We start from the raw sequence: 230,686 nt of genomic DNA on the forward strand, positions 1-230,686 counted from the left end.
AGGAAATAGCTCCATCCTTTTTACTATGAATCAATAATAAGCCTTTACTTTCGTATGCTTTAGCAGCAATATATGGTTTTACATCAGCCAAGTTAAGTTCTACAAATATATTCTGAGCAATGTTAATCATATATTTCCCAAACGGACTTGGCAGACCTGTCCAATAAGAGAAACGTTCAACGGTATACTTTTCTAAATCCGCGAACGGGCTATCTGCAATTACAACCTTCACGTCATCGGACTCACTTCCAACAATAATTGATGTTGCAGCACCCATTGACCAGCCAATTAAAGCTATATCGTGTATGCCTTTTTCTTTTTTTACATAATTAATTGCAGATAATAAATCTGTCTTTTCTTTCCTACCAATCGTCGTAATACTTCCTCCAGATTCACCACTGTTCCTAAAATCATACATTAATACATGAAAGCCTTCTGTCGAAAGCCGTTTCGCTAATTTTAGAGTTTCAATTGGCATTGCCTCGCGATTATCACCATAGCTATGTGAAAAAATAACAGCCTTTTGGGAGATGAAATCATACTTTGTACTCGGTATCCACCACCCTTTTAATTCAACACCATCGTAGATATTATTAAAACTAGCATTCTCATATTGTAAATGGTATTCAGAAGGTAGTCTCATAATGGCTAATTTCATCGGGTTCATAACTTTATAACCAACATAAACCGTAATACTTGTTAACACTATTATACCGACTAGCCCCAGAAATACCGTATTGACAAAAAAGTTCTTCATTTGGTCTTTTGTTAAGATTAGTATGGGTCTCATCGTCATTCACCATATTCTAGGTTAATTGTAATAATATTATAATAACTATATATAAAATGTTACCATAGAATTAGGAACTTTACTTAATCCAATTTATTGCATTCACAAAAAAATCAGATATAAAGCTACTGGTAAATGGCGGAAACCAATCTCGTTATACTATATTAAGACACTCTAGCAAAATTTTAGCTTTTTCTCTTGAAAAATTAAAGAAGATCCTTTTTTTTAGTAACGAGATCTGAACCTATTAATATGGAGTAATTGAAAAACAGTATCTGCCTTAGCTCAAAAAAAGCCAATATAGCTAACTGTACATAGAACACCACAATAATAAATCATAACCTTTTTTTCAATTATTTTATCAATGACATTAACAAAACTATGCCACTCATTTGTTTTTTTCTCTAGGATTTCCTTACAGCTGCCATGATTTTATAATATTTACCCGCAGGTCCTTTAGCCTGACCGTGCCAATACGATTCAATATACTGTTGTTTTTCCAGTTTATGTAGTGCTGGAAGAAAAATCTTATAAAAATAAGTAGACATAATTAATTTTTAGAAAGTTCATCAATCTAAAAATCTTTTGCGGATTTCAGGCGAAGGAACCAGGCAGCTCATCTTTTTGCCAAACCACTTATAACGGTTCTTAGCAAAAAGATCATAAAGAATGTCACGAATCCTAGCTGGTATTAGAACAAATACAAATAGAAATCTCCAGGGAAACTTTAATTTCCGCGAAATTCGCAAAGCTGCAGTTGATTTCAAATAATAGCGGCCATCTTCTATTAATATTAAGCTATCGACATTCGACGGTATTCGATAAGCCCTTAATAATTCATCAGCGTATTTTCCTTGCAATGATGCAAATTTAAAATATCCACTACTTTCCGTTTTTAAGATAAATTGAACGCTTTGATCACAAAAGTTGCAGTCCCCATCAAACAAAATTACAGCATTCAAACAACCACTCCTTTTAACAGCATTAATTTGATGGCTGATTCCTTTTAACTTTTCTAACTAACATAAAAATAATGAAAATCGTGGCCAATATGATCAAAGTATATAATCCGTAACGATATACTATTTCCCCAATTTCATGAATATGTTCTCCAAACCAAAATCCTAAAGAATAATATATAGTCGTCCATACAAGAGCGTTTGTATATGAATATAATGCAAATTTTCGGTATGAAAAATTATCAGTACCAAGAATAAACGGAATTAGATGACGAACAGTTGGCAGATAATAACTGATTACTAATGAAAAAGCACCATGCTTCCTAATCATTTCTTTAGCTTTCAGAATTTTTTCTGATTTAAACCTCCCTTTCTTTACTTTATTTTCGAACCTTCCGAGGAAGAAGAGTGTTGTAAGGCTTGAGATTACTCCTAAATACGTAACTATAAAAGTAAAAAATGGTTCTAAAAGACTTCGACTTCCGATTAAGCCACTTGTCATCACAATAACCTCATTAGGAACAGGAAAGCCAAAAAAGCCAATCCACAATATTATATAAAGAGCAAAATAACCATATTCCCGTATATAAGGCAGTAATGTACTAATATCCATAATAAGTTACTGTCTCCTTATAAAAAAGTATTTTAATATGTAGAGATAATTAAGGCCCTACATTCTCATTTCTTAGTTAATAATTCATCTTTTATGTTAAAATATCACAATTAAGCAAGTCTTGTGCATAATGTTTTTTCAAGCAATAGAAAGAAAACACCATTACAACTTAGCGATGCTGCTCGAAACCAATTGTACATAGCTTTTTTTTCCAATAATATACCTATACTTCATTTTATTACGGCATAGCTTTTTCTACAAATAAAATAAATTACATTCTTTTTTTAACTGTGACTTTCATTGAAAAAACTCAGCCAATCATGGCTGAGTAGGAAACTTATACTGAGCTTAATTTACTTTTTAAAATATCATATACAATTTGGACGGGCTCTCTTGAATCAATAAAAAGATGATACTGATCTAGGTTTGCATAATACTTAACTAATTTGCTTTTCTCTTCAAAAAAGCTGCGAATTTCACTTCCTAATTCGGTTAATTTTTTAACTGAAGTACCTAAATGTATAACAATGCCTAAAGAGCTTAGTTGCTGTAAATTAATTTCTTCTTGTCCTGGGAGAGCGTGATAGATAAAGATAGGTTTTCTTTTAAACAAACACTCACTTAAGGTAACACCACCTGGTTTTGTTACAATTGCATCAACTTGATCATATAGCATATTCATTTTATCTCTTGAGTCAATATATTCTAATGGGGTAATGTAACTATTTCTTAAACTCTTGAGTTTCCGATATAAGAGACGATTTTTTCCACAAAGAACATAATAATGTATATTATCTGCCCCAATTTTATCAATTAGTGTTTCTAGCTTACCCACTCCTAAATTCCCGCCAGTAATTAGGATATTTAGCTTAGCTGATACTCTTTCCACATTTGATAGGCCCTTTTGTTTCTTTATTTTAGTATGTATTGGGATCCCCGTAACAAAAATTCGTTTAGGATCTACCCCCCTACACAATAAGTATTGTTTCATTTCGTTTGATGGTACGAAGTGATATTCAATATGTGAAGTTCCCCAAAATTGATGGATAAAATAATCGGTGTAAATATTAATAACCGGTATGCTTAATTGTTCTTTTTGCTTTAGAAGATTTAATAAATACGCTGGCAATGCATGTGTACATACAATTAAATCAGGACTTTTTTGAGTGATTAACTTTTTCATAAATTTCAAGAACAAACATTCATAAAGTCGATAACGTTTATTTTTGTCTATATTATTATAAACTTGATTTTTATATATCCAGTGATAAATGGCAGGTAAGGTTTTAATCCATTTTAAATAAAAGGCTGAAACAAACTTTTCGAAATTTCCATAACTATACGATAGAATTTCCACTTTCTCACAATTCAAATTTGGTTCGATTTCATATAATCCCTCCATTATGGACTCTGCTACTTTATGGTGACCAGAAGGGATCTGTAAAAAGGGTAGAAACAAAACTTTACTTTTTAAGGCCTTATCCATATAGCACCTCACTTTTGACATTAATTCCATGATTTACATTCCTAGTTAACACACGATTTACTGTATAATTTCCTATAGGAAGGAGCGATGCATTTGGACTCTCTTTTAGTATTCATCTTGATAATCTGCACTTTTTTCTTTGTGAAAAGAGCATACAATAATACAAAAGAAATCGCTATAAATAAAATAACTATTAATGAACAAGAGCAACCCTCGCCAGGCGCTTTTTTAAATATCTTACATCTATCTGATCTACATCTTGAAAATATATCAGTTACTCCTGATGAACTGTATGAAAAATTAAAGTCAGAATCTATAGACCTAATTGCTCTAACAGGAGATTTTCTTGATCGCAAACGCACAATCCCCAAGCTTGAACCGTTTTTAAATGCACTCAATAAACTCCATCCAAAATACGGGATATATGTAGTATTCGGAAATCATGATTATGTTCTAAAAGGAAAAAATTTCAAAAGGTTAAAAGATACCCTTGAAAACCACGGATGCATAGTACTTCAAAACCAAAATTGTTCGATAAATGTACATGGTAAACAGGTTAATATAATTGGTATAGATGATTTTAGCACCAACCGAAGTAATTTAATTGATTCTTATAAAAATATAAAGCAAGGAATTAATTTAGTGTTGACACATGATCCAAATATTGTGTTGCATATGAGAAACTATCATTTTGATTATCTTCTTGCTGGACACTTTCATGGGGGACAAATATGCTATCCTAAAGCTTACCATTTAGTTAAAATGGGTAAATTAGCAAGAATGAATGTAATAAAAGGGCTACATCATCAGGATGAAAAACCATTCTATATCAGCGAAGGGTTAGGACAAACTGGCGTAAATATCCGTGTAGGCAGTAGACCAGAAATTACAATTCACCATTTGGCCCTTACTAATAACAACAAGGTTTCCCATGCAATTTAGATGAAAGGCTGTTAACAGTTGTTAACAGCCTTTTTAACCAACTATAATGTTTCCACAGAGACTAAATTTTAATTCTATACATATTAAATAATTTTGGCTTTGACATAAATAAGTAGCATGGTGCATGGTGTTTTTTAAAATTATTAAATGTTGCTAATTTTGGCGTAGATAAGAGAAATATAGGTAAAGAACTGAGCCATTTAAATCTTTTATAAATTGGGTTCGAAATGTCAACTATTTCAAATCCCAATCTGTTTGCAACTCGGTTCAATGAGGTAATACCAATAATACCTTTAATTTGATCACATTCAGGCTGTCGTTGTATATATGAAATAAGGTCAGGCAGTGAAGACTTCACATATTGATATATAACCTTACCTCGCTTTAATTCGTTAACAATTGGTGTGATTTCCTTTAAAACCCTCACATTATGCAAATGGATTTTAACCAAAATATCATTCTTTTTAATTTCAGTTCCATCTGAAAGAACGACTTTTTTGCCTTTATATCGAGTTAATCTAACTCGCAAAATATTTTTGTGATCATCGTTTAAAACATTTAAATATGTGAGACGTGTACAGCGGTAATATAATGGGTCTAACAAGTTCCAGACCCCAATTAACAGACTTCTCATATGCCCATTTCCTTTTTCAAATAATAATGTCCTATATAATATATTTTGCTATTAATAAAACACAATTATGAATGGAAAAGATTTAATACCTTAAATGCATAGAGCTTCAATACTTTGACAGTAATTTATTTCAATTCAAAAAAAAAGTCTCTTCTAACTTTTATATAAGCTAGAAAGAGACTTTTTAAATTCGGCTTTTTTAAGACAAAGCATCCGTGTGTATCACAATTATTTCAAGTCATGCGCCTGCGTTTTTGTATCGTTTCGTTATATTTAAGTCTTTATGTCCCGCTAATTGAGCAACAACAGATATGTCTAAACCTTTCTCAATTAGATCTCTACAAAAAGTGTGCCGCAATTTATGTGGATTAATATTGTATTTTTCAAGCATATATTGCACTGACCGTATTGTGATCCGACTATTTTGTTTAGACATAAACAATGGGCCTTGTTGATCCTTAACAGTCTCTACGTAACGTCTAATATGCAACAATGCAACTTGTGGGATAGGAATGATTCGTTCTCGGTCATCTTTAATTGCTTTAATTGTAACAGTACCCTTTTGTCCACTAATATTTAAATCCTCAACATTCAAGTTACAAAGTTCAGAAATTCGAATGCCCGTATATAATAACATGTGAACAATTGCAATGTTACGAAGGTCTTTATCTTCTTCAACTTCATTAAGAAGACTAGCTCTTTCTTCTTCATTTAAAAACTCTGGAACAGTTTGATAAATATTTTTCTCTTTTTCTTTTACCTTTATAGCTTCAACCAATTCAGGTTTATTTAGAAAATAGGCAAAAACCCGGATCGATGCATATATTTTATCAATTGTAGTTGCACTTTTCCCCTGTAATTCAAGAGTATCCATGTATTGTTGTATATCCTGCTGCTGTACATCCATAAGATTTCTACCATTTTCTTCCAACCAAACATTAAATTTTTTTAATACACTTTTGTATGTCTTGATTGTATTAATAGATTTTTCATGCTTATGAAGCCATTTCTCAAAAGAATTGATTTGATCAGCAGACAAATTCAAGGCTTATCCCTCCAATTAATGGGGTCTTTACCTGCAATTATACACTGTTTGTTCGTAGAAGTAAAACAATATTACTTCAATCCTTCTATATGTGTTTTACAACACAAAAAAGTTGACTCCCGCACTATGTACAGGAGCCCTACGTTATTAGATTTAATTTCTGCATTATTTATCAAAAGTTATTTCAACTTCTCAATACCGATATTGAGGTATGCAATTAAAATTGTAATTATTGGCGATAAATATAAGAAAAATGCATATGGAGTGTAATCTAATACAGGCACGCCTAGGGTAGTTGCAAAAAAGGCACCACTCACACCCCATGGTATTAATGGATTTACTAATGTTCCCGCATCCTCCAAGGTTCTTGATAAATTTTTAGGATGCAGCTTAAATTTCTCAAATAAATCTTTAAAAGTTTGACCAGGTAATAATATAGACAAGTATTGTTCGCCTGTTAATAAATTAACTCCTATAGATGATGCTGCTGTTACTGCAACTAAGTCTCCATTTCGTTTTAGACGTTTAGCCAAGCCGCTAATAATAACTTCAAAGAGACCCATTGCTTGAATAATGCCACCTAGTGCTAATGCAATCATAACTAAGGAAATCGACCACATCATCGATTGTAATCCTCCACGGTTTACAATGCCGTCGACAATCGTATTACCAGTTTCAATGGAAAATCCTCCTTGCAATGTTGAATACCAATGAACCGCTGTAAGATCGGCTTGTGTAATAGAGCCTGTAAAAATCGCAGATAAAATACCGATAATTAATGTTGGAATTGTTGGGAATCTTTTAAATGCAAGGATCATTACAATCAGCGGCGATAGAAGTGTCCACACACTTAAATTAAAATATTGATTAAGTGTTTCACTGGCCTTTGCAATATTATCTAAACTATGAGCATTTTGGTCACTAAAACCATAAAAACATAAAATAATAATCGTAATAATCAAACCAGGGATCGTTGTCCAAAACATATGCCTAATATGGGAGAAAATATCGACTGAAACTACACCTGGAGCAAAGTTAGTTGTATCAGATAACGGAGACATTTTATCACCGAAACAAGCTCCAGATATAATAGCTCCGGCAGCGATTGCGGGATTTACACCTAGACCAACCCCTACCCCCATTAAAGCAACTCCTATTGTCCCAATAGTGGTAAAAGAACTACCTGTAAAAGTCGAAACTAATATAGTTATAAAAAGTGCACTTAGAAAATACCATTGCGGGGAAATAAACCGGAAGCCATAGTCCAAAAGCGTTGGTACTGTTCCGCTTTGCATCCAAGCAGCAATTACAACTCCTACCAAAGCTAATATAATAATCGGTTTAATACCCATTGCTATTCCGTTTATTAAACCTCTTTCCACAACATCCCATGAATATCCTAGTATCTTGGAAATGACGACCAAAACTACGACGGCTGAAAGGAGTGGAATATGGGGTTCTACTTTTAATACGAATATCCCAATAAATATAACTATTAGCAGTCCTATAAAAATTAGGGCTGTTTTTGTCGCGCTAGGTTGACTTTTCATGTATAGCTTCCTCTCATGTCTATGCAAAGTTGTCTTAATTAAAACCACACTTTAGTACTTTTACGCTTTTTCTCGTTAAAGTAATATGCTAACAAAACTTATTTTATTTTCTAAAACCAACTTAGTCAATGGTTTCTAGATTATTTTAACTATTTTTATTATTCCAAAATAAAGTAGACAGACCTTTCATTTACAAAATAAAAAGCGCCTACTGAATAGACACTTTTTAAGAGACCCAACTTAAATACTTTTTAACAGCAATTTCTTTAATAACGGAAACATTACATCCGGTAAATCATTTATCTGCGGAACTAAAATACTATACTTTCCATATATGTTTTGAATAGTTCTTTGTTGACTCTCTGAAATTTCACCATTTGCAAGGAATACATTAATAACTTCAATTCCCTTTTTACGACATTCAACGACAGCTTCATGTGTATCTACAATGCCTTTTTGATCGTAATTAAAAGCAGCAGGCTCTCCATCTGAAAAAACAAGTAAGAACTTCTGTTTTTCCTGTCTTCGCCAAAGCTTTTGTGCAACAACACGAATCGCAAATCCGTCTCGATTGTCTTCCTCTGGCTGCAATTGCATAATTGTTGCTCCAACATTATGGTCTCGATAGGTCCCAAAGTCGATCACTGGCTGAAAATAATTAGGCTGTTTTAATGCGGTTGTTTCGCCTGTATCTTCCCAAAAGCCTACAATATTATGTGGTACTCCAAGTGACCTCAATGTTTCATGGAATAAGATAATCCCCAGTTTTGTCTGATCCATTTTGTCATACATGGATGCGGAACAATCAACTAATAATGTGAATGCTGCATCAATCTCGGGCGATGGCTGGTTTTTTTTATGAAATAATCGTGGATTTTCATCTGTAATGAGTCGAACTAGTTTTTTATTTATTCGACCAAAATGAAGATCAGTTCGTGGCCGTATTTTTTTATGTTCGAGTGTCTTTTCAATCATTTGCTTTAATTTTTTCTGGTATGGAATTATTAATAATCTTTCCTCATTATATTGTTGAACATCGACCATTGAAGGTTTTTTGGGCTGAATAAATAATGGAATTGCATGCTTATTTTCTTTTCCGTATTGTTCACTTCCACGGCCTTTTTTCTCTTCTTTTCTTTTTGATTCCGTAGTATCAAGCTTTGAATAATCTTTTTTGGCTGTTTCCTTCGATGATCCTTGAACAACCCCCAATGCTTGATCACCATCTTCCCCTTCACGAACACCTTCGCCTAGTAAATCTGTTTGTGTTCCTTGTTCTAATTCAAATTGCAGAAAACTTTTCGTTGGTTCCTCAGTTTCCTGGTGCCATGTAGGTAATTTATCTTCATGGAGGTCCTCATCACCCTGTGACGTCTTTTCCGCTACATCATTATTTTTCAAAGCATTTTTACGTAATAAATCATCAATTGTTAGTTCATCAATACTTTCTGCAATTGGTTCCGGTAATAAAAAGTATAAGTTTAACATGTCCTTTTCAAGAACCTCTTCCAAAACATCCGAGATCGTCCAAATAATCCTCGAAATATCACTTGTGTTTTTCGAATCAAAAACCTTAGTAGCCTCTGTCTGTAAAAATGGAATTACTAAATCTATTCGATGATGTATTGAAGGGAGTTCATAAAGTGGTGAATTAGCTGTTAACACTAAATAAATAGCATTAAATAGTGCATCTGTTACTATACTCTGGACAATATTCACATTTAATTGACTAGTAAAGTATCGGCGATGAACATCCCTTCTAATTTGAAATGCCTTTTCTGTTCCTGGTCTTTCATTTATAATCAGGTCTTCTATCCTTAAGTCCTCTAGCAAAGCAAACAGCTGCTTTAAGAAACTTGAAATAGTCGAGTCCTCAATTTCTATATTAAACCTTTCTATCACCTTAAAATCAGTAAATTGCGTGCCACCTAAGCTACGTAAGTAGACGTCCGTAAATAAGCCATACCTTTTTTCCATTTGTGAATAATCGTCCCAAAAGCGGCTTACAACGATTTTTCTTTTATTGAAATCAAAGTACGACTTATATCCATACTCCACTTCTATGTCGCTATTTTTTGCTAGTGTTTGGCCTACATCCGACAATTCCATAAATAAAAAGGAATCCACTTGATCTTCATTAAACTTTATATGTTTCATCGAAACATCCCTTAACTAAATAAAGTTTCAGCGATATTTTGAATCGCGGCTTTTTCTAATTTTTCTTCGAGTTTTTCAATAATCCCTCTTTGGATAGCACGTAAAGGTGGCATAAATTTTGCAAGGTCACATGTATCTAACAAAGCACGAATTGAAGCAGCTTCTTCAGAGATTTGTCCATTCCTAGCCTGAATAATTAAATCGCCTGAAAAAGTAATAAATTTATTAATAAGTGTTTCATCATCTAGACTAGATTGTTCTATAATAACTTTCTTTAAGTGCTCACCTTGTATATAAGGAACGTCAATAATGACAAAGCGATTTTTTAATGCCTCATTTAATGGCACCGTACCAACATACCCTTCATTTATTGCAGCAATAACTGAGAAATCCTTTTCAGCAACCACAACTTCACCTGTAAAGGGATTAGACACCATTCTACGATAATCGAGGACACCGTTTAAGATCGGTAGTGTTTCAGGCTTAGCCATATTAATTTCATCAATATATAGAAGATGTCCTTTTTTCATAGCTTTGATAACTGGTCCTGGTACAAATTCAATACTTGTACGATTGTCTTCATTTGCTATGGTCTTAAAACCTAATAGGCTTTCGGCATCTAGATCAACCGAACAATTTATACTGTGCATCGGTTGTGAAAACAAAAATGATAATGTTTCTGCTAATTTAGTTTTACCAGATCCTGTTGGCCCTTTCAGCAATATATTTTTCCCTAGCGCTAACGCAATTAATGCATCATAGATGATGCTATCATCCTGGGGCATATAGCCACCTCGACCAATTAAATCTGATTCAGATTCAACAAAATGCTCTTTCCGCTTTTGAATTTTTTCTTTTATTTCAGTTGGTAGATTAAGTAACTCAAGATTCATAGTAGTATCCTTTCTTCCATATTAATAACAACTTCACATTTTACTATAATAACATCTTAAACATCTTAGAAACTAATTATGGATAGACATTGTTTATTATCCTAACCTAAAAAATACGATAAAATATAAATAAAAAATAGCAGACCATTCACGCTGTTTTTTAGTCCGCTATTTTCTATAGTAATATTAATCTATATTAGGATAGTCCTAATTGAGTTTTACAATAAGCGTCGAGCATCGTTTCTTCATCTTCATCTAATGCAAAATCGATATAACGGTCAGAGCCTTTCTCGTATAGATGATACGATGAAATTCCTGCACCCTTTTCATCAACAGCATAAATTAGTTTTATATAAATGCCTTTTTCCGAGAATAACTCATCATCCTCTGGTATTTCAATATCAATAATAAATTCATATCGCTCCCCGGAAAGAATACCAAATGGGTCTTCTAATGTCTCAACAGTATGATTTGTTATATTCATGTTCCTTCTCCCTTCAACATTACCTATCATCATTTTGACTTACTTACTAGAACATTAAACTAAATTTAAAAAAATTTATTCATTATAATCAAGTCCCAAGCAATATACGCAATAATATATCCTAACGAGAAGTTTACTTCAAGTACTTTATAGGTTGGTACTAAAGTTTGAAAAATAGCCGTGGGATCTTTCTATTATTTTATATACAACCTTTCCTTCTGCTAAAAAAATAAGATGGTAATTTCCAAAGTAAAAATGCTATGATTTGTTAAATTTTTAACATAGATTTAATGCAAATCACTTTACCTCGGACTAACGAAAATCGTATAATTAATCCTAATGTTTAATATTAAACACACTTATAGGAGGAGCTTATGAAAAAGACATTTTTATCATTATTTTCAATTATTTTTATTCTAATGCTTGTTGCATGTGGTGGTGACACTGATAATGCAGATGATTCTACAGCAACTGAACCTGCACCTGAAACAAAATCAGAGTCACAAGTATTTAAAATTGGTGCCATACCTGACCAAGATGTCTCTGAATTAAATCGAAAGTTTGGACAAATGGCTGAATATCTAAGTGAACAAACAGGATTAGAGGTTGAATATGTACCATCTGTAGATTATGCAGCATTAGTTACAGCTTTTGAACGCGGTGAAATACATTTAGGTTGGTTTGGTGGATTAACCGGTGTACAAGTAAGGAATCTAGTTCCTGAAGCTGAAGCAATTGCTCAAAGACCAAGAGATGCTGAGTTCCATTCAGTTTTTATTGCTCAAAAAGAACTTGGACTTCAAGCGTTGGAAGACTTAAAAGGCCATAGCTTTACGTTTGGTAGCGAAAGTTCGACATCAGGGCATTTAATGCCTAGATTTTATTTAATGGAAGCGGGTATCAACGCGGAAGAGGCATTTGATGGCATGCCAAACTATTCAGGGTCGCATGATCAAACCTATAAATTAGTTGAATCAGGTGCGTTTCAAGCAGGTGCACTGAATGAAGCTGTTTGGGCAAGTGCTGTTGAAGAAGGTAAAGTAGATACAAATTTAGTAGACGTATTTTATACAACTCCAGCTTACTTTGATTATAATTGGACTATTAACAAAGTGGATGAAACATTCGGTGAAGGTACTAAAGAAAAAGTAATTGCAGCTTTATTATCTATGAATGATGAACAAAAAGAACTGCTAGATTTATTCCAAACAGATAAATTTGTCGAAACTAATAATGATAATTATTCTGCAATTGAAGACGTTGCTAAACAACTTGGTATTATACGATAGTAGGTGGAAGAAATGAAGTCTTCATTACAACAATTAACACTAAATAACATAGAGAAATTTTATGGGGAGAGTAAAGCACTATCTTCCCTTTCTCTTTTTATTCAAAAAGGTGAAAAAATCGCATTAATTGGTCCCAGCGGTGCAGGTAAATCAACATTACTAAACATCCTGGCAACTATTATTAAGCCTGATCATGGAGAGCTCTTAATTGACGGTATTCCAGCAAAACAATTTAAAGCTGGAAAACGGCTATCTAGAAAAATTGGTATCATTCGTCAACAATTCGACCTAGTTCCTTCATTACCAGTGATTCACAACGTTCTGGCCGGACGACTAGGTGAATGGGGTTTCTTCAAGTCAATGCTGTCTTTCTTTATACCACAGGATAAGCAATTAGCAGTTTCTGCCCTTGAACGTGTTGGCTTAGCTGATAAATTATATGAAAAAACAGCTAACCTCTCAGGTGGACAACAACAGCGTGTGGCACTTGCACGGTTACTAGTACAACACCCAGGGATCATACTAGCAGATGAACCTGTGTCCTCACTTGATCCGGCACGGGCAGATGATATTATTTCCATACTTGTTTCATTAGTTGAAGAAGAAAATCAAACATTGATTACAAGTCTTCATTCGGTTGACTTAGCAATAAAATATTTTGATCGAATCATTGCATTACGAGAAGGCAAAGTATTCTTTGATCTACCAACCAAAGAAGTCTCGGAACAGATGCTAACAGATCTTTATTATTTAACGGAGTTGAACGACGATGCAGAAAAATCCTCATCTCCATAAAAAATCAATCCTAACAGTTGTTATGCTGCTTGTATTTATCTGGAGTTTATTTTCAGTTCAGTGGGGATCGGATTTAGTTCATTCTGGCGGGAAAGTAATGATACTTCAAATTATTGAAGGTTTTTTCACACCCAACTTATCTCCAGAAATATTAAAACTAGCAATCGTAGCCTCTTGGAGAACATTTGCTTATGCTGTAACAGGAATGTCATTAGCAATCATTTTAGCTATCATTTTTGGTGTTTTAGCTTCTGGTGTTTTATCAACTAATAAATATAGTAAATCTTCAACTATGGTTGCTTTCCGTGGAGTACTAGGTTTTATGCGTGCAATTCATGAACTAGTTTGGGCGTGGTTATTCGTAGCAGCAATTGGGTTATCTCCTTATGCTGCCATCTTTGCTATTGCTATTCCATATGGCGGTATTTTAGGCCGGATTTTTGCTGATATGTTAAATGATGTTCGCTCCGAACCAATAGCTGCCTTGAAATCAAGTGGTGCATCAAAATTACAACTACTAATGTACGGTTATTTCCCCCTTGCAGCGGCTGACATGATTAGTTATACGATGTATCGGTTTGAATGTTCAATACGTTCATCAGCAATTATGAGCTTTATCGGATTAGGTGGACTCGGATATCAAATTAACCTATCTCTAGCAGACTTAAAATATGATGAAGTATGGACGTTTATCTTCTTTTTACTTGCCCTCGTCTTATTAGTCGACTTATGGAGTCAAGTACTACGAAAGAGGCTGGTATAATGAAAAAAACAACTCAAACACCTTATAAAAAGCCAAAGTTTGGTTTTGTGAAATTTTCATTCTTTTTTACGATTTTTATTATTATTTCTTCGTGGGTATTTGTTATTAGAGGTGAAGGTGCAAATCTCATTGAGATTTTTTCCGAAAAGAATTTCTATCATACTCAAAAATTTTTAAGTGGGCTTGTTGGTGTTAATGAGGAAACACCTGCATTTTTAGATTCTACTAGTTGGAAAAATGCACTAATGCTCACATTTGAAACATTACAAATGAGTATTATGGCGATTGGTTTCTCAACCATTGTAATGATAATTACAGTTATACCAGCAGCCGGTAATGTTGCTAATGGATCCTTAACCCTAACAAAACGATGGTATAGTAAAATAATCTACTCTTTGATTAGAATTTCCTATGTCTTTTCTAGAGCTGTTCCAGAGCTAATATGGGCGATGATCATTATCTTCATTTTCAAGCCTGGCGTACTGCCTGGAGCGATTGCTTTAGCACTACACAACTTTGGGATTTTAGGCAAGCTATGTGCAGAAGTAATCGAGGATATAGATGCTCGCCCTATCCGAAGCTTAGCTTCTTCAGGAGCAAGCAAAAGCCAAATGTTTATTTATGGTGTACTACCTACTGTTATGCCGAAATTTATCACTTACATTTTATATAGATGGGAAGTTATTATTAGAACGACGATAGTAGTCGGATTTGTAGGTGCAGGGGGCTTAGGACATGAATTTAAACTAAGCATGAGCTGGTTCCATTACTCAGAAATAACGTTATTTTTGATATGTTACGTATTTTTAGTCGGATTAGTAGATTTAATATCTGAAGGAATACGAAGATTTATTCAATAGTATCAATAATTAAAAGGTCTCATTTACGTTATCACGTAAAAATTTAGGAAATAACTTAAATAGTTATTTCCTAATATAAACAGTGTCTCCTGTTTTATATAAATAGAACTATGCTGTAAAACTATAAAAGTTTTATCATTAATTGTAAAAAAATTTCAAAATATTTCGACATCTAGGTGTTTTTTTATTTACTTTTTAGTAGAAAAATTGGTAAAATAAGTATGGTATAGATAAGCAAACTTATTATGGAGTGTATCGGATGCTAACAATCGAAGAAAAGATTTCTATCTTTATAGATGAACATATTAATGATTTTGTAGACGGGTGGAAGGATCAAATCTTAACTTCCGACCCCGAGTTTCAAGAAACAATAATTAACTATGGGATCACTATGTATCATATTATGAAAGATTATATATGTTCTTCTACTCCTACTAAACAAGAAGTTGATCTGAAAAAATTTGCTAATAATGTAGCTAAGGAATTAGTTTCAACAAATAAGGAACTTGGAAGTCTTGTTTATAATGTAAATTTAAGTCGTACAGAGGTTTTTAAGCATCTAAGTAATTTAAATATTTCGATTGAGGAATTACAAGAAAGTATCAATAAAATTAATACATGTTTTGATCAATTCCTTTATTATGCAGTATGCGAATATACAACCCTAATGAATGCCATTATCGAAGAAAAAAATAGATTCATAGCTCAGTCACATAAAGATCGACTAACGATTCTAGGGCAGATGACTTCAAGCTTTGTACATGAATGTAAAAATCCACTTACAGCTGTAATCGGATTTATTCAACTACTAAAATCTGAATATCCAACATTGCCATACATAAGTGTTTTACAAAGAGAACTTGATCAACTTAATTCAAGAATTTCACAATTTTTACTACTTTCTAAAAACAAAACAAACAAAAACGTTGAGTCATTTCTTATGACTGATTTAATTGAGGAAACAAAGGATTTTATATACCCGCGCACTGTTGACAAAGGGATTGACTTAGTAGTTAGTGCTGAAGGAATGGAATATACCGGTTATCGTGATGAACTTAAACAAGTTCTTGTCAATATTATCTTTAATTCCATCGAAGCATTAGATCAGTCGAAAGAATTAAGAAAGCAAATTACTGTTTCACTAACAAAATCGATAGACAAAATATTTATTCATATATCAAATAACGGTCCAAAAATACCAGATGAAAGCTTAGCATCTATATTTGAGCCTTTTGTTACAACAAAAAACACAGGCACAGGATTAGGTTTATTCGTTTGTAAACAAATTATTGAAAAGCATTCCGGTCATTTACATTGCCGTTCTAATGATGAAATGACAACGTTTACAATTGAGTTGCCGGAATTGAAAAGCTAATTGAGGTTAAGTCTTCAATTAGCTTTCTTTTATTATTATTTAAACTTCTTTAATCTATTGTACTCTTTAATAAAATGATGTGGTTCAGACCTAACGACAAATGAGAATAAACCTTGGTTCGTATGTAAATATAGAAACCCATAATCTTGTGAAAATGCTTTATATGATATATCCAACACATCTTTTAAATAGAAAAGTTTAGAGTCTGCTATAATTTTATCTTCAAATAAATTCATAACTTTATGTTGTTCAATAGTATGCTGTTGATTGTTTTCAATTGTTCTCAATACCTTCACAAAAGGCTGTGAGAAAATGATCTCCATTTATTAAGCCCTCCATGTTCTTTACTGACAATCCTACCATCTTAGCGAAAGCTTTATATTATAAAAAAAGACCAAATTCACTTTTTGTGCTTTTGATCTTTTTTAATGTAACACATATTTTATTTTTTTGCTTAGGGCAATTTTTCTATGCTCTTTTCAATTTAAAGATACTCGGACAATGTGTTGACAAATTGTTCAAGATATTTCTCATCAATTTCGTCAAAGCGATTTTTTATTGGGCTGTCGATATCAAGAACTCCTAGCAGGTTGCCATCTTTTATTATTGGAATAACAATTTCTGACTGAGATGCTGCGTCACAAGCGATATGACCTGGAAATGCATGTACATCTGCAACACGCTGAGTTTTTAACTCTTGGGCTGCTGTACCACATACCCCTTTCCCAAATGGAATGCGCACGCATGCCGGAAGACCTTGAAATGGCCCAAGTACTAGTTCGTTGTTGTTTTCAACGAGATAAAATCCAACCCAGTTAGTTTCTTGTAAAAACTGATTTAATAACGCTGATGCATTTGCTAGATTTGCAATTTGATTTTGTTCACCCTCTAATAAGGCCTGTAGTTGCTTAATCACTAATTCGTAATTTTTTTCTTTTGAACCACTGTATTGTTTTGTTTCAAACATTTTAATCAATCCCTACATTTATTTTTATATCTGTTATACAAAGTTATTATAATTATCTATTATTTTTTTTTATCCTGCAACTTTATTTACTCACCCATTAAACAATGGTTACATATCATACAATAATGGGGAGGATGATACCGTGACTAATTATATCGGGTTTCAGCGTGAAGGTGAAACGATCAAAGTAGAAACTAAGGTTCCAGATTTACAAAACATAATGCTTTTTGTAGATAATCAATACATCGGAAATATAGCATTTGTTAAACAAATTATAATAAATTTAACTCACTTTCCCAACGCCTCTATCCTAACTGTACATGGAACTGTTAGTCGAAATCGAAATTTTTATACAATTTCAGAAAGTTATCCTTTAAAAAACCATTCTCACTCTAGAGAATTGAGTTCTGAACGGCCTTCCTACAAAGCAGGTGATATTTTAATTGCTGCAGATAATGTAAATGGCTTTCCACCTGGATATATGGGGCATTCCGCAATTGTAATCGACCCCGAAAATATCATAGAAGTTGTCAGTATTTCACCGATTGTCAGAAAAGGGACTATTAGTAGTTTTACCAACTATCACCCAAGACACGCTCAATTTAGACCTAAATCGGCGAAAATGGGTGAAGGTGCCGCGGAATATGCAATAAACTACTTAAACAACTTTAATCACGCCAGCCAAAACCCAAATGAGAAAGTGCCTATTTTTAATTTCTCCTTATCTACAGCATTGAGTGATGAGTGGCAGTACATTTATTGCTCGAAGTTAATTTGGCTTAGCTATTACTATGGTGCTAGTTATCAATTTAAAAATGACCACCTATGGTTTGCTCCAGAGGATTTATATACTTTATTAAAAGACAATCCGGACTTTGAACTTGTCTATATACATCCTGAGTTTATATTTAAGATCGACCTCTAGATACAGAAAGACTACTGAATCGGAATTCAGTAGTCTTTCTAAGTACAGATATACGTTTTAATGCATTTGTGGCTGTTCATTTATATTGGCTACTTTTTCATACTCTTCAATGATTCTATCAATAATTTCTTTAACAGGTAGGATTTCTGCAATTTCGCTTACCCTTGAACCGGCAAATACTAATCCATTTTCCACATCACCATTCATAGATTTAAGCAGTGTATCTAAAGTACAAAACCGATGCGAGCACTTTTTTAAGCAATTAATACATTTTTCAACTTTTAACTTCCCCTCATCTTTAATGAGCTCTGTTAACTGATTTTTAATGGCTCTTCCCTGTAGACCAACTGTAGTCTTAACTAACATCGTATCCCCAATTGTAGCTTTTATATATTTTTGTTTAAACGCCAACGGTGCATCACATTCTTCACTTGCTACAAATCTGGTTCCCATTTGGACACCAGATGCTCCCATCTTTAAGGCTTTAGCGACATCCTCACCAGTTAATATTCCTCCAGCTGCAATTACAGGAATCTTTACAGCATCTATAACCTCTGGAAGAATTTCAAACAACGGTCGATCTGTACCTAGATGACCACCAGCCTCATGGCCTTCTACTACAACAGCTGCAGCACCTAAACGCTCAGATAACTTTGCTACTTTTGCTGAGGATACTATTGAAATAACAGGTACACCATATTCTCTTCCCCATGCATACATATCCCTTGAAATACCAGCGCCAGAAATAATAAAATCAACCTTCTCCTGCATTGCGGTTTTCATCTTTTCAGCAAAATCATTCATTGCAAATAGAACGTTAACACCAATAAAGCCTTTTCCATTTGTTAATCGCCTTGCTCTCCGGATATGCATTTTTAATTCTTCAATTGAAATTCCGGTACCAGATATAATACCGATGCCGCCTGCATTTGCAACAGCGGATGCAAGTCCACTTAACGATATACCAACACCCATCCCACCTTGCATAATTGGAACACTTGGCTTAACATGTGCAAATTGTAGCTTTGGTAAAAACAAAACAATTCCCCATTCCATCATAATTTAGATTTTTCATATTCATTTTAAACAATTTCATTAGAATTAGCAGTGTAACAAATCACGTTTGACCTTAAAAAAAATATTTAATAGACTCCCCGAAAGGCTGGTTTCCCAATTCGTATCTTATTTGTTTTTTATGGATATCCCCGGCATGTAGCGTCACCGGTTTAGCAGATCTTGACGTCCTCGACCACGAAGACTGTGTAATGGAGTGGATTCCTCTAACTTTATAAAACATCCACACATGGGCCTTATGTTAGAAAACAAAAAAACAGCCTACTTTTTAAGTTGACTGCTGTTTTTTTCAAATAGCTTGCTATATAATATTAATACAATTTCTTTATTACTTGTATAATCTAAGATCAAAAAATCAACTTCGATACTCACATCTTTTTTTAGTTAATAAATATAATGTTGCTCCAAGTGTAACTATAGAACTAAACTTACTAGCAATAATTAAAGAAGATGCAACCTGATAATCTATTGTGAGTGGAAGCATTAAAAGGATATAAACAATAAGCAGTCCAAAAATTAGAACACCATAAGCATAATTATAAGCTCGACTTATTATTTCCTCACTTTTTTCTTTTTCCAAGTTTGTGAAGATTGTAATTTCGTATGCAATTACTAATAACAGTAAATAAACTAAGCCTGCAATTGCTATATGAATATTCATGTGAAACTGTCTCCTTTTTCATTTGTCCTGCACCAAATGCCTACTCGTATAATCCATAGGTTTTTTTTACTTCTTGAATTAATATAATGCCATTACCCGGCTCATCAATTTTAAGCTTTGTTCTAATCGATGCTACGATGTCATCAGTGCTTTCCTTATCCGACAAAATCATTACAATTTCTTTCTCTGGTTCAATAGCCATAGCAAACACCTTACTTGTTTCATGAATGCCAGAACCTCTAGCATTTATGATTGTACCACCTTTAGAGCCTGCATCAGTTGCAGCGTCAATAACATGCTCAGCATTCCCTTTTTCGACAATCACTGTAATCGCGTGATACATATTATGATTTGCACCCCTTTCTTCATTTACCCGATCACTTATACAGCTCCTTGTGCCTAACACTTGCGATACGGAAGTTGTAAATGCTATACCATGGTTGGGCTTACTAAATTTAAATTTTTGATTAAGCTGTTCAAGAACCTCGTTGGCAGTCTGTTTATTAGAGACCATTAAGACGATCTCTTTCCGAACATCATTTAAAGCTAAAAATTCCAAAAGGCGGTTTTTGATCGTGCCTTTCCCTAGCAATACAGTGCCGCCTGAAATACCGTGTTTCTTTGCTGTTTGCATCACCTTACTTCCCATTCCGAAGTTTACGATAATACAAACTAGTTCAAAATCGGCCATTTCTGAATTACTCAGCATTTTGCACTAACCCTCCTTTTTTCGACTTTAATTTGAATACTAGACCTAATACCTGTAATGCAATTAATGGTGTCATCGCTACCATTGCAATCATTCCAAACCCATCAATTAAAACATTTGCACCTTCTATAGACTCAGCTGCTCCTTGCACAAATGCCAATATAAAAGTTGCTGTCATCGGGCCGGATGCAACACCTCCGGAATCAAAAGCAATCCCAACAAATAATTTCGGGACTATATAAGTCATGGAAAGAGCAATGATATAACCTGGTAAAAGATAATGCCACAATTGAAGCTCAGGTATGAGTACCCTTAATATAGATAAAAGAACAGCCAGACCAACACCGATTGCAAGCGTACCCATTACCACTTTTCTCTTGACATAGCCACTTGTAACATCCTCGATTTGATGTGTTAAAACATGAACTGCTGGTTCAGCTAGAATTGTAACCACACCTAAAACAAAAGCTATAATGATAACATATGCCTTATTATCTAAGGAGGCTATACTATAGCCCATTGCACTGCCAACATCCATAAAACCTGCATTTACACCTACTAAAAATAAGACAAGCCCTATAAATGTAAATAATACTCCCATCAAAATTTTTCTAACTGATTTATTAGACATTTTAAATGAAATTTTTTGAAATACAAGGAAAATTACCAAAATAGGTAACAAAGCTAAAATAATTTCCATAGTTATAATAGGGAACTTTTTTAAAAAAGGTGCGATAATCGATGTTTTGGCAGTTTGTACATGTTCAAGACTGCCTGTCATTTTATCCGTTTTCGCAATAATATTCATAATCATCACCGATATAATAGCACCCGTAGAAGCGATTGCGACTAAGCCGAAACTATCTTTCTCGGAAGCTTTACTATCTTTTTTTAACACCGAAACCCCTAAGGCCAACGCTAAAATAAACGGAACAGTCAACGCACCCGTAGTTGCTCCGGAAGCATCAAAAGAAATGGCTAGAAACTCAGGTGACGTAAATAATGCCAGTACAAAGATGATCAAATACAAAATGGTTAACAGTTTATACAAAGGATAATTATAAACACTTCTTACAAGACCAGCCGAAATAAGTACACCAATACCGATTGATACGACCACAACTAGATTGGTCTTAGATATTAATCCTGATGTAACAAATTCAACCTGTCCTGCAAGTATATGTAAATCAGGTTCTGCAATTGAAATAAAAAATCCTAGGAGTAAACCCGCTATAATAACTACCAAAATTTTATTAGATTTCGCAATCGCAGATCCCATCGCTTGACCTATCGGCGTAATTCCAATATCCACGCCAAATAAAAAAATCGCTAAACCAACAATAATTAAGACAGCACCAATTATAAAGCGGATAAGTAAAGATGGGTCTAGAGGTGAGAGAGTAAAGTTTAGTAGCAACACGATGACAGTAATGGGCATTACAGCATATAAGACTTCTTTAAATTTTGAAACTAGTACATTCAAATAAAATTCACCCTTTCTTATTTATATATCAACATTCCTACTCAGAAGAAATCAGGGGAAAATCTAAGCGAATAAATTAAAACTTAGTTCAACTTATTTTTGTCACAAAATCTCAACCACCCGGTTATTAATCTATTATGGTCAGTTTGCTAATTTCGTACATACAAATAAGTCTGTCACCAATGAAATTCGGAAATTTCCTACTATGACAGACTCCATCATTAAATTAAAATAAACTTATACTATCCTTCTTAAGAATTATATGTTTACATCATGATAATATTATCCAATAATTTTGAACAATTTTGAACATATTTGGTTAATGATACAATATAGTAATTTAAATGTATAATTACTCTTAATAATATTAATTAATATAATATTGTTTCGAGATAATTAGTTAAAAAAATTACAAATTTTGCGCATGCATTCCTAATTGTTTCAATTGGCTAATAACCGCTTCTTTTTCTTCTGATTTTAAACCACCAACAATCTCATGAATGGCTTCGCGATGTTTTGGAAATATCTCATTCATGAAATCCGTGCCTTTTTGTGTAATAACTGCGAATGTCACACGTCGATCTTTTGCACAAGGCTTTCGTACAAGATAATCCTTTTTTTCTAATTTATCAACGACATACGTAATGCTACTGCTGGCTAGTAACACTTTATCACCAATTTTTTGAATCGGTTGTTCTCCTTTACTGTATAACAATTCCAAAACTGCGAACTCCGTCGTATTTAAACCATAACTTCTTATGTCTTCTTCTACTTTCTTATTGATAGATTGCATCGCTCTTGATAAAACAATATATAGTTTTAGCGATAAATCCATTTCTTGTTCACTTGGTACTTTATTACCCAATTCTATCATCTTCCTCTTTTATTTTATCTCGAATTCGAGATTATTATAAACCAATTCTATCATAGTGTCAAATTACACCCCTATTTAATATTACTAATTAACTAATTTTTATACTACCGTCATCTTACATGGTTATTATTATATAATTTTTACCAATAATGATAATATAAAGTCATAAAAGTGGAAAGTACCACTTGGATTAAAAAGATTGTGAGTGAAAAAAATGCCATTATCAGAAAAGCGCTGGTTTAGAATTATGATAGGGATTATTATGTTTCTATTAATTATTTTTCTTATTAATTTGAATAGCTTTATTTTAACGCCGTTTGTAGTCCTAATCAGGACCATTTTTTTACCATTTATATTAGCTGGAATTTTATTTTATTTATGCCGACCTCTTGTGCGTTTATTAGAGCAGTGGAAGGTTCCTAACTGGCTTGCCATATTAATTGTTTACATTGGGTTCGGATTATTCTTTTATATTATTGGTAGTTTTTTAGGACCAATCCTTAACGAGCAGTTGGACCGGTTCATCAATAATTTACCAAATATGGTTGCTGTTGTTATTAACACCTTTGAATACTTACAAACCAATCAAAATGCAATACCTGCTTTTTTGAAAGACGCAATTGCTAATTATAGTGCCCAATTTGAGTCTAATATTCAAAGTAATCTAGGTAATTATGCTGAAGGTCTCGCTGGGGTATTTGGGGTCATTGGTGGTTTATTTAATACTTTATTTTATCTAGTATTGGTTCCTTTCGTCTTATTTTATATGTTGAAAGATAGCTCTCAATTTGCACCAAGAGTGGCCAGTTGGTTTCCAACGAGTAAACGAGAAAATGTTTATAAGATTTTAGCCGAAATGGATCGTACGATTGCATCTTATATTCAAGGACAAGTTTTTGTCAGTATTTGTGTCGGTGTTTTATTATTCATAGGATATCTCATTATTGGACTAAACTATTCCCTTATGTTGGCTCTATTCGGCATGTTTACAAATGTTATACCATTTCTTGGACCGTATATAGCAGTTATACCTGCATTTTTAGTGGCATTATTTCAAGATCCTATATTGGCACTATATGTAGCTATCATCATGCTCGTTGCTCAACAAATCGAAGGAAATATCATCTCACCAAATGTGATGGGAAAAACATTAAAGATTCACCCTTTAACCATCATTACTCTAATCTTAACTGCTGGGAACTTGGTCGGAATTCTGGGTATTATTTTCGTTATCCCTGCATATGCAGTTACTAAGGTACTAGTCGTAAACATAATAAAACTATATAAGCTAAAAGAAAAATAATTATCATAGTATGAAGACAATTCTGGAGCTACCGGTTTAATGGCTAGCTCCCTACTTCTTAATACACTCATCCCCCCTCAGTTTTAGCCCACTACTTAATTATTTCCACACATAAATATATTTGTTATACTTAACGAGACTACTAGTTCAGGAGGGACAAACTTGTTCAAAACTGCATTGAATCGTTTCTATACTATTGGATTATTAGAAAGTGTCTCTTTTCTCTTTCTTCTACTAATTGCTATGCCATTAAAGTATTTTGCTAACTTTCCACAAGCAGTCCATGTTGTGGGCTGGATTCACGGGATACTTTTCGTACTTTATGTTCTAGCTTCTATCCATGTAGCTATATCTGCTCGTTGGTCGATTCTAAGACTGTTAATAGCCTTTATCGCTGCGTTTTTACCATTCGGACCACATTTATTCAATAAATGGTTACGAAAACAAGATGATAACCTTAGCATTAACCCCCAAATATACCAATAAGACTTTTTAGTATACAAAAAGCAGTTTGGCATTATCCAAGCTGCTTTTTTCTTATATACAATTATTTGCTGCTTTTAAAATATAGACTCAAACATAGAATAACTTTCTCTTTTTCAAGTTGTTCCACCTTAGGATTACTTACTTTATAGCAGACTATGAACTTCCTTACTACCCATTTTATATTTCTTTCTTTTTCGAATATAAAATTCCACTGTCCCAGTCCCTAATATTACCCCAAGTATGATAAAAATAAAGCCAATAATATGCTCCATCACTATCCTTTCACCAAGGAACAGAGCCGAACCCATAAGCGAAAAAAATGGAGTTAGATTTGTAAAAATCGATGCGCTGCCAGCCCCCAAGCGGTGGATAGCATAATTATAAAGCATATGACCTAAACCTGTCGCAACCACAGCTGAGCCTAGAAGTACAAACCAGACATACATCGGCGTGCCTGAAAATGAATTAGAATCATTTTGACCAATAAATAAGCTAGCAACAAATAGTAAGGTTGAGCCAAATAAAAACATTAAGCCCGTCATTTGTCTAGAATCCATGTCTGCAGAAAGTTTCTTTATGAGGATAATACTGATAGCTTGTGTGATCACAGCTCCAAATATATAAATGTCACCAATCGATAAGCCACTTAATGTGTTCGAACCATTGACAACAATAAAATAAACACCAATTAAAGCGAACAATATACCTATCAATCTTGGAATAGTTAGTTTTTCACCCAGAAAAAACATCGCCAAAATAGATGTAGATAAGGGCACAAGCCCCAAAATTAATCCAGCCTTCGACGCGGTTGTCATTGTTAATCCCAGTGCTAGGCATAAATGATGTGCAAACACACCGAAAATAGCAGTGACCATAATGCCCTTTAAATTTTTTCGCGATATTTTTCCCAGGCTTTTTGTAAAAAATAAAATAGCTATAACGACAACACCTGCTAAGAATACTCGCACACTTTGACTCATTGCTGCAGGAAAGAATGTAACGATTATTTTTAGCGCAACCACATTGAATCCCCAAATAATCATGACGATAAATAACAAACTATATAACACCCATTTAGACATAACCTTACCTTCTTTCGAATTAACAAAATAAAATCAAATAAGGCCTACTTTTTCAGTAAGACCTATGTATCCGAACCAAATTAAGCAAAGCCATGACATTTTAACATAATAATTATGTTTATAAAATTGTAATAGAATAATGATACATTAAAAAAATTGAAATGAATAGGTGTTTGATAAAACAATTAAAAAAAACAGACTTAACAAGTAAGTCTGTTCTGTGTGCATTTTTTAATTATTATACTTTTTGAACATTTGTAGCCTGTGGTCCACGTTGGCCATTCTCAATGTCGAAAGTAACTTCTTGTCCTTCATCTAAAGATTTGAATCCTTCTCCTTGAATCGCTGAGAAATGAACAAATACATCATCTCCATCCTCACGTTCAATAAATCCAAATCCTTTTTCACTATTAAACCATTTTACTTTACCACGTTCCATTTTGTGCCTCCTAGCTAAAATAAAAAATTTCAATTTGAACTTCCTTTTTAATTATTACCAGTAATTTTTTTTTAAAACTTGTTATTTGTAAAATATCCCCGAATTTCTTCTGCAACTTTTATTAAAAGAATAAGTAGTACTGATCAATATTTCATAAAAATGTAACATTCATCAACATTACTGTGCTTAATTCGATATGTAGCGATGTAAACATCACATATTATGTTTGTATGGATATTTTAATAATATGAACAAGTCTCCTCGAAATTTGGTTAAAAAATAGACGTACAAACAAGCGTTTTTGAAAAAGATTATAGCTACTGATCCGTTGTGGAGGTAAAGATAATGGCATTACTAAATTACTTCAAAGTGAGCATCCTCTTTTTATTAGTGGTCTAAACATTTATACTCAGTTTCTCTTTTATATCCAATACATTGTCAAAAGAGAAAAACATTAGTCACTTGATAAATGTAGCAGGTCGAGAACGAATGCTCACTCAAAAAATGAATAAAGAGGCAATCCAAATCATATATACACCCAACATTGATAAGCACCACAATTTGCGGGCATCCATGATTGAATTTGAAACCAAGTTATACGGACTTATGAATGGTAATGGAACACTACAGCTCATTCCTTTAGAGGATATAGATGTACAAACCCAATTCCACAGGGTTCAAGGCGACTGGTTACAGTTAAAACCAAATCTTGAATTAATATTATCAAAAAATATAAATAACGTTGCTGTAATTGACGAAGTAAACAACCAAAGTGAACGTTTAATTCATAGCCTAGACATAGCAGTAAAACTGATTGAACAAAGAGGCGAAGCTAGCTTTGCCGGTCTCAATAACGATAAGTTCGTCTTAATGTTCATTAATCTTTTATTTATGATTGTGTTATTTCTTACTTGGCGATTATTTGAGAACATGAAAAAAAGTGAAAAAAAATACCGACTATTAGTAGACCATTCACCATTAGGAATTTTAAATGTAAGCGATGGTAAGATAAACTTTACGAATAAATTTTGTAGTGATCTACTTGATTCTCAAGAGATAGTCGGAAAGAGGATAGACGAGTTAATTGTTACTAAACATGAAATTACCTCCGACATACCAAATGACATTGGATTAGTAGAGGGAAAGATAAAACTAGGAACTAGCAAGGAAATAGATGTTGAGTTATTAACTGTTCCATTCGATGTCATGGGCACGAAAACACAAATGATTATTTTCCGTGAACGTAAACGTACTGAACAAGAGTTGAAATTATTAGCTTCACAAGATACTTTAACAAAAATGGCCAATCGCAGAAAATTTGATAATGAATTAACCAAAACCTTACTCATAGAAAAGAAAGTTGCTTTATTATTTTTAGATTTAGACCGTTTTAAGTATATTAATGATGCACTTGGCCACAGTATCGGAGACAAATTACTCATCTTAGTTGCTGATCGACTACAAGACGTAATGAAAGAAAAAGGGATGATCTCACGTCGTGGTGGTGATGAATTTTCTATTTTTATAGTTAATAAAGATAGAAAATTCATTACTGCCTTAACCAAGAAAATCCTTGAAACGATTAAACATCCTTTCTATATTGAAGGGAAAGAAATACTTATTACATGCAGCATCGGGATAAGCATGTATCCGCATGATGGAAAAGACGTTGAATCACTAATTAAGAATGCTGATTTAGCGATGTATAAAGCTAAAGAAAAGGGTAAAGATAACTTTTCCTATTACAATTCAGAAATGGGACTCGAACCGTCGAGAATTATGGCAATTGAATTAGAATTACGGAAGGCTGTTGAGAAAGGAGAATTCATTCTACATTACCAACCAAAACTTGATTTGCGGTCTGGAGAAATCATCGGGACAGAAGCATTAATAAGATGGGAACATCCAACATTGGGGACAATATCACCTGGTGAATTTATTCCATTAGCCGAAGAAACGGGGCTAATTAATCCTATTGGCAATTGGGTGTTAAGACAAGCATGTATTCAAAACAAAAAATGGCAAGAATCAGGATTACCATTTTTAACAGTAGCAGTAAATCTATCAGCCTACCAATTTAGGCAACATGATATTGTAACTATTATTGCCGACATCCTTAAAGAAACAAAGTTAGATCCCCATTATTTAGAATTAGAAATTACTGAAAGTATTTCTATGTTAGAAGAACAATATATTATAAAGCAATTACAATCATTAAAAAAATTAGGAGTTCAAATAGCAATTGATGACTTTGGGACCGGATATAGCTCGTTGAAATATTTAAGTAAGTTTCCAGTTGATACATTAAAAATTGATCAGTCGTTCATACGAGAGATTTCTAGTCAAAGCCAGGCAAGACAGGCTTCATTTATGACAAATGCAATTATTTCATTAGGCAAATCCTTAAATTTAAAAATAGTAGCCGAAGGAATTGAGCAAGTAGAGCAAATTCGATATTTACAGAAATTCAATTGTGATTTAGGACAAGGGTATTATATTAGTAAACCGTTACCAGCAAATGAAATAGAGAGTCAAATTCATTCATTTACGTATAATCAAGAGATCATATAACATTTTTAGAATAGGGCATGGTAGCTGAACAAATAAACAGGTGCACACCATCTGAAACGCTGGTGTGCACCTTGTTGTTATACCTTGACATTAGTAGATTTAGGATTTAATAATCCATATTTAACCTTAAAACGTTCCAAGATTGTATTCCACTTTGTGCTAAATACTGCTAAGAAGACTACGTTAGAGATTGCGTGAGCCATGTCGAAATAGAAACTGGTAGCCATCGCCGTTAGAATCATGTCTAACGTAATGTTTTCAACAAACCCCACCATATACCATAAGTTCATAATCCATCCAAATAGAAATCCCCAGATAAATCCAAATGATAGCAATAGTATTTTATTTTTTGACCAAAGCCAATCTTTCATTAGTCCAGCTGAAAGTCCAATCATTCCCCAAGCAAACATTTGCCATGGTGTCCAGGGGCCTTGTCCCAGAAATAAATTTGAAACTATTGCTGCAATTGCACCAATCATAAAGCCTGATTCAGCACCAAAAACAAGACCTGACATGATGATAACAAAAGATGTTGGCTGAACACTTGGCAATACTGCAAATGGAACGCGACTTACAGCTGCTACAGCAGATAATATGGCTACAAGTACTAAACTTCTGGCATCTAGGTTTTTTCGCTCAAATCGTAAAAAAAAAGGCAACATAGCAGCAATTAATATACAGATGCTTATAAGTAAATAATGCTCACCGCCATGTACTATTGTAAAGTATAACAATAGCAGCAAAAGTAGACTAATTGCTATTAAGAGTAGCTTGCGACGTTCCATAGTTTGACCACATCCTCGTAATTTAGTGCTTTTGGAGCATACTGCCGGACTAATCGATTAATCGAGGTTGTATAAAAGTAATTATTGCTAAACATCTGTTGCGGCGTACCCTCTGCGACAATATTTCCTGCAAACAGCAGTGAGCAATAATCAGTATACCTACTTGTAAACTCTATATCATGTGTAACCATTAGAATCGTCAATCCATTTTTTTGTAACTTCTTTAGTAATTCACCGATCTCTCTTTTAAAGGTAGGATCTAATCCTTTTGTGGGTTCATCAATTAACAATATTGAAGGCTCTTTTAATAGAATACAAGCAAGGGCCAGTTTTTGCTTTTCCCCACCGCTTAAGTCATAAGGATGGTGCTGAAGTGCTTTTTCCAATCCAAAAAAGTGAATGCTATCTTCAAGCGATTGTTGTGTTGATTTATTCTGCATCTGCTCTACTACTAATTTAAGTTCTTCTGCAACCGTATCTTGAGTAAATAAAGCTAGCGGATTTTGCGACAAATAGCCTATCTTTTTATAGCGATCCTCCGCTCTTATTTTCATAATCGGTTTTCCATTTAACAACACCTTACCACGTTTTGGCGCAGTTAAGCCTGCCAACAATTTCAATAGTGTTGACTTTCCTGCACCATTTCCACCAATAATCGCCGCAAATTGTCCTTTTTTAATGGAATAATTTACGCCTTCAAGTATCAACTTTTCACCAGAGTTATATTGAAAAAACACGTCCTTACACTCAAGAATATTTTCACTGTTTATATCTATTTCTTCTTGAATCTGCATGTTTTTTAGTATAGGTTCATCTTGAGAGGATATACTATTCAACCACTGCTTACCTTCTTTAACAGTGATTGGAACCGAATCAAAAGCAGATACGTTCATTGACAAATATAACTTAGTAACTTCAGGCAAATAGTGAAAGTACTCTTGGTTTTCAGTTATTTTCGCTATAACAGACTGTGGAGCATCATCAAGAATAATCTCCCCTCGCTCAAGCAAAATCACCCTGTCTGCAATTGGAAATACATCTTCCAGCCGATGCTCGATAATAACCATTGTTGTTGAAAACTCTTGATTAACACGTTGAATCATCTGCAGAAATTCTCGAGTTGCTATCGGATCTAATTGAGCTGTCGGTTCATCTAAAAGCAATAACCGTGGTTGTAGCAGGAGAATAGATGCTAAATTAACAAGCTGTTTCTGCCCTCCTGAAAGTTCGTGAACGGATCGATTTAACCAATCCTCTAACCCAAAAAAGGTTGCCATCTCAGCGACTTTTTTTCGCATTTCATGCGAACTGTATCCATAGTTTTCCAACGAGAAGGCTAATTCATGCCATACTGTGCTTGTCACTATTTGATTTTCGGGGTCTTGAAATACAATCCCAATTTCTTTAGCAGTAGTCCATGATGATAGTCCATCTAATTCAATTCCATTATATAAAATTGTCCCATTTGTAGTTCCAATCGGTGAAATCTCTTTCTTCATATGTTTCAATAAAGTTGTTTTGCCTGAACCGGTTGGGCCACATAATACAATAATTTCACCTTCTCTGATATCAAGGGATACATTTGTTAATGTTTTTTGATTATCACCCGCATATGTGAAAGACAAATTCTTCACTTCTAGTAAAGCCATCGTAATCGTTCCCTTCCTTCAATCAAATGTGGCGTGAAAATAAATACTAGGAAAACCCCGAATATATACTGCTCTGACCGTGATAGTTTAAGTGATTCAAGCTGTGGGTAAATTTCCAATGTACCAAACCCCAACACCCCAGCCGAAACTAATGTTACACTAAGGAAAACAAACCAGGTTAGGTAAATGATATCCCTCCTATGAAAACGATACGTAAAAAAAGAGCTCCGCTTGCCTACACCATATCCACGTGCTTTCATTGAATCAGCTGTTTGTAAAGCCTCTTCTAATGACCATGCAAGCAAAATATGCAATATATTCATGCCAGCATTTGCTCTCTGCTTTAAATTACCCGTTCTAACTGATATTCCTCTCGTTTCCTGAATAAGTGAGATTTCTGTTAGTCTTCTTTTTAAAAGTGGAACAAATCGAAATGACATCATAATTAATAAGGCTGTTCTGGGAGCAAATGATGAAAATAAAAAAATAAATTTATCTTCAGAGATAATAAAATTAAAAGATATAAACGCAATCAATAATACAAGGATGGATAACATCATCATCAAGCCGTACATGATGCTTTCTAAGGTAATCGGTTGATCTAAAAAATAGAATAATATCGTCGCCCCACGATGAGAAAAAAGCGGATTGATCACCAAAATGACGAAACTTAAAAAAAGGAAAAAAAACAATCCTTTTTGTAATTTTCTCGCTCGGTCGTGAAAAATATTTAAAAGAATAACAGCAGTTAAAGCACTTAATAAAAAATAAGGATGTAGAAATATCATACTTAAGACAAATACTCCTACATAATAAATAAGGCCAACGAAAGGATGTAAAGCGTTAAAGCCATCGTAATATTTCATTACTTATTAGCTCCTACATCTTTACCAAGGTCCAATGTATATACCCATTCAATCCGGTCACCAGCTTTTACTTCCGCTGTTCCTGCACCCATTTTTTTAAAAGTACCATTTACATTATACATCCAGCCACTTTTCGGTCCTTTATCAAATTCATAAAGATTTTGAATTCCTTCTATATATGCAGTTGGACCACTTCCTTGATATTCCATTTGAATTCTTTTTTCCTTCGTTACTTTCTTTAATACATCAAGAACAGTATCTCCTTTTTCAAACAACACCTGTGTTGGATTTAATATTACACCAGTCTCAGCATCTGCTTTGATTATCATTGTAACTTGGTTTATAGAAGTTGTTGGAGTTTCTGTTGTTGTTGGCTGCTCCTTAACAGATTCCTTTATTTCAGATGAACCACTAGATTGTACTTCAGACTTCTTCTCTGTTTGTGTTACAGTTGGCTGATTAGTAATGGATTTTTCAACTTGCTTAACAGGCTTATTATTTTCCACTTTAGTGTTGCTACTTGGTTCTACTTTTTTTGTGACTGGTGTTTCTTGCGTTAAATCTTTTTCCAGATCTTTTACTGTTTCGGGAACTGCTTTAATAGTTTCTGCCTTCTCTTGATCAACTTCGGAGTTTAAATTTTCTTTTGCATTTTGTTGGTCGTCTTGATTCATTTCCTCGGATTGTTCCTTTTGGTGTTCTTGATTACTGTCCCCTATAGTCGCCACCGATTCATTCGAGTTACAACCGCCTAGTAATAAGGCTATTATTGTTATGAAAAACAGTAGTTTCATGATTCGTTTCATTTAAAACCCCTCCATCTAATAACAGTTAAGGAGAACGAAAAATTCGTTCTCCATTTAAATTGAAACTATAAGCCTTCTGCCATACGCACTGCAATCACTGCACCCATTTCCCTTGTAACGTGACTGTATGGACTAAACAGTTGGACTCCAGTCCCTTTCATAATGCCAAACTGATCTATGGCTAGAATAGCAGCTTGTGAACCATTATTTAATCGATCTATGTCTGTAAAACGATTTCTAGCTCCTTGCGGCTTTAATTGATAAGCTCTTGTAATAAGCAATGCCACTTGCTCTCTCGTTACAGGCTCATTAGCATCAAATAATGTCTCTGATACACCACCTACTATTCCTAATTGTTTAGCTCTCATAACAGTACCATAATACCACTGACCAGGCTTAACATCTTCAAAAACAGTTTCATTTCCTTCATAAGCTTGTTCATTTAGCAGTTTCATTAAAATCGCTGTAAATTGAGCTCTTGTTAATGGTTGTTTCGGTGCAAAACGTGCTATTTTAGTGTCAACACCTCTCATTAAACCAGTCGAATAGGCTTGATAAACAGAGGTTAAAGCGTAAGCTGAAATCTCAGACTCATCAACATACGAAGGTATGTTAACAATTGCCTCATCCACTTCTTCATTTTCATCTATCGATTCATCCTGTAATTGGTAAAGTGAAGCTTGATTTTTAACAAAACGATCAAACGCTACTAAAGCAAGCAATGCTTGTTCTGAAGCAATTTGATTAGATGACTGTCCGCCGATGTTTGAAAATCCACCATCATTCTTTTGATAAGATAATAAATTAGAAATAACATCACCATTCGCTTTTGTAAACGATGCACCTTGTGGATCTGTTCCTAGGGCTGCTAAGGCAATGATCACCTGTGATGCACTTTCACTGTTTTCTTTTCCATCTGCGATAAAACCGCCGCTTGTTTGTTGAACGCTGCTTAGCCAAGCAATTCCTTTATCGATCGCAGTTTGCACATTTTCTTGTTCTTTATAATGAGCTAAGGCACTTAAAGCCATTGCCGTTATATCTACATCTGACTTTTCACCATAAACTAGGGTAAATCCTCCGTCAGGGTTTTGATTTTTTAGAATTTCAGCTAAGATTTGTTCTCTTGTCCATTTTGCAGTAACTGGCACTTGGTAATTCTTACTATCTAATGCAATAAGCGCAAAGATCAAGCCATTCGTTCCTTGCATTGTCATCCGTTCATTATTATAAATTTTCTCAATCAAATTATAGTTTGCTATATTAGTTGGATCACCGCCAAGAGCAGCAACCGTTAAAGCATAGCGTTCATAATCGGTAATTTTGCGGAAGGTACCGTTCTCTTCTACAAGTTTTTTCGCGATGTCTGTTAATACTTGTTGTGAGTTTGTTTGATTTAATCTTGCTAAACCAAAATCTTCCCATTCAGATTGTGTTTGGTCTGTTTGTAGATAGTTTACTAGCATGTTTAATTCGTTTGTTACTTTAAATTTGGGTTCTAGTTTACTTCTATCAACAACTGCAAATTTTGTAAAATGATTAACTAGCCCCATAACAATTCCTGTTTTAGGGTCAACAGTAGCAGGAATAGGAATCCACTCGTTTGTATCTTCATTTAACCAAACTAAAGCTAGATCTTCTAGTTCTGAAATCTCAATAGGGATTTGAATAGAAACAAATATTGGCTTATCAAATGTTGTTCCTTTTGGTCCAAATTGGTAGATTGGAGAAACTAATTCAGCTTTATTTATGTCTTGATCTTGTAGTTTTTCTACTTGAATTGTCTTTTCAGTTTGTAATGCGTTTTTAGGGATGATTAAAGTGACCTCATTCATTTTATCGGCAATTACTGTTTCATTATTAGGAGACGCTAACCTATTTTCTTTTATTATATTGTTAGAAATTGCTTCCTTTAGTTTTTTTGCCACCAATGTCGTCATTCGATCATTATCTATAACAACTACTGTTTTATTAACAAGCTGGTGTAATGGTATATTATTTTCGAATGTAATTTCATTTATGTTTGCTATTTCTTTTTCAGTATTTTTTCTTTGTTCATCTAATATTTCTGTTGTAACTATTGTATCGATTGGTGTGGTTACTGGTCCTGTAGAGCCCGCTCCTACATCATTACCTAAATCAATAGTATATAACCATCTCACCTGATCGCCATTTTCAAGCAGATAAGCCCCAGCGCTGGCTGTAGGAAACTGCCCATTGACAGAATAATTCCAGCCACTTTCCGGACCGTGATCGAATTCCATTAACCCATTTATACCTGTTACATAGGTCGTAGAGCCTGAACCATTAATATTTACATTTCCAGTACCAATAGCTTCGATAAGAACACTATATGGTGTAGGGTTTCCAGTAACAGATATGGTTCTATCCAGTATATTTGTACCATTTAAACCTTTAACGATAACTTGAACAGTTTTTTGTTCAGTGTTATTGACCGGCCCATTATCCCCTCCTGGATTATTACCTATCGGGGATGTTCCAAATTCACCTTTAAATTGATAAATCAGACCTTTATTTTCGATATAATGCTTATAGGATACTAGTGCCTGTAATGCTTGCTGTGTTGCCTTATCTGAACCAGCTTTTTCATGATAAAAAATCATTTCATTTTCTTTATAATAGTTTAGTAGTTCAGTAATTAGATTATTATTGTTTTTAGTAAACTCTTCGTTAGATGGGCTTACTCCAATACTTGTTAGACCAATTATTGCTTGTGATATTGAAGGTACCGGATCATAACCTTTCGGAACTTCGAAACCTCCATTTTCTTGTTGTTTTTTTGTTAACCATGTTATTGCATCATTAATTGCTGAATTTACATTCGTTTGATTTGTATATGGAGCTAGCGCTGTTAAGGCCATCCCTGTAAGATCGATGTCACTAACTGATCCAAGCCAACTCCATCCTCCGTCGGAGTTTTGTTTTTCAAGCACACTGTTTAATATTTGTGTTTTGGACCACTTTGCACTATTTGGTATGGTATAGTCTCCGCTATCAAAAGCAATTAGAGCATAAATTACATTATTCGTGTACTCTGTGAGTTCTTCAAAATTATATAATTTCTCTACTAAATTATAACCACCTAAACTTTCAGGATTTGCACCTAGAGACTTTGCAGTTAATATTATTCGTGCATAATCTGTAGCGGAAGAATAGGTACCATTTCTGTTTTGAACATCTTCAACCAACTCATCCAGATAACTTTGAGATACTTGCCGCCCTGCAATTGAAACTGCAATCGCATTCCAATCTGAAGAAATTCCTTTTGATAAAACAGTTGAACCAACACTATTTATAATTTGGTTGATACTTTCTAACGTTTCTTGGTCGTAATGGGTTGGTTGTTCAATTAAATCACGTTCTACATCTACAGGATTAGTAGGTTCAGTAATATCACTATCTTGGTCCCAAGATATATATCTAAATTCCAACTTCTTTCCTGGAGTAACTCCATAACTACCTGCTCCTACTTGAGCTGGTTCTCCATCTACTTCAAACGACCAAAAGTATGTGGTTCCCTCTGTTCCAATTCCATGTATGGAAGTAATCATCCCGGATGAGGAAACTTCAATGTTTGCTTCTCCTACTACTCTCGTTAATACATCTGTAGCCGTTTCCCCTGTTGTTATGTCTACTAATTCATTTGTAATTACATTACCATCTTTATCTACTACTTTGACTGTAGCTGTCGACCAATTAGTATACTTGAATGCTATGGTTTCTCCTGGAGAAACTTCATAACTTCCTGCTCCTACTTGTGCCGATTCTCCATCTATTTCAAACGACCAAAAGTATGTGGTTCCCTCTGTTCCTATTCCGTGTATGGAAGTAATCATCCCTGATGAGGAAACTTCAATGTTTGCTTCTCCTACTACTCTCGTTAATACATCTGTAGCAGTTTCCCCTGTTGTTATGTCTACTAATTCATTTGTAATTACTTTTCCTTCTTTATCTACTACCTTGACTGTAGCTGTCGACCAATTAGTATACTTGAATGCTATGGTTTCTCCTGGAGAAACTTCATAACTTCCTGCTCCTACTTGAGCTGGTTCTCCATCTACTTCAAACGACCAAAAGTATGTGGTTCCCTCTGTTCCTATTCCATGTATGGAAGTAATCATCCCGGATGAGGAAACTTCAATGTTTGCTTCTCCTACTACTCTCGTTAATACATCTGTAGCCGTTTCCCCTGTTGTTATGTCTACTAATTCATTTGTAATTACTTTTCCTTCTTTATCTACTACCTTGACTGTAGCTGTCGACCAATTAGTATACTTGAATGCTATGGTTTCTCCTGGAGAAACTTCATAACTTCCTGCTCCTACTTGAGCTGGTTCTCCATCTACTTCAAACGACCAAAAGTATGTGGTTCCCTCTGTTCCTATTCCATGTATGGAAGTAATCATCCCGGATGAGGAAACTTCAATGTTTGCTTCTCCTACTACTCTCGTTAATACATCTGTAGCCGTTTCCCCTGTTGTTATGTCTACTAATTCATTTGTAATTACTTTTCCTTCTTTATCTACTACCTTGACTGTAGCTGTCGACCAATTAGTATACTTGAATGCTATGGTTTCTCCTGGAGAAACTTCATAACTTCCTGCTCCTACTTGAGCTGGTTCTCCATCTACCTCAAACGACCAAAAGTATGTGGTTCCCTCTGTTCCTATTCCGTGTATGGAAGTAATCATCCCAGATGAGGAAACTTCAATGTTTGCTTCTCCTACTACTTTCGTTAATACATCTGTAGCCGTTTCCCCTGTTGTTATGTCTACTAATTCATCTGTTATAAGATTTTCTTCCTTATCAACTACCTTTATTGTAATTGTTGAATCTGTTGTTGTATTTTTTTCTTCTGAAATATTCTGACTATAGGCAAGACGGGTATGGGGGGATTCCGAATCTTTTATTATTGAGTAAGGATTTTCTTGCTCATTTTTTGTATCAACATCGGATCCTTGTTGGAACAAACTCATTTCATTATTTGTGTTTGCCAATACCCCAACATTAACCCCCGTTAACAACTGGGCAAGCACAAGTATAGTTAAAACTGTTAACCTAACAAACTTTTTCATTTTTCTCCTCCTATCTTTATGTACAAAGACTGTCTTAGAGCATTCACTCTGTAAAAAAATAAAAAACCACCTCACTAGTTAGGAAAGGTGGTTATTAGCAAAAAAATGACATAACAAAACAGCAGTCATTCGTTCAATTGCACCTCCCTATTCCTCGTAGGGTTTTGGGTGTTCACTGACTAGGCAGGTCTCCTGACTTATGCTTCATTGAATCTTACGCCTTCCCATTCTTCAATAGTGGCTTTTTATAAGACTCTTCACATATACAGTGGCGGGACCGTGTCGGATTTACACCGACTTCCCTATTAAGCAATTGCTTGCACCTAATCAAAAAATATTAATTTAATAGAATTAGGATACACCTTTCGTCAATAAATGTCTATCTTATATATACTAAAATTGGATTCAAAAAAAGAAAAAAGGCCAAACAATCCTGATTTGGCCTATTAACATGAGGAGCTCGTTTTTATTCAGTCCTCCCCTGACACAACCTTTAATATCAAGCTTGATGTTCTAGAGTTAATGGGTGCTGAAACAATCTTATACACTACAATGAATAATCAAAATCTAACAGCTCGATTTGATTCTAGAACTGATGTTAAAGGTGGACATTCAATTGATTTAGCATTTAATATGAATAAAACTCATTTCTTTGATAATGAGACAGAGGAACGAATTCGATAGTTCGAAAAACGGAAAAGCCTTAGTTGACCACAGGGGTTGGAGTTTAAACTGGATTACTCTAGCTTTCTAAGGTTATCAAAAATATCTGTATTTTTTATAATTCCCTTTAGACTAGTAAAAGCTGCTGAGCATCTCAGCAGCTTTTTTCTTATAAATATTTACGATGCATGGCTTTACCGTCATAGGAAAATAGAACTCCTTTGCTTTCAACCATTGTTTCCATATGAACAGGGCGCCCCCATAATTGATAAACGTATGGAAGTACTTTTTCTAAATATTTTATATCTAACTCAATTCCTTCATACCAATGCTTTAAGTAAAGTTCACCGTTCTTTAAGTAATCGCCATCATTAACGGTTATATATGGGAATCCTCCATTTACTCTCATGTTTACTAATTGATCTCGAACTTGTTGCCATTCTTTATTGATAATTTTATAATCTTTACCTTGTTTCTGGAATAAATACATATCTTCACGTAATACAAGATCTTTGGTTAAATAATTTCGGATAAAAGAAATATCAGATTCAACTTCCCGTACTTCAAACATTTTTTCACGACCCGAGCCTGGTACTACCCCGCGTTTTTTCATTTCTTCGGTAGGATTGTTATAGCGCTCTTCAATATCCTCGAAAATTTTAAGTCCAAGATAATAAGGATTAATGGATGTTCTTGAAGGTTGCACGACACCAGCGTTTAATTTTGCAAATTCGATGGCTTCATCAGAGGTCAACTCCATCTCCCTGATTATTCGTGCATGCCAATAAGATGCCCAGCCTTCATTCATAATCTTCGTTTCCAACTGTGGCCAAAAATAAAGCATTTCTTCTCGCATCATTGTTAAAATATCTCGTTGCCACTCTTCTAACTCTCGGCTATATTCTTCGATAAACAATAGAATATCTTTTTCTGGTTGTGGAGGTAGTTTCTTTTTCTTGTTCCTTTTGATTTCTTTTTTATTTTGAGTATCCAATTTCCATAGATCGTCATATGGTGAAGCAGCTGGTTGTTCCTCACCATCTATTTCAAATGCATCTTCTATACTCCAAGCTAGCTTAGGTCGAAGCAAAGAAGGATCAATATGTTCTTGTATCGCTAAAACAGCATCTAAAAACTTTTCAACTTCTAATTTTCCATACTCATGCTCATAATGGCTAATACGATCAGCTGTTGCTGCCATACTTTCAACCATATCACGTTTTGTATTACTAAAACGAACATTATTTTTAAAGAAATCACAATGCGCTAATACATGTGCAACAATTAATTTGTTCTGAATTAAACTATTTGTATTTAATAAAAATGCATAACAAGGATTAGAATTAATAACAAGTTCATAAATTTTACTTAGACCTAGGTCATACTGTAGCTTCATTTTATGAAATTGTTTCCCAAAACTCCAGTGAGAAAAACGAGTCGGCATTCCATAAGAGCCGAATGTATAAATAATCTCAGCAGGACAAATTTCATAACGCATCGGATAAAAGTCTAAGCCAAATCCCTTAGCAATCTCCGTTATCTCACTAATAGCATACTCTAATGATTGGTGGTCATTTTTCGCCACTTTCATCTCCCCTTCATTAAGCTATATAACATAGAAAATGTTAGTAGAAATAATAGCCCTTTATGTAAATTTATGTGCTATTCCTACATTTAATGAAGGATGATTAAAAAGAATTTTATCTCCATGAAAATGACCCATATCTTTTGAGGAAATTAGAATTAATGACATAATACTTTTTCATAATATTAATAATCCCCCGGATGCGCCTTTGTTTCAGCTTTAATTTTTTGTAATTTATCTTTAAAAACAAAGCCAATTAACCACATAAACAATGGAACTCCAATGGCTATTGCTAAGCCAATCCCCACCCATTCACGTTCAATAAACCCAATTGCCCGAGCATGATCTGATACATACCAGTAACTTATCCCACCAAATACTAAACACACCGGAATCACTAGCACACGATAATCTTGTAGATTGAAAACCCTTTGCAATGAAATAGATGCGCAGTAAAGACTCATCATAATTTGAGTTAGAATTGATAATGCAAAAAAAGCCACCATTATCATTTCATAGCGATGTATATAAATACCTATCTCAGCGCTTCTAGCCATTTGCATACAGGATACAATATATTGTGCAGTGACTTCAGCAGATAAAACACCTACTTCAACTATAGGCCACATAACCACAAAACCAAGTCCATATAGTACGCCAACCGTCCCAGACCTAGGCCATGTTTTAACGTCTTTAACAAGCGGTAATATAATCGCAGCCATCATCGTTGTCATCGTCCAATCAGCGGTAAAATGTCGACTAGCCCAAGCAGTTCTAATCACACCTGAATCAAAAACAGGAAGTAATTCACGGATATCAAAATTCCCTATAGCCCCTAACAATAACAGAATATTAAGACTAAGAACCGAAAAAACTCCAATTAGTGCCATCCGAGCGATAACTTCCACACCGAAAAAAACTGCATATCCACCAACGACAATCGCAACCACTACAAAAATCCATGTTGGCGCTTCATGTAGAAAATAGTCCTTTAAATGATAAACAAACGTAGCCATAACTGTTATAAACGCAGCTGTAAAGAAGACAAAAAACATTAAGCCAAGAAACTTGCTGAACCATGTTCCGATTAGTTTCTCACCTTGTTTTATTAAATCTCCTTCAGGCATTCGATTAATAATCACAACTACCAGCAACATTAAAATTGCACCCTGGATCCCACCCATTATAGTTGAGATCCAAATATCATTATTCACTTCTCGTGCCATCGTTCCTTGAGTTAATCCAATAGCCTTTGCATAGACCATATTAATGATTAAAGCCATAAACATTCCATTAGTAATTTGAACTCTCATATATCCCTCAATCTTTTCCTGATCGAGTAGGTTCGTACAATAAAACACCACTCTTAATATTTGCATTCACTGTTATATCCACTTTCACATTTGGAAACGTAGATTCCCAATTATCCTTTAACGCTTTCCACTCTGCAGGAAATTTGTTTTTAAACACTCGACCCATTTCAAGAAAATCTACTTTATATTCGCCCTGGGCTTTATGTAACACCTTTTCAATATCGGATTTTATCTTTTCTTCTGTTTCTTTTTCTAACTCTTTGATTACTTTTTCATCCTTTATAGAAATAGGACAACCCGCTTCGGTAAGGTGAAGGTAAGCATCTAAGTTTACCGTAAATGAAGGTTGACCACCTTCATATTTAGGGTTTAGTGCAAATCTTTGGTAAAAAACCTCAACAGATGTCATTTTATTAGGATCCTCAGGACATGAAATTGGAAGAACCCCCCCTCTAGCATCTTCAATGAAGGGTAGCAGACCTCTGGTTTCATCACTATTTAATGTTCCAATTAGTTTATCGTCTTTGAATACACCGGCCCCTTTAAGTTGTACTTGTTCATGTGAGCCCGCTTGCCCAGCTTTTTTATTTGAAATCCCTCTATTAATCAGCTCCATTCTAGCAATAACAGGCTGAGTGGTTTCACTTAAATAAGCTCGTTGAACATCCAATAGCTCCGACTGCGGTGCAACACTTGAGACAGTTGTATAACGGAATAGCTTATCTAATGCTTCACCTGGAATTACCTCTAATCCTGTCATGGTTGAGATAATATCCTTTGCTTTATCAGGAGTTATGACTATCCACGTTCTCATTCTTAATTCTGGATTCCTTGTAAAGAAATCTAATATATCTGCTATTCCTTCTTTAGCTACCTCTTCATTCACAACAATTATAAAATTGTGTGCCCAAAACACGCGCCGTGTTGAAACGTTTGATAAATTTCGGATCGTTTCAAACAAAGTTTCACCGGTTGCTGAAACGGACCAAATAGGATCACCTGTATTACCCGCAGGAGCTCCTGTTTGTCCTCTTGCATCGGCAGCACGGGCAACCTCAATTGATAATTCTACTTTATCACCACTCTCTTCCTTTGGCTTATCTATACCAACAGCCATCACTAGTGCTAAATCATTAATTTCTCTTTTACCTGTACAACCAGTAAGAATTAAGAGGAGAAGAAGAACGGAAATAACCACGCGCATTTTCATTCATTTCCCCCCCCTTTCAATTTCTTTGGTTTTTTAAAAGACTTTTTCTTAACATCCTTATTATTTTTACTTTGGTTATTTACCTTTCCCTTTGGAATCAGTTTGTCACTCTTTGGAGGAATGTTCTCTTGTTGAACAATTTGATTATGTGCTTCATGATCATTTTCTATTGGTTCAACAGTATCATTTGCTCGTTTAGTATTCTCATCGATTTGGGCTTTGTTGTTCTCTTCTTTTATTTCATTCTCTAGGTGACTTCCGGAGTCTTCTGCTTCGGTTTTATCGATCGTTTGTTTTCCGGAGTTTTCTTTTTCGGTTCCATTATCTTCTTGGATGTAGCTGTTGTTTTCCTCCTTAGACTTATCTTCCGATTGAGTTGATTCTTCCTCTATAGTGCCTTTATCCCTCTTTTTATAAGTTTCTTTCTGTTTTTTCTGTTTTTTTGCAGTTTTGCCCCCTTCACCTAGTTTATCTTTGTCTATGCCTTTATCAGGTGGATCTGGGACTTGATGATCATCTATTCGATATTCATGACCCTTTGCTAATTGTGGTAAACTTCTCATACTCCACCACGGATACCGGATAACCATATCTTTTTGATCCGACGGCTTGAAAGGTGTCGCTGGAGCTAAATACGGTTCTCCAAATGAGCGTAATGTAATTGCATGAATAGCTAATATAGAAAATGCAGCAGCAAAGCCTAACAAACCCATTGTTCCAGAAGCAATTAGAAGCGGAAACCGTATAAGCCGGATTGAAAAGGACGCTGAATAGTTCGGTATAGCAAATGAAGCAATACCCGTTGTCGCTACGATAATAACCATAAATGGAGAAACTAAACCTGCTTGTACAGCTGCTTGCCCGATAATAAGCGAACCAACGATACTTACTGCTTGTCCTACTGGTTTAGGCATTCGAAGTCCTGCTTCTCTCATTAACTCAAAGGCGACTTCCATAATGATGGCTTCCACCAATACAGGATAAGGTACAATCTCCCGTCCTGATGCAATAGTTAAAGCTAACATCGTGGGGATCATTTCCTGATGAAAGCTTGCTAGCATTACATATATCGATGGCATAGTTAAACTTATTACAAAAGCGATATATCTAACAATCCGATAAAAAGTAGCCGTATAAAATTTAGAATAATAATCGTCACTCGCTTGCAAATACTCCCAAAAGTAAGCTGGCGCTGTAAGAACAAACGGAGTATTATCAACAAATATGGCAATTTTCCCTTCTAAAATTTCTGCTGCTACCTTATCAGGCCGTTCCGTCGTATTCATAGTTGGAAAGGGAGAATACGCCGCATCTCCAATTAATTCTTCAATATAGCCACTGTCTAAAACCCCATCGATCTTAATTTTGTTTAGACGATTTTTTACTTCCTCGACAAGTTCTTCTTTAGCTGTACCTTTTATGTATGCAATATTAATATCTGTCTTCGTCTTTTCACCAATAACTAAACTTTCAATTCTTAGTAATGGGTCCCGTATTCTACGACGTACCAATGCAGTATTCGAACGAATATTTTCCGTTAACCCATCCCTTGGCCCCCGAACAACTTGTTCAGTAGCTGGTTCACTAACTCCTCGAGTATCCCACCCCCTTGAAGATAGTGCGATTGCTTCCGAGCATCCATCTATAAGGAAAATTGAATCACCTGAGAGAATACCATCTATAGCCTTCTGAACTTTTTTAATTGGCTTAACAGACGTCTTTAATAATACATGTTCAATAATATTCTGAATTACATTCTCCCGTATTGCACCAACATCACTATTTAATATTAATTCCCTTGTCTTATATACAAAGGTTTCAATAACATCTTCAATTTCTTGTGTATTTGCAAGACCATCAGTATAAAAACAAACACCTTTTACATCATTTTGTTCATGAAAATAAAACTCTCTTTTTACTAAATCTACACTATCTCCTAATATGTCTTTTATTGTAGACACATTCTGATCAATCCGTTCCGAAAATTGACTCTTAAGTTTCTCTTCTATCGATGTATTTTTCATAGGTTTACCCCTTTATCTACAAACAGCTTTAAAACCTTTCACTCTCTAAAAAATAGAGTAGGAAACTGCCCCAAATATTTCGTACTCCAATGTTGGCTTATTTTATCTATTTGGTTTACTTAATCCCTATCAACTTCCTTTCCTAAAGTTTTTGTTTTTATTCAAGTACAACTGTTTTAACTGGATATTTTTTGGCTAGTATAGGGATGATATTTCTTATGCTTCTATGTAGCTTTTTAAAGTTTCAACTTGAGAGAGGTAACCATTACAGATAAAAGGTGAGGAAACATGGATCTATATCACTCATGGATTTATATACACATTTTAAATACAAAATGGTTTATTTGGAGTATTGTTGTTATGGTATTTGGTTTCAACTTTTTAGGTCCTATTTTAGTTTGGTATATAATGAATAGTAAAAAACTGCCAATCATTAAGAAAATTAAACAAAATACGGAAACGAAATAACTGATAGTATGCTAAGCTAGTCTATGAGGGTTAATTAAGAGTTTAATTCGAACTTTTCTAGTTGAGTTAGAATCCTACTAAGTTTCTGACTCGTTTTACGGGTTTGGCTCTTTTTTATGTCAGAATCCTTCCTTGTTTCTGACTCGATTCACGGGTTTGGCTCTTTTTCTGTCAGAATCCTTCCTTGTTTCTGACTCGATTCACGGGTTTGGCTCTTTTTCTGTCAGAATACGGCTATGTTTCTGACTCGTTTTACAGGTTTTGTTCTTTTCCTGTCAGAATACGGCTATGTTTCTGACTCGGTTTACGGGTTTTGTTCTTTTTCTGTCAGAATACGGCTATGTTTCTGACTCGGTTTACGGGTTTTGTTCTTTTTCTGTCAGAATACGGCTATGTTTCTGACTCGGTTTACGGGTTTGGCTCCTTTCCTGTCAGAATCCTTCCTTGTTTCTGACTCGATTTACAAGTTTTGCTCTTTTCCTGTCAGAATCCTTCCTTGTTTCTGACTCGGTTTACGGGTTTTGAACTTTTCCTGTCAGAATCCTTCCCTGTTTCTGACTCGTTTCACGGGGTATGCTCTTTTCCTGTCAGAATCCTTCCTTGTTTCTGACTCGATTCACGCGGGTTGCTCTTTTCCTGTCAGAATCCTTCCTTGTTTCTGACTCGATTCACGGGTTTGGCTCTTTTTCTGTCAGAATCCGACTATGTTTCTGACTCGATCCACGCGGGTTGCTCTTTTCCTGTCAGAATCCTTCCCTTTTCTGACTCAAAATCCACTGCTCTTACCCTGTCAGAATCCGTCCTCCATTCAGAATCAGAGCAGCCCGATCACGTCCCTATTCACCATCTAAATATCGCTCTATTTCAGACTCAATTTGTTCTTGAGTTGGTTCAATACCCTCAAATGGGAATGTAAGCTCATCTTTAAACTGACCATTTTTACTTACATGAATGGCTGCCGTTTTTGCGATTTGACTAAATTCAACTTCGAATAAATAACCTTCTCTATGAATAGCCCCCATATTTCCACCGCCTCATTTTAATATTAATTTATCCATGAACTTAAATAATATTTAAAATTTCTTTTTCATTCCTTGTCAACAATTGCTGTACATTCCACAGGTTAATAAAAGCTTTTTATCATAAACTAAGACTATTCTTCGAAAGGGGAATGATGCGATGAACTCAGTTGACTATGATAAAGCATTGTTTTACATGAATCGAGGAGAATGGGATAATTTGTTAATATTAATGGTTCGAACAAAAGATGATTTTTTATCCAAAAAAATCGAACAATTTCTGCATGCATGTAATTTCAGCAGGGATTATACAGTTGTTGAACAGCAAGCCTATCAGCTGCTGACATATGTAGATCACGCCTTATCAGCAGTCCCATCCTCAATAAGCGTCTCTGGATAGTAAAAGTATGCTAATATATTGGTTTATATATACAAAAGAAGGTACCCCTAATGGTACCTTCTTTTTAGATTGGTCTCCTATCATGGATATGATTGGATTGACGATAATCTTCACATACAAATAATTTTTACAATGTATTTTGGTAATTATATTAATGAGGTGAAATTGATGAATCATAAACCAACTGTTGAAGATATTCAACTACAAGAAACACTAAATCAATGGGCAGGAAAGCTTATTCATATTAGCAAGCATGAAAATCGTGACATCGATGAAACAAGCATGACACTAAGTAGTGCAAAGTTTCATGAAAGACCACCAACTATTGATAATTATGTTGCTCCATATGTTTTACAGTTACATGGAAAAGGAAAAATTGAAACAGACCATCATCAATATGAACAAATACCTAACGAAACATATGAAATTCCATTATCAAACCAACATGAAATGACCATCAATAATGAACAAATAATTATAAAAACTGAAGACAGAAGTTATACGATTAAACACCACTAAATCATATACAACTAGAAAAAGCCCTATACAGTTTGGGCTTTTTCACTTTCTTGATTAAATCTTAAACAAGCTCATTAATTCTATTCATTAGATCATTGCTAATCGTTTCTAAACGAAGTTGGCTATCTTGTAAGGACGTTCCTTTTACACCAAAATAAAATTTAACCTTTGGTTCTGTCCCAGACGGACGTATGCAAAACCAAGATCCATCTTCAAGGAAATACTTCAACACGTTTGAGCTTGGTAATTCAATCTTCTCTGTTATACCTTCTTCTACAATTGTTCTAACTTTCGTTTGATAATCCTCAATACTCACAATGCGCTTACCACCCATATCATTAGGAGGTTCATTGCGGAATGTTGCTAATATTCCTTGTATTTGTTCAGCGCCTTCTTTACCTTTTAATGTTAACGACTTTAAGCCTTCACGATAATAACCATATTGTTCAAACAAATCTAACAGTGCTTGATTTAATGTTTTATCTTGTTTCTTATAAAAAGCAGCTACTTCCACTGCTAACAGTGCAGCTTGAACTGCATCCTTATCTCTCGCAAAATCTCCTATTAAATAACCATAGCTTTCTTCATATCCAAACTGGAATGTATATTGCCCAGATGTCTCATACTCTTTAATTTTTTCACCAATAAATTTAAATCCAGTCAACGTGTCAATGGTGTCCAATCCAAAATCCTTAGCAATTGTCCGGCCAAATTCAGAGGTTACGATCGTTTTAAGAACTACTCCATTTGCTGGCAGGATACCTTGTTTTTTCTTTTCTGATAATAAGTAATGCAGTAATAAACCACCTGTTTGATTCCCTGTTAAAATTTCATAATCCCCTTTTTCGTTCTTTACAGCAATTCCAAGGCGGTCCGCATCAGGGTCAGTACCAATCAATAAATCTGCATTTGTTTTTAATCCCTCTTGAATAGCCAGTTCAAACGCAGCATGTTCCTCGGGATTAGGTGACTTCACAGTTGAAAAATTAGGATCTGGCAACTCCTGTTCTTTTACAACAGTTACGTTTTTAAAACCTAACGCTTCCCAAGCTTTTCTAACTGGTTTATTCGCTGTTCCATGCAGGGGTGTAAAAATCACATTAATATTATTTTCTTTAAACAATTCAGGATTTAGTGAGATTGTCTTCAACTTTTCAATATACGCTGTATCAATTTCCTCTCCGATGCGCTTTAATAACCCTTTTTCGAGTAAAGTTGCCTCTTCTTCAACCTGAATTTCCAATTCGTTTTCTACTTCGTTAACTTTAGCGATGACTTCATTGGCAGGTGCAGGTGGGAGCTGACAACCGTCCTCGCCATATACTTTGAAACCGTTATATTCAGGCGGATTATGACTTGCTGTAATAACAATTCCCGAAAACGCATTCAGATAGCGAACAGCAAATGATAATTCAGGAGTTGGTCTTAACTCTTCAAATACATATGTAACAATTCCATGCTTTCCTAATGTCTTCGCAGATTCAATCGCAAATTCAGGTGATTTATGGCGGCAATCAAAAGCGATAACTACTCCGCGTTTTTTAGCTTCTTCCCCATGTGCCTCAATGTATCTTGCTAATCCTTCAGCAGCTTTACGAATCGTATATGTATTCATTCGATTGGTACCTGGGCCAATTTCGCCACGCATACCGCCAGTACCAAATTCTAAATTTTTATAGAAACTATCTTCTAACCACTTCTCATTATCTTTATTGTCGCTCAAAGTCCGTTTAAGCTCGTCCTCTAATTGATCAAATTTTATCCAACGTTCATAATGGTCTTTCCAACTCATAGTTTCTCCTCCCAGTTCAACTTGTTTGTTTAATTATATTATTGAAACAACATTGTACAACAGCCACTTTTCAGGTTATTAGAAAAATATATGGATTATACATGTTATTTTTTATATTTTACTTCATAAAGATCATGACGACGATCTTTTAACTGACGCACAGTTCCATTTTTGCGCTGCCTTCTTAAAATTTCTAAATCCACGTCACCAACTACTACAGTTTCGATGTTGGCGTTGCATTCCCCCACAATACCATCACGAGCAAATTCAAAATCTGATGGAGTAAAAATTCCAGACTGGGCATATTGGATATCCATATTTTCTACCTCTGATAAATTACCCACTGTACCGGCAATAACTGTATAAACTTGATTTTCAATTGCACGAGCTTGTGCACAATAACGAACACGTAAATATCCTTGTCGATCATCCGTGCAAAACGGTGTAAAAATGATCATTGCACCTTTGTCTGTTGCTATTCTAGCTAATTCTGGGAATTCAATGTCATAACATATTTGGATCGCAATCTTACCGCAGTCTGTATCAAATACTTTTATTTCATCACCGGCAGAAATTCCCCACCATTTGCGCTCATTTGGTGTCGCATGGATTTTATATTGCTTTTCGATTGTGCCATCGCGACGGAACAGGTAAGCAATATTATAAATCTGCCCTTCTTCTTCAACGAAATGAGACCCGCCAATTATGTTGACATTATATTTAACAGCTAAGTTCGTAAAAAGCTTAATGTACTCCTCGGTAAACTCCGTTAATTTCCGGATTGCTTTACTTGGTGTTTTTTCATCAAGAAAAGACATTAATTGGGTTGTGAAAATCTCAGGAAAAACCGCAAAGTCAGAGCCAAAATCTGCTGCAACATCCGTATAATATTCAACTTGTTGTGCAAACTCGTCAAACGAATGAATTTTCTTCATCATGTATTGAATAGCACAAATCCGTACTGGATATGATGTTTTAAAGTGACGTTTAGTTCTTGCACGATAGTCTACATTATTCCATTCCATCAATGTGGCATATGATTGTGACGCTTTATCATCAGGCAAATAATTAGGATTGATCCGCATTAATGTAAATCCATTCATAATTTGAAAAGTGAGAACAGGATCATAAATATTCTGATGTGCAACTTCTTCGACATATTCACGTGGGGATAATTCATTTGCATGTTTATGATAATTTGGAATACGTCCCCCAATAATGATACTTTTTAGGTTTAAAAGTCTTGCCAGCTCTTTACGCGCCTCATATAACCGACGTCCGATTTTCATTCCGCGATAATTTGGGTCTACCATTACTTCGATGCCATACATGTTATATCCTTCTGGATTATGATTTGTAATATAACCTTCATCTGTAATATCATCCCATGTATGCTGATCATCGTATTCATCAAAATTTATTAATAAACTTGAGCACGATCCTATGATGTTTCCATCATACTCAACACAAAATTGACCTTCCGGAAAATGTTCGAGATGGCTTAATAAGTGTTCTCTTTTCCATGGTTCCATATTGGGAAAACATATTTTCTGCAAATTTAATATATCATCAATATCTGTCTCGATAATATTGCGGATTATCATTCGTTTTTCAAATTTAGTTAAATCGATTTTCTCCGACATCCGTAACTTCCTTTCCATAACTGTCTCAACAACTATTTTTGAATTTATTTCCACTCCTTTTTTAGTATGAGAATAATCCACACTTAAATGCAAAAGATTGCTTTTTTAATACAAAAATAAAAATCTTCCACCACTTAAATGATGTATGTCTATTCCTCGTAAAAGTGTTTCTAACCCGCCAGAAATATGTTACAACATAAAGGGAGCATTAAATTTATTATATAAATATATTTAAGAACCGCTGGGAGGAACACAGCATGAACTGGAAATCGCCTTATATACTACTAATAATTGCAACAATGTTTTGGGGAGGAAATTTCGTTATCGGTAAAGGATTTTCTGAAACGATGCCACCTTTCACATTAGCACTTATCCGCTGGATCTTTGCTTTTATATTTTTATATCCATTTGCCCGCAAGGAATTTATACAAAATAAAGAATTATGGAAAAGAGAGTGGAAAATAATATTTTGGATGTCACTCACAGGTGTTGCCGGATTTAATACACTTGTCTATATTGCAGTTCACTATACGACGTCCATAAATGCTATACTTGTCAATTCTTCAACACCTGCCATTATTATATTGCTGTCCTTTTTATTTTTAAAAGAAGGCTTACAAGTAAGGCATTTTATAGGAATTGCTGTCTCTATTATTGGTGTTCTTTGGATCGTAAGCCGTGGTTCACTAGAGACTTTATTATCCTTATCCATTAACAAAGGTGAAATTTGGATGATTATCGCTGTAATTATATGGTCCATTTATTCAATTATTGTAAAAAAACATAATCATAAATTTCCTGCTTCCGGTGTCTTTTTAGTGACAATCCTGATGGCAATTGTAATTCTTTTGCCTTTTTCAGCTTATGAATGGTTAACAAATACCTCAATGTATTTTTCTATTTCCGGATTTGCTGGGTTTATGTACCTTGGCGGTTGTGCATCAGTAATTGCTTTCATCTGTTGGAATAAAGCGGTAGTTGATCTTGGTCCAGGAATCGCCTCTCCATTTTTAAACTTACTTCCAGTATTCGGTTCAGTATTTGCAATTGCTTTTCTTGGTGAAGAGCTTACGTCTGCTCAGCTAATTGGTGGCACAATAGCCATAACAGGGGTATTAATAACCACTGGATTATTTTTTAAAAAGCCTTTAAGTAGTAGGGTGAATCAACATTTGGGTTCTTAATTGAAATGTAGTTTAACTGAACAATGCACCAAGATAATTGCAAATTTACTCCAATTCAAAAAGTTCACCACTACACAGTTGGTTTGTATATTATTCGATTTATCTAAATAAAATCCTTTAAATATATTTTATAAAGGCGCTGGAGCTAGACATAGAAAAGCGTAAGCGCCTTGGTCAGCCCCGACAGGCAAATGTTCTTCCGACGAAGAAGTCGGTAGACTTCACGAGGAGGAAGGTTATTTGACCCCGAGGGGCTAGGCGCTGGAGCTAGACAAATAAGTACAAATTTATCTTTCTTATCCATTAAAATAAGGGGCTCCATATTCCGGAGCCCCTATCTTTTGGGTAGTAATCGTTTCATTTTCGGTGGATAATTGGTAATGATGCCACTAACATCGTTATAAATTAAACTTTTCATGGCTTTTATTGAATTAACTGTCCACGGAAAAACCTCATAGCCAGCAGCTTTGATCTTACTTATATCTCCTTCATTAAGAGTACGATAATCTGGGTGTAATGAATAAACCCTATCCCCAAATAACTTTGCAATTCCTACATGGTCAAATACTTTTTGATAGTACAGTAAGCCAATCTTGACCTTGTCATTTAAGTTTATTAATGTGCGTAAGGATTGGAAATCAAATGAAGATACTACAACATTGTCAATCCTATTATATTGTGTTACTAACTCTAACAGCTTTTTTTCAATGCCTTCATAAGGATGAGGCAAATTTTTTATTTCTATATTAATGAACATAGTTTCTGGAACAAGGTTAAATACTTCTGACAATAAAGGTATTCGTTCTCCCGTATACTTTTTATTAAACCATTTACCCGCATCATATTGCTGTAATTGTGCTGCAGTCAAATCTCTAACCTTACCAGTTCCATTTGTGGTCCGAGTGATTGTTTCATCATGAATGACCATCAATTGGCCGTCCTTCGATAATTGGACATCTAATTCTATTCCATCACTCCCCTGCTCTACAGCTAATTTAAATGCTGCTAATGTGTTCTCCGGGGCATATGCAGATGCTCCACGATGTGCAATTATTAAAGGCTGGTTATTAACCACTTGAATCACTCCGTACTTTATTTTTTATTTCATATATCTCTACATATTTTACGATAAAATATATTACTTATTGCAAACTTTTATAATTGTTTTTTCTTAAATCCCGTGATATAGTGACATTAATAATATTAATTCATAGTATATGCATAGGAATTATAAGTTTTGTTAAGGGAGAGGTAAATATGGGACGTGAATTTATCGGTTTATTTGATGAGTGGGCAGAAAGCTATGACGAAACAGTAGATGGACATAACATTGAATACAAAGAAGTCTTTGACGGGTATGATCAGATACTTGATACTGTTGCTGCTAGTGTAAGTGGCACTATTGTTGAATTTGGAGTTGGGACAGGTAACCTTTCAAAACTATTAATGGAAAAAGGTAATAAAGTGATTGGTGTAGAACCATCTAAAGAGATGCGTGCCATTGCTAAGCAAAAACTACCGAACTTAGATATTCACGATGGTGACTTCCTTAGCTTACCTGTAATTTCCGAACAAGTAGATGGAATTGTTAGCACCTATGCTTTTCATCATTTAACAGATTCAGAAAAAAATATTGCTATTAAAAAATATAGTGACTTACTACAGCCAGGTGGTAAAATAGTTTTTGCAGATACTGCATATGAAAATGAAAATGCAAAACATGCTATAATAGAAGATGCTGAACAAAAAGGATATAATAATTTAGTTCATGATTTAAATACTGAGTATTACACATTCCTAGATGTTCTCGACAAATTATTCACTCAGAACAGATTCTCTGTATCATTCAAACAATTAAATAAGTTTGTTTGGCTTATAGAGGCGACAAAACAATAACGTAGGAGGTTTTTGTCACGATGAATAAAATGAATGTAGAAAGTTTCAACCTAGACCATACAAAAGTAATCGCACCATACGTTCGACTTGTGGGAATTACAGAAGGCGCTAGCGGTGACAAAATATATAAATATGATGTACGTTTTTGCCAACCAAACAAAGAGCATATGGAAATGCCTGCTCTTCACTCACTTGAACACATGATGGCTGAATTTATCCGTAACCACCTTGATTGTGTGATCGATGTTGGCCCAATGGGTTGCCAAACAGGATTCTATATATCTGTTATTAATCACTCTAGTTTTGAAGAAATTCTTGAAGTATTAGAGAAAACACTAAATGATGTGTTAGCAGCAACAGAAGTACCTGCTTGTAACGAAATTCAATGTGGATGGGCTGCTAGCCATAGCTTAGAGGGCGCACAAGCAATTGCAAAGAACATGCTTGCTAAAAAGGCTGGATGGGCTGAAGTATTCGCTGCTGAATAAGGCTTTATTATAGTATAACAGGCGTTGTCCTTGAATAAGGCAACGCCAAATTTGTATTGATGAGGTGGATTTATGAAATATTACAAACATGTTCATGAATTGATTGGCAATACCCCCTTATTAGAGATCACTCAATTTGAGCTGCCAGAAGGTGTACGCATCTTTGCTAAACTAGAATACTTCAACCCTGGCGGAAGTGTAAAGGATCGCCTAGGTAAAAAATTATTACAAACAGCTCTCGATAAGGGATTTATAACTGACGGTGGCACAATTATTGAACCAACAGCAGGAAATACTGGTATTGGACTAGCCCTAGCGGCTATTGGAACTAATATCAATGTAATGTTTGTTGTACCTGAAAAGTTTAGTATGGAAAAGCAGGACTTAATGCGTGCGTTGGGAGCAAAAGTTGTGAATACTCCTACTAAAGACGGTATGAAAGGTGCGATAGCAAAAGCGCAGGAATTGCTTGATGAAATCCCAAATTCATATTGCCCCCAACAATTCGGTAACCCCGCTAATCCAGAAACGTATTTTGAAACTCTTGGCCCTGAAATTTGGGATCAATTAGATCAAAAAGTGGATATTTTTGTTGCTGGAGCCGGCACAGGTGGAACGTTTATGGGAACAGCACAATATTTAAAACAAAGAAATCCTGCCATCAAAACTGTTATCGTAGAGCCTGAAGGATCCATTCTTAATGGTGGAGAATCAGGTCCACATCGTACTGAAGGAATTGGAATGGAATTTTTACCTAAATATATGGATAAATCCTATTTTAAAGCCATTCATACAATTGAAGATGACGAAGCGTTTCGCTATGTAAAAGAATTATCACAAAAATGCGGTTTGTTAGTTGGAAGTTCTTCAGGTGCCGCTTTTGCTGCATGTATGAAAGAAGCAAAAGCGGCAAAGCCTGGCACAAATATTGTGACTATATTTGCAGACAGCAGTGAACGATACTTGAGTCAAGGTATTTATAAAGATTAAATTACCATTAAAGACTGGACTGTGTTACTTTTTAACACGTTACAACCATAACATTAGGAGTGAAGGACTATGCGTAAAAAAACACAGCTTATTCACGGCGGAATTGCTGGAGATAAACATACTGGTGCTGTTTCAGTACCTATTTATCAAGTAAGTACTTACAAGCAAGATGGAGTTGGAAACTTCGTTTATGAATATTCAAGAACAGGAAATCCAACCCGTGCTGCAATCGAAGATTTAATAAAAGATATTGAAGGTGGACACCGTGGATTTGCTTTTGGTTCAGGTATGGCTGCTATTACATCGGTTATTATGCTCCTTTCTGCTGGAGACCACCTTATTTTAACAGATGATGTCTATGGCGGTACGTTTCGCTTAATGTCAAAAGTGTTAACTCGCTTTAATATTGACGTTACTTTTGTTGATACAAGCAATATTGAAGAAATTGAAAAAGCTGTAAAGCCTAACACTAAAGCTATATATGTAGAAACACCTACAAATCCACTTTTAAAGGTAACTGATATTGAAACAACTGCAAAATTTGCAAAAGCACATGACCTGTTATTGATTGTTGATAATACCTTTAGCACGCCTTATTGGCAAAACCCAATTGCACTTGGTGCTGATATCGTATTGCACAGTGCAACCAAATATCTTGGTGGCCATAGTGATGTAGTTGCTGGTTTAGTTGTTGTGAATTCAGAGAAACTAGGCACAGATTTACATTTCATTCAAAACTCTGTTGGCGGAATTCTTGGCCCACAAGATTCATGGCTATTAATTCGCGGTATTAAAACACTGGGCATTCGCATGGAAGAAATCGAACAAAACACGCAGCAAATAGTTGAGTTTTTACAATCTCATAACGCTGTATCTAGCATTTACTATCCCGGCCTTGAAACTCACAAAGGTCATGCAATTCACAAAAAACAAGCAACTGGTTTTGGTGGTATGGTATCATTTGATGTCGGCAGCACTGAAAAAGCAGAAGATTTATTAAAGCGTACCAAGTATTTCACACTTGCCGAAAGCTTAGGAGCAGTAGAAAGCTTAATTTCCTTACCTGCTAAAATGACACATGCATCGATTCCAGCTGAACGTAGAGCAGAATTAGGAATTACTGACGGATTAGTACGCATTTCTGTCGGCCTTGAGGATGCGGCTGACTTAATTGAAGATTTAGAGCAGGCTTTAAGATAAGATTATAGCCACAATAATTAGTATTTGTACGGCATTGCAGAAGCATCCATAAGGTTTATGGATGCTTTTTCTTTTTCAAATTTCATGCTTTCTGATGGCTGATTTCGTATCTAGATATTAATATCAAACTTTTCCAAGTTCCTATAAGTTTAGCTAGCTTTTTTATACTTAATTCCCTCTTCATTAGCCCTATGAAGAGGGTTCTCTCGCTCTTTTGGGCCCTGTTTCCTCTTCATTAGCCTTATGAAGAGGGTTCTCTCGCTCTTTTGACCTCTTTTCCCTCTTCATTAGCCTTATGAAGAGGGTTCTCTCGCTCTTTTGACCTCTTTTCCCTCTTCATTAGCCCTATGAAGAGGGTTCTCTCGCTCTTTTGGACACTATTTCCTCTTCATTAGCCTTATGAAGAGGGTTCTCTCGCTCTTTTGGGCCCTGTTTCCTCTTCATTAGCCTTATGAAGAGGGTTCTCTCGCTCTTTTGACCTCTTTTCCCTCTTCATTAGCCTTATGAAGAGGGTTCTCTCGCTCTTTTGACCTCTTTTCCCTCTTCATTAGCCCTATGAAGAGGGTTCTCTCGCTCTTTTGGACACTATTTCCTCTTCATTAGCCCTATGAAGAGGTTTCTCTCGCTCTTTTGGACACTGTTTCCTCTTCATTAGCCTTATGAAGAGGGTTCTCTGGCTCTTTCCGACCTTGTTCCGTCTTCATCCATTTACCATGAAGCTAACTGAACTATGCTCATCATTTTCACGAACCTAACTTCAAAATATTAAATATTTGTTTATAAAAATCGACAATAGAGTATGTATCAACTAAAATAAGACTAAAACAATAGTAGACTACGTCTTAAGCCCGATGTAAAATATATAAATTGCTATTAAACTTATGTTGTATTTTTATCCTTAAGGAGGCATTATTAATGAAAAAACAGATCATCCTAGGATGGTTCCTTATTTTATTTACACTAACATTACCTTTACATGTGGGATTTGCTGATGCCCAACCCGGAGACACGATCATCATCCTTGGTGAAAACTTAACTGCAGAACAACAAGAAAGTATCAAGCAAGAGTTAGGTGCAACTGAGGATGACATGATTGTAACCGTAAGTAACGAAGAAGAGCATCAGTATCTTGGTAACTATATTAGTAAAGCCCAGATTGGATCTAAAGCAATCTCTTCAGCTAAAATCACCTTGAGAGAACAAGGTGCCGGCCTAAATGTTGAAACAAATAATATAACATGGGTTTCGGAAGATATGTACTCAAACTCGCTTATCACAGCAGGAGTGACTGATGCTGATATTTATGTAACGGCTCCGTTTGAGGTTTCGGGAACTGCTGGGCTAACGGGTATTTTGAAAGCGTACGAAGTATCCGGTGCAATCGACATACCTGAGGAAAAAAAACAAATCGCCAATGAAGAAATGGTTAAATCTGCGCAACTAGGAGAACGGATTGGCTCTGACGAAGCTAGTGCTTTATTTACAAAGATAAAAGAGGAAATTGCCAACAATCCTAATCTTACAGACGAGCAAGTATCTTCACTAATTGACCAAATAGCCTTAGAGCTTGGCATTCAACTAACAGACGCTGAAAAACAAGGTTTAATTGATTTATTCAATAAAATGAAAAACATGAATATTGACTGGAATCAAGTTAAAAATGACCTAACATATATGACTGAACGATTCCAAGAATTTATGCAGGATGAACGTACTCAGACCATATTCAGCTCAATTATTGATGGCTTAATTTCTTTTCTAAATTGGTTAAAAAGCCTCTTTGCATAAAAGTCATTCGTTCCACATATCATTTTCAAGTGCATAATCTATTGACCGACGATAAAAAAACAGGCACTCCGCTACTGGTTGGAGAACCTGTTTTTTTATATTTTGTTCGTATAGTGCAAATTAGCTCTATTCTCACTTTTATATATCTTGACTCGTCAAAATAAGTGGACCGTTTTTAGTGATAGCAATTGTATGTTCATACTGAGCAGATAGTTTGCCATCAATAGTGCGAGCTGTCCATGTATTTTCGTCCATTTTGCTACGCCACTCACCGATATTTACCATTGGCTCAATCGTAATTACCATACCTTCTTTTAATCTAATGCCTTTACCAGCCATACCAAAGTGCGGAATCATCGGCTCTTCGTGAATCGTAGGTCCAATACCATGGCCCGTAAATTCCCTTACCACTGAATAACCTTCATTCTCTACAAAACTTTGGATAGTATGACCTATGTCACCTACCCTATTACCAACAAGAGCTTTTTCAATTCCCACATACAATGACTTCTCCGTAATTTCCAGCAGCCGTTCAGTTTCTTTTGAAACATTTCCAACTTTATAAGTCCAGGCAGAATCCGCTAATGCACCATTCAAATTTACCACCATATCAATGGTCACAATATCTCCTTCATTCAGCGGTTCCTTTCGAGGAAATCCATGACAGATCTCGTCGTTAATGGACGCACAAGTCGCATATTCATAGCCTTTATAACCCTTTTGTTCAGGCGTTGCACCATGTTTTATTAAAAACATTTCTACGAAAGAATCAATATCATGGGTTGATATTCCTGGTTTAATCATGTTTCTAATTTCTTGATGACAACGTGCTAATAATTTCCCTGCTTCATGCATTAATTCTATTTCACGTTGTGATTTTAATGTAATCATGTCAATCTCCTTTTTTAAAAAAAAATCTCTATTAATAAATGTAACAATACCAACGGAATTTTTCAAAGTAAAGTATTTATGTCAGCATTTAGATTGGTTTTTCAACAGCTATACTCTCATTATCATATTCTATGAGACTTTTTTATAATTTCTTATAAAAAAATGCAAATAATAATAATGAAATTCCTTTATTCATGTGGACTCCATTCGGTCTTTTACATATAGTTCTATATTCTATATACATATATAGGTAAAAAAACTTCGGAAATTGAACATTTTTCTTAGAGTTGTAAAACAACTTATTTATGTTACCATTGGAATAAGTAATTTTAGTCAAGGGGGATATCAATGGATATTAACACAGTTAAACAAGCTTTTATCGAATGTGAATACCCTTTTTATAAAGGTCTTGAGATTAATGGAAATACAGCGACATGCACTTTATATAGTATTAAATCCCATTATCATAAAACCATTACCCTTGATATAAGTAACTACGAATCAATAATACATCAATTATCAATCGAACTGATCAAATTACGTTCTCAAGAATATCTCGAAACAGAATCGATCATGAACCAACTAAATTCACCTCAATTATTTATGCTTGAATAAAGTCTTCAAAAAGTTTCAATATTTACAAAATCATTCTTCATTGATATAGTTTATATAGAAACCACATTGGGGAGCTAAGATATGGCTGAGAGGATACTAACAAGTATCGACCCATTAACCTGATCTGGGTAATGCCAGCGTAGGGATGAATAGACATTTTTTATGATGTCACTCATACCATCTATGCTTGCAGGCTGCCCAAAGGCAGCTTTTTTATTTTATAAAGATTGTTTGAAAGATTAACAATAAAATGAATCGCTCTATGGAGCAACAAACAAGGAGAGTTCTCATGAAAAGAAATAAAACGTTATTTTTAGTGGAAGTAGCTTTATTTTCAGCATTAGCTTATGTATTTGATTTGTTAGCTAATATCTTTCAGCTTAAAATTTGGGCTCAAGGCGGCTCAATCTCAATAGCGATGGTTCCTGTGTTTTTAGTCGCGTTTAGATGGGGAGTAAAAGGTGGATTGTTATCAGGTTTATTGCTAGGTGGTCTGCAAGTTATAACAGGACAAGCTTGGATCGCCCATCCTATCCAAGGTATCCTCGAATACGGAATTGCATTTGCTGTTCTTGGTTTAGCAGGGATTTTTGCAACACAAATTCAACAAGGAATTCAAGATCAATCTAAACGTAAAGTAGTAACTTATGTTATTGCTGGTACCTTGTTAGGGTGTGCGTTAAGATTTTTGGCCCACGTTATGGCAGGAATTATTTTCTTTGCAGAATATGCACCTGAAGGCACTCCAGCTGCGTTATATTCCTTCCTTTATAACGGAACTTATATGTTGCCATCGTTTATTTTATCTGCCATATTTGTTTCAATATTAATAAATACCGCTCCAAAGTACTTTACTGTATCCAATGCGAAACTTAATTATTAATTTTAAGACCGTTTTTTCAACGGTCTTTTTTCATTTTTTAATTTATAATGGTAAAATGTAAATATATTTCCATTTATTTCATATAACTTACTTACTCAATAAAAATTAACATGAGCAATATTTTTTGAGGGGGAATGATTTATGTTAGAAGATTCAAGTTTTGCGATCCATCCTAGTACGAATGGTAATAAAAAGGCTACGTCTCTCTATGATATTGGCTCACAACTTTCATTTCAAGAAAATAATAATTCATTTGATATACATTGTGAAGCTGGCTTTGTAAAAGTTATTTTTTATCGTGAAGATATAGTACGCATTGTTATGAATCCAACAGAGAATGTTTCATTGAAAACTAGTGCTGCTGTAATTAAAGGCCCAGAGGACGTAACAATCCATGTTCAAGATTCAGAATGTGAAATAATGCTGTCTTCTAATAAATTAGTATTAAAGCTTAATAAATCACCATTTCGCATTACAGCTATGGATATAGATGGCTCGACACTTGTGAATGAGACAGTGAAGGGTATGGGGCATACAAGTACAAATGAAGTCATTTGTTTTAAAGAAATGCTTGAGCAAGATCACTTCTACGGTTTTGGAGAAAAAACCGGATTCCTTAATAAGCGTGGGGAAAAAATGACGATGTGGAATTCTGATGTATTTGCACCTCATAATCCAGAAACAGATTCTCTATATCAATCAATCCCCTTCTTCATGACAATTCGTGACGGAAATGCACATGGCATCTTCTTTGACAACACCTTTAAAACAACCTTTGACCTAAAATCTGATCCGAACTTTTATTCCTTCAAGGCGGAAGGTGGTCAACTTGATTATTATCTCTTTGCAGGACCTACACCTAAAGATGTTCTAGAACAATACACGACGTTAACTGGCCGTATGCCATTGCCACCAAAATGGGCACTCGGGTATCATCAATCAAAGTATAGCTATCAATCTGAGTCCGAAGTTAAAGCAATAGCTGAAAGTTTTTTAACAAAAGAAATTCCGCTAGATGCTATTTTTCTAGATATTCATTATATGGATGAGTATCGCGTTTTTACTTTTGACAAAAACGCGTTCCCAAATCCACGACAGCTTATTGCTTTTTTAAAAGAAAGCGGTATCCATGTTGTTCCTATAGTTGATCCTGGAGTTAAAAAGGACCCAGCGTATAAAATATATCGAGAAGGAATATTACAAAATCACTTTTGCAAGTATATCGAGGGCGATCTATATTTTGGGGAGGTCTGGCCAGGTATAAGTGCTTTTCCTGATTTCTCTAACTCAGAAACTCAACAATGGTGGGGTAAACAGCATCAATTTTATACAGAACAAGGCATTGAAGGTATTTGGAACGATATGAATGAACCTGCTGTCTTCAATGAATCTAAGACAATGGATTTTGATGTTATGCATGACAATGATGGCGATCCTAAAACCCATCGCGAGTTTCATAATATTTACGGTTTATTAATGGGAAAGGCAACCTATGAGGGATTACAGACTCAATTAAGTGGGAAACGACCATTTCTACTTACTCGAGCAGGTTATGCTGGAATACAGCGATATGCTGCTGTCTGGACAGGAGATAATCGAAGTTTCTGGGAACACCTACAGCTTTCACTTCCGATGTGTATGAACTTAGGTCTATCAGGTGTTGCTTTTTGTGGCCCAGATGTTGGCGGCTTTGCACATGACTGTACTGGCGAATTACTCACAAGGTGGACACAGGTAGGGGCTTTTACCCCTTACTTTCGAAATCATAATGCACTAGATTCGGTGAGACAGGAACCATGGGCATTTGGTGAGAAATATGAAAAAATTATAAAAAAGTATATTCAATTAAGGTATAAATGGCTGCCGCATTTGTATTCCTTATTTGCTGAAACAAGTAAAACAGGTATACCAGTGATGCGCCCGCTAGTATTGGAATATCCAAATGATCAACATGTTATCAACCTATCAGATCAGTTTTTAATTGGCGATAATGTGTTAGTTGCACCAATAATGCAGCCTGATACCTACTATCGAGTTGTATATCTGCCAGACGGCAAGTGGGTTAATTATTGGACAGACGAAGTTGCAACTGGAAATAACCATATACTAGTACACGCAGACCTTGAAACGTTGCCAGTTTATATAAAACGAGGTTCTTGTATTTTACAAGGATCAGTGAAACAATCTACGAAGACAAAAGAAACAGACCTACAACTGCATGTTTATCCCGTTTCATCCGGTGAAACGACATATACGATATACGATGATGACGGTCAATCCTACGATTACCAAAATGGAGAGTTTTGGGAACAGAAAATACACTGTCAGTTTCACGCTGAAGCCATTGATATTACTATTCAAAATGTTTCAGCAATGTATAAGCCGAGCTATCAACAATGGAAATTAATTATTCATCATACAAAGAATGATATGAACATTACTGTAAACGGGGTTCATATATCTACTGAACAAGAGAATGTTGTACTCGAAAATGAATTACTGATTATTACATTAAATATTGATTAATAATTCTTAAACACCCCCTACTTTTCTTCGAGTAGGGGTCTTTTGTTGCCTCTTTTTCCATATAGTTTATTTAAGATATGATAAGTATCACACCCCCTCTACAATAATTTTTCTATAATAAAAGAAAATTGAAATCGTGAGGCACTTGGAAACCATGATGAGTAAATCTATTTATAGAAAAATTAAAAGAAAACCAGTTCAATGGACTAGGAATAGTATCCAACTGCTATTTGCGCTATTTCTCTTATATGTTGGCTGGCAATTTTATCAGTTTTACATGCATTTTGCTAATAATGGAGTAGTTCCATACATTGATAAACCAAGTGCTGTTGAAGGATTTCTCCCTATCAGCTCATTAATGGCACTTCGAGTATGGATTGTAAACTGGAGAGTTTGACTTCATCCATCCCGCTGGACTTGTTTTATTTACAGTGATCATGTCTTCAAGCCTTCTATTTCGTAAAGCTTTTTGCAGTTGGCTATGCCCTGTAGGAACATTAAGTGAATTTTTGGGGAAACTAGGGAAACAAATCTCCAAAAAAAATCTCAAGGTACCTAAACCACTAGTATATATATTACAATCTATCAAATATATACTACTAGTTTTGATCATTAAAGTTATTATTTTTGATATGCCTACTACATCAACTATAGACTTTTTAAATAGTCCTTATAACAAAGTAGCAGATATAAAAATGATGCTATTTTTCTTAAATATCAGTGACTTAGCAATTAAAGTTCTTCTGATTTTAACGCTGTTGTCTTTACTTTTTCAAAATTTTTGGTGTCGTTTTTTATGTCCGTATGGCGCACTTATTGGCTTAGGCTCCTTGTTCCAAATTACTAAAATTAAGCGCAAATGGTAACACTTGCATAGACTGTAATCAATGTACAAGAGCCTGTCCTCAAGGTATAAAAGTTGCTAAACTACAAGCAGTTAATACACCCGAATGTAGTGCTTGTATTTCTTGCATCGAAGCATGTCCTGTAAAAGGTACTTTAAATATGACGATTGCAAATAAAAAAGTAAACAAATGGGTTATACCTACATCTTTTTTACTAGTATTTTTTACTGTTTTCATAGTCGCCAAGATAACTGGATTTTGGAACTCTACTATTCCTTATGAGGAATATAAACAGCTCATACCAATTATTGAATATTTAGGGCACTAAAATTCTATTAAAAAACTGACCTAAAAAGTCGTTAAAACGATCATTAAGTCAGTTTTTTTATGGCTTTAGACTAAATACTTTATTTCAAAATCTGCAACCGGTAAAGGTTTATCGAAAAAATACCCTTGTACTTGTTCACATCCGTAATCTCTTAGAAAGTTTAAAACTTCTTCTGTTTCAACACCTTCAGCAATCACTGATAGTTTAAACGTACGTGCAATATTTATCATTGCTAAAACTAGTTGAGAATCATTTGTGCTACTTAATACGTCCCGAATAAAGGTTTGGTCTATTTTCAATGAGTTTACAGGAAATTTTTTCAGATAACTTAAAGATGAAAACCCGGTTCCAAAATCATCAATCGCTATAGAAATACCCATATTTTGAAGCTCCATCAAGATTCCGATATTTTTATCAGTATCAGACATCATACTGCTTTCGGTTATTTCAACCTCTAAAAGTGATGGATCTAGATTGACGGTTTCGAGCGTCTTTTTTAAATTGGATATAAATAAAGAATGCTGCAATTCAAGCGGTGAGACATTAACAGCAATTTTTAAAGGCTTATAGCCTTTATCTAGCCATTCTTTGGATTGTTTGCAAGCTTGTTTTAGGACCCAATTCCCCAATGATAAAATTAATCCCATCTCTTCTGCAATTGGGATAAACTTCATCGGACTTACAAACCCTAAATCTTTTGAATTCCAGCGGATAAGCGCTTCAGCACCAACTAACCTATTTGTATGGATATCGATCTTAGGTTGATAGTATAATTCTAACTCATTATTGTAAAGCGCTTTTTTTAATGCATCTTCAAGAGTCAGTGTTTCTTTATAGTGCTCGTGAACTTCTCTCGTATAGTATTTATAATTACCCGCTACTTTAAATCTTGAATAACGCATAGCTTTATTTGCATTATTAACCAAATGCTTTGAATCTTTACAGCCATCGCCATCCGGAAAAGCACTAGCTCCAATGCTGCACGTTAATTTAAATTCATGATGATCCACTTCTCTTGGTCTTTCAACTTCCCGTTGTAAGCATTCGGCAAACTTTTCTAGATCTGCTATGGACTGGGCTTGTTTCGTTAATATATAAAAGCGACTACCTTCACTCCGATATAATGCACCAAACTTTTTGACAACCTGCTTAAGATCATCGATAGTTGAGCATAACAACCGTTGACCAACTTCATATCCAAATGACTCGTTTATTCTGCCGAGGCCATTTAATCTTAAACAGAGAATTCCCAGATAATGATGGCCATGTGTCCACTGTTCTACAGCTTGTTCCAACTCTAACTCAAAGAGACGCTGATTGGGGAGATTTGTAATCGTATCATGAAATGCCATATGGTTAATCATATCCTGTGCATGTTCCAGGTCAGTAATATTGGACACATTTCCAACAATCTCGATTACTTGATCGTCTTTAAAAATCGGAGACAATGAAATTAATAATATATGTTCGCCCTTTTTATACTTAAAATTTTGATGTGTTCCCTCTTGAAATACCTTTTTAAAATATTGATTAATATTTTCTGCATCTTCATATTTGAATACATCATATACCGTTTTATTATAAAAATCCGCGTTATTATAGCCCAGCTTTTCCGCCAAATTTCCCGCAAACAGTGAAAAGTATTTATCACCATTTTGATTTCTTTTTATCTTAAATACAACGATGTCTAAAGCATCAACGGTTTGTCGATATTCTTCTTGCAGTGCAATATACAACTGTTCTTGAGCGACTTTTCCTTCTGTAATATCTGTTCGTATTGAAATAAAGCAAGTTGGCTTTCCAGACGCATCAGGAATTGGAATAATTGCTGTCTTTACCCAATATAAGGAACCATCTTTCGCCTTATTTTTAATTTCACCTTCCCACTTTTGCCCTGATGTTATCGTTTCCCACATCTTTTTAAAAAAGTCTTTACTTTGATGGCCTGAATTCAATAAACGATGTGTGTTTCCTAATAGTTCATCTTTATTATATTGACTAATTTTACAAAACATATCATTCACATAAATAATTGTTCCTGTTCGATCAGTTATACCGATTATCACTGATTGGTCAAAAGAAACTATTAAATTAATTAAATCCAGAAGCTGGTCTTTAATATTTGAATCTTGTCCTGTCCCGAGATCGATAGTTTGTATTAAACCATATAGTGTTTCTTCTAATGATGTAATATTAAATTTTTCATAATTATATGATGGTTGTAATGAAAATTTCATAAAAAGACCCCCAACTTGTACACCTCTGCTACTAATATAGCACTACAATATTCTTTTTTATCTACCATTTCTTAATAATTTATAACATTTTTGAAAAATTTATCCTTTAAGACTTTAGTAAGAATCGTTTCGTAATATTAATTTAATATCCTCCGATAAAGTGAAACTTCCTTCAGTGGTTGGTTACCTAAAAGGAAGATCTAGACCTTTGAACCAGTCGGACCATTACGGGCAGTTAATCCTCCACCTATCTTCTTAGCATATTTGCAGAATATTTGGATAGGGGGTTTTCGCTCGTTATGCGTGGGTTAAATTAAACTTTCTTGAAACCTACTTTACTAGTTCGCATACATTGTTGATAGGATATTAATTTGTTTAGAGGATATACGAATTGAATCAAGAGGAGAAACGTAAATGAAACATTTAATAAAACGTGGTGAAACATTAACAAGCATTGCCCTTGATTACAGAATATCTATTAACAGTATAATAGCGGCTAATCCTGGGATAAATCCTAATGTTATTTTTGCAGGCCAAACAATCACGATACCTGGATTTCCTGCTATTGAAACGATACCGTACCGAATTCAAGTTTCAATCTCCAATCGAACACTTACGTTGTTTAATAATAATAATCTAGTAAAAAGATACCCAATTGCAGTTGGGCGCATGCTGCAACAAACTCCAGTTGGGGACTTCATCATTATTAATAAAGCTCCTAATCCAGGTGGACCCTATGGAACAATGTGGATGAGTTTATCAAAACAACATTACGGTATACATGGCACAAATAACCCTAGCTCAATCGGAAAAGCTGTTTCAGCAGGTTGTATTCGTATGTACAACAAGGATGTTGAAGAGCTTGCACGAATTATTCCGATCGGAACACCTGTTTCTATCCGCCCATAAAGCTAAGAATTTTTTAGTGATGGGGCTTTGGCTAGCAAATACCACTTATCCTATCGGACCCGTTTCTGACTGACCTCGTATTAGACTATACATGTCCGAATCATTGTCTGCAGATGGGGCTTTCGCACCTTACTAAGCGCTAGATGCTGTCAAAGTTCCTTGCTAACTCTAACTACATTGGCATGAATGCTTGTCCTGTTCGATTCCCCAGTAGATTCTGACTACTTTACCATGAGATTGCTCCATCCTGTCCGAATCCACTCCTGTTTCTGACTACAATACCATAAAGTTGCTCAACTCTGTCAGTAACACTAGCCCCCCCAACTACATAGTATGCAAACCAGGCTCGCTACAGGTACCCTAATGCGATCCATTAGATAAAGGACCAAATCTGATGACTTGGTCCTTTATAAATACCGTTTAATCCACACCCAAAAGAGCCTTAAACTGCTAATTTTTCTAAGTTAACTTTCTTTTCATAAACCTTATATAAAAGGAATGCTAGAATTGAAATAATAGCACCCGAGATATACGGTAAACCAATTGAAATAGAATATAGCATACCGCCTGTTGGAGGACCTACTATTCTCCCTAAAGAATCAAAGGAGGACAATACCCCTGTGACACCGCCGTGGCCACTTTGAATTTTTTTGGTGATGAGTGACGAAATACTTGGGCGGATAACACCATTCCCTATTCCAAAGATCGTTAAAAATAAAGCTGCAGTTATAAAATCACTTGTTAATAAAATAAGACTAAAGCCTACACTAGATACAAAGATACCTGCTTGAATAACAATGCCTTCACCATACTTCTTAATAAGCCTACCAATTAATCCACCTTGCACTGCAGCACCTGCAAAACCCATAATCATAAAAATATAGCCCAAACTTCTCGCATCTAACCCTGCACGCTCTGCAGCAAAGTAAGCAAACGTTGCTTCAAGACCCGCTAAGGTAAAAGAAATAAAAAACTGTAATATATAAAGAAATCCCATAGATCCCTTGACCGTTCTCCAAGGGCTTTCCTTTCTTTCCGACTTACTAATTCTCTTTTCCGCTGTTAACGACTCTTTCAAAATAAATAGAACAATAATAAAAGTTAAAGTCGAAACACTACCTGCGATCCAGAATGGAGCGCTTAAAGCCATTTGGGAAAACACTCCACCAATAGCCGGACCGAAAATAAATCCCAATCCTACTGCAGCGCCAATAATCCCCATTCCTTTCCCTCGATCTTCAACCGTCGTAATATCGGCAACATAAGCCATAGCCGTTGGCATATTAGCAGAAGATAGAAACCCTCCAATTATTCGAGCGGCAAACAACATCCATAGCTGCGTTGACATTGCAAATAGAAAAAAAGAGATAGCTAACCCAGCAATTCCAATTAACATTACCGGTTTACGACCAATTCTATCCGATATTCTTCCCCACATTGGGGCAAAAATCAATTGCATTAATGAATAAACAGCCATTAGTAAGCCAAGCTGCGTTGGTGTGGCCCCTATTTCTTCAGCGTAGAATGGAAGAACGGGAATTATTATTCCAAACCCAACCATTACGAGAAACATAATTAGAAATAATATAGGTAAAGCTTTTTTGTTCTCCAACCTAAATCCTCCATTCAGACACAATTACACAGTTAACATTAAGCATATATTATTTTTCTATTTATTTCTATTTTTTATTTTCAAAAATCTCTCGTTTCCATATTACAAACAAGATCTTATCCTACACTATTCATCAGATTGCCAATTATCTTTTCCTTGTAAAACCAGCAATATTGTGAAATATGAATAAATTTGTTTGACATTTTTATTACCAGAAAATTCACTTAAAGTGCTATAATTATTAGTACACATAAAAATTATCATACGGAGGGGATTTTTATTTGGTAAGTGAAACAATTGAACATCAAATCAATACACAACTTAAACATAAAAAATTAACAAAGCAAAAAATCGCAAAACGAATTTTATTTATATTTTTAGGTGCCGTATTAATGGCTGTTGGAATAGAGGTTTTTCTAGTTCCCAATACGATTATGGATGGCGGTATCGTTGGAATTTCAATTATTCTTTCGCATTTAACTGGCGTAAAACTTGGATTATTTCTATTTTTTCTAAACGTTCCTTTTTTCTTTATTGGCTACAAACAAATTGGAAAAACCTTTGCCCTCTCTACATTATTCGGTGTAACAATAATGTCCATAACAACAGCGTTTTTACATCATGTTCCAGCTTTCACAGAGGATATGCTACTTGCAACAGTATTTGGTGGGATCATTCTTGGCGTTGGGGTTGGACTTGTTATTCGTTATGGCGGGTCATTGGACGGTACTGAAATACTTGCCATTTTACTTAATAAACAGCTCCCTTTTTCCGTTGGTGAAGTAATTATGTTTTTTAATATTTTTATTTTCAGTTGGGGCGGATTTGTATTTGGTTGGGATCGAGCAATGTACTCAATTTTAGCGTACTTTATCACGTTTAAAACGATTGATGTTGTAATTGAAGGTCTTGATCAATCTAAGTCAGCATGGATCATAAGTGACTTAAATAAAGAAATAGGAGAAGCGGTTTTGGCGCGCCTCGGTCGTGGAGTTACGTATTTAAATGGGGAAGGCGCATACACTGGTGATAATAAGAAGGTTATTTTTTGCGTTATCACTCGATTGGAAGAAGCAAAATTGAAATCAATTGTTGAAGAAATAGATCCTAGTGCTTTTCTAGCAGTAGGAGATATTGCAGAGGTTCGTGGTGGTAGATTTAAAAAGAAAGCTATTCACTAATTTACAGAAATTTACAGACTCTTTTGTCGCATAAATTATGCGTTCGAGAGAGTTTTTAATTTTTGACAAAATATCTAATTTATTGAAATTTTAAATTCATTCTTTATTTTATATGTTATAATCCCTCTGACTGATAATGGAAAACACAAAATCTACTGGATTTAGACATTATTAACTTAAAAAGAGGGTGTATATTATGGTTGACCAACAAAGGAATAAAATGATGCTCCTATTTTCTTTCGGTTTTGTTACCCTATCTATTATTGTTCATGTACTTCATAGAATCCTCAAGATATTGGATCAGTACCTTGCACTAAATAATATGAACTTTGTTCCCCCACATTTAATTTTACTTTTAAATATTTTATTAGTTTTACCCATTGCATTATGTTTGGTCACTTTATTTATTCACCTAAAAAAGACAAAATATAGTAAATACACTCCAACTCTTAATATGCTAACGCTCACCTTTGCTAGTATATCACTTATTGCAGGTGGTAACGGGTTAGTTGAATATCATTTCTCAATTTTTATGGTCATCGCAGTTCTAGCCTACTATGAATCAGTTAATCTAATTGTAATAAGCACAATTATTTTTGCTATCCAGCATTTTCTTGGGTATTTCGTTGCTCCTGAACTCTTATGTGGAACAGAGGAGTACCATTTTGGATTATTGATGATACATGCAGTTTTCCTAATTCTTACTAGTGCTGCAACAATTCTTTTAATCCATACTAAGAAAGCGCAAGTAAACAAGCTTGAACATGAAAAAGAGTTACAACTTCAAGAACTTAGCGAAATCTTAACTAACCTTACCACAACATCTAAGAATGTTGTACTAACAGCTCATACTCTGGCTGTAAACGTGGATGAAACTATGAAGGCAAGTGATCATATTACTGAGAAAATGAAAGAAGTAGCGAACGGAACGGCGCAACAATCTCTAGCTGCTAAAGAGAGTGCAACAGCAATGGATGAAATGGCAATTGGTATACAGCGAGTGGCTGAATCGGCAAATATTGTAGCTGAGCAATCACAAACAACAGTATCTGAAGCCAGACAAGGTGAAAAAGCTATTGAAGCAGCTGTTAACCAAATGGACCTTATTAATATATCTGTAAAAAAACTAGCATCAACCATCTCATTACTTGGCGAAAAATCACAGCAAATTGATGAAATTCTTAAGGTGATTACAACGATATCTGATCAAACAAATCTATTAGCTTTAAATGCAGCAATTGAAGCTGCACGTGCTGGTGAACATGGAAAAGGCTTTGCAGTCGTTGCCGATGAAGTACGTAAACTTGCAGAACAATCACAAGCTTCAGCTAAAAAAATTACAGAATTGATAAGAGAAATTCAAACAGATACGGATCAGACATTAGAGGCAATGAAAGTCGGTACAAAAGATGTGGAAAGTGGACTTACGCTTGTCCATAATACAGGGGCAACATTTAAAAATATACTAGCTGCCTCTGAGAAGGTTGCAGCACAAATTGAAGAGATGTCTTCCGTTGCAGAACAAATTTCCGCAAGCACAGAGCAAGTGACAGCATCCGTTGAAGAAATGGCAATAATTGCAGCAACAAATGCTAATGGTACCCATGTCATTTCAGTTTCTGCTGATGAACAGGTGAAGTCTTTAAAGGAAATTACTTTAGTTTCAGATGCATTAAAAAGTATGGCAGTAGAACTTGAACAATTAATTTCTAAATTTAATCACCATCATTAATAAGCTACTTTTTGAAATCATTACCTACGACAGAACGAAATGGTAACTGCATACACTTCTAGTGATTACTATGATCTTTCTTGTACAACTAGGTACTCCTAACCAATCTTAATCCCGAATAAATCCCTATATTGATATTAAGCTATAAAAATTGATATAATTTACTTTATTTAATAAATTATATGATTTAATTACAGGAGGTGTAGCCTGGTCTAATTTCGAATGAATTGATATTAGCTACCAGGAAGTATGACAAAAATAAAATTCACCAAAATGCATGCCTTAGGTAATAACTATATTTATATAAATCTATTTGAAGAAAATTTACCTGAAGCAATACTGTCTAATTTAGCGATCCGTCTAGCAAATGTCCAAACGGGAATTGGATCGGATGGAATGATCTTAATTTGCCCTTCAGAACAGGCACCTGTCAAAATGAGAATCTTTAACAGCGATGGTTCAGAAGGCAAAAATTGCGGCAACGGCTTACGTTGTGTTGCTAAATACGCCTATGAAAAAGGCATTGTTCAAGATAAACTATTTAAAATAGAAACATTATCCGGCATAGTCGAAGCCGAAGTTATTGAAGAGGATGGCGTTGTTCAGCAAGTAATTGTTGACATGGGGGAACCACGACTATTACGCAAGCAAATCCCAATGATCGGAATTGAAGATGAACAAGTGATTTCGGAGCCTTTCATAGTAAATGAGGAAACATATCACTTAACTGCCGTATCAATGGGTAATCCACATGCCATTTTCTTTGTGGATGAAATAAACTATTCTCCGGTAAGAACTCTTGGACCACTTGTAGAAAAAGATGAGCGTTTTCCGGAATGGATTAATACTGAATTTGTAGAAATAGTTAATGATAGGGAGCTAAACTTCCGCGTTTGGGAGAGAGGATCTGGTGAAACTCAAGCATGCGGAACAGGTGCATGTGCAGCAGCAGTCGCGGCCGTATTAAATAATAAAGCTAACAAAAATACTGAAATTACTGTTCATTTAGCAGGTGGTGATTTATTCATTACCTGGTTAGAAAATGGCCATGTCCTTATGAAAGGTCCAGCAGAATATATATGTGAAGGATCCTTTGAACTTTAATATTAAAACAAGATGTTAATCGCTATCTTGTATAGTATTTACTCCTACTAAATAAAGTTAAGAAAAATTAAATAAAATAAAAGAAAAGCCCGCGCATTTGCTGGCTTTTCTTTATATGGGTTTTTTAAGAATCCCTACTCTTCATTTTTCTTACGTTCATCAAATTCTGCCTTAATTTCTTCTAATAAGCTTGAATCCGTTAATAATTGTAATGCGGTTAAAGCTAAAGCCTTGGCACCTAGAACTAATGCACGATCGCCTTCTAGCGACTTGGCTGCTTCTCTAAATTCAGGTGTATGAACTACTAGCTGATCTGAACCGATTTTTATATAAGGATGAATAGTTGGTACAACCCTGCTAATATTACCTGCATCGGTTGAACCTAATCCTTTACCTTCAGTTGCATCAAATGGCTCACCAAATGATTCGATAACTTCCTGATATACTTTATCAAAACGACGATTCACTTGGAAATGATCGACTTCATTTTGGATTTTAATAATATTTAATTTTGTCCCTGTTGCTAGAGCTGCACCTTCTGCAATTGCTTTTACCTTTTTAGTAACTTGGTCACAAGCAGTTCTTGTTTTAGCTCGTATAAAGAACCGGGCTTTTGCATAATCAGGTACAATATTAGGTGCATCTCCGCCATGTGTGATAATGCCATGTATGCGTACATCATCGGTTACATGCTGACGCAATGCATTAATACTATTAAATAACTGAATCACACCATCTAATGCGTTAATGCCTTCTTCAGGGGATGCTGCTGCATGTGCAGATTTCCCGATAAATTCAAAGTCTAATGGATCAACCGCTAATGTCTCCCCAGTTAGCGTATTCTTATGATAAGGATGTACCATTAAACAAGCATCAATGCCTTCAACTAAACCTTGCTTTACGAAACTGCCTTTTGCACTGCCGTTCGGGCCACCTTCTTCAGCTGGTGTTCCAAGGACAACAACCTCACCGCCAATTTCATCGATCTTCTCTGCGAGCGCAATTGCTGCTGCTGTACTTGTTGTTCCAATAATATTATGACCACAAGCATGACCTAAGCCTGGTAAGGCATCATATTCAGCCAAAAAGCCAATAACTGGACCTGGTTTAGATGATTTTTTTCGAGCCAGGAACGCTGTTTCATGACCTGCAACACCGTTTACTACGGTAAAACCCTGTTCTTTTAACTTTGAACTTAATAAGCCAGATGCAAAATACTCCTCATTGCAGATTTCAGGTTTTGCATGGATTGCATGACTTATAGAGATATAGTCATCTTTTTTGTTTTCTATGGAATTAATAATCTCATTTCTAATCGTTTCAAGAGATAAAGTAGACAAAGCACTCTCTCCCTTCTTATTTTTCAAGCTCACTTAACGGTACAAACACAGGTACTAAAGAATTTTTGAATACTTCTTTAATATGCTCAGCTACATCATCTTGTTGATAAATTTCTACTAACTTCTGAAGTGTTGGATCATCTTTATCTTCAGCGCGTGCAGCGATAATGTTAATGTAAGGTGTTGCAGTTGCATCTTCAATGAAGATAGAATCTTCTACCGGAATAAAACCAGCTTCAATTGCCACACCGTTGTTAATTACAGATGCATCAACGTCAGGAAGTACACGTGGCGTTTGTGCACTAGTAATTGGAACAATTTCAATATTTTTTGGATTTTCAACAATTACTGATTGGTCACCATTACCATCAAAACCATCTACTAACTTAAGAAAACCAGCTTCTTGTAATAATAATAACGCACGTCCCATATTAGTTGCTTCTTCTGGAACTGCAATTTTCGCTCCATCAGGAATTTCATCAACTGATGTATACTTATCAGAATATAACCCCATTGGTGCAATAATAGTGGTACCAATTGGAACTAAATCTAAGTTATGTTCTTCGATAAAAGCGTTAAAATACGAAACTGTTTGGAATGCATTGATTGTTATGTCACCATCAGCTAAAGCCATATTTGGACGAACGTAATCCGCAAATTCTACCATTTCAATTTCAATGCCTTCTTTTGCTGCTTTTTCCTTTACATACTCCCAAATTGGTACACCTGAGCCATTTAATCCAACTGTGATTTTTACAGGTTCTGTGCTTTCTGTTTCAGTTGTTTCCGTTGTTGTTTCTTCAGGTGCAGATGAATTACTTGAGCAACCAGCTAGAGCCACTCCTACTAATAAAACTAAACTTAATAAAAATGTTAAAGTTTTTTTCATTTTCCTATCTCCTTTTTTATCTTCTTCTTATAACCCTTGAAAGTTTATTTCCAAGAGATTGTAACCCTTGAACCATTACAACTAGGATAATTACAGTGATGATCATAACTTCTGTTTCAAAGCGTTGGTAACCGTAAGCAATAGCCAAGTCACCTAAACCACCGCCGCCTACAGCTCCTGCCATTGCAGATGCACCGATTAAACCAATTGTGGCAATCGTAATATTTAATATTAGTGAGCTTAGCGCTTCTGGTATTAAAACTTGAAAAACGATTTGCCAAGGTGTTGCCCCCATCGCTTCCGCAGCTTCGATGATACCAGGATCAATTTCTAGGATCGAACTCTCTACTAATCTAGCAATATATGGTGCAGAGAATATGATCAGCGGAACAATTGCTGCAGCAGTACCTATTGAAGTACCTACTATAAATCTTGTAAACGGTATGATCGCAACCATAAGAATGATGAATGGGATTGAACGAAAGATATTCACAATACCATTTAAAATATTAAATACAACAGTTTGCTCTAGCAAATGGCCTTTTCTTGTTACTACTAACGCAATACCTAATGGCACACCGATAATAGTAGCAAATAGTAGGGAAAAACCAACCATCACAATTGTATCCCATGTTGCCTCAACTATCTTTAGCCAAAACGTATCCCAATTAACCCCCATGATTGATCACCTCCTTAATTGATGCCCTACTTTCTACGTAAGCAACCGCCTTGTTAATTTCTTGTTGGTCACCGATAAATTCTACGATTAAGTTACCAAAGGGTCTTTCTTGTAGCTCAGTAATTTGGCCATATAGCACGTTTACATCGATATTATACTTTTTAGCAACCTCAGAGAGAATTGGACTTCCAGCATTTTCTCCAACAAATGTAATTTTATATACATTTGCGCCTCCCTCTTTATTGTTTAGAAGGCTAAGCACACTAGAAGGAATTGCATCCTGCATTACTGTTTTCACAAAGTTTTGGGCCGTTTGCGTTTTAGGTTGTGAGAAGACATCAAATACACTTCCTTCTTCTACTACATTTCCATATTCCATTACAGCTACACGGTCACAAATTTCGCGAATAACATGCATTTCATGAGTAATCATCATAATAGTAATACCGTATTCACGGTTGATTTGCTTTAAAAGTTTTAAAATTGAATCTGTCGTCTGCGGATCAAGTGCAGATGTTGCTTCATCACAAAGTAAGATATCTGGTGATGTTGCAAGGGCTCTTGCAATACCCACCCTTTGTTTTTGTCCACCTGATAGTTGATCTGGATACATATTTGCTTTATCGGCTAATCCAACAAATTCAAGAAGCTCCGTTACTCGTTCCTGTATTTGTTTTTTAGGAGCTTTTGCTAATTGTAAAGGATAGGCTATATTTCCAAATACAGTTCTTGATTGCAATAAATTAAAGTGTTGGAAAATCATACCAATTTTTTGACGTACCTTTCTTAGCTCGCTTTTCGGAATCGTCGTTATATCTTGATTCTGAATCATTACTTTTCCGTTTGTAGGTCTTTCTAATAAATTCACACAGCGAATTAACGTACTTTTTCCTGCACCACTGAACCCAATTACGCCGTATATTTGACCTTTTTCTACAGTTAAATTTACATTTTTCAAAGCATGAACCTTTTGTCCACCACTATCATATGTCTTTGTAATATTTTCTAAGGTAATCACAAAGCGAACCTCCTAGTTAAAAAAATAACCCTCTTCTATAGTCACAAGAAGAGGGTAGTATTTAATCATACCGCTCAACTTATCTACCAAGTTAAAAAACTTGCAGGAATTAGCACGGTATTCAAACAAAAGAACCCGTTGCCGAGGTTTCAAAGGGCCAGTCCCTCCACCTCTCTCGATAAGGAGATTATATTATAGTTTAACACTTTAGTTTATTAATATAATAATACGGTAAAGCATTAAAAAGATCAACTGGAATTTAATGTTTTAGTACCATATACTAATATAGAAAAAATAAAAAACCACTTCGACAAGAAGAAACTTTAACTTTTCCTCAAAAATTGCTTGCTAGAATTAGAACATTCTATGAAGTTAGTGGTTGTTAGATTTCATCGGGCCAATTTCTTTGCCAGATCTGAAAAAGTAATTTTTAAATTATTTTTAAATAATACTATATTTCTAACAATTTAACAACATATTTCGACATGAAATTTCTAGTAATTCATTCTAAACAACAAATACAAATTCTAATATGTTACGATAGTAATTGTAAGGAGGTAAAATTTATGCTACCTAGACATACACGAGTATTACAAAATGCATTAAATACTAGAAAAAATGAACTTTTGAATAAATCGCGTGAAATGGAAAACCAACTTTTGCGTATGCAAGATAACATAAAAGAAATCGCAAAAAAGGCCGAAATACTGGGTATTGAACAAACAAAAGAAGAAAAATGGGTTATCGTATATAGCTTAATGCAAAAACGCTCATTAAAAATCTTAATTAAAGACTGTGAAACTGCGTATCTCGGAAAATGGGATTTTTGTATGGAAACTATTATTAAAAAAGACCACACCATTTTTATAGCTGATATCAAAGGGCCAGAAAATTATGGGTATGGTACGATATGTATGAAATATCTTAAAGACATTGCAATCCAACAAAATATGGCGCTCATTTATGGTGAGCTTGCCGAAAGAGATTGGGGCCACCTCGGACGATTGATCCGTTTTTATAAAAAAAATCGTTTTAAAATTCAGCTCTATGAAAATGAAAAGTATGGAAAAATCGAATGGAATCCGATATATGGGTAAAGAGACTTTTATTAACAAAAAGGCAGCCCAAAGCTGCCTTTTCACAAGATACAAAATACGCTAGCCTGTCACACTAGAGCCCCCAAAAGATTAAATTCGATTATTTCAATAATCCTACCAGTTCAAGGCCATACACAATACCATCTTCACTAACATCCTTGGTAATATGTTTTGCTACTTTTTTAACATCATCATGGGCATTTCCCATTGCAACGCTATTGGCCACATACGTTAGCATCTCGATATCATTTAGGCCATCCCCAAAAGCATAGACATCTTCATTATTAAACCCCAAATGATCGATTATTACTTTTATTCCATTTGCTTTAGAGCCACCTGATGGCAAAACATCAGTAGATACTGGATGCCAACGCACAAAATCAAAGCCTTCAAACTTATCGATATATTCACGCTCTTCATCTTCAGTACAGAATAATAAACTCTGAAATATTTCCCTATCCTCGTAATAAGTCGGATCGTGCTGAGGATGAGCGAACTTAAGTGACTGTATACTTTTTTCTATATGTGGATGAAATTCAATATTGGCTTTCATGTCTTCATGATCCATATAAACAAGCGGATGTCCATTCTCTAAGGCAAACTTCGTTAATGCTCGCAACATATCTTGATTAAGTGGATTCTTGCGGACAACCTGGTTATTAAACACAACATATTGACCATTATAGCTTACATATGTATGTATTCCTAATTCTTCTCGTAGCTCTTTAAACATAAATGGTGAACGTCCAGTAGCAATCGCTACTTCGTGGCCTTGATTTTCAAGAGTTTGTAGTGCTTGTTTGGTTGATGCAGGCAAATTCTTTTCTTCATCTAAAAGTGTGCCATCTATATCAAAAAAGATAAGTTTTCTCTTCATATCAATACCTCACTTCCCTTAATTAAGTATAGCAGAGTTAAATACAGTGCCAAAGGGATATAGCCCCCTTCCTAACTTTAAATTAGTGTTAATTGGTTAATAGGCTCCCTAGTGTAAGATCGTTCATAAACTGTTCAAGATGTTTTTAACAGTTTGTGAACACTGTCACTATTTGATATTTTTTGTTTGTTTTTCTGTTATTCTTTCCTTAGAAACAAAAAACAAATTAATCTTCGAAAGGAAGAGATGAAAAATGATTAACACATGGCTTAGAGAAAATAAAATTGCTGCTTATCTTTTAACCGCATTAAGACTTTATTTTGGATTCGCTTGGTTAACAGCTGGATGGGGCAAGATTACTGGCGGATTTAGTGCTGAAGGATTTTTAAATGGAGCAATTGCCAATCCGGTAGTATCACATGATGTAGCTGTTTATCCTGGATATGTATCATTCTTAGAAACTTTCGCATTACCAAATGTTAGTTTGTTCAACGTGTTAATTCCTTGGGGCGAATTTTTAGTTGGTTTAGGACTTATTCTAGGGTGTCTTACTACTGCTGCTACTTTCTTTGCTGTTGTAATGAATTTCAATTTCATGCTAGCTGGTACGATTTCTCACAATCCTACGGATGTAATTATGGGCGTTATTCTTCTAGCTGCTGGTTATAATGCTGGCCGTATCGGTTTAGACCGTTGGGTGATTCCTTTCTTCCGAAAATTAACTGGAAAGCAAGAAGTTACTGCTCATAAAACAGCTTAATAAGTAATTAGTAAACCTTGTTTTACCTACATTGACTATTATCACGATATAAATTGTAAATTAATTATGAATTCATAATTTGTTCAAGATGTTTTTAACAGTTTGTGAACACTGTCATTATCTTTTATTATTCTTTCAATTATTTGCTACTATAGCCATAGAACAAACTACTTAAAACCAAAATACCGAAGGGAAGCGATGTAAAATGTTAAATACATGGCTTAGAGAAAATAAAATTGCTGCATATCTTTTAACCGCATTAAGACTTTATTTTGGATTTGCTTGGTTAACAGCTGGATGGGGCAAGATCACAGGCGGCTTTAGCGCTGAAGGCTTTTTAAATGGAGCGATTGCCAACCCGGTAGTATCACATGATGTAGCCGTTTATCCTGGATATGTTTCATTCTTAGAAACATTCGCATTACCGAATGTTAGCTTGTTCAACGTTTTAATTCCTTGGGGTGAATTCTTAGTTGGCTTGGGACTTATTCTAGGATGTCTTACTACTGCAGCTGCTTTCTTTGCAATTGTAATGAATTTCAATTTCATGCTAGCTGGTACAATTTCTCACAATCCTACTGATGTAATTATGGGTGTTATACTCTTAGCAGCTGGTTACAATGCTGGACGCTATGGTTTAGATCGTTGGGTTCTTCCATATTTCCGTAAAATATTTACTAAACAAGATGCTACTGCTCATAAAATGGCATAATTCTTTATACTTTCAATTATACTAAAAACAAAAACAGCCGTTGAGTCGGCTGTTTTTTTGTTTTTTTGATCAATTGACTCGATGAACTTTTACCTTGATTTAAGATAAAATGAATATAATTTGCACATTCGTACAAATATAAAAATAGAGAAATTCACGATAATGTAAAAAAGTGTAAACGCATAGAAGGCTAAAAGACTATTACGAAACAAATCAGTGCTTTCTTATAATTATACAAAGGGGATTATTATAATGAACCTAACACATAAGCAAATTGTGGAACTACACGGATTTAATAATCTAACAAAATCATTAAGTTTTAATATGTATGATATTTGTTATACTAGAACAACCAAAGAACGTGAAGCATACTTAAATTACATAGACGAAGTATATAACGCAGATCGACTTACAAAGATCCTAACTCATGTAACAGAAATTATTGGGGCTAACATCCTGAATGTTGCCAAACAGGATTATATCCCTCAAGGGGCTAGTGTTACAATATTAGTTTCGGAAGGTCCTGTTGATGAAACTCCAGTTGAGGCCTTCGAAGAATCACCAGGTCCGATCCCAGGTTCAGTAATAGCACAACTCGACAAAAGCCATATAACCGTTCATACGTATCCAGAATCACATCCTGACGATGGAATTAGTACTTTTCGTGCAGATGTTGACGTTTCAACATGTGGGGAGATTTCTCCGTTAAAAGCGTTAAATTATTTAATTCATTCGTTTGAAACAGATGTTATGACCATTGATTATAAGGTGCGTGGTTTTACTCGAGATGTTACGGGTCATAAATTATTTATTGATCATGATATTAATTCCATTCAAAATTACATACCAGAAGAAATACAGGAACTATATGATATGATTGATGTCAATGTATATCAGGAAAATATATTTCATACTAAATGCAAATTAAAACAATTTGATTTAAACAACTATTTATTTCATCATAAAAAAGAAGAACTTACGGCTGAGGAACAAGCAATTATTACTGATAGACTTAAATTAGAAATGGATGAAATATTCTATGGAAAAAATATTTACGATGGAGTTAATTAATTGATCAATTTTAACAGTCTATTCTAGCTAGTTTTTCCTTCATAGCCTCTATGAAGGACTTTTCTATGATTAAGGCTTTTAAGCCCAAGCGCCTTAATCAGCCCTGACAGGCAAACACCTGCTAAATTCGCGACATCCTGTCGCAACGCAACTCTGCATTAGCACGTCCTAGCACCTTTGACTCCGGGAGCAAGGCGCCTTGAGCTAGACAAGTACGTACAAAATTAAATATTTTCTTATTTTTGAACAAAAAAACTGCTCATCGTTAATTAATGATAAGCAGTTCCTTTATTTGTAATCAATATAATTGGTTAAGACGATTTAGACAAACTTAAATCTGGTTGGCAAAATACTTTTTTGATTCCCTGGTTAGAAACTTGAATAACTTTACCTAAAGTTAATGCGATAATAAGGGTTCCTATTCCTACAGGTCCTCCAAGAAGATAACCTAGGACAACTGCAGCAGCCTCAATTATTGTTCTAGAAACATTTAAACTATAACCAAATCGTTTATGCACAGCAACCATTAAACCATCGATTGGTGTCTTTGGAAATTCTGCCAAAACATATATACCAATCCCTAAACCACTTGCAAGCACCCCAATTGTAAAACTAATCCATTGAAACTCTAGTGACGAAGTAAAATCTACATTGTTAAAAACCAAGTAAATCCAGCCATCCAAAATTAAGCTACGAATTATGATTGCTCCTACTGATTCAAACGGTGGCCTTTTCTTTTCAATAATGCCTGTTAAAAGTACAACACATGTTTGAGCAATAATACTCCATGTTCCAATTGTTAACCCAAAGTGGTTATTCAAACCTACCGCAACAATATCCCAAGGCCCCGCACCTGCCATCGACAGAACTATCAACGCTATACCAAGTGCTGTGATTGATAATCCTAGTAAATAGATAGCAATTCTTTTTCCCACAACTACACCTTCTCATTCTTACTTTTTAATTTTAATTATTAAACATTTTATTAGAAAAAGGAAATAAAAAGTTTTAGAAAAGAAGGGAAATTTTTCGATTATTACCAATAGGCTTACATCTACATGGTGAAATAATAAAAGCCAGCATGTGTAGCTGGCTTCCTTTTATTGATTATATGTAGGAAATCCAAGTTCATGAATATGGCCTGGTTCTTGTCTTTCCATTAGTTGGTCAAGCGCTGCATGTAATACTTTATTCTGAGTTACTTTATCATTTGGCTTTCCTAATGAATGGCCAAATTTAAACCCTGTTGGATGTATAGCTCTTGGTGGTCTCATTAAGCTTGATTGTTCAACATCAAGTGTTATTAAAGTTGTCGGAATCCCTTGAGCTTCAATTCCTCGCTGCACTGTAACTACAGTGCGGTGACATAACGGTCAGCCAGCAGTAAGTAAGACTGCATCTGCTTTTGAGCGGACAACTTCTTTTACAAGAGCTGGAATTGTCTCATTATTAATTTTATTTAACCGCATGGAATAACCCATCATTGTCAGATGCTTTTCGGCTAATCCTCCTAAATCACCATCATCAACCATTTCTCTCAAACGATCTATTGGAAATACACAATTAATGTCCTTTTTAGGTTCATCGGTGTCATAATGTTCTTTTGGGGCCGCGTGTGTAATAGTTAAATCAGCTGAAGATACATCTCCAGGAATCACACGAAAACTTGCATCGCCTTCTGCTGGATCCGTATTATATGGTTCCTGATCTTTCATATGAACACCTGCTGTAGATACAATCATGATCGTCATTTCGTGTAGTGGTTTCTCATTCGGTGTATAAGGAATCGCTTTGCGAGAAAGCTCCATTTTATTTCCTCCTAACTTTAGAAAAACTCGGAAATTGCCATTACATTCCCCGAACTATTTCTATACTCTAGTAGCTAAAGTAAAATCCTTATAGTATAGAGAAATAAGACCTGATGAACAGGTCTTAAGGAAATTTTTATAACTTGCGTAATACATCAAATAACTCTTCGTTATCCGGCTGTTTCGCGATTGGATGGACGTCAATAAAACGAACGATACCTTCCTTATCAATAATAAATAATGCACGTTCTGATGCCCCATATGCAGGTTCATCTGGATTATTCCGAAGAACTCCATAACTTTCAGCAACTTGTCCATGTGGGTAAAAATCGGAGCATAGTGGATATGAAATTCCACCTACTGATTTTTGCCATGCTTCATGACTTGGCACACTATCAACGCTTATACCCAGAACCTGAGTATCATACTCTTCAAAACGAGGAAGATCATCCTCGTATGAAGGCATTTGCGCGCCTCAGACAGGTGTCCAATCTAAAGGATAGAATGAAATAAAAACATTTTTTTGTCCATGGAAATCACTTAGTTTCACAGTACGATCACCATGTGCCTTAAGAGTAAAGTCAGGTGCTTTATCTCCAACTTTTAGGGTATTTGTTTCCGTAGCCCCTTGTGGCATATTAATTCCTCCTCTTTTATAAATTTAAACAACATCTTCCATTATTCCCGATCTCATTTAAAACCATTCATTTAACTTGAAAGATTGTTCATCTATAGAACTATATTTATTTAATCTCTTTTATAGGAATATATCCTGTTTTTTCTACAAGCATCTGCCCCTGCTCAGAAAGAATCCAATTTATCAAATCATCTAAATGAGGATTGGTGCTGCCAGCGGTAATGGCATAAAATTCAGTTGATAAAGGGTATAGACCATTACGTATATTTTCTTTATCCGGGTAAATTCCATCAATTTTCAAATGACGAATGTCCCCATTCTTGACCATTTCAGTTGAGAAAAATCGAAAAGTATATCCTAATGCATTTTTATAGTTTCGGTATTTAGCTGTTTGAGCGATGATTCCTCCCATGCCAGAAACGATATCCTCGGTAGGTGCCTCCATGATTGGGACCTCACCCATTAAACTTTCTAATGCTGTTTGACTTCCACTATCATCAGGACGCTGGAATGCCCTGATTGAATCATTTTTCCCACCAACTTCTCTCCAATTCTCCACCTTACCTGAATAAATACCCTGAATTTGTTTAACTGTAAGTCCTTCAATTGGGTTTCTTGAATTCACAAAAAATACAAAAGCTTCTTTGCCAATTGGAGTTAGTTCTAGTTCTACGCCTAGTTGGTCTGCATAATCGATTTGTCGTTGCGAGGGTCCGAGAGCAAAAATAATATCTACCTCTCCATTCATTAAATTTTTATATGCCACACCAGTTCTATTCGACATAACTTCACTAAAGTATACGTCATATTCCTTTTCAGGATATGTCGCTTGTGCAAATGCTGCATAAAGTGGATAAAGTGCTGTTGCACCATCTATCTTCGGTAAATGATTTTTAATTTTCAGAGCTGAGGGTTCCTCTAAAGAAACTACCTTTGAGTCTTTTGCAAATGGACGGTATTCATATAAATCTACTTCCTGATTTTTCAAAATATCCAGGCTATCATAGTAACTTTGATACATTTCATACCCAATAATAACAACAAAACAAAGCGAGAAAAAACTAACTACCCCAATAGCCAATAGCCTCGATTTTATCAGATTAAATATTTTTAATATTAAAGCAATAATAATGGCGATGGTTACTAATATAACTAGTGGTGTATAGAATTTAACTCCGCCCATAAGAGAAGTAAATATAGCACCAAAAAATCCTAAAAACGATAAACAAGCAATAAGAATAATTGACATCACCAATTTAAACCCTAGGCCTGGTTCCACAAACTCATCTCCTTTTAGTTGTTTCCAATATTTAATAATTCTACTTTATATGGAATATATGGGTTTATTTCCATAAGTTACATTTAGTGTAATTTTACACTCTGATTGATATTTATTCAAGTTAAAATTTAAACAACACAAAAAGATCAGCACTTAAACAGCGCTGACCTTTTAATTATCCAATTATTTATTTGGTTCAATCATCGGTTTTTTTATAGCTTTCACTTCATATCTGCCACTTTCAGAGCTAATAAAATAATCTGGTTTCGGTTGACCAAGCTTCGCTTTATGTCCTGCAATATGCGCATCACTTTTTTCCCACTTTTTCCAATATTCTTCTGATTCCCAACTAATCAATACAACAACTTCTTCATCGCCACGATTTACTTTTTTCACCATAACCGTTGCATCAATAAAACCTTCTTGCTTTTCAATCAATCCTTCTTTACTTAAGCGTTGGACAACTTGTTCTGCATGACCTTCTGTAACGACCGTTTTTTTCATTTGCACAAACATGCTCTCAGCTCCAATCCATTCATTTAACAATATTTTAATTGAAAATGATTTTCAATGTCAATAATTATTAAAAAGATAGATTCAGACTATTCCCATTTTTCCTTGCACAGCTCATCTAGTCTACTAATTGTCTCCTGTAAATCAAAAGAACTATACCAACGATAATTATCTTTATCAAGAATGCGATAATGATTACTTAGTAGATTTTGCTGGACTCGATAAACCCCTTGCCTTTCTATTTCTCGCCACCATACCCGACCACCAAATGTTTTTTCTTTTGTTATCGAGAAGGAATTATGTGCTACTGTTTCGATTACCTCAAGAGGTGAATCTCCAAGCACAGAATGAATAATTGAGCTTTCACGGAATAATGCACATAAAGCCACTACACATGTCCAGTTCGCCTTAACTCGCCCTTTTTCAATTTGAACTAGAGTCTTTTTAGAAATGCCTAGTATTTCTGCCATTCTTTCTTGTGTGTAGTTACTTTCAGTCCGGACTAATTTGATTTTATCTGAGAGTATATTGATTATTTCTTCCTTGTTCACGCAAGTACCCTCCAAAACGAAAAGATATATTAGTGAAATATTACACTGATTGGGCAAATTAGACAACTAAAATAAGTACTATAAGTTTCATAACAACTTATTTATGTTCCCTCAAAATCATCTTCGACCTATGTTCAAACAATTTAATGACAAGAAAAAGCAACGTTATTTGCTTGTTTTTACAAATTCCGTTGCTATCGTAATCATTTTGGATTGAGAAAATATAATGATACATCCAGTTAAAAAGAATAGCTCCCATTACCCATGTATAGTCTTTTCTTTATCCCGAAAAAGTAGCTGGTCAATCGAGAAAAGTTTACTACCATTGATAGCCAGTAAAACAGATACAGCTAATAACAATAAGTTAAATTCATAACCTGTAGCTGTACTATTCCCCATGAAGCCCGCAGATAACTTAACAGTAAAAATAGCACCGATCATCACGAAGGCAAATAATACAGATACAAGTTGTGTTCCAACCCCTAAAATCATTGCGGCTCCGCCAACTAACTCGATGTAGGATACTACATAAGCAAGGATGCCTGGTAAACCTAGACTTTCAAAATAGATAGATGTATTTACCAGGCCGTTTTGAAATTTAGCCAAACCATGAAGTAAAAATGTAATTCCAACTACAAGCCTTATTACTAGTAATCCTACTTCAATTCTTTTCACCGACGATTCCTCCTAATAAAATAAACATCAGAAATTACTCTCATCGTCATTGTATTGCAGAACCTTTACTAAATATACTTATGGTAATTTATTAGCTGGGTTTGACAATTATAGATTATTTATTTAACTAAATGCTCATATACGAAATTGTTCAGAATAAAAATACCGAATCCTATGTCCGGTATTACTCTCTAAACTGCGGTTTTGACGCAAATAAGGTATCCTATGTCCGCTTAATACTTGGCGCCTTGTTTTAGCGGACATCCAGTTCGCTATTCGCCTCAAAACTGGCGGTTTCTGGACTTTACCGGACATCCGCTCCTTTATTTAAGCGAATCTTCACTATTTTTGAGACGTTTACTGGGAATAACGAATCCTATGTCCGGTATTACTCTCTAAACTGCGGTTTTGGCGCAAATAAGGTATCCTATGTCCGCTTAATACTTGGCGCCTTGTTTTAGCGGACATCCAGTTCGCTATTCGCTGCAAAACTGGCGGTTTCTGGACTTTACCGGACATCCATTCCACTGATATGAACCTGAAATTCAACGATTTTATGCCAAATTAACGCGGTGAAATATTAAAGTCAAGTGAATAATAAATAGGCTATCGAAGTTTTGCGATAGCCTCCAAAAGCCTTAAGAGCCAACCCGCTCTTTCTTAGTATTATTTTTCAATTTTTAAATATTGTTCTAAAACTTCTATACCACTCTCAGCCACTATTACATCTTCATCAGCTGTCCCACCTGATACACCTATGCCACCAGCAAGCTGCCCATTTATATAGATGGGTAATCCACCACCAAATATTGTGAGTCTGTTCGTATGAACAATACCATGTAACAAGGCAGGGTTATTTTCAATAGACGGATACCAATCACCTGTAGCTTTACCGAAAGCAGCTGAAGAATATGCTTTATTCCTTGCAATCTCACCGCTGAGTAATGGTGCATTATCCATGCGGAGAAAGCCTTGAAGATTTCCACCATTATCCTTAATCGCAATGTTTACTGCAATATTAAGTTCCTGTGCTTTTTTACTAGCTCCCTCAATCATTTTCAACACAATACCTTGTGTTAGAACTGGTTTTGTTTGATAAACTTCCATTTGAATTCCTCCTAATGCTTGTCGCTTGTATTCTAATAAACTATCACTTCATTAACCAGTGACAAGTTAGATCCGAATTTTCAAATCACTGCGAGGGTAAGTTTTACAAGCTAAAGAATAATTTAATAGTCGTTCTTCATCCGGAAGAACAGCCTTAGAGCTCGCACCTCTCTCGTAGTGACCATCTTCAATTATTATTTTACACATGCCACATCCTCCACCTTTGCATGCATATGGAATATGCAGACCGTGGAGTTTTGCAGCATCTAAAAGTGTTTGGTCATCTTTGCATTGAAATTGCGTTTCATTTTGAGCGTCTCGGCTTGTAACAATAAACACCATCTTCACCACCTAAACATGCTCATTTTAATAACCATAGATTATGTCAGCGCTTTACCGAATGATTCAATTAGCTCTCTACGGTGGTAAAAAATCCCAGTCCCGATCTTGTCCTCAGTCCATGTAATCGTTGGTGAATCATGGTACGCAATATATCCACCGGCAAATGCCTCATTACGGTTTCCAGAAGGATCAAAGAAATAAATCGTTTCACCGCGTGTAATACCATGTCTAGTAGGTGTTACTTCAATTGGTACTTCATACGCACTTAGGCGGTCAGCCGCTCTTAATACGTCATACCAGTTATCTACAAAGAAGGCAGCATGATGAAGTTTTTTATCTGGACCTTTTACAAACGCTAAATCATGCGCTTTCCCATTGCGAGCATGCATGAAACTTCCAACCATATCTTCCCCATCAACTGTCATAATGCGCTCACTTTGGTGAAGGTCCAATGCTTCAGTGAAGAACCTCGTAACCGTTTTCACATCATCGCCAGTTAATAAGCAATGATCGAATCGGTGCGGCGCAATTCCTTTAGTATCAAAAGGCCAAGGTTTAGGATTTAATGTTCCTACCTTCGTACCAAGCTGTACAATATCATGATAAAGTTCCACCTGGTGACCTGTTGGAATTTCAATGCGTACCGCTTCACCTTCCCCAATGCGCGTTCCTTTTGATACTCGCTTAACTGTACAGCCAAACATTTCAGCATTTGTTTCATATTTTGCTAGATCATCGACATTTTCTACTTTGAACGCAAGGTGATCAATACCTGCCGATTCCGCTTCTTGAAGAATTACGCTATGATGATCAAATTCATCCCAAGCCTTTAGATAGACTTTACCTTTTTCTCTAGCAACTTCTTCTAAACCAATAATATTTGTGTAATAATCAACAGACTTCTCTAATTCCAATACACGTAGCTCTACTCTACCAATGCGAATAATACTCATATTTTCCCACTCCCCAAGTAAAAGTATATAGCTTAATAGAAAATGTAAACGTTACCAACTAATATTAAAAGCATGCTAAATAACTGCATCTTCTAAATAATCTCTAATAGCTTTATAATAACTAGATTTCGTTCTCGATACAACATTCTAGTTGCTCTATATGCAACAATATTCGAATTTTTTTCTTTTTTCAGTTAAAAGAGTGCGCATAGCGCAACAAAACACAAAAATTATAATACCTTGGCCATAATAGAAAACACCAAGGTATTACTTTAACGTAGATATTCCATCAGAATACCACTACTATCGGTTTCTTCGATAAACAAGTGTTCCTCCCATATAAGTTTCATCTACTATAACTCGATCTATTTCCTCCATGTTTACATTGAAAATATCACGATCGAGAACTATAAAATCGGCGTGATACCCCTCTTTTAATTGGCCAATCTTAGGAATCCCCGTTATTTCTTGTGCTAAACGAGTATATAGTGTTATCGCGGTATGAACATCTATACGTTGTTCATGGCCGGTATCTGTTCCATCATATGCAGTCCGAGTTACAGCAGATTTAATAGCAATAAATGGATTGGCCGGATCACTCCAAGCTGTAGCAGGAGCATCAGATGAGAAGGCAACCTTAATACCTGCATCTAACATTGAGCGAAATGGATAAGTCTGAATTGTTCTATCTACCCCTAAGTTGTTAATATAACTTTCAATTTCTGCAAATATAAATATCGGTTGTGGAACAAATGCGATATTAGTCTTTGCTGCACGTCTAATTGTTTCTTTTGTCGGCATTGCCGCATGCTCTATTCTGATAGAAGGTAAATCAGTCAACCAGCCTTTTTTGTCATAAAAGGTATCAATAATTAAGTCAATTGCTTTATCTCCCATTGCATGTACAACTAATTGTATGGCATTTTGCTCGGCAGCCTGAGCAGCAGCTACTAGTTCTTCCTTAGATGTAGTTGCAATACCATAACCCTTGTCATTTCCTTTAAAAGACTCGCTAACCCATGCAGTTCTACCTGAAACACTACCGTCAGCAAATAATTTAATACCTCCAATGTGAACCGCTTTTTCTTTACATGTTGTATTTTTATCTAGGTTAGGGTGTTTTTTTATTTCATCCCATATATAGTATAATACTGCTCTTTGTTTAAGCCCTTGGTTACGCGCTTGCTTATATAATTCCAGGTAATCGATAGGTTCCCTTAAGCACATTAGATCAGTAATAGCTGTTATTCCATGCTTTAGTAGATTTGGGCTTAATTCTGCTAGAAGAGCCGCACTATCCTCTATAGACAGCTCCGGCATTATATCTAGTACTAGATACCTTGCACTTTCTCGTAAAATACCTGTTGGTTTGCCATTTAGGTCTTTATCAATTTGCCCTCCTGGTGGGTTTTCTGTGGATTCCGTAATTCCAGCCAAGTTTAAAGCCGCACTATTTACTGAAATTATATGGGTACATGTTCTAGTAACCACAACTGGTGTTTCCTGAGAAACTTTATCTAAGTCCCACCGAGTAGGGGCACGCTGATCAGTCAATTTCCCCTCATCATATCCCCAGCCTTCAATCCAATTATTTGGAGCTTGTCCGATTCGTTGCTTACGAAGCTCTTGAATCATATCTTCAATAGATCTTACAAGGGGTGGGGTACAAGCTACTTGTTTAGTTGCTTTAGCTAACCATAATGGATGAAGATGGGCATCTATTAAACCTGGTAAAACGCGGCGGCCTTGAAGATTTATTCTGTCACCATCATAGTCCATCATCTCTTTTTCATCAGCAACTTTTTCTATCACTCCATCACAAATCAACATTGCACTTGCATAGGGATGGTTTGGATTAGCGGTAAATATTTTTCCATTAAAGAAAATTTGTCTGTCTTTACTAGTCATAGACCTCTCTCCTCACAGATACAGCATTTCTTTATTTATATTTATTGTATTTGTATCGCATTCTATAGAAATTATGTCTTTTTGTAAAAAGAGACCAGACTATAGCTGATCTCTTTTATATCTATCACTATTTAACTTCTTTTTCTAGTATTTCAAACTGTTTGTCAATATTACTAGATTGAATGGGTGTTAATAAACTAACAACAAATACGGCAACTAAGCTTGCTGTAAATCCAGGAATCATCTCATAAAGAACATCAGACAAACCCGCATTTGACCAAATAATTACTGTACTTGCACCAACAAGCATACCAGCAAGCGCACCCCACTTTGTCATTCGTTTCCAGTATAAACTAAGCAAAATTACAGGACCGAAAGAGGAACCAAAGCCAGCCCATGCATAACCAACAAGATCGAGAATGGTATCATTTTTTGTCCAGGCAAGGCATAAAGCAATTATAGATACAATTAAAACTGATAAACGTCCAATTAACACTAATTCTCTATCTGATGCCTTCCTGCGGAAAAATGTTTTATATAAATCCTCTGTTAATGAACTAGACGTTACAAGTAGCTGTGAAGCAATCGTACTCATAACGGCAGCTAATATTGCCGAAATCAGAAACCCCGTAATAATAGGATGAAATAGTATTTCCCCTAGCATTATAAAGATGGTTTCCGGGTCATCTAAAACAAGATTGTTTGCGGAGTAATAAGAAATCCCAAATAGTCCTGTCAGCATTGCTCCACCTGTTGAGAAAATCATCCAGCCCATGCCGATTCGACGTGCCTTTTTTACTTCTTTAACAGATGATATTGCCATAAAACGAACGATAATGTGAGGTTGTCCAAAATAACCGAGTCCCCAAGCAAAAAGAGAGACAATGCCTATGAAATTAGTACCGGTAAAAATATCCAAAAGCGCTGGATCAACGGAGCGAATCTCTGTGAAGGAATTATCAAAACCACCAATATGGAGAATTGTCACAAGTGGTACAAGCACTAACGCCAAAAACATAATTAATCCTTGGACGAAGTCAGTCCAGCTAACTGCAAGAAATCCACCAAATAACGTATAGGCAACAACAACCGCAGTTATTACAAATAAACCAGTACGATATTCTAGACCAAATGTACTTTGAAATAGCACTCCTCCTGAAACCATCCCAGACGATACATAAAATGTAAAAAATACCAAAATAACAAGGCCAGAAATTAAGCGAAGTATCTTTGAGTGATCTTCAAAACGATTCTCTAGGAATCCCGGTATTGTTATTGAATTATTAGCTATTTCTGTATATGTTCGTAACCGTGGAGCAACCCAAAGCCAGTTTGCCCAAGCACCTATTGTCAACCCAATTGCAATCCAGGCTGCACTAAGCCCAGTCGAATACATAGCACCTGGCAGACCAAGCAAAAGCCAACCACTCATATCTGAGGCACCTGCACTTAAAGCTGTTACAGCCGGACCAAGTCCACGACCACCAAGCATATAATCTGATAGATTGTATGTTCGTTTGTAAGCATAGTAACCAATTAAAAGCATACCTATCATATATACGCTAACAGATACAATTAATTGTATATTTCCCATCGTTTCCCCCTATATTCCTATTAAATTCATTTATTGCATATGTTCTATATTATAAAAATTATAGCAGTTTTTAAACTATTTTTTACTACCATTTTCTATAAAATAAAAATCGCCTAAAACGCCTTATTTAAATACTCAAGACGATTTAGGCACATTTAATTAGTAATAGTAGAATAACATTCTAATAGCATATAAGTTATATTAGAAATTCATTTCATCCTTTAAAGCATTTCACTTATAGTTTTAGCTTGCATATGCAGAATTAAATAGTCAGGTCCTCCTGCTTTAGAATCGGTACCAGACATTTTAAATCCGCCAAATGGGTGGTAACCCACAATTGCACCCGTACAATTTCGATTGAAATATAAATTACCAACATGGAATTCACGCTTTGCTCGTTCAATATGTTCACGGTTATTCGTAATCACCGCACCAGTTAGGCCGTATTCAGTATTATTTGCAATTTCTAATGCTTCATCGAATGTCTTAAAAGTTGAAAAGCCTACAACTGGCCCAAAAATTTCATCCTGCATAATTACACTTTTCGGATCTAAATCTGCAATAATGGTCGGCTCAATGAAATACCCCTTTGAATCATCACCTTTACCACCTGTTACAATCCTCCCCTCCTTTTTACCGATCTTTATATATTCACTTATTTTATTAAAGGAAGTTTGATCAATAACCGGTCCCATATATGTTCCGTAATTTTCCGGATTACCTACAACCTGCTGTTCAGTAATTTCAATAACACGTTTTAATACACTTTCATATACATCCTCATGAACGATTGCTCTAGAACCGGCAGAGCATTTTTGACCGGCAAAGCCGAATGCAGATACAAAAATTGATTGAGCTGCCAATTCTAGATCACAATCGTGATCAACAACGATGGTATCCTTGCCACCCATCTCGGCGATAACTCGTTTTAAATGTTGCTGACCAGGTTGAACTTTGGCAGCTCTTTCATATATCCTTGTTCCCACTTCACGTGAACCTGTAAATGTAATTAGAGCCGTCTTGGGATGATCCACTAAATAATCTCCGACATCTGCACCGCTTCCTGGAACAAAGTTAATAACACCTTTCGGCAGACCTGCCTCTTCTAATACATCTACAAACCATGCAGCTGTCACCGGAGTATTACTGGCAGGTTTCAATACAACCGTGTTTCCAGTTACAATTGGTGCAACTGTTGTCCCTACCATAATTGCGAATAAGAAATTCCAAGGCGGAATGACAACAGTTACGCCTGTTGGCGTATAAATATATTGATTCCGTTCACCCTCACGACTTAAAACTGATTTACCATCCTTTAGTTCAATCATTTTCCGTGCATAATATTCCATAAAGTCTATGCCTTCAGCTGTATCCGCATCCGCTTCTTTCCATGGCTTACCCGCTTCTTTTACAAGCAATGCAGAAAATTCATGTTTCCTACGCCGAACAATGGCAGCTGCGCGGAATAAAATTCCTGCTCTAGCTTCCGCATCCCAATACCTCCAGCTTTCAAACGCTTTTGCAGCAGCTTGGATAGCTTTTTCAGCTAGCTCCTTATCAGCTTTTGCTACGATACCAACTACTTCATCTTTATTTGCCGGATTGATCGAGATAATCTTATTCTCTGTATTAATGCGCCCACCATCAATTACAAGATAATAATGTCTCCCCATTTGTGAATGTACTTTTTTTAAAGCTTCCTCAAATAGCAGACGATTCTTTTCAATCGAGAAATCTGTAAACGGTTCATGTTTATATGGTGTGTACATTAGATCTCCCTCCTTTTTATTTTTATGTATATTCATTTCGTACCACTATCATGAGAAAAGCTCAAAAGCTACGTAATTTACCTCCCCACTTCTTGCGGTCTCTGCTCTTTCTGTTGCATCCATTATATCGAGGATATCAACTAAGTTTTGAAGGATACCTGCTACTTTTTAAATTTACCTACCACATTTATGTCTATATCTGCCACTTTTATTCTTTATCAGTAACTGCAAATCATTTTCATTTTATTTTTTGTAGATTCATAAAGTCGAATTACTATGTACTTTCCGTTTAATTAAAAAAGGTGCCTACCCTCTATGATATGCGTTACGTTCAAACACATAGAGAGTCTAGCACCTTATCAAACTACTTATTATATTTCCACTTTGGTTCCAACTCCAGCTTGAATTGCTTTTTCATACACAGCAGCGGCAACCGCCATATCAAAATAAGCAATTCCAACTGATTTAAAAAATGTTATTTCTTCATCCTTTTCCCTACCTTGAATTTTACCTGATGTTAATTCACCTATTTCTCCATGAAGACTATTGAAACTCCATATACCTTTATCTGCAGGAATAATAAAGTCACCCGCTTCATCCTTAACACCCTCTAATGTATCAACAACAATTTTAGAACACTTAAATAATGTTTCTACATCCACCTCTTGCATATATGGCAGGTAGGAGCCTACACCATTAATATGCGTTCCCAGCCGAAGTGCTTCCCCGGAAAAAACTGGTGTGTTTGAACGAGTACTGCAAATAACAATATCTGCTTTCGAAACAGCATCATTTGCATCTTCCATAATTGTTATCAAGCCCTCATATTCTGGCTTTACTTTTAAAATTTGTTTAGCAAACGAAAAAGCTTTTTCAGCTGTTCGATTAAATAACATAATTCCTTTAACAGTGCGCACTTCAAGTACAGCTAAAAGCTGCTCTTCAGCCATTGCACCACAGCCTATAACAGCAACTGTCGATGCTGTATTTTTAGCAAGATATTTTGTAGCAATACCACTAACAGCACCGGTACGAAGTCTAGTTAAATAGGAAGCATTGATACAAGCTAAATGCTCTCCAGTGTTTGTATCGCTTAGGAGAATAACACCTTGTGTCGTCTTTTTGCCAATGGAGGGGTTGTTAGGAAAGATTGTCACAACCTTTACTGCTGATTTTCCAACTGGTTCTAATGCAGAAGGCATGTAAAGTGCAGATGCACTTTTTTCTGGAAAATCAAGCACTGTCCGATGCGGATTCATAACCTTACCTTGAGTATTATAATTTATGGCACTTTCAAGATCTTGAATTGCATCATTCATTGTATAAATTGAGCGAACTTGTTCTTCTGATAGAATAAGCATGATTTTTTCCTTCCTTTCTATACCATTTTATTGTAATACAGACAAATATTGTGGGTCAAATCTGCAAATTCTGACAAATACCTCCTTATATATTTAAGCAATAATACAACTACCCCCAAAACAATACATATTTCGACGAAATATATAAGGGAATTTGTAACCAATACAAATAAAGATGGGATGAATATACATGCTATTAAATACTGAAATCGGAATTGATTTAGGAACAACAAATATTATCATGCACTGTAAAGGCAAGGGAATTATTTTCAATGAGCCCTCTGTCATAGCAATTAACAATGATACAAACGAAGTAGTCGCAGTAGGAAATGAAGCCAAGTGTATGATTGGAAAAGCCCCAGCAAACATTGAGGTGATTCGCCCAATAAAGAATGGAGTTATTTCGGATTATAATAAAACTACACAAATCCTTAAACTATTAATCAAAAAAGCAAAGATTACAAGCAGTATTACTCTGCGAAAACCAAATGTTGTTATTACTGCACCAACCAACTCAACACCTGTTGAACGCAGGGCCATTATAGATGCAATTAAAAGTTGCGGTGCCAAGAATGTCCATATTATTGAGAACACTGTTTCTGCAGCAATCGGGGCAGATTTACCAGTTGAAGAACCTTATGCAAACATGATTATTGACATTGGCGGTGGCACAACTGAGGTTGCAATCATTTCATATGGAGGAGTTGTAGCTTGTCGCTCTTTAAAAATAGGCGGGGACCGTTTCGACGAGGAAATTATTCAATATATACGTAAAAACTATAACCTCTTAATTGGCCAACAAACAGCTGAACAAATAAAGATTGAAATTGGTAATGCATACAAAAATCATGAAGAACAAACTATGAATGTGCGCGGCAGAGATTTAGTTACAAGCTTACCGCATACAATCACATTATCTTCTAAAGAAATACACCTTTCATTCAAGGAATTGTTAGATCAAATTATCGAAATTATTCATACCACCTTAGAAGAATGTCCACCTGAATTAAGTGGTGATATTGTTGATCGTGGAATTATGTTAACAGGTGGCGGAGCACTATTAGATGGTATAAAAGAGTGGTTGAATAATGAGGTTTTTCTCCCTGTTCATATTGCTCCCTTACCATTAGAGTCAGTAGCCTTAGGTACCGGTAAAGCACTTGGTATGATGGGAAAATTACATAAAACAGCAAATTAAGGTTTTATATTTGTAATTATCGGGGTATTAGTTTAGTATTACCATTTAATTATGTGATAGGGTAATAGAAATCAATTTTGGGAGAGGTACTATGAAAAAATATATTGCATTAGGTTTGGCAGGCGGACTTGCACTAACACCCATTGTAAGTAATGCTGCTAATGAAATCCGGGCTTTATTGGCTCCAAACATTAATATTACAAATGAAGGATATCAAATTGACACATCAAAAGCTGTACCAATCATATATAACGATACTACATATGTTCCATTAAGAACTGTAGGTGAAGCATTAGGTTATGATGTAGCTTGGCAAAGCGCCTCATCAACAGTTCAAATAAAAAAACCGGCTGAAGCATATCCACTTTATGGTATGGATGGCATTGAAGTTGTTTCGTTATCAGCATACCCAGATGCATTTGAAGGTGTAACTGGAACCATTTTTGGAAGATACGATGTAAACGTATCATTCAATATTACAGAAGAATTAGATCGGAAACCTATATTTACATTTGAAGTGTTAGATAAAAATAGAAATGTAGTTAGTAGTACGGTATATACACTTCAATATACAAAACCAAACACATGGAGTTTACCTTTAGTATTTGATAATTTTGTCATGACCGAAGCTAAAGATGTAGATTCTGCAAACGAATTACTAAGGAATAGTTATTCATACAGAATTAAAATTCAATAGCTTTAAAGGAGCCACTTTTCCTTTAGTTTCACACTAGAAGAAAAGGGCTCCTTCATAATATTTAAGACTGCTAATGTAATACTAGCACTACTTATTTCTTTATTTTAAATTGCTTAACGACCTTATCCAGATGATTCGACATTTCCTTCAGCTGGTCTGTTGAATAATTAATTTCATGGACCATAGAAATTTGTCCATCAATTAATTTAGCAAAGTCATTCGTTTTTTGATTAGAATTTTCTGCAATTTTGTTTACCTCTTCTATGATACCTACAATCTGAGAACTTCCAGCACTTAATTGTTCAATTGCAGCTGTAACATTCTCAATTTGCCCATTTACAGATTGAACTGCTTCTCTTATTTTATTGAACTCTTCTCCTGATTCAGCAACAACTCTTGTACCTTCTTCAACTTCTCTGCTGCTTTCCTCCATTGTTTTTACAGCACTTTCTGTTTTAACTTGTATGTCTTTAATTAATATGGCAATTTTTTTTGCAGCTTGAGCCGATTGCTCAGCTAGTTTTCGAACCTCTTGTGAAACTACTGCAAAGCCACGCCCATGCTCGCCCGCTCTTGCCGCTTCAATTGCTGCATTCAATGCCAATAGGTTTGTTTGGCTAGCAATATTTGTGATAACATCAACAATTTCATCGATTTCCTTTGATTTAATTCCAAGTTCTTGGATAACGGTTGATGACTGATGCTGTGCGGTTTTTATTTGATTAATCTGCTTTACAGCACGTTCAATTTGCTTTATACCATTATTTGACAGATCATTAGTCATATGTGAAGCTATAGATACTTCTGATAAATGATGCGTGATTGAATCTAATCCTATTGTCATTTGTTTAATAGTTTCTGTAGCATCTTCAATGATTTTTAATTGACGCTTAGACCCTTGGGTAATCTCCCGGATCGTAGATGCCAATACGTCTGCAGTTTTTGCACTTTGTTCTGCAGTACTGGAAATTTCCTGAGATGATGTATTTAATTTACTAGCACTTACATTTACTGTATGGATCATTTCATTTATATCTTGAATCATTTCATTAAAAGCCCGGTTAAGTTCACCTATCTCATCTTTCCTATTCGATTCCATTTTAATGGTGAAATCACCTGTTCGAACAATTCTAGTATGATTGATTAGTTCCTTTAATGGTTGGACAAGATATCTTGATAGTAAATATATAATTATAAACATTACAATAAGCACAATAAGTGTTAAAACAATCATCTTTTGTTTTTCGGTTTTCATTAACTGATAAATATTTTCGGCATCAAAATCTGCACCAAGGACTCCGATCATGTCACCATTATTATTTATAATAGGAACATAGGCCGTAACGGTTGCCCCATATTCTTCACTATAGGATAATTCTCCAATACTTGCTTGTTTTGTCTCAAACGTTTGCTCAAGACTCGGATAATGATTCTCTTCCACATCACCTATTTCAGAGGCTTCATTAGATTCAACTGGGAATCCATCCACAACATAAAAGTATTCATATCCTTCAGCAACACTGCGTCTTCCCATTGTATAAAGGTACTTTAGACCATTCATTTCTCTAATATCATTTAATTGCTGCCTTAATTCCATGTAATACTCTGTGGGGCCACTCTCTGGTGTAATTCCTTCATATTTATTCAAATCCACCTTTTTCACAGCATTTTCTGCTATTAGTTTTGCCTGGGTGCTAATCGAGTTCACCACAAGTTCATTAGATGACCGATAGATCGAAAAGCTAAGTATTACACTTGATACAATAAAGGCAAAAGAGAAAATAATTAACATTCTCGTTTGTATACTTTTCATAAACATTACCTCAATTCATATCTCAAATTAAAATATAGCAATAGTAAATAATGATGACTAAACTTCAATCATATACATTAATAGTCTCTTATATTTTCGGCTTAAACGCCAGAATCGTAATATCATCTCGTTGCGGCTCGTCCCCCATATATTTCTGTAGTTCAGTGAGAAAGATATGTTTCTGATATGCTAATGGTTTAGAATATGCATGCTCAATTAACCGTAGAAATGATTTTTTGCCAAAGGAATAATCACTTTCCCCACCATTTTGATCGATAAATCCATCTGTTGTGAAGTAGAAGGTAGAGGATTGGTCTGCAGTCAATGTATGATTTTTATATTGATAATGACCAGGGGTTCTTCGATAACCAATGCTTTTTGTGTCACCCTTTATGCCAATCACATCATTCCCTGTCTTTTTATAGAGTGTTAACTTTGCGCCTGCATACGTTATTGAAGATCCTTCAATATAACAAAGCCCTATATCAAGTCCATCATCTGTACGTCCCGACTTGGATTCCTGTTGTAACGTTCTCTTTAATATTTGATTTAACTGCTCTAAAATGTAGCCTGGACTAAGTCCTTCATCGTTTTCAACAATGTGATTTAATGCAGAAATAGAGAGTGTTGTCATCAATGCCCCTGGAACTCCGTGTCCAGTACAATCACCCACTGCTAAATATATTCCTTCATTCGTTTGGTACGACCAGTAAAAGTCACCTCCAACAATATCTCTTGGTTTATATATTAAGAAGTAATCTTCAAGTCTTTGAGCTAAAATGTTCTCGTTTGGAATCACCGAATCTTGTATTCTTTTTGCATAGCTAATACTATCATTAATTCGTTCATTTTTCTCTTGTAATTCATCAGCATTTTTTTGAATACGTTCAATCAGTTCCATCAAGTTATCCTTCATAACGTTGAATGAAGTTGTTAGTTGCCCAACCTCATCATTCGAAACATATTCTATTTCTTTAACTGATAAGTTTCCAGCCGCAATTTTCTTCGAATAGGAACTTAGCTGTATAATCGGTTTTACTATTTTTCTTGTCATATTTATGATAAGCGCACTAGAAATAAGGAGTAATAACAAACCGCTAGTAATCGATATTGATAAGATTTGCTGATTATTTTCCTTTGCCATTAAACCATTTTGTTCATGTAACGATAATTTCAAAAGAAAAACATCGTTTAAGATACCTAAAATTTTGGATGAAAGTTTCATAGCTTCAATTGTGTTCTTATGTTTGTCAGTCTCAATAATCCCTATAGTATCTTCAATGTTCATTAACTTCAGTTGGATTAAGTTGATCCGATGTTGCTCTTTTTCATTTACAAACGGAAAATGTTCGAGAATTTTTGACTTTTCAAGGGTGTCATAATGTTTAGATATTACTGTAAGCTGGTTTGCTTCAGTAGGATTTTTCCCAAAGTTCCCTAGAGCTTGTTGGTATGCCACAAGTGAACTGTTAAACTCTTCTACTTTTAATAAGGTATCAGAGAAACTATTGGCAGTTGTTTGCATCCCTATCATTTTTATAATGACAAAAACAATAATAACAATTGATAAAAAAATAAAAGTGATTGAATGAAATAAAAGTTTCGTCTGAAGTCTCATCTATTACCTCCTCTAAACGCTTTCTTTTACTTTTGTATTTTTGAATCTATGTATGTTTGCGTGTACGTTTCAAATAATTGTTGCTCCTGATCGTTTAATTGAGTAATTCTTACTGGAGCAATTCCAACACCATTCTCTAATATTCCTAACTCACGGTGATTTGTCTTAAATGCTCCTTCTTCAGAGAATTCTTTAATAGCAGTATAAATAGCAACATCTATATTCTTTAACATCGAAGTAATCACTGTTTTTTCTGCCACATAAAACTGATCACTATCTGCTCCAATCGCAAATATATCATGATTTGCCGCTTCTTCAATTACACCTAGGCCAGTAAAGCCCGCTGCAGGATAAATAATATCAACGTTTTCATTTTGAATCATTTGTCTAGCTATCTCTTTTCCATACTCAGGGCTGCCAAAATCATTTGCATAATCAACATGAATAATAATCTCTGGATCTACAGCCTTAACCCCTGATATAAAACCATCTTTAAATTTATTTATTACAGGAATATCAATACCGCCAACAAATCCAACACTGTTTGTTTTTGTTTTTAATCCTGCAATTATTCCCACTAGGTAACTTCCTTCATCCTCTTTAAACGTAATCGATAATACATTGGGCAATTCTATTTTTTGATCAATAAAAAGAAATTGCTGTTCAGGATATTCTTCAGCAACAGCAGTAAAATCCACGATCATATTGTGCCCTAGTCCGATAATAAGATCACAATCCTCTTCCTGGATTAGTTCAACCAAACCTTGATAATACGACTTTGAACTAACTAAATCTCGATAATCAAAAAGAATTCCGAGCTCATCTCTCGCCTTAGTTAAGCCTAAAAAAGCTGTATCATTAAATGATTGATCACCCAACCCATAGTCTGCCAGCATCATTCCAACCTTTAGTTTATCTTGTAAGCTTGTCGTAGCTTGGCTTTGTCCGCAACCATTTAACAAAAAAATTAACAATATTACGGTTATCACCAACCGAAATCTTTCCATTTAATTTGGCTCCTTTATTAAACTTTATTTATTACATTAATAATACTTTAGTCCTTTTGGCCTTATGATTCTTTTATACTATAACCTATATTATATAGGTCTCTTCTATTTAGTAATACTATTTTTGAAAGAATTTCAAATTATCGCAATTCTACAACTTAGGTACAATTAATGATGTTATAATAGTACATAATAACTAGTTAAAATGAATGTAAGGTGAGGAAGTATGGAGAAGTTAAAAATTTTTATTGCTGATGACCAAACATTAATGCGAGAAGGTCTACAAATTATTATTAATCTTGAGGAAGACATGGAAGTCATCGGCACAGCAAGTAATGGTCAGGAAACTCTTGAGCAGGTTAGAAAATTACCACCTGATATTGTATTAATGGACGTCAAAATGCCCATAATGGATGGCATTGAGTGTACGAAACGGTTAAAAAAGGAATTTCCACACATGATCATTTTAATTCTGACAACGTTTCCAGATGAAAAGTTTATTATTGAAGGTCTTGGTTCTGGAGCAAATGGATTTTTTATTAAGGGCATCAACTATGAAAACTTGATTACATCGATTAGAAAAGCTGCTCAAGGCCAATTAATGATTCCAGCTGAAGTGGCCTCGAAACTTGCCGCTAAACTTCACGAATACTACAATATAAATTCATTTGAAACAAAATTACAACAGCTAAAAGACATGAATATCCACTTAACTGATCGAGAATACGATATTATCAAACTTTTGTCTGAAGGTCTCAGCAACCGCTTGATTGCAAATCGACTTTATTTAAGTGAGGGAACCGTAAAAAACTACATTAGTGAAATATATCAAAAATTGAATGTAAAGAATAGACAGGAGGCACTGCAATACATTAAAAATCTATAAAAAACACCTCAATCACTTATTCTTTCCGAGGTGTTTTTATTTATGTTCTAAAATAACATTTATTTTTTCGACAAAAGTTTTTGTTAATTCCGGATCAAATTGAGTTCCACTGTTTGCAATTAATTCTGCTAAAACCGCATCCTTGCCTTTTGCCTTTTGGAATACTCTATCATGCATCATTACATCAAACGCAACAACAATGGCCAACAAGCGACTAATGAATGGGATTTCTATTTCTTTTAACCCATGCGGATAGCCACTGCCATCCCAGTTCTCATGCATCGCTACAATGAAGTCTGCGGCATCCATTTCTCCGATTGCAAGCGCTAATCGGTAACCGATCTCGCTATGTGTTTGCATCATTTCCCATTCTTCATTTGTTAAAGCGGTTGGTTTTCTTAATATCGCAGTGGGAATTGCAATCTTACCTAAATCATGTAATAACACAAGTTTTTCAAGAATTCTCATCTCTGTAGATGCTGGTTCTAGCCCTACCAACTCGGCAAACTTACTTGCCATTTTCTGAATTCTATTCTTTTGACCTGGATCCCTCGTAACCTTGGTTTCCATTAAACTGTGCAACTGACAGACAATCCTTTTTCGAAGACTTTTAGATTCTAAGAGTTTGTGTTTATACATGTCCTTTTCAGCTCGTTTAAATATTTCTGAAAACGGTATATTTCCATCCTGTAGCGTTGCTGCACCTAACGCCAAACTCACTTCAATTGGCTGTTTTTTTGAATTCAGACATTCTCTTTTAATATGTTTTATTACCTGCAGACATTGAAGCTCGTTTGTTTTAGGCAGTAGTACTAAAAATTCATCTCCTCCCCATCTCGCAACCATATCTTGTTCGGAACAGCAATTTAATAATATTTGTGCCGAATATTGAATAAACTGATCTCCTTTTTCATGACCAAACACATCATTCATTAACTTTAATCCATTCATATCAGCAACAATCACACTTAATGGTAGTTGATTTCTATTTAAGAGTGTGGGAAGTATTTTTTTTATATATGAACGATTATAAAGAGATGTTAATTCATCATGGAAGCTTAAATAATCCACCTTTTGCTGATTATTAAACCTTTCCGTAACATCAGTTAATATTAACATCACTATAAAATCTTCATAGCGATCTGTGGAATGGATTATTTTAAAGTCTAGTTCCATTTTTCGGTCATTAATCATCGTAAATCTAGGTAATTGATCTAAGTAGGACAAGTGCGCTTGCTCATTTTCAGTGCTAAACAATGATTTTAGTAGGGCTTTGCAACTTAAATTTATTTCAAAATTATCTTCCCACAGCAAGTCGTGTATAGGAGCACCAATAATTTTCTTCTGAAATATTCGCCTACATTCTGCACTGTATTCCTTATGAACAAGTAAGTCTTTCCCAAATGTTAGGAATCCTTGGCCAGCATTGTCCAACAATATCTTTTTTTCAAATTCACGCTGCTTTAATGTTTCTCCTTGAAGATCACTAATGCTAAAAGCCTTTTTAGTTACTCTCAATAGTTTCTCATAGTGCTGCACAAGTTTCTTATATTCATTCAATAACTGTTTATCGTTGTATGTACCTTTTGCAATAAGTTCTTTCCCTTTTTCCACAATGGATATTTCATGTTTAAAGAGGTTGTTTTTATGGCTATTTGACTCCTCCAATCGCTGCTACCTCCTTTCAAGCTAAACTACGCCCTTGCTACATAGTCTTATGAATTGGCAGCGTAAAGAAGAATGTACTGCCCTCATTCAATTTACTAGTCACTCCAATTTGACCATTATGATGCTCTATGATTTCCTTCGCAATCGCCAATCCTAGGCCAGTTCCTACATTAGCGTTATCCTCATCCACTCTAAAAAAGCGTTCAAATATATATGGAATCGACATTTCGTCTATTCCTACACCATTATCAGAAACTTGTATAATGAGCTCATGTATGTCATTTATACCGTTACGAATAAAACTATTAATCTCAATCTCCCCACCTTGAGGCGTATATTTAATAGCATTATAAATTAAATTAGTTAATACTTGTTTAATTCTTATTTCATCTACCTTGACTACATATCGCTCTTCTTCCTTCGTTACAGCTGATTTAATATTAAAATGATAACCTTGATTGTTCACTTCAAATTTATATTCTTGAATCCAGCTACCTAACAGCTCATTAAGTTGTACGTTTTTTTTAATTACCTTTGATTGTTTAGTTTCTAAGATGGATAAATCAAATAAATCTTGAATCAAATGGTTAACCATCAGAATTCGTTCATAAATCATTTTCAAGCTTTTCTCAGATGATTCAACTTTCCCATCTAAGATTGCCTTTAAATAATTTTGAATAGCTATCATCGGGGAACCCATTTCATGTGATATTTCTGAAATTAATTGTTTCCTTGCTTCCTCAAGTCGGTTTAATTCTGCATTTACCTTTTTTATTTCGTCTTCTCTTTTTTGCAACATCGCCGTTAACAAGTCGCTTATACGGTTTGTTTTTTTGGAAACTTTTAATAACTTTTTATAATCCCCTACTAAACTTACATACTCTTGAATTAAATCACCATCTAAGCCCTCATATTTTTTTAATACCTCTTCCGCATGTTTAATAACGGCAGTTTCTTCAAGAAGTACTTGATTCTTCCCATTACTCATAATCTAGGTAAGCCTCCCTATTCGCTCATTTTGCAATAATATTAAAGGGTAAACTTAAATCCTCTTTAAACTCCTCTGCACATTCTAACTCACTTTCATTTTCTTCATTGTAATACCATGTTATGCCTACTTTTTTACCTTCCAAGTACGCTTCATCAAACAATTCTAATAACATCATGAAACACTTTGTACTACTTGTATTTATATAGGGTAAATTTAATTCGATTTCGACTTGGACCTCTTCTTCTATATTTTCAATATATTTCTCTACCCAATTAAAGATTGGTTCATAAAATTTAAACGCATTTTCTGGATAGGATTGACCTTTAAAAGAAATAATATTGTTTTCTGGATCTAATACTACCTCCGGGCTACTCTTTGTGCTCTCAATCAATAATTTCTCCATAATGTCCTCCTTAAATAACTGCCTTCAATGTAAAAAATGAATAGTTTTGATCTACATCTATGATCGAATACTCTAAAGGCTGGCTCGCTTTTCGTGCCATATCTATAAGACCTAGCCCAGCACTAGAGTTATTTGTCAGTGAAATATCCTTTTTTAATGCTTCCTTATATAGCTTTTTAAGTTCGACATTATTCAATGGAATAAGGTGGTCGATTTTATCAACCAATGGTTTTATATCATTCTTTTCAAGCAAATTACCAGATAAAATATAATTTTGACCATCGTCTAGCTTCCCAATCGTAACAATGCATGAGCCGGAAATCGTTTCGTAGCTTTCAGTATTTTCCTTTGTAAAACAATAGTTTTTGATATTCTGAGTTTGTTCAATAAATATAGAAAACACATTAAATATCTCTTTTTGTGGACGATCTTCTGTCTCTAAGTACTTACGAACCGCTTCTCCCAACTCCTCAATTAACCCTTGAGTTAATTTACCAGAAAAGGTGATGAGAATTTGATTTGACTTCAACGTGTTTTGGATATGCAGCAAATTATTATTTTCCATTCATACGCTCCTTTATTTCCCTCAAGATTGATTAGATTGTGAGGGAATGTAACCTTTATTATAGTAAAAATAAATATTTTATATTAGTGAGAAACAGTCATATCTGAATAGGTATTTCGAACTATTTATTGTTAAACCCACTTTTTGGATGACTTAACAATAAAAACGCAGTGCATTGTAGCTAAGCCTTTTTGAAAGTAAGCGAATAAATTAATTTAACAGCCCAATATTTTTCTAAAAGGAATACCGACGCAACCAATACAAAAAAGGCATACCGGTAAGAAGTAGTTTATTTCACGATCATAAAAAAACACGACTTTGTTATCGGCTAAAAAGTCCTATTCGTCTTTACTAAATAAATATAAACTACTAGTATTAATATTCCAATAATTATATAAAGATTATTAATAGGCGGGTTTCATTTTTTAGAATATAAAATTAGCTTTGTAAGACAAATAAAACACATGTATTTTCACGAAGAAAACTACCATGTGCTTTACTTATTGTCATTTCTGCTAAATTATCGACCCAATCGTTTTAACGTCGGATGTTATGATAGCAGTTGTATTTTAACTTGAGTAATCCACTCTTAGCATATTTCTAATTAATCCGTCTTGGTCCGATTTATTAACAATTAACATACTGTTAATAACTCTTCATGATAAACAACTTCAGACAGAACTTTATTTCCTGAAATCGTTTCTAACTTTGCTCTCGCTTCGACTTCTGAATCAAATTCAAACATTTTAATACCTGTGCTTGAATAAACAACTATTATCCACATAAAGCCTCCAATGGGTTCATAATTAATATTCTAAATTTTCCTCTGATACCATAAATAAAGTAGTTTAGCTTTAGTCTCTTCTTTGTTGTCGTTTGTTTCAAATACATGTGATGTAAAGTTTTTAACCTTTAGCCTTTTACAAAAACAGTTTTAATAGCTGTAAAGAATTCAATCGCAGCCGTACCTTGCTCACGAGAGTGAGAGCTTGAATTTTTCATACCGCCGAATGGAGCTTGTAATTCAACACCAGCACTTTCAGCATTAATACGAACAAGACCTGCATCCATTTCATTAATAAATGAAAGCATTTTGCTAATATTAGTTGTGAAAATAGATGCGCTTAGACCAAATTCTGAGTCATTAGCATATTCTAGCGCTTCTTCTAATGTTTCAACTTTCATTAATGCTAGTACTGGACCAAAGATTTCTTCGCGAGCGATTGTCATATCGCGAGTTACATTATCAAATACAGTTGGTTGAACATAGAAACCATTTTCTAGGCCATTTTCAACAACTCTGCTACCTCCAGCTAATAGAGTAGCTCCTTCTTCTTTACCTTTTTCAATATAATGAAGAACAGTATTCAATTGGCTTTCACTTGCACAAGGTCCCATCCAAGTTTCCTCGCGAAGACCGTCACCAACTTTTAATTCTTTAACTTTAGCAACTAATTTCTCTTTAAATGCTTCATAAACTTCGCTTTGTACAATTACACGGCTAGTACAAGTACATTTTTGGCCTGTTGAACGCAGACCACCGCTGATTGTTGCTTCTACTGCTAAATCTAAATCTGCATCATTAGCAACGATAACTGGGTTTTTACCGCCCATTTCTAATTGGTATTTAGCGCCACGAGCTAAAGCACCTGCTCCTACAGCTTTACCAACTTGGTCTGAACCAGTAAATGTAATTCCATTAATATCTTTGTGATCAATAATACCTTGTCCGATTACAGAACCAGATCCAGTTACTAAGTTTACTACACCTGCAGGTAATCCAGCTTCAGCAAAGCATTCGATAACCTTTGCAGCTGTTACTGCTGTTTCACCAGCTGGTTTAAGCACAACCGTGTTACCATAAACCAAAGCAGGCGCTATTTTCCAAATCGGAATCGCTACAGGGAAGTTCCAAGGTGTAATCACACCTACAACACCTAATGGTTTACGTGTTGTAAACATTAATGCTTCACTATCAGTTGATGGGATTACATCCCCAACTCTTCTCAAGCCTTCTCCTGCATAATAGCGTAGAATTGCGATACCACGAGCTGTTTCACCTTTTGCTTCTGGGAATGTTTTTCCCATTTCTTTTGTCATTGTTGCAGCGATTTCATCGATATTTTTTTCGATAACATTAGCAATTTTATAAAGAAAATCGCCTCTAGCTGAACCTGATAATTTTCTCCATGCAACTTGAGCAGTTTTTGCAGCTGCAACTGCTTTATCTAAATCTTCTTTTGTTGACTTTTGAACATATCCAACGATTTCATTTTTATTAGCAGGATTAATGCTAGCTGTCACTTCTTCTGATGTTCCTGCTACCCATTCACCATTAATGTAGTTCAAANCTGCAACTGCTTTATCTAAATCTTCTTTTGTTGACTTTTGAACATATCCAACGATTTCATTTTTATTAGCAGGATTAATGCTAGCTGTCACTTCTTCTGATGTTCCTGCTACCCATTCACCATTAATATAATTAAAATATGTTTTCTCTAAAGTAATTGCTGTCATATTTCACATTCCTTTCAAAAATGTATTCATAAAACCTAAATGGATTTTTCTTAGTGATAATTACTAGTTTAGACAGTTAACACACTTTAGTGAATTAAATTCACTAATCTTAAATACTATTATATGAAGTAGTAGCCATACCTTGTGCTCCCAATTTCAATGAAATTTCTGATGTTACCTTTAATAACTTTTCCTTAAATTGCTGTTCATTCCCCATGATTCTTACCGTTGGGGCGCAGATACTTACAGCAGCACTTATTTTACCATGTCTAGTAAAGATTGGCGCAGCAATGCACGAGATTCCACTTTCAAATGTTTCATAAGACAAATAATAGCCCCTTTGTCTAATTTGTTCTAGTTCGAGACGAATCATATTAGGGTTAACAGTAGTATGAGGTGAGTAGGCTTTAAATTTTTCGGAATCTAGATAATTGTCAACTAATCTCGGATAGCTATATGCCAAAAGAATTTTCCCAAGACCTGTCGAATAAGGTGGTGATGTAATTGATAAATGAAATTGCAACCGTAGTCCTGATGATTCATTTATATAGCGGTCTAGCAAAACAACGATATTAGAATCTAATATTCCTAGGTGTACAAGTTCATTAATATCTGTAGATAATTCAATAAGGTATGGGCGTGCAACCTTCCTTATATCTAGGCGTTTTTCATACGCTGCTCCTAATTCTAAACAACGTAACCCCAATCTATATTTACCACTTTCTGGATCTCTATCTATAAAACCCTTTTCTCGTAAATTATCAAGTAATTTTACTACATAGCTTTTCCTAAGACCTAATGACTCTGTTAAACTATTTAATGTGCACTCTTCATGATCTTTAAAGTGCAATAAAATATCTAACGTATGCGATACATTGCCGTAAGATTTATTCTCTGTCACAAACTCACCTCCTGCCTTAAGAAACACTTAAATATTTAGTGAACAACATTCTCTATTTTTTGAGTTTAAAGGGAATGACATGAAAAATCAACCATTTCGATTCCTTTTTAGCAATATATTTAACAAAATAGTATCATTTAACCTCATAAACATAACCAATTACAATAATCTAGTGAATATTGGTTACTAATACACCATTGAAATTTTAAAGTTTGTGGTAAGTACACTATGTAGGTAGGATGCCCATACAAATATCGTTTGGACATACCAACCTTAATAGCTCTAACATTAATATAATTGTATTGTTTCTTTTTAATTACTCAATCTCACATGCATTTGCTAATAGTTCTACTAAATGCACAACCTCTACTGCATCAGACATTTGTTCCCTCTTTACCCCCAGTTTCATTTGCAAGTGGCAACCAGGGTTGGTTGTGACAATCATATCCGGTTTTACTCTCTTTACATTCACCATTTTTTGATCTAATATCTCCATTGACTCTTGGTAATTTACTAGATTATAGATTCCTGCAGAGCCACAGCACATATTTTCATCCTGCAATTCCACAAAACGAATACCGGGAATCGATCGTAATAAATCCTTTGGTTCCTTTACCGTTTTTTGGACATTGGTCATGTGACAGGATGGTTGATAGGTTACTATTCTATCTACTTTATGCGTAAATGGTAATTGTAATTGAGATAAAATTACACTAATATCAACGGCTTTTTTTGAAAACTCTTTGGCACGTTCAGCCCATTTTGGGTCATTCTTCAAAAGATGGTCGTATTCTACTAGCATTGCACCACAACCGCCAATTGAGTTTACAATATAGTCAAAAGAGTATTTCTCATAGGCTTCAATATTCTTTTTGGCCAATTCTTTGGCATGGTCCATTTCACCGCTATGACTATGCAATGCCCCACAACAGGTTTGTTCTTTAATTACTGTTACATCACAACCGGCTTTTTGTAACAGTTTTATACTTAAGTCATTAATTTTAGAAAATACTGCATCCATCACACAACCGCTAAAAAAGCCAATGCTCAAAACAGGCTTTTTCTCGGACAGGTGTTTAATAGGACGTTTTTTTCTAGCAAACAATGCGGGTTGTTTAGGGACGATTAGATCAAATTCAGCCATGTGCTCTGGCAGTACCTTTTTAATAATTCCTGTTTTGTGGGTAAGTTTCTGCAGCCCACTGGCTTGGTATACCGTCATCCCTGCACCAATACCTTGGAGCATACGTTTATTGGGAAAGGTATAGTTAAACAATGACTTTCTAAACAGTTTTGTTTTTAAGTCCATTGTTTTATTTTTTTCCTGTTGGATGGCTTCCTTTGCAGACTCAAGAATAGAACCATATTGAACATTTGTTGGGCAAGCTGTTTCACACGCTCTACAGCCTAGACAAAGATCAATAGGTTCCTGCAGTTTATCAATGGATAACTTACCCTCTGCCGCCATTTTGACAAGGTTTATTCTTCCCCTTGGTGACTGCGTTTCTTTTTTCATTGTTTTATAGGTTGGACAAGCAGGTAAACAATAACCACATTGGACACAGCTTAACGTCTCTTCGTAAGCTAGTAGTTCTACGGTGCTTTTTGGATTACTCATGATATAACACCAACTTCTGTCCAGGTTCAGGGAATATTTTTCCTGGATTTAAAATGTTATTAGGATCCCAACTCTGCTTAATCCGTTTCATCATATCTACGCCAACCGGTCCTAGCTCCATTTCCATAAATGGCGCTTTCATTGTTCCAATTCCATGTTCTCCGGAGAGTGTGCCACCAAGTTCAACTGCTGCTTTAAATATTTCTGCGACAGCTTGCTCTACTCTTTCCATTTCCTCTTTATCACGTTTATCAGCAATGATGTTTGGATGGAGATTCCCATCACCGGCATGTCCAAAAACAACTAAATGAATGTTATACTTATCTTTGATTTCTTTTAATCTCTTAAACATATCTGGTATTTTACTACGAGGGACCGTAGCATCTTCTGATATTTTCGTTGGTTTAATTCTAACAATTGCCGGTGAAACAAGTTTTCTTGCTTTCCAAAGATCCTGTGATTCCTTCTGATTATTCGCTACTTTAATTTCTTTTGCACCTACGTTTTCACATACAAGTTTTACCTTCTCAATTTCATCAATAATAGCTTGAGTATGACCATCTAGTTCAATTAACAACATCGCTTCAATATCTGTCGGTAGTCCTAGTGGTTCATATTCCTCAACGGCCACAATCGATGCTTGATCCATCAACTCCATTTTAGCTGGCATAATACCAGAACTTAAGATATTAGAAATGGCTCTCCCTGAATCTATTAAATCATCGAACGTTGCCATTAGTGTCCTTGAATCCTGCGGTTTAGGAATCAATCGTAAGATCGCTTCAGTAACGACTCCAAGAGTTCCTTCTGAACCTACGATTAATTTAGTCAAATCATAACCAGTCACATTTTTCACTGTTCTTCCGCCTGTACGGATTATTTCACCTTCAGGAGTCACAACTTCAAGACCTAGAACGTAATCCTTAGTCACCCCATATTTCAATCCTCTTGGCCCACCAGAATTTTCGGCAAGATTCCCGCCAATTGTTGACACGTTTGAACTACTCGGATCCGGCGGATAAATTAAGCCATATTCATTGGCCGCACTATTAATATCAGCTGTCAGCACTCCAGGAGAGACAATAGCAACTAAATCTTCTGGCTCTATCACTAGCGTTTGATTCCATTGTGAAAAATCTAAGACTATGCCTCCTTTTACAGGTAATGGCCCCCCACTTAAGCTTGTTCCTTGTCCTCTTGGATAAACCGGAACTTTATACTGATTCGCAAGTTTTATAATTTCTGCTACTTCAGCAGTTTCTAAAGGCTGGAGTACAACGTCAGGTAAATAATTGCCGAAGGATGCATCATATCCATAACTATATCGGTCAACTTCTTCCAGCAAAATACGACTCTCATCTCTAATAATAGTTCTTAATTTTTCAATGATCTCAGGTGTGCATGCTTTCATTTTTTCCACATCCTATCACGAAGGTCTCTTAGTAAATACGTCTTTGTTTAATACCCTTTAAATGAGCCCACATATTTTGACGGGCTGCCAACGGGTCTTGTTCAATGATTGCTTTGTAGATTCGTCTATGCTCTTCCATTACCTCTTTATTTAACCTAAAGTTTAATATCGATTGCTCACGGTTTTTCGTTAATTCCCGCACTAATTTATCTGATATTATATTCATAACATTTAGCATTAAAGGATTATGAGCGGCTTCAACTATTGCAAGGTGAAATTGAAGGTCTTCTTCAACTGCAAGCTCCCCTTTTCTTTCAGCCTCGACTAACTTATGAAATATCGTAGCTAATTTATCCTTTTGCACTAAGGTTATTCGTTTGGCTGCATAATAGGCAGCATCTCCTTCAATCGCTTGCCGCAATTCAATTAGTTGTATTAAATCAGCGTTCTTTTCATCAATAATAGTTGAAAATTTATTTAACAGCTCTGTTCCATATTGTTCAGCGACAAAAACACCTACACCCGGTCTAATATTTACAACACCAGCAGTTTCTAATGCGCTAATGGCCTCTTTAACCGATGTCCTTGATACGCCTAACATTTCAGCTAGTGCTCTTTCAGATGGTAGCTTATCCCCTGAAGAAAGCTCTCCCGACTCAATCGATTCTTTAATCCGATCAATAATCTCTTGGTATATACGTTTTCTTTTTTTTATTGGTTTTATGTCCATTTTCAATTTATACCACCTTTATCCCGCGGATTAATCGGCTGTAAGACCCCTTACACTGATTGATTTCCATCTCATTGGACAGGTGGACAGTCCACGTTATATAAAAAAAGACAGCGGAAACAACTCGCCTTCTTCTGTCTTTTTATATATTCCTAAATTTAGATACTCTGATAATTCTGCTGTCCAGACCGTATTGACAATCTGTGTGCTAGTTTAAGCACTTCCTCTTTAGCCATTTCACCTTTTTGCTCCCAATGGCTAGTAGTCATTGCAATACTTACACCTGCAATAATTTGATTGTTAAAGTTATATACCGGCGCTGCTACACAATGGAAACCTTCAGCCGATTCTTGGTGTTCTTCAATATATCCTTGTTGAACTGCTTTTTGTAATTCTCTATACAGGATATCAATTGACGTTATAGTATAAAGTGTCTTGGGTTTCAAAGGCTCTACAGGATAAATAGTCTTTAACTCTGCCAATGAATATTTAGATAATTGGATCTTACCTATAGAGGTTGCATACGCAGGAAATCTCATACCCGGCTCAGTGACTAATTGCACTAATGAGTCATCCTTAACTTTCCCTATATAAATAACGTCACCACCATCTAATAATCCAATTTGCAAATGTTCTTTTACTTTTTTTTGAGTTTCAGTTGCTTCTTCATAAAAAGCTTGCAAGATATTAAATTGTTTAAAATAAGCGGCGCCCAATGCTCCGAGCGTTGTCCCGAGGGAATAAACATCACCTTGGTTTTTTGAAATCCAGCCTAGCTTTTCCATTGTATTTAATAGGATGAAAAGCGAACTTTTATTGATCTCTAGCAGTTTAGAAATATCGATCATTCTATATTTATTAGGACTTTCTGATATGAGATTCAATATTTTGTCTGTTCTTTCCAGTGCCGGATTCCAATATTTTTCTTTCATAAAAATCTCCTTTTACAACTCAGGGTATTTTATTTAAGTATCATTTTGAAATCATGAAGCTTGTAATCTCAGGGAACACTGTAAGAATTATTAAATTCAATAACATAATCAAAATAAATGGAACAATACTCCTAACCAGTGTACTGAATTGAATATCCGATAACGATTTTGCTACGAAGAGGTTAACACCCAAAGGTGGTGTTAATAAACCTATTGCCAAGTTAAAAATCATTAACACACCGAAGTGAGTAAGATTTATGCCATACATTTGTAGCATAGGCAAAAGTATTGGAACAATTAATATAATCGCAGCATTTATTTCTAGGAATGTTCCTACAAATAATAATATTACATTGATTATCATTAAAAATACAAGTGGACTTTCTGTGACTGATGACAATGCACCCGCTACTTTTGTCGGTATTTGTTCAACAGTAATGAGCCAGCTTAATAAATTCGCTGTTGCAATAATAAATAAGACCATTGCAGACAATACTCCCGCTTCTGCAAAAATCTTTTTTAATTCAGAGAATTTCAGCGATTTATATATAAATAATGAAACTACTAATCCATATACACAGGCTACAGCACCCGATTCAGTCGGTGTAAACCAACCAGCGTAAATGCCTCCCAAGATAATAAGTGGCATCATTAAACCAAGAATTGAACGCTTGAAGTTATGAAAAAACCTTTTTAGATTGGTTTTTTCTCCACCTTTGTAACCATATTTCTTAGAGATAATATAACTATAAATCACTAGTGACAGACCCATGAGAGCTCCAGGGATTATTCCAGCAATAAATAAGTCTCCTACACTTGTGCTAGCGGAAATACCATATGTTATAAATGGAATACTCGGAGGTATGATAATGCCGATTGTTCCACTTGCGGCAATTAGCGCTAGTGCAAATTTCTTATCATAGCCTTCCTTAATCATTGCAGGTACCATAATGCTCCCTATTGCAATTACGGTAGCTGGAGCTGATCCTGAAATAGCTGCAAAAAACATACTCGCCATTACTGCGATAATCGCAAATCCTCCAGTTACAGAGCCGACGATACTAGCGGCTAAATCAACTAACCTTTTGGAGATCCCACCAATCTCCATGATTTTACCCGCCACCATAAACAATGGTATGGCCATAAGGGCAAAACTATCTAAACCAGTAATCATTCTTTGAACCGCTACAATTGAATTCAAGTCCGAAGTTAATAAAACAATGGTTGATCCCAAGCCAACAGCAATTGCCAGCGGAACATTCAGAACTAGTAAAACTAATAATAATAAAGCTAAGATTGTAGTCATCTTTACCCTCCCATCTAAATCTTTATAAAGAAACTAATTAACCTTTTCTAATTGATTAGAATTTGAAAATTCGTTAAATAAAAGGATGACATATCGTAAAAACATTAAAACAGTACCTACTATTATTGAAAGGTAAACAAAATACATCGGAATTTCCATTGCAGGAGATTTTTGTTGGGTTTCTATTAAATTATTAATAAAGGGGATACCTATATAAATAACAAGGACACAATATACTAATGAAAGAATATAGCTAACTGTCCTTAAAATCTTATTACCTTTATCGGAAAGATAAATAACCATAATATCAAGGGTAATATGTGCTCCTGTCTTAACTCCATAACTAGCAGCAATAAATGTTGCCCAAATCATGACATACCTTGAGAACTCTTCAGTCCAGTCTATAGGTGAATTAAAAACATAACGGCTAACGAAACTTGCAAATACAGCTAAAAGCATGGCTAGTAACAAAATAAAAGTTAAATTCTCTTCAATTTTCGTTAGAGTATTATCTAAACTCTTCATTAATTTCTTCAAAAAAATCACCCCTTTAGAAAAAAATAAAGAAGAAAAGTAATTTTTTCTTCTTTATTTTACTTGTTAAAACTTTAAATTTTGTACGTGCTTGTCCGATTCTGTGGCCTTATCTGTGATATAACCTTAGGTTCGAAACACTTACTTTTTTAGTTTTTATTGTTATTAGTTAGCTTCAGCTTCTGCAATTGCAGCCATTAGCTCATCAAATAGTTCTTCACCAATTTGTGATCTGTAGCTCTCTACAACAGGCATTGCTAATTCTTGGAATTCAGCAATTTGCTCATCGCTAAGCTCAATAACTTCTACACCTTGTTCTTTAACTAAATCAATACCTTCTTCTGTTTGTTTTCTATTAAACTCGCGTTCAATCTTGCTCCAGTTCTTACTTTCTTCTACAATGATGTTTTGTAGATCCTCAGGTAATGTTTGGAAGAAGTCATCGTTAGTAATGAAAGCATAAGCACCGTAAACATGAGAGTTCAGTGTAATATACTTAGTAACTTCATAGAAACGCATACCAGTAATTAATGAAATTGGATTTTCATAACCATCAATAACACCTTGTTGTAACGAGCTATATAACTCTGGGAATGCCAACGGAGTTGGACTACCACCGAAAGCTTTAATCATATCCATGTGTGCTTGGTTTTCTTGAGTTCTAATTTTTAATCCTTCAATATCTGCTGGTGATTCAATTGGACGGATGTTATTAGCCATATGGCGAATACCATTTTCTCCCCATGCTAAACCTCTTAGTCCTGTTTCTTCTAACATTAAACTAAATAGTTTATCACCAAATGGACCGTCTAATACTTTATCTGCCACTTCTTCATTTTTAAAGATATAAGGTAAATCTAAAATCATCATTTTTTCGAAAAATCCACCAAAAGGAGCTGTTGATAATACAGCCATTTCAATTGTACCCATTTGAACGCCTTCAAGTGTTTCACGTTCTCCACCTAATTGACTGTTCGGATAAGTTTCGATAATTAGACGACCTTCACTTTTTTCTTCAACTGCTTTTTTAAACTCTTGTAATGAATTTTCAAGTCGATCATTAGTAGCTGCTGATGAATGGGCTACACGTACTGTATATGTTTTGTCATCTGCACCTGAAGAAGATTCATTTTCAGATACTGGTTCACTGCCGCCACCACAAGCGACCAAGAAGATAAAACCAAATAATGGAATTAATACTTTCAAAATATTTTTCATCTACTTACACCTCTTTTTATAGTTTTTTAATTTTATAGAATCCCTGCATGGGAATCTTTAATTAACTTTTCTACATCTTTTGCAGTAGTGAGACGTGGATTTACTAGGACATTTCCACTTCTCATAGAATCTGAAATCAGCTTATCGATTTGAGCTAAATCTACTCCTAAAACCTTCGTGTTGTTTGGAATATCAAATGCTTTATTCCATTCAACAATCGTTTCAACTACCTTATCAGCAATAGCAGCATCGCTTTCATTAGCAGTACTAATTCCCATTGCTTTTGCGATATCCACCATTTTATCTAAACATGCTGGTGCATTAAACTTTAAAATGTAAGGTAGAAGAACCGCGTTAGCAATACCATGAGGAATATCAAATACTCCACCAAAGGATTGAGAGATCGCATGGACATTTCCTAATCTTGTCTGTGAAAATGCTAAACCCGCTAACATTGAAGCTTCTAACATTCTTTCTCTGCTTTCTAAGTCTGTTCCATAGAAGTAAGCTTTTGATAGATTATTAGAAATCAATGTAATCGCATGAAGAGCGATACTTCCACTGATTGGATCACTTTGCTTAGATATGTATGATTCGATCGCATGTGTTAAAGCATCCATACCTGTTGATGATGTAATACCAGGAGGACATTTTAATGTAAGCGAAGCATCTAATATTGCCAGGTTAGGAAATACCTTTGGACTTACAACAGCAGCTTTAAATAATGTATTCTCGTCTGTAATAACAGTCGAAGCTGTTACTTCACTACCAGTTCCTGCTGTTGTAGGGATTGCAACCAAATATAATGGATCATTAACGATTTTGCCTACACCTTCATAATCCAGAATTTCTCCTTCATTTGTTGCCATAACAGCGATTGCTTTTGCTGTATCAATGGAACTTCCTCCGCCAAAACCGACAATAGCATCAAAGTCACTTTCAGAAAACTTTTGGACGCCCTTTCTGATTGTTGATGTTTTTGGATTTGGTTCTACTTCATCAAACATTTCATATTTAATATTGCTATTCTCCAATGAATGCAACATTGGGCTTAGTAGTCCTGCGTTTAAAATCCCTTTGTCTGTAACTACTAAAATATTCTTTTTATTTTCTTTTTCTAATAATTCACCTAATTTACCAGAACTATTTAATTCAAAGATAATTCTAGTAGGCATGTAATAGTTGTACATGATGTCCTCCTTCAATAAACGAAATTGGTTTAATATCTTAAACTAGATTTTATATATTAAACTTGAGATTATAATAGCATAATATTTTGTCGAATGAAACCCCTTCCATAACTAAAAATAAAATTTTTTTTGAATTTATGTAATTGGAGATACAATAAGGAAAACTGAAGGTTTGAAACTACTAATTTAATAATTTATTAACATGTAAGGTGCTTGAGACTATATTTTCCCCTAGATGCAACTTACTTCCTTCAAGAGAAAATCCGCGCATTCTGGGTCTTCTAATGCAGGAAATAACCTTAAACTGCTGTATCCTGTAGCAACTCCTGGACCAGAAAAGCTATGAGTCGTGTTATTTTGACATACATATTCCTATCAAGAACAAAAGGCGCATGCGCCAGCTTAGCCCCTACAGACGAGCATCAGCTAAACCACGACTTCCCTGTCGCAACGCCGATACTAGCACGTCCTATGCGTCGTGTTCTTCCGACGAAGAAGTCGTTAGAAAAGCGGAAGTCGATTGGTAAGCCCTGGACCCGAAAATGTTCTTTCGTCGGATATGAGGTGTTTTTCCTCAATATCCGGCGAAAGGTTATTTTTCCCGAAGGGTTATCGACTGGAGCTAGACAGATAGACTTAATATTTTTAAGGATGACGCCACGTCCTGTGGCAACACCGGCATTAGCACATCCTGTGCGTCTTTGCCCCCGAAGGGCTGGGCGCTGAAGCTGAATTACACTACTGTTATCTAAGTTATCCACATCATTTGCCATTTTATAAATTACTAAGCCACAAAAAAACCAGCATTCAGCTGGTTTCCTATTACGCAAATATCTTATTTTCATTTTCCTTCCGGAAGAAACTCCTCATTGCGGCGTATACATCTGATTTTTGTTTTAAAATGTAATATCTAAATTTCTCATCATTCATATTTTTATAGGCTGACATCAGTGTGGAATGACGGTTATACTGATTGACTTCTCCGTAACCAAACATATTACAAAGACCCATAAGTTCTTTTACTAATTTAACACAGCGAGCGTTATCAGAGGTTAAGTTATCACCGTCTGAGAAATGGAATGGGTAAATATTAAATCTTGAAGGTTGGTATTTTTCATCAATTAGTTCGAGGGCTTTGCGATAAACAGATGAACAAATGGTTCCTCCGCTTTCCCCTTTTGAGAAAAAGTCGTCTTCTGAAACTACTTTAGCTTCAGTATGGTGTGCAATAAACTCGATTTCAACAGTTTCATATTTGGTTCTTAAAAACCGCGTCATCCAAAAGAAAAAACTTCGGGCCATGTACTTTTCCCAAACACCCATCGATCCCGATGTATCCATCATGGCTAGTACAACCGCCTTCGACTCTGGTTTCACAACTTCATTCCAGGTTTTAAAGCGAAGATCTTCAGGAATAATGGGTTGGAATGTTGGTTCTCCACGCATCGCATTTCGAATAAATGCATTCTTAAGTGTTCTCTTTTTATCAATATTACCCATTAAGCCGTTTTTACGAACATCATTAAAATCAATATCCTCAATTACATTTTCATCACGTTCTTTTTGTTGAAGGTTTGGTAACTCCAATTCCTTAAATAATGCCTCTTGAATTTCCATTAATGATACTTCTGCTTCAAAATAATCTTCACCTGCTTGGTCTCCGGCACCGCTACCTTTTCCTGGCCCCTTCTGTGGTGCTCCATCCCGTGCAACAACATCCCCAACTTGACTATCCCCATCGCCTTGGCCAACATGCTTGGATTTATCATAGTTATAACGAATCTTATACTCATCTAACGACCGAATTGGAATTTTCACAACGTCCCTACCGTTTGACATGATAATGTTTTCTTCAGTAATAAGATCTGGTAAGTTGTTTTTTATGGCTTCTTTTACTTTTTCTTGGTGTCGTTGTTGATCATCATGACCTTTACGGTGGAGGGACCAATCTTCTTGTGAAATACTAAAACTCTTGTCATCTAGTGTCATTTTTTACTTTCCCCTCCTATGGTGTTTTTGATTTACTGTAATACCGTAACACTTTTCGCCTACAGACATAATCTAATAAAAGTTACTATTAAAATAGCTTATTTTATCTTATGCAAAATTCTGAAATTATTGCTTACTATTTTTAATAGTTGCCAGAGTACAAGCTCAATAAATGGTAAAAATCATCACTAAAAAGATAAAAAAATTCCCGCCATATATAATAAGTGCCAAGATATCATCACTTGGCACAATTATATTAATATTATTCTGCTGGCGTGTAAAAAATTAAATCCATTTTTTAAGAAATTCATAGCCTATCTCTACATCTTTTAACCATGGTATGATGGCTGCACGATCGGCAAGCTCATTTGTAACCATGTCAATCCATTGTTTTTCAGCGGTCTTTCGTCCACTTAGAACCGGATCAGATGTGTTCGTTTCATAAAAGCTTTGGTTGATTACCCACCATTTAGGAGCAATATCGGCACGCATTAAATCTTCCTGTAATCGTTTTGCTTCAAAAACCGGTGTCGCTTCTGGTAATGTAACAATGATAACCTCTGTTTCTTCTTTATTTCGTAAACGAGGAAGAAATTCTTTCACACTGGCTGAAACTTCATCAGTAGAGCGTTCCAATTCTTTATGATATGAATGCGCTGCATCAAGAAGGAGCAGTGTATGACCTGTTGGAGCCGTATCAATGACAACAACTTCATCCTTTGATTTAGATACAACTTCTGCAAACGCTTGAAAAATGGCAATTTCCTCTGTACAAGGCGATTCAAGATCTTCTTTAATATAAGCGATCGCATCTTCATCTAATTCCTTTGCAGCTTTGTTTAAAACCTCATTGCGATAATTTTCAACCTCTACTTTTGGATCAATCCTGCTTATTGTTAAATTCTCAAACTGATCGGTAACCCCAAAGATATTCTCCAAATGTGCAGCTGGATCAGTTGTTGTTAAATGGACTGTACGGCCGCGTTCTACAAGTCCAACGGCAACAGCTGAGGCAATTGTCGTTTTTCCAACGCCGCCTTTTCCCATTGTGAAAATAACCCGAATTCCACGATTCGCTAAATCATCAACAAGCTCCGTTAACTTCGGCAAATGAAGTGGATCATGCTCTTTTATTAATATATCTGTACGTTCTTCTTGGCTGAACAGCTTACTCAAAGACTGAATACCCGTTAAAGAATATGACACAAGCGGAATTTCAAACAAAGATAACTTCGATAAATGTCCTGGCATCTGTGCAAGGGCATGCTGTTGCTTTTGATAGAAGGCGACTGAAATCTCATCCCCTTGTTTTTCCTGCTGCAGAACCCCATTTATCAAAACCATTTGATTGTTAATGCCTAGATCACCTAATTCAATTGATGCTCGTTCTGCCTCCTTTAACGAGGAATGTTCTGGACGAGATACTAAAATTAAAGTTGTTTTATTTGGATCTGACAGGGCGTTCATTGATTTTGCATATAACTCTTTTTTTTCATTTAGTCCTGATAATGGACCTAAACAGCTTGCTCCATGCGTACTTTCATTTAGAAAATCCGTCCAAGCCGTTGGCAGTTGTAGTAATCTTAGCGTATGCCCAGTTGGTGCAGTGTCAAAAATGATATGATCATATGTATCTGCAATTACTGGATTGGCTAATAAATTAGTAAACTCATCAAACGCAGCGATCTCAACTGTACAAGCTCCAGATAGCTGCTCTTCCATTGTTTCAATTACACTTGCAGGCATTTTGCCACGGTAGGGTCCTACTAATTTTTCACGATATTGTCGAGCAGCCTCTTCAGGATCAAGATTACATGCATACAAACCCTGTACGCTTGTAATAGGAATAATTTCATTTGTTAACTCTACTTCAAATACATCTTGTAGATTCGATGCAGGATCAGTTGATACTATTAAGACCTTTTTCCCTTTACTAGCAAGAGTAATGGCAAGCGCACTGGCTGTAGAGGTTTTTCCAACACCGCCTTTTCCAGTAAAAAATAGAAAAGGTGTAATAGAAAGTTGATCAGGGTTAAATAAGGGGAACATATTGACACCTTCTCCTATTAAATTAGTGTTTTATTTGACTTTTTCGCTGATAGCTCACTTATATCTAACTCAAACCATTGCGCTAATTCCTCATTCGATGGATATTTCTCGTCTTTTACGACTTTTCCGTCTAACAAAACAATCGGAAGCACATCCGGACCTTTCTCATTTAATAAATTACTTACTGCTTCGTTCTCAATAAAAGCGCTTGGCTCACTACCTAAATTATATCTTTTAATCCGCAAACCCTTGCTCTCTAATAAAAAAAGGGCCGAAGCTACACGAGCTAGTTCGGGATCAACGCTTGGACCACACACGCCTGTAGGGCAGCACATCGCAGGATCAAATACTTCTAGACTTTTCATTAGTAATCAGCTCCTTCAAATTTCTTATAATAAAAACAGGGACCATGTGTAAAGTGATCCCTATTTATAAAATATATCTATTATTTATTCACCAGTTTCAGCAAAACGCTTAACTCTTTCACCAATTTCATCACGAACACGTTGGAAAAACTTCCACTTTTCCTCCTCCGTTCCTTCTGCTTTAGCAGGATCATCAAATCCCCAATGCACTCGTTTCACATGTGGGGGTGTTACCGGACAATGGTCTGCTGCATGCCCACAAAGTGTTACAACTAAGTCTGCTTTATTTAAGATTTCCGGATCAATTACATCAGATGTTTGAGTTGAAATATCAATACCAGCTTCGTTCATCGCTTTCACAGCGTTTGGATTTAAACCGTGAGCTTCAATACCAGCGCTTTTCACTTCCCATTCATCACCTAAATATTTCTTACCCCAGCCCTCAGCCATTTGACTGCGACAAGAGTTTCCAGTACATAAGAAATAAATTGTTTTTTTCGCCATCTTACATTCTCCTTTTTTGTATTAAATTTGAAGAAAGGTACTCGGTGTGTTAAAGCTTAATGTTGATTTTCCAACATATCACATATTTCTAAATAACCAACAACCATAAATATAACCCCACAAGTGTAATAAAGAGAGTCGGTACTGTTAATAAAATACCTACTTTAAAATAATATCCCCACGTTATTTTCACACCTTTTGTAGATAAAACATGTAACCAAAGCAATGTTGCTAAAGAGCCAATCGGGGTAATTTTTGGTCCTAAATCTGAACCGATGACATTGGCATAGATTAGTCCTTCACGAATAACCCCCGACGTATTCGTATCAGCAATTGCTAATGCATCGATCATAACAGTCGGCATATTGTTCATAATTGATGATAGAATGGCAGCGATAAAGCCCATCGCAATAGTACCGACGAATAAACCTTGATTTGCTGCTGCTTGTATAACATCACCTAATACATTTGTTAATCCTGCGTTTCGTAATCCGTAAACAACCACATACATTCCAATCGAAAAAAAGACGATAGCCCATGGCGCACCTTTTATCACTTGTTTAGTTTGCACAACAGAACTCTTTTGAGCCATTAGTAGAAAGAATATTGCAACGATACCTGCAATAAAAGATACAGGAATATTGGCAACCTCACTTATAAAATAACCAACAAGTAAAACAGCTAATACAAACCATGATAACTTAAACATTCTTACATCTTTAATTACTTCATGTGGTTTGTTTAATTGTGACAATTCATATGTTTTCGGGATATCTTTTCTAAAGAATAAATAAAGTACAAGAATACTTGCTCCTAGTGAAAAGAAATTCGGTACAATCATTCTTGATGCATACTCAGCAAAGCCTATTCCAAAAAAGTCAGCAGAAACAATATTCACCAGGTTACTAACAACGAGTGGCAATGAAGTGGTATCTGCAATAAACCCACTTGCCATAATAAAAGGAAACACCATCTGTTCTTTGAAATTTAATGCTCTTACCATCGCTAAAACGATTGGCGTTAGAATTAGAGCAGCTCCATCATTTGCAAATAACGCTGCAACCATGGCCCCTAATATCGTAACGAAAACAAACATCCTCATGCCATTTCCTTTAGCGAACCTAGCCATGTGGAGAGCAGACCATTCAAAGAATCCAATTTCGTCTAATATTAAAGAAATAATGATAATGGCAATAAATGCTAACGTTGCATTCCATACTATACCTGTTACTACAATCACGTCATCAAAAGTTACGACGCCTGCAAGTATAGCAAGAAGTGCTCCTCCACAGGCCGACCAGCCAATCGAAAGATTTTTAGGCTGCCAAATCACAAACACTAATGTAACAACAAAAATGAGAATCGCTAATATACTTTCAGTCATACATAAACCTCCAACTAGTCACAAGAAATTCGTAGTCCATTTTGTTCCAATTCTTTAACCTTCTCTTTTTGATCAGGAAGATACTTGATAATATCTTCAATTAGTGGGTAAAATTCGCTATTTATATTGATAGAATAAATCATCCATTGACTTTTCCTTGTTTCTTTTACCACACCACTATCTTTTAATTTCCTTAAGTGTTGACTAATTGCCGGTTGACTTGTTTGAAAAATTTCTACAAATTCACACACACAAAAATCATCATAGTATAACAAACTCACAATTGAGAGCCTTGTTTTGTCTCCTAGTAACTTTAATAATTTGGCTATTTGCTCAACATCAAATGGTTTACTCATAAGAGCCTCCTTTCATCTATGTAAATATATGATTATATTCTAATTCTTTAATTGAAAATATACGGTCATCACAATATAATTATTTACTTATATAATAAAATGTTTATATGTGAATTTCAACTCTTACTTTGTAAAGAATATATAAAGATGCTATAAAATTACCCATATATAAAAGGGATACTAGTCTACAACTAATATCCCTTGCTGTAATTCTTTATTTAGCGGTTAGATTGCAGTTGCATTTTCTTCCACTTTTTTCTCTTCCTGTATTTCAACTTTAACTTTCCGTAACCTGCGATTTTCTACTTCATCTGCACTTACCTTTAAGTTTTCGTATATGAATGAATCACCTGCCGAAGGAATGCCTTCAAATCGCTCAATCACCCATCCGCCAATAGTATGGTAAGAGCTTTCAGGAAGTGAAACGTTCATAAGTTCTGTAAAATCATCTAATTGAAACTGAGCATCAAATTTAAATACATTATCATTTACACGTGTAATTGCACTTATTTTTTCATCTTGCTCATCCCAAATCTCACCGACTATTTCCTCAAGAACATCTTCCAATGTAATTAAGCCAGAAGTTCCACCAAACTCGTCTAAAACAATAGCCATATGGACTTTATTTTTTTGCAATTTGTTTAATAATGAGGAGATTTTTACAGATTCAAAAACAAACAATGGTTCTCTTATTAATTCCCTAATATTTGCATCGTTATATTTTAATAAATGTGCAAAAAATTCTTTTTCATTTAGTATTCCAATTATATTATCAATACTTTCTTCGTAAACTGGAACCCTTGAATAGCGTTCCTCAAAGAAAATTTGTTTAATTTCTTCAATGGATTGGCTTACTTCAACCGCAACCATATCGATACGCGGCGTTAAAATTTCACCAGCTAAAATTTCGTCAAAGTCCATTGAGCGTTGAATTAATTCGCGTTCTTCTTTATCGATAACGCCTTCTTCTTCACTCATGTCGATGATTACTTTAAGCTCTTCTTCTGTTACAGAAGGGGTTTCATCCTTTTTTGAATAAAACCTTGAAACAAACGATTTCAATAAGATAAAAAAGTAGTTAATCGGTGCAAGAATTTTTATTAAGAAATATAGTATACCTGAAATTGTCAAAGAATAACTTTCGGCATTTTCTTTTGCCAATGATTTTGGGAGAATCTCACCAAAAATAAGAATTAAAATTGTCATTACTACGGTACTTATTACAAGCCCTGTATTTCCACCAAACAAATCTGTAGCTAATTTCGCAGATATACTTGCGGCTGCAATGTTCACAATATTGTTTCCCACCAAAATTGTTGACAATGCTTTATCAAAGCTTTCTGCAATATATAGCGCTTTCTTACTTCCCCGTCTACCTTCTTCAAAATAGTGCTTTAAGCGTATTTTATTAACACTAGAGTAAGCTGTTTCTGCTGAAGAGAAAAACGCAGACATTAAGATTAAGGAAACTAATAAAATCAATGAATTCAGTGGTATATCGTCCAAAAAATTTCACACTCCTATAAATTGTGGTAAATATTTAAATAAATAATAATTAATTAGTTAATTAAACCAGTTAATGACTGAAATAATGCCTTAGAATGTGGAATGAGTTTATGAATAACTGCTTTTTTATCAGCTTCATCTAATTTTTCAATACAATTACATATTTCTTTGATTTCTGATTCTAGATGAACCATATCCTTAGTAATACGATCAACTTGCTTTAGTACATGATCTTGATCAAGTCGATTTGCTTTCAAAACTTCTTTTCTTAGTTTAATTTCATCTAAAGTCATATGCACTTTACTTCGTTCGATAAATTTTAGATCATTCACTGCATCCTCGTCGTAAAACCGATAATTTGTTTCCGAGCGTTGACATTCTAATAACCCTAACTTTGTATAATAATCAATTGTACGCTTTGATACATTCGTTAACTTTGCAAGTTCACCTATTCGATATAACTTCCCAATTTTGCTCACCTCTTCCCTAATTATAATTCAATATACTAAAAGTGTACAGTGGAACGTAATGGTTGAATGTATAATGAATTATAAGTGGATAGTCAAGCTCCATTGGATCAAATGTTAGTGCATTTAAATTTTGTGGTTTATATCTAAAGTTTATGATATAATTCACTTTTTATTGATATATTTTTGAAATCACTAATATATTCCAGTGTATTACGAATTAACTAATAAAAGATATAAAAGGTAATGTTTTTTATGGCTATCCACCTCATAACCTGCTAAACAATAAAAAAAGATATTAGCCATCAGCTAATACCTTCTTTAAATTAATTTATCTGTTTAACAATGAGCCAACATATCGTAATAACTCATTTGCTGAAGTTGAATTATAACCATATTCATCAATTAAAGTGCTAACAACTTCATTTATTTTCTTTAACTGTTGTTCATCTGGTGTTTTGCTAGATGTAGTAATTTTTACAATATCTTTTAAGTCAGCAAATAGTTTCTTTTGAATGGCCTCGCGTAATCTTTCATGCGAATTATAATCAAATTTCTTCCCTTTACGTGCATAGGCTGAAATTCGGATAAGTATTTCTTCACGGAATGCTTTTTTCGCATTTTCAGAGATTCCAATTTGTTCCTCGATAGAACGCATTAGCTTTTCATCCGGATTCATTTCCTCACCAGTAAGGGGGTCACGTAGCTTGTTTTTATTACAATATGCTTCTACATTATCTAAATAATTGTCCATTAGTGTTTTTGCAGATTCCTCATATGAATATACAAATGCTTTTTGAACTTCTTTTTTGGCGATATCGTCATACTCGCGTCGAGCCACCGAAATAAAGTTCATAAAACGCTCGCGATCTTCGTTAGAAATTGAAGCATGTTGATTTAAACCTTCTTTTAGTGAACGTAATACATCTAATGCATTTATAGACGGTGTTTCCTTACGAATAATAGCCGATGAAATTCGGTTAATGACATAACGAGGATCAATCCCTTTCATACCCTCATCAGTATGTTCATTTCTCATTTCTTCAACATCCACTTCATTAAACCCTTCTAGAATTTCCCCATCATACAAGCGCATTTTCTTAACTAGGTCGACTCCTGCCTTTTTAGAATCCTTTAAACGCGTCAATATTGTGAACATCGCAGCTACCTTTAAAGTGTGCGGTGCTATATGAACATGGGCCATATCACTTTCACTAATCATTTTTTCATAAATCCGTTCTTCTTCACTAAAGCTTAGATTGTAAGGTACTGGCATAACAATGATTCTGGAATGCAATGCCTCGTTTTTCTTATTTGAGATAAATGAACGATATTCAGCTTCGTTCGTATGAGCAACAATGAGCTCATCCGCACTTATTAACGCGAAACGGCCTGCTTTGAAATTACCTTCCTGTGTTAATGAAAGGAGATGCCAAAGGAACTTTTCATCACACTTCAACATTTCCTGAAACTCCATCATTCCTCGGTTTGCTTTATTAAGTTCACCATCAAAGCGATATGCACGCGGATCAGATTCAGAGCCAAATTGTGCAATTGTCGAAAAATCTATGCTTCCAGTTAAGTCAGCAATATCCTGCGATTTTGGATCTGATGGACTAAAGGTCCCGATCCCAACTCGCCTATTTTCAGATAGAAAAACTCTTTCGACGATTACATCCTCAATCCTTCCTCCGTATTCCTCATCTAAACGCATTTGATTTAATGGTGATAAATTCCCTTCAATTCGTATACCGTACTCTTTATAAAAGTCATCGCGAAGATGGTTGGGAATTAAGTGTAGCGGATCTTCATGCATCGGGCATCCTTTGATCGCATAAACAGCACCGCGGTCTGTACGTGTATATTCCTCTAATCCTCTTTTTAATAATGTAACAAGTGTAGATTTACCACCACTAACAGGACCCATTAATAACAAAATACGTTTTTTTACATCTAACCTTTTTGCGGCAGGATGGAAATACTCCTCCACCAAACGCTCAATAGCATCATCAATCCCAAACATTTGACGGCTAAAAAAGTTATATTTCTTCTGACCGTCCACTTCCTCAACTCCAGCGTCTTTAATCATATTATAAACTCGAGAGTGAGCGGATTGTGCCACATACGGGCGTTCTTTGATAATTTCCAGATAATCAGCGAAGGTACCTTCCCACGCCAGTCTTTCCTCTTGTTCTCGGTGCTCTTGTATTCTTCTTAAAATTTCCATAAGTACCTCCCTCTAAATTTGATAATCAAATTAGTGGTTTATATCACTCTATGCCGTACTCTTAGCTAACATGTCTTAAATATTTTTCTTAATAATTATTTAGAAAAATACATAAGAGATACTACACCGTTGACAAGTTCGTGAAAACACAATAAAATAATGAATTTTATTTCTCATCCCATTCACAGCCCCAATTTCTTGGGCTATAATAGAAATATATTTTGTACTTTTGGAAAGTATACAAAGAATAAAAGTAATAGCGTTAATGTTTGCCTTAAGAGGGCAAAGGCACTTAAGCGCGAGTACAATTGAAGGAGGAAAAAACCATGGGTCTTACTTTAATTTTAGTTGTGATGGTAGCGTTTTTAGCTGCAATCTTTACTGCTGGATATAATGATAAACCAGGTTCTAATTAATATCAGCTTTTCTTATAATATAATTCTTTAATTAAATTTAACCTTTTTAAAGTAAAAAAAGATCTTAAAAGGAGGAAATACTCCAGTTAAGATCTTTTTTATGTTAAACCCGGATAATTTTGTTGCCGCAATGCTTCATATACTAAGATTGCCGCGGTATTTGATAAATTTAATGAACGCACTTTATCTGTCATTGGAACTCGCAGTGTGATTTGTGGGTTTTCTTCAATTAGCTGCTTAGGAAGACCTGTTGTTTCCCTACCAAAGACAAAATAAATTTCTTCTTCTGAGTTACTGAAATCAAAGTCTGTATATTTATTCTTCCCAAACTTTGTTAAATAAAAAAATTTACCATGTTTATTTTGATCCAGAAATATTTCGAGTGAATCGTAATTTCTAATTTCAACAGAATCCCAATAATCTAACCCAGCCCTTTTTAACATTTTATCTTCTGTTGAAAATCCTAAAGGATGAATTAAATGCAGTACTGTATTTGTTGCAGCACATGTCCGTGCAATATTCCCAGTATTAGATGGAATTTCTGGCTGATATAAAACAATATGTATACTCATTGTTTTCACCTCAACGCTATTCATTCAGCTATTAACCTTGTCCATTATACCATTTACTATTAAAAATGAAAAAAAAGTAGATGCTAACCTACATCTACTCACTGTCAAGAATATGGAAGAATTTATATCGGATATTAGGTGTATAGGCCGTTGAGTCCTCGTATGCCCAGTAACGCATCCTGCTGTTATACGTATGGGCATTGACTAACGGTTCATTGTTTTGGTCTTTTGCCACGACGATCGTGTTATGATCCCACCTGCCGTCTCCTTGAAAATCATAACAAATAATATCTCCCGGAATCAAGTCACTCGCAGATGATACTTCCTTCGCTACAATCCCATTTCGTGCACCGCTTAAATACCATCTTAACGAATGTGCAACTGCCCAACTATAACTCCAAGAAGTACCATTATACCACCAGCCCTTATTACGGCTAGAAGCATCTGTCATCGGAATCCTGCCACCCTCATGCAAACATTGTGATACATAATTCGTACAGTCCACTTCAAATTTTTTATATTTTGGATTATAGCTATTCCACCATTTTTCAGCATATTGAACAGCCGCTCTACGTTCATAGCGATATCCTTGGCGAACACCTCGACGAGTTTCCTCAATATCTTCTAATTTGAAGGTTGGTTGTAAATATCGATCCGTATTTTCGGATTCACTGATTGAATCCTTAATGATTATATTTTTATGAATAACAGCTCTACGCGGTTCTAGATTTTCTTCCATATAAAAATTATCGTTCTGCTGTTTCACAAGCAATTGATTGTGTACTATATAATCGATAATCAAAGTGTTATCGACTTTTTTTTGACCAATAATTTGCCCAGAAGCCATTGCTTTTACAAGTTCAGAGCGACGTTTTTTTAAAAGTTCATGTTTTCTCTTTATAATTCCTTCTTCAATTTCATCTATCTTAACGTTTGTAGCAGTTGAGTTTCCAACTAACTTTTGAAGACGAGCATTTACGTTTTCTTTTAGATTGTCGATCCACGTCATCTTACTCACTTCCTCTTTAGGCCATTTACATATTAGTATGCATGAAAAAGCCAAGAAGTGAATAAGCTATATAGATATTCTTACAATCTGTTTATCTAGCTATTTGGAAGATTGCTTTAAGGATTTCTCAATCATTAACAATTTTTCTTTTTTATCTAGGCCCCCATTATAACCAACTAACGAGCCATTACTACCTATAACACGGTGACAAGGTACTAAAATAGGCACAGGATTACGACCGATTGCAGTTCCAATTGCTCTAACTGCTTTAGGCGCATAGATGGATTGAGCAACATCTTTATACGATTTCGTCGTACCATATTTTATCTTACATAATTCGTTCCAAACCTTTTTTTGAAATGAAGTTCCATATAAGTCGATAGGTAGATTAAACTCATTTCGTTCGCCATAAAAATACTGTGACAATTGATTAATAGTTTGTGAAAGTTTTTCAGGATTATGTGAAAGTTCACTTTTCAAGAAATATTTTTTAACCCATGCATCAAGAATCGAACGTATTCCCTCGATTCTCCCAAATTCGATATTACAAATCCCTTTATCAGTGGTAACGATGGTTAATGGCCCTATCGGACTTTCCATTTCATCATAATAAATTAGTGGTCTCATCATTAATCTGACCTTTCTTTCACCGTTTCTTCTATCATTTTGTACTTGCTTTTAATATCGATCTGTAATCTTCACTGATCAGAAAGTAGCTTTAATCCTTTGTCTATTTCTAGAAGAACGTCATGATCAACTTCTTTAGCCTTTGCTTTTTCGAGTAGTGTCTTGGCGTCATTACCACCGATTTTTCCTATAGCCCATGCTGCAGTTCCACGTATAACTGGACGTGGATCCTCATTTAAGACTTTATCAAGATCATGAATTGCAGTTTGATCCTTATAATGAGCTAAGCCAATAATTGCATTCCTTTGAATAGGCTTCTTCCCTCTCCATGATCCTGAAATAGGGCCGAACTTTTCTTTAAACGTACGGTTATTTATAAATAACAACGATTTAAGCTGTGGTTTAACTATCTCTGGATCAGGCTCCATTTCAAGATGATGGTCAAAGTTTTTACCTTTATTATGCGGACATACCATTTGGCAAGTATCACAACCATACAAACGATTACCGATTTTATCCCGATACTCATCTTTTAGAAATCCTTTTGTTTGTGTAAGAAAGGCAATACACTTATTAGAATCTAACTGACCCGGTTGGACAATTGCCCCCGTTGGGCATGCCTCAACACATTTATTACAAGTACCACATAGGTCTTCAATTGGTCGATCCGGAGGAAAAGGAATAGACGTAATCATTTCACCAAGATAAACATATGAACCATACTCTGGAGTAATGATCGAGCAGTTTTTGCCGCTCCAACCAATTCCCGCACGTTCAGCTACGGCACGGTCAGAAAGTTCTCCAGTATCAACCATCGATTTGATTTTAACATCAGGTACTTTTTCCTGAATGAAAGTCTCAAGTTTACTCAAGCGATCTCTTAATATGAAATGATAGTCCTGTCCCCAGGATGCTCTACAAAAAAGGCCCCGACGATCTGATTTTTTACTTTGCGGTGCATTTTGCAATTTTGATGGATACGCAAGAGCAATTGCAATAATCGATCTTGCACTAGAAAGTAATAATTCAGGATTCACTCGTTTTTCGATATCAGATTCCTCAAACCCTGATTGATAGTTTAACTGTTGTTGCATTTTGAGACGTTCTTTCAATGTGATAAATGGGTCTGCACTAGTAAAGCCAATTTTATCAATGCCGATTGATTTACTATATGCAATGACCTCCTCCTTTAACTGGGCAAATGTCATGCCTTTCCCTCCTTTCTATAAAAATTAATACTTCGTTAGGTTTCAAATATTAACAGCTTTTCCATAATGAAAATTTCCAAAAACAAGATTTTTAACTTTTGTTTAAACCGGAATAAATTAAAAAACGCAATGCCCCGTTTATCTAAGAAACGAAACACTGCGTTGATAACAATTTAGCAAGAAAGTAAAACTCGATGTTTCAAATTATATAACGAGCTGTCCATCAATGCAATAGTTTTTTATAAAACTTTTTGTGCCATTTAGTAGCATTTGCTCATTATTTAATAATTTCTACTTTTTCTAATTCTAGGTGATTCTTCTTCAAAGAACGTTTTTGCCAAACGGCCGTGGTTATTATTGTTAATACCAATAATAGTAAGCCCAAAATAAATGGATATATAATATTAACATCATAAAGTAGACCGGCTAGCGTTGGCCCTAACACATTCCCAATACTCATATAAGCATTGTTCATCCCCATCGCAAATCCTTGTTCATTGCCAGCCATTTTAGAAATAAGTGTATTCAGAACTGGACGAAGTATGGAAGTTGATAAAAATATTAAAAGTGTCACACCAAAAAACATGGCATAACTATTCGAAAGTATGGATAGTAAAAAGCCTAACGTTGCAACACTTAAAAATATATTTAATACTTTTCCTTCACCTAGCGAGCTAACCATTCGATCAACAATAAAAAGCTGAACAATTACACTGACGATTCCAGTTGCTGTCACCATAATTGCAATTTCCTGAGGAGTTGCCCCAAACTGATCATCGACAAAAAGACCTAAAACAGACTCATATGCCATAAGACCGAAACTCATTACAAGGGTAATGATAAGAGGAATAAAATATGGCATCTTAATAGAGCGTACCATCTTTCTGGCCATTGATTCTTCACTTTCGCTGATATTATTTGTTGCTAGTTGTGATTGACTTTCTTCAAGTACGACTATTGAAAAAATAACAGCAACAAGTGAAACTAATGCAGAAATTAATAACGGTATTTTAAGACCAAAATCAGCTAAAAATCCTCCAATTCCAGGCCCGATAACGATACCCAATGACATTGCAGCGGAAACTAAGCTATTACCCTTTGCACGTTGATCCATTGTAGTGATATCAGCAACATACGCAAAGATAGCTGGTATAAGCAACGCAGCCCCAACGCCCCCGATTACGCGAGAAGCGTACAGCCACCAAATTGAATCAAATCCGTAAAACACAAACATTGATACCGTTAAACCTGCTAGGCCAAATATAATCATTTTTCTTCGGCCATATTGATCTGTCCATTTACCGGCAATCGGTGAAAAAACAAGCTGTGCTCCCGCAAAAATCGCAATCATTAAACCTGCAGCTGTTCCTCCTTGATTAATTGACTCCAAATAAGCAGGTAAAATTGGAATTATAATACCAAAGCTACCAATTGCTATAAACATATTAATCATCAAGACGCCTAATTTTTTGCGTTGTTCTATAGTCATAAGCTAACCTCACTTTTGATTTTATTCTGTTTAACTACTCACAAGTTAAACAATTCAGGCGCTAAAAAACTCCTACCAAATACAATACAAAGCAGGAGTTATTGTTACGTCAGTTGACTAATTAATTTAGAATAATTGTATATAGTTTAAAAGCGAGAATTATCTTATCACGATTACAGCATACCGTCAACAAAAGTTACTTACGTTTAAAAAATCACAATTTAACGAGTATTTCAATCAAACTAAAAGGATGTCTCCTTCTACAGAGACATCCTTTTATGCTTTTACCACTTGTTTGAAAGTACAACTTTTCCAATTGCTTGATTTGTTTCCAAGAGAGTATGTGCATCCGAAACTTGGTCAAAAGTGAAAGGATGTGGATCAATTAATGGTCGCAGTTTCCCTTCCTCAACAAGCTTAGTGATTTGGCGTAAAATAACGTTATGATCTTTACGCTGTTCTTTATTTAATATTTTTAACAGCATAAACGTAATATGTAAAGATAAACCCTTAGCATGTAACGGTGATAAATCATGAGTTGAACGAGCTGCAATTCCAACAACAGTACCGCCGATAGCCGCAGCTTCGAATGAGCGATCTAAATTTTCTCCCCCAACCGTATCAAACACGACATCAAAGCCTTTGCCACCTGTATACTCCGCTACATATTCCGCAACAGATTGTCTTTTGTAATTGATTCCTACATCTACCCCAAAACCAATACCGATTCCAATCTTTTCGTCTGATGACGCAGTCGTATATACCTTTGCACCCGCTAGCTTGGCCAGCTGAATGGCAATATGACCCACACCACCCGCTGCAGCATGCACTAAAACTGTTTGTCCTTTTTGAACTCTTGCCCGATTATATAGTGCTTCCCATGCTGTAATGGTTACCAAAGGAAGTGCTGCTGCCTCTTCCATCGATAAATTTTTAGGCTTATGGTCTAGTAGGATCGCATCAGCAAGCATATACTCAGCAAGTGCACCGCCTGTTCCTTTAAAGCCACCCGCACATCCATACACCTCATCACCAACTTGGAAAGCAGTTACTCCCTCACCTACCTCGACAACTACACCAGCGACATCACCATGTAATACTGCTGGGAATTCAGGTGCTACAGCTTGTACTGCACCACTGCGAATTTTAGTATCAACAGGATTTACACTTGTTGCTTTTACGTGAATAAGTACATGCCCTGGAATAACAGTAGGTTTAGGGATGTCCGCAAGCTCAAAAACAGTTGGTTCGCCAAATTTCTCTATTACTTGTGCCTTCAAATCAATCACACTCCTTTTTATAATAGTTTACAATATAAACAATAAAACGCGTAAGACTTTGCTTAAAACAATAAATGAGGTCATGCAAAAATTCGGATTTTAACAGTTTTTCTATATTATATAATGTTAAAATTACTTGAAAATACTCTCCCGAGGTGTAATATCATGAAATTGAATTCAGATACACAATATTTAAAAAAAGCCAATTTAAAAGAAGAGTTAATTTCCACGTACACAAGTTTTCCATTTAATCTACCTGTTATAAAGTACTTTCAAGAATTAACTTTTCATCCAAATGTAACTTATATTATAGGTGAAAACGGGATGGGAAAATCCACTTTGCTTGAGGGAATCGCTATTGCATTAGGCTTTAATCCAGAAGGTGGCACATTAAACTTCAACTTTTCAAGTTACAATTCTCACTCTAATCTTGACGACTTCTTGCGATTAGCCAAAGGCGCTACCAAACCAAAAGATAGCTTTTTCTTTCGTGCAGAAACTTTTTATAATGTTGCTACAAATATTGAAGAGTTAGACAGAGAACCGTGTTCAGGCTCCAAGATTATTGACTCCTTTGGGGGGAAATCACTGCATGAACAATCACATGGTGAATCTTTTTTTGCTGCTTTTATAGAACGTTTTCGTGGAAATGGTCTATATATTTTAGATGAGCCTGAAGCAGCATTGTCACCACTAAGACAGATGTCAATGCTAGCTAGAATTAATGACCTTGTCCATCAGGAATCACAATTTATTATATCCACCCATTCACCTATCATCATGGCATACCCAAGCGCAAAGATCCTTCAGCTCTCAGAAAACGGAATGTATGAAACAACATTAGAAAAGACAAACCATTATGTTATCATGAAACAATTTTTTGATAATAAGGAAAGAATGCTACATCATCTTTTTCAACCGTAATATAAAATATTTTATTTGCGACCACGCCCCAATTGGTTGTCAGCAGTAGTTTTAGCAATAAAAGTGTAACTATCTTTCAATTTCTTGCTAATTTTTTAGAAAATTCAAAAACTAAGTATTTTGTCGAAAAAAGTAGGATTTGAGAGTATTTATAGGGAATCGTCCCGAAAAACTAGTTTTTTGAAAATTTACAAAAAACGAAATAAAGAGGTATTATTGCTTTAGGTAATAACTAATTACAACACCCTAGAGTTGAATTCAAACAATAAAGAAGGTGAAAGACATGCAAAAAATGAAATTAACATTTAAACAATTAGTAAATCAAAATCGTGAAACGATTATTAAAGATTCAAAATTACAAGATAAGATTTATGAAAAAGTCGAATCAAGACTGGCGGCAAAAGTTACAACAAACACTGTCGAGCAAAGAGCATAAAATTGAATGTAAAATATTATTACCACTCTAGGTTTAACCCTAAAAAAAATATAAGATATTGGTATCTTAAAGAATAAAAAGTTCTATTCTTGCATTTCAAGAATAGAACTTTTTTATATACATCTCCTTATTACACATGAATTAATTTGCTTGATAAAGTATGTTCTCAAAAAGATTGAATTTGATTGGTTTAATATATTTAGGGATTTTAAAAATAAATCTCATGGAATGAAGGCTAATGATATACCATATATGTACTATGTTGATTTTCCTTTGTGTTGTAAAGTGCTTGATCAGCAAATTTGACTACTTGCTTTTGATCTAATGAATGATCAGGATAAAAAGCAATCCCGATTCCCACTTCTATTCTAATTTCATCATTATTGATGTATAACGGCTTTTCAATGGAGTTTAAAATTCGCTTGGCTATGTCCTCCGCTTCTTGTATCTTATCTAGTTCTGGCAAAATAATTCCCATTTCATCTCCACCAAGTCGTGCAACAGTATCTGCTTGACGTACATTTTCTTGCAGTCGTTTGGCCAATTCCTTTATAACTTGATCACCGCTATCATGACCATAGGTATCATTAAATTGCTTAAATTTATGGCCATCAAGCATCATTACAGCGACTTTCTTTTTTGAAAGGGATGCTTGCTCAACAGCTATGTGTAAACGATCATCAAAGGTTCGACGGTTCGGTAACCCTGTTAGATAATCAAAGAAAGCCATTTTAGATAATTCCTCACGATGTTTCTTACGCTCAGAAATATCACGTGCAATTGTTACTAATTGTTTTATCTCACCATCTTCAATAATTGGAGTTATCGAAATGTCCAACCAAAGATAATTACCATTCTTATGAAGGACACGACATTCTATTGTAAATGACTTTTTTTCCTTGACTAGCATATCTAACTGTTTTTCTAATCTTATTACATCCTCTGGATGGACATATGTAGTAATTTTCTTCCCAACAAATTCAGAATATGAATAGCCTAATAAATTTTGATTCGAGGGTGAAACATAATCTACAGTTCCTGTCGGACTTACTAAGTTGATAGCATCAAAAACATTTTCAGCAATTAACCGAAACTTTTCTTCACTCTTTAGTAGCTTTCGTTCCGTCTTCTTTAATTCAGTGACATTCTTGTAAAACGCAGTTGCGCCAATAATTTCGTTCTCATTATATACAGGTGTATACGATGCGATTATGTCTAATAATTGACCGCTTTTTGTTATTCGCTTTGTTTCATACGAACTGACCGCTTCCCCTTTAAGAATTAACTCTATAATTTGTTTTTTATCATTAAGATATTCTGATGGAACAATAATATTTTTAGTGTTCATCACTTCTTCTTCGCAATATCCAAATACTTCTTTAAAGGCAGGATTTACCCGCTTTATCTTTCCATCCCTCCCCAAAAGAAACACTGGATCGACTGAAAAATTCCAAAATGCCCTTAATTCCTCATTTGTTGCTTTTAACACTGCTTGGATACGGCTTATTTCTGTAATATCCCTTGCAATGACATATACACCAACAACAATATGATCCACAACAATCGGTATGTTTTTAACAGATAGCCGAACCCTTTCACCATTTTTTTTCTGAATCCACGTTTCATGTTGTTCTTCTTGACCACGTAAAGCCAACCTATAAGATGCTAATTCATCCTCTGCAGTTTCAGAACTAAACAAAAAACTAAAAGAATTACCAACCAACTCTTCTTCACTATAACCGGTTAATATTATAGCCATTGAATTTACACTTATTAAAAGACCGTGAACATCTATTTCAAATACTGCATCGCCATTATATCGTACAAGTGAACTTAACCTTTTTTGATTTGTTTCTAACTTTATTTTCATTTCTTGGAGCTCTCGTTCTTTCTGTGTTCGCTCCGTAATATCTCTTACAATAGCTAAAATATATATGCATTTACCATCGTGATTATAGATCGGAGTCAATGAACTTTCTCCTATAAATTCACCCATTGAAGTTTCAATTGTACTAGTAAAATGAAATGCATTCTGTGAAGTCACTACATATTTGTATTGATCTTTTAATACTTTGGAAATTCCACCCGGTACTATGTCCTTAATATCTTTTCCAACGACATTATCTTGAATATTTAAAATGCGTTTTGCGATTGATTTATATAAACATACTGAAAAGAAGGACCCTCTACTTTCATTAAAAAAACTAAATCTTTCATAATGTCAAATATGTTACTGAAAACCTGGGCATCTTTGCCGATTTTATTTAAAAGTCCCTCATGACAACTATGTCTCCCTTTTTCTATATACAAAATTATCTTTTTTGGTATTTTAACTTATATTATGCCTTTTTTTCTTTTATAATTATTTAAGGTAATCAACAGCACTTACACCTCCATGCATAAAGGAAGGAAAAATTACGTAGTAAAAGATATTTATATAAAAAAGGAGCATCAACATTTTCTAGATGATCCTCCTATCTCACTTCTATATCATTTAAAGGTTATTGTATAAGGTCCTTCTAACTCAGGGTGATTTATAAGACGAATAAATTTAGGCTCACATCGAATGACAATGTAATTAGGATCATCCGGGCCTTTTAAATACTTACGAAAGTTGTCATGCCAAAAACGTTCCTTTGTATGATCATCATCCTGTATAGTTGCTATAGCCGTCATGTCAATAAACGGTTTTCCATGACTGCCTTGAAATCCTAATAAAATGTGCACGTTATTGTTGCTAAGAATATCTTGGATTTTTTCTGTTTTCTTACTCGTTACCGTATAAAGACTAAAACCGTCATTTCTAAATATCATATATCTTGCAAACGGTTGATTTCCTTTTATTGTACACAATGTTCCTACTTTGTGCTCTGTTAGAATTCGTAAAATTTCATCCTTAATAGTCTGCTGCTCCATCCGACTGCACCTCTTGTAATGTCCAATTTAAACTCTAAATAGAAAATTTCGCAATTATTATAGCACAAAAATGTACATTCAACGGGGACATAGCGAAACCGTACGAAATTATTCACTCAATGTGAAATGATTTACTGACTGTCTTCAACATTTAATCTGGAATTTCATAGTAATCTTTATACCAACTTACAAACCGCTTGATTCCCTCATCAATCGTGACAACAGGCTGATAAGAAATATCCTTAATCAAACTATCAATATCAGCATACGTTTCTGTCACATCTCCAGGTTGAATCGGAAGAAATTTCTTTTTAGCGGTTATTCCTAATTCTTTTTCAAGTACTTGTATAAAATCCTGTAAACGAACTGGTTTATTATTACCGATATTATAAATTTTATATGGAGCCTGAGGATCTGTTGGAGGGCCTATCTTCATCAACCGATATATAGATTCAACTACATCATCAATATAAGTAAAATCTCGTTTCATAATTCCATGATTATAAACTTCAATAGGCTGATTATTCCTCATGGCATTTGCAAAAGTGAACAATGCCATGTCAGGCCTGCCCCATGGACCGTAAACAGTAAAAAAACGCATGCCGGTAGATGGTAATTTGTAGAGATAACTATACGTATAAGCAAGTAATTCATTTGCCTTCTTTGTTGCGGCATATATGCTTATAGGCTGATCAACCCGGTCTTTAATAGAAAATGGAACTATTTTATTATTTCCGTAGACCGAACTTGAGGACGCATATAAAAGATGTTTAACTCTCCATTTTTGACAACATTCTATTATGTTAGTAAACCCAACTAGGTTCGATTGAATATACTGATGAGGATTTATTAAGCTGTATCTCACTCCCGCTTGAGCTGCTAAATGAATAACAGTACTTATGTTATATTGAGCAAAAAGAGTTTCTAAAAGCTCAAGGTTTTCAATAGATCCTTTTATAAAAGTAAAGTTTCCGTGTTCCTTTATAATAGATAATCTGTCTATTTTTAGTTTAGGATCATAATAGTCATTTATATTATCGATACCGAGTACATAATAGCCTTCGTCAAGTAATCTTTTCGTAAAATGAAACCCTATAAAACCTGCACAACCTGTTACAAAAATATGTCCTTGATTTTTAGGTTGAATCACTTTGATCCCCTTTCCTCACAAAACGCTAACTTTCTATATACCTATGAATAGGTGAGCTAATGTGCATGAGGGTTTTGCTCATTCTTAAGAATATTTATAAAATTGATTTATACGTCTATACTTATCTGACGTAGCTGTGCTTAATTCATAAAAAAAGAACGCTTCTATGATATGGCGTTCTTTTCTCGTATCAATTTGCAGTTATTCTTCAATGTACTCCGCTTTTTCCTTTTTCATTATTCGCTTCGCCCGAATAAAAGAAATAGCCTCCTCAAGTTCTTCCCCACTTACCTCTTCATTGTCAATAATAAATGAATAATTGTTTGTTAAGTCAGTTGTTGGAATCTTTAAATGAATTTCTGTTTTTTCATAGTCTCTATTCAGTAAATAATCAATTGATACCCCAAAATAATCAGCCAATTTATTCAAATGAATTAAATTTGGTTCCCTCTTGTCAATCTCATAACTCCAAATAATACTTTTCGTAAAATGTAGATGGTCTGCTAATTCATCTGGGGTTAAACCTCTTTGTTCTCTAAGATCTTTTATTTTTTTCCCTAAGCTAGCCACTTAAACCGTCCCCATTCCAAATTTCAACTAATACTGAACTAATTCGATAATACTATTAAAAATCCTTTTTATAATTGTTATACTATAAAATTTAATATAGTAGCAATTAGTTTTACAATTTAAATTGTCTTTTTTTAAAACTCGTCAAAGTTTTTATAAACTAGCTTCTTTTATTTTCTATTCTAGGCTCAATTATTAAGGTAAAAGGATAATATTCTTTAGAGTTAATCCCTCTCTCATACATTCTTTTCATATAGTTAACCTCCAACTTTAATCACATTTGCTAACCATTATTAATCCTCCTTCCTTTTTAAACCACTCTACTTTCTTTAAAGTGTTGTTACAACACTATATTTATATTATCATTTAAATAAGATTGTTAATTTCGTAACCTTCTACCAATTGTATATCCTTTTATATACCATATATCAATATACCTAGATTAAAATAAAACTTCGTTACTGAGGAGTACTACAAATGAAAAATAATCGTTTTTATTTCATCACAATATTAACTGTGTCACTGTTAACTTTAATGAGTGGCTGCAGTAATTCAAATAACCCGCCTGAACCTGAACAACTAGAATTAAATATAGCTGCTGCATCCAGTTTAATTTCAGCGTTTAGTGAGGTAGGGAACTTATTTGAGGAAGAGACTAATACAAAGATTACATTTTCATTCGGTTCAACGGGACAATTAACAGAACAAATTGAAAACGGTGCACCTTTTGATCTATTTGCAGCTGCTAATATATCATTTTTAAACTATTTAAAAGAAAAAGACTTAATTATTGCGGATTCACAGACAGCCATTGCATACGGTAGAATTGGAATTGCGACTCTTCCGGATTCAACACCAATTAAGACCTTAGAAGATCTGCTAAAACCTGAAATTAAAAAAGTAGCAATTGCGAACCCTGAACATGCACCATATGGTTTAGCTGCAAAACAAGCTCTTGAAAGTGCTGGAGTATGGGATCAACTTCAAGATAAGTTAGTGTATGGCAGAAACATATCTGATACACTATCTTTTATTGAAACTGGAAATGTGGAAGCTGGAATAGTAGCTCTTTCTCTTCACAAGGAAGATGAAATAAACTTCCATATTATTGATGAAAGCTTACATGCACCACTCGAACAATCGATGGCAATTGTTAGTGACACTGACCAAGAAACATTGGCATATGAATTTATTGAATTCATTAAAGGCCCAATTGGAAAGCCTATTATGGAACGTTATGGTTTTATTGTGCCGGAGGGAAAGTAAATGACCGAAGAAATTAATTTATTTCCATTATTTCTATCACTAAGAGTTGCTATGACGGCAACTCTTTTCGCCCTTATAATAGGGTTACCAATTGCTTACTATCTAAATAGATCCAACGGACGAATAGCAGACATGCTTGATACTTTGATTACTTTACCGATCGTTTTACCACCAACTGTTTTAGGCTATTATTTATTAATTTTATTAGGTAGACAAAGCAGAATCGGCAAATTTTTGGAAGAGACATTTAACATAACTATTGTATTTACGCCAGCAGGCGCAATTATTGCAGCTTTAATTGTATCAATTCCTTTTTTAATTAAATCAGCACGAGCAGCATTTGCGGGAATTGACCCTAGTTTAATTCATGCTGCAAGAGTACTTGGACGAACAGAGTTTAATATCTTCTTTACCGTTATCCTCCCGCTTGCATGGCGTGGAATTGCAACTGGAATTACAATGGCGTTTGCAAGAGCACTAGGTGATTTCGGAGCTACACTTATGGTTGCAGGAAGTATTCCAAATGAAACGATGACAATGCCAATCGCCATATATGATGCCTTACTCGCTGGGAATCGTGAATTGGCTAATTTATTAGTTATAATTATGACTGCTGTATCACTTAGTGTTCTATACATTATAAATCGTCTAGAGAAAAGAGTGACTAAGGGAAATGGGTGGTAAATATGCTCCAAGTAGAAATCAAAAAAACACTTAATAATTTCCAATTAGATGTTTCATTTAAAATAGGAAGTGGAATTACAGGTATTATCGGGCCTTCAGGGTGTGGAAAAAGTATAACACTACAGTGCATAGCAGGTTTGCAAACTCCGGATAAGGGCAATATCGGTTTAAATAACGAATTACTATATCACTCTGAGCAAAAACTTAACACCAAACCTAGAAACCGTAACATAGGGTATGTCTTTCAAAACTACGCACTTTTTCCTCACTTAACTGTTGAAAAAAATATTGAGTACGGATTAAAGGGCAAAACCAAACTCGAGAAAAAAGAAATGGTAGCGAGCATGATTAATAAAGTTCGACTTACAGGATATGAAAATCATTACCCTAGACAGCTTTCAGGAGGTCAACAACAAAGAGTAGCTCTTGCTAGAACATTGGTTACTGACCCTGAGCTGCTGCTTTTGGATGAACCATTTTCTGCATTAGATCACCATGTAAAACACTTATTAGAACAGGAATTATTAAGCATTATAAAAGAAAATTATTCAGGGATTGTCATACTTGTAACGCATAATATGGAGGAAGCCTATCGACTTTGTGATCAACTAGTTCTCCTCAATAACGGACAAATAATTCAAGCTGGTGATAAAGAAACCGTCTTTTCAAAGCCGCTAAATGTAACAGCAGCAAAAGTTATTGGGTGTAAAAATATACTTCCAATCGATTCCTTAATCGATAGCGGTGAGCATATTGAATGTCATATTCAAGGTGTTAACTTAACCGTAAAACAGCAGGTAATACCTAAAACCATTAGTCATATTGGCATATATCAAGACAACATTCATTTTATTGAATTCAACAATGAATCAGATTATGCCTACCCTTATGAAATTCTTGAAATAGTTAAAGGCATCCATCAAGCAAATATAACAATAAAAGTCAAAGATGCATTTATCCTTACCGCTACCTTACCAAATTACCAGATCGAATCACTACTAAAAGGGACATATAAAGTCAAATTATCACCTAAGCACCTATTTTTATTACAAAGCAGTTAATCACGAATTAATAAGATAATCAAATAGGCGACTGTACCTGGTCTGATAATCAAGTTATAACTATCACCGATACTCCTGCTCTTGGATAATCTAGCAGGAGTCATTTGTTTTTCTTGTTGTTTCTATAACGAGTTTTTCTTCAGTGGATAATTAATTTTCACTGGGAATAATAATACAAATCCCGATAATTTCTCATCTGATAATATTTCAAAAAAAGGAGGCGATTTTTCGATGTCTACGGTCATAGCTGAAAACGAAATTACACTTGCTATCATTCAATCCTTAAAAGACGGAAAGAGAAAAGCCTTTCAAGATATTGTGGACGAATTGCAGCCGTATGATTTGGCCCAACAATACCAAAGTATAACCAATAAACATAGAAATAAGTTCTTATTATTTTTATCAATCGAACAATTGACAGAATTCATGCAAGAGCTAGAAAATGAAGATCAAATTGAAGTTCTGCATAAATTAGGGATAGAAAAGTCGACAAAAGTTCTTGATTTAATGGAAAACGATAATTTAGCCTCGTTGTTATCGGACTTAGAACCTGAAAAAATAGAAGAACTACTTTCTGAAATGAAGAAAGAAGAATCCGAAATTGTTCAAAACTTAATGAAATACCCTCCTGAAACAGCTGGTCGTATTATGAACAACCGCTATGTTTGGATTCCAAAACATTATACAATTCGTGAAGCCGTTGATAAGTTAAAACACTTTGCAGAATTAGCAGAATATCTAAACTATCTTTATGTCATTGATGAACAAAAAAAATTAGTAGGTGTTGTTTCATATAAGGACTTATTACTAGGAGATTTACAAGAAAAAATAGAAGAGATTATGTATACCAGGATTGTAAAAGTCGATGTACTTACTGACCAAGAGGAAGCTGCTAAATTAATCAGTCGTTATGACTTTATCTCTTTACCTGTAGTTAAAGAGGATGATACATTGGTTGGAGTCATTACAGTTGATGATATTATTGACGTCGTTATTCAGGAAGCGAACGAGGATATTGAGAAATTATCAGCATCCGGTAAAGCAATAGATTTTAACACAAAACCATTAGTAGCTGCTTATCGTCGACTTCCTTGGCTTATTTTATTATTATTTATCGGTCTTATATCCGGTGGGATTATAAGTGGTTTTGAAGATACATTAGAAACAGTCGTCGCTTTAGCCTTTTTCATGCCAATGATTGCGGGGATGACCGGTAATACAGGTACTCAATCACTTGCGGTTATTGTTAGAGGTCTAGCATCAGAAGATTTGAACTTTAAACAAGTGATAAAGTTAATTTTTCGCGAGCTTTGGGTAGGTGTTATTATCGGTGTTACTTGTGGTGTCCTGATTGCAATTATAGCTTATGTTTGGCGGGACAATTTCACTTTGGGGCTAGTTGTTGGAACTTCATTACTGTTAACATTAATTATTGGTACATTAGCTGGAACGATAATTCCTCTTATTCTATACAAATTTAATGTGGATCCCGCAGTTGCATCTGGGCCACTGATTACAACTATTAACGATATCTTATCCTTACTTATATACTTTGGATTGGCTACAACCTTTATTTCAAAATTGATGTGATAAAATTTAAAAGAAGTAAGAAGCCCTTAAGAATTACTCGTTCTATTCCGTAAACGTTCAACTTGCTGCATATCAAAAAGCACCGAAATCTAAGGTGCTTTTTGTTTACACTTATTAAATCTTGTCCAACTTAGTCTAGGTCTTTGGTGATTCACTGTTTTCAATTTCTGTTCCCACATAAATTCATTTACAAATTCATTCACTAAAATGTTATTATATATACCTTTGTTTCTTTGTTCATGGCATCGCTAACTTTTCACTAACCTCTTTAAATTATTTTCAACCCATGTCTGTACTCCGTATAATATAAACGCCTTATAATGTAGGTACACAAAAAATTGAACATTACTTAACTTCTTCAGACGTATTATTTTGATTTTTTTAAAAAAATTGATTATCGGAAAAGCAAATAATCCATCCGCAATCAAATTAAGTAACCAGAACTTTTTAAAGTTACCGTATGAATATTTTAATATCCACATTGAAAGTGGCATATACGGACCAACGCTAAAAGGTAGTTCATTAGTTATAAAAGATTTTCGTTTATCATAAAAACGCCACCAGTTCAGCTTATGACCAACCCTATGATTTATTATCTCAATTATTACAATAACTGAACCTGCTATCGAAAATCGTTTTACATTATTCCTTCCCAAAAATACCAACGATATCCATGGAACAACTATTATTAGCAAATTAAATAACCTATGCCTTTTAGACAACATAATTGCAATCACCTAAACTTTCTTATTCATTCAAATCTCTTTATTAAAATAACCCAACATAAAATTTGTATTCTCTTTAAATGTTGTATCAGAAAAAACTGAAATAATAGAGCAAGTTTAGAAACTCTTTAATTTATGGAGTGGTATCTATCATTACTTAAGGAGTTATTGGTAGAGGTCTGAATAAGCCCGAGAAAACAAAACCTTTCAGCATTTTAAAAAGGATTCTACTTTTAAATAAAATAACGAGGAGAAAGAAAGCCTTTATTTAAATTGACACATTTGGAAACGGACAATAATTCCGTTAAAAATCAGTCTAAGTATACATTAAATTTGGTGCAGTAACCCATACCTGATCGGAAAGATGGGGTACAATGTTGTTTGCTATATTATTTTAAATTACCATTAATATTTGAATATCATGCAGAAATCAAAAAAGAAACCCAATCAAGATGATTGGGTCTCTAACTAAAGATTGCCTATAGTTGTGTACTAGATTTAATACCGGTGGTCGGGGTCGAACCGACACTCCAGAGGAACACGATTTTGAGTCGTGCGCGTCTGCCAATTCCGCCACACCGGCATGTTAAACAACATAAATATGAATCTAAAAAATGGTGCCGAGGGCCGGACTTGAACCGGCACGGTAGTCACCTACCGCAGGATTTTAAGTCCTGTGTGTCTGCCAATTCCACCACCCCGGCTAGGCAGATAATAAAATAAAAAGGCGACACCCGGATTTGAACCGGGGATAAAGGTTTTGCAGACCTCTGCCTTACCACTTGGCTATGCCGCCATCATTGGAGCGGAAGACGGGATTCGAACCCGCGACCCCCACCTTGGCAAGGTGGTGTTCTACCACTGAACTACTTCCGCATTTAGATTTATTTTAACACAAAAAAACTGGCTGGGCTAGCTGGATTCGAACCAGCGCATGACGGAGTCAAAGTCCGTTGCCTTACCGCTTGGCTATAGCCCAAGAATGGGGCGACCGATGGGAATCGAACCCACGAATGCCGGAGCCACAATCCGGTGCGTTAACCACTTCGCCACGGCCGCCATATTGATTTTGGCAGGGGCAGTAGGAATCGAACCCACACTGGAGGTTTTGGAGACCTCAGTTCTACCTTTAAACTATGCCCCTATAATGGTGGAGGGGGACAGATTCGAACTGCCGAACCCACAGGGAGCGGATTTACAGTCCGCCGCGTTTAGCCACTTCGCTACCCCTCCGTATTTAATTAAGTGGTGCCGGCGAGAGGAATCGAACCCCCAACCTACTGATTACAAGTCAGTTGCTCTGCCAATTGAGCTACACCGGCGTTTAAATGGTGGCTCGAGACAGAATCGAACTGCCGACACGAGGATTTTCAGTCCTCTGCTCTACCGACTGAGCTATCGAGCCAATTATTGTATGGCGGTTCCGACGGGGATCGAACCCGCGATCTCCTGCGTGACAGGCAGGCATGTTAACCACTACACCACGGAACCACTAATCTTATTATTTGGTTGCGGGGACAGGATTTGAACCTGCGACCTTCGGGTTATGAGCCCGACGAGCTACCAGACTGCTCCACCCCGCGATGATAGAATTAGAATAATTTTGTACCTGCTTTAAAAGTGTATAGAATCTGACTGTCCCTTCCTCTACTCGTTAAATCAAAGATGTTTATGCGTCGGGACAACTCGCAGATTATTCACGGATGTTTCGCTTGTTGCTCCACCCCGCGATGATGAATATATCATAATAAATGGTGGAGGATGACGGGATCGAACCGCCGACCCCCTGCTTGTAAGGCAGGTGCTCTCCCAGCTGAGCTAATCCTCCAAAGTGTAATGACCCGTACGGGATTCGAACCCGTGTTACCGCCGTGAAAGGGCGGTGTCTTAACCGCTTGACCAACGGGCCAAATATATTTTATCTAAACGGTGGCGGAGAGCGAGGGATTCGAACCCTCGAGACAGCGTTAACCGCCTACACGATTTCCAATCGTGCTCCTTCGGCCACTCGGACAGCTCTCCATGGCTCCACAGGCAGGATTCGAACCTGCGACCGATCGGTTAACAGCCGATAGCTCTACCACTGAGCTACTGTGGAATGAAGATAATGAATTATACTTTTTATTACAGTATAAGCCTGGCAACGTCCTACTCTCACAGGGGGACAGCCCCCAACTACCATCGGCGCTGAAGAGCTTAACTTCCGTGTTCGGAATGGGAACGGGTGTGGCCTCTTCGCCATAACTACCAGACTATATATCTGTAAGAACAAATACTATTATATAAAATATTTTCAAAATATACAATAGTTGTTCCCTCAAAACTAGATAACAAGTATTCATAAACTGTAGGTAATTGTCCACCTTCCACTCCTAGACTCTCGAGATCAAATGTTCTTCGAGTCTGAACAGTCGTTTCAGGATTTCTACTTGGTTAAGTCCTCGATCGATTAGTATTCGTCAGCTCCACATGTCGCCATGCTTCCACCTCGAACCTATCTACCTCATCATCTCTGAGGGATCTTACTTACTTATAGTAATGGGAAATCTCATCTTGAGGGGGGCTTCATGCTTAGATGCTTTCAGCACTTATCCCGTCCACACATAGCTACCCAGCGATGCTCTTGGCAGAACAACTGGTACACCAGCGGTGTGTCCATCCCGGTCCTCTCGTACTAAGGACAGCTCCTCTCAAATTTCCGACGCCCACGACGGATAGGGACCGAACTGTCTCACGACGTTCTGAACCCAGCTCGCGTACCGCTTTAATGGGCGAACAGCCCAACCCTTGGGACCGACTACAGCCCCAGGATGCGATGAGCCGACATCGAGGTGCCAAACCTCCCCGTCGATGTGGACTCTTGGGGGAGATAAGCCTGTTATCCCCGGGGTAGCTTTTATCCGTTGAGCGATGGCCCTTCCATGCGGAACCACCGGATCACTAAGCCCGACTTTCGTCCCTGCTCGACTTGTAGGTCTCGCAGTCAAGCTCCCTTGTGCCTTTACACTCTACGAATGATTTCCAACCATTCTGAGGGAACCTTTGGGCGCCTCCGTTACTCTTTAGGAGGCGACCGCCCCAGTCAAACTGCCCACCTGACACTGTCTCCCGCCCCGATCAGGGGCGCGGGTTAGAATTTCAATACAGCCAGGGTAGTATCCCACCGATGCCTCCACCGAAGCTGGCGCTCCGGCTTCTCAGGCTCCTACCTATCCTGTACAAGCTGTACCAAAATTCAATATCAGGTTGCAGTAAAGCTCCACGGGGTCTTTCCGTCCTGTCGCGGGTAACCTGCATCTTCACAGGTACTATGATTTCACCGAGTCTCTCGTTGAGACAGTGCCCAAATCGTTACACCTTTCGTGCGGGTCAGAACTTACCTGACAAGGAATTTCGCTACCTTAGGACCGTTATAGTTACGGCCGCCGTTTACTGGGGCTTCGATTCAAAGCTTCTCCGAAAAGGATAACCTCTCCTCTTAACCTTCCAGCACCGGGCAGGTGTCAGCCCCTATACTTCGCCTTGCGGCTTCGCAGAGACCTGTGTTTTTGCTAAACAGTCGCTTGGGCCTATTCACTGCGGCTCTCTCGCGCTTGCACGCTATCAGAGCACCCCTTCTCCCGAAGTTACGGGGTCATTTTGCCGAGTTCCTTAACGAGAGTTCTCTCGCGCATCTTAGGATTCTCTCCTCGCCTACCTGTGTCGGTTTGCGGTACGGGCACCTTCTACCTCGCTAGAAGCTTTTCTTGGCAGTGTGGAATCAGGAACTTCGGTACTATATTTCCCTCGCCATCACAGCTCAGCTTATGTGGTAAGCGGATTTGCCTACTTACCAGCCTAACTGCTTGGACGCGCATATCCAACAGCGCGCTTACCCTATCCTCCTGCGTCCCTCCATTGCTCAAACGGTAAAGAGGTGGTACAGGAATATCAACCTGTTGGCCATCGCCTACGCCTTTCGGCCTCGGCTTAGGTCCCGACTAACCCTGAGCGGACGAGCCTTCCTCAGGAAACCTTAGGCTTTCGATGGACAAGATTCTCACTTGTCTTTTCGCTACTCACACCGGCATTCTCACTTCTAAGCGCTCCACTAGTCCTTCCGGTCTAGCTTCAAAGCCCTTAGAACGCTCCCCTACCACTGACACGTAAGTGTCAATCCACAGCTTCGGTGATACGTTTAGCCCCGTTACATTTTCGGCGCAGAGTCACTCGACCAGTGAGCTATTACGCACTCTTTAAATGGTGGCTGCTTCTAAGCCAACATCCTGGTTGTCTAAGCAACTCCACATCCTTTGCCACTTAACGTATACTTTGGGACCTTAGCTGGTGATCTGGGCTGTTTCCCTCTTGACCACGGACCTTATCACTCGTAGTCTGACTCCTAAGGATAAGTCTTTGGCATTCGGAGTTTGACTGAATTCGGTAACCCGATGGGGGCCCCTAGTCCAATCAGTGCTCTACCTCCAAGACTCTTACCTTAAGGCTAGCCCTAAAGCTATTTCGGGGAGAACCAGCTATCTCCAAGTTCGATTGGAATTTCTCCGCTACCCACACCTCATCCCCGCACTTTTCAACGTGCGTGGGTTCGGGCCTCCATCCAGTGTTACCTGGACTTCACCCTGGACATGGGTAGATCACCTGGTTTCGGGTCTACGACCACGTACTACAATCGCCCTATTCAGACTCGCTTTCGCTGCGGCTCCGTCTCTTCGACTTAACCTTGCACGGGATCGTAACTCGCCGGTTCATTCTACAAAAGGCACGCTGTCACCCATAAATGGGCTCCAACTACTTGTAGGCACACGGTTTCAGGATCTCTTTCACTCCCCTTCCGGGGTGCTTTTCACCTTTCCCTCACGGTACTGGTTCACTATCGGTCACTAGGGAGTATTTAGCCTTGGGAGATGGTCCTCCCAGCTTCCGACGGGATTTCACGTGTCCCGCCGTACTCAGGATCCACTCAAGAGAGAACGAAGTTTCAGCTACAGGGCTGTTACCTTCTTCGGCTGGTCTTTCCAAACCACTTCACCTACTTCGTTCCTTTGTAACTCCGTATAGAGTGTCCTACAACCCCAAGAGGCAAGCCTCTTGGTTTGGGCTTCTTCCGTTTCGCTCGCCGCTACTCAGGAAATCGCGTTTGCTTTCTCTTCCTCCGGGTACTTAGATGTTTCAGTTCCCCGGGTCTGCCTTCAATACCCTATGTATTCAGGTATAGATCCTGTTCCATTACGAACAGTGGGTTTCCCCATTCGGAAATCTCCGGATCAAAGCTTACTTACAGCTCCCCGAAGCATATCGGTGTTAGTCCCGTCCTTCATCGGCTCCTAGTGCCAAGGCATTCACCGTGCGCCCTTATTCACTTAACCTAAGATGATCTTAATCATCAAGATTTTAATAAGAACTTTTCTACAGTAAATATGAATGTTATTGCTATCTAGTTTTCAAAGAACAAAGCTACTGACTTCAATCACATCGTGAATAATCATCAGTGAGCTACTTCATGCTGCCTTGCGCTGAGGAATCCGACTTCTTCGAATCCACTTGTAGACGCAAGCGCAATTATTTTAGCGGTAGCTAAAATATTCATTTGTTGAGAGAATGCTCTCTCAAAACTAAACAAAATGTCTAAGCGCGAGTTGCACCCCATGGTGCTCATGTAAATCTTCCTTAGAAAGGAGGTGATCCAGCCGCACCTTCCGATACGGCTACCTTGTTACGACTTCACCCCAATCATCTGTCCCACCTTAGGCGGCTGGCTCCAAAAGGTTACCCCACCGACTTCGGGTGTTACAAACTCTCGTGGTGTGACGGGCGGTGTGTACAAGGCCCGGGAACGTATTCACCGCGGCATGCTGATCCGCGATTACTAGCGATTCCAGCTTCATGTAGGCGAGTTGCAGCCTACAATCCGAACTGAGAATGGCTTTATGGGATTGGCTCAACCTCGCGGTCTCGCAACCCTTTGTACCATCCATTGTAGCACGTGTGTAGCCCAGGTCATAAGGGGCATGATGATTTGACGTCATCCCCACCTTCCTCCGGTTTGTCACCGGCAGTCTCCTTAGAGTGCCCAACTGAATGCTGGCAACTAAGGACAAGGGTTGCGCTCGTTGCGGGACTTAACCCAACATCTCACGACACGAGCTGACGACAACCATGCACCACCTGTCACTCTGTCCCCCGAAGGGGAACCTTCTATCTCTAGAAGTAGCAGAGGATGTCAAGACCTGGTAAGGTTCTTCGCGTTGCTTCGAATTAAACCACATGCTCCACCGCTTGTGCGGGCCCCCGTCAATTCCTTTGAGTTTCAGTCTTGCGACCGTACTCCCCAGGCGGAGTGCTTAATGCGTTAGCTGCAGCACTGAAGGGCGGAAACCCTCCAACACTTAGCACTCATCGTTTACGGCGTGGACTACCAGGGTATCTAATCCTGTTCGCTCCCCACGCTTTCGCGCCTCAGCGTCAGTTACAGACCAGAGAGTCGCCTTCGCCACTGGTGTTCCTCCACATCTCTACGCATTTCACCGCTACACGTGGAATTCCACTCTCCTCTTCTGCACTCAAGTTTCCCAGTTTCCAATGACCCTCCCCGGTTGAGCCGGGGGCTTTCACATCAGACTTAAGAAACCGCCTGCGCGCGCTTTACGCCCAATAATTCCGGACAACGCTTGCCACCTACGTATTACCGCGGCTGCTGGCACGTAGTTAGCCGTGGCTTTCTGGTTAGGTACCGTCAAGGTACCAGCAGTTAACTGGTACGTGTTCTTCCCTAACAACAGAGCTTTACGACCCGAAGGCCTTCATCGCTCACGCGGCGTTGCTCCGTCAGACTTTCGTCCATTGCGGAAGATTCCCTACTGCTGCCTCCCGTAGGAGTCTGGGCCGTGTCTCAGTCCCAGTGTGGCCGATCACCCTCTCAGGTCGGCTACGCATCGTCGCCTTGGTGAGCCGTTACCTCACCAACTAGCTAATGCGCCGCGGGCCCATCTGTAAGTGATAGCCGAAACCATCTTTTATTCTTAAACCATGTGGTTNAGTGTGGCCGATCACCCTCTCAGGTCGGCTACGCATCGTCGCCTTGGTGAGCCGTTACCTCACCAACTAGCTAATGCGCCGCGGGCCCATCTGTAAGTGATAGCCGAAACCATCTTTTATTCTTAAACCATGTGGTTTAAGAGATTATCCGGTATTAGCTCCGGTTTCCCGAAGTTATCCCAGTCTTACAGGCAGGTTGCCCACGTGTTACTCACCCGTCCGCCGCTGAATCAGAGGAGCAAGCTCCTCATCATCCGCTCGACTTGCATGTATTAGGCACGCCGCCAGCGTTCGTCCTGAGCCAGGATCAAACTCTCCGAAAAGGGTTTGATTGCTCAAACTAATAAACTGACTTGGTTGTTGAACAAAGTTCAACTTGTTTTGCACGCTTGACATTTTGTTTAGTTTTCAAAGATCATTCTATTTTAGTGACAAGTAATATATTATCACAAGTTATTCGTAGAAGTCAACAAGTTCTTTTGTTTTATTATTAAAAATTCCGAAGATAGTTGATTCTATTTGTTGTGATCTGAGGTCGCATTTCATTTTCAGCGACTTTTCAATCATAACATTTCACCGACTTGTTGTCAACACTTTTTCAAACCGTCACTACTGATCTAGCAGCGACGGTTTTTAATATACCATGAATACAAACTAAGTGTCAACATAAAACAATTTATTTTATCGAGCAATGTATTTTCGTTGGTAAACATGATTTCCCTTTGTTTTTTCACTAATAATTTCAATTATATTTTTATTCACTAAGTATTGTAACAATAAAGGTAAATCAAAAACATAATCTTGCAATTGTTCGTCATTTTGTAATTCATCTATTGTCCAATCGCTATTCTTAGCCTTCATAACCTCAATTAAAAAGCTACTTCCTACCTTGGTCCTTGAGCTAATTGCAAATTCACTTGCCAATAATAATAATTCTACTCGTTTCTCAATAGGTTCTTTACTATCAACCAATTCTAAATATAATTTGTAAACTTCCGGTTCAATATGTTTTAACTGATTCCAAACAGTTACCTCGGGATAAAAACCATGTTCTATTACCGATAGTCTAGCTAAAAAATGAAGCGATTTTATCATTTGACTATAAGCATCTAAAAATTGTTTAGAGTCGTAAAGGTCTCGCCCAGCTGAAAAACTAGAAATAAGTTTAGAAAATTCGATTCCAATCTTTTTCTTTCGTATATTAATCGGAAACTCATGAAGCAGCGTTCTTAATTCATCAATATATTCATTTCTCTCAAACAATATTTTACCTTGCAGCACCCATGCTATGAGTCGTTGGTTTGTCCCACTTGTTAACCACGACTGAAATTTTCTTTCATCTATTATATGTAATGCGGCCTTTTTATCATCAAAATTATAATGTTTAACAAAATACGGATTCTCTATTGATTCTGTATTCTTCTTTAAAACAATTAATATGGCATCAAATTGTTCCGTAAGCGAACTATTAACTTTGACTTTTTCCACCAACAAAATCCCTAGTGTATCTTTATGACTAGCTTTTTCCTGATAAATAGGCCTCAATAAATCTTCCATAACGATATCCTCCATTAAATAGGCTAGATAATGATTTCTACAAAAACGCCTTAATACCTTTTTTCGACATAAATGAATTGTTCATTTATTATTTATGTATGCTATAATTTTCTTTTAGGAGGGAAATGATAATGAGTTTAAAATATTCTAGTAAAATAAATAAGATACGTACATTCGCACTAAGTTTAATCTTTATCGGCATAGCCGTAATGTATGTTGGTATTATATTCAAAGCAAACGTATGGGTTATGACAATTTTCATGCTGCTTGGTTTCTTATTTATTATCGCTAGTACCATTGTTTATTTCTGGATTGGGATGCTTTCAACTAAAACGGTCCAGGTAAAGTGTCCGACATGTGGTAAAACAACGAAAATATTAGGCAGAGTAGATTTATGTATGTATTGTCGAGAACCACTAACATTAGATCCGAATCTAGAAGGATTAGAATTTGACGAAAAATATAATTCAAAAACTAACAAAAGCTAATACTAAATTAACCAATTAAAAACATACCTATTAAAAAACACGCAACTTGCCAATAGCAAATTACGTGTTTTTTCATTTATCCTTAATTATACTTTCCTATATTACATTCTTAGAAAATATACTAAAGTTCCTATAAAAAAGCTGAAAGGACATTCCTCTCAGCTCTTAGTGTTTATTCACTTTACACTCCGGACATGTTCCATATACTTCCATTCTGTGATGACTTACTTCAAATCCAGTCACATGTTTCGCAAGTGTTTCAACCTCATCCAATCCGGGATAAAGAAAGTCAACAATTTTACCACACTCTTCACAGATAATATGGTAATGATCAGAAATATCACAGTCAAATCGACTTGAGGAATCTCCATAAGTTAGCTCTCGAACTAACCCTGTTTCTTTGAATACACGCAGATTATTATAGACCGTTGCAACACTCATATTAGGAAACTTACCCTCAAGCGCTTTGTATATTTCATCTGCAGTAGGATGTGACATGGCATTAAGTAAATACTCCAAAATGGCATGACGTTGCGGAGTAATTCGAACCCCTGAATTTTTTAATGTTTCCATCGCCTCTACAATACGTTCCTCTGACATCGCCATGCACCTCACTCCTTAAATATATATTATTACTTTATAATATTTATAATCTTATAACCATTGTATATTGTAAAGTACAAATTGTCAATAAAGTCTAATACACCTTTGTAATAGTGTATATATGCTATTTTATTTAATGCAGATTTCTTATTGGTGAAGTTTTACATCTTCAACATTAAAAATAAAATTCAAATATCTAGCTGCTACGAATAGGAAGTCGGATAAACGATTTAAATAGCTGTTAACTAATGGATTTACAGATCCGCCAATTGATACTGCTTTTCTTTCTGCACGACGCACAACAGTTCTGGCTACATGCAAAGCTGCGGAAGACGGATGTCCGCCGGGTAAGATAAAGTTATCTAGTGAAGGAATTTTTCCATCCCATAAATCAATATATGTTTCCAGTTGTGATATATCATCTTCTGAAACAGTCCACTTTACTTCCTTGTCTGCAGGCGTAGCTAATTCTGCTCCAACATGAAATAAATTTGTTTGAACACGATGGAAGGCTTTCATAAATTCATCTTTACCTTCAAACGTTTCTTGATTAAGATAACTTAAACCCAATCCAATCATTGAATTCGCTTCATCGCAAGTACCATATGCCTCTACACGAGCGTCTGTCTTCGAAACACGTGATCCATAAACTAAAGATGTTGTTCCATTATCCCCAGTTTTTGTATAGATTTTCATCAGTTAATACCCCCTATCTAGATCAATTATATTTTTATATTGTTTGTTTCCTGAAATATACTGTTGTAAATAATATTCAAAAATCTCAAAGCCACGGGGTTGATAATGAGAAGATAAACCTGATATATGAGGCGTAACCGTCACATTTTCCAATTTCCAAAAGGGATGACTTTCTGCTAGTGGTTCCTTTTCGAATACATCAAGTACCGCATGACTTATATTCCCAGTTTGCAGCATTTCTAATAATACACTCTCTTCTACAACGTCTCCTCGACCAATGTTAATAAAGATCGGTTGTTTTTTCATTAACTTAAAGAGGTCTCTTGTGAATAATTGCTGTGTTTCTGATGTGCTAGGAAGGACAGATACAATAAAATCACTATTTTCAAATGCTTTAACCGATTTATCCAATGTAAAAACTTCATCAAAAAACTCAGGCAACTTCCCACTACGATTAATTCCCAAGACATTCATTCTAAATGCTTTTGCTAGCCGTGCAATTTCACTCCCAATTGCACCCGTACCAAGAATAGTTATAGTTTTTTCAGCGAGTTCCACCATTTTTACTGAACGGTCCCAATTTCTATGCTGCTCATTTTCAATAATTTTTTTTGTATTTCGTGCAACCTGTAGCATCATACTGATTGTATATTCAGCCATGGGTGTTTTATGTATACCTTTTGCATTTGTTACTAAAATTCCTTTGCGTTTGATTGCTTCAAACGGCAGCTTTTCAATTCCTGCTGATAATACCATAATCCACTTCAACTTTTGTGCACTATCAATTATTTCATCATTTAGGTCTTCTCCATACGTAATCAATACTTCAGCATTTTTTAAATCCTCTATTGCATCTTTCATAGATGCATGAAAGGTGAACTCTGTATTCTTATAGGTTTTAATTAATTTATCCTTAATAATTGATTTCACTCGAAAAGTTGTCAGTATTTTCAAACAATCCCCTCCTGTTTTCTATTATACTGTTAATCAAAATAATGGAAAAGCGATAACTAACTGTTGAACTTTACTTTTATTCTTTACTAAAGTTAAACGTTCTTAAATTACAAAAAAATGCGGGATAGAAATCCCGCACCATAGTTCACGCTATCATCTGAGGAGGTATGCCCTACACTACAATATACGAATATCTAGCTTTAGATGTATAGGTTATCGCCCTCTATATGTAAAAATAGGCCCCTATTTACTTTTTAACAATCAAACAGAGAATAGGGTTGTCCATTAAAACACATATTTATGACAAGTTTTCTTTTATATATTGTAGCGCCTCTTCGACATGTCCCTTTACTTTCACTTTACGCCACTCTTTAACAAGATTTCCATCTTGATCAATAATGAAAGTAGAACGTTCAATTCCCATATATTCCTTCCCAAAGTTTTTCTTCAGTTTCCAAACCCCATATGCCTCAGCAGCTTCGTTATTTACATCAGCTAAAAGTAAAAATGGCAGTTCATGCTTTTCTATAAATTTTTGATGTCGATTTAGGGGATCGGGGCTAACTCCTAGTATTACTGCATTTATATCTGCAAAATTTGCATGTTGATCACGGAAATCACACGCCTCCGTTGTACAACCTGGTGTCATATCTTTCGGATAAAAATAAAGAACAACAAACTTCCCGCGAAAATCTGCTAACTTAACGATCTCACCATTGCTTGCTTCCAAGGAAAATTCCGGAGCCTTTTGACCAACCTCTATTGTCATAAACTTATCTCCTCCTATTTATAAATCGTTGTAAATCCTTTTTTAAAAGAGAATCTTCAAAATAAATAACAGTTCTCATTACAAAGGCAGCAGGTAATATATAACCAATTAGGGCTTCGAAAATAGCAATCCATCTGCCCATCCCTAACGGAACAATATCACCATAGCCTACAGAAAATAATGTTACCGCACTAAAATATGTTGTTGTTTCTAATAGCTCCAAAAACGGAGCTTGAACCTGCTCTCCATTTTCTATAATTATCCCCATACCGGAATATTGCATTATTGCATATATACAACCGAAACCTGTAACTAAAATAACATATGTAAGAATTAGCAGCAAAAAATTTTCAAACGTTAAATATTGACCACGCTCTCTTTCAAGATGGCTTGACCATACCCACTGCAAGCTTTTGTAAATTATTGTTGTAATACCGGCAATCCCTAAATACAACATCATATTCTTTTCACCACCCTAATATAAAATGTATGACGAGCAGGTGGAGAATAGAAATATGAACATTATTTTTAATACAGCTATAATTTACTAATTACCTGCCCCGCGATACTTTGTAACCCCCTTATTCCATAGCCAAATTGAAAGCATAAAAAATACAATCCCCATAATAGGTGTAAGAAAAGCATAAACATACCATTCAGACCGTCCCAAAAAATACGCCGACGGATATACACCTACAAATGCAAACGGCAAAATCCATGTAAGTACAAATCGAATCACATGATTATAAATATCAACTGGGTATCGGCCGTAGTTACCAATATTATACATCATGGGCATGATTGATGTTCTGGCATCTGACCAAAAACCAATCGTAGCTAACGAAACAAATATTCCAGCGTAAACGAGCGTACCGCCAAGGACCATCAAAACAAAAATTAGTGGATCATACCAATGTAATGATAACCCTAAATTACCGCCAGCATAAAACATAATGATTAAACCAGTAACAATACCAAAAAGCGATTCAAGCTCCATTCGTTCTAATATTATTTGGAACAAACTATGAATGGGTCTCGTTAAAATACGATCCATCTCACCTTTAACGATATACCTCTCATTAAAATCCCATATATTAAAAAAAGCTCCAAACATCGCAAATGGCACAAGAAAAAAGCCATAAATAAAAATGATTTCATCCCGGTTCCATCCACTCAAAAATTGCGTATGCCCAAATACAACTAATATGAATACCAAGTTAACAAATTGAAACAAAAGATCAGACATAATTTCAACTATCATATCAGCTCGGTATTCAAGTCTAGTTTTCATATATTGACCCATATATTGAAAAAACATCGATACATAAAACACCCTCACCTAACCTCCTTGCACAACGAGCTTTTTCCTTGCTACAATCCATATAACTTGTATCGGTAAGAATAACACAATGGCCCAAACTACTTGAAAAAGGATTGCATGTGTAATTTCTCCACCTGTAAAACCTTCTGTAAAAATCATACTTGGAATATAACTAATTGCTTGGAAAGGAAAAAATGCCATTACTTTTTGTGCTACTTCGGGATAAAAGCTAATCGGCAGCAGCAATCCTGAGAATAAGTCAATAACCACCCGTTTCGCTCGAAGTAAACCTGCTATATTAAAGATAAAAAATGTCATTAGTCCAGTTAATAGATTTATTTGAGAATTTATAATAAAGCTTAATAGAATAGAAATTGCAAAATAACCCCAAATATGGAGACTACCTGAAAATTCAAGTGGGAAAATAAAACCTACAATGACCATTCCTGGTAACGAAAAAAACAACAGTCGAAAAATACCTTCACCAAGACCTTGCATCGTTTTCATACCTAAGTAGTTATAGGGCCGGATCATTTCAACTGCTACTTTACCTTCCTTTATTTCGTCTGCAATTTCTCGATCTATATTATTAAAATAAAATGCACGCGCCATCCACGCGATTGCTATATACGTTACCATTTGCACGATTGATAAACCTTCAATTGATTCCTTGCCACCATAGATGGCATTCCATAAGAAATAATAAGCTCCAATATTGATACTATAAATTAAAATACCGCTGTAATAATTCGTTCGATAAGCGAGCATCATTAAGAAACGAATTCGGATCATTTCTATATATTTTGCCACTATACACATTCCTTCCTACATGCTGTTCTAATTACTTTTAAAATAAATTAAGAAGATTTACCCATACCACGCTCATAAATATTACGAATAATTTCCTCAGTTGAAATTTCATTAATTTTAATATCATTTATTTTATGTTGTGATACAACATTACTTATTAACGAAGAAACTATCTCTTTCTCATCACTTACATTCGCAATCCAAAAATTTTCATTTTTTCCTTTTTGCCACTGCACGTTTAAACCGCTTGTTAACTGTAATAACCCTCCCTCATTTGCTATAGGTGAGCTAAATTGAAATTGAATTTGCTTTCCCTCTCCCCAATTTGAACGAAGATCAACTAAACTTCCATCATATATAATTTTACCTTCATCTAGCATAACAACTCGTTCACATAGTGCCTCAATATCCGTTAAGTCATGAGTTGTTAATAGAATTGTTGTTTGATACTTTTCATTAATCTCTTTTAAAAATTCTCTAATTTTCAACTTAACCAATACATCTAAACCAATCGTAGGCTCATCTAAAAAAAGCAATGGTGGATTATGTATTAATGCAGCCGCTAGCTCACAGCGCATCCGTTGACCAAGCGATAATTTTCGTACAGGTTTATCTAATAATGGTCCAATATCTAACGTTGCAATCACATGATTCATATGATCATCGAAAGCTTGGTCAGAAACTCTATATACCTTTTTTAATAGACGAAACGATTCTTGAACAGCAATGTCCCACCATAATTGGGATCTCTGTCCAAAAACAACCCCAATTGTTTGAGTAAATCGTTCTCTCTCTTTATGCGGATTCATACCATTTACAATTACTTTACCTTTAGTTGGTTGAAGAATTCCTGTCAACATTTTTATTGTTGTAGATTTCCCCGCGCCATTTTCCCCAATATAACCTACCATCTCTCCAGGCTTTATCTTTAGTGTAATATCTTCAACTGCAGGTACAATTTTATACTGACGATTAAGTAAATCCCGAAATGCCCCTTTCAGCCCTTCACGACTTGAATATGCTTTGAATTCTTTTCTCAGATTTTCTACATCAATGATGTAATCCATATTTTTTCCCTCCATAGTGCCGGTCTTCACTAGCCTAGTCTACCTAATTATATAGCAGCACACAAATATCATGTATATACTCAAATAAAAGGATTCTATTATCTGACAGAAACTGTACATCGAGGTTTAAACTATACTAGTTAAAAATTTTTAGAAGGTTTTTTTGTTGTATAAGTTTGATAAGATATACAATGAGATTATTTTGGGAGGAAAAAATCATGAACTTCGAAAAATCAGAAGAATTATATACTGAAGCCCAACAGCATATTGTAGGTGGTGTAAACAGCCCGTCACGTGCTTACAAGGCTGTCGGGGGCGGGGCTCCGGTGTTTATGGAACATGCAAAAGGGGCTTATTTCTGGGATGTCGACGGCAACAAATACATAGATTATCTTGCGGCATATGGTCCGATTATAACTGGTCATGCCCACCCACATATAACCAAAGCAATTATGACGGCAGCTGAAAACGGTGTATTATATGGAACGCCAACTGCACTTGAAATTAAGTTTGCAAAAATGCTTAAAGAAGCAATCCCATCAATGGAAAAAATTCGCTTTGTTAATTCAGGTACTGAGGCAGTAATGACAACGATTCGTGTTGCACGCGCTTATACAAAAAAAGATAAAATTATTAAATTTGCAGGCTGCTATCACGGACACTCTGACCTTGTACTTGTTGCCGCTGGATCAGGCCCGTCTACACTAGGAACACCTGATTCTGCTGGTGTACCGAAAAGCATTGCCCAAGAAGTCATTACTGTTCCGTTTAACGAAATCGAACCCTTACAAGAAGCTTTACAAAAATGGGGAAATGAAATTGCAGCAGTATTAGTGGAACCGATTGTTGGAAACTTTGGGATTGTAGAGCCGAAACCTGGATTTTTAGAAAAAGTAAATGAGTTAGCCCATCATCATAATGCACTAGTTATATATGATGAAGTCATAACAGCGTTCCGTTTTATGTATGGAGGCGCACAAAACTTATTAGGCGTGGAACCTGATATTACTGCTTTAGGCAAAATTATTGGTGGCGGACTTCCTATTGGTGCATATGGCGGCAAGAAAGAAATTATGGAGCAAGTTGCACCGTTAGGACCGGCATACCAGGCAGGAACAATGGCCGGAAATCCTGCTTCAATATCAGCAGGAATAGCATGTTTAGAAGTATTACAAAAAGATGGTATTTACGACAAGTTAGCGGAATTAGGCAAAAAACTTGAGGACGGTATTTTAGACCGTGCTAAAGCCTATAACATTCCGATTACAATTAACCGTCTTAAAGGAGCATTAACCATTTATTTCTCTAATGAAAAAATTGAAAATTATCAGCAGGCCGAATCTACAGATGGAGAAATGTTCGCTAAGTTTTTTAAATTAATGTTAAACAAAGGAATTAACCTTGCCCCGTCCAAATATGAAGCATGGTTTTTAACAATCGCACATACAGAAGAAGATATTAACCAAACATTAGCAGCTGTTGAACATGCATTTTTATCAATAAAAAATGAATAAATATACAATATATTCAAAAGCCAGGTATAAAAGTCCATACCTGGCCTTTCTTTTATCTTTTAGTGAAAACGCTTACAGGACAAGGGTTCCGGTGACCACAGATACCATTTTTAGATTACTTTCATCGAATATTTGCATCAATAATAGAATTGATTTTATGTATATCGCGTGCTATGATTAGAACTACGATTCTGGAAATCTGAAGTTTTAGAAAACTCTTAAAGTTTATAATTTCATATTTCAATCCGTACTAAATCTCATTGGAGGTGAAGGCCATAATAGGCCAAATATAATGAAAAAAAATTGGAGTCCTGCTTTATTTAGAGAATTTTACAACTCAGAGCATGATGCCTGCGGGATTGTATCATGTATTGAAAAGCGCCGAATCCCAACAAAAACAAATATTGATTTAGTTATCGACGCTTTATGTACAATGAACCATCGCGCAGGCTTCATCAATGGCGAAGGTGATGGTGTAGGTGTACACATTGATATCCCTCGTGCATTATGGAAGGAAAAATTGGCAAACGCAGATCTTGATTCAACAATTGTAGATCGCCAAGATTTTGTTGTTGGACATGTGTTTATTAGTCGTGACGGAAATGCAAAAGAAATTAAAGATAACATTAAAGCATTATTAGCAAAGGATTCTTTTGATCTAGTATTCGAAACAGATCAAGTCACATCCTCATCCGCCCTAGGTCCCATTGCAATTCAGCAAGAACCCGTTTTTTGGCAATTTGCTCTATTACCACAAAATAACTCTGTTAATCTAGCACAAGCTTTATTTGAGCTAATCATTGAAATGGAAAACAACTACCCTGTTCATGTAGCATCTCTTAGTAATCACCACGCTGTTTACAAAGTATTAGGTGCTGGTGATATCTTACCAAAATTTTATCATGACTTAGCAAACCCACTCGTTTCTTCAACAATGACGTTAGGACATAATCGATATTCAACGAACACATTATCCAACTTCTTTCGTGTTCAACCATTTGCTGTTTTGGGTCATAACGGAGAGATCAATACAATCTCAAAACTCCGCGATGAAGCAGAGATGGTTAATGTACCTTTAACAGATGGCGGAAGTGATTCACAAGACTTGGACCGCACAATTCATACTTTTATTTCAAGAGACGGTTTTAGCTTATTTGAAGCATTAGATATTTTATTCCCGCCAATTATTAATGAAATTAAAGCTTATCCATCTCATTTACAGGATTTATATACTTATATTCGTGAAGCATGGGGACACTTTGCACAGGGTCCAGCAGGTATTATTTCCCGCTATGCAGACGAAGCTGTTTTCAGTCTTGATGCATTAGGCTTACGTCCACTTTGGATGGTACAAACTGAAACATCTTACATCTTCGCTTCAGAACCTGGGATTTTAACTTCAAGCGAATACGTTGCAGAACCAAAACCTTTTTCACCTGGTGAAAAAGTAGGCTTAAAATGGGACGAAAATGGTGATATTCAAGTATTCTATCATCATGAATATCAGGAAGAAGTTTATAAGAGAATGAGTCAACGCTTAAATATAAAAAAAGCGAGCGCTCGGTTAGCATCACCTAAATACGATGCAAGTCTAGTTGCTCCGGTTCTTGCAAAGGTTACAGATGGCCAATATTCAGCGTTTGGTTGGGATCGCGAGCATATTCAATTAATTGAACAAATGGCTGAAAAAGGTGCAGAACCAATTCGTTCTTTAGGTCATGACGCACCGCTTGCCGCAATTCAAACTAATCGAAAAAACATTGCTGACTTTATTAAAGAAAGTGTTGCTGTAGTTACAAACCCTGCTATTGACCGTGACCGTGAAACTGAACATTTCTCAACTCGTACAGTTATTGGAAAACGTCCTTCTTTATTTAAAAATGAAGCGAGTTTCAATGTAGTAGAATTATTTTCTCCTATTTTACTAGAAGGTCAAGTTGCAGTTAGTCTTTCAACTGAATTAGACCATCCTTCCTACAATCAACTGATTGAAAATTTTGGTAAAAAAGGACTTGTAAAAATAATTTCAGCTACATTTACTGAAGAGGAAACTGTATCTCAAGCTTTAGAACGTTTAGGTAATGAGGCAGAGGAAGCAATTAATAATGGAGCAGCATTAATTGTTTTAGATGATGCTAAAGCACATCAAAATGGAGAATTATGGTTAGACCCACACCTTCTTATATCTGCAGTGGATCAAGCATTAGTTGCTAAAAATATCCGCCGTGAAGCTTCATTGGTAATTCGTTCTGGTGCAATACGCTCATTACATGACCTTATTCTTGCATTTGGTTTAGGTGCAGATGCCATTAGTCCATATTTAATGTTCTCTACTGTTGCATCTGAAGATAATACACCTGTTAAAAACCTATTTAGTGCACTAACCAAAGGTCTTGAAAAAGTTATTTCAACAATCGGTATCCATGAGTTACGCGGCTACGACAGACTATTCTCTGCAATAGGTTTACATGAAGATCTTGCTAGCATCTTGAAAGTTGTAAACTTCCTAGGTTCAAATGAAATCAGTTATAATTTTGATTCACTGAAGGCAGACAGCCAAGCTAGGCATAATGATTATATTGACGAAAAGTCAAAACCCGGTAAAACATTCCATGTATTACCACGTATTTGGAAGGCAGTTGGAGAAGTTGCTCGCTCTGGCTCTTATGATGCGTACCGTGAAAAACTAGACGAGTTAGAAACGACTAACCCAACAACTATCCGTCATTTTGCAGATTTAAAAGTGTCTTCTACCCCAGTTGATCCAAGCAAAGTAAAGATCGGAATTAAAGATCATGATTTACCATTTATCATCAGTTCGATGTCATTCGGTTCTCAAAATGAAATTGCGTTCCGCTCTTATGCTGAAGCTGCTGACAGATTAAATATGATTAGCTTAAATGGTGAGGGCGGAGAAATCAAAGACATGCTTGGTAAATATCCAAAGACTCGTGGACAACAAGTTGCATCAGGTCGTTTTGGTGTTAATGCTGAGCTATTAAACTCTTCTAACTTATTAGAAATTAAAATTGGTCAAGGTGCAAAGCCTGGTGAAGGTGGTCACTTACCTGGTTCTAAAGTAACAGCGAAAATTGCTGAAGCACGTAACGCAACAATCGGTTCTGACTTAATTTCACCATCCAATAACCATGACATTTATTCTATTGAAGATTTAGAGCAAATGGTTACTGAGTTAAAAACAGCAAATGATCAAGCAAAGGTTATTGTAAAAGTTCCGATCGTACCTAACATTGGTACAATTGCTGTTGGTATAGCAAAAGCAGGTGCTGACATTATTAACCTTAGTGGATTTGATGGTGGTACAGGTGCTGCTCGTATCCATGCATTACAAAATGTAGGATTACCTGCTGAAATAGGTGTTAAAGCAGCACACAATGCATTAATTGAAGCTGGAATGCGCCATAAGGTTGAACTTTGGGCAGACGGTGGCTTAAAGAGTGCGAAAGATGTAATTAAGGTGATGCTGCTTGGCGCAAACCGCGTTGGTTTCGGTACGCTTTCGATGATTGCAGTTGGTTGTACAACTTGCCGTGGCTGTCACCTAGACACTTGTCACGTTGGTATCGCAACACAAATTGAATCAGAAGTACAAGCGAAAGAGCACGGCCTACGTCGTTTTGTTCCACGTAAATATGAGCCATCTGTAGAAGGCTTAATGAATATGTTCACTGCATTTGGTGAAGAGTTAAAGAGATTAACAGCATCCCTTGGTTTTGAAAATCTACAAGATATCGTAGGACGTTCTGATTTACTTGAACAAACACGTGGTAAAGACCAACTTGACTTATCACCAATGATTAAAACCTTAGAAATCAAAGAAATCGCGTACAAAGAAGTTGCTGCAGCTACTGAGGAAAAACAACTTGCTGCTGCTATCGCTGCAGGTGCAGAATACCTTGATATAAACACACAAGAGCTGCTATCATCTCGTGATTTCCAATCTATAACATCAGAGCAACGTGTACTCGGAGGAAGGGTATCTTGTCATCGCGTTCGAAATCGTTTAGATGGCTCTTATAAGGAATTACCAGAACTATCGTTACGTTACCTAAACGGATCTATTCCAGGTAATGGTCTAGGAGCTTACAATACTAAGGGCATTAGCATCCAAGTAGAAGGCGGTGCCCAAGACGGCATTGGTAAAACTGCATTTGGCGGTGGCATTTATATCTTTAAAGCTAAAGGTAAAAATGGCCAATACTATAATGGATCTGTTGGTAAAGGATTCGGTTATGGTGCACAAAAAGGTTCTCTATTCGTTCAAGGTAATGCCGACGCACGTGCCGGAATTCGCTTATCAGGTGCTGATATGATTATTGGCGGCCGTTTAACGACCCCTATTCCTGAAAAAGAATACGGAAAAATCGGTGTAAATGCTAATATTAAAGGTTTTGCTTTTGAATATATGACAAATGGACGCGGCTTAGTTCTTGGCGATCCAGGTCCATGGATTTGTGCAGGTATGACTGGTGGGGCTGTTTACTTAAGACATCAACCTGAAATGGGCTTAACTAAAGATGCATTACAACGTCGTATTGCTAAAGGTGCAGTTGTTTCAATCCAACCTCTTTCTAAGAAGGGGATTGAAGATGTTAAAGAATTATTAACAAACTATATTGAGCAGCTAAAAGCACACAACCAAGATGAAGAAGCTAAAGAAGTATCTGCATTGCTTGAAAATACTGAAGCTAATTTCTTAGAAATAGTTCCTTCTAAAGAGCAAGCTGACCCTTCAATTGCAACAGAATAATTTTTTTTAATGCAATTATTTCATTCAAAAAACCTCGTTGGTCAAACTAACAGGTATACTTCAGAGGTGCAAACATTGTAAAACACATAGGAAAGCGCACTTGAATTCACTTTATAATTCATAGTGCGTTTTTTATTGATTTATAAACATTTTGGCGAATTTTAATAACTTATCGTCTCCTAATTCACATAGTAAATCACAGGGTATGAAATAAATAATGGAGGGTGCTTGATTTTGAGATTTAGTATGTAGATTATAATTGAGTAACCAGAGTTAGTAATAATAAGCGGAGATTTTTCGGTTAAACAGCAGGATAGAGCTTGGTTTGAGGTATATAAGCGGAGATTTTCCGATTAAGCAAAGCAAAGGTACCCATTTTTACGTTTTTCGAGTAAATAGGCGGAATCTTTCCGTCTATTTAAGCTATTTTCAGTACTATTTCCTAATTAAGCGAAATTTCTCCGCTTATATATCAAACTCTCTTTAGCATCTAATGAAATTAGACAACTTACGGGTGGTTTCGGGGAAAAATGAAAAGTAAAAAGGGATTAGAGATATTGCATCTCTAATCCTTTTTTACTGTGAAGTTTATGTGATTTGCTAATTTGATTCGGGCTGCAATTTACCGTTTTGTACCTCACAAGTAAACCCGTTATGGTCAAACGAGGTTTTTTTGTTTATTATATTTAGCAAAACTTGTAAATGATATTAATGACCTTGGATTTTCTAATTAAATACACATAAAATATTATTAGTGTTTTACATTATTTTTCCTAATTTTTTCTTGAACCTCCAAGCAAATCATTGTATAGTTGCATTTATGACTGTTTAGAAAGCGCAAGCGCATAGCCTTTAGAGAAAGGATTTTGAATCTATATATGAAACTAGGTGCCCGAATACTTAAGACAGGGATTGCAGTCACATTAGCAATCTACGTCGCTAAATTAGTTGGAATCCCTTCCCCTGCATTTGCTGGAATCGCGGCTTTATTTGCAATTCAACCATCTATATATCGTACATACCAATCTATAATTGAACAAGTCCAAGGAAATGTGATTGGTGCAATCATGGCTATATTATTTTCAATCATGTTTGGACATGATCCTTTTGTAATTGGTTTAACTGTTATTATTGTAATCTCAATTATTCTTCGCTTAAAACTTGAGAGTACCATCTCATTAGCCATTGTAACAGTCGTTGCAATAATGGAAAGTCCTAGCGAAACATTTATACAGTTTGCTTTATATCGTTTTTCAGCTATCATGATCGGGGTTTTCGCATCTTTTATTGTAAACTTGCTGTTTATTCCACCAAAATACGAACCAAAGCTTTACCATAAGATTGTTGATATAACAGAAGAAATCTTCAAATATATTCGTGTTAGCTTAACAAATGCATCCGAGTATTCAATATTAAAAGATGATATTGATCGCTTAAAAGAAAGAACCGTAAAAATGGAAAACCTCTATCTTTTTTATAAAGAAGAACGACAATATTTCCGTAAAAAGCATTTTGTAAAAGCACGGAAACTTGTTTTATTTAGACAGATGATGATATCCACATCAATTTCATTAAACTTATTACGGAAACTGCATAAGCTCGAAAACGATTATCATCAATTACCTGTTTCCTTACAACAAATGATTAAAGAAAATATCGATAGTTTAACAACCTATCACGAACAGTTACTTTTTAAGTACATTGGTAAAATTCGTTCCAATCCAACAAATTCGTTAATAGCTGATCTATCGAACCAAAAAGATCAAACTATTAAAGCCTTTATGGAACTTTACTCTCAACAGAACGATTACGAGCAACAAATTTGGCTGCACGTTCTTCCTTTACTAACAATCATCACTGAATATCACGATACATTAGAACACCTAGATCAATTAATCGACAGTTTTCAGAATTACCATAAAGAAGATAATGAAGTAAATATCACAGAAAAAGAGGAAGAATGAGGGTAGCGCAAGATTTTATTGCGTTCCCTCATTCTTCACTTTTTGGCACACTTGTGGCTATTCTGTATCCTGTAATCGTAGTAATCAAAGAAAAATAAAAAAGCATCGAAACAAAGTTATCATTTGCTTCAATGCTTGCCACCTAAGATAATTGTTTTATCGATTTCTGGATTAATATCATCAAGTTGCTGAACTTTAAACAAGTTATAGTAACTACCCCTCAATTTCATTAATTCATCATGCCTTCCAACCTCTTTAATTTCACCGTGCTCAATTAATACAATTCGATCGGCATGTGTAATCGTTGCAAGGCGATGTGCAACAATAAAGGTTGTACGGTCTTTTGCCAGTTTATCTAACGCTTCCTGTATTAGGTGTTCACTTTCTAAATCCAGGGCAGAGGTTGCCTCATCTAATACAAGAATCGGCGGGTTCTTTAGAAAGACCCGGGCGATTGCAACACGTTGTTTTTGTCCTCCAGACAGCTTTACACCGCGTTCACCTACTTTTGTATCATAACCATTAGGTAATTCCATAATAAAATCGTGTGCATTCGCTGCTTTAGCTGCTTGAATAACCTCTTCATCAGTTGCATGAGGATTACCCATCAAAATATTCATTTTAACCGATTCACTAAATAATATGTTATCTTGTAACACCATACCAATTTTATCGCGTAGCGATCTTGCTTTTAAATCACGGATATCAATATTATCTAGCAAAATACGCCCTGATGTTACATCGTAGAATCGTGGGATTAAGCTTACAAGCGAAGACTTCCCCCCACCACTCATCCCTACTAATGCAATTGTTTCTCCAGACTCAACACTTAAATTAACATTTTTTAAGACCTCTGACTCATCGTCGTTGTATTTAAAACCTACATGATCAAACTTAATATTACCGCGGACTTCGTTTAGCTCAATTGCATTACTTTTATCTATAATATCGTATTCTTCATCAATAAATTCAAACATCCGATCCATAGAAGCAATTGATTGCGTTAAGGTTGTTGATGAATTAACAAGCCTTCTTAACGGATTGTATAGTTTATCCATATAGGCAACAAATGCCACCATTGTACCTACAGTTAAATTCCCCATAATAACTTCATAACCCGCAAATGCAATTACAATTAACGGAGCAATATCTGTTATTGTGTTTACGACAGCAAATGTTTTTGCATTCCAACTCGTATGCTCTAATGCTTTATCGAGAAAATTTTTATTTTGTTTGTCAAACTCTTTTTGCTCGTAGGCTTCTAATGCAAAACTACGAATAACCGGTACACCTTGGACTCGCTCATGGAGATGCCCTTGGACCTCAGCTAGAGCTTGTGATCGTTTTCTAGTCAACATACGTAATCTTCCATAAAAATATTTAATGGAAAACCCATACAACGGGAATAGAATAATTGCTATGAACGTAAGCTTTATATTCATTGTAAACATAATGGCCATTGCGATAAAAATGGTCATCGTATCTAACCAAACATTCATTAATCCGGTAATAACAAAGGTTTTGGTTTGCTCTACATCGTTAATAACCCTTGAGATAACTTCTCCGGCTTTTGTATTTGAATAATATTTTAAGCTTAATTTTTGAATGTGGGCAAATAACTGATCGCGAATATCATATAAAATCTTACTAGCTGTCCATTGTGCATAATATTGGCGATAATACTCAATTGGAGGTCGCAACACTAGAAAAATGAGAAATGCTATGCCCATCATTGTAAAAAGTTCATGTATTTTTTGATCATGCGCCATTGTATCATTGTAGATAATATCATCTAGAACATACTTTAAAATGAGCGGCATTAACAGAGGGATTCCAAATTTTAAAAGACCAATTAATATGGTTATGAAGATCCTTGACTTATACGGACTTACGAATTTTAAATACCGTTTTATACTGTCCAAAACAAAACTCCACCCTTCAGTTAGAGACCACTAATTCGGCTAAAACGAATCATGAGCACCTAAAGGTTTACTATTTTCTACCACAATCTTTTTAATAAAAAGCTGGCTCCCGCCTATCTTAGCGGAAGCCTCAATACATTCTAGGATCGATATGTTAAAAATCTTTCGTACCAATTATCTACAAAGTCTGGTGCAAACGGACCTTTACGTTGTCTAATCCAATGTATGAGGTCGTTTACATTTTTCTTTAAAATATAATCAATCTCCTCTGGATAATTCATTTCTCTCCTATGTAATTCATATTCATCTTCATCCAAAATATTATAAGTCATATCCGGAAAAACTTTAATATCTAAGTCATAATCAATATATTTCAATACACCGCCATCCCATGCGAATGGAGAACTTAAGTTACAATAGTAATACACGCCATCCTGTCGGATCATTCCAATAATATTAAACCAATGATCTGCATGAAAGTAACAAATTGCTGGTTCCCGTGTAATCCATGTTCGACCATCTGATTCAGTAACTAGCGTCCGATCATTCCCACCTATTCCAACCGTACGTGTCCCTTTTAGCAATGTAGTCTCTTCCCAAACACGGTGAATGTTCCCATTATGCTTATAGCTATGTATTTGTATTTTTGATCCGGCTTTGGGAATGAACATACTTTCTCCTTTCTACTACGTTAACACTAGTTGATTTCACCAACTGAGCAAAATTTATAGTATTTTTTATATTTAACTTTTTAATTTACTTAGTTTGCTAATTATGCCTATTTTTTATTATTATAACGGTTTAAGCTTTAATTTAAAACTATTGTGATTTAAAATTTAGAAAAAGTCCGTTTTTTTATGTATAATTATTAACTATTTATAAATAGACTCAATTGAATTCTTAAAGTAAACAAAAACACTCCCCACCACGAAAAGGTAGGGAGTGTTTTTGTTTACTCATTAAGAGTTTTGTGACTTGTTACGCTCTGCTTGAGCATTTTGTTGTCTTACTTCTTGTGCATTTGTTTCGCTAGCAAATTCTGTTCCGAATTGACCAGCACCTGCTTGACCAGCAGATTGAGCGTTTTGTTGTCTTACTTGTTGAATGTTAGTTCCTGCTTGAGTTTTTCTTGCCATCGTAAACACCTCCGAATAATTTGGCAAGCCTACACATTGCTGTGTGACTTGTACGAAGTTATTTTGTTCGATTGTCATTTTTATATACACCTTTTTTAAATTACATTTTCATCTTAATCCAGAGCATAACTTTCCTATAATTGAAAAAAATAAATAAGAAAAACTTTAATCTCCGATTGAAACATGGGTAAAAATATACCCAATTTTGTTAACAAAGGGGGACAAGACAAGATGTACGTTGGACGCGATATGACAGAATTATCTATGATGTCAAAAGATGATTGGAAAGATAGTGAATTAGCGTTTTTTCACAAATCACTTCAGCAAATGACACCTTATTTAAATTCAGAGGGTGTTGCCATTCATAGAGATATCATTAAGGAAATTGAAAAACGTGGCGGTATAAATAACCATGAGGAAGCAGATTGGACACACGGAACTCGAATCCAATACGATTAGATAAATTGATGAATTTTTCGCGGACATCCATTCCGGTAATTGCCAAATAGAGATAATTGGCGGACAAAGGTAAATTAAAAGCGGAAGAGATGATACCTCTTCCGCTTTTAATTATGATGAGCATTATTCCGATTTAATCCAAGCATCGCCAAACCAAGTATATACACGATACCAATTTCCTAGTTTTTCAAATGCCTTTACTGGTTGGGGCGCTAATGCTCCTAGCACTACTGTACCGTCCGGCCTTTCATAGAGCGTGGTTTCTGCACTTAATAATATTTCTTCTGTCACCTGCTCAAGTACACCCTCAACCGTATCATCCTGTGTAATCCACGCATCCCCATACCATGTTTTTATATGGTACCACCCTGTATCTGTTTCTTCATATGCAGTTACGGTTTGTGGCAGAATAGCGCCATTTTGATATCCTTCATATGCAAATGGCTTTGTATATAGGTTTTTTGTTTCAAACGCTGTTATTTTTTTATCAACTTTGTTAATAACAGGTTGTTTTAATTCATATCCATTTTCAAGAGCTAACGATTCGAAATCTTTATTTGAATCAGTTATAAGCACCTTTGTTCCGGTTCCGATTTGATCAAACAACCAGCGAACATCTGAATTATGCATTCTTACACAACCTGCGCTTACATATTTTCCGATTGAATTTTCATTGTTATTTCCGTGAATTCCATACGTGTGGCCCCATGTTCCTGGTACACTTAACCCCATCCAACGATCACCCAAAGGATTTTTCGGGGAACCCCCAGGTATCTTTTCTTTATAATAAGGCCGGTTTTTAACCATATTGATAATGGAAAATTCCCCTTCAGGTGTTAAGCTCTTTGTTCGGCCGGTTCCGACATCAAAGATTTTTATTAACTGGCCTTTATCAAAATATGCTAATTTATTTATAGCTTTGTTAATAATGATATACGCCTGATTTCCATCACCGTAAGCTATTTGTTGAGGCGTAAAGAACAGAAGTGTTAAACAAATTACTATCGCAGAAAAAAAGCTTTTTCTAATCACTATTTATTCCCCTCTCCTAACTTTCTATAGGAATTCTATGTGGGACATGCTGTATACATTACTATAAATTGACATAATACATACTATATCGCATGAGACTAAAGGGAGTATCTGTGATTAAAGTTATATTCTCTGTTATATCTTCATACGTCCCTCGTTCACGAGGAGGACCTAGGATAACATCATCCTCATGGATCCAAGCCCGGCAAACCATGACTGAAATTGATAGTAATCTTCTGTTTGTTCTAATTAAAACCTTGTTTCATAGTTAATAATTCACCATCCCTTAACTAACAAATAACTCATTAGAAGTTCCTATCACCCGAGAATCAGTCTATGTTAAGAGACATGCAGTATTTACATTTTTTTATAGTTCATTTTTACCCTTTTTATAAAACTAATGTTCACTCTTAATTTCCTCAATAATTTTTTGATAAGGCACAGGAAAAGGATAGCTTTCCATTTCAGCTAGTGTCACAAATTTGGAGTGCTTAACATCGATTGTTTCAGAATTTGTATGTCCTTTATAAACAGCGATTTTCCAAATAAGGTGGGAAAACTCATGTTTAAAATTAAATAAATGCTCCTCTGTTAAAACATCCATTTTATAATCATTCTTCATAAAATGTTTTAGCACATCAATTTGCAGCGCAGTGCTGCTTGTCATTTCTACTGTTGGAAACTCCCAAAGATTTGCAAGTAATCCTTTATTAGGACGTTTATGAATTAAAATTTCCCCACGTGGGTTTTGTAAAACAATAGTCGCAAGTACAACATCTTTTGTTGTCTTTTTTCGAGTTTTTACAGGAAAGTCATTCTGTATCCCCTCACTAAAAGCTATACAATGGTTTTGTACTGGGCACAATAAACAGGATGGCGATTTAGGAGTACACACTATCGCACCTAATTCCATTAATCCTTGGTTAAAGAAAGATGGTTGGTCTTCTGAGATAATTTCTCTTATGATGGTTTCAAACAGTTTTCTCGTTTTGGGTTTTGCGATATCTTCTTCAATTGCCAAGATTCGTGATATCACTCGCATAACATTCCCATCAACCGCGGGTTCAGGAATTCCATAGGCAATGCTTAGAATTGCCCCCTGTGTATATGGGCCAACACCTTTTAACTGTGATATTTCTTCAACTGTATTTGGGACTTTCCCATCATACTCTGTTACTACTTCCCTTACAGCAGATTGCAAGTTTCGTGCTCTGGAATAGTACCCTAAGCCCTCCCATGCTTTTAGAACTTTTTCTTCTTCAGCTTTAGCTAAGGCATGTACAGTTGGAAACTGCTTAATAAAGTTATTAAAGTATGGGATTACGGTATCTACTCTTGTTTGTTGGAGCATAATTTCTGAAACCCATACTTTATAAGGATCTTGATCTTTGCGCCAAGGTAACTTGCGTTGTTCTTTTTTAAACCATGAAATAAGGTCATTTTGAAATTGATTATGATCGAAATTAGTTAATATTTTATCTATATTCTTTTGCACAATTGTTCCTCCAAGATGTAAAATAATAGTAAGTGCAAGTAAGTTATGAAGCTTTTTTAATTACCCAGTAATTAATTTTACCATTAAGAAAAATTTTAAGGGAACTAAACATACTATTAGAATGCATATTATTTCTTAATTTTTTTAAAGCATAATAATGAGATTCACTTGGAACTTCATATATCTCTACATAACGATGGTTATCATCAGAACATGAAAACCATTCTATTTTTTTAAAACCATAGTTAGGCAATATATGGATGATACTTTTCATTAAGTGTTCATATTGATCTACTGATTCTGATTTCACACTATATTCGACAACAACTTTTAGCTTTTTTGACATTAGAATTTCACTTCCTTGAATGATTGTAAAACTAACACTCGATTAGGAGGATCTTACTGATGGATACAGGCACACATGTTGTCATGGGTATCGCACTAGGCGGTCTAGCAACTCTAGACCCTGTAGTTGCTAACCATGAAGTTACAGCAACTAGCGTAATGATTGCTGCGATTATAGGCTCGCAAGCACCCGATTTAGATACCATATTAAAACTTAGAAATAATGCCAAGTATATTCGTAATCATCGCGGTATTACACACTCAATTCCCGCCGTACTTTTATGGCCGCTTCTAATAACAGGAGTCATTTATGCTTTTTTTCCGGCAGCAAATTTGCTCCACCTATGGATTTGGACATTTTTAGCAGTAATCCTGCATGTTTTTGTCGACATTTTTAACGCTTATGGGACACAAGCATTGCGACCTTTGACGAAAAAATGGATTGCACTTGGTGTAATTAATACATTTGATCCATTTATTTTCTTTGCACACATCATTGGAATAGCGATTTGGCGTTATGGTGCAGATCCTGGCTATACCTTCCTTGGTGTATACGTTGTGCTTTTAGGATATTATCTAGTTCGATTTTATTCAAAGCATCTCGTGATTAACAAAGTAAAAGAGAAATTACCACAAGTTACGGAAATTATCATTTCACCTACTTATAGATTTAATCAATGGCATTTAGCCATCTCTTGTAATAAACGTTTTTATGTAGCACGTGCTGTAGATAACGAAATAACAATCCTTGATGAATTTGAAAAAATACCTGTTCCAGACACCCCGGTAATGAGAGCAGCGATGAAAGATGACAACTTATCTGCTTTTCTGTCATTTTCACCAGTCTACCGCTGGGAAATTGATGAGTATAACGATCATTACGAAGTCCGATTTATTGATTTACGCTATCGAAGTAAAGGCTATTATCCATTTGTAGCTGTAGTACAACTTGATCAAAATTTAAATATTGTGAGTTCCTATACAGGCTGGATATTTAGTGAAGCGAAGTTGATGAAAAAACTAGAAATTGCACCTGAATAATATAGAAATGTGCAAGCGCATTGGTTAGCCCCGAGGGGTTTTCAAAAGTTTTTACAAGTGCAGAAAAGCGACGACTAAATTAGTCATCGCTTTTCGTTTATCACTACAATGTTAAACATCTAATGCATTAGGTGATTTTTATGATTCAAAAGATGCTCGTACTTTGGATTATTCGTAACAAATTCATGTAGTCTTGGGCCATAATTTTTAATCCATTGCTTTACAATCTGTTCGGTCATTGCTTTACCTTTATAATCATACCCTGCTTTTGCCCGTGTTGTCTCAAAATCTTCCCACAATACCTCAACCCAAGTTCGAGCCTGTGCATATGATAATGAATCGTTTACCTTTAATAAATCATTACTTAAACGTTCAAACAAATCATTCATCTTTTGTCACTCCTTATCTTTACTTGTATGGAATGATTTCACCATAAAAATAACTTATAAAATCCCGCGCTTTTCTCATACTATTAGAGAATGTATTAACACATTCATTTTAGAACCATTAGGGGGTTAAAAAATGGTCCGAAATAAAGAAAATAACTTTCCTCCAAGAATGAAATTCGATGCTGAACCATTTGCAAAGCCAGAATTCTCTTCGTTACGTGCAAATGGTCAAATTAATACGCATCCACAAGAGCGTATGCGAGAATCAGACAGAGGTGAATAAAGTCATTGAGTGCGGAATACTCTCAATAGTTTTAGGTCGGCACACATTTGAGAACCGCATTGTTCTACGCAGCAGTTTAAGTTCTGTGAGTTTGGCCTAAGCTGGTTTATTTAATGTAGATTAGATTTGTTAAATGCTACTGAAATCCGCAGGAGTGCACAATAAAAAGCTTTCACTCTAGAGGAGGATGACATTTATGAATAAAAAAGCGTTTTATGAAAACCGCCATCAAAATCCTTTTCAGCAAGCATGGGCTAATCCGAAACACGCATGGAACCAAGTAAACGGTGAAACTCGACGTACGCAGAACTTAATTGTTTTAGAACACCAAACTCGAAAACAGTCTTAAATTATTTGCAGCCAGAGAATTATTAATTCTCTGGCTTTATTAACATTGATATCGGCAAGCCTTCTTCCTGATCACTGCCGTTACGATATCCCCAGGCAAATACGCCATTCATATAATCAATCTTAAACTTTTGTCCAGGAGCACCTTCTATTTCATAGGTCTCACCAGCACTAAAATCTTTTGGGTCTAAGAGGTATGCTTTAGCCATTGTAATTTTTCTTTCGTAGACGGCAAATTCATTTACCATTCCTAGCTGTTCTGCCTTTCTTGCTTTTTCATGCAATACACTGATTTCTTGTTTTAATTCAAATTCAGACATTTCACTATATCGCTTATCCATTTCCTCACCCCAATGTTTTTACATTTTACCAAAATAGTATAAAGCATTTTATAAAAAGTGACAAAGGCCTTAACTATTGATGATCACTATTAAGTTGTTCTATAAAAATGTTGATATCTTCTGTTTTAAATCCCCGTTGGAATAAGTATTGCTTAATCTTTTGCTCAAGTTCCCAACCTTCATACTTTTTGCTATATTTGCGCCAAGCTTTATATCCTTGGTTCATCACAGCTTCAAGTCTCTCCTCTTCATCTTTAGCAAAAGAAGTCTTTGCCATTGCTTCAGCGACTATATCTTGGGTAAAGCCTTTACTTAATAAAGCTTGTCCAATCTTTTGTTTAAGTTGAAATTCAGACATTTGCTTTTGTTGTACAGCGGCTTTTTCAACAGCCTTTTGTGCTACAGCCAGCTGATCGTTCTGTGTATATTCCTGTAACCCAATTTCAGCAATTACCTCTGTAATCCCCTTTTGCAGAATTTCTCTCTTTATTAGTAAAGGGCCTTTGGACGAATTGCGCATTCTAGCACGTACAAATGACTTTGCAAATTCAATATCATTTACAAAATTATATTCCTCTAGCTTTTTGATAACTTCTTCTGCAACAGCTTGGGAATATTCTTTACCTAATAAAAAATCATTTATTTCTTTTTTGGATCTCATTCGATATGATAAGTATTTCAACGCAATATTGAAAGCCTTTTTGATATCATCTTTATAGAAAATAGCTGTTAACTCACTTTCAGTAAAGGTTTGACCTTTCTTTAACTGAAATTCAATCAGTACATCCTGATCGACACTAAAGCCAAATTCCTCACCATTACCCCGATCAATAAAAACGTTAAACCGTTCTTTATTGTTTTTTTGAGTTGTGATTTTTACGATTTTCACCATATAAAAACCTCCACCCTTTATTATATCAGTAGATTTAAAGTATGACAGATATTATAGTTAAGTTAAAGCATACATAAATAATTTATTTATATCACAAGCGTATAGGATGGATAATTTCTATAAAGCGATTTGAATTGGGGAGATATTATATGAACATCGTCATATCAGGTGGAACAGGATTTATCGGAAAAATGTTGACCAATTATTTAGTTTCAAAAAACCATTCAGTATATATCCTTACAAGAAACATTGCATCGTTTCAGAATAAACCAAATATTACTTATGTTGAGTGGTTGTCACCTAATAGTAGTGCTGAGCTAAAGCTAGAAAATATCGATGTTTTCATTAATTTGGCAGGAGAATCCATCAACAGTGGACGTTGGACTGATAAACGAAAACAAATAATCCTCAACAGCCGTCTCTATGCGACAGACGAAGTAATTCAGTTAATATCCAAATTGACCCCAAAGCCACGTGTATTAATTAATGCATCTGCAATTGGTTTTTATGGTACTTCCCTTACCAAAACATTCACGGAGAATGATATCGAAAGCGGCCATGATTTTTTAGCAACCACAACAAGACGATGGGAAGATCAAGCAAAAAGGGTTGAAGAATTAGGGATTAGGCTAGTCCTTGCACGTTTAGGGGTTGTTTTAGCAAAAAATGAGGGTGCTCTACCACGAATGGTTTTGCCTTACAAATTTTTCATTGGTGGAAAAGTAGGGATTGGCCAACAATGGTTGTCCTGGATTCATATTGATGACGTTGTCCGTATGTTTGAATTTGTAGCTATAAATGAGAGGATTAAGGGCCCAATAAATTTAACTGCACCAATTCCTGAGAAAATGGATGCATTCGGGAGGACCATTGGAAAGGTTATCAAACGTCCACATTTGATCCCTGCCCCGGAGTTTGCATTGAAATTATTGCTTGGAGAAATGAGCTCTCTTGTCTTAGAAGGTCAAAAGGTAATTCCAGAAAAAGCATTAACAAACCACTTTTCTTTCAAGTATGAACATCTAGAAGATGCACTTCGTGATATTTTGACACAATCCAACAAAAGTCGTCACACAAATGATTTATAAGAATATTTTTATTTTGTAAAAGAAAAAAATTTCCTCTTCTCAAGACTGGCATTACCATTGTATACTTGAGTTCTGAAATCAAAAAAACTAAAAGGTTATGATAAAACTTTATGCTTTAAAAAAATTAAACAGTAGTAAGGGAAGGCAAATGGTGCGCCACCAGTTTGACTGGTTCTAGTGGGTTCGATTCCCACCCCGAATTTTTATTGTTGAGATTTTAATAAAAATTCGAGGGTGGAGTCCACAAGTGTGTTCACGCAGTGGTTAGGACTGCCCTCATGTTCGGAGGGATATGAACATGTTGAAAAACCGTGAACTATCAGAAAGTCAAGTATTGTATGAGTTAATGCGGCACCCTGAGGTCTTCCCTTTTGTGCGTCATAAAGCATATTCATATGAAGAATTCTTATTTTTAACGAAACAAACGATTGATGCCGAGGAACGTGGTGAACTGATTTCGCGAACAATATTAGATGAATGGGGCCAGCCAATTGGTACAATTAATTTATTTGATATTGAAGAAGGCGCGGGGTTTCTTGGAACGTGGATTGGTCAACCTTATTTTGGTAAAGGCTACAATAAGCTTGCGAAAGATGCATTTTTTACTGAACTGTTTTTTAATCAAAATATCCAAACAATTTTCATGCGAATACGCAAGGAAAATATTCGTTCTGCCAAAGCTGCCTTAAAATTACCCTATGTCACTTTTGCGAATGAAACACGTTTTACTTTATATGCAAAAATAAATGAGAATGCCCCAATTTATGATTTATTTGAAATCTCAAAGGATCAATATTTATTATATACAATGAGAACACCAGAAATTTTCGAGCAGGAACACGAACTAAAAGAGGCGTAAAGATCACCTAGTACACTGTGCTAGGTGTTTTTTTATCTCTTTTATGAGCTAATAAACATAATGATTAATCTTATTTTAATCGTATACTCCCATCACTTTAAGTAAATAATGGTAACTAGTACCAATTAGAAAAAAATGAAAGTGAGGAATTTAATATGAAAAGTAAAGCTAGACGTGACAAAGAAAACCGAAGTTCACTATCAAGTACGCAAGAAGTATTATATTCTCGAGAATTCAAAAAAGCAGATCGTGCAGGGGGCTTTGTTCCGCCGAATAGAAATTCCTAACTTTCCCAATCATAACTTCCCCTTTTTAAACCAAACTATGAAATGGAAACACATGTGGTCTTGTGAAATCCACATCCATTTTTTATCCAGGTTGGTGAAAAACTTCAAATTTGAAAGGGGAATGTACGATGACAAGAGGTCAAAGTCGACAACGTAGTAATGGCAATGGAGCTGGTATGCCACAAACTCCAAAATATGCAAAAACAACTTCAGATGGGCGCGATATAGAGTTTTCTCGTGAACTGGCTGACGCAGATGATATGGAAGCATTAGCAAGATCACAAGCTGCGGATAAACGTGCTAAATCTAAATAATTAGAAAAACAACGTAATTGCCATTATTAGCAATTACGTTGTTTTTTTATGCACATTTTTGTTAACGCATACATTTTTGTGGATAAGTATGTTAATTGTTGTGGATAATGTGTATAAGTCTGTTGATTAACTAGAAAACACGCTTTTAATTGTGGACAATAATGTGAGTAAAACAATACTTTTTCCACAGCGCATGTACTAAGGTATATTGTAAACATAAACTTTTATTAAGGTGATTACTTAAATGGTCTATTTAATCATGCAAACGATACTATTACTTTTATTCATTATTTCTATTGGAGCTATCGTATTTTCAACAATCATGAATGGTATTTCTCCAATGCCCACCTCTAGAAAAGCGACAACTAAAATAACATCACTAGTTAAAGACTATGTAAACCAGCACCAATCTCCAACTATTTATGATTTAGGCTCTGGCTGGGGCACCTTACTGTATTCGCTTGCCAAAAGATATCCACATGCTACCATTATTGGGATTGAAAATTCGCTAATACCATTTTATATTTCTAAGCTTTTTGTTTTATTTGGAATCTCCAAAAGCAATATAAAGTTAATATTTAAAAACTTTAACCATGTTAACCTACAAAGTGCAGACATTATCCTATGTTACTTATTCCCGCTAGCAATGGAAAAGTTAAAGCACAAATTTTTAATGGAGCTAAATCCCGGAACAATTATTATTAGTCACACGTTTGAAATAAGAGGATGGACTCCTGTAAAAATTATTGAAATCAATGATTTTTACAAATCAAATATATATGTTTATCAACTTAAATAAACGACTAAAATAAAAGCAAACATGTCTAATTTGCTAAAAATAAATCCTTATAAATGAAAAAGACATCTTACAGCTAAGATGCCTTTTATATACCATAACTATATTTTGAATTTTAGGATCAGTCCATTAAGATCCTCGGCAAGCTCTGATAACTCGTTTGCGCCTTTTGCGATCTCTTCCATTGAACTGCTTGATTGTTGAACAGATGCTGCTGCTTGTTGAATACCTGCAGCAGATTGTTCTGATACAGATGCGATTTGCTCAATTGATTCATTGATTACCATACTTTGATCAACAATTTGCGCTAAATGGTTAGAGATGTTCTTCACTCTCTCAACCATATTTAATACAGAAGTATTTATAGTATTAAATGTTTCACCTGTACTTTTAATTTGCTCAGTTCCCTTTTCTACTTCTCTATAGCCACCTGATAGAGATGCTACAACTTCACTAGATTCATTTTGGATACCTTTAACAATATTGGTGATATCACTAACAGAATAAGATACCTGTTCTGCTAATTTTCGAACTTCATCTGCAACAACCGCGAACCCTCTACCATGTTCACCAGCGCGTGCGGCTTCAATTGCTGCGTTAAGAGCAAGTAAGTTGGTTTGGTCTGCAATAGCTTGAATTACGCCAACAAGATTTGATATCTTTTGGGATTGCTTATCTAGACCTTGCACTTTTGTCACTGCGTTTTTAACTATCTCATCCACTTCACCCATTTGATTAATTGAAAGTTTCATTAACGAAGAACCATGATCTGTTAATTTTAAAACATCGGTTGAAACATGATGAATATGCTCACCGTTTTTGTTTGCTTCTCGAATCTTTTCAATGAAACTATTCATTGAGGACGAAAGCTCCATTACTGAATTAGCCTGTGATTCTGAACCAGCTGATAACTGTTCCATTGTCGAAGAAACTTGAAGACCTCCTTCATTCACTTCATGTGACGAATGGGTTAACTCTTCACTATGTGCCGAAACGGTTTCTGATACTGTTGTGATTTGAGAGATAATTTCTCGTAAATTTCCGTGCATTTTGTTCATGGCTAAACTCAGCTGTCCTATTTCATCCTTACCATTATATTCACTGCTTTCAATATTCAAATTGCCGTTTGATATTTCGGTAGCCATATGAATCACTTTATTTAAGTTTTGTTGAACGATTCTGCTTATAACATATACAACAGCAGAACCTAAGATTGCAGATACAACAATAGAAAGAACTAGTATAAATATGGATTGGTTCAGACTTACTTTTGCTTGTTCAACTGCTGTTTCCCGACTTTTATTAGACATTTTTTTTAAATCGTTTAACGAGAAGATAGTAGCATTTCTTAATGTTTGTGATCTATTGCGACCGACTGACATTTCGGCTTGATCCCCTCGCTTTACAGCTGGAACAATTTCATTGTAAAAAGTATTATTTAACACTTCACTATTTTTTGAGATTTGAAGAAAGTATTTTTCCTCATCCTTTGAAAGTGTGTTCTTCTGAAGTTCATTGAACAACTGGTTGAACTCCTTATTCTTTTGTTCATAATCTTTCATAAACACTTCATTACCAGAGTTTATGAAATCCGCTATCAGAAGATCTTTCATTTGGAACAATGCGGCCATTTCTGTTATTTTAACAGCGCGCTCTCCTCGATTTTCTACAATAGCAATATCATTTTTAACGGCATCAATTTTATTGAAAATAATAAATGCGGATACACAAAACAATACAATCGTGATCAGTAGTGCAATCCCATATTTCCTACCGATTTTAATATTATTAAGCACTGTTAACAAATGCAAATCCCTCCTTATCTAATAATAAAGCGCTATCAATAGTTCTATAATATAAAACTTAATTTTATATAGTTTTTCTATTATTCTTTCATTTTACTTGTTTGTAAGATATTTTCAATATTTTTCTTATCTAAGTTATCATAAAAGAAAGAATCTAAGAATTTCTTCTAACCATTAGCGCGAGCGCTTTAAACAGCCGATAGGCAAGCACCGGCTAAACCGCCACGATCGGCGGCAACGCTGGTATTAGCACGCCTTATGCTTTTGACTCTGAGGAAATAGTAACTGGAACAGGACAGAAACGCAATTTATAAATAAAAGTGGAGTCCCACTCCACTTAAGTTTTATATCTTAATTCTTTATAATCAACACAAATATTTATGTAAAACCTCATGACATCTTTTCTATTATTGCTACTTTAAGGTAGTTACCTTCAGGGAATTTATTACTTGTATTAAAATCCTCCGGCAGACTATATTCCTCAAGAATAGTATACTTGTGACCTGTTGCATTAAAAGCATCTCTTATAAATCCTTTGAACTTGGACATTCCAAATGTACTACAGTTAGTAGAGGCAATAATAATCCCCTTCTTTTCGGTGATAGTAATTACTTGTGTTAGTAAGCCTGTATAATCTTTGGCTGCACTAAAGGTATGCTTCTTTGAACGAGCAAAGCTTGGAGGATCAAGGATAACTAGGTCAAAACTCAACTGTTTCCGTACAGCATATTTAAAATAATTAAAAACATCTTCAACAATAATATCTTGTAATTCATAATCTATACCATTGATACTAAATTGCTCAATTGTTTTACTTTTACTGCGGTTTGCAAGGTCAACACTTGTTGTTTTAATTGCCCCTCCTAAAGCGGCTGCCACAGAAAATGCACCTGTGTAGGAAAATGTATTTAATACGTGTTTACCTTGAGCATATTTATCCCGGATCGCTTTACGGACGTCTCGCTGATCTAGGAAAACGCCTACCATTGCACCCTCATTTAAATAAACTGCAAATTTAATGCCGTTTTCTTTTACGATGAGTGGAAAAACAGCCCGCTCTCCTTCAACGAAATCATCATCTTCTATATACATACCTTTTACATCAAATCGTTTTTTCTCATATAAGCCCTTAAAGTTTGTTAATTTTTTTAATGACCTTATCACATTTTCTTTAAAATAATAAATCCCTTCACTATACCAGTTTATTAAATAATAGCCATCAAAGTTATCTATCGTTAAACCACCGATTCCGTCACCTTCTCCATTGAACACTCTGAAAGCAGTTGTATTAGGCTCGTTAAAAAACGAAGCTCTTTTGTCTAATGCATGCTTTAGTCTACTCTCAAAAAAGTGTTGATCAATTAGTTCACTTATGTCCTGCGTTAGAACCCAGCCACAGCCTTTATTTTGCTTTCCATAATACCCTCTTCCTAGAAAGCTATTTCTATCATCTACTAGTTCAACAATTGTTCCCTCGGCTTTTACATCCTTTATATTTTGGATAGCATCTGCAATGATAAGGGGATTACCCGCTTTAATGTTTTTTAAATATGATGATTTTACCTTTAATCGAACTGGTTTATTCATTGTAAGTTATCTCCTAATATTTCTTATTCATTTTAAATATGTACTTATATACTCGAAATTAATCATATTAATTTCGAGGACTAGAGTTTTTTAACACGAAAAGGTGTAGTAATTATACGTTTATAGTAGAGACTTCGCACGCAACATTTGTTTTTATTTGATTTGTTTCCCTTTTTTTTATTCTGGCTGTTTGTTAAAATTTTGACTCGGAATTCGTGCAAATTGATCCTTGCTGTCAGAATCCCTGCCTCTTTCTGACTCGTTTCCTTCCGAATCCCTTCATGCTGTCAGAACCCTTGCCTATTTCTGACTCGTTTCCTTGAAAATCGCTCCATGCTGTCAGAACTCTTGCCTAATTCTGACTCGTTTCCTTGAAAATCGCTCCATGCTGTCAGAACTCTTGCCTAATTCTGACTCGTTTCCTTGAAAATCGCTCCATGCTGTCAGAACTCTTGCCTAATTCTGACTCGTTTCCTTGCAAATCGCTCCAGGCTGTCAGAACTCTTGCCTAATTCTGACTCGTTTCCTTGAAAATCGCTCCTTGCTGTCAGAATCCTTGCCTGATTCTGACTCGTTTCCTTCCGAATCCCTTCATGCTGTCAGAATCCCTACTTGATTCTGACTCGTTTCCTTCCGAATCCCTTCATGCTGTCAGAATCCTTGCCTAATTCTGACTCGTTTCCTTGAAAATCGCTCCAGGCTGTCAGAACTCTTGCCTAATTCTGACTCGTTTCCTTGAAAATCGCTCCATGCTGTCAGAACTCTTGCCTAATTCTGACTCGTTTCCTTGAAAATCGCTCCATGCTGTCAGAACTCTTGCCTAATTCTGACTCGTTTCCTTGAAAATCGCTCCATGCTGTCAGAATCCCTGCCTAATTCTGACTCGTTTCCTTGAAAATCGCTCCATGCTGTCAGAACTCTTGCCTAATTCTGACTCGTTTCCTTGAAAATCGCTCCTTGCTGTCAGAACTCTTGCCTAATTCTGACTCGTTTCCTTGAAAATCGCTCCATGCTGTCAGAATCCTTGCCTGATTCTGACTCGTTTCCTTGAAAATCGCTCCAAGCTGTCAGAATCCTTGCCTGATTCTGACTCGTTTCCTTGAAAATCGCTCCTTGCTGTCAGAATCCCTGCTTGATTCTGACTCGTTTCCTTGAAAATCGCTCCATGCTGTCAGAACTCTTGCCTAATTCTGACTTGTTTCCTTGAAAATCGCTCCTTGCTGTCAGAATCCCTGCCTCTTTCTGTTCCATCCCCTCCTAAACGCTCCAGGCCATCCCGAATCCGACCATACGATAAAAAACTTTAGACTGTTTCCACCCCCAGCCCCCACCAAATAAACAAAAAAATACAAAAGACCAATTTTAACAAATTGGTCTCTAATAAATTTACTATTCCCAATATCATCAGCTCAAAAAACTCACATTCACATAAATTTAAGTGAATATCATAGTTATTTAAACCAGCCCTTTTCCTTGGATTGTGTAATCGCTTCAATGCGGTTTTTCACTTCTAGTTTATCGAGTATAGTTGATATATAATTTCGAACGGTACCTGTTTTTAAACTAAGTTTATCGGCGATTTCTTTCGTGTTTTTCCCATCTGCCACTAGCTCTAACACTTCTTTTTCACGGTCAGTTAGCGGATTTCCCTCTCCGTAAGCATCTTCAATTAGCTCAGGTGCGTAAATTCGTTTTCCTGCCATAACACTACGGATTGAACTGGCTAGTTCCTCGCTAGGACTATCTTTTAATAAATATCCATTTACACCTGCTTTTAAAGCCCGTTGGAAATAACCGGATCGAGCAAATGTCGTTAGAATAATTAACTTGCAGTTTTTCCCTTTTAACTGTTCTGCAGCCTCAAGGCCACTTTTACCTGGCATTTCTATATCCATAATGCAGACATCAGGTTGAAGTTTCTCGACAAGAGCTACCGCTTCTTCACCATTAGAGGCTTTACCGACCACTTCCATATCATCCTCTAAGTTAAGTAGTGAACCGAAGGCACCTAACAATAGCTGCTGATCTTCAGCAATCACTATTCTAATCATTAAATTTCCTCCTTATCTGTCTGCTTTACGTCATTTGGTACACGTAAATCTAAAATAGTTCCGTTATCAGTCTTAATTTGCATACTACCGTTTACGAACTCTAAACGTTCTCTCATCCCAATCAATCCATGTCCTTTGTCACGCTCGTTTGGATCCTTAAAAACACCATTATCCTTAATAGTCATACTAATTTCTTTCCAGGATTGTTCGATTGATATTGAGCATCTTGTTGCTCCGCTATGTTTTACTATATTCGTTACCGCTTCTTTTAAACACATGCTTAATATATTTTCAGTCAACAATGATACATTCGTAAGCTTGAAGTCTTTTACCTCATTATATTCAATTTCAGCAGCTGCTAGTATTTGTTTAACAGTTATTAGTTCATCCTTTAAACGAATACCGCGCATCGAGGATACTAGTTTACGCACTTCATTAAGTGCGGTTCTGGCAGTTTGCTGAACGTCCTTCATTTCCTGACGTGCTTGCTCAGGGTTTTTATACACTAATTTCCTAGCCAAATCACTTTTCAGTCCAATTAATGACAGCTTTTGTCCTAGTGTATCGTGAAGATCTCGAGCAATTCTATGCCGCTCTTCTAATATAATAAGTTCTGATATTCGCTTGTTAGCATCTTCTAATTTTTCTTCAAGCTGCCCTTTTTCCTTTCTGTTATAAATACTTAAAGGAAGAAGTATAACACTAATCCAAACAATGATAACAAATGGCAGCTGTTTTAAAAATAACTCGTCTAACTGGATAATATTAAAGTTAATCGCAATTGACGTACTAATTAAATGTACGAAATATAAAATAAAAAAAGCAGTCCGATCTTTTATATTACCAATATAATGAGATAAAAAAATAGAAAAATAAACATAACTAAATAGACTACTTGATGTAATAGAGATCCCAATTAAAATGATTGTCCACAAATAAACAAGCCAAACATTCTTTGAATGAAAGGCTAGTCGATAAAATATAAAAAACAAAACCGTTAGCGCAATACCAATAATTTTTTCAATCGTAGATCTGTCCGACTGAAAGATAAAATAAAACGGCAGAATACAAAGTATTGTCCAAATATACGGACTGATTCCATTACTTTTCTTCGGATTTGGTATCAGCTTCTTAATCATGGCAGAACCTCTTTTATGAAGTAAATTCCTTTATCTTCATATTACTATATATTGACAGCAATTTGGAATTTTTAAGACTCGGCATTAACTTTTACATTTTTCACTTTAGAAATTGACTTTATTTCTTTAAAAGTAATAAATTTATTACCTTGCTCATCCCATAATTTATATCTTAAAGATTGCAAACTTGTGGCTAACGTAATAGTCGGCACTTGTTGCAAAGGTTCCGTTTCATTGTGTACTGTTTCAAGGTTATAATTAGGCACCATTGGACTTAGATGATGTACATGATGATAGCCAATGTTTCCCGTGAACCATTGAAGCAATTTAGGTAGTTTATAAAATGAACTTCCTTCAACGGCTGCTTTTACAAAATCCCATTCTTTACTCTCTGCATAATAAGAATCCTCAAACGTGTGTTGGACATAAAATAGCCAAACACCTGCAGTACCTGAAATTAAGAAGATTGGCCCTTGTATTAATAAAAATGCCTCCCAACCAATACTATAGCAAAGCACAGCTATAATAGTTACTATAGATATGTTCGTAAAATACGTATTTAATCGTTCTTTTAAGCGCGCATCTTTCCGATTAAATCGATTTTCTAATAAAAATACATAGGTTGGACCTACTAAAAACATGATAATTGGATTTCGATACAATCTATATGCAAAACGTAACCAAAACGATGCTTCCATATATTCCTCTACTGTAAGTACCCAAATATCCCCAATACCACGTTTATCTAAATTTCCGCTTGTAGCATGATGTACTGAGTGATTATGCTGCCATTGATAATATGGAAATAGTGTTAATATTCCAGTCATTGTCCCGACAATTCTATTTGCTCGACGACTTTTAAAAAACGAGTGATGACAACAGTCATGGAAGATAATAAAAATTCTAACCAATAGACCTGCTCCAATAACTGTTAATGCTAATGTTAACAAATATGATACGGAAAGACTTTTATAAGCAAGTATCCATACCAAAATAAAGGGTAAAAGCGTATTCAAAAGTTGCAGCACACTGTTACGAGTATTTGAGCTTTCATACGGAGCAACTTGTTTCCGTAAACTAATCATTTTTTGATTTGCCATTTGTATCAATTCCTTTTCCGCATTTGTTAATCTAAGTATATACAAAAGCATCTCAGCTTTGCAGACATACATGTCATGTTAAAAAGATGACAAATGTCATACCACTGTGGAATATATTGTTATTTTTCATCAATACTTTTCATTTTATACTTGCGGTAATTCTGGGAACTATATTAAAAAAGTAGATTCGAGGCGACATTTATGACCTTAATCCTCAAGATTTTCACTTTATATTTAATTACGATCGCAATTATGAGATTAATGGGGAAATCAACTATTATTCAAATGACACCATATGATTTAGTTGCAATTATTATCGTTGGAACTATTGCATCAGAGCCATTAATAAGTACTGAATTTATACCGACCGTATATGCATTAGCTATATTAGTTGTGCTGCATATATTGTTTGCTAAATTAACTTTATGGCAATGGGGAAATCGCTTTTTCTTAGGTGAACCAACGATTTTGATTAAAGACGGGGAAATTGTTGAAGATAATATCGAAAAATCCAGGTTATCGATTGCACAACTTCTATCTATTTTAAGAACGAAGGGTTATCCCAAAATATCCGATATTGATTATGCCTTGCTTGAGCCGATCGGAGAAGTAAGTATTATCCCTAAACCTGAAAACACGGCAGTAACAGTTCAACATTTAGAGATATCGATTGAGGATGAGGGTTTACCTATATCAGTTATCATTGATGGAAGAATTCAACATAGAAATCTTAAACTACTTGGAAAAACAAAAGAGTGGCTTTTAGATCACTTAAAAAAGCATAATTTAAAGGCTAAAGACATTATTTATGCTTATGTTAATGAAAAAACACAGAAACTTAACATAAAAAAACGAACAGCTAATTAAATAAATGTTTAATTAAAAAGTGCTTGAGTCCCTCAAGCACTTTTTTTTAATGCAATTATCTGTCTTCTACTCAAACGCCTTATGCACCTTAAGCTGTTTACCTTTTATCTTTGTATTTTTCATCACATCAAGAACGATTGAGCCTTTACCATTCAGAATCTCAACAAAAGTTTCATTTTCTTGAATTGTAATGATGCCAATATCCTCTGCTTTGATACCATCAATCTTGGCTATTGTCCCTACAAAGTCAACAGCTCTAAGCTTTTTCTTCTTACCGCCATTAAAGTATAATTTCATAATATCCTGGTTTAAGTTCACACTTTTATCAACCTTCAGGGTAGGTCGCGCATTTATTTTTTCTTCAAATGCTGCTTTTGCTTTATCAACCGTCTCTTTTGAAGGAACAGGTATTTTAGGAATATTAAAGCCTATATACGCCTCAATCTCTGTTAGAAACTTTACTTCATCGGGAGTCATAAATGTAATTGCCTTGCCCTTTTTACCTGCCCTTCCTGTTCTGCCAGTTCGATGCACATAACTTTCCTTTTCAAGTGGAATATCATAATTAATAACAAGCGAGATATTTTCGACATCAATGCCTCTCGCTGCCACATCTGTCGCTATTAAATAGCGAAATTCACCTTTTTTAAAGTCATTCATTACCTCGAAACGGTCTTCTTGATACATTCCACCATGGATTTTGTCGCATGGATAACCTAACTTGTTCATTCCATCTAAAAGGATGTCAACTCCATCTTTAGTTCGGCAGAAAACAATACAACTAGTAGGATTTTCAACTATTGTAAAAGCTTGAAGAGCGGAAAACTTTTGTTCTTCTTCAACCTCCACCAACTTATGAGTGATCTGTTTAGTCATACTTTCTGTTTCTTCTAGTTTAATATGTATTGGATTTAACATATACGAATGGTATAGTCTTTCAATATCTGCTGGTAGTGTAGCTGAGAATAAACATGTATGCCGTTCAGTTGGCAGTTTCTGTATGATGGCTTCTACTTGATCAATAAAGCCCATATTTAACATCTCATCCGCTTCATCTATTATTAAATACTTTAATTTATCAACAATAAGAGTGCCCTTTTCGAGATGATCTAACACACGACCTGGTGTACCTACAACAACATGCGTTTTTTGCTTTAATTCCAATTTTTGTTTTACAAATGATTGTTTTCCATATATTGCTGTTGCCTTTATTCGTTTAAACCTCCCTATATTCGTTAGATCTTCTTTTACTTGAGCAGCAAGCTCTCGTGTTGGAGTTAGAACTAACGCCTGCGGTTTATTTTCCTCCCACTCAACAAGTTCACATATAGGGATTCCAAAAGCTGCTGTTTTACCGCTCCCAGTTCTTGCCTTAACAACAAGATCTTTTTGGTCTAATGCGACTGGTATTACTTTTTGCTGGACTTCTGTTGGAACTTTATAATGTAAATTCGATAACGCTTTTACAATGTCATCACTAATTTTATAATCTTTAAAGCTGCCGTTATTACCCATAAATGACCTCATATGATTATTTTTTTGATTTTTATTATCCCTTACTCTATTACCAACCTTGCATAATTACCTTTAAGTTAGGTGAAAACATAATAGTAACATTTTCTATTATTGTAAAAGGAGCAACTTCTATGAGAAGAAGTATAAGTGAAATGAAGTACTTGTTGCATTGTATACTTGTTTTAAACCTTATAGCATTGATACCAATTTTCCTGAGAAAACCACCTATCAAAGACTGGGTAATCGTCTATTTATTTAACGCGGTTACAAATATTTATACAGACAAGTTTCTTACATACTTTAAAATAGTGCGATATCCAATCCGATTTTCCCAAGAATATTACACACGCACATTTTATTTGATATATTAATATATCCCACATTTACTATTCTTTATAATCAAATAACATATAATAAAAAACCTTTCGAAACTTTTTATAAGCTCTTTTATTTTACAATCCCATTGTTAGTAATCGAATTGTGGGCAGAAAAAAAGACAAGTTTAATTAGATGGAGTAAAAAGTGGAAATGGTATCATACATTTTTATCAGTTAGTTTCAAGTCACTAATAACAAGAATGTTCATTGAATTGATAAGGAAAATTGATGCAAAGTAATTGAGTGGCATTTATCCTTAACCGACAAATGGTATAGCAAAAGTACCGTTTTTGCTATACACCATAATCATGGATATTTAAATCCGTAAGTACACAAACTGATAATGAATACCATGAAAGAGGGAATGTTATGAAACATCGTTATTTTTGTAGACTTTTACTAGTCTTCATGCTCGTTTATTTCAATCCGATTTGTTCCCTTACTTCAGCACAATATTCTTATCCATTACAAGCCAAATATCCAGATATCATGATTTATAAAGCTCAAACTAACCAAAAAGTAATCGCCCTAACCTTTGATGATGGACCGGACCAACGCTTTACCCCGCAAATATTGGACGTGTTAAATAACTATAATGTAAAGGCAACTTTTTTCCTGCTGGGTACTCGTGCACATACATACCCAGACATAACACAAAGAATTTTTAACGAAGGTCATGTTATCGGAAACCACACGTATTGGCACCCACAACTTACAAAAACTGGTTTAAGCAATATGATATGGGAAATTAATAAAAATGAACAAGAATTGAAATCAATTATTAACATGGAAACTAGCTTATTCCGTGCTCCTTATGGTGCATTAACCGAACAACAAGTCCAACAATTAGGGAAAATGGGTTATCGTGGTATAGGTTGGTCAGTTGACTCGGAAGATTGGAAAAGTTTATCTTCTGAAAAAATAAAAGCTAAAATACTAAACGCTGTCCATCCTGGAGCAATCATTTTAATGCACAGTGCAGGACATTGGACGCAAGATCTTTCTGGAACAGTACAAGCTCTAAATGAACTAATTCCCTATCTTCAAAAAAAAGGCTATGAATTCGTAACTGTTCCTGATCTTTGGGCTATAGAACATGCCGATGAATAAAGATTTAGTCGAGATAAAAAAACTGTAACTAATTGACGTAGCAAACTGAATTCGATTTATACATTATTGACGGGCCATGAAACCATCGTGGCCCGTATAGTGTAAACGAAAAAATGTTAACAAATACATGTTTTCTTTTTTGCACCAATCTTCCCTCTATTTTCTACCTTTTGTATATAGTCTGTAGCTAAAGGAACTTTGCACGCAGTTTGTCCAACATCTACATGAACCTTTCCAATCTGTTCAGCTACTTTCTTCGCTTCTTCATGTAGTGGTGATACAAATGCTCCAACAGCTATAACAAAACTATTCATCACATATCTAACCCGGTTTTTTTCATCATGAATGGAGGTCGCAATCTTATTTAACAATTGTTTGATTTCATTTAAATCGAGCTTTACATCTGGTGTGATCGATAAATAATTAGCATATGTACTCCAGCCGCAAGTAGCCACCATCTCGGTGCTTGAATGCATCCATCTTCTCGCTAACTCAAGAGCAAAGTCACTTTCTGCTGTTACATTAGCAACAGTATATTCTGCGAGCATATACCAATATGCTTTTTCAACCCATTGTTCCAATATGTCCTTTGTCATAGATTTTGGATTTATAGACAATCCAGCCAAATACATCGCATCATGGTTGCCCGAATCGTATAATTGCAGAGCTAACATATGTTCTTTTTTGACATACTTAACCAGCTTTTTCAAGTCACCTACTTTAACACCATACAAAGGTTCTTTAGCACCATGTCGTATAAAGGTTTGTTTCGTTTGATCTGTCCCCAACTCTTCAAGCTTTTTCATTATTTCTTCATAATTCATTTGTAATCCCCCTAAAAGCACACCTTTTTTACTGCTTGCTAACATAATTCCCTTCAGTTTGATAGATCATAACTAACTCTGCTTGATTCATAACAGTTTATTGTATTAATATGGAATAAGCAACTGCAATTTGTATACTTCCCTAATAAAGGAATTAACTTCCTTAGAAGGTAAAAAAATTAAGGAGAACAAATCAAATGGGATCAAATACTGTACAGGATATTAAACATTCTATTATTATCGAAACGTCAATTCAAAAAGTTTGGAATACAACCTCCACCTCCGAAGGCATTACTTCTTGGTTTATGCCGAACAACTTGGAGCCTACTGTTGGACACGAATTTCATTTACAGTCCCCTTTTGGACCATCGCCATGTAAAGTACTAGAAGTTGATGCGCCACATAAGCTTTCTTTTTCATGGGATACTGATGGCTGGGTAGTATCATTTATTTTAAAAGAGCTTGATGATAAAACTGAATTTACACTTATCCATGGCGGTTGGAAAGATGATGAAATTGTACCGAAAGCTGGAGAAAAAAGTTCTGTTATTCGTGAGCGCATGAATCAAGGTTGGGCTGGCATCATCCAAAAGCTAAAGAATGTAGTCGAGGAATAATTTAAATAGGTAGCTTAGTTTATGCTGCGGAATCGAGAGAGCCCTCTCTCTCGATTACCGTTGCTTTAGTTAATATAACTTTTTATAGCAGGTAAACTCCTTTATATACGTTGTTAGCATCGTATTAGTTGTTTATACTCCCCTATGTTTGTCACTATTTCTATCTTGCTGTCTAAAAAAGACCCGAGCGAGTTGCCCGAGCCTTCATTTATTCATTTCCGTATAAAATCTTATTGTCTAACTTTTAACAGCCGCAGACTATTCAATGTCACAAGTAACGTTGCACCCATATCTGCAAAAATAGCCATCCATAATGTTAACCATCCAGGAATAATCAGCAATAACGCTAACACCTTTATACCTAAAGAGAAGGTGATATTTTGCTTTATAATAAGCAGCGAACAACGGCTCAATTTAATTGCAAACGGCAGCTTTTCTAAATCATCTGCCATTAGTGCTATATCTGCAGTTTCCAAGGCTGTATCTGTGCCTGCTCCCCCCATCGCAATCCCGACTGTTGATGCCGCAAGCGCTGGTGCATCATTCACCCCATCTCCAACCATCGCTACATTTCCATATTGTTTCCTCAATGCTTTGATGTTCTCTAATTTATCTTGCGGAAGTAGCTCAGCCTTCACTTCTGTAATACCTAGCTGCGCACCGATTGCATCAGCTGTAATTTTGTTGTCCCCTGTAAGCATTATCGTTTTCTTTACACCAATCCTTTGAAGTTTCTCAATTACCTCTTTACTAGTATTACGAACCTCATCGGCTACTGCAATCATTGCAACTATTTTTTCTTCAGTGCCAATGATCATTACTGTTTTACCTTGTCCTTGTAAACTGTGAATAGTGCTTTTTAAATGATCATCAAAATTGGGAACATTTAAATCGCCAAACAATTTAGGACTTCCAACATAATATAAACGGTCATTCACAACTGCTCTTACACCCTTACCTGTTATTTCCCCGAAGTCATCAACATCTATAGATTTAAAATCAATTCTGTTCTGCTCAGCTTTTCGAACAATGGCCGATGCCAATGGGTGCTGCGAACCTTTTTCAATTGCTGCAGTGATCCCTAAAATTTGCTGTTCATTACTATCAGTAGTAATCATAACGATATCTGTCACCACAGGCATTCCTTTTGTTAAAGTTCCCGTCTTATCAAAAGCAATGGCTGATAAAGCTCCTGTTTGTTCTAAGTAAACGCCACCTTTAATTAAAACACCTTGTTTCGCTGCATTGCCAATAGCGGTTACAATAGCAATTGGAGTTGAGATAACTAATGCACATGGACACCCTACAACCAATACAGTTAGCCCACGATAAATCCACTCACTCCAGTCTGCACCAAGCAACAATGGTGAGAAAACTGCAATAATAAAGGCAATTAATATTATGGCTGGTGTATAATATTTTGCAAATCTATCAACAAATTGTTGAGATGGTGCCCTTTCTGCCTGCGCTTCCTCTACTAAATGAATAATTTTAGCTAGTGTTGTATCTTCAACAGTTTTAGTTACTAGCACCTCTAGTAAGCCCTTTTCATTTATAGTTCCAGCATATACTTCATCACCGCTCGATTTAGAAACTGGTACTGATTCACCCGTAATCGCAGCCTGATTGATAGTAGAAGTTCCTTTAATCACTTCACCATCCATCGCCAACTTTTGGCCAGGCTTAACGATCATAATGTCCCCAATTTCAATTTTATCTACTGGAACAGCCATTTCCACATCGTTTCTTCTGATGAGAGCTTCCTTCGGAGAAATCTCCATTAATGATCGGATTGATCGCCTTGCCTTATCCATTGAATACGTCTCAAGCGCCTCACTTACAGCAAATAAGATAACAACAGTAGCACCCTCACCCCACTCGCCTATGGCTGCAGCACCTATAATAGCAATGGTCATCAATGTGCTCATGTTAAAATTTAAGGAAATTAGGTTCTTTATACCTTTGATAAATAACGAATAACCACCTATCAAAATAGATAGCAAATAAAATCCTGTAGAAAGCAAACTTCCTTCCCCATATTGCTTACCTAACACCCATGCTGCTACTAGTAATAAGAAAGCAAGAATTACTTTTTGGTTTTCTCTTTTATTCCAGAATGGTTCTTTTTTAATTTCGGGCCTTGTCTTTTCAGGAAAAATTCTTAAGTTATCAAAAGCACCCGCTTTTTCTAATTGTTCGATGGTAGTACTTCCATACACAGTGATTTTTGCGGCACCAAAGTTTATATTCGCATCTAAAACACCATCCAGGTGTTTAACGTTCTGTTCGAACTTATTTGCACAGCTTGCTCATGATAATCCTTGAATACGATATACATTTTTGTCCTTCGGCATATCCTGATCTGACACTTAAACCCCCTCCTTTAAATGTTCCAAAGTTATCAGAATGAGCTGTTTAACATGCGTATCATCTAGAGAGTAAAAAGCTAATTTGCCTTCTTTTCTAAATCTTGCTAAGCCCATTTTTTTCATTGTTCGTAAATGATGGGAGGCTGTAGCAACAGATGACTGTATGATGTTTGCAACATCACAAACACATAATTCATCCTCTAGACATAAAGCATATGCAATTTTTGCTCTATTCTCATCTGCTAATACCTTATAGACTTTAGCCAACTTCTCTATATTTTCTATCATAAGAGCATTTTGAATACGGTTAACCTTTTCTTTATCAAAGCAAAAAACATCACAGCTATCTTTTGAACTCAAGCCACTCACCCACTTCATTCAAATATAGATTTGAATATTATAGTATAAATTAACCAATATCATTCAAAAATTAATTAAAATGATATTGGTTAATTTTCACCTTTTCCATATCTAACAAAGGATCTTCCAATATATTATGTACCTTCACATAGGATGTTCCTACATCCATTAATAATATTTTAGCATCTTTATAAAATTAATATCTTTTTTGAGCAAAGAACGATTCTAGATTAAAGAGCCTGTCTCTAGACAGGCTTATGTTCATTCTTTTGAAGAGTTTGACTTTCAATTAATCTTCTCTCCAGTTCCTTTGCTTTTTCTTCTTCCTTCTTTGAATATCTTATTACGAACTGAACTACAAGTATAGTTATTATAATTATTGCTGCTAAAGAAATTAGTGAAGGAATGTATTCTAATTTATTTTCAGGAAAGTACAACAAATTCATTTAACCTAACTCCCTTCAAAACAATTTACTAGGTCTAAAAAAAGAGCAACACTTGCCCCAACTTAACTATAATATCATTCGCCACCTCTTCATACAAATTGTAATTAATAAATTTAACTAACAGTCTTTTTGGGGGCTTTAGGAACTGTAATACCTGATTTTCATAAATGGCACCTATTGCTAATCAAGTCACTAAAAGCGTACCTATTGTCCAGAGGTCAGGACTTAAAAAGTAAAAAATTCCTGTCACACATGAAACGAAAATACATACTATATCGTACACAAATTTTAAATCTTCTAAAAAGTAGCATTTACAAATCATTGATAAGGTGCTAGATTATTTTATATATATGAATAATTGCTCATGTGTATAATACTTCAAAGCAGGAGGATCATAGATATGGAAATGAATGAACATCACTACTTAGATCCCGAAATCGTTGAAACTGTTTCAAGAACATTTAAGGCTTTAGGTGACCCTACTAGAATTAAGGTTTTATATCTATTATCACAGGAAGAATGTTCTGTCGGACATATTGCTGAAGTATTAGGTATGACACAATCTGCTGTATCCCATCAACTATCATTCCTAAAAAACCTGCGTTTAGTAAAATCACGTAGAGAAGGCAAATCTATTTTTTATACGTACGACGACGAACACGTAATTGATATTTTAAAACTAATGATACACCATTCATCGCATCATTAGGAGGGAGGACATAGCATGCATCACCACCATCATGGCCATGGTCATCACGATCATGATCATCATCACGGACATCATCACGGGCCAACTAGAGAAGGCAATAAAAAAGGCCTAACGATGGCATTGCTTATTACGAGTTGTATTATGCTTTTGGAATTTTTCGGTGGATTGATAACAAATAGCTTAGCATTATTATCTGATTCAGGCCATATGCTAAGTGACGCCAGCTCTTTAGCACTAAGTCTAGTAGCAATGTGGTTCGCAACTAAACCTGCATCACCAAATAAAACATATGGTTTTTATCGCTTTGAAATACTTGCTGCTTTGTTTAATGGTGTTACCCTCTTCTTAATTGCCGGGTTTATTGTTTGGGAAGCATATGAGAGATTCCTTGATCCCCCAACAGTTGCGAGTGGTACTATGATGTTAATTGCATCGATAGGCCTGTTTGCAAACTTACTTAGTGCATGGGCATTAATTAGCCAAGGTGATGTGAAAGATAATGTAAACATACGCAGCGCCTATTTGCATGTACTTGGTGATGCATTAGGTTCTGTTGGAGCAATAGTAGCTGGATTGGTTATGTTTTATTTTGAGTGGTATTTAGCTGACCCAATAATTAGTGTGGTAGTTGCCCTGTTAATCTTGAAAAGCGCATGGGGCGTTATTAAACATACTATTCACATTCTTATGGAAGGAACCCCGATGACCATTGACCAACAAGAGGTTGAAAAAACATTAACACAAATTCCAGGAGTAATTAACATCCACGACCTCCACATTTGGACGATCACATCAGGATTAGATTCCCTAAGCTGTCACATCTTAATTGAAGATGACAAAGACAGCCAAGTCATTCTTCAAGAAGCAATCTATAAAATCGAGGATCATTTTAAAATAAAACATACTACAATCCAAGTTGAAAAATCAAACCTTCAGCATGCCGAAACTGAAGTATAATAGTAAAAGCGCAATCTATTTAAAAACAGGAAAATAGCATAACACGCTATTTTCCTGTTTTTTGTTTAATTATTAATCAACTAACATTTCAATGATTGTCTCAGGTACATAAACTTTGCTATCCTTTATTTCTGGTTGAGTCTCAAAAGTGCGAGTACTAGAGTTATATTCAAATTGATTGGTATTTAGTTTAATTACGTACGATTGATTTGTTTTCTCTAACAGTACGCTCGCCGTTTCCTGTTGCCACTTTACTTCATAACCAAGAAATTCTGCTACTGCTCGGATCGGAATCATTTTAATATCGTTATTCATATAGTAATCCCCTTTAATAACTTGCAACACTTCTTTTTGCTTATCTACTTTATCGTTCAATGCTACAACTTTTGATGGTGTTGTTTGAGCTGGAATACTTTTAGTGGATACGGTATAAAATACAATCAATTCTTTATTTGTCAGTTCTTCTTGTTTAATTACATCTCCATCTTCATTCAGCAGTATCGTAGTTTCAGCTAAGTTCAGCTTTAACTCCTTATCTAGGCTTACTAAATCTTCACCAAATTTCCCAACCTTAACCTGCCCCATCTTCTCACGCTCATTAATGATCATAATTTCAGGTGTAATAACTGCTGGGTAAATCATGATCATTGGTTTATTTTTATCATAGTATGCTTCGACACTTAGCCCTTTTTTAAAATCCTCAATCTTAAAACTTTCAGTACTTTCGCCATTGTAAAGTAAAACATCTTTGTTTATTTTAAAAATTGTTTGCAAAGAATGATCTTGATTCTCAACAACTACCGTTGTGTATTCTCCATCTTTACTTACCTCTGATATCACACCAGTGGACTTCATAAACTTAGTTGTATCTTCAGTATTAATAGTTTGTTCCGATACTTTTATCGGTATTGCTTTTTCGGCTAATACTGGATTATGACTAAGAATAGCTCCACTTACAAGAGCTGATAACGCTAACTTAGAAAATTTATTCATGATAATCTCCCCACTTTATTTTGTATTTACTACTTCGACGAAAAAGAAATAAAAAAGTTACATATCTTTTTTCAATAGATTTGTTCGTAAACCCAGTCCGTATTCCATTACTTTTGAAAACTCATTGCCTGTGACTTAAATCATTACGTTCATGATTTGGTAGCTGTAAAATTGTATGTAGAGGTGGTTATATGAGCAAAAACTGGTCCGTATCACTTGAGCACGAGGAATACGAAAATGATCTAAAGTTAGTCATCAAAGATGCAATTGAAGCTGTTGAGGAAACCGAAAAAGGATTTTACGTGAATGTTGTCACACCCGCTACTTTCGGCAATCCTGCAGATTATTTAACAGATGCATTAGCAGCTATTTTTAATGATAAAATTAAAATGAAATTTATAGATCAATGCGGATGCGGAGGGTATGTGCTACGAGTATGGAAAAACAATTGGAAAATTTAGAGATACTTAAAGGTTATCAAAACCGCCAAGTTGTCTTAAATTACTATCAAGATGAAGATTTTTTGTGGAAACGTGAGGGCTTTCACTTTAAGAGTATTAAACTTTCAACGGATAAGCTCGAATTTATTAATGACGAAAGTATCTACATTATCACACTAAAGGATTTTCCTGTTTACTTTATGATTACTGATTTTCAAAACTACTTTAGCCTTCAAAACGGCACCGATCGCGTAGAGATATACTTCCCTTCGTAAAAAACAAACCAAACCAACAAATAAACCGACAAGTGCCAGGAATCAACAAGTGCCAGGCACTTGTCGATTTTGATTTGGTTTTAATCTGTTTAATTAAACGTTTGATTAAAAATGTAAGATTCCTTCTCCTATATGAATTTCAACTTATATAGCAAATAAATCATCAAGGAATATAGGCAATTTCAATATAACGGGTCTCCAGTCGGATTCACAAAAATGAGTGAATTGTGTTACCATTATCTGTAAACCATTTAATTTTAAAAATAAAAACACTATGGAAAATGTCAATACTCCCACAGTGTTATTTATTTTGATTCAATTATTTTTTGGGAATTTCGCAGCCATTATCATCACAAACGACTCCACCTTGGTCTGTCACATTTATAAAGGGGCCATCTTGTTCAATAATTTGATTCAACGACTGCACAAACACTTCTACTGATTGTGCACCGGTAATTGCATATTTTTTATTTATAAGGAAGAATGGAATGCTTCGAATGCCAAGTTGCGCTGCTTCTTGTTCATCGTTACGAACAGCATCACTCATTTGATCACTTGCCAATAAATCAGCCACTTCAATACGATCCAAACCCACTTCCACTGCTAACTTTGTTAACGTATCGTGATCGCCAATATGTTTTGACTCCGTGTAATATGCTTGCAATATACGATTTGTCATTTCATGCATCAGACCTTTTGTTTTCGCAAACATTACCAAACGGTGGGCATCAAATGTATTCGTCAGAATAAGCGTATCCATTTTATAGTCTAAACCTGCATCCTGCGCCATTTGAACCATTTGATTTACATTGGCTTTTGCTTGTTGAATACTCATTCCGTACTTCTGAGCTAATTTTTCATAGATATTATAATTTATCTCACGCTCCGCAGTTGGATCTAATTCATAACATCTATAAACAACATCTACATGCTGGTTAATTTGTTTTAGTGCGTCCTCCAGACGTCTCTTGCCAATATAGCAAAAAGGTCAGGCAAAGTCCGTCCACATTTCAATTAACATTTATATCCCTCCAATCTTTTTCCTTGTATTAGTATATCTATAATGACCTTTTTCAGTCCATTTTCATGCTTGCTTGCCCAGACTTTAATGAATTACAATTACCTGTTAGCATTGAACTACCCCTATATCCCATTAAATAATTACATTTACTACTCATAAGGGAGAGGAAAAAATGCGAATTGTTTTCGGAACGATGATTGGCTTTTACATTGTAAACTTTTGGATTTTGCCGCATATTTACCATATACTTTTCCCTTGGGGTGATGTATCGGAGTCACATTTGCACCCTATATATATGGGAATGATATTACTGAGTGGCCTCATAGTAGCATGCACAAAAGTTATAATAGAAACTATAAAAGCTACGAAAAATAAGACAAATGTAAAAGAATAAGATTGTCTAGGAGGCAGCTAATGGAAGTATGTGATCTTTGCGGTCGTAATGGAGTGGATACAACTATACATCACCTGGTACCAAAAGAATTGGGCGGTACATTTGGCGCAACAGCAAAGCTATGTATTCCTTGTCACAAACAAATCCATGCTCTCTATACAAATGAAGAAATTGCTGCTCGTTTGACAACATTGCCGGAACTTAGAAACGATGAAAAACTTTCTCGATTTATTAAATGGATCCGCAAACAACCTTCCACCAAAATAATGAAAATTCGAAAATCAAACGACCGCAAACAAAGAGGCAAATAAATATATAAATATCGACCAGTTCGACAAGTGCCACTTGTCGAATTGGTCGATTTGGTCGAACTAAATTAAGTTTAAACTCAATCAATCATTCAAAATACATCAATAATTCAAACTATAAATTAAAAACCTTTCATATGGATTTTTTTCATAAAAACCAGGCAGCAGTACTTCTTTCTTCAAAACAAACGAAGTATTGGTTTCTAAAAAATAAATATATTCATCGGAGCTATAATATAAAATTAATTCAATTTCCCGGCTAGCTGTTTCTACCGACAATAATATATTGTTTATGACATTCATAAAGATTTGCACAGAAAAAGGATTAAAGAAATAAAAGCGATTATCCATTTTATCAATCTCATATTCCTCCGCTAAACAGCATCGAAATTGAATTGTACCCTTGCCCTTTTTATTCTTACTAAAATACCGATTTCGATTTTCAACAGACTCATGGTAAAAGGCCTCGTTCATTTCGATCCCCGTAGCAGATACATCATATAAATAATGAACGAAAAAGTTTAAACGGCCTTTCCCACAACCAAAATCCACAATGCGATCTGTACTTTTTATTTTGTATTGTTGAAATAATGTTTCAAGGGCATGGTATGGTGTTGGCTCATAAGGGTGATAATGAAAAGATTTATTAAAACTTTTCTGATCTCCCCTCGTCTTTATGTTTAACAGCTTATCATAATAATGTTCTTTCATTTCTTTATCCCTTCTTAATCAAGTAACCTAGCTCCACAAACTAATTTTCTTTAACGCTTTTTTGGATTAAATGATATTACTACAATCGCGGCAAATATAAGGACTACACCAACCCACGAACGGAAGGATAACGTTTCACCGACTAAAAATGCTCCAAGCATTGCAGCTGTTAACGGCTCAAATAACGAGAGCGTAACTGCAGTTGATGCTTGAATTCGAACTAATCCTTTTATAAAAAATAAATATGCAATACCGGTTGCAAATACCCCTAGATACAAGCTTGCACCGATACCATTTATTTTTAAGAGCCAAGTTAGATCAAACATAAATAAAAACGGCACTAACAGAATTGCACTAAGTGTAAACACTACTGCCACAACCGATTCTGGAGCTTTTGTTCTTAACAACTCCTTGCTAGCCAACGTATATGTAGCAAATGCTAGCCCTGCACCTAGTGCCAAAAAGATTCCGAGCGGCTGTACTTGAACAGAAACATCAGTTGTAAATAAAAGGATACAACCCAAAAGGGCAAAACCAGTTGCCAGCCACCATGACTTTGATGGCAGCCTTTTCTTTGAAAAGCCCTCCATAATACCTGCCAAGATTGGCGCGCTGCCAATTGCAACAACAGTGCCGACGGCAACACCAGTTATTTTTACAGCTAAAAAGAAAAATGGTTGATAACAAGCCATGCTTATAGCTGGAAGAATAACTTCTCTAAATGACCAAGATTTTAAGTTTAAGGTTCCCCGAATATATACAAAAGCTAATAATGTTAAGCCGCCAAACGCCAATCTCATCGCACCAAAAGATATTGGATGCGTATTTTCCGGTGCGAACGTTTGTGCCGTACCGGTTGTTCCCCATAAAACGGCAGCAAATAAAACGAATAAAAATGGTAATTTCCCCTTCAAAATTATCCCCTCACAACTTATCACTTTCTCTATTTCCAATTCCCTATATCTAATTGTTGATATGTATTAAAAAGTCCAGGATATATTAGAACACCTAAAATAATAGCCGTTAAAGATGCAGCCGCTAAAATAAGAAATACAATTAAAAGCTGAAGTCGAACAGCTTGAAGCGGATCTGCACCCGCAATAATTTGACCTGTCATCATTCCAGGTAATTGGACAAGCCCTATTGTTTTTTGACCTTCAACAGTTGGGATTAAGCTAGATCGTATCGACTGCTTTAATATAGGAAATATTGACTGTTTCACACTTCCACCCAAGGATAAAATTAATAAAATTTCATCCTTTCTTAACGTTAAGTCATTTTTTAAGCGATTTAAAAAGAGACTTGAGATTATCATAGAATTTCCAATTATCATCCCACTAATCGGAATAATATATTGCGCTGTTGCCGGGACAATATTAAATAGTAACAAGAAACCTTGGACAATGACCTCAACGATCGTAAGGGTAATAAAAATCTTCCAAAAGATATGCGGTAATCCCTTACCACGTATTGCCGCGTTTTTCGCTGCCACAGCAATCATTACAAATAGCATCAACATCACTACAAAAGGATGCTGAAATCCGAACACAAGTTTTAAAATATAACCAACCACCATCAACTGGATGGTAGCTCGTATACTTGCAATAATCAGTTCTTTCCCTAACCCTAATTTGAATGCAGTCGAAAGAAAAAAGGCAATTATGACAAAGCCAAAACTAAGTAATAGAGTAAATAGGCTCATCGCACAACCCTCTTTATATTTATAAATTCTTTCGTTCTACTATCTTTAGGTGCAGTAAAGAACTGCTTAGTTGGAGCTGATTCGATTAGTCGACCATCAATAACAAGCCATGTTTGATCACCAACTCGCTCAGCTTGTGATTGATCATGTGTAACCCAAAGAATGGTTGTATGCTGCTCCCTATTAATCCTCAAAATAAGTTCTTCTACCTCATGTACTGCTTGAGGATCAAGCGCAGAGGTTATCTCATCTAGTAATAACACGTCTGGCTTATTTACTAGTGTTCTTGCAAGCGATAATCGTTGTTTTTGTCCACCCGAAAGTTCACTGGCGGACCTTGGTAATAAATCATCCTTCAAGCCCACATATTGCAAATACATTTCAGGATCTTTCAGTTCCATACCTTGCAGCCTTGCTGGCAATATTAAATTATCCAATACTGTCCCATCAATCATTGGCGCTGCTTGAAACGCAATTCCTACATGACGCCTTAGCTCTTGAATATCCCATTTTCTAATTTCCTTTTCTTGAATATATACTTCTCCCTCGTCAGGCGTCGCCATTAAATTACATACTGATAAGATTGTACTTTTTCCAGAACCCGAAGGCCCGATAATCGTGACTATCGAACCCCTGGAAATTTTTCCATTTAATGATGATAACACCACAACCGGTTCATTCTTGTTAATAAACGTTTTGCTAATATTTCTAAATTCAATTTCTATTTTACTTTTATCCATACTACTCTCACATCCATTGTTGTTACTTTTGTACATTTGAAACTACCACGATAGAAAATATAAATACTCTGCCACTATTCTAGCATGTTTTTTCCATAGATATACTACTTAACACTTAGCACACTTCCAAGCAAGAAATATCCCCATATAGCATAAAGTTGATATTTTTCGCTTCAAATTATTCTATTAAGATAGAATAAATTTACAGTTAACGCTTACATCTGTAGAATATACTCTATTTTATGATATAAATTATTAGAAAAATCATTTTTTTAGAAAAATATATTTACAATAACGAATATCCGGTGTAGAATAATTTTAAATTTTTAAAAAATACATAATAGATAAGGAGGCGTGAAAAATGATCACGTTTATAGCATCAATTGCATTACTATTTTTCGGATATTTCTTCTATTCTAAGGTGGTCGAGCGAATTTTCGGTATTGACGATAGTCGCCAAACGCCTGCTTATTCAAATAATGATGGCTTAGATTTTACACCTATGAACTGGGTGAAAGGATGTTTAATTCAATTACTAAATATAGCTGGTTTAGGTCCTATTTTTGGAGCCATTATGGGAGCTTTATACGGACCCGTTGCTTTTATATGGATCGTAGTAGGTTGCATTTTCGCTGGTGCAGTGCACGACTATTTTTCAGGTATGCTCTCTTTAAAACATAAAGGAGAACAATTCCCAACACTAGTTGGTCGTTACTTAGGGAAAACTACTAAAATAGTAGTCAATATTATTTCATTAGTATTAATGATACTCGTTGCTGCAGCCTTCACTGCAGGACCTGCACAACTACTATCAAGTATTACACCGTTAAGTTTAACTACATCGTTATTAGTTATCTTTGCATATTTTGCCTTGGCTGCGGTATTACCTATTAACAAGGTAATCGGAAAGATCTATCCTATATTTGGCATTATTTTAATCATAATGGCGGTATCTATTGGCGTAGGCTTATTTTTCCAAGAGCAAGCTATTCCAAACCTTACATTCGAAAACCTTCACCCAGGAGAATTACCGATTTGGCCATTATTAATGGTAACGATATCGTGTGGAGCAATTTCCGGTTTTCATTCAACGCAAAGTCCAATCATTTCACGTACATTGAAGAAAGAAAGTGAAGGCCGTAAAGTATTTTATGGCGCAATGATTGCAGAAGGAATTATTGCTATGATCTGGGCAGCAGCTGGTATGACCTTTTTCGGAGGAACTGAAGGATTACAAGGAGCATTAGCAAATGGCGGCCCTGCCGGAGTCGTCGATGAAATTTCAAAATCAATGCTTGGCACATTTGGCGGCATTTTGGCAATATTAGGTGTTATAATTTTACCGATCACAACAGGTGATACGGCACTACGATCTTCACGAATGATCTTAGTAGAATTATTAGAAAAGTTCTGGAACCTTGAATCAAAATGGAAACAAGCACTACTTGCAATTCCTGTGATTATTCCGACATTCATTTTAACTCAGCTAGATTATTCTGCTTTATGGAGATATGTTGGTTGGACAAACCAGGTCATTGCCGCTGTAATGCTTTGGACTGGCGCAATGTATCTATTAAAATCTGGAAAATTCCATTGGATTTGCTCAATCCCAGCATTATTTATGACAGCTGTATGCGGTGTCTATATCTTCTATGCACCAGAAGGATTTCAATTATCTTACAACTTATCAATGGGCATTGGCACAGTCATCACTATCATAGTTGCAGTATGGTTTGCATTACAGATTAAAAATAATAAAAATGAATTATCAGAAACACCAAAACAAAATGCGGCGTGACAGGCACTTCCCGAAATTTGTCGAGCGGTTTTCCAACAGAAAGAGCACCTACAAACTGGTGCTCTTTTCTATTATTCTTACTAACTTATTACACCCATTAGTGCCCCCAGGAATACAATTTGACATCAAAGATTCCGTTTATCATTGCTACTATTAGTGCAATTCCATAATATATTATTTGGTGGCGCTGTCCCTCTCCTAATAACCAAAAAACTGTCATGAATGGATAATGTATATGCATTCATAACAGTTACTCCAATTAGAAAGTATGTGCTAAATCTTTAGCCCTAGCAATTCCATTCTCTTTAATTTCTTCAGCCTTATCTGGCATTGCATTGTGTCCTTCGATAAATAAACCTTCAAAAGACGGAACACCAAAGAAATTCATGATAATACTTAAGAAACGATGACCCATTTCAACTTCTGAAGCAGGACCTTCAGAATAAATACCACCACGTGCTTGGATATGTAGGGCCTTTTTATCTGTTAATAACCCCACGGAGCCTTGGTCCGTATACTTAAAGGTTTTACCAGCAACAGCAACAGAGTCAATGTATGCTTTCATAACAGGAGGAAAAGAAAAATTCCACAACGGCGTGACAAATACATATTTATCTCCTGATATGAACTGTTCACTTAGTTCATTCATTCGTGCAACCTTTGCTTTTTCCTCATCCGAAAGCTCGTCAAAGCTTTGTCCTGAGCGTAGCTTTCCCCATCCACTGAATACGTCCGTATCGATTTGTGGAATATATTCTTTATATAAATCTATGTGTACAATTTCATCATTCGGGTTTACTTCTTTATAAGTATCAATAAATGCTTTACCTGCAGCCATGCTGAATGATTGTCGATCATCGTGAGGATGTGCTGTAATGTATAATACTTTCGTCATACTGTCTCCACCTTTGATTATTATTTAAAGTCATTGAATTTTATTAAACCAATGGCCTTTATTTATTCCATTCAAAATTATAAGGATTGCCCGAAATACTTTGGCGCATTTCATCTGTGAATTGAAATGGTTCTCCCACTACAGGCTGATCAATTACACCACTACCTATCGGCACACTTCCATCATAATGTATTGGTTTTTGATCCATATTTTCCACCTCCATTTTTTTAGTATTTTATTAATTATCCCTTTTCATTCTTATGTACTCTGCCCACCTTTAAATGAACTAAATAAATTCATTACAAATCAATGTACCAACCCGGGTAGTTATGATTTGTCTTCTCTAACCTTCCATCCTCCATTCGATAAACAGAATCACAATACTCCAACATCCGCCCCTCATGTGTCAACATTACGGCATCTTTGTTTCGCCCATCACTTCCTTTATCCATTTTATTGTAGCAAGCAAAACTAGCTGACATCTATTGTAAATTGCTATCGTTTACAGATATCAGCATCTACTTATCTCTAGGATTTATTCATTCTAGTAAAAGCACTGATGGAAGCTGGTCAGGATTAGCAAGGCGTAATAGCTCATATCCAATACCTGCTAAACCTCGAAATAAACTATAGTCCAAGTCATTATCAGAACTATTTGTTGTCAGGGCAAATTCACCATGTATTTTCTCACGTTCAAGAACTAGTGAAGCTAGTTGCATCGCATAACGCTCCCAGTTTTGTTCTCGAAATTTCATTTTGGCTGTCAACATGACATCCAAAATTCCAAAGTTACCACAACAAAGATGATCTAGCGGCCCTAATCTCCACTGACGAGCATTTTGAAGAACAATGTTTACATCCCTGTTTATCGTTTCACTAGCCCATATAGAAGAAATCCCCATGCGTGAAAGCCCTATTCCCGGCCACCCATAACACCAGGTACTCATAAAATTTGGAGATTTGCCACTCATGAACGCTAGCCGATAATCTGGCCAATTACATTTCTCTTTACAGTAAATACTGCTTTCATAATTCAAAGCCTCTTCTGCAGCCATCTTAAAATCTTCTTCCTTTGTTACCTTGTATAAGCGTGCTAACGCATATGCAATGCCTGCAGCACCATGTGATATACCAGATAAAAGCTTGCCCTCAGCCGTATCGATCAGTTTGTTTTTCCAAGCTCTATGGCCAGTGTCAGTTAAGGTAAGGTGGCTTAACAAATGCTTTCCGCACACAACGGCTCGGTTTAAAACTTCATCATGTCTTGTTGTTTCATAAACAGTTACTAAAGCTATTAAAGCACCCGCCGAACCACTCATTACATCAAGGACATGATCTTTCTCTATTCGCTCAGGTGTAATCATATCTGCAATTCTTTTTGCTTCAGCTAAAATTTCTGATTCATTTAAAAAGTGACTAATCCGTACTAGCGAATAAACAAGCGAACCAAGCCCTGTTGTGCCCCCAATTCCATATTGTTCAGCAAATGTTTCGGCAGCTTTTCCTTGAAATTCTTTGCAAAAATTTTCAACTTCTTTTAATGCTTGTTCTTTATACTTTTTAATGTTTGTTACCTTTGCAGTCGCAGCATAAAAATAGGCAACCCCCAAGCTCCCTACGTATAAATTAAATCCGGACATTTTTGATATAGATGCAGTTGGCGAATATTTTTCTAAAATATAATCAGCAATACTAACAGCTTTAGCATGCAATTCTTTTTTTGAAGTGTTGTAGTTACTTTGTTTGAATGATTGATTTATTGGAGAATTTATAAGAAAAACCGATTCTATAATTGCTAGTTGCTTATGGAGAATAGCTGGAGTAAGATTTCTTAATGTAGTTCTAACAAATTCATAGGGAGTTGTCTTAAATAAGTTTTCAATCCTAACACTACTATTAGATGCGGCTAGATATCGGTCCGTTATATTGAAGGAGAAATAAGGAATGTCTAGTTCTTCAAGTGACAACTGTTCAGCTTTTAAAAGCAGCCATAATTTTGGTTGGTGCTCAAACTGTATAAGCTCTTTAGTTAATTGATCTAGCTCAATGCTACGATCAATGCCATCTTTAAGTAAATGAGGATACAATGTATGCTTTAAATAGAAGGAATACTGCATCGTCGGTCTTATAACAAATCGGCCTGTCACGTTTTTAAATTTTTCAATAGGACCTTGAATTTCAAGTAATCCATTGCGGTAAGAACTTAAGAATCCATACATCAATTTATAACCAATCATTATCTCATCTCTGTAATTTAAGGGAGATACTTGTTGTTCATTTAAATAAATTCTATTTTTCCCGGGCTTTACATCCTGAATCTCTAAAGCATATTTCATCTGATCAGTATTAATATGTTCCCATATCGGAACCTTAAATGGTGTTTTAAGGTTGGCTCCCCCACTCAGCGCACTCATATCTTGAACCCCTTCTAAGCTAGGAAGTATTCCTGTGCGTAATACAGAAGTAGTGTAATCTTGAGCTTTTAATTCAAAACCTTCTACCAGAAATGGATTAAACAACATTTCCATATCCACCGGAATCGGATATTCACCATGTGCAATTACATTTTCATAGTGAAAGTCAGTCCCGCTTAAAACAGAAAGTAAACATAGCAGCATTCCCGACCGCTTATAGTATCGAATGACCTCAGCCTTACTAATACACGGTATTTGTTCAACATACTCGACCCAACCATACTCATTCCTATTAAGTACCTTCAAGCAATGTAAATGCAATTCATTTGTTGTTTGATGTAAATTAATCCATTCCAGGAGATTATAGAAGTTTTCTTCTATGCCTACATCTCTTGGCTTATAAACAAACTTTATCCCCGATGTACATGTAACGATCATGACTGTTCTTCCATGGTGATGGGCATCCGAGAGATGGGAACTTACTTCCACAATTTCACCCATTTCCTTTCCACTATTAAAATAGTTCGCTAGCAGTTCTTGATCTTGAACATACCTTTGGATCAATTCTAAAATAGATTGTGCCCAATTATGCGCGGTAGTTGCTAATAATTTAGCTAGAACAGGATAGTTATATAAAATCGTACTTAATTCATTCTCTAGTACGCTATTTATGAATGCCGTGTAAAAAGAGCTTGTATTTTGCTCGTGTGTGGAGTTTCTAAACAATTCGTTATACTTTTTGAATACTTCAAATTCAAATTGAAATGTAAAAGCGCCAATACTAGAAAGCTTTTTCAACAATATTCTTTCTAACATCCGATGAGCCGCAGGCGATACAACCTCATACTTTTTACCGGCCGAGTTCTTAAGCATTTGAACAGCTGTAATAATAAAAGGTATAAAACATTCTTCAAAAGGGATCTTCTCTTCTTCATCTAAGAAACGATAACTTATACCTGATTGCTGCTTCGAAACCGCTAGAGATTCCGCTAGTAAATGAACCCAATCTGGCAAACGATCCTTATACTTCCATTTTGCGGAATCAATAATATTTCGGACATCTAACATGTCATGCTCTTCCCATAAAAACCGTTTTATAAAAAGGTTCTCATCTCCGCCTGCAACAATTTGCTGCCATCTCGCTAGCCTTTTTTCGTTAATTTCTTTTTTACAGGACGTTTGAGGAATGATATAATCGTTCCCTAAACGTTCATAAAATCCACTACTCTTTTCAACAATCTGTAATAGATATTCCCGTAAGCTATCCATATCTACTATCCCCTTGCTTTTACCCTAAATTTTAAAGTTAGGTTTCGGTAAACTTTCCTGTTGATTTCCGCTCATTCAACATAGCAGCTGTTTCAACCATAAGGTATAGCACAGCATTAATTTAAAAAGGACCGTAACTATAAGTCACCGCCCTCTTAAAGCTCCTTATACCGAACATGCACCTGTCCAAGCATATTTCCCACAGCTCACATTGAAATCGATCTTGTCCATTTGAGTCATTGCGTGCTTTGCTAATTCTTCGTTTTCTAGTAAATGTCTTAGTATATCAATAATTAGTGCGTGTTGTTCGTTGGTCACTGCAATCCCCCCTTATTACTTGATACTATTTAATATATACAAGATGTTTTATGTGGTGTGGGTGATTTTAAAAATGTGTATGTGACCACCTTAGCTGATATAAAAAAGGCAACTAGTTTCTCTAACTTAGCTGCCTTTCTCCTTTGTCAACTCCCATACTTCTCGCAATACAGGCATGTCTTCCATTTCCTCTTTGGTGACAAGTTCCCACTGTATCCCCTCTGGCTTCGGATAAGGTGTATTTGTTTGGATGAGTTCACTTTCTGTAGCAATCCAATCTACTGCCAAATCAAAGGGATCTATCGGTATCTCTTCAGATGTGAGCTGTCCGCTATGAACGGTGCCAATAACGGGTACGTGGGGATTGCCAAGCTCACGGATAATAGCATATTCCCGATCAGCATATCCTGCCCCTTTGCCAATACGTCTGCCATCACGATGAAGTGCAACCGACCCAGCAAAAAACAAATCAATTCTTGGTAATTGTGAAAGAGGAACCTCTTTGCCATATGACTTAAGATGATTCAGGCTCGCTGCTTTCCGCTCCTCCCCTGTTGGTACCCACTCTGGCTTTACCATAATAAAACCTGCCTTTAATTTTGGCGTCGGAACAAGCAGCGTCTTGCCATCGATTAATACTTGCATGCGAATGGGCAATTGCGGTGAATCTGGATTCACTTTAACAATTTTAGCATTTTTGTATTCAGTCATTGTAAAAATGAACTGTGCTGCTTTTTCTGCTCCTTTAAAGTTTGGAATTCTACCTTTGAGCGGGAATGGGAAGCGACCTAGCTTATGTTCCTCTAAATAATTCCAAACATACTGTCTAATGTCTTCTTTAGTTTTCATAAAATCCACCTTCTTTTAACTCCACAAGATTTTCAATCGTTTCTTCTAGTGTAGGACGCTGAATATGCGTAATTGCAATCCCCTCTGTTTTTATTGCTTTTTCGATAGCACGAAGATTATTAGTTAAAATTTGCAAAGATTCTGCATCAATACTTATTACATTAGGGTTGATTCTAAGAGAGTCCGTCACAGTTGATACCCACACTCTTGCCCAATTTTCATAGATTTCATCTTTATTGATATAGTGGACCAACATACCTTCTTCAATGATCGTGATATAATCACAAATTTGTTTTACCTCATCCATTATATGTGTTACCAGTAAGATACTGTTTTCCCCATCCTCCATATAATTCTTTAAATCCTCTTTCATCTTTCGTTGTGAAATAATGTCGACTCCGGCAGATGGTTCATCTAATAAAAGTAACTGTGGATTATGGCAAAGTGAAAAAATAAATTCAACTTTTTTCTTCGTACCTTTCGAGCATTTACTATACTTCATTGTTTCATCGATATTATATCTTCTAAGAAAATCAGCATATCTTGAATGACTCCATGATGGATACCAATATGAAACTAATGATGAGAGTTCCTTAATGCTGAGGTATCCAAACGGTTCAAACAAATCTCCCATATAACCTATCTGTTGTTTGATTGTGGTCTCATTCTCTGCAAATTTTTGGCCAAACACTTGAATATCGCCTTTATCAGGTTTTAATATATTCATAAGCAACCTTAAAAACGTGCTTTTTCCAGAACCATTTGCACCAATTAGGGCAACCGCAGTCCCTTTCTCCATTTGAAAATCTATCGGACCAATTACGGATTTTTTTAACTGCTTTGTTAAGCCTTTTATTTTTAACACAGAGGTTGTCATCATCATCCCTCACTTATTTTTCAAAATTTCGTTTGATTACTTCTGTAAAAATTAGTTGCATTTCATTTGCTGAAACTCCTATCTGTTGTCCTTGTTCAATTGCTTTTTGAAAAGCGTCATATACAACTTTCTGTTTCGTCGCATCAGCTGTGCTTTTTTCAATTTCTATAACAAATGTTCCTTTTCCTTGAATAGTTTTAATAAAGCCATTGTTTTCCAAATCCTGATAAGCTCTCCTTGTTGTAATTACACTGCATGATAATTCACTGGCTAACGCCCGGATAGAAGGGAGTGGAGTTCCTGGTGGAATTTTCCCACCAACAATCAACGCCTTTATTTGCGTTTCAATTTGATGATAGATGGGTTCCCTACTTTCTTCGGAAACACGTATTGGTAACTTCATAACTCCTCCTCCCTTCTTATAAATAATCCCTTGTAGCTAAACGGAACGTAAGGATTTTATTCCAGCAATAACAGCCTAGTATACCTACTAGTAGTGAAATGATTGCTAACGGCCAGCCTATGTTTTTAACAGCTACTAAAATAAACTCTACAACCCCTGAACCAACTAACTTGTAAAAAGATGAAACAACTATGAAAAAGACCACCAGAAAAATAATAGGAGTCATATGCAGTATTTTTCCACTTGTTCCATACTCTATAAACGGAGTAAACCCGCCTAAGGCTAATGAACAGCCAAACCAAAATAAGATAAAAGTCATATATTCTGCTGGTGTTAAATACTGAAAGAATTGATGCGATAAGGCAACTGTGATAGTAGTATAAAAAACTACTGATAATACAACTAACGTTACTACCATTACTATTGTTCGGCTTAAAGATAAGACTGGCAATGGAATAGGTAATGACCGTAATAATGCCATTCTTCTACTATACGGATCTTCTTTTATTGTTTTAAAGCTCAAGTAGGGGCCTGACATATAAATTGCACCTAAAGAAATTGTCATAACTACAAAAACCACATCAAGTAAAATCCAATTGTAGTACATCATTTCCGCCCCAAACATTTTTCTAGTAGATTGTTCAAGTAATACCGCTGCCAATACACCAAAAAACATCGTCGATACTACTGTAAGAAACATAGCAGCCCATTGGTATTTAAGGTCTTTTTTAGCTAACCAAACAGCTTGTTGAAACATATAAATTCGCCTCGCTTACTACTGATTTTTGATTATCTCATTAAATAAATTCATTTCTCCCAAGCCCATGAAATCAATTCCTAAATAACCTAAAATAGTAAAGACAGTTATCCAAACAATAAGGCTAGCAGTCATCCAATATGCTGTTAATTTTTTCGTTCCTCCAAATGAAACACTCATAAAAGCAGTTAAATGACTGCCTACAAACAACGGTCCAATCAACGCTAAACCAGGTAATCCATACTTCTCCCATATTTTTTTTGCTCGCAATGACCGCTTACTTGATTGTTGTGAATTCTCTTCGCCTTTTCGCTTTTTTCTCCATTGCTTAACTTTATCAATAAAAATAATCAGCAATAAAACAGTGAGTATATTCCCAACAAAGCCAAGTATGATGACTAAAACAGGTGATAACCCAGCAATTATAGCAAGCGGTACGACAGCATATCCCTCAAAAAACGGGACTGCTGCAAATATAAAAACAAGTGCGTATGCCCATAATAAATCCAAAAAACCCATTTACAAAACCTCCTAGTGTTATGGTGTATATATCTATATACACACTATAACACTAAGTGTGTTTATTTAAAAGAAAAAAAGGTGGAGAATTATATTTCTCCACCTTTACAATCTATCACCAGCTATTTTACTATTTATTAACAAATTCATCCTCTGATAACACTTTATAACCATGTCTTTTTAGTAAAGCGGCTGTTACGCCATTTCCCGCAACTTTCTTACCGGAAAATTCACCATTATAAATCATTGAACTTCCGCAGGATGGGCTATTTTCTTTTAGAACAACAGTTGTAACTTTTAGCTTTTTCGCGGTTTCAAGTGTAATATAAGCCCCTTTTAGAAAGTGCTGTGTTACATCTTTACCTAAGTTGTTTACTACTATGGCTTTTCCATCCAGTACATGATCACCATCACCACCAACAATTTCTGCTGGCTCTCTCGGAGTTGAAAGTCCACCAAGTAGTTCGGGACATACAGTTACCGCTTTACCTTGTTCCACTAAAGCACGTATTTTGTTGCTTAAGCAATGGGTAGCGTTATACCTTACCTCTAATCCGGCGAGACAAGAACTCACTAGTATCATTCGATTCACCCTTTCTTAATGCATCAAACAGGTATTAAAATAGCGTCCCTAAAAAGGACGCTGTTTATAGAAATCAATATATTATTTTTCTAGTTCATTATATTCCTTCTTAATTTCTTCAACTGTATTATCGATTTCTTCGCCCCAGTGGTCATTTATAGTATTAAACACCACGTTGCCTTCAGTGTCTAATAATCCATAGCCACGAAAGGCTGCATCGCCATTTTTCATGTTAAACTTCTCTGCTAGTTTAAGATCAGGATCAGAAACAAATGGCAAGCTTTCGCCAAATTCCTTTTTGATCGCATTATATAGCTCTAATTGCTCCTCTGGCTTGTCATTGCTAAGTATGTACATCGGTACATCAAGATCTTCTAACTTATTTAAGTTTTCATGCAACTCAACTAGTTGCTGTTGGCAGATTCCTCAAGTATACGTTGTTATAAAGAAGAAAATCGTTGGTTTATCTTGAGGAAAAGTGACTTCATTATTATTTTGATCTAATAAAGTCATAGGCTCTTCTACTTTATTTTGTCCACATGCTGTAAGTACAAGTAGAACGATTACGGTTAATAAAACTAGTTTCCTTTTCAAACAATCATCACCTTACTTCTTTTCAATTTTAGGTAAGTACTTCGTACAATACCTCTACCAATAAATAAAAGTATAATTCTTTTTCGAACTATTTCACAACAAAATTGCCTAGATTGCAAACAAAGTCTTACATTTCCAATCCTTCACCTATCATTTTTAATCGTAATTAAGCTAAACTGACTTTGATTCAAAAAACGAATGGGCAAATTACTTGTTCCAAGACCACTATCAATATATAGATATTTATTTCCCTCAAGCTTATATGTTCCTTTAGCTAACTTTGGAAAAAATCCTTGGTCAGGCACCACAATCGCACCGATAAAGGGGAATCTTACTTGTCCTCCGTGGGTATGACCGCTTAATATCAGGTCTGCTGATATTGACTTGAATGTTTCTATTATAGTAGGAGAATGAGACAACAAAACGGTATATTGCTTATCAACAATACCATACATTGCCTTATCAAGATCGTGGTGCTGTGTAGAGTAATTTGCAATTCCAACAAGATTAACCGTTACTTTTTTTTCGTTAAATTGAACGTTATTATTATCTAGAACAGTAACATTTCTTTTCTTTAAGCCGGTCATAAAATCTTCTTTACGAGCATTTCCCCACTCATGGTTACCAGAAACAAAGTAAACATGTTTATTAATCATTGTTAACTTTTCAATTAAATGAAAGACCTCTTCAAAGCTTTTTGTACGTCTATCAATAAGATCACCTGTAAGCACAATAATATCTGCTTTTGCTCTTTCAACAGCATGGATTAAACGTTCGTTGCGTAATCCAAATACTTTGTTATGAAGGTCACTAAGCTGCAAAATAGTAAAGCTTTCACCCTTTGGAAGTTTGTTACTCTTAAAGATAACTTTATTAAGCTTAAAATAATTTGTATCGAAATAAAATTTGGAAAAAATAGCCACTAAACTAATAACTAATATAACATTGGCAATCAACAAAGCACAACACCACCTACACACATGTCGAGCAATCAGAACTTTAAAAACTACAACTAATATTAAACTATTTTTATACTAAATTACATAATAATATGTAACAAACATATACATTATTTATATATTGTTATAGGAATACATGCGAAAGGGCGTGATTTATGAAAAAATATGTAGCCCTTTTTTTAGCAGTTACTGTACTAATTTATTACAGTATTTTATTTATCGATCAAACACACCACAACAGACTACGTGCTTTTCAAGAAAGTGAGCTACAAAACCGTGCCCTGTCAGAAGTTTCCTTTTCCGTTGACGATAATGGCAAAAAAAAGATTGCTAACAGTATCCCTCTAACCATCTTCTTTAATGTAGTTATACTAACCTACTTGCTTTATCGTCTCGACTCATCTAATCGAAGGCATATTGTACTTACACCTGTCTTTTATCAATCCAATTACGTGATTTCTCCCCTATTTGTCTAAGTAAAATTCAACCTACAAAGGGGGAGCTAAAATGATGTGGATGCGCTTTATTTTGATGGGTATGTTTTCATTAACTGCGATTACACTTCTTTCATATCAAGGAGTCGAGATTTATAACGCGTTCATGGATTACTTTAATAAACAGGATAACATTTAATCATACTACAATCCCCTCATATTGCCGCCCATATGATCTGCAGCTGGGGGGGTTTGTTAGTTTCCAATAAAGATATCCCATCCAAAATCCCTTTTTATTATTCTAAGAATTACATATCCATTAAATTTATGGATAATTACTATGTGTAGATAACTTTAAATAAACGTTTAAAATAAGAATATCCCCTGAACAATTAGGAAACATTAAGCATAGTGTTTTCGAACACTAAACTTCAATGTGGAGGGATATACGATGAATATTCTCTTTCGCTTATTTCCAAACTTATTTTACAGACTGTTAAGATTAGCATTCAAAATTAGTGATTCGACCTCTAGAGTTGTAAACTTGTTTAGAATGCCATCTTTAACTTAAGCGGTAATATTCTAAGTACTATCTCTATTTTCATTGATGTAGAATGGGTGAGCATACCTTGCTCATCCTTTTTATTTATTAAGAAAAGTACGTCATTTCCCTAACAATGGTGACCTGAAGACGCTCCAAGGGCTCCAGATTAGTTGGCCACTCTTAAAGTACAAAAAGCTCCGGTTACGTAAGAATTACGTAATCGAAGCACTCGCATTATCATTCATGATTATGATTAGCTAACTTATTTCGATCATCAAATGTCGGCGGCTGTTCCATCCAACCGTTGTTGATTAATATGTTCACACCATCCTCGGCATATTTAGTAACATCGGCAATTAAAGTAATATACTTTGTGGCTAAATCACGGCGTTGTGATAAGGAAAAAGCTGCACCATAGTAGCCAGATGCCGTTGAAATCAACGATACAATCTGGAAGAGCATAAGTTTATCAGAAAAAGGCGCAACTGTAGAACTTGTAACTTCAGAATCAAGTTTCTTAGGCGAGGGTAAGTTGCTTTCTGATAAAAGAGCACTAAATGTATCGAAGTGTTTATCGCAAATTTTTTCTCCTCTCTTAATATACTCTCGTATTTCCTTTGATCTAGCAACTTGACTGAATCCAATCTCCAAAACAATTTTCACTATATTTTTTTGCATATTAAAAAATATACCACTTACCTCAACTGCGTTTAATGGTCTCCGCTCTCCAAACCAGCCTGTAAGGAAACTTTGTTTTTTTACAAAGTCTACTTTTTCAGGGGCATTAATACTTGGCGGCCTGCTAACAATACCTTTTTTAAGTAATACATCCACTGTCCTTTTATAAAGTTCTAATGTTTCGGTATTGCATTGGATAAAGTAGTTCACCTGATCATGACGTATAGACGTGCTAACCGCTCCTGCATATCCGGTTAATCCATGGATTGTCATAATGTGCATATATGAGATTATAAAAACATCTGAAAATAATGGTGGCGCGTCAAGGTTTACATCATCGCTGGTAAATCCTTGGGGAATTGGGTAATTTTCATCATTCAAAAAGCCTGTAACTTTCTCCTGATGGGTTTGTGATAGCTTTAATGCAAATTCTAGTATGGAGCGAATATCTGGATCCTGCACATTTTTTATATAATAACGTATTATCCACATGGACATACTGTCATTGATATACTGAGACCACAGATTTGCAATTTCAGCTGAGGTTAACCGGACGTTATGGCTTATTTCAGTCATAAGTGCCTCCCACTATTTTATGTAATTAATTCATTGATTAGTTTAGAACGAGCATTGTAAAAATATACAAAAAGGTACATATAATTAGTATTTAAGATGATCAAATATTTTCAGAAAAGTAATCTTTAATCTTTGTCTAAATCCTCTTCTAAAAATGTTGGCTTTCGTACTTTTACACCATATTTTGTTTCTAAAAACTGACCGATTATTGAGCGATTAATGCCATTTTTCACAGCATTTTCAATAACCTTATACAGAATTAGCAGTGAAATTATATATAATAAAATCGTTATAATAGCCAATACGATATTCCTCCCTTTTAATCATCTTTCACGTCAATGCTAATTTCTTCTTCATTTTGCTTAATTGTGACATTCCAAACATCCAATTTAGCATCGTACATTACAGCTTTAATTATTGGTAATGAAATGCCGTTCTGATTCATGTTAACTGTTCCTAGTGCTTGTCGAATAACTTCAGAATGAGTTAAATTTGCATATTCGGGTTTCGGGGTCGTCAGAATTTCTATTTTTTCAACACGAGATTGCCCCGGATATGATTCAGCCACAGCATCAAACCACACTTGAACCTTATCACCTACATTTACATTATTAGGCGCATCTGAGAAATAAATTGCATTATAAAATTCAGGTAACCCACCTGATGAACTAAAGTCTTTTGGGACGCTTTCAACAACAAGAATCCTGCCATTTTCTTTGTTAACAATATAACCTTCCATCCCTGGTTCTTCATTTGAAGTACACCCCACAAGCATTAAACTAATCAATGCTAAGGTAAAGAATAGTTTCCACATATACATCCCTCCTGTAAATTAGACGAACGTAGAACTAATTTGTTTCATTCCCCTTATATTTAAAAACAGGAAACAGTTCATACTAAACAAGAGGTGAACTTTTATGTTAAAAACAAACCATCTAATAGATGACATAAAGAAATATGCCGTTAAGTTTACTAATACTTCAGAACTGCAGCCGGTAATCAAGGCCGCCAGCAATGCAAGGTTTGTTTTACTTGGTGAAGCAAGCCATGGCACGAGTGAATTCTATACTGTCCGTGCTGAACTGACAAAACAGCTTATTAAAGAGCACCAATTCTCCTTTATTGCTGTTGAAGGCGACTGGCCAGCTTGTTTTGAAGTAAATCGTTATATTAAGGGATTGGCTCCTGAATATATCAGTGCTGCAGATGTTTTAAAACAATCCTTTAATCGCTGGCCAAGTTGGATGTGGGCTAATCATGAAATGGTTGACCTTATTGAATGGTTATACTCTTACAATCAAAAGCAAGCAACTAAGAAAATTGGTTTCTATGGGCTTGATGTATATAGTCTATGGGAATCCATGACGGCTATCGTAAATTACTTAAAGAAAATAGAGTCACCTGACCTCCAAATAGCATTAAATGCAATTGAATGTTTCGATCCATACAATCGTAAGCCAGAAATGTATGGAATTTCCTCAGCATTTTATGGCGAGGATTGTATGAGTGAAATTCTCGATTTATTAAACAGTATCAATAAAAATAAATATAGTGATGATCTCGAAGCAGCTTTAAATATGAATATTAATGCGATTGTTGCTAACAACGCTGAGCATTATTATCATACGATGGTAACGAATGATAGTGAATCATGGAACATTCGTGACCGTCATATGGTTGAAGCACTTGACCACATTGGAAATTTTTATGGCCAATCCGCCAAAGGAATCGTGTGGGAGCATAATACACATATCGGCGATGCTCGGGCTACCGATATGGCTGATGAAGGGATGGTTAACGTCGGTCAATTAACACGTGAAAAGTACGGACCAACCAATGTATATTCAATTGGTTTTGGTACCTATCAAGGGACGGTTATAGCAGCGAATAAGTGGGACGACCCAGCTAAAATCATGACGGTTCCAGAAGGCAGTAAAGGCAGTTGGGAAGAAGCGATGCACAACGCTGGTGGTGCCACTAATCAATACCTTCTGTTTACAAAAGAAAATAAAGCACTTTTCCATCATGTAATTGAACATCGTGCTATTGGTGTCGTTTATAATCCCGCCTATGAACATTATGGGAATTATGTACCATCGCGTCTATCTGAACGATATGATGCATTCATTCACATCGACGAGACAAAAGCATTGACACTGCTGTAAGTACTTAATTGCACAAAAACACCTGCTCCATTGAACGACAATTAATCTTTATTGGTTCAGGAGCAGGATTGCTAAAGCCTATGTTTGGTTTTCTTCGTTCTTTCAAAAGAATCAGGTTTCAGACCTTCTGTGCCTTTTGTGCCTTTTGGCTTTATATTCTGTCAGAATCACACCGGTATTCTGACTGCTTTTCCACTTCGAGCTCCTTTTCTGTCAGAATCAGAACGGTATTCTGACTACTTCGACCCTTCAAGCGCTTTTTCTGTCAGAATCACACCGATATTCTGACTGCTTTTCCACTTCGAGCTCCTTTTCTGTCAGAATCACACCGGTATTCTGACTGCTTTTCCACTTCGAGCGCTTTTTCTGTCAGAATCACACCGGTATTCTGACTGTTTCGACCCTTCAAGCGCTTTTTCTGTCAGAATCACACCGGTATTCTGACTGCTTTTCCACTCCGAGCGCCTTTTCTGTCAGAATCAACCCAGGTTTCTGACTGTTTCTGCCTTTTAACCGACAAACACTGGCCGAATCCTTATAAGCTTTGCTCACCTTTAAACCCATTAATCGAATAGCTTGCTACAATCGTTGCACTTAACGAATGAGAAACCGAGCAATATTTATCTTTTGACAGCTTGATTGCCCTTACAACCTTTTCTTCAGGTAATTCACCTTCGACGGCATAATGAATATGAATCTTTGTAAACTTCTTTGGATGATCATCCGCCCGTTCACTTTTTAGTTCCATCTTAAAAGATGTAGGCTCAATCCTCATCTTTTTCAAAATTGATATCATATCAATGCCCGTACAGCCTGCTACGGCGCTTAACAGTAATTCTGTAGGTCTTGGGCCGGAATTTTCACCACCAATATCTTCAGAAGCATCCATCTTAAGAATATGCCCTGATGGTGTGTTTCCTGAAAACGCCATTTTCCCATCCCAGTTTATTGTCAATTCCATAGTATCATCACTCCTTTACTACTTATTCTTTCTCAACTTAGTCAACTATATTTAAAATGCTATTTCTTAGTTGAATTTTTTTAACTCATCGTTTCTTCTAAAAGTAAAGACTAGATGCTGCAAACCCATTAACAAAATTCGAATTAGAAAAAAATCCCCTCCAGATTAACAGTTAAGAAACTTCTCCTGTCACCCTGTAGGGGATCAAAACAATCATAGGCTAAAAATCACTTTTATTGAATACCTTCCTCAACTTGCTTAACCATTTCTGGAACCGAAATTAATCCTCCACCTGACAAATACCAGAATTCAGGGTTTAGATAAACAATATTACCATTTTTATATGCTTTAGTATTTTTCACTAAGTCATTTTCAATTGTTTGAGCTGCTGATGCATCGCCACCAACAACGGCATCACGGTCAACTACAAATAAATAATCAGGATCTTTTTCAACAATATATTCAAAGGAAATATTTTGACCATGTGTTGATACTTCAAGGTTCTCATCAACAGCTTCCAAGCCAAATACATCATGAATCAGACCAAAACGTGATCCAGGTCCATATGCACTAATGTTTCCTGCGTTTGCTAAAACTACTAGAGCATTTTTACCTGTTGCAGTTGCTTTTTCATTTAATGCAGCAATGGTTTTCTCAACCTTAGCAAGCTCAGTTTCTACTTCTGTCTTTTTGTCAAAGATTTGGCCAAGAATTGTTGCATTTTCTTTATATGATTCCATATATCTTGCTGTATCAACTCCCATAAAAATCGTTGGAGCAATTTTGCTTAATTCTTCATATGCATCTTGCTGTCTGCCTGAAATAATAATTAACCCAGGTTCTAATGCACTTATCGCCTCGAAATCCGGTTCTTTTAAACTACCAGCATTTACATATTTTGAATCTTCATATTTTGATAGATATGTAGGAATACTGCTTCCTTGTGCTACAGCTGCTACTTCAACACCAAGTAAATCTAATGAATCTAAAACACCATAATCAAACACAACTACGTTTTCTGGATTTACTGGAACTACAGTTTCCCCTAATTGATGTTTGATTGTTAACTCGGTTGGTTCTTCAGCTGCTGGTTCTTGTGTTTCCTCACTGTCACTTGCTACTTCTTCTGTTTCTGTTGCTGCTGGTTCACTTGAGTTACCAGCACCGCATGCTGCCATTACCATTGCTAAAGCTAAAACAAGTAAAATCATGAAAATGTTCTTCTTCATTTTCCTTCACCTCAAATAGTTATTTGCTCGAATGATATTCATTATCATTGCAAATGAAATTCATTATCAATGATAATATGACTGATAATTATTGTCAATTAGTTTCTGGAAAATTTTAAAAAATATAAATACCTTCAATTAACATCATTTAATAACTTCCTTTTTATCTCACCTCAAAAAAAAATCCCTATTATACAGGGACGTAATTCCATAGTATTTGATTAATTCAAACGGCAAAATTGAAGGATATACCCGCTAAAAAAGGTTACTTTCTACAAGCTTTGACAAATTCACTAAATAGGTTCAAGCTATGATCATCTACTCGATAATTATATTCTGGATGCCATTGAACTGCGTGAACAAACTTCTTTCCAGGCATATAAACAGCCTCAATTAAACCATCCTCAGCTCTTGCTGAACACTCTAATTGCTCAGACAGCACTTTAATTCCTTGATGATGTAGACTGTTCACCATTATTGAATCATCTTTTAAAATTTCATAAAGTGGACTTTCCTTTTCAATAAATACTTTATGTATTGGTTTATCATAAGGGCACATTTGCTTATGCACAATTGACTGCTCCGATTTATATTGTGTTGGTAGATCTTGATAAAGTGTGCCTCCCGATAATACATTAAACAATTGAATTCCACGGCAAATTCCTAATACAGGCTTGTCTAGCAACAGAACTTGACTGAATAAAGTGTCTTCCATAATATCTCTTTGATCGCACAATGGCCCACAAAAGTCTTCTTTAATTTCCCCGTAAAGTTCTGGATTTACATCTTGTCCACCTGTAAAAAGAAAGCCATCAAACGTGTCAGAAATTGTCATTAAGACTTCAAGGTCTGTTGTTAACGGTAAGATGACTGGTATTCCACCTGCATCCTCAATACCTTTCATATAGCCAGGCAACATCCAATAACTATCCTTTTTCTCATCATACAATGGCACTACGGCAATCATAGGCTTTTTCATCTCCATCTCCCTTTCTATCATCATATTTAAGTTATTTATATAGTGAATGTTCCTTTTTATAACGATAGTATCACGAAAAGTATCCTTTTTACATTTCTGAAACCAAATAACTTAATTTCGGTTTATTATTACAATAATCATATAAATTATTGACAAAGCCCAAACATTCATAACCTAGCAACGTATGATAATTACAAACTACAAAGCAGCATCTTCAATTTTTGGGTGAAGGAGAATTATTATGTCAAAGGATCAGAAAAAGAAGTCTAAAAAACCTAAGTTTCCCAAGAAACACCCTAATTTTCTGTTTATTTGTGTAGATGAACAACGATTTCAAACTGCCTACGAAAATGAAGACCTAAAAGAGTGGTGTAAACATAACTTAAAGACGCAAGAATTGTTGCGGGAGAATGGCTTAACTTTTTTAAACCATTATATTGGAAGTACGGCATGTTCACCTAGCAGAGCCACACTTTTCACTGGCCAATATCCCTCTTTGCACGGTGTAACCCAAACAACCGGAGTAGCAAAAGGTGCATTTGATCCAGATGTATACTGGTTAGATCCTAATACTGTCCCAACACTTGGTGACTATTTCCGAGCTGCTGGTTATCGTACCTTTTGGAAAGGAAAATGGCATATTTCCGATGAAGACATATTAATTCCTGGAACACATGACGCCTTATCTAGCTACAACACGTCAACCGGTGTGCCTGTTCATGAAAAAGAACAAGAGTACTTAAATTCAAACCGTCTTGAACCATTCGGCTTTTCAAGCTGGGTTGGTCCTGAACCACATGGTACAAATCCTCGTAATTCAGGTTCTGTGGCAGCTACGGGAATAAGTGGTCGCGATGTCATTTATTCAGAGGAAGTCGTGCAATTAATTCGATCACTTGAGGAAGATACAATAAAAATTCAAGAACCATGGCTGATTGTCTCATCATTCGTTAATCCCCATGATATAACATTATTTGGGTTATTAACGCAGTTTTCTCCAATGTTTAATTTTGAAGTAGATCCAACTATACCCCACATTCCACCAGCTCCAACAGCAAACGAATCATTGCAAACAAAACCCACAGCACAGAAAAGTTATCAAGAAACATATCAAATAGCCTTTCAACCAACATTTGATACTCTTTTTTATCGACAACTCTATTACACACTTCAAAAACAGGTAGATCAGGAAATTTCCAAGGTTTTTCAAGCACTTAAAACCTCTAGTTTCTATGAAAATACAATCGTTGTGTTCACCTCAGATCATGGAGATTTGCTAGGTGCTCATGGTGGACTGTTTCAAAAATGGCATAATGCATACGAGGAAGCGCTTCATGTTCCTTTTATTATTCATAGTCCAAAGTTATTCAAAGGCCGCCAAACAAGCAACATGTTAACAAGCCATGTAGATATAATTCCTACATTACTAGGACTTGCCAACATTAATGTAAACGAAGTTCAGGAAAAATTACGTACAGACCATACAGAGGTGCATCCTTTTGTTGGAAGGAATCTAACATCGT

Annotated in this window: 214 protein-coding genes, 16 tRNA genes, 3 rRNA genes, 2 pseudogenes and 3 riboswitches (2 of these 238 running past the window's edge); of the genes and pseudogenes, 70 read left to right on the forward strand and 165 right to left on the reverse strand. The window is 35.6% G+C overall.

The window, feature by feature from the left end:
* The 4 genes from C1724_RS14800 to C1724_RS14820 form a co-directional block, all read right to left on the reverse strand.
* Positions 1–790: the 5' portion of an alpha/beta hydrolase gene (locus tag C1724_RS14800; RefSeq protein ID WP_102347498.1), read on the reverse strand. It extends 170 nt beyond the left edge of the window; 790 of the gene's 960 nt are visible here — the first part of the coding sequence; it begins with the start codon at positions 788–790; its stop codon lies beyond the left edge, outside the window.
* A 569-nt stretch (positions 791–1,359) separates the two neighbouring features.
* Positions 1,360–1,752, reverse strand: coding sequence for a thiol-disulfide oxidoreductase DCC family protein (locus C1724_RS14810; protein ID WP_102347500.1), 393 nt, complete (start codon positions 1,750–1,752; stop codon positions 1,360–1,362).
* Positions 1,753–1,774: 22 nt separating this feature from the next.
* Positions 1,775–2,362 carry a DedA family protein gene (locus C1724_RS14815; protein ID WP_102347501.1) on the reverse strand — a complete coding sequence of 196 codons (588 nt, stop codon included), beginning with the start codon at positions 2,360–2,362 and terminating at the stop codon, positions 1,775–1,777.
* Positions 2,363–2,699: 337 nt separating this feature from the next.
* Complete coding sequence (locus C1724_RS14820; protein ID WP_102347502.1) at positions 2,700–3,848, reverse strand: MGDG synthase family glycosyltransferase; 1,149 nt, start codon at positions 3,846–3,848, stop codon at positions 2,700–2,702.
* A gap of 93 nt (positions 3,849–3,941) precedes the next feature.
* On the opposite strand from C1724_RS14820, the gene C1724_RS14825 reads away from it, so the two are divergent.
* Positions 3,942–4,790: a metallophosphoesterase gene (locus C1724_RS14825; RefSeq protein ID WP_102347950.1), complete on the forward strand. Its 849-nt coding sequence runs from the start codon at positions 3,942–3,944 to the stop codon at positions 4,788–4,790.
* 61 nt (positions 4,791–4,851) lie between these two features.
* Here the strand turns inward: C1724_RS14825 and C1724_RS14830 are convergent, their stop codons facing one another.
* The 6 genes from C1724_RS14830 to C1724_RS14855 form a co-directional block, all read right to left on the reverse strand.
* Positions 4,852–5,424, reverse strand: coding sequence for a YkoP family protein (locus tag C1724_RS14830; protein WP_102347503.1), 573 nt, complete (start codon positions 5,422–5,424; stop codon positions 4,852–4,854).
* 238 nt (positions 5,425–5,662) lie between these two features.
* Positions 5,663–6,469, reverse strand: a complete 807-nt coding sequence (locus tag C1724_RS14835) for a tyrosine-type recombinase/integrase (RefSeq protein WP_102347504.1) — start codon at positions 6,467–6,469, stop codon at positions 5,663–5,665.
* Between the two features lie 179 nt (positions 6,470–6,648).
* The gene (gene nhaC, locus C1724_RS14840) at positions 6,649–8,019 is read right to left on the reverse strand and encodes a Na+/H+ antiporter NhaC (protein WP_102347505.1); all 1,371 of its coding nucleotides are present in this window, start codon (positions 8,017–8,019) and stop codon (positions 6,649–6,651) included.
* Between the two features lie 240 nt (positions 8,020–8,259).
* A complete protein-coding gene (locus tag C1724_RS14845; protein ID WP_102347506.1) occupies positions 8,260–10,176 on the reverse strand; it encodes a vWA domain-containing protein in 1,917 nt (638 codons plus the stop codon).
* Positions 10,177–10,187: 11 nt separating this feature from the next.
* Positions 10,188–11,069 carry an ATP-binding protein gene (locus C1724_RS14850; RefSeq protein ID WP_102347507.1) on the reverse strand — a complete coding sequence of 294 codons (882 nt, stop codon included), beginning with the start codon at positions 11,067–11,069 and terminating at the stop codon, positions 10,188–10,190.
* Between the two features lie 196 nt (positions 11,070–11,265).
* Entirely contained in the window at positions 11,266–11,553 is a 288-nt protein-coding gene (locus C1724_RS14855; RefSeq protein WP_102347508.1) for a DUF6509 family protein, read from the reverse strand.
* Positions 11,554–11,927: 374 nt separating this feature from the next.
* Between C1724_RS14855 and C1724_RS14860 the strand changes: the two genes are divergently transcribed.
* The 5 genes from C1724_RS14860 (at position 11,928) to C1724_RS14880 (ending at position 16,635) form a co-directional block, all read left to right on the forward strand.
* Positions 11,928–12,842, forward strand: a complete 915-nt coding sequence (locus tag C1724_RS14860) for a putative selenate ABC transporter substrate-binding protein (RefSeq protein ID WP_102347509.1) — start codon at positions 11,928–11,930, stop codon at positions 12,840–12,842.
* A 12-nt stretch (positions 12,843–12,854) separates the two neighbouring features.
* Complete coding sequence (locus C1724_RS14865) at positions 12,855–13,637, forward strand: phosphonate ABC transporter ATP-binding protein (protein WP_102347510.1); 783 nt, start codon at positions 12,855–12,857, stop codon at positions 13,635–13,637.
* Entirely contained in the window at positions 13,612–14,400 is a 789-nt protein-coding gene (locus C1724_RS26125; protein ID WP_102347511.1) for a PhnE/PtxC family ABC transporter permease, read from the forward strand. Before C1724_RS14865 ends, C1724_RS26125 begins: the two co-directional genes overlap by 26 nt.
* Positions 14,400–15,260, forward strand: coding sequence for a PhnE/PtxC family ABC transporter permease (locus tag C1724_RS26130; protein WP_102347512.1), 861 nt, complete (start codon positions 14,400–14,402; stop codon positions 15,258–15,260). The genes C1724_RS26125 and C1724_RS26130 overlap by 1 nt, the downstream gene beginning before the upstream one ends.
* Before the next feature lie 259 nt (positions 15,261–15,519).
* Positions 15,520–16,635: a histidine kinase N-terminal domain-containing protein gene (locus C1724_RS14880; protein ID WP_102347513.1), complete on the forward strand. Its 1,116-nt coding sequence runs from the start codon at positions 15,520–15,522 to the stop codon at positions 16,633–16,635.
* A gap of 35 nt (positions 16,636–16,670) precedes the next feature.
* Here C1724_RS14880 and C1724_RS14885 read toward each other — a convergent pair whose 3' ends face one another.
* Both C1724_RS14885 and C1724_RS14890 read right to left on the reverse strand, forming a co-directional pair.
* Positions 16,671–16,958, reverse strand: coding sequence for a hypothetical protein (locus tag C1724_RS14885; protein ID WP_102347514.1), 288 nt, complete (start codon positions 16,956–16,958; stop codon positions 16,671–16,673).
* Positions 16,959–17,119: 161 nt separating this feature from the next.
* The gene (locus C1724_RS14890) at positions 17,120–17,602 is read right to left on the reverse strand and encodes a GAF domain-containing protein (RefSeq protein WP_102347515.1); all 483 of its coding nucleotides are present in this window, start codon (positions 17,600–17,602) and stop codon (positions 17,120–17,122) included.
* A 142-nt stretch (positions 17,603–17,744) separates the two neighbouring features.
* Between C1724_RS14890 and C1724_RS14895 the strand changes: the two genes are divergently transcribed.
* Positions 17,745–18,527 (forward strand): hypothetical protein, encoded by a 783-nt coding sequence (locus C1724_RS14895; RefSeq protein WP_102347516.1) that lies wholly within the window; start codon positions 17,745–17,747, stop codon positions 18,525–18,527.
* A 57-nt stretch (positions 18,528–18,584) separates the two neighbouring features.
* On the opposite strand, the gene C1724_RS14900 is transcribed toward C1724_RS14895, so the two are convergent.
* The 5 genes from C1724_RS14900 to C1724_RS14920 form a co-directional block, all read right to left on the reverse strand.
* Positions 18,585–19,583, reverse strand: coding sequence for an NAD(P)H-dependent flavin oxidoreductase (locus C1724_RS14900; RefSeq protein ID WP_180994312.1), 999 nt, complete (start codon positions 19,581–19,583; stop codon positions 18,585–18,587).
* A gap of 373 nt (positions 19,584–19,956) precedes the next feature.
* Positions 19,957–20,262 (reverse strand): hypothetical protein, encoded by a 306-nt coding sequence (locus C1724_RS14905; RefSeq protein WP_102347518.1) that lies wholly within the window; start codon positions 20,260–20,262, stop codon positions 19,957–19,959.
* A 40-nt stretch (positions 20,263–20,302) separates the two neighbouring features.
* The gene (locus C1724_RS14910; protein ID WP_102347519.1) at positions 20,303–20,971 is read right to left on the reverse strand and encodes a P-II family nitrogen regulator; all 669 of its coding nucleotides are present in this window, start codon (positions 20,969–20,971) and stop codon (positions 20,303–20,305) included.
* Positions 20,961–22,454, reverse strand: coding sequence for a DUF1538 domain-containing protein (locus tag C1724_RS14915; protein ID WP_102347520.1), 1,494 nt, complete (start codon positions 22,452–22,454; stop codon positions 20,961–20,963). Before C1724_RS14915 ends, C1724_RS14910 begins: the two co-directional genes overlap by 11 nt.
* 409 nt (positions 22,455–22,863) lie before the next feature.
* Positions 22,864–23,328, reverse strand: coding sequence for a MarR family winged helix-turn-helix transcriptional regulator (locus tag C1724_RS14920; protein WP_374703455.1), 465 nt, complete (start codon positions 23,326–23,328; stop codon positions 22,864–22,866).
* Between the two features lie 214 nt (positions 23,329–23,542).
* On the opposite strand from C1724_RS14920, the gene C1724_RS14925 reads away from it, so the two are divergent.
* Both C1724_RS14925 and C1724_RS14930 read left to right on the forward strand, forming a co-directional pair.
* The gene (locus tag C1724_RS14925; RefSeq protein WP_102347521.1) at positions 23,543–24,631 is read left to right on the forward strand and encodes an AI-2E family transporter; all 1,089 of its coding nucleotides are present in this window, start codon (positions 23,543–23,545) and stop codon (positions 24,629–24,631) included.
* A gap of 162 nt (positions 24,632–24,793) precedes the next feature.
* Positions 24,794–25,117, forward strand: coding sequence for a DUF3817 domain-containing protein (locus C1724_RS14930; protein ID WP_102347522.1), 324 nt, complete (start codon positions 24,794–24,796; stop codon positions 25,115–25,117).
* A 143-nt stretch (positions 25,118–25,260) separates the two neighbouring features.
* On the opposite strand, the gene C1724_RS14935 is transcribed toward C1724_RS14930, so the two are convergent.
* Entirely contained in the window at positions 25,261–26,199 is a 939-nt protein-coding gene (locus tag C1724_RS14935; RefSeq protein WP_102347523.1) for a DMT family transporter, read from the reverse strand.
* 238 nt (positions 26,200–26,437) lie between these two features.
* Positions 26,438–26,638 carry a cold-shock protein gene (locus tag C1724_RS14940; RefSeq protein ID WP_102347524.1) on the reverse strand — a complete coding sequence of 67 codons (201 nt, stop codon included), beginning with the start codon at positions 26,636–26,638 and terminating at the stop codon, positions 26,438–26,440.
* 435 nt (positions 26,639–27,073) lie between these two features.
* Here C1724_RS14940 and C1724_RS14945 point away from each other — a divergent pair, with 435 nt between their 5' ends.
* Positions 27,074–29,209 (forward strand): EAL domain-containing protein, encoded by a 2,136-nt coding sequence (locus C1724_RS14945; protein WP_258000410.1) that lies wholly within the window; start codon positions 27,074–27,076, stop codon positions 29,207–29,209.
* A 77-nt stretch (positions 29,210–29,286) separates the two neighbouring features.
* On the opposite strand, the gene C1724_RS14950 is transcribed toward C1724_RS14945, so the two are convergent.
* The 5 genes from C1724_RS14950 to C1724_RS14970 all read right to left on the reverse strand — a co-directional run bounded on the left by C1724_RS14950 (position 29,287) and on the right by C1724_RS14970 (position 38,411).
* Positions 29,287–29,994: an ECF transporter S component gene (locus C1724_RS14950; protein WP_102347526.1), complete on the reverse strand. Its 708-nt coding sequence runs from the start codon at positions 29,992–29,994 to the stop codon at positions 29,287–29,289.
* Entirely contained in the window at positions 29,970–31,643 is a 1,674-nt protein-coding gene (locus tag C1724_RS14955) for an ABC transporter ATP-binding protein (RefSeq protein ID WP_102347527.1), read from the reverse strand. The genes C1724_RS14950 and C1724_RS14955 overlap by 25 nt, the downstream gene beginning before the upstream one ends.
* Entirely contained in the window at positions 31,631–32,509 is an 879-nt protein-coding gene (locus tag C1724_RS14960; protein ID WP_102347528.1) for an energy-coupling factor transporter transmembrane component T, read from the reverse strand. The genes C1724_RS14955 and C1724_RS14960 overlap by 13 nt, the downstream gene beginning before the upstream one ends.
* Positions 32,509–33,315, reverse strand: a complete 807-nt coding sequence (locus tag C1724_RS14965) for a DUF4430 domain-containing protein (RefSeq protein WP_258000411.1) — start codon at positions 33,313–33,315, stop codon at positions 32,509–32,511. Before C1724_RS14965 ends, C1724_RS14960 begins: the two co-directional genes overlap by 1 nt.
* A 65-nt stretch (positions 33,316–33,380) precedes the next feature.
* Positions 33,381–38,411 (reverse strand): DUF4430 domain-containing protein, encoded by a 5,031-nt coding sequence (locus C1724_RS14970; protein WP_102347529.1) that lies wholly within the window; start codon positions 38,409–38,411, stop codon positions 33,381–33,383.
* A 165-nt stretch (positions 38,412–38,576) separates the two neighbouring features.
* Positions 38,577–38,753, reverse strand: a riboswitch (cobalamin riboswitch).
* A 180-nt stretch (positions 38,754–38,933) separates the two neighbouring features.
* Between C1724_RS14970 and C1724_RS25675 the strand changes: the two genes are divergently transcribed.
* A complete protein-coding gene (locus C1724_RS25675; protein ID WP_180994286.1) occupies positions 38,934–39,095 on the forward strand; it encodes a hypothetical protein in 162 nt (53 codons plus the stop codon).
* Positions 39,096–39,243: 148 nt separating this feature from the next.
* Here the strand turns inward: C1724_RS25675 and C1724_RS14975 are convergent, their stop codons facing one another.
* The 4 genes from C1724_RS14975 to C1724_RS14990 all read right to left on the reverse strand — a co-directional run bounded on the left by C1724_RS14975 (position 39,244) and on the right by C1724_RS14990 (position 45,206).
* Positions 39,244–40,659, reverse strand: a complete 1,416-nt coding sequence (locus C1724_RS14975) for a SpoVR family protein (protein WP_102347530.1) — start codon at positions 40,657–40,659, stop codon at positions 39,244–39,246.
* 185 nt (positions 40,660–40,844) lie between these two features.
* On the reverse strand, positions 40,845–41,972 hold the full coding sequence (locus C1724_RS14980; RefSeq protein WP_102347531.1) for a GerAB/ArcD/ProY family transporter: 1,128 nt from the start codon (positions 41,970–41,972) through the stop codon (positions 40,845–40,847).
* Positions 41,973–41,979: 7 nt separating this feature from the next.
* On the reverse strand, positions 41,980–43,182 hold the full coding sequence (locus C1724_RS14985) for a Ger(x)C family spore germination protein (protein ID WP_102347532.1): 1,203 nt from the start codon (positions 43,180–43,182) through the stop codon (positions 41,980–41,982).
* Positions 43,179–45,206, reverse strand: coding sequence for a spore germination protein (locus C1724_RS14990; RefSeq protein WP_102347533.1), 2,028 nt, complete (start codon positions 45,204–45,206; stop codon positions 43,179–43,181). Before C1724_RS14990 ends, C1724_RS14985 begins: the two co-directional genes overlap by 4 nt.
* Before the next feature lie 288 nt (positions 45,207–45,494).
* Between C1724_RS14990 and C1724_RS14995 the strand changes: the two genes are divergently transcribed.
* Positions 45,495–45,674, forward strand: coding sequence for a hypothetical protein (locus C1724_RS14995; RefSeq protein WP_102347534.1), 180 nt, complete (start codon positions 45,495–45,497; stop codon positions 45,672–45,674).
* Between the two features lie 836 nt (positions 45,675–46,510).
* On the opposite strand, the gene C1724_RS15000 is transcribed toward C1724_RS14995, so the two are convergent.
* Positions 46,511–46,696, reverse strand: a complete 186-nt coding sequence (locus C1724_RS15000; RefSeq protein WP_102347535.1) for a DUF5370 family protein — start codon at positions 46,694–46,696, stop codon at positions 46,511–46,513.
* 157 nt (positions 46,697–46,853) lie between these two features.
* Here C1724_RS15000 and C1724_RS15005 point away from each other — a divergent pair, with 157 nt between their 5' ends.
* Both C1724_RS15005 and C1724_RS15010 read left to right on the forward strand, forming a co-directional pair.
* Positions 46,854–47,093 (forward strand): YhdB family protein, encoded by a 240-nt coding sequence (locus C1724_RS15005; protein ID WP_102347536.1) that lies wholly within the window; start codon positions 46,854–46,856, stop codon positions 47,091–47,093.
* Positions 47,094–47,261: 168 nt separating this feature from the next.
* Positions 47,262–47,612, forward strand: a complete 351-nt coding sequence (locus tag C1724_RS15010) for a hypothetical protein (RefSeq protein ID WP_102347537.1) — start codon at positions 47,262–47,264, stop codon at positions 47,610–47,612.
* A 61-nt stretch (positions 47,613–47,673) separates the two neighbouring features.
* Here C1724_RS15010 and C1724_RS15015 read toward each other — a convergent pair whose 3' ends face one another.
* A complete protein-coding gene (locus C1724_RS15015; RefSeq protein WP_102347538.1) occupies positions 47,674–49,404 on the reverse strand; it encodes a phospho-sugar mutase in 1,731 nt (576 codons plus the stop codon).
* A 104-nt stretch (positions 49,405–49,508) separates the two neighbouring features.
* Positions 49,509–51,047, reverse strand: coding sequence for a bifunctional GNAT family N-acetyltransferase/carbon-nitrogen hydrolase family protein (locus C1724_RS15020; protein WP_102347539.1), 1,539 nt, complete (start codon positions 51,045–51,047; stop codon positions 49,509–49,511).
* A gap of 257 nt (positions 51,048–51,304) precedes the next feature.
* Here C1724_RS15020 and C1724_RS15025 point away from each other — a divergent pair, with 257 nt between their 5' ends.
* Positions 51,305–52,231: a DMT family transporter gene (locus C1724_RS15025; protein ID WP_102347540.1), complete on the forward strand. Its 927-nt coding sequence runs from the start codon at positions 51,305–51,307 to the stop codon at positions 52,229–52,231.
* 334 nt (positions 52,232–52,565) lie between these two features.
* On the opposite strand, the gene C1724_RS15030 is transcribed toward C1724_RS15025, so the two are convergent.
* Entirely contained in the window at positions 52,566–53,306 is a 741-nt protein-coding gene (locus C1724_RS15030) for a glycerophosphodiester phosphodiesterase (RefSeq protein ID WP_102347541.1), read from the reverse strand.
* Positions 53,307–53,488: 182 nt separating this feature from the next.
* Between C1724_RS15030 and C1724_RS15035 the strand changes: the two genes are divergently transcribed.
* The 5 genes from C1724_RS15035 (at position 53,489) to C1724_RS15055 (ending at position 58,593) form a co-directional block, all read left to right on the forward strand.
* The gene (locus tag C1724_RS15035) at positions 53,489–54,127 is read left to right on the forward strand and encodes a class I SAM-dependent methyltransferase (RefSeq protein WP_102347542.1); all 639 of its coding nucleotides are present in this window, start codon (positions 53,489–53,491) and stop codon (positions 54,125–54,127) included.
* Positions 54,128–54,147: 20 nt separating this feature from the next.
* Positions 54,148–54,615, forward strand: a complete 468-nt coding sequence (locus C1724_RS15040) for an S-ribosylhomocysteine lyase (RefSeq protein ID WP_102347543.1) — start codon at positions 54,148–54,150, stop codon at positions 54,613–54,615.
* 72 nt (positions 54,616–54,687) lie between these two features.
* The gene (locus C1724_RS15045) at positions 54,688–55,605 is read left to right on the forward strand and encodes a PLP-dependent cysteine synthase family protein (protein ID WP_102347544.1); all 918 of its coding nucleotides are present in this window, start codon (positions 54,688–54,690) and stop codon (positions 55,603–55,605) included.
* 69 nt (positions 55,606–55,674) lie between these two features.
* Positions 55,675–56,805, forward strand: coding sequence for a bifunctional cystathionine gamma-lyase/homocysteine desulfhydrase (locus tag C1724_RS15050; protein WP_102347545.1), 1,131 nt, complete (start codon positions 55,675–55,677; stop codon positions 56,803–56,805).
* A gap of 915 nt (positions 56,806–57,720) precedes the next feature.
* Entirely contained in the window at positions 57,721–58,593 is an 873-nt protein-coding gene (locus tag C1724_RS15055) for a DUF1002 domain-containing protein (protein ID WP_102347546.1), read from the forward strand.
* A 138-nt stretch (positions 58,594–58,731) separates the two neighbouring features.
* On the opposite strand, the gene map is transcribed toward C1724_RS15055, so the two are convergent.
* Positions 58,732–59,484, reverse strand: coding sequence for a type I methionyl aminopeptidase (map, locus tag C1724_RS15060; protein ID WP_102347547.1), 753 nt, complete (start codon positions 59,482–59,484; stop codon positions 58,732–58,734).
* Positions 59,485–59,832: 348 nt separating this feature from the next.
* On the opposite strand from map, the gene C1724_RS15065 reads away from it, so the two are divergent.
* The 6 genes from C1724_RS15065 (at position 59,833) to C1724_RS26145 (ending at position 64,681) form a co-directional block, all read left to right on the forward strand.
* Positions 59,833–60,099, forward strand: coding sequence for a hypothetical protein (locus C1724_RS15065; RefSeq protein ID WP_102347548.1), 267 nt, complete (start codon positions 59,833–59,835; stop codon positions 60,097–60,099).
* A 57-nt stretch (positions 60,100–60,156) separates the two neighbouring features.
* Positions 60,157–60,263: riboswitch (TPP riboswitch) on the forward strand.
* 125 nt (positions 60,264–60,388) lie between these two features.
* The gene (gene thiT / locus C1724_RS15070) at positions 60,389–60,982 is read left to right on the forward strand and encodes an energy-coupled thiamine transporter ThiT (RefSeq protein ID WP_102347549.1); all 594 of its coding nucleotides are present in this window, start codon (positions 60,389–60,391) and stop codon (positions 60,980–60,982) included.
* A 141-nt stretch (positions 60,983–61,123) separates the two neighbouring features.
* Entirely contained in the window at positions 61,124–63,508 is a 2,385-nt protein-coding gene (locus C1724_RS15075) for a glycoside hydrolase family 31 protein (RefSeq protein ID WP_102347550.1), read from the forward strand.
* Positions 63,509–63,665: 157 nt separating this feature from the next.
* Positions 63,666–63,905, forward strand: a complete 240-nt coding sequence (locus C1724_RS26135; protein ID WP_258000412.1) for a hypothetical protein — start codon at positions 63,666–63,668, stop codon at positions 63,903–63,905.
* A gap of 40 nt (positions 63,906–63,945) precedes the next feature.
* The gene (locus C1724_RS26140; protein ID WP_258000413.1) at positions 63,946–64,374 is read left to right on the forward strand and encodes a 4Fe-4S binding protein; all 429 of its coding nucleotides are present in this window, start codon (positions 63,946–63,948) and stop codon (positions 64,372–64,374) included.
* 46 nt (positions 64,375–64,420) lie between these two features.
* Positions 64,421–64,681: a hypothetical protein gene (locus tag C1724_RS26145; RefSeq protein ID WP_258000436.1), complete on the forward strand. Its 261-nt coding sequence runs from the start codon at positions 64,421–64,423 to the stop codon at positions 64,679–64,681.
* A gap of 65 nt (positions 64,682–64,746) precedes the next feature.
* Here the strand turns inward: C1724_RS26145 and C1724_RS15085 are convergent, their stop codons facing one another.
* Positions 64,747–66,918 (reverse strand): sensor domain-containing protein, encoded by a 2,172-nt coding sequence (locus tag C1724_RS15085; RefSeq protein ID WP_102347551.1) that lies wholly within the window; start codon positions 66,916–66,918, stop codon positions 64,747–64,749.
* Positions 66,919–67,332: 414 nt separating this feature from the next.
* Between C1724_RS15085 and C1724_RS15090 the strand changes: the two genes are divergently transcribed.
* Positions 67,333–67,827 carry a L,D-transpeptidase family protein gene (locus C1724_RS15090; protein WP_102347552.1) on the forward strand — a complete coding sequence of 165 codons (495 nt, stop codon included), beginning with the start codon at positions 67,333–67,335 and terminating at the stop codon, positions 67,825–67,827.
* 442 nt (positions 67,828–68,269) lie between these two features.
* Here C1724_RS15090 and C1724_RS15095 read toward each other — a convergent pair whose 3' ends face one another.
* Positions 68,270–69,439: an MFS transporter gene (locus C1724_RS15095; RefSeq protein WP_102347553.1), complete on the reverse strand. Its 1,170-nt coding sequence runs from the start codon at positions 69,437–69,439 to the stop codon at positions 68,270–68,272.
* 308 nt (positions 69,440–69,747) lie between these two features.
* Here C1724_RS15095 and C1724_RS15100 point away from each other — a divergent pair, with 308 nt between their 5' ends.
* The 3 genes from C1724_RS15100 to dapF all read left to right on the forward strand — a co-directional run bounded on the left by C1724_RS15100 (position 69,748) and on the right by dapF (position 73,456).
* The gene (locus C1724_RS15100; RefSeq protein WP_374703466.1) at positions 69,748–70,620 is read left to right on the forward strand and encodes a YitT family protein; all 873 of its coding nucleotides are present in this window, start codon (positions 69,748–69,750) and stop codon (positions 70,618–70,620) included.
* A gap of 979 nt (positions 70,621–71,599) precedes the next feature.
* Positions 71,600–72,352, forward strand: coding sequence for a methyl-accepting chemotaxis protein (locus C1724_RS26430; protein ID WP_374703467.1), 753 nt, complete (start codon positions 71,600–71,602; stop codon positions 72,350–72,352).
* A 249-nt stretch (positions 72,353–72,601) separates the two neighbouring features.
* On the forward strand, positions 72,602–73,456 hold the full coding sequence (gene dapF, locus C1724_RS15110) for a diaminopimelate epimerase (RefSeq protein ID WP_102347556.1): 855 nt from the start codon (positions 72,602–72,604) through the stop codon (positions 73,454–73,456).
* A 134-nt stretch (positions 73,457–73,590) separates the two neighbouring features.
* Here dapF and C1724_RS15115 read toward each other — a convergent pair whose 3' ends face one another.
* The 4 genes from C1724_RS15115 to C1724_RS15130 are packed head-to-tail and all read right to left on the reverse strand — an operon-like array spanning position 73,591 to position 77,382.
* Positions 73,591–74,796, reverse strand: coding sequence for a M20 family metallopeptidase (locus C1724_RS15115; protein ID WP_102347557.1), 1,206 nt, complete (start codon positions 74,794–74,796; stop codon positions 73,591–73,593).
* 16 nt (positions 74,797–74,812) lie between these two features.
* On the reverse strand, positions 74,813–75,685 hold the full coding sequence (locus C1724_RS15120) for a MetQ/NlpA family ABC transporter substrate-binding protein (RefSeq protein ID WP_102347558.1): 873 nt from the start codon (positions 75,683–75,685) through the stop codon (positions 74,813–74,815).
* Positions 75,686–75,701: 16 nt separating this feature from the next.
* The gene (locus C1724_RS15125; RefSeq protein ID WP_102347559.1) at positions 75,702–76,364 is read right to left on the reverse strand and encodes a methionine ABC transporter permease; all 663 of its coding nucleotides are present in this window, start codon (positions 76,362–76,364) and stop codon (positions 75,702–75,704) included.
* Positions 76,354–77,382 (reverse strand): methionine ABC transporter ATP-binding protein, encoded by a 1,029-nt coding sequence (locus C1724_RS15130; protein WP_102347560.1) that lies wholly within the window; start codon positions 77,380–77,382, stop codon positions 76,354–76,356. The genes C1724_RS15125 and C1724_RS15130 overlap by 11 nt, the downstream gene beginning before the upstream one ends.
* 76 nt (positions 77,383–77,458) lie before the next feature.
* Positions 77,459–77,567: riboswitch (SAM riboswitch) on the reverse strand.
* 381 nt (positions 77,568–77,948) lie between these two features.
* On the opposite strand from C1724_RS15130, the gene C1724_RS15135 reads away from it, so the two are divergent.
* Positions 77,949–78,479 carry a hypothetical protein gene (locus tag C1724_RS15135; RefSeq protein WP_102347561.1) on the forward strand — a complete coding sequence of 177 codons (531 nt, stop codon included), beginning with the start codon at positions 77,949–77,951 and terminating at the stop codon, positions 78,477–78,479.
* 100 nt (positions 78,480–78,579) lie between these two features.
* Here the strand turns inward: C1724_RS15135 and C1724_RS15140 are convergent, their stop codons facing one another.
* Positions 78,580–79,356, reverse strand: coding sequence for a Cof-type HAD-IIB family hydrolase (locus C1724_RS15140; RefSeq protein WP_102347562.1), 777 nt, complete (start codon positions 79,354–79,356; stop codon positions 78,580–78,582).
* A 253-nt stretch (positions 79,357–79,609) separates the two neighbouring features.
* Here C1724_RS15140 and C1724_RS15145 point away from each other — a divergent pair, with 253 nt between their 5' ends.
* The 3 genes from C1724_RS15145 (at position 79,610) to speD (ending at position 81,899) form a co-directional block, all read left to right on the forward strand.
* On the forward strand, positions 79,610–80,116 hold the full coding sequence (locus C1724_RS15145) for a DoxX family protein (protein ID WP_102347563.1): 507 nt from the start codon (positions 79,610–79,612) through the stop codon (positions 80,114–80,116).
* Positions 80,117–80,321: 205 nt separating this feature from the next.
* Positions 80,322–80,828: a DoxX family protein gene (locus C1724_RS15150; RefSeq protein ID WP_102347564.1), complete on the forward strand. Its 507-nt coding sequence runs from the start codon at positions 80,322–80,324 to the stop codon at positions 80,826–80,828.
* A gap of 252 nt (positions 80,829–81,080) precedes the next feature.
* Positions 81,081–81,899 (forward strand): adenosylmethionine decarboxylase, encoded by an 819-nt coding sequence (gene speD, locus C1724_RS15155; RefSeq protein ID WP_102347565.1) that lies wholly within the window; start codon positions 81,081–81,083, stop codon positions 81,897–81,899.
* A gap of 311 nt (positions 81,900–82,210) precedes the next feature.
* On the opposite strand, the gene C1724_RS15160 is transcribed toward speD, so the two are convergent.
* The 15 genes from C1724_RS15160 to C1724_RS15230 all read right to left on the reverse strand — a co-directional run bounded on the left by C1724_RS15160 (position 82,211) and on the right by C1724_RS15230 (position 96,396).
* Entirely contained in the window at positions 82,211–82,834 is a 624-nt protein-coding gene (locus C1724_RS15160) for a YczE/YyaS/YitT family protein (RefSeq protein WP_102347566.1), read from the reverse strand.
* A gap of 165 nt (positions 82,835–82,999) precedes the next feature.
* Positions 83,000–83,245, reverse strand: a complete 246-nt coding sequence (locus C1724_RS15165; protein WP_102347567.1) for a hypothetical protein — start codon at positions 83,243–83,245, stop codon at positions 83,000–83,002.
* A 27-nt stretch (positions 83,246–83,272) separates the two neighbouring features.
* The gene (locus C1724_RS15170; RefSeq protein WP_102347568.1) at positions 83,273–83,707 is read right to left on the reverse strand and encodes a glycine/sarcosine/betaine reductase selenoprotein B family protein; all 435 of its coding nucleotides are present in this window, start codon (positions 83,705–83,707) and stop codon (positions 83,273–83,275) included.
* A 136-nt stretch (positions 83,708–83,843) separates the two neighbouring features.
* Positions 83,844–84,344: a redoxin domain-containing protein gene (locus C1724_RS15175; RefSeq protein ID WP_102347569.1), complete on the reverse strand. Its 501-nt coding sequence runs from the start codon at positions 84,342–84,344 to the stop codon at positions 83,844–83,846.
* Between the two features lie 106 nt (positions 84,345–84,450).
* On the reverse strand, positions 84,451–85,623 hold the full coding sequence (locus tag C1724_RS15180) for a PstS family phosphate ABC transporter substrate-binding protein (protein WP_258000414.1): 1,173 nt from the start codon (positions 85,621–85,623) through the stop codon (positions 84,451–84,453).
* A 183-nt stretch (positions 85,624–85,806) separates the two neighbouring features.
* Entirely contained in the window at positions 85,807–86,139 is a 333-nt protein-coding gene (locus C1724_RS15185) for an antibiotic biosynthesis monooxygenase (RefSeq protein WP_102347570.1), read from the reverse strand.
* Between the two features lie 86 nt (positions 86,140–86,225).
* A complete protein-coding gene (locus tag C1724_RS15190; RefSeq protein WP_102347571.1) occupies positions 86,226–86,687 on the reverse strand; it encodes a helix-turn-helix domain-containing protein in 462 nt (153 codons plus the stop codon).
* 258 nt (positions 86,688–86,945) lie between these two features.
* Entirely contained in the window at positions 86,946–87,362 is a 417-nt protein-coding gene (locus tag C1724_RS15195) for a DoxX family protein (protein ID WP_102347572.1), read from the reverse strand.
* A gap of 666 nt (positions 87,363–88,028) precedes the next feature.
* A complete protein-coding gene (locus tag C1724_RS15200) occupies positions 88,029–88,469 on the reverse strand; it encodes a GlcG/HbpS family heme-binding protein (protein ID WP_102347573.1) in 441 nt (146 codons plus the stop codon).
* Positions 88,470–88,535: 66 nt separating this feature from the next.
* Positions 88,536–88,811 (reverse strand): 2Fe-2S iron-sulfur cluster-binding protein, encoded by a 276-nt coding sequence (locus C1724_RS15205; protein WP_102347574.1) that lies wholly within the window; start codon positions 88,809–88,811, stop codon positions 88,536–88,538.
* Between the two features lie 38 nt (positions 88,812–88,849).
* Positions 88,850–89,764 carry a catechol 2,3-dioxygenase gene (locus C1724_RS15210; protein ID WP_102347575.1) on the reverse strand — a complete coding sequence of 305 codons (915 nt, stop codon included), beginning with the start codon at positions 89,762–89,764 and terminating at the stop codon, positions 88,850–88,852.
* Between the two features lie 303 nt (positions 89,765–90,067).
* Positions 90,068–91,672, reverse strand: coding sequence for an amidohydrolase (locus tag C1724_RS15215; RefSeq protein WP_102347576.1), 1,605 nt, complete (start codon positions 91,670–91,672; stop codon positions 90,068–90,070).
* Positions 91,673–91,799: 127 nt separating this feature from the next.
* Positions 91,800–93,266, reverse strand: coding sequence for a sodium/proline symporter PutP (gene putP / locus C1724_RS15220; protein WP_102347577.1), 1,467 nt, complete (start codon positions 93,264–93,266; stop codon positions 91,800–91,802).
* Between the two features lie 221 nt (positions 93,267–93,487).
* Complete coding sequence (gene pruA, locus C1724_RS15225) at positions 93,488–95,035, reverse strand: L-glutamate gamma-semialdehyde dehydrogenase (protein WP_102347578.1); 1,548 nt, start codon at positions 95,033–95,035, stop codon at positions 93,488–93,490.
* A 371-nt stretch (positions 95,036–95,406) separates the two neighbouring features.
* Positions 95,407–96,396, reverse strand: a complete 990-nt coding sequence (locus C1724_RS15230; protein WP_102347579.1) for an ornithine cyclodeaminase family protein — start codon at positions 96,394–96,396, stop codon at positions 95,407–95,409.
* Between the two features lie 190 nt (positions 96,397–96,586).
* Here C1724_RS15230 and mreBH point away from each other — a divergent pair, with 190 nt between their 5' ends.
* Both mreBH and C1724_RS15240 read left to right on the forward strand, forming a co-directional pair.
* On the forward strand, positions 96,587–97,594 hold the full coding sequence (mreBH, locus tag C1724_RS15235; protein WP_102347580.1) for a rod-share determining protein MreBH: 1,008 nt from the start codon (positions 96,587–96,589) through the stop codon (positions 97,592–97,594).
* 91 nt (positions 97,595–97,685) lie between these two features.
* Positions 97,686–98,291, forward strand: a complete 606-nt coding sequence (locus C1724_RS15240) for a stalk domain-containing protein (RefSeq protein WP_102347581.1) — start codon at positions 97,686–97,688, stop codon at positions 98,289–98,291.
* Between the two features lie 91 nt (positions 98,292–98,382).
* On the opposite strand, the gene C1724_RS15245 is transcribed toward C1724_RS15240, so the two are convergent.
* From C1724_RS15245 to C1724_RS15255, 3 genes are all read right to left on the reverse strand, one after another.
* Complete coding sequence (locus C1724_RS15245; protein WP_102347582.1) at positions 98,383–100,110, reverse strand: methyl-accepting chemotaxis protein; 1,728 nt, start codon at positions 100,108–100,110, stop codon at positions 98,383–98,385.
* An 82-nt stretch (positions 100,111–100,192) separates the two neighbouring features.
* Positions 100,193–101,722, reverse strand: a complete 1,530-nt coding sequence (locus C1724_RS15250) for a SpoIIE family protein phosphatase (protein ID WP_102347583.1) — start codon at positions 101,720–101,722, stop codon at positions 100,193–100,195.
* 26 nt (positions 101,723–101,748) lie between these two features.
* Complete coding sequence (locus tag C1724_RS15255) at positions 101,749–102,729, reverse strand: BMP family lipoprotein (protein WP_102347584.1); 981 nt, start codon at positions 102,727–102,729, stop codon at positions 101,749–101,751.
* 226 nt (positions 102,730–102,955) lie between these two features.
* Between C1724_RS15255 and C1724_RS15260 the strand changes: the two genes are divergently transcribed.
* A complete protein-coding gene (locus C1724_RS15260) occupies positions 102,956–103,615 on the forward strand; it encodes a response regulator transcription factor (RefSeq protein ID WP_102347585.1) in 660 nt (219 codons plus the stop codon).
* 36 nt (positions 103,616–103,651) lie between these two features.
* Here C1724_RS15260 and C1724_RS15265 read toward each other — a convergent pair whose 3' ends face one another.
* The 30 genes and pseudogenes from C1724_RS15265 to C1724_RS15410 form a co-directional block, all read right to left on the reverse strand.
* Positions 103,652–105,283 carry a bifunctional diguanylate cyclase/phosphohydrolase gene (locus C1724_RS15265; protein WP_102347586.1) on the reverse strand — a complete coding sequence of 544 codons (1,632 nt, stop codon included), beginning with the start codon at positions 105,281–105,283 and terminating at the stop codon, positions 103,652–103,654.
* A 37-nt stretch (positions 105,284–105,320) separates the two neighbouring features.
* On the reverse strand, positions 105,321–106,271 hold the full coding sequence (locus C1724_RS15270; RefSeq protein WP_102347587.1) for a sensor histidine kinase: 951 nt from the start codon (positions 106,269–106,271) through the stop codon (positions 105,321–105,323).
* A gap of 25 nt (positions 106,272–106,296) precedes the next feature.
* Positions 106,297–106,677: a DUF1987 domain-containing protein gene (locus tag C1724_RS15275; RefSeq protein WP_102347588.1), complete on the reverse strand. Its 381-nt coding sequence runs from the start codon at positions 106,675–106,677 to the stop codon at positions 106,297–106,299.
* 10 nt (positions 106,678–106,687) lie between these two features.
* Positions 106,688–107,242 carry a SiaB family protein kinase gene (locus C1724_RS15280; RefSeq protein WP_102347589.1) on the reverse strand — a complete coding sequence of 185 codons (555 nt, stop codon included), beginning with the start codon at positions 107,240–107,242 and terminating at the stop codon, positions 106,688–106,690.
* Positions 107,243–107,876: 634 nt separating this feature from the next.
* Positions 107,877–108,026 (reverse strand): hypothetical protein, encoded by a 150-nt coding sequence (locus C1724_RS25680; protein ID WP_180994289.1) that lies wholly within the window; start codon positions 108,024–108,026, stop codon positions 107,877–107,879.
* 128 nt (positions 108,027–108,154) lie between these two features.
* Entirely contained in the window at positions 108,155–109,591 is a 1,437-nt protein-coding gene (gene gucD / locus C1724_RS15285; protein ID WP_441296783.1) for an alpha-ketoglutaric semialdehyde dehydrogenase GucD, read from the reverse strand.
* A 277-nt stretch (positions 109,592–109,868) separates the two neighbouring features.
* The gene (locus C1724_RS15290) at positions 109,869–110,660 is read right to left on the reverse strand and encodes an IclR family transcriptional regulator (RefSeq protein WP_102347591.1); all 792 of its coding nucleotides are present in this window, start codon (positions 110,658–110,660) and stop codon (positions 109,869–109,871) included.
* Between the two features lie 316 nt (positions 110,661–110,976).
* On the reverse strand, positions 110,977–112,278 hold the full coding sequence (locus tag C1724_RS15295; RefSeq protein WP_102347592.1) for a (Fe-S)-binding protein: 1,302 nt from the start codon (positions 112,276–112,278) through the stop codon (positions 110,977–110,979).
* On the reverse strand, positions 112,271–113,689 hold the full coding sequence (locus C1724_RS15300; protein ID WP_102347593.1) for an FAD-binding oxidoreductase: 1,419 nt from the start codon (positions 113,687–113,689) through the stop codon (positions 112,271–112,273). Before C1724_RS15300 ends, C1724_RS15295 begins: the two co-directional genes overlap by 8 nt.
* Positions 113,690–113,717: 28 nt before the next feature.
* Entirely contained in the window at positions 113,718–114,419 is a 702-nt protein-coding gene (locus C1724_RS15305) for a FadR/GntR family transcriptional regulator (RefSeq protein ID WP_102347954.1), read from the reverse strand.
* Positions 114,420–114,577: 158 nt separating this feature from the next.
* A complete protein-coding gene (locus C1724_RS15310; protein ID WP_102347594.1) occupies positions 114,578–115,351 on the reverse strand; it encodes an IclR family transcriptional regulator in 774 nt (257 codons plus the stop codon).
* 40 nt (positions 115,352–115,391) lie between these two features.
* Positions 115,392–116,657, reverse strand: coding sequence for a TRAP transporter large permease (locus C1724_RS15315; protein WP_102347595.1), 1,266 nt, complete (start codon positions 116,655–116,657; stop codon positions 115,392–115,394).
* Between the two features lie 33 nt (positions 116,658–116,690).
* Positions 116,691–117,194, reverse strand: a complete 504-nt coding sequence (locus C1724_RS15320) for a TRAP transporter small permease (protein ID WP_102347596.1) — start codon at positions 117,192–117,194, stop codon at positions 116,691–116,693.
* 162 nt (positions 117,195–117,356) lie between these two features.
* Positions 117,357–118,409: a TRAP transporter substrate-binding protein gene (locus tag C1724_RS15325; protein ID WP_102347597.1), complete on the reverse strand. Its 1,053-nt coding sequence runs from the start codon at positions 118,407–118,409 to the stop codon at positions 117,357–117,359.
* Between the two features lie 32 nt (positions 118,410–118,441).
* Complete coding sequence (locus tag C1724_RS15330; RefSeq protein WP_102347598.1) at positions 118,442–119,599, reverse strand: iron-containing alcohol dehydrogenase; 1,158 nt, start codon at positions 119,597–119,599, stop codon at positions 118,442–118,444.
* A gap of 822 nt (positions 119,600–120,421) precedes the next feature.
* Entirely contained in the window at positions 120,422–121,588 is a 1,167-nt protein-coding gene (gene yhbH, locus C1724_RS15340; RefSeq protein ID WP_102347600.1) for a sporulation protein YhbH, read from the reverse strand.
* Between the two features lie 285 nt (positions 121,589–121,873).
* Entirely contained in the window at positions 121,874–123,637 is a 1,764-nt protein-coding gene (gene arsA, locus C1724_RS15345) for an arsenical pump-driving ATPase (RefSeq protein ID WP_102347601.1), read from the reverse strand.
* 17 nt (positions 123,638–123,654) lie between these two features.
* Positions 123,655–124,002, reverse strand: coding sequence for an arsenite efflux transporter metallochaperone ArsD (gene arsD, locus C1724_RS15350; RefSeq protein WP_102347602.1), 348 nt, complete (start codon positions 124,000–124,002; stop codon positions 123,655–123,657).
* An 84-nt stretch (positions 124,003–124,086) separates the two neighbouring features.
* Positions 124,087–124,506, reverse strand: a complete 420-nt coding sequence (gene arsC / locus C1724_RS15355; protein ID WP_102347603.1) for an arsenate reductase (thioredoxin) — start codon at positions 124,504–124,506, stop codon at positions 124,087–124,089.
* Between the two features lie 88 nt (positions 124,507–124,594).
* Positions 124,595–125,893 (reverse strand): annotated as a pseudogene (locus tag C1724_RS15360) (arsenic transporter); the annotation flags it as partial.
* 11 nt (positions 125,894–125,904) lie between these two features.
* Positions 125,905–126,246, reverse strand: a complete 342-nt coding sequence (locus C1724_RS15365) for an ArsR/SmtB family transcription factor (RefSeq protein ID WP_102347605.1) — start codon at positions 126,244–126,246, stop codon at positions 125,905–125,907.
* Between the two features lie 225 nt (positions 126,247–126,471).
* Positions 126,472–127,752, reverse strand: coding sequence for a hemolysin family protein (locus tag C1724_RS15370; RefSeq protein ID WP_102347606.1), 1,281 nt, complete (start codon positions 127,750–127,752; stop codon positions 126,472–126,474).
* Positions 127,753–127,805: 53 nt separating this feature from the next.
* Positions 127,806–128,231 carry a MerR family transcriptional regulator gene (locus C1724_RS15375; RefSeq protein WP_180994290.1) on the reverse strand — a complete coding sequence of 142 codons (426 nt, stop codon included), beginning with the start codon at positions 128,229–128,231 and terminating at the stop codon, positions 127,806–127,808.
* A 319-nt stretch (positions 128,232–128,550) separates the two neighbouring features.
* On the reverse strand, positions 128,551–130,446 hold the full coding sequence (locus tag C1724_RS15380) for a PrkA family serine protein kinase (RefSeq protein ID WP_102347608.1): 1,896 nt from the start codon (positions 130,444–130,446) through the stop codon (positions 128,551–128,553).
* A gap of 514 nt (positions 130,447–130,960) precedes the next feature.
* The gene (gene trmL / locus C1724_RS15385; protein WP_102347609.1) at positions 130,961–131,434 is read right to left on the reverse strand and encodes a tRNA (uridine(34)/cytosine(34)/5-carboxymethylaminomethyluridine(34)-2'-O)-methyltransferase TrmL; all 474 of its coding nucleotides are present in this window, start codon (positions 131,432–131,434) and stop codon (positions 130,961–130,963) included.
* 94 nt (positions 131,435–131,528) lie between these two features.
* Positions 131,529–132,443: an amidase domain-containing protein gene (locus C1724_RS15390; RefSeq protein ID WP_102347610.1), complete on the reverse strand. Its 915-nt coding sequence runs from the start codon at positions 132,441–132,443 to the stop codon at positions 131,529–131,531.
* Positions 132,444–132,542: 99 nt separating this feature from the next.
* Positions 132,543–133,073: a methylated-DNA--[protein]-cysteine S-methyltransferase gene (locus C1724_RS15395; RefSeq protein WP_102347611.1), complete on the reverse strand. Its 531-nt coding sequence runs from the start codon at positions 133,071–133,073 to the stop codon at positions 132,543–132,545.
* 68 nt (positions 133,074–133,141) lie between these two features.
* A complete protein-coding gene (gene queG / locus C1724_RS15400; protein WP_102347612.1) occupies positions 133,142–134,278 on the reverse strand; it encodes a tRNA epoxyqueuosine(34) reductase QueG in 1,137 nt (378 codons plus the stop codon).
* A gap of 277 nt (positions 134,279–134,555) precedes the next feature.
* Complete coding sequence (locus tag C1724_RS15405) at positions 134,556–135,767, reverse strand: MFS transporter (protein WP_102347613.1); 1,212 nt, start codon at positions 135,765–135,767, stop codon at positions 134,556–134,558.
* A 284-nt stretch (positions 135,768–136,051) separates the two neighbouring features.
* Positions 136,052–137,047: a zinc-dependent alcohol dehydrogenase family protein gene (locus C1724_RS15410; protein WP_102347614.1), complete on the reverse strand. Its 996-nt coding sequence runs from the start codon at positions 137,045–137,047 to the stop codon at positions 136,052–136,054.
* 165 nt (positions 137,048–137,212) lie between these two features.
* On the opposite strand from C1724_RS15410, the gene C1724_RS15415 reads away from it, so the two are divergent.
* Complete coding sequence (locus C1724_RS15415; protein ID WP_102347615.1) at positions 137,213–137,971, forward strand: AAA family ATPase; 759 nt, start codon at positions 137,213–137,215, stop codon at positions 137,969–137,971.
* Between the two features lie 283 nt (positions 137,972–138,254).
* Positions 138,255–138,407, forward strand: a complete 153-nt coding sequence (locus tag C1724_RS25320) for an FbpB family small basic protein (protein ID WP_142386554.1) — start codon at positions 138,255–138,257, stop codon at positions 138,405–138,407.
* A 235-nt stretch (positions 138,408–138,642) separates the two neighbouring features.
* Here the strand turns inward: C1724_RS25320 and C1724_RS15420 are convergent, their stop codons facing one another.
* From C1724_RS15420 to C1724_RS15435, 4 genes are all read right to left on the reverse strand, one after another.
* Positions 138,643–140,559 carry a PAS domain S-box protein gene (locus C1724_RS15420; protein WP_308410507.1) on the reverse strand — a complete coding sequence of 639 codons (1,917 nt, stop codon included), beginning with the start codon at positions 140,557–140,559 and terminating at the stop codon, positions 138,643–138,645.
* A gap of 338 nt (positions 140,560–140,897) precedes the next feature.
* Positions 140,898–141,323, reverse strand: a complete 426-nt coding sequence (locus C1724_RS15425) for a pyridoxamine 5'-phosphate oxidase family protein (RefSeq protein WP_102347617.1) — start codon at positions 141,321–141,323, stop codon at positions 140,898–140,900.
* A 151-nt stretch (positions 141,324–141,474) separates the two neighbouring features.
* Positions 141,475–142,473: an NAD-dependent epimerase/dehydratase family protein gene (locus C1724_RS15430; RefSeq protein ID WP_308410504.1), complete on the reverse strand. Its 999-nt coding sequence runs from the start codon at positions 142,471–142,473 to the stop codon at positions 141,475–141,477.
* A 201-nt stretch (positions 142,474–142,674) separates the two neighbouring features.
* The gene (locus tag C1724_RS15435) at positions 142,675–143,043 is read right to left on the reverse strand and encodes a helix-turn-helix domain-containing protein (RefSeq protein ID WP_102347618.1); all 369 of its coding nucleotides are present in this window, start codon (positions 143,041–143,043) and stop codon (positions 142,675–142,677) included.
* A gap of 477 nt (positions 143,044–143,520) precedes the next feature.
* Between C1724_RS15435 and modA the strand changes: the two genes are divergently transcribed.
* The 4 genes from modA (at position 143,521) to mgtE (ending at position 147,644) form a co-directional block, all read left to right on the forward strand.
* The gene (gene modA, locus C1724_RS15440; RefSeq protein ID WP_102347619.1) at positions 143,521–144,309 is read left to right on the forward strand and encodes a molybdate ABC transporter substrate-binding protein; all 789 of its coding nucleotides are present in this window, start codon (positions 143,521–143,523) and stop codon (positions 144,307–144,309) included.
* Positions 144,310–144,993, forward strand: a complete 684-nt coding sequence (gene modB / locus C1724_RS15445; RefSeq protein ID WP_102347620.1) for a molybdate ABC transporter permease subunit — start codon at positions 144,310–144,312, stop codon at positions 144,991–144,993.
* Positions 144,994–144,995: 2 nt separating this feature from the next.
* Positions 144,996–146,054, forward strand: a complete 1,059-nt coding sequence (locus tag C1724_RS15450) for a sulfate/molybdate ABC transporter ATP-binding protein (RefSeq protein WP_102347621.1) — start codon at positions 144,996–144,998, stop codon at positions 146,052–146,054.
* Positions 146,055–146,285: 231 nt separating this feature from the next.
* A complete protein-coding gene (gene mgtE / locus C1724_RS15455; RefSeq protein WP_102347622.1) occupies positions 146,286–147,644 on the forward strand; it encodes a magnesium transporter in 1,359 nt (452 codons plus the stop codon).
* Between the two features lie 1,227 nt (positions 147,645–148,871).
* On the opposite strand, the gene C1724_RS15465 is transcribed toward mgtE, so the two are convergent.
* The 20 genes from C1724_RS15465 to C1724_RS15560 all read right to left on the reverse strand — a co-directional run bounded on the left by C1724_RS15465 (position 148,872) and on the right by C1724_RS15560 (position 156,961).
* A tRNA-Leu gene (locus tag C1724_RS15465) sits at positions 148,872–148,952 on the reverse strand.
* Positions 148,953–148,984: 32 nt separating this feature from the next.
* Positions 148,985–149,073, reverse strand: a tRNA-Leu gene (locus tag C1724_RS15470).
* A gap of 21 nt (positions 149,074–149,094) precedes the next feature.
* A tRNA-Cys gene (locus C1724_RS15475) sits at positions 149,095–149,165 on the reverse strand.
* A gap of 5 nt (positions 149,166–149,170) precedes the next feature.
* Positions 149,171–149,245, reverse strand: a tRNA-Gly gene (locus C1724_RS15480).
* 28 nt (positions 149,246–149,273) lie between these two features.
* A tRNA-Gln gene (locus C1724_RS15485) sits at positions 149,274–149,348 on the reverse strand.
* A 4-nt stretch (positions 149,349–149,352) separates the two neighbouring features.
* A tRNA-His gene (locus C1724_RS15490) sits at positions 149,353–149,428 on the reverse strand.
* An 11-nt stretch (positions 149,429–149,439) separates the two neighbouring features.
* Positions 149,440–149,513 (reverse strand) — tRNA-Trp (locus C1724_RS15495).
* A gap of 4 nt (positions 149,514–149,517) precedes the next feature.
* Positions 149,518–149,602: transfer RNA gene (locus tag C1724_RS15500), tRNA-Tyr, on the reverse strand.
* Positions 149,603–149,615: 13 nt separating this feature from the next.
* Positions 149,616–149,691 (reverse strand) — tRNA-Thr (locus C1724_RS15505).
* Between the two features lie 7 nt (positions 149,692–149,698).
* Positions 149,699–149,774 (reverse strand) — tRNA-Phe (locus C1724_RS15510).
* A 10-nt stretch (positions 149,775–149,784) separates the two neighbouring features.
* Positions 149,785–149,860 (reverse strand) — tRNA-Asp (locus C1724_RS15515).
* Positions 149,861–149,875: 15 nt separating this feature from the next.
* Positions 149,876–149,952, reverse strand: a tRNA-Met gene (locus C1724_RS15520).
* Between the two features lie 169 nt (positions 149,953–150,121).
* Positions 150,122–150,197 (reverse strand) — tRNA-Val (locus C1724_RS15525).
* A gap of 9 nt (positions 150,198–150,206) precedes the next feature.
* Positions 150,207–150,278, reverse strand: a tRNA-Glu gene (locus C1724_RS15530).
* 21 nt (positions 150,279–150,299) lie between these two features.
* A tRNA-Ser gene (locus C1724_RS15535) sits at positions 150,300–150,391 on the reverse strand.
* Between the two features lies 1 nt (position 150,392).
* A tRNA-Asn gene (locus C1724_RS15540) sits at positions 150,393–150,467 on the reverse strand.
* A 37-nt stretch (positions 150,468–150,504) separates the two neighbouring features.
* Positions 150,505–150,621: ribosomal RNA gene (rrf, locus tag C1724_RS15545) — 5S ribosomal RNA — on the reverse strand.
* Between the two features lie 177 nt (positions 150,622–150,798).
* Positions 150,799–153,735, reverse strand: a 23S ribosomal RNA gene (locus C1724_RS15550).
* 305 nt (positions 153,736–154,040) lie between these two features.
* A 16S ribosomal RNA gene (locus C1724_RS15555) occupies positions 154,041–155,727 on the reverse strand.
* The 16S, 23S and 5S rRNA genes sit together here with 16 tRNA genes alongside, the layout of an rRNA operon.
* A 358-nt stretch (positions 155,728–156,085) precedes the next feature.
* The gene (locus C1724_RS15560; RefSeq protein WP_102347624.1) at positions 156,086–156,961 is read right to left on the reverse strand and encodes a nucleotidyltransferase-like protein; all 876 of its coding nucleotides are present in this window, start codon (positions 156,959–156,961) and stop codon (positions 156,086–156,088) included.
* Positions 156,962–157,092: 131 nt separating this feature from the next.
* Between C1724_RS15560 and C1724_RS15565 the strand changes: the two genes are divergently transcribed.
* Positions 157,093–157,449: a YgzB family protein gene (locus C1724_RS15565; RefSeq protein WP_102347625.1), complete on the forward strand. Its 357-nt coding sequence runs from the start codon at positions 157,093–157,095 to the stop codon at positions 157,447–157,449.
* Between the two features lie 165 nt (positions 157,450–157,614).
* Here C1724_RS15565 and perR read toward each other — a convergent pair whose 3' ends face one another.
* The 8 genes from perR to C1724_RS15605 form a co-directional block, all read right to left on the reverse strand.
* Positions 157,615–158,049 (reverse strand): peroxide-responsive transcriptional repressor PerR, encoded by a 435-nt coding sequence (gene perR / locus C1724_RS15570; RefSeq protein ID WP_180994313.1) that lies wholly within the window; start codon positions 158,047–158,049, stop codon positions 157,615–157,617.
* Between the two features lie 150 nt (positions 158,050–158,199).
* Positions 158,200–158,748 (reverse strand): cob(I)yrinic acid a,c-diamide adenosyltransferase, encoded by a 549-nt coding sequence (locus C1724_RS15575; RefSeq protein WP_102347627.1) that lies wholly within the window; start codon positions 158,746–158,748, stop codon positions 158,200–158,202.
* Positions 158,749–158,751: 3 nt separating this feature from the next.
* Positions 158,752–159,702: a D-2-hydroxyacid dehydrogenase gene (locus tag C1724_RS15580; protein WP_102347628.1), complete on the reverse strand. Its 951-nt coding sequence runs from the start codon at positions 159,700–159,702 to the stop codon at positions 158,752–158,754.
* A gap of 298 nt (positions 159,703–160,000) precedes the next feature.
* Entirely contained in the window at positions 160,001–160,471 is a 471-nt protein-coding gene (gene bcp / locus C1724_RS15585; protein WP_102347629.1) for a thioredoxin-dependent thiol peroxidase, read from the reverse strand.
* 4 nt (positions 160,472–160,475) lie between these two features.
* Positions 160,476–160,931, reverse strand: a complete 456-nt coding sequence (locus C1724_RS15590; protein WP_258000415.1) for a potassium channel family protein — start codon at positions 160,929–160,931, stop codon at positions 160,476–160,478.
* 87 nt (positions 160,932–161,018) lie between these two features.
* The gene (locus C1724_RS15595; RefSeq protein ID WP_102347630.1) at positions 161,019–161,804 is read right to left on the reverse strand and encodes an ABC transporter permease; all 786 of its coding nucleotides are present in this window, start codon (positions 161,802–161,804) and stop codon (positions 161,019–161,021) included.
* A gap of 6 nt (positions 161,805–161,810) precedes the next feature.
* The gene (locus tag C1724_RS15600; protein WP_102347631.1) at positions 161,811–162,602 is read right to left on the reverse strand and encodes an ABC transporter permease; all 792 of its coding nucleotides are present in this window, start codon (positions 162,600–162,602) and stop codon (positions 161,811–161,813) included.
* Between the two features lie 47 nt (positions 162,603–162,649).
* Entirely contained in the window at positions 162,650–163,669 is a 1,020-nt protein-coding gene (locus tag C1724_RS15605; protein ID WP_102347632.1) for an ABC transporter ATP-binding protein, read from the reverse strand.
* Between the two features lie 218 nt (positions 163,670–163,887).
* On the opposite strand from C1724_RS15605, the gene C1724_RS15610 reads away from it, so the two are divergent.
* The 3 genes from C1724_RS15610 to C1724_RS15620 all read left to right on the forward strand — a co-directional run bounded on the left by C1724_RS15610 (position 163,888) and on the right by C1724_RS15620 (position 171,918).
* Complete coding sequence (locus tag C1724_RS15610) at positions 163,888–165,183, forward strand: glutamate-1-semialdehyde 2,1-aminomutase (RefSeq protein ID WP_102347633.1); 1,296 nt, start codon at positions 163,888–163,890, stop codon at positions 165,181–165,183.
* A gap of 292 nt (positions 165,184–165,475) precedes the next feature.
* Entirely contained in the window at positions 165,476–169,954 is a 4,479-nt protein-coding gene (locus C1724_RS15615) for a glutamate synthase-related protein (RefSeq protein ID WP_102347634.1), read from the forward strand.
* 878 nt (positions 169,955–170,832) lie between these two features.
* Entirely contained in the window at positions 170,833–171,918 is a 1,086-nt protein-coding gene (locus C1724_RS15620) for an FUSC family protein (protein ID WP_102347635.1), read from the forward strand.
* A 128-nt stretch (positions 171,919–172,046) separates the two neighbouring features.
* On the opposite strand, the gene C1724_RS15625 is transcribed toward C1724_RS15620, so the two are convergent.
* The 3 genes from C1724_RS15625 to C1724_RS15635 form a co-directional block, all read right to left on the reverse strand.
* Entirely contained in the window at positions 172,047–173,840 is a 1,794-nt protein-coding gene (locus tag C1724_RS15625; RefSeq protein WP_102347636.1) for an ABC transporter ATP-binding protein, read from the reverse strand.
* A 140-nt stretch (positions 173,841–173,980) separates the two neighbouring features.
* Positions 173,981–174,511, reverse strand: coding sequence for a nucleoside tri-diphosphate phosphatase (gene ntdP / locus C1724_RS15630; protein WP_102347637.1), 531 nt, complete (start codon positions 174,509–174,511; stop codon positions 173,981–173,983).
* Positions 174,512–174,799: 288 nt separating this feature from the next.
* Positions 174,800–174,976 carry a gamma-type small acid-soluble spore protein gene (locus C1724_RS15635; RefSeq protein WP_102347957.1) on the reverse strand — a complete coding sequence of 59 codons (177 nt, stop codon included), beginning with the start codon at positions 174,974–174,976 and terminating at the stop codon, positions 174,800–174,802.
* Between the two features lie 231 nt (positions 174,977–175,207).
* Here C1724_RS15635 and C1724_RS15640 point away from each other — a divergent pair, with 231 nt between their 5' ends.
* Entirely contained in the window at positions 175,208–175,435 is a 228-nt protein-coding gene (locus C1724_RS15640) for a hypothetical protein (protein WP_102347638.1), read from the forward strand.
* A gap of 123 nt (positions 175,436–175,558) precedes the next feature.
* On the opposite strand, the gene C1724_RS15645 is transcribed toward C1724_RS15640, so the two are convergent.
* The 3 genes from C1724_RS15645 to C1724_RS15655 all read right to left on the reverse strand — a co-directional run bounded on the left by C1724_RS15645 (position 175,559) and on the right by C1724_RS15655 (position 178,308).
* Entirely contained in the window at positions 175,559–176,467 is a 909-nt protein-coding gene (locus tag C1724_RS15645; protein WP_308410505.1) for a L,D-transpeptidase, read from the reverse strand.
* A 397-nt stretch (positions 176,468–176,864) separates the two neighbouring features.
* Positions 176,865–177,962 (reverse strand): A/G-specific adenine glycosylase, encoded by a 1,098-nt coding sequence (gene mutY, locus C1724_RS15650; protein WP_102347640.1) that lies wholly within the window; start codon positions 177,960–177,962, stop codon positions 176,865–176,867.
* Between the two features lie 43 nt (positions 177,963–178,005).
* On the reverse strand, positions 178,006–178,308 hold the full coding sequence (locus tag C1724_RS15655; protein ID WP_102347641.1) for a hypothetical protein: 303 nt from the start codon (positions 178,306–178,308) through the stop codon (positions 178,006–178,008).
* A gap of 59 nt (positions 178,309–178,367) precedes the next feature.
* Between C1724_RS15655 and C1724_RS15660 the strand changes: the two genes are divergently transcribed.
* Entirely contained in the window at positions 178,368–179,348 is a 981-nt protein-coding gene (locus tag C1724_RS15660) for a metal-dependent hydrolase (RefSeq protein ID WP_102347642.1), read from the forward strand.
* A 119-nt stretch (positions 179,349–179,467) separates the two neighbouring features.
* Here the strand turns inward: C1724_RS15660 and C1724_RS15665 are convergent, their stop codons facing one another.
* Positions 179,468–179,737: a YfhJ family protein gene (locus C1724_RS15665; protein WP_102347643.1), complete on the reverse strand. Its 270-nt coding sequence runs from the start codon at positions 179,735–179,737 to the stop codon at positions 179,468–179,470.
* A gap of 133 nt (positions 179,738–179,870) precedes the next feature.
* On the opposite strand from C1724_RS15665, the gene sspK reads away from it, so the two are divergent.
* A complete protein-coding gene (gene sspK, locus C1724_RS15670; RefSeq protein ID WP_102347644.1) occupies positions 179,871–180,020 on the forward strand; it encodes a small acid-soluble spore protein K in 150 nt (49 codons plus the stop codon).
* 196 nt (positions 180,021–180,216) lie between these two features.
* Positions 180,217–180,369, forward strand: coding sequence for a YpzG family protein (locus C1724_RS15675; RefSeq protein ID WP_102347645.1), 153 nt, complete (start codon positions 180,217–180,219; stop codon positions 180,367–180,369).
* A gap of 22 nt (positions 180,370–180,391) precedes the next feature.
* Here C1724_RS15675 and C1724_RS15680 read toward each other — a convergent pair whose 3' ends face one another.
* Entirely contained in the window at positions 180,392–180,709 is a 318-nt protein-coding gene (locus tag C1724_RS15680) for a YfhH family protein (protein WP_102347646.1), read from the reverse strand.
* A 73-nt stretch (positions 180,710–180,782) separates the two neighbouring features.
* A complete protein-coding gene (gene recX, locus C1724_RS15685; protein ID WP_102347647.1) occupies positions 180,783–181,601 on the reverse strand; it encodes a recombination regulator RecX in 819 nt (272 codons plus the stop codon).
* Positions 181,602–181,750: 149 nt separating this feature from the next.
* Here recX and C1724_RS15690 point away from each other — a divergent pair, with 149 nt between their 5' ends.
* The 5 genes from C1724_RS15690 (at position 181,751) to C1724_RS15710 (ending at position 184,948) form a co-directional block, all read left to right on the forward strand.
* Positions 181,751–182,689, forward strand: a complete 939-nt coding sequence (locus tag C1724_RS15690) for a TIGR01777 family oxidoreductase (RefSeq protein WP_102347648.1) — start codon at positions 181,751–181,753, stop codon at positions 182,687–182,689.
* A 298-nt stretch (positions 182,690–182,987) separates the two neighbouring features.
* On the forward strand, positions 182,988–183,548 hold the full coding sequence (locus C1724_RS15695) for a GNAT family N-acetyltransferase (RefSeq protein ID WP_102347649.1): 561 nt from the start codon (positions 182,988–182,990) through the stop codon (positions 183,546–183,548).
* 155 nt (positions 183,549–183,703) lie between these two features.
* Positions 183,704–183,835 carry a YfhE family protein gene (locus C1724_RS15700; protein WP_102347650.1) on the forward strand — a complete coding sequence of 44 codons (132 nt, stop codon included), beginning with the start codon at positions 183,704–183,706 and terminating at the stop codon, positions 183,833–183,835.
* 128 nt (positions 183,836–183,963) lie between these two features.
* Positions 183,964–184,149 (forward strand): YfhD family protein, encoded by a 186-nt coding sequence (locus C1724_RS15705; protein ID WP_102347651.1) that lies wholly within the window; start codon positions 183,964–183,966, stop codon positions 184,147–184,149.
* A 244-nt stretch (positions 184,150–184,393) separates the two neighbouring features.
* Entirely contained in the window at positions 184,394–184,948 is a 555-nt protein-coding gene (locus C1724_RS15710) for a class I SAM-dependent methyltransferase (protein ID WP_219723270.1), read from the forward strand.
* Between the two features lie 98 nt (positions 184,949–185,046).
* On the opposite strand, the gene C1724_RS26435 is transcribed toward C1724_RS15710, so the two are convergent.
* The 6 genes and pseudogenes from C1724_RS26435 to C1724_RS15735 form a co-directional block, all read right to left on the reverse strand.
* Positions 185,047–186,003, reverse strand: a complete 957-nt coding sequence (locus tag C1724_RS26435; RefSeq protein WP_374703468.1) for a methyl-accepting chemotaxis protein — start codon at positions 186,001–186,003, stop codon at positions 185,047–185,049.
* Positions 185,986–186,576: pseudogene (locus C1724_RS26440) on the reverse strand (HAMP domain-containing protein); the annotation flags it as partial. The gene C1724_RS26435 and the pseudogene C1724_RS26440, both read right to left, overlap by 18 nt.
* 564 nt (positions 186,577–187,140) lie before the next feature.
* The gene (locus tag C1724_RS15720; RefSeq protein ID WP_102347653.1) at positions 187,141–188,337 is read right to left on the reverse strand and encodes a class I SAM-dependent rRNA methyltransferase; all 1,197 of its coding nucleotides are present in this window, start codon (positions 188,335–188,337) and stop codon (positions 187,141–187,143) included.
* A gap of 1,451 nt (positions 188,338–189,788) precedes the next feature.
* Positions 189,789–190,388, reverse strand: a complete 600-nt coding sequence (locus C1724_RS15725; protein WP_102347654.1) for a response regulator transcription factor — start codon at positions 190,386–190,388, stop codon at positions 189,789–189,791.
* Positions 190,388–191,527, reverse strand: coding sequence for a sensor histidine kinase (locus tag C1724_RS15730; protein ID WP_102347655.1), 1,140 nt, complete (start codon positions 191,525–191,527; stop codon positions 190,388–190,390). The genes C1724_RS15725 and C1724_RS15730 overlap by 1 nt, the downstream gene beginning before the upstream one ends.
* Positions 191,528–191,598: 71 nt before the next feature.
* A complete protein-coding gene (locus C1724_RS15735) occupies positions 191,599–192,627 on the reverse strand; it encodes a fatty acid desaturase (protein WP_102347656.1) in 1,029 nt (342 codons plus the stop codon).
* A gap of 201 nt (positions 192,628–192,828) precedes the next feature.
* On the opposite strand from C1724_RS15735, the gene C1724_RS15740 reads away from it, so the two are divergent.
* On the forward strand, positions 192,829–193,494 hold the full coding sequence (locus C1724_RS15740; protein WP_102347657.1) for a DUF421 domain-containing protein: 666 nt from the start codon (positions 192,829–192,831) through the stop codon (positions 193,492–193,494).
* Positions 193,495–193,560: 66 nt separating this feature from the next.
* Here the strand turns inward: C1724_RS15740 and C1724_RS15745 are convergent, their stop codons facing one another.
* Positions 193,561–195,009 (reverse strand): DEAD/DEAH box helicase, encoded by a 1,449-nt coding sequence (locus C1724_RS15745; RefSeq protein WP_102347658.1) that lies wholly within the window; start codon positions 195,007–195,009, stop codon positions 193,561–193,563.
* 370 nt (positions 195,010–195,379) lie between these two features.
* On the opposite strand from C1724_RS15745, the gene C1724_RS26285 reads away from it, so the two are divergent.
* Together C1724_RS26285 and C1724_RS15755 are read left to right on the forward strand one after the other, a co-directional pair.
* Complete coding sequence (locus tag C1724_RS26285; protein ID WP_308410508.1) at positions 195,380–195,625, forward strand: CBO0543 family protein; 246 nt, start codon at positions 195,380–195,382, stop codon at positions 195,623–195,625.
* A 130-nt stretch (positions 195,626–195,755) separates the two neighbouring features.
* On the forward strand, positions 195,756–196,496 hold the full coding sequence (locus C1724_RS15755; protein ID WP_102347659.1) for a polysaccharide deacetylase family protein: 741 nt from the start codon (positions 195,756–195,758) through the stop codon (positions 196,494–196,496).
* A gap of 116 nt (positions 196,497–196,612) precedes the next feature.
* Here the strand turns inward: C1724_RS15755 and C1724_RS15760 are convergent, their stop codons facing one another.
* Positions 196,613–197,320 carry a DNA alkylation repair protein gene (locus C1724_RS15760; RefSeq protein WP_102347660.1) on the reverse strand — a complete coding sequence of 236 codons (708 nt, stop codon included), beginning with the start codon at positions 197,318–197,320 and terminating at the stop codon, positions 196,613–196,615.
* Positions 197,321–197,517: 197 nt separating this feature from the next.
* Between C1724_RS15760 and C1724_RS15765 the strand changes: the two genes are divergently transcribed.
* On the forward strand, positions 197,518–197,937 hold the full coding sequence (locus tag C1724_RS15765; protein WP_102347661.1) for an SRPBCC family protein: 420 nt from the start codon (positions 197,518–197,520) through the stop codon (positions 197,935–197,937).
* Positions 197,938–198,167: 230 nt separating this feature from the next.
* Here C1724_RS15765 and C1724_RS15770 read toward each other — a convergent pair whose 3' ends face one another.
* The 3 genes from C1724_RS15770 to C1724_RS15780 form a co-directional block, all read right to left on the reverse strand.
* Positions 198,168–200,291 (reverse strand): heavy metal translocating P-type ATPase, encoded by a 2,124-nt coding sequence (locus C1724_RS15770; RefSeq protein WP_102347959.1) that lies wholly within the window; start codon positions 200,289–200,291, stop codon positions 198,168–198,170.
* 15 nt (positions 200,292–200,306) lie between these two features.
* Positions 200,307–200,666 carry an ArsR/SmtB family transcription factor gene (locus C1724_RS25690; RefSeq protein WP_102347662.1) on the reverse strand — a complete coding sequence of 120 codons (360 nt, stop codon included), beginning with the start codon at positions 200,664–200,666 and terminating at the stop codon, positions 200,307–200,309.
* A 245-nt stretch (positions 200,667–200,911) separates the two neighbouring features.
* The gene (locus C1724_RS15780) at positions 200,912–201,112 is read right to left on the reverse strand and encodes a hypothetical protein (RefSeq protein WP_102347663.1); all 201 of its coding nucleotides are present in this window, start codon (positions 201,110–201,112) and stop codon (positions 200,912–200,914) included.
* A gap of 400 nt (positions 201,113–201,512) precedes the next feature.
* Here C1724_RS15780 and C1724_RS15785 point away from each other — a divergent pair, with 400 nt between their 5' ends.
* Both C1724_RS15785 and C1724_RS15790 read left to right on the forward strand, forming a co-directional pair.
* Complete coding sequence (locus C1724_RS15785) at positions 201,513–201,821, forward strand: ArsR/SmtB family transcription factor (RefSeq protein WP_102347664.1); 309 nt, start codon at positions 201,513–201,515, stop codon at positions 201,819–201,821.
* Positions 201,822–201,836: 15 nt separating this feature from the next.
* Positions 201,837–202,778 carry a cation diffusion facilitator family transporter gene (locus C1724_RS15790; RefSeq protein WP_102347665.1) on the forward strand — a complete coding sequence of 314 codons (942 nt, stop codon included), beginning with the start codon at positions 201,837–201,839 and terminating at the stop codon, positions 202,776–202,778.
* Between the two features lie 72 nt (positions 202,779–202,850).
* On the opposite strand, the gene C1724_RS15795 is transcribed toward C1724_RS15790, so the two are convergent.
* Complete coding sequence (locus C1724_RS15795; protein WP_102347666.1) at positions 202,851–203,771, reverse strand: copper amine oxidase N-terminal domain-containing protein; 921 nt, start codon at positions 203,769–203,771, stop codon at positions 202,851–202,853.
* A 191-nt stretch (positions 203,772–203,962) separates the two neighbouring features.
* On the opposite strand from C1724_RS15795, the gene C1724_RS15800 reads away from it, so the two are divergent.
* Together C1724_RS15800 and C1724_RS15805 are read left to right on the forward strand one after the other, a co-directional pair.
* Complete coding sequence (locus C1724_RS15800) at positions 203,963–204,232, forward strand: CGCGG family putative rSAM-modified RiPP protein (RefSeq protein ID WP_102347667.1); 270 nt, start codon at positions 203,963–203,965, stop codon at positions 204,230–204,232.
* A complete protein-coding gene (locus tag C1724_RS15805) occupies positions 204,208–204,486 on the forward strand; it encodes a hypothetical protein (RefSeq protein WP_102347668.1) in 279 nt (92 codons plus the stop codon). The genes C1724_RS15800 and C1724_RS15805 overlap by 25 nt, the downstream gene beginning before the upstream one ends.
* 319 nt (positions 204,487–204,805) lie before the next feature.
* Here the strand turns inward: C1724_RS15805 and C1724_RS15810 are convergent, their stop codons facing one another.
* Positions 204,806–205,462: a DsbA family oxidoreductase gene (locus C1724_RS15810; protein WP_102347669.1), complete on the reverse strand. Its 657-nt coding sequence runs from the start codon at positions 205,460–205,462 to the stop codon at positions 204,806–204,808.
* Between the two features lie 459 nt (positions 205,463–205,921).
* On the opposite strand from C1724_RS15810, the gene C1724_RS15820 reads away from it, so the two are divergent.
* The gene (locus C1724_RS15820) at positions 205,922–206,212 is read left to right on the forward strand and encodes a restriction endonuclease (protein WP_102347671.1); all 291 of its coding nucleotides are present in this window, start codon (positions 205,922–205,924) and stop codon (positions 206,210–206,212) included.
* 99 nt (positions 206,213–206,311) lie between these two features.
* Here C1724_RS15820 and C1724_RS15825 read toward each other — a convergent pair whose 3' ends face one another.
* The 4 genes from C1724_RS15825 to C1724_RS15840 are packed head-to-tail and all read right to left on the reverse strand — an operon-like array spanning position 206,312 to position 209,362.
* The gene (locus tag C1724_RS15825) at positions 206,312–206,920 is read right to left on the reverse strand and encodes a methyltransferase (protein WP_102347672.1); all 609 of its coding nucleotides are present in this window, start codon (positions 206,918–206,920) and stop codon (positions 206,312–206,314) included.
* A gap of 50 nt (positions 206,921–206,970) precedes the next feature.
* Positions 206,971–207,834 carry an EamA family transporter gene (locus C1724_RS15830; RefSeq protein ID WP_102347673.1) on the reverse strand — a complete coding sequence of 288 codons (864 nt, stop codon included), beginning with the start codon at positions 207,832–207,834 and terminating at the stop codon, positions 206,971–206,973.
* A 29-nt stretch (positions 207,835–207,863) separates the two neighbouring features.
* Complete coding sequence (locus C1724_RS15835; protein WP_102347674.1) at positions 207,864–208,622, reverse strand: ABC transporter permease; 759 nt, start codon at positions 208,620–208,622, stop codon at positions 207,864–207,866.
* Entirely contained in the window at positions 208,619–209,362 is a 744-nt protein-coding gene (locus C1724_RS15840; protein ID WP_102347675.1) for an ABC transporter ATP-binding protein, read from the reverse strand. Before C1724_RS15840 ends, C1724_RS15835 begins: the two co-directional genes overlap by 4 nt.
* A 361-nt stretch (positions 209,363–209,723) precedes the next feature.
* On the opposite strand from C1724_RS15840, the gene C1724_RS15845 reads away from it, so the two are divergent.
* A complete protein-coding gene (locus C1724_RS15845; RefSeq protein WP_102347676.1) occupies positions 209,724–211,160 on the forward strand; it encodes a carbon starvation CstA family protein in 1,437 nt (478 codons plus the stop codon).
* A gap of 259 nt (positions 211,161–211,419) precedes the next feature.
* On the opposite strand, the gene C1724_RS15850 is transcribed toward C1724_RS15845, so the two are convergent.
* The 13 genes from C1724_RS15850 to C1724_RS15895 form a co-directional block, all read right to left on the reverse strand.
* Positions 211,420–212,055: an FMN-dependent NADH-azoreductase gene (locus C1724_RS15850; RefSeq protein ID WP_102347677.1), complete on the reverse strand. Its 636-nt coding sequence runs from the start codon at positions 212,053–212,055 to the stop codon at positions 211,420–211,422.
* Positions 212,056–212,113: 58 nt separating this feature from the next.
* Positions 212,114–212,263 carry a hypothetical protein gene (locus tag C1724_RS25695; RefSeq protein WP_180994293.1) on the reverse strand — a complete coding sequence of 50 codons (150 nt, stop codon included), beginning with the start codon at positions 212,261–212,263 and terminating at the stop codon, positions 212,114–212,116.
* A 331-nt stretch (positions 212,264–212,594) separates the two neighbouring features.
* Positions 212,595–215,738 (reverse strand): type 2 lanthipeptide synthetase LanM family protein, encoded by a 3,144-nt coding sequence (locus C1724_RS15855; RefSeq protein WP_102347678.1) that lies wholly within the window; start codon positions 215,736–215,738, stop codon positions 212,595–212,597.
* Positions 215,739–215,903: 165 nt separating this feature from the next.
* Positions 215,904–216,056 (reverse strand): hypothetical protein, encoded by a 153-nt coding sequence (locus C1724_RS25700; protein ID WP_180994294.1) that lies wholly within the window; start codon positions 216,054–216,056, stop codon positions 215,904–215,906.
* Positions 216,057–216,182: 126 nt separating this feature from the next.
* The gene (locus tag C1724_RS15860) at positions 216,183–216,905 is read right to left on the reverse strand and encodes a 5-formyltetrahydrofolate cyclo-ligase (RefSeq protein ID WP_102347679.1); all 723 of its coding nucleotides are present in this window, start codon (positions 216,903–216,905) and stop codon (positions 216,183–216,185) included.
* Positions 216,895–217,782: an ABC transporter ATP-binding protein gene (locus tag C1724_RS15865; RefSeq protein WP_180994295.1), complete on the reverse strand. Its 888-nt coding sequence runs from the start codon at positions 217,780–217,782 to the stop codon at positions 216,895–216,897. The genes C1724_RS15860 and C1724_RS15865 overlap by 11 nt, the downstream gene beginning before the upstream one ends.
* Positions 217,783–217,795: 13 nt before the next feature.
* A complete protein-coding gene (locus tag C1724_RS15870) occupies positions 217,796–218,185 on the reverse strand; it encodes a GntR family transcriptional regulator (RefSeq protein ID WP_102347681.1) in 390 nt (129 codons plus the stop codon).
* A gap of 16 nt (positions 218,186–218,201) precedes the next feature.
* The gene (locus tag C1724_RS15875; RefSeq protein WP_102347682.1) at positions 218,202–218,942 is read right to left on the reverse strand and encodes a hypothetical protein; all 741 of its coding nucleotides are present in this window, start codon (positions 218,940–218,942) and stop codon (positions 218,202–218,204) included.
* An 18-nt stretch (positions 218,943–218,960) separates the two neighbouring features.
* Positions 218,961–219,452: a small multi-drug export protein gene (locus C1724_RS15880; RefSeq protein WP_374703469.1), complete on the reverse strand. Its 492-nt coding sequence runs from the start codon at positions 219,450–219,452 to the stop codon at positions 218,961–218,963.
* 139 nt (positions 219,453–219,591) lie between these two features.
* Positions 219,592–220,044, reverse strand: coding sequence for a DUF523 domain-containing protein (locus C1724_RS15885; protein ID WP_102347684.1), 453 nt, complete (start codon positions 220,042–220,044; stop codon positions 219,592–219,594).
* Positions 220,045–220,125: 81 nt separating this feature from the next.
* Entirely contained in the window at positions 220,126–220,467 is a 342-nt protein-coding gene (locus tag C1724_RS15890; RefSeq protein WP_102347685.1) for a redoxin domain-containing protein, read from the reverse strand.
* A 3-nt stretch (positions 220,468–220,470) separates the two neighbouring features.
* Positions 220,471–220,638 (reverse strand): hypothetical protein, encoded by a 168-nt coding sequence (locus tag C1724_RS25705; RefSeq protein WP_180994296.1) that lies wholly within the window; start codon positions 220,636–220,638, stop codon positions 220,471–220,473.
* Between the two features lie 143 nt (positions 220,639–220,781).
* Entirely contained in the window at positions 220,782–221,597 is an 816-nt protein-coding gene (locus C1724_RS15895) for a metallophosphoesterase (protein WP_258000417.1), read from the reverse strand.
* A gap of 155 nt (positions 221,598–221,752) precedes the next feature.
* Here C1724_RS15895 and C1724_RS25330 point away from each other — a divergent pair, with 155 nt between their 5' ends.
* Positions 221,753–222,073 carry a hypothetical protein gene (locus C1724_RS25330; protein WP_142386557.1) on the forward strand — a complete coding sequence of 107 codons (321 nt, stop codon included), beginning with the start codon at positions 221,753–221,755 and terminating at the stop codon, positions 222,071–222,073.
* A gap of 31 nt (positions 222,074–222,104) precedes the next feature.
* On the forward strand, positions 222,105–222,230 hold the full coding sequence (locus C1724_RS26155; protein ID WP_258000441.1) for a hypothetical protein: 126 nt from the start codon (positions 222,105–222,107) through the stop codon (positions 222,228–222,230).
* A 582-nt stretch (positions 222,231–222,812) separates the two neighbouring features.
* On the opposite strand, the gene C1724_RS15900 is transcribed toward C1724_RS26155, so the two are convergent.
* The 3 genes from C1724_RS15900 to C1724_RS15910 form a co-directional block, all read right to left on the reverse strand.
* Positions 222,813–223,829, reverse strand: coding sequence for a DUF3231 family protein (locus tag C1724_RS15900; RefSeq protein ID WP_102347686.1), 1,017 nt, complete (start codon positions 223,827–223,829; stop codon positions 222,813–222,815).
* A 125-nt stretch (positions 223,830–223,954) separates the two neighbouring features.
* The gene (locus tag C1724_RS15905) at positions 223,955–224,131 is read right to left on the reverse strand and encodes a hypothetical protein (RefSeq protein ID WP_258000418.1); all 177 of its coding nucleotides are present in this window, start codon (positions 224,129–224,131) and stop codon (positions 223,955–223,957) included.
* A 17-nt stretch (positions 224,132–224,148) separates the two neighbouring features.
* Entirely contained in the window at positions 224,149–224,643 is a 495-nt protein-coding gene (locus C1724_RS15910; RefSeq protein ID WP_258000419.1) for a YobA family protein, read from the reverse strand.
* Between the two features lie 103 nt (positions 224,644–224,746).
* Between C1724_RS15910 and C1724_RS15915 the strand changes: the two genes are divergently transcribed.
* On the forward strand, positions 224,747–225,994 hold the full coding sequence (locus tag C1724_RS15915) for an erythromycin esterase family protein (protein ID WP_102347688.1): 1,248 nt from the start codon (positions 224,747–224,749) through the stop codon (positions 225,992–225,994).
* Positions 225,995–226,529: 535 nt separating this feature from the next.
* On the opposite strand, the gene C1724_RS15920 is transcribed toward C1724_RS15915, so the two are convergent.
* From C1724_RS15920 to C1724_RS15930, 3 genes are all read right to left on the reverse strand, one after another.
* Entirely contained in the window at positions 226,530–226,955 is a 426-nt protein-coding gene (locus C1724_RS15920) for an OsmC family protein (protein ID WP_102347689.1), read from the reverse strand.
* A 233-nt stretch (positions 226,956–227,188) separates the two neighbouring features.
* The gene (locus C1724_RS15925) at positions 227,189–228,184 is read right to left on the reverse strand and encodes a siderophore ABC transporter substrate-binding protein (RefSeq protein WP_102347690.1); all 996 of its coding nucleotides are present in this window, start codon (positions 228,182–228,184) and stop codon (positions 227,189–227,191) included.
* 265 nt (positions 228,185–228,449) lie between these two features.
* Positions 228,450–229,163 (reverse strand): gamma-glutamyl-gamma-aminobutyrate hydrolase family protein, encoded by a 714-nt coding sequence (locus C1724_RS15930; RefSeq protein ID WP_102347691.1) that lies wholly within the window; start codon positions 229,161–229,163, stop codon positions 228,450–228,452.
* Positions 229,164–229,404: 241 nt separating this feature from the next.
* Between C1724_RS15930 and C1724_RS15935 the strand changes: the two genes are divergently transcribed.
* Positions 229,405–230,686 carry the 5' portion of a sulfatase-like hydrolase/transferase gene (locus C1724_RS15935; protein ID WP_102347692.1) on the forward strand. The gene runs 500 nt beyond the window's last position, so the window shows 1,282 of its 1,782 coding nt (coding positions 1–1,282); the start codon lies at positions 229,405–229,407; the stop codon falls past the right edge of the window.

This window comes from Bacillus sp. Marseille-P3661 (assembly GCF_900240995.1).
Classification (GTDB): Bacteria; Bacillota; Bacilli; order Bacillales; family Bacillaceae_J; genus OESV01.

What these genes read in the sequence shown, in the direction of transcription:
- C1724_RS15055 (WP_102347546.1), top strand. Translation starts at nt 57,721, where the DNA reads ATGAAAAAACAGATCATCCTAGGATGGTTCCTTATTTTATTTACACTA.
- C1724_RS15240 (WP_102347581.1), top strand. Translation starts at nt 97,686, where the DNA reads ATGAAAAAATATATTGCATTAGGTTTGGCAGGCGGACTTGCACTAACA.
- C1724_RS15215 (WP_102347576.1), bottom strand. Translation starts at nt 91,672, where the DNA reads ATGACTAGTAAAGACAGACAAATTTTCTTTAATGGAAAAATATTTACC.
- C1724_RS15000 (WP_102347535.1), bottom strand. Translation starts at nt 46,696, where the DNA reads ATGGGGGCTATTCATAGAGAAGGTTATTTATTCGAAGTTGAATTTAGT.
- C1724_RS15085 (WP_102347551.1), bottom strand. Translation starts at nt 66,918, where the DNA reads ATGAAATTTTCATTACAACCATCATATAATTATGAAAAATTTAATATT.
- recX (WP_102347647.1), bottom strand. Translation starts at nt 181,601, where the DNA reads ATGGTGAAAATCGTAAAAATCACAACTCAAAAAAACAATAAAGAACGG.
- C1724_RS15125 (WP_102347559.1), bottom strand. Translation starts at nt 76,364, where the DNA reads ATGGGGGTTAATTGGGATACGTTTTGGCTAAAGATAGTTGAGGCAACA.
- dapF (WP_102347556.1), top strand. Translation starts at nt 72,602, where the DNA reads ATGACAAAAATAAAATTCACCAAAATGCATGCCTTAGGTAATAACTAT.
- C1724_RS15300 (WP_102347593.1), bottom strand. Translation starts at nt 113,689, where the DNA reads ATGAAAGCATGCACACCTGAGATCATTGAAAAATTAAGAACTATTATT.
- C1724_RS15185 (WP_102347570.1), bottom strand. Translation starts at nt 86,139, where the DNA reads ATGTTTGTGCAAATGAAAAAAACGGTCGTTACAGAAGGTCATGCAGAA.
- C1724_RS15790 (WP_102347665.1), top strand. Translation starts at nt 201,837, where the DNA reads ATGCATCACCACCATCATGGCCATGGTCATCACGATCATGATCATCAT.
- C1724_RS15255 (WP_102347584.1), bottom strand. Translation starts at nt 102,729, where the DNA reads ATGGAAAGATTTCGGTTGGTGATAACCGTAATATTGTTAATTTTTTTG.
- C1724_RS14925 (WP_102347521.1), top strand. Translation starts at nt 23,543, where the DNA reads ATGCCATTATCAGAAAAGCGCTGGTTTAGAATTATGATAGGGATTATT.
- C1724_RS15820 (WP_102347671.1), top strand. Translation starts at nt 205,922, where the DNA reads ATGGAAGTATGTGATCTTTGCGGTCGTAATGGAGTGGATACAACTATA.
- C1724_RS15755 (WP_102347659.1), top strand. Translation starts at nt 195,756, where the DNA reads ATGAAACATCGTTATTTTTGTAGACTTTTACTAGTCTTCATGCTCGTT.
- queG (WP_102347612.1), bottom strand. Translation starts at nt 134,278, where the DNA reads ATGACATTTGCCCAGTTAAAGGAGGAGGTCATTGCATATAGTAAATCA.
- nhaC (WP_102347505.1), bottom strand. Translation starts at nt 8,019, where the DNA reads ATGAAAAGTCAACCTAGCGCGACAAAAACAGCCCTAATTTTTATAGGA.
- C1724_RS15330 (WP_102347598.1), bottom strand. Translation starts at nt 119,599, where the DNA reads ATGTACAACTATTACATGCCTACTAGAATTATCTTTGAATTAAATAGT.
- C1724_RS15605 (WP_102347632.1), bottom strand. Translation starts at nt 163,669, where the DNA reads ATGGATTACATCATTGATGTAGAAAATCTGAGAAAAGAATTCAAAGCA.
- C1724_RS15140 (WP_102347562.1), bottom strand. Translation starts at nt 79,356, where the DNA reads ATGAAGAGAAAACTTATCTTTTTTGATATAGATGGCACACTTTTAGAT.
- C1724_RS15260 (WP_102347585.1), top strand. Translation starts at nt 102,956, where the DNA reads ATGGAGAAGTTAAAAATTTTTATTGCTGATGACCAAACATTAATGCGA.
- modB (WP_102347620.1), top strand. Translation starts at nt 144,310, where the DNA reads ATGACCGAAGAAATTAATTTATTTCCATTATTTCTATCACTAAGAGTT.
- C1724_RS15655 (WP_102347641.1), bottom strand. Translation starts at nt 178,308, where the DNA reads ATGTCAAAAAAGCTAAAAGTTGTTGTCGAATATAGTGTGAAATCAGAA.
- C1724_RS15915 (WP_102347688.1), top strand. Translation starts at nt 224,747, where the DNA reads ATGTTAAAAACAAACCATCTAATAGATGACATAAAGAAATATGCCGTT.
- C1724_RS14880 (WP_102347513.1), top strand. Translation starts at nt 15,520, where the DNA reads ATGCTAACAATCGAAGAAAAGATTTCTATCTTTATAGATGAACATATT.
- C1724_RS15925 (WP_102347690.1), bottom strand. Translation starts at nt 228,184, where the DNA reads ATGAAGAAGAACATTTTCATGATTTTACTTGTTTTAGCTTTAGCAATG.
- C1724_RS15660 (WP_102347642.1), top strand. Translation starts at nt 178,368, where the DNA reads ATGGATACAGGCACACATGTTGTCATGGGTATCGCACTAGGCGGTCTA.
- C1724_RS15450 (WP_102347621.1), top strand. Translation starts at nt 144,996, where the DNA reads ATGCTCCAAGTAGAAATCAAAAAAACACTTAATAATTTCCAATTAGAT.
- C1724_RS15590 (WP_258000415.1), bottom strand. Translation starts at nt 160,931, where the DNA reads ATGATGTTGTATTTAGGGATTGCCGGTATTACAACAATAATTTACAAA.
- C1724_RS15885 (WP_102347684.1), bottom strand. Translation starts at nt 220,044, where the DNA reads ATGATACTAGTGAGTTCTTGTCTCGCCGGATTAGAGGTAAGGTATAAC.
- C1724_RS26155 (WP_258000441.1), top strand. Translation starts at nt 222,105, where the DNA reads ATGATGTGGATGCGCTTTATTTTGATGGGTATGTTTTCATTAACTGCG.
- C1724_RS25695 (WP_180994293.1), bottom strand. Translation starts at nt 212,263, where the DNA reads ATGGATCAAAAACCAATACATTATGATGGAAGTGTGCCGATAGGTAGT.
- C1724_RS26135 (WP_258000412.1), top strand. Translation starts at nt 63,666, where the DNA reads ATGAGTAAATCTATTTATAGAAAAATTAAAAGAAAACCAGTTCAATGG.
- C1724_RS15575 (WP_102347627.1), bottom strand. Translation starts at nt 158,748, where the DNA reads ATGAAAATCTATACAAAAACTGGGGATAATGGAACAACATCTTTAGTT.
- C1724_RS15005 (WP_102347536.1), top strand. Translation starts at nt 46,854, where the DNA reads ATGAACTCAGTTGACTATGATAAAGCATTGTTTTACATGAATCGAGGA.
- C1724_RS15740 (WP_102347657.1), top strand. Translation starts at nt 192,829, where the DNA reads ATGACCTTAATCCTCAAGATTTTCACTTTATATTTAATTACGATCGCA.
- C1724_RS15860 (WP_102347679.1), bottom strand. Translation starts at nt 216,905, where the DNA reads ATGAAAACTAAAGAAGACATTAGACAGTATGTTTGGAATTATTTAGAG.
- C1724_RS14980 (WP_102347531.1), bottom strand. Translation starts at nt 41,972, where the DNA reads ATGAGAGTTCAAATTACTAATGGAATGTTTATGGCTTTAATCATTAAT.
- C1724_RS15405 (WP_102347613.1), bottom strand. Translation starts at nt 135,767, where the DNA reads ATGACTATAGAACAACGCAAAAAATTAGGCGTCTTGATGATTAATATG.
- C1724_RS15025 (WP_102347540.1), top strand. Translation starts at nt 51,305, where the DNA reads ATGAACTGGAAATCGCCTTATATACTACTAATAATTGCAACAATGTTT.
- C1724_RS15015 (WP_102347538.1), bottom strand. Translation starts at nt 49,404, where the DNA reads ATGAGTTGGAAAGACCATTATGAACGTTGGATAAAATTTGATCAATTA.
- arsD (WP_102347602.1), bottom strand. Translation starts at nt 124,002, where the DNA reads ATGAAAAGTCTAGAAGTATTTGATCCTGCGATGTGCTGCCCTACAGGC.
- arsA (WP_102347601.1), bottom strand. Translation starts at nt 123,637, where the DNA reads ATGTTCCCCTTATTTAACCCTGATCAACTTTCTATTACACCTTTTCTA.
- C1724_RS15090 (WP_102347552.1), top strand. Translation starts at nt 67,333, where the DNA reads ATGAAACATTTAATAAAACGTGGTGAAACATTAACAAGCATTGCCCTT.
- putP (WP_102347577.1), bottom strand. Translation starts at nt 93,266, where the DNA reads ATGGGAAATATACAATTAATTGTATCTGTTAGCGTATATATGATAGGT.
- C1724_RS26130 (WP_102347512.1), top strand. Translation starts at nt 14,400, where the DNA reads ATGAAAAAAACAACTCAAACACCTTATAAAAAGCCAAAGTTTGGTTTT.
- C1724_RS15785 (WP_102347664.1), top strand. Translation starts at nt 201,513, where the DNA reads ATGGAAATGAATGAACATCACTACTTAGATCCCGAAATCGTTGAAACT.
- C1724_RS15170 (WP_102347568.1), bottom strand. Translation starts at nt 83,707, where the DNA reads ATGGAGCTTTCTCGCAAAGCGATTCCTTATACACCGAATGAGAAACCA.
- C1724_RS15795 (WP_102347666.1), bottom strand. Translation starts at nt 203,771, where the DNA reads ATGAATAAATTTTCTAAGTTAGCGTTATCAGCTCTTGTAAGTGGAGCT.
- yhbH (WP_102347600.1), bottom strand. Translation starts at nt 121,588, where the DNA reads ATGACACTAGATGACAAGAGTTTTAGTATTTCACAAGAAGATTGGTCC.
- C1724_RS15900 (WP_102347686.1), bottom strand. Translation starts at nt 223,829, where the DNA reads ATGACTGAAATAAGCCATAACGTCCGGTTAACCTCAGCTGAAATTGCA.
- C1724_RS15200 (WP_102347573.1), bottom strand. Translation starts at nt 88,469, where the DNA reads ATGGAAGTTTATCAAACAAAACCAGTTCTAACACAAGGTATTGTGTTG.
- C1724_RS15730 (WP_102347655.1), bottom strand. Translation starts at nt 191,527, where the DNA reads ATGATTAAGAAGCTGATACCAAATCCGAAGAAAAGTAATGGAATCAGT.
- C1724_RS15210 (WP_102347575.1), bottom strand. Translation starts at nt 89,764, where the DNA reads ATGAGTATTATTCGCATTGGTAGAGTAGAGCTACGTGTATTGGAATTA.
- bcp (WP_102347629.1), bottom strand. Translation starts at nt 160,471, where the DNA reads ATGACAATAGAGGTTGGTCAAAAGGCTCCGGAATTTTCCTTGGAAGCA.
- C1724_RS15760 (WP_102347660.1), bottom strand. Translation starts at nt 197,320, where the DNA reads ATGAATTATGAAGAAATAATGAAAAAGCTTGAAGAGTTGGGGACAGAT.
- C1724_RS15390 (WP_102347610.1), bottom strand. Translation starts at nt 132,443, where the DNA reads ATGACGTGGATCGACAATCTAAAAGAAAACGTAAATGCTCGTCTTCAA.
- C1724_RS14940 (WP_102347524.1), bottom strand. Translation starts at nt 26,638, where the DNA reads ATGGAACGTGGTAAAGTAAAATGGTTTAATAGTGAAAAAGGATTTGGA.
- C1724_RS15315 (WP_102347595.1), bottom strand. Translation starts at nt 116,657, where the DNA reads ATGACTACAATCTTAGCTTTATTATTATTAGTTTTACTAGTTCTGAAT.
- C1724_RS15855 (WP_102347678.1), bottom strand. Translation starts at nt 215,738, where the DNA reads ATGGATAGCTTACGGGAATATCTATTACAGATTGTTGAAAAGAGTAGT.
- C1724_RS26430 (WP_374703467.1), top strand. Translation starts at nt 71,600, where the DNA reads ATGGCAATTGGTATACAGCGAGTGGCTGAATCGGCAAATATTGTAGCT.
- C1724_RS25330 (WP_142386557.1), top strand. Translation starts at nt 221,753, where the DNA reads ATGAAAAAATATGTAGCCCTTTTTTTAGCAGTTACTGTACTAATTTAT.
- C1724_RS15800 (WP_102347667.1), top strand. Translation starts at nt 203,963, where the DNA reads ATGAGCAAAAACTGGTCCGTATCACTTGAGCACGAGGAATACGAAAAT.
- C1724_RS15565 (WP_102347625.1), top strand. Translation starts at nt 157,093, where the DNA reads ATGAGTTTAAAATATTCTAGTAAAATAAATAAGATACGTACATTCGCA.
- C1724_RS15780 (WP_102347663.1), bottom strand. Translation starts at nt 201,112, where the DNA reads ATGAATTTGTTGTACTTTCCTGAAAATAAATTAGAATACATTCCTTCA.
- C1724_RS14860 (WP_102347509.1), top strand. Translation starts at nt 11,928, where the DNA reads ATGAAAAAGACATTTTTATCATTATTTTCAATTATTTTTATTCTAATG.
- C1724_RS15910 (WP_258000419.1), bottom strand. Translation starts at nt 224,643, where the DNA reads ATGTGGAAACTATTCTTTACCTTAGCATTGATTAGTTTAATGCTTGTG.
- C1724_RS15380 (WP_102347608.1), bottom strand. Translation starts at nt 130,446, where the DNA reads ATGGAAATTTTAAGAAGAATACAAGAGCACCGAGAACAAGAGGAAAGA.
- C1724_RS15745 (WP_102347658.1), bottom strand. Translation starts at nt 195,009, where the DNA reads ATGGGTAATAACGGCAGCTTTAAAGATTATAAAATTAGTGATGACATT.
- C1724_RS15120 (WP_102347558.1), bottom strand. Translation starts at nt 75,685, where the DNA reads ATGAAAAAAACTTTAACATTTTTATTAAGTTTAGTTTTATTAGTAGGA.
- C1724_RS15920 (WP_102347689.1), bottom strand. Translation starts at nt 226,955, where the DNA reads ATGGAATTGACAATAAACTGGGATGGGAAAATGGCGTTTTCAGGAAAC.
- C1724_RS14845 (WP_102347506.1), bottom strand. Translation starts at nt 10,176, where the DNA reads ATGAAACATATAAAGTTTAATGAAGATCAAGTGGATTCCTTTTTATTT.
- C1724_RS14910 (WP_102347519.1), bottom strand. Translation starts at nt 20,971, where the DNA reads ATGCTGAGTAATTCAGAAATGGCCGATTTTGAACTAGTTTGTATTATC.
- C1724_RS15695 (WP_102347649.1), top strand. Translation starts at nt 182,988, where the DNA reads ATGTTGAAAAACCGTGAACTATCAGAAAGTCAAGTATTGTATGAGTTA.
- speD (WP_102347565.1), top strand. Translation starts at nt 81,081, where the DNA reads ATGAACCTAACACATAAGCAAATTGTGGAACTACACGGATTTAATAAT.
- C1724_RS26125 (WP_102347511.1), top strand. Translation starts at nt 13,612, where the DNA reads ATGCAGAAAAATCCTCATCTCCATAAAAAATCAATCCTAACAGTTGTT.
- C1724_RS15690 (WP_102347648.1), top strand. Translation starts at nt 181,751, where the DNA reads ATGAACATCGTCATATCAGGTGGAACAGGATTTATCGGAAAAATGTTG.
- C1724_RS14865 (WP_102347510.1), top strand. Translation starts at nt 12,855, where the DNA reads ATGAAGTCTTCATTACAACAATTAACACTAAATAACATAGAGAAATTT.
- C1724_RS26140 (WP_258000413.1), top strand. Translation starts at nt 63,946, where the DNA reads ATGTCTTCAAGCCTTCTATTTCGTAAAGCTTTTTGCAGTTGGCTATGC.
- thiT (WP_102347549.1), top strand. Translation starts at nt 60,389, where the DNA reads ATGAAAAGAAATAAAACGTTATTTTTAGTGGAAGTAGCTTTATTTTCA.
- C1724_RS15395 (WP_102347611.1), bottom strand. Translation starts at nt 133,073, where the DNA reads ATGATGAGACCACTAATTTATTATGATGAAATGGAAAGTCCGATAGGG.
- C1724_RS15245 (WP_102347582.1), bottom strand. Translation starts at nt 100,110, where the DNA reads ATGTTTATGAAAAGTATACAAACGAGAATGTTAATTATTTTCTCTTTT.
- C1724_RS14905 (WP_102347518.1), bottom strand. Translation starts at nt 20,262, where the DNA reads ATGAATATTCATATAGCAATTGCAGGCTTAGTTTATTTACTGTTATTA.
- C1724_RS15205 (WP_102347574.1), bottom strand. Translation starts at nt 88,811, where the DNA reads ATGGTGTTTATTGTTACAAGCCGAGACGCTCAAAATGAAACGCAATTT.
- C1724_RS15250 (WP_102347583.1), bottom strand. Translation starts at nt 101,722, where the DNA reads ATGAGACTTCAGACGAAACTTTTATTTCATTCAATCACTTTTATTTTT.
- C1724_RS14950 (WP_102347526.1), bottom strand. Translation starts at nt 29,994, where the DNA reads ATGGAACGTCGCAAGCTACTCTTAATAGCAATTAGTCTACTTTTGCTG.
- C1724_RS15665 (WP_102347643.1), bottom strand. Translation starts at nt 179,737, where the DNA reads ATGAATGATTTGTTTGAACGTTTAAGTAATGATTTATTAAAGGTAAAC.
- C1724_RS15640 (WP_102347638.1), top strand. Translation starts at nt 175,208, where the DNA reads ATGTACGTTGGACGCGATATGACAGAATTATCTATGATGTCAAAAGAT.
- C1724_RS14890 (WP_102347515.1), bottom strand. Translation starts at nt 17,602, where the DNA reads ATGTTTGAAACAAAACAATACAGTGGTTCAAAAGAAAAAAATTACGAA.
- ntdP (WP_102347637.1), bottom strand. Translation starts at nt 174,511, where the DNA reads ATGTTCATTCCCAAAGCCGGATCAAAAATACAAATACATAGCTATAAG.
- perR (WP_180994313.1), bottom strand. Translation starts at nt 158,049, where the DNA reads ATGTCAGAGGAACGTATTGTAGAGGCGATGGAAACATTAAAAAATTCA.
- C1724_RS14995 (WP_102347534.1), top strand. Translation starts at nt 45,495, where the DNA reads ATGGATCTATATCACTCATGGATTTATATACACATTTTAAATACAAAA.
- C1724_RS15145 (WP_102347563.1), top strand. Translation starts at nt 79,610, where the DNA reads ATGATTAACACATGGCTTAGAGAAAATAAAATTGCTGCTTATCTTTTA.
- C1724_RS14830 (WP_102347503.1), bottom strand. Translation starts at nt 5,424, where the DNA reads ATGAGAAGTCTGTTAATTGGGGTCTGGAACTTGTTAGACCCATTATAT.
- C1724_RS15825 (WP_102347672.1), bottom strand. Translation starts at nt 206,920, where the DNA reads ATGAAAGAACATTATTATGATAAGCTGTTAAACATAAAGACGAGGGGA.
- C1724_RS15020 (WP_102347539.1), bottom strand. Translation starts at nt 51,047, where the DNA reads ATGTCGGAGAAAATCGATTTAACTAAATTTGAAAAACGAATGATAATC.
- C1724_RS15850 (WP_102347677.1), bottom strand. Translation starts at nt 212,055, where the DNA reads ATGACGAAAGTATTATACATTACAGCACATCCTCACGATGATCGACAA.
- C1724_RS15635 (WP_102347957.1), bottom strand. Translation starts at nt 174,976, where the DNA reads ATGGCAAGAAAAACTCAAGCAGGAACTAACATTCAACAAGTAAGACAA.
- C1724_RS26435 (WP_374703468.1), bottom strand. Translation starts at nt 186,003, where the DNA reads ATGAACAAAATGCACGGAAATTTACGAGAAATTATCTCTCAAATCACA.
- C1724_RS15425 (WP_102347617.1), bottom strand. Translation starts at nt 141,323, where the DNA reads ATGGAGCAGCAGACTATTAAGGATGAAATTTTACGAATTCTAACAGAG.
- C1724_RS14885 (WP_102347514.1), bottom strand. Translation starts at nt 16,958, where the DNA reads ATGGAGATCATTTTCTCACAGCCTTTTGTGAAGGTATTGAGAACAATT.
- C1724_RS25675 (WP_180994286.1), top strand. Translation starts at nt 38,934, where the DNA reads ATGGGTGCTGAAACAATCTTATACACTACAATGAATAATCAAAATCTA.
- C1724_RS15700 (WP_102347650.1), top strand. Translation starts at nt 183,704, where the DNA reads ATGAAAAGTAAAGCTAGACGTGACAAAGAAAACCGAAGTTCACTATCA.
- C1724_RS15710 (WP_219723270.1), top strand. Translation starts at nt 184,394, where the DNA reads ATGGTCTATTTAATCATGCAAACGATACTATTACTTTTATTCATTATT.
- C1724_RS14955 (WP_102347527.1), bottom strand. Translation starts at nt 31,643, where the DNA reads ATGGCTTTACTAGAAGTGAAGAATTTGTCTTTCACATATGCGGGTGAT.
- C1724_RS15075 (WP_102347550.1), top strand. Translation starts at nt 61,124, where the DNA reads ATGTTAGAAGATTCAAGTTTTGCGATCCATCCTAGTACGAATGGTAAT.
- C1724_RS15295 (WP_102347592.1), bottom strand. Translation starts at nt 112,278, where the DNA reads ATGAGTAATCCAAAAAGCACCGTAGAACTACTAGCTTACGAAGAGACG.
- C1724_RS15065 (WP_102347548.1), top strand. Translation starts at nt 59,833, where the DNA reads ATGGATATTAACACAGTTAAACAAGCTTTTATCGAATGTGAATACCCT.
- C1724_RS15705 (WP_102347651.1), top strand. Translation starts at nt 183,964, where the DNA reads ATGACAAGAGGTCAAAGTCGACAACGTAGTAATGGCAATGGAGCTGGT.
- C1724_RS15675 (WP_102347645.1), top strand. Translation starts at nt 180,217, where the DNA reads ATGAATAAAAAAGCGTTTTATGAAAACCGCCATCAAAATCCTTTTCAG.
- C1724_RS15035 (WP_102347542.1), top strand. Translation starts at nt 53,489, where the DNA reads ATGGGACGTGAATTTATCGGTTTATTTGATGAGTGGGCAGAAAGCTAT.
- C1724_RS15230 (WP_102347579.1), bottom strand. Translation starts at nt 96,396, where the DNA reads ATGCTTATTCTATCAGAAGAACAAGTTCGCTCAATTTATACAATGAAT.
- C1724_RS15275 (WP_102347588.1), bottom strand. Translation starts at nt 106,677, where the DNA reads ATGGAGAAATTATTGATTGAGAGCACAAAGAGTAGCCCGGAGGTAGTA.
- C1724_RS15325 (WP_102347597.1), bottom strand. Translation starts at nt 118,409, where the DNA reads ATGAAAAATATTTTGAAAGTATTAATTCCATTATTTGGTTTTATCTTC.
- mreBH (WP_102347580.1), top strand. Translation starts at nt 96,587, where the DNA reads ATGCTATTAAATACTGAAATCGGAATTGATTTAGGAACAACAAATATT.
- C1724_RS15040 (WP_102347543.1), top strand. Translation starts at nt 54,148, where the DNA reads ATGAATAAAATGAATGTAGAAAGTTTCAACCTAGACCATACAAAAGTA.
- trmL (WP_102347609.1), bottom strand. Translation starts at nt 131,434, where the DNA reads ATGAGTATACATATTGTTTTATATCAGCCAGAAATTCCATCTAATACT.
- C1724_RS15725 (WP_102347654.1), bottom strand. Translation starts at nt 190,388, where the DNA reads ATGATTAGAATAGTGATTGCTGAAGATCAGCAGCTATTGTTAGGTGCC.
- C1724_RS15720 (WP_102347653.1), bottom strand. Translation starts at nt 188,337, where the DNA reads ATGAATAAACCAGTTCGATTAAAGGTAAAATCATCATATTTAAAAAAC.
- C1724_RS14820 (WP_102347502.1), bottom strand. Translation starts at nt 3,848, where the DNA reads ATGGATAAGGCCTTAAAAAGTAAAGTTTTGTTTCTACCCTTTTTACAG.
- C1724_RS15620 (WP_102347635.1), top strand. Translation starts at nt 170,833, where the DNA reads ATGAAACTAGGTGCCCGAATACTTAAGACAGGGATTGCAGTCACATTA.
- C1724_RS15615 (WP_102347634.1), top strand. Translation starts at nt 165,476, where the DNA reads ATGAAAAAAAATTGGAGTCCTGCTTTATTTAGAGAATTTTACAACTCA.
- C1724_RS15865 (WP_180994295.1), bottom strand. Translation starts at nt 217,782, where the DNA reads ATGACAACCTCTGTGTTAAAAATAAAAGGCTTAACAAAGCAGTTAAAA.
- C1724_RS15805 (WP_102347668.1), top strand. Translation starts at nt 204,208, where the DNA reads ATGGAAAAACAATTGGAAAATTTAGAGATACTTAAAGGTTATCAAAAC.
- C1724_RS14900 (WP_180994312.1), bottom strand. Translation starts at nt 19,583, where the DNA reads ATGGAATGGGGAATTGTTTTGTTTTTACCAAAGCTACAATTTGCACAT.
- C1724_RS14855 (WP_102347508.1), bottom strand. Translation starts at nt 11,553, where the DNA reads ATGAATATAACAAATCATACTGTTGAGACATTAGAAGACCCATTTGGT.
- C1724_RS14815 (WP_102347501.1), bottom strand. Translation starts at nt 2,362, where the DNA reads ATGGATATTAGTACATTACTGCCTTATATACGGGAATATGGTTATTTT.
- C1724_RS15875 (WP_102347682.1), bottom strand. Translation starts at nt 218,942, where the DNA reads ATGTTTCAACAAGCTGTTTGGTTAGCTAAAAAAGACCTTAAATACCAA.
- C1724_RS15280 (WP_102347589.1), bottom strand. Translation starts at nt 107,242, where the DNA reads ATGGAAAATAATAATTTGCTGCATATCCAAAACACGTTGAAGTCAAAT.
- C1724_RS15305 (WP_102347954.1), bottom strand. Translation starts at nt 114,419, where the DNA reads ATGGACATAAAACCAATAAAAAAAAGAAAACGTATATACCAAGAGATT.
- C1724_RS15415 (WP_102347615.1), top strand. Translation starts at nt 137,213, where the DNA reads ATGAAATTGAATTCAGATACACAATATTTAAAAAAAGCCAATTTAAAA.
- arsC (WP_102347603.1), bottom strand. Translation starts at nt 124,506, where the DNA reads ATGGCGAAAAAAACAATTTATTTCTTATGTACTGGAAACTCTTGTCGC.
- map (WP_102347547.1), bottom strand. Translation starts at nt 59,484, where the DNA reads ATGATTACATTAAAATCACAACGTGAAATAGAATTAATGCATGAAGCA.
- C1724_RS15870 (WP_102347681.1), bottom strand. Translation starts at nt 218,185, where the DNA reads ATGAAGTTACCAATACGTGTTTCCGAAGAAAGTAGGGAACCCATCTAT.
- C1724_RS15765 (WP_102347661.1), top strand. Translation starts at nt 197,518, where the DNA reads ATGGGATCAAATACTGTACAGGATATTAAACATTCTATTATTATCGAA.
- C1724_RS15680 (WP_102347646.1), bottom strand. Translation starts at nt 180,709, where the DNA reads ATGGATAAGCGATATAGTGAAATGTCTGAATTTGAATTAAAACAAGAA.
- C1724_RS15045 (WP_102347544.1), top strand. Translation starts at nt 54,688, where the DNA reads ATGAAATATTACAAACATGTTCATGAATTGATTGGCAATACCCCCTTA.
- C1724_RS15010 (WP_102347537.1), top strand. Translation starts at nt 47,262, where the DNA reads ATGAATCATAAACCAACTGTTGAAGATATTCAACTACAAGAAACACTA.
- C1724_RS14960 (WP_102347528.1), bottom strand. Translation starts at nt 32,509, where the DNA reads ATGAAATATTACGATGGCTTTAACGCTTTACATCCTTTCGTTGGCCTT.
- C1724_RS14970 (WP_102347529.1), bottom strand. Translation starts at nt 38,411, where the DNA reads ATGAAAAAGTTTGTTAGGTTAACAGTTTTAACTATACTTGTGCTTGCC.
- pruA (WP_102347578.1), bottom strand. Translation starts at nt 95,035, where the DNA reads ATGTACACACCATATAAACATGAACCGTTTACAGATTTCTCGATTGAA.
- C1724_RS25320 (WP_142386554.1), top strand. Translation starts at nt 138,255, where the DNA reads ATGCAAAAAATGAAATTAACATTTAAACAATTAGTAAATCAAAATCGT.
- C1724_RS14935 (WP_102347523.1), bottom strand. Translation starts at nt 26,199, where the DNA reads ATGTCTAAATGGGTGTTATATAGTTTGTTATTTATCGTCATGATTATT.
- C1724_RS14850 (WP_102347507.1), bottom strand. Translation starts at nt 11,069, where the DNA reads ATGAATCTTGAGTTACTTAATCTACCAACTGAAATAAAAGAAAAAATT.
- C1724_RS15135 (WP_102347561.1), top strand. Translation starts at nt 77,949, where the DNA reads ATGCTACCTAGACATACACGAGTATTACAAAATGCATTAAATACTAGA.
- C1724_RS25680 (WP_180994289.1), bottom strand. Translation starts at nt 108,026, where the DNA reads ATGTGGATAATAGTTGTTTATTCAAGCACAGGTATTAAAATGTTTGAA.
- C1724_RS15150 (WP_102347564.1), top strand. Translation starts at nt 80,322, where the DNA reads ATGTTAAATACATGGCTTAGAGAAAATAAAATTGCTGCATATCTTTTA.
- C1724_RS15270 (WP_102347587.1), bottom strand. Translation starts at nt 106,271, where the DNA reads ATGAGTAATGGGAAGAATCAAGTACTTCTTGAAGAAACTGCCGTTATT.
- C1724_RS14985 (WP_102347532.1), bottom strand. Translation starts at nt 43,182, where the DNA reads ATGAAAATGCGCGTGGTTATTTCCGTTCTTCTTCTCCTCTTAATTCTT.
- C1724_RS15845 (WP_102347676.1), top strand. Translation starts at nt 209,724, where the DNA reads ATGATCACGTTTATAGCATCAATTGCATTACTATTTTTCGGATATTTC.
- C1724_RS15930 (WP_102347691.1), bottom strand. Translation starts at nt 229,163, where the DNA reads ATGAAAAAGCCTATGATTGCCGTAGTGCCATTGTATGATGAGAAAAAG.
- C1724_RS15365 (WP_102347605.1), bottom strand. Translation starts at nt 126,246, where the DNA reads ATGAGTAAACCATTTGATGTTGAGCAAATAGCCAAATTATTAAAGTTA.
- C1724_RS15310 (WP_102347594.1), bottom strand. Translation starts at nt 115,351, where the DNA reads ATGAAAGAAAAATATTGGAATCCGGCACTGGAAAGAACAGACAAAATA.
- mgtE (WP_102347622.1), top strand. Translation starts at nt 146,286, where the DNA reads ATGTCTACGGTCATAGCTGAAAACGAAATTACACTTGCTATCATTCAA.
- C1724_RS14965 (WP_258000411.1), bottom strand. Translation starts at nt 33,315, where the DNA reads ATGAAACGAATCATGAAACTACTGTTTTTCATAACAATAATAGCCTTA.
- C1724_RS15840 (WP_102347675.1), bottom strand. Translation starts at nt 209,362, where the DNA reads ATGGATAAAAGTAAAATAGAAATTGAATTTAGAAATATTAGCAAAACG.
- modA (WP_102347619.1), top strand. Translation starts at nt 143,521, where the DNA reads ATGAAAAATAATCGTTTTTATTTCATCACAATATTAACTGTGTCACTG.
- C1724_RS15560 (WP_102347624.1), bottom strand. Translation starts at nt 156,961, where the DNA reads ATGGAAGATTTATTGAGGCCTATTTATCAGGAAAAAGCTAGTCATAAA.
- C1724_RS14920 (WP_374703455.1), bottom strand. Translation starts at nt 23,328, where the DNA reads ATGATAGAATTGGGTAATAAAGTACCAAGTGAACAAGAAATGGATTTA.
- C1724_RS14990 (WP_102347533.1), bottom strand. Translation starts at nt 45,206, where the DNA reads ATGAAAAATACATCGATAGAAGAGAAACTTAAGAGTCAATTTTCGGAA.
- C1724_RS15610 (WP_102347633.1), top strand. Translation starts at nt 163,888, where the DNA reads ATGAACTTCGAAAAATCAGAAGAATTATATACTGAAGCCCAACAGCAT.
- sspK (WP_102347644.1), top strand. Translation starts at nt 179,871, where the DNA reads ATGGTCCGAAATAAAGAAAATAACTTTCCTCCAAGAATGAAATTCGAT.
- C1724_RS15735 (WP_102347656.1), bottom strand. Translation starts at nt 192,627, where the DNA reads ATGGCAAATCAAAAAATGATTAGTTTACGGAAACAAGTTGCTCCGTAT.
- C1724_RS15835 (WP_102347674.1), bottom strand. Translation starts at nt 208,622, where the DNA reads ATGAGCCTATTTACTCTATTACTTAGTTTTGGCTTTGTCATAATTGCC.
- C1724_RS15050 (WP_102347545.1), top strand. Translation starts at nt 55,675, where the DNA reads ATGCGTAAAAAAACACAGCTTATTCACGGCGGAATTGCTGGAGATAAA.